This window comes from Microbacterium excoecariae (assembly GCF_011326725.1).
In the GTDB taxonomy this organism is placed as follows: Bacteria; Actinomycetota; Actinomycetes; order Actinomycetales; family Microbacteriaceae; genus Microbacterium; species Microbacterium excoecariae.
Genome location: NZ_JAANCO010000001.1, coordinates 57,672 through 286,370, shown reverse-complemented (window position 1 = coordinate 286,370; position 228,699 = coordinate 57,672). Strand labels below are relative to the sequence as shown.

The 228,699-nt window shown below is 72.5% G+C and carries 192 protein-coding genes, 1 tRNA gene and 2 riboswitches (2 of these 195 running past the window's edge); of the genes, 103 read left to right on the top strand and 90 right to left on the bottom strand.

Annotation, left to right across the window (positions count from 1 at the left end; translation table 11 throughout):
* Positions 1-270: the final stretch of a glutamate-1-semialdehyde 2,1-aminomutase gene (hemL, locus tag G8E01_RS01185; RefSeq protein ID WP_166314730.1), read on the top strand. 1,047 nt of this gene lie to the left of the window's left edge; 270 of the gene's 1,317 nt are visible here — the last part of the coding sequence; its start codon lies beyond the left edge, outside the window; the stop codon is at positions 268-270.
* A 4-nt stretch (positions 271-274) separates the two neighbouring features.
* On the opposite strand, the gene G8E01_RS13010 is transcribed toward hemL, so the two are convergent.
* The 6 genes from G8E01_RS13010 to G8E01_RS01155 form a co-directional block, all read right to left on the bottom strand.
* A complete protein-coding gene (locus tag G8E01_RS13010; RefSeq protein WP_166314727.1) occupies positions 275-781 on the bottom strand; it encodes a methylated-DNA--[protein]-cysteine S-methyltransferase in 507 nt (168 codons plus the stop codon).
* Positions 778-1,392: a 2-phospho-L-lactate guanylyltransferase gene (cofC, locus tag G8E01_RS01175; RefSeq protein ID WP_166314724.1), complete on the bottom strand. Its 615-nt coding sequence runs from the start codon at positions 1,390-1,392 to the stop codon at positions 778-780. Before cofC ends, G8E01_RS13010 begins: the two co-directional genes overlap by 4 nt.
* Complete coding sequence (gene fgd / locus G8E01_RS01170) at positions 1,392-2,402, bottom strand: glucose-6-phosphate dehydrogenase (coenzyme-F420) (RefSeq protein ID WP_166314721.1); 1,011 nt, start codon at positions 2,400-2,402, stop codon at positions 1,392-1,394. The genes cofC and fgd overlap by 1 nt, the downstream gene beginning before the upstream one ends.
* Positions 2,399-3,907 (bottom strand): FAD-dependent oxidoreductase, encoded by a 1,509-nt coding sequence (locus G8E01_RS01165; RefSeq protein ID WP_166314718.1) that lies wholly within the window; start codon positions 3,905-3,907, stop codon positions 2,399-2,401. The genes fgd and G8E01_RS01165 overlap by 4 nt, the downstream gene beginning before the upstream one ends.
* Entirely contained in the window at positions 3,904-6,258 is a 2,355-nt protein-coding gene (cofG, locus tag G8E01_RS01160) for a 7,8-didemethyl-8-hydroxy-5-deazariboflavin synthase CofG (protein WP_166314715.1), read from the bottom strand. The genes G8E01_RS01165 and cofG overlap by 4 nt, the downstream gene beginning before the upstream one ends.
* Positions 6,259-6,322: 64 nt before the next feature.
* Entirely contained in the window at positions 6,323-8,713 is a 2,391-nt protein-coding gene (locus G8E01_RS01155) for a glycoside hydrolase family 2 TIM barrel-domain containing protein (RefSeq protein ID WP_166314712.1), read from the bottom strand.
* 75 nt (positions 8,714-8,788) lie between these two features.
* Between G8E01_RS01155 and G8E01_RS01150 the strand changes: the two genes are divergently transcribed.
* A complete protein-coding gene (locus tag G8E01_RS01150) occupies positions 8,789-9,175 on the top strand; it encodes a hypothetical protein (protein ID WP_166314709.1) in 387 nt (128 codons plus the stop codon).
* On the opposite strand, the gene G8E01_RS01145 is transcribed toward G8E01_RS01150, so the two are convergent.
* Together G8E01_RS01145 and G8E01_RS01140 are read right to left on the bottom strand one after the other, a co-directional pair.
* Positions 9,159-10,451, bottom strand: coding sequence for an MFS transporter (locus G8E01_RS01145; RefSeq protein ID WP_166314706.1), 1,293 nt, complete (start codon positions 10,449-10,451; stop codon positions 9,159-9,161). The two genes, G8E01_RS01150 and G8E01_RS01145, sit on opposite strands and share 17 nt — an antisense overlap.
* Before the next feature lie 13 nt (positions 10,452-10,464).
* On the bottom strand, positions 10,465-12,018 hold the full coding sequence (locus G8E01_RS01140; protein ID WP_166314703.1) for a glycoside hydrolase family 43 protein: 1,554 nt from the start codon (positions 12,016-12,018) through the stop codon (positions 10,465-10,467).
* Between the two features lie 152 nt (positions 12,019-12,170).
* Between G8E01_RS01140 and G8E01_RS01135 the strand changes: the two genes are divergently transcribed.
* Positions 12,171-13,196 (top strand): LacI family DNA-binding transcriptional regulator, encoded by a 1,026-nt coding sequence (locus G8E01_RS01135; protein ID WP_166314700.1) that lies wholly within the window; start codon positions 12,171-12,173, stop codon positions 13,194-13,196.
* Between the two features lie 18 nt (positions 13,197-13,214).
* Here G8E01_RS01135 and G8E01_RS01130 read toward each other — a convergent pair whose 3' ends face one another.
* Positions 13,215-15,077: an ATP-binding cassette domain-containing protein gene (locus G8E01_RS01130; protein WP_166314697.1), complete on the bottom strand. Its 1,863-nt coding sequence runs from the start codon at positions 15,075-15,077 to the stop codon at positions 13,215-13,217.
* Between the two features lie 90 nt (positions 15,078-15,167).
* On the opposite strand from G8E01_RS01130, the gene G8E01_RS01125 reads away from it, so the two are divergent.
* Together G8E01_RS01125 and G8E01_RS01120 are read left to right on the top strand one after the other, a co-directional pair.
* Complete coding sequence (locus tag G8E01_RS01125) at positions 15,168-16,253, top strand: 3-hydroxyisobutyryl-CoA hydrolase (RefSeq protein ID WP_166314694.1); 1,086 nt, start codon at positions 15,168-15,170, stop codon at positions 16,251-16,253.
* A 97-nt stretch (positions 16,254-16,350) separates the two neighbouring features.
* Positions 16,351-17,208 carry a TIGR03620 family F420-dependent LLM class oxidoreductase gene (locus tag G8E01_RS01120; RefSeq protein WP_166314691.1) on the top strand — a complete coding sequence of 286 codons (858 nt, stop codon included), beginning with the start codon at positions 16,351-16,353 and terminating at the stop codon, positions 17,206-17,208.
* Between the two features lie 147 nt (positions 17,209-17,355).
* Here G8E01_RS01120 and G8E01_RS01115 read toward each other — a convergent pair whose 3' ends face one another.
* The 4 genes from G8E01_RS01115 to G8E01_RS01100 form a co-directional block, all read right to left on the bottom strand.
* The gene (locus G8E01_RS01115; protein ID WP_166314688.1) at positions 17,356-17,700 is read right to left on the bottom strand and encodes an SMR family transporter; all 345 of its coding nucleotides are present in this window, start codon (positions 17,698-17,700) and stop codon (positions 17,356-17,358) included.
* 1 nt (position 17,701) lies between these two features.
* Complete coding sequence (locus tag G8E01_RS01110; protein WP_166314685.1) at positions 17,702-18,016, bottom strand: DMT family transporter; 315 nt, start codon at positions 18,014-18,016, stop codon at positions 17,702-17,704.
* 15 nt (positions 18,017-18,031) lie between these two features.
* Positions 18,032-18,099: riboswitch (guanidine-III (ykkC-III) riboswitch) on the bottom strand.
* 22 nt (positions 18,100-18,121) lie between these two features.
* Positions 18,122-20,188, bottom strand: coding sequence for an ABC transporter ATP-binding protein (locus G8E01_RS01105; RefSeq protein ID WP_166314682.1), 2,067 nt, complete (start codon positions 20,186-20,188; stop codon positions 18,122-18,124).
* Positions 20,185-21,927, bottom strand: a complete 1,743-nt coding sequence (locus G8E01_RS01100; RefSeq protein WP_166314679.1) for an ABC transporter transmembrane domain-containing protein — start codon at positions 21,925-21,927, stop codon at positions 20,185-20,187. Before G8E01_RS01100 ends, G8E01_RS01105 begins: the two co-directional genes overlap by 4 nt.
* An 87-nt stretch (positions 21,928-22,014) precedes the next feature.
* Here G8E01_RS01100 and G8E01_RS01095 point away from each other — a divergent pair, with 87 nt between their 5' ends.
* Positions 22,015-23,124 (top strand): aminotransferase class I/II-fold pyridoxal phosphate-dependent enzyme, encoded by a 1,110-nt coding sequence (locus G8E01_RS01095; protein WP_166314676.1) that lies wholly within the window; start codon positions 22,015-22,017, stop codon positions 23,122-23,124.
* Positions 23,125-23,139: 15 nt separating this feature from the next.
* Here the strand turns inward: G8E01_RS01095 and G8E01_RS12900 are convergent, their stop codons facing one another.
* On the bottom strand, positions 23,140-25,167 hold the full coding sequence (locus G8E01_RS12900; protein ID WP_166314673.1) for a D-alanyl-D-alanine carboxypeptidase family protein: 2,028 nt from the start codon (positions 25,165-25,167) through the stop codon (positions 23,140-23,142).
* Positions 25,168-25,325: 158 nt separating this feature from the next.
* A riboswitch (TPP riboswitch) is annotated at positions 25,326-25,435 on the top strand.
* On the opposite strand from G8E01_RS12900, the gene G8E01_RS01085 reads away from it, so the two are divergent.
* The 3 genes from G8E01_RS01085 (at position 25,428) to G8E01_RS01075 (ending at position 28,194) form a co-directional block, all read left to right on the top strand.
* Entirely contained in the window at positions 25,428-26,054 is a 627-nt protein-coding gene (locus tag G8E01_RS01085) for an ECF transporter S component (RefSeq protein WP_166314670.1), read from the top strand. It overlaps the preceding riboswitch by 8 nt.
* Positions 26,051-27,415, top strand: coding sequence for an ATP-binding cassette domain-containing protein (locus tag G8E01_RS01080; protein ID WP_166314667.1), 1,365 nt, complete (start codon positions 26,051-26,053; stop codon positions 27,413-27,415). Before G8E01_RS01085 ends, G8E01_RS01080 begins: the two co-directional genes overlap by 4 nt.
* Positions 27,412-28,194 carry a CbiQ family ECF transporter T component gene (locus G8E01_RS01075; RefSeq protein WP_166314664.1) on the top strand — a complete coding sequence of 261 codons (783 nt, stop codon included), beginning with the start codon at positions 27,412-27,414 and terminating at the stop codon, positions 28,192-28,194. Before G8E01_RS01080 ends, G8E01_RS01075 begins: the two co-directional genes overlap by 4 nt.
* A 6-nt stretch (positions 28,195-28,200) precedes the next feature.
* Here the strand turns inward: G8E01_RS01075 and G8E01_RS01070 are convergent, their stop codons facing one another.
* Together G8E01_RS01070 and G8E01_RS01065 are read right to left on the bottom strand one after the other, a co-directional pair.
* Positions 28,201-29,154, bottom strand: a complete 954-nt coding sequence (locus G8E01_RS01070) for a TIGR03617 family F420-dependent LLM class oxidoreductase (RefSeq protein ID WP_166314661.1) — start codon at positions 29,152-29,154, stop codon at positions 28,201-28,203.
* 97 nt (positions 29,155-29,251) lie between these two features.
* Complete coding sequence (locus G8E01_RS01065; protein WP_166314658.1) at positions 29,252-29,722, bottom strand: hypothetical protein; 471 nt, start codon at positions 29,720-29,722, stop codon at positions 29,252-29,254.
* Positions 29,723-30,013: 291 nt separating this feature from the next.
* On the opposite strand from G8E01_RS01065, the gene rlmN reads away from it, so the two are divergent.
* The 4 genes from rlmN (at position 30,014) to G8E01_RS01045 (ending at position 35,400) form a co-directional block, all read left to right on the top strand.
* Positions 30,014-31,264 carry a dual-specificity RNA methyltransferase RlmN gene (gene rlmN, locus G8E01_RS01060; RefSeq protein WP_166314655.1) on the top strand — a complete coding sequence of 417 codons (1,251 nt, stop codon included), beginning with the start codon at positions 30,014-30,016 and terminating at the stop codon, positions 31,262-31,264.
* A gap of 139 nt (positions 31,265-31,403) precedes the next feature.
* Positions 31,404-32,828 carry a glycoside-pentoside-hexuronide (GPH):cation symporter gene (locus G8E01_RS01055; RefSeq protein ID WP_166314652.1) on the top strand — a complete coding sequence of 475 codons (1,425 nt, stop codon included), beginning with the start codon at positions 31,404-31,406 and terminating at the stop codon, positions 32,826-32,828.
* A gap of 4 nt (positions 32,829-32,832) precedes the next feature.
* On the top strand, positions 32,833-33,864 hold the full coding sequence (locus G8E01_RS01050) for a LacI family DNA-binding transcriptional regulator (protein ID WP_166314649.1): 1,032 nt from the start codon (positions 32,833-32,835) through the stop codon (positions 33,862-33,864).
* Between the two features lie 30 nt (positions 33,865-33,894).
* A complete protein-coding gene (locus G8E01_RS01045) occupies positions 33,895-35,400 on the top strand; it encodes a sulfatase family protein (RefSeq protein WP_166314646.1) in 1,506 nt (501 codons plus the stop codon).
* 56 nt (positions 35,401-35,456) lie between these two features.
* Here the strand turns inward: G8E01_RS01045 and G8E01_RS01040 are convergent, their stop codons facing one another.
* The 5 genes from G8E01_RS01040 to G8E01_RS01020 form a co-directional block, all read right to left on the bottom strand.
* Complete coding sequence (locus G8E01_RS01040) at positions 35,457-36,368, bottom strand: DUF4405 domain-containing protein (protein WP_166314643.1); 912 nt, start codon at positions 36,366-36,368, stop codon at positions 35,457-35,459.
* A gap of 114 nt (positions 36,369-36,482) precedes the next feature.
* On the bottom strand, positions 36,483-38,777 hold the full coding sequence (locus tag G8E01_RS01035) for a choice-of-anchor I family protein (RefSeq protein ID WP_166314640.1): 2,295 nt from the start codon (positions 38,775-38,777) through the stop codon (positions 36,483-36,485).
* A 113-nt stretch (positions 38,778-38,890) separates the two neighbouring features.
* A complete protein-coding gene (locus G8E01_RS01030) occupies positions 38,891-41,194 on the bottom strand; it encodes a bifunctional metallophosphatase/5'-nucleotidase (protein ID WP_166314638.1) in 2,304 nt (767 codons plus the stop codon).
* Positions 41,195-41,373: 179 nt separating this feature from the next.
* Positions 41,374-42,135 (bottom strand): coenzyme F420-0:L-glutamate ligase, encoded by a 762-nt coding sequence (cofE, locus tag G8E01_RS01025; protein ID WP_166314636.1) that lies wholly within the window; start codon positions 42,133-42,135, stop codon positions 41,374-41,376.
* A complete protein-coding gene (locus G8E01_RS01020) occupies positions 42,135-42,641 on the bottom strand; it encodes a GNAT family N-acetyltransferase (RefSeq protein WP_166314634.1) in 507 nt (168 codons plus the stop codon). The genes cofE and G8E01_RS01020 overlap by 1 nt, the downstream gene beginning before the upstream one ends.
* Before the next feature lie 202 nt (positions 42,642-42,843).
* On the opposite strand from G8E01_RS01020, the gene ddaH reads away from it, so the two are divergent.
* Together ddaH and rocD are read left to right on the top strand one after the other, a co-directional pair.
* Entirely contained in the window at positions 42,844-43,713 is an 870-nt protein-coding gene (gene ddaH, locus G8E01_RS01015; protein WP_166314632.1) for a dimethylargininase, read from the top strand.
* Positions 43,710-44,891, top strand: coding sequence for an ornithine--oxo-acid transaminase (gene rocD, locus G8E01_RS01010; protein ID WP_338100711.1), 1,182 nt, complete (start codon positions 43,710-43,712; stop codon positions 44,889-44,891). The genes ddaH and rocD overlap by 4 nt, the downstream gene beginning before the upstream one ends.
* 3 nt (positions 44,892-44,894) lie before the next feature.
* Here the strand turns inward: rocD and G8E01_RS01005 are convergent, their stop codons facing one another.
* The gene (locus G8E01_RS01005) at positions 44,895-45,917 is read right to left on the bottom strand and encodes a LacI family DNA-binding transcriptional regulator (RefSeq protein WP_166314630.1); all 1,023 of its coding nucleotides are present in this window, start codon (positions 45,915-45,917) and stop codon (positions 44,895-44,897) included.
* Between the two features lie 116 nt (positions 45,918-46,033).
* Between G8E01_RS01005 and G8E01_RS01000 the strand changes: the two genes are divergently transcribed.
* From G8E01_RS01000 to G8E01_RS00985, 4 genes are read left to right on the top strand one after another with little or no spacing between them, the layout of a single operon-like run.
* A complete protein-coding gene (locus G8E01_RS01000; protein ID WP_166314628.1) occupies positions 46,034-47,323 on the top strand; it encodes an ABC transporter substrate-binding protein in 1,290 nt (429 codons plus the stop codon).
* Positions 47,324-47,382: 59 nt separating this feature from the next.
* Positions 47,383-48,276, top strand: a complete 894-nt coding sequence (locus G8E01_RS00995; RefSeq protein ID WP_166314626.1) for a carbohydrate ABC transporter permease — start codon at positions 47,383-47,385, stop codon at positions 48,274-48,276.
* Positions 48,273-49,184 carry a carbohydrate ABC transporter permease gene (locus tag G8E01_RS00990; RefSeq protein WP_166314622.1) on the top strand — a complete coding sequence of 304 codons (912 nt, stop codon included), beginning with the start codon at positions 48,273-48,275 and terminating at the stop codon, positions 49,182-49,184. The genes G8E01_RS00995 and G8E01_RS00990 overlap by 4 nt, the downstream gene beginning before the upstream one ends.
* Positions 49,181-51,766 (top strand): alpha-L-rhamnosidase, encoded by a 2,586-nt coding sequence (locus G8E01_RS00985; RefSeq protein WP_166314618.1) that lies wholly within the window; start codon positions 49,181-49,183, stop codon positions 51,764-51,766. Before G8E01_RS00990 ends, G8E01_RS00985 begins: the two co-directional genes overlap by 4 nt.
* A gap of 61 nt (positions 51,767-51,827) precedes the next feature.
* Here G8E01_RS00985 and G8E01_RS00980 read toward each other — a convergent pair whose 3' ends face one another.
* From G8E01_RS00980 to G8E01_RS00965, 4 genes are all read right to left on the bottom strand, one after another.
* Entirely contained in the window at positions 51,828-52,703 is an 876-nt protein-coding gene (locus tag G8E01_RS00980; RefSeq protein WP_166314615.1) for a carbohydrate ABC transporter permease, read from the bottom strand.
* Positions 52,703-53,632, bottom strand: a complete 930-nt coding sequence (locus tag G8E01_RS00975; RefSeq protein WP_166314612.1) for a carbohydrate ABC transporter permease — start codon at positions 53,630-53,632, stop codon at positions 52,703-52,705. Before G8E01_RS00975 ends, G8E01_RS00980 begins: the two co-directional genes overlap by 1 nt.
* Positions 53,633-53,700: 68 nt before the next feature.
* The gene (locus tag G8E01_RS00970; RefSeq protein ID WP_166314609.1) at positions 53,701-54,954 is read right to left on the bottom strand and encodes an ABC transporter substrate-binding protein; all 1,254 of its coding nucleotides are present in this window, start codon (positions 54,952-54,954) and stop codon (positions 53,701-53,703) included.
* 33 nt (positions 54,955-54,987) lie between these two features.
* Positions 54,988-56,037: a nucleoside hydrolase gene (locus G8E01_RS00965; RefSeq protein ID WP_166314606.1), complete on the bottom strand. Its 1,050-nt coding sequence runs from the start codon at positions 56,035-56,037 to the stop codon at positions 54,988-54,990.
* Positions 56,038-56,183: 146 nt separating this feature from the next.
* Here G8E01_RS00965 and G8E01_RS00960 point away from each other — a divergent pair, with 146 nt between their 5' ends.
* The gene (locus G8E01_RS00960) at positions 56,184-57,215 is read left to right on the top strand and encodes a LacI family DNA-binding transcriptional regulator (RefSeq protein ID WP_166314603.1); all 1,032 of its coding nucleotides are present in this window, start codon (positions 56,184-56,186) and stop codon (positions 57,213-57,215) included.
* Between the two features lie 4 nt (positions 57,216-57,219).
* Here the strand turns inward: G8E01_RS00960 and G8E01_RS00955 are convergent, their stop codons facing one another.
* Positions 57,220-60,012, bottom strand: coding sequence for an FAD-binding and (Fe-S)-binding domain-containing protein (locus G8E01_RS00955; protein WP_166319668.1), 2,793 nt, complete (start codon positions 60,010-60,012; stop codon positions 57,220-57,222).
* A gap of 71 nt (positions 60,013-60,083) precedes the next feature.
* On the opposite strand from G8E01_RS00955, the gene G8E01_RS00950 reads away from it, so the two are divergent.
* A complete protein-coding gene (locus G8E01_RS00950) occupies positions 60,084-61,034 on the top strand; it encodes an aldo/keto reductase (RefSeq protein ID WP_166314600.1) in 951 nt (316 codons plus the stop codon).
* Complete coding sequence (locus G8E01_RS00945; RefSeq protein ID WP_166314598.1) at positions 61,031-63,952, top strand: glycoside hydrolase family 2 TIM barrel-domain containing protein; 2,922 nt, start codon at positions 61,031-61,033, stop codon at positions 63,950-63,952. The genes G8E01_RS00950 and G8E01_RS00945 overlap by 4 nt, the downstream gene beginning before the upstream one ends.
* On the opposite strand, the gene G8E01_RS00940 is transcribed toward G8E01_RS00945, so the two are convergent.
* Positions 63,941-64,609, bottom strand: a complete 669-nt coding sequence (locus G8E01_RS00940) for an FCD domain-containing protein (RefSeq protein ID WP_166314595.1) — start codon at positions 64,607-64,609, stop codon at positions 63,941-63,943. The two genes, G8E01_RS00945 and G8E01_RS00940, sit on opposite strands and share 12 nt — an antisense overlap.
* A complete protein-coding gene (locus G8E01_RS00935) occupies positions 64,606-65,343 on the bottom strand; it encodes an SDR family oxidoreductase (RefSeq protein WP_166314592.1) in 738 nt (245 codons plus the stop codon). Before G8E01_RS00935 ends, G8E01_RS00940 begins: the two co-directional genes overlap by 4 nt.
* A gap of 80 nt (positions 65,344-65,423) precedes the next feature.
* Between G8E01_RS00935 and G8E01_RS00930 the strand changes: the two genes are divergently transcribed.
* Positions 65,424-66,203, top strand: a complete 780-nt coding sequence (locus tag G8E01_RS00930; RefSeq protein WP_166314589.1) for an SDR family oxidoreductase — start codon at positions 65,424-65,426, stop codon at positions 66,201-66,203.
* Here G8E01_RS00930 and G8E01_RS00925 read toward each other — a convergent pair.
* From G8E01_RS00925 to G8E01_RS00915, 3 genes are read right to left on the bottom strand one after another with little or no spacing between them, the layout of a single operon-like run.
* On the bottom strand, positions 66,196-67,473 hold the full coding sequence (locus G8E01_RS00925; RefSeq protein WP_166314586.1) for a four-carbon acid sugar kinase family protein: 1,278 nt from the start codon (positions 67,471-67,473) through the stop codon (positions 66,196-66,198). The genes G8E01_RS00930 and G8E01_RS00925 overlap by 8 nt on opposite strands.
* Entirely contained in the window at positions 67,457-68,722 is a 1,266-nt protein-coding gene (locus tag G8E01_RS00920; RefSeq protein WP_166314583.1) for a RuBisCO large subunit C-terminal-like domain-containing protein, read from the bottom strand. The genes G8E01_RS00925 and G8E01_RS00920 overlap by 17 nt, the downstream gene beginning before the upstream one ends.
* Positions 68,723-68,730: 8 nt before the next feature.
* Positions 68,731-70,713: a glycoside hydrolase family 127 protein gene (locus G8E01_RS00915; protein WP_166314580.1), complete on the bottom strand. Its 1,983-nt coding sequence runs from the start codon at positions 70,711-70,713 to the stop codon at positions 68,731-68,733.
* Between the two features lie 134 nt (positions 70,714-70,847).
* Between G8E01_RS00915 and G8E01_RS00910 the strand changes: the two genes are divergently transcribed.
* The 4 genes from G8E01_RS00910 to G8E01_RS00895 all read left to right on the top strand — a co-directional run bounded on the left by G8E01_RS00910 (position 70,848) and on the right by G8E01_RS00895 (position 74,677).
* Complete coding sequence (locus tag G8E01_RS00910; RefSeq protein ID WP_166314577.1) at positions 70,848-72,173, top strand: ABC transporter substrate-binding protein; 1,326 nt, start codon at positions 70,848-70,850, stop codon at positions 72,171-72,173.
* Between the two features lie 63 nt (positions 72,174-72,236).
* On the top strand, positions 72,237-73,118 hold the full coding sequence (locus tag G8E01_RS00905; RefSeq protein WP_166314574.1) for a carbohydrate ABC transporter permease: 882 nt from the start codon (positions 72,237-72,239) through the stop codon (positions 73,116-73,118).
* Position 73,119: 1 nt separating this feature from the next.
* Complete coding sequence (locus G8E01_RS00900) at positions 73,120-74,025, top strand: carbohydrate ABC transporter permease (RefSeq protein WP_166314571.1); 906 nt, start codon at positions 73,120-73,122, stop codon at positions 74,023-74,025.
* A gap of 4 nt (positions 74,026-74,029) precedes the next feature.
* Positions 74,030-74,677 (top strand): aspartate/glutamate racemase family protein, encoded by a 648-nt coding sequence (locus tag G8E01_RS00895; protein WP_166314568.1) that lies wholly within the window; start codon positions 74,030-74,032, stop codon positions 74,675-74,677.
* 49 nt (positions 74,678-74,726) lie between these two features.
* Here G8E01_RS00895 and G8E01_RS00890 read toward each other — a convergent pair whose 3' ends face one another.
* Positions 74,727-75,692, bottom strand: a complete 966-nt coding sequence (locus tag G8E01_RS00890; protein WP_166314565.1) for a sugar-binding transcriptional regulator — start codon at positions 75,690-75,692, stop codon at positions 74,727-74,729.
* A gap of 118 nt (positions 75,693-75,810) precedes the next feature.
* Here G8E01_RS00890 and G8E01_RS00885 point away from each other — a divergent pair, with 118 nt between their 5' ends.
* Positions 75,811-76,638, top strand: coding sequence for an NAD-dependent epimerase/dehydratase family protein (locus G8E01_RS00885; RefSeq protein ID WP_166314562.1), 828 nt, complete (start codon positions 75,811-75,813; stop codon positions 76,636-76,638).
* A gap of 18 nt (positions 76,639-76,656) precedes the next feature.
* Positions 76,657-78,162 carry an apiosidase-like domain-containing protein gene (locus tag G8E01_RS00880; RefSeq protein WP_166314559.1) on the top strand — a complete coding sequence of 502 codons (1,506 nt, stop codon included), beginning with the start codon at positions 76,657-76,659 and terminating at the stop codon, positions 78,160-78,162.
* Positions 78,163-78,212: 50 nt separating this feature from the next.
* On the opposite strand, the gene G8E01_RS00875 is transcribed toward G8E01_RS00880, so the two are convergent.
* The 4 genes from G8E01_RS00875 to G8E01_RS00860 all read right to left on the bottom strand — a co-directional run bounded on the left by G8E01_RS00875 (position 78,213) and on the right by G8E01_RS00860 (position 84,073).
* Positions 78,213-80,801, bottom strand: coding sequence for a glycoside hydrolase family 78 protein (locus tag G8E01_RS00875; protein WP_166314555.1), 2,589 nt, complete (start codon positions 80,799-80,801; stop codon positions 78,213-78,215).
* Between the two features lie 20 nt (positions 80,802-80,821).
* Positions 80,822-81,661, bottom strand: coding sequence for a carbohydrate ABC transporter permease (locus tag G8E01_RS00870; RefSeq protein ID WP_240921263.1), 840 nt, complete (start codon positions 81,659-81,661; stop codon positions 80,822-80,824).
* Positions 81,662-81,720: 59 nt separating this feature from the next.
* On the bottom strand, positions 81,721-82,620 hold the full coding sequence (locus G8E01_RS00865) for a carbohydrate ABC transporter permease (protein ID WP_166314549.1): 900 nt from the start codon (positions 82,618-82,620) through the stop codon (positions 81,721-81,723).
* A gap of 139 nt (positions 82,621-82,759) precedes the next feature.
* A complete protein-coding gene (locus G8E01_RS00860) occupies positions 82,760-84,073 on the bottom strand; it encodes an ABC transporter substrate-binding protein (RefSeq protein ID WP_166314546.1) in 1,314 nt (437 codons plus the stop codon).
* Between the two features lie 184 nt (positions 84,074-84,257).
* Here G8E01_RS00860 and G8E01_RS00855 point away from each other — a divergent pair, with 184 nt between their 5' ends.
* Positions 84,258-86,891, top strand: a complete 2,634-nt coding sequence (locus G8E01_RS00855) for an alpha-L-rhamnosidase (protein ID WP_166314543.1) — start codon at positions 84,258-84,260, stop codon at positions 86,889-86,891.
* On the opposite strand, the gene G8E01_RS00850 is transcribed toward G8E01_RS00855, so the two are convergent.
* The 9 genes from G8E01_RS00850 to G8E01_RS00810 all read right to left on the bottom strand — a co-directional run bounded on the left by G8E01_RS00850 (position 86,888) and on the right by G8E01_RS00810 (position 96,064).
* Complete coding sequence (locus G8E01_RS00850) at positions 86,888-87,973, bottom strand: substrate-binding domain-containing protein (protein ID WP_166314540.1); 1,086 nt, start codon at positions 87,971-87,973, stop codon at positions 86,888-86,890. The genes G8E01_RS00855 and G8E01_RS00850 overlap by 4 nt on opposite strands.
* Positions 87,974-88,036: 63 nt before the next feature.
* Positions 88,037-88,921 carry a nucleoside hydrolase gene (locus tag G8E01_RS00845; RefSeq protein ID WP_166314537.1) on the bottom strand — a complete coding sequence of 295 codons (885 nt, stop codon included), beginning with the start codon at positions 88,919-88,921 and terminating at the stop codon, positions 88,037-88,039.
* A gap of 18 nt (positions 88,922-88,939) precedes the next feature.
* Entirely contained in the window at positions 88,940-90,628 is a 1,689-nt protein-coding gene (locus tag G8E01_RS00840; protein ID WP_166314534.1) for a D-apionate lactonase family protein, read from the bottom strand.
* A gap of 73 nt (positions 90,629-90,701) precedes the next feature.
* Positions 90,702-91,457 carry an SDR family NAD(P)-dependent oxidoreductase gene (locus G8E01_RS00835; RefSeq protein ID WP_166314531.1) on the bottom strand — a complete coding sequence of 252 codons (756 nt, stop codon included), beginning with the start codon at positions 91,455-91,457 and terminating at the stop codon, positions 90,702-90,704.
* Between the two features lie 7 nt (positions 91,458-91,464).
* Positions 91,465-92,319, bottom strand: coding sequence for a phosphogluconate dehydrogenase C-terminal domain-containing protein (locus tag G8E01_RS00830; RefSeq protein ID WP_166314528.1), 855 nt, complete (start codon positions 92,317-92,319; stop codon positions 91,465-91,467).
* On the bottom strand, positions 92,316-93,113 hold the full coding sequence (locus G8E01_RS00825; RefSeq protein ID WP_338100710.1) for a sugar phosphate isomerase/epimerase family protein: 798 nt from the start codon (positions 93,111-93,113) through the stop codon (positions 92,316-92,318). The genes G8E01_RS00830 and G8E01_RS00825 overlap by 4 nt, the downstream gene beginning before the upstream one ends.
* Entirely contained in the window at positions 93,110-93,862 is a 753-nt protein-coding gene (locus G8E01_RS00820) for a triose-phosphate isomerase family protein (RefSeq protein ID WP_166314525.1), read from the bottom strand. Before G8E01_RS00820 ends, G8E01_RS00825 begins: the two co-directional genes overlap by 4 nt.
* Positions 93,862-94,332 carry a ribose-5-phosphate isomerase gene (locus G8E01_RS00815; RefSeq protein WP_166314522.1) on the bottom strand — a complete coding sequence of 157 codons (471 nt, stop codon included), beginning with the start codon at positions 94,330-94,332 and terminating at the stop codon, positions 93,862-93,864. Before G8E01_RS00815 ends, G8E01_RS00820 begins: the two co-directional genes overlap by 1 nt.
* Position 94,333: 1 nt before the next feature.
* Positions 94,334-96,064: a dihydroxyacetone kinase family protein gene (locus G8E01_RS00810; protein ID WP_166314519.1), complete on the bottom strand. Its 1,731-nt coding sequence runs from the start codon at positions 96,062-96,064 to the stop codon at positions 94,334-94,336.
* Between the two features lie 71 nt (positions 96,065-96,135).
* Here G8E01_RS00810 and G8E01_RS00805 point away from each other — a divergent pair, with 71 nt between their 5' ends.
* Positions 96,136-96,873, top strand: coding sequence for a FadR/GntR family transcriptional regulator (locus G8E01_RS00805; RefSeq protein ID WP_166314516.1), 738 nt, complete (start codon positions 96,136-96,138; stop codon positions 96,871-96,873).
* Positions 96,874-96,907: 34 nt separating this feature from the next.
* Here G8E01_RS00805 and G8E01_RS00800 read toward each other — a convergent pair whose 3' ends face one another.
* Positions 96,908-98,329: a GntT/GntP/DsdX family permease gene (locus G8E01_RS00800; RefSeq protein ID WP_166314513.1), complete on the bottom strand. Its 1,422-nt coding sequence runs from the start codon at positions 98,327-98,329 to the stop codon at positions 96,908-96,910.
* 221 nt (positions 98,330-98,550) lie between these two features.
* Here G8E01_RS00800 and G8E01_RS00795 point away from each other — a divergent pair, with 221 nt between their 5' ends.
* The gene (locus G8E01_RS00795; RefSeq protein ID WP_166314510.1) at positions 98,551-99,852 is read left to right on the top strand and encodes an MFS transporter; all 1,302 of its coding nucleotides are present in this window, start codon (positions 98,551-98,553) and stop codon (positions 99,850-99,852) included.
* Positions 99,853-99,918: 66 nt separating this feature from the next.
* Here G8E01_RS00795 and G8E01_RS00790 read toward each other — a convergent pair whose 3' ends face one another.
* Positions 99,919-100,806 (bottom strand): VOC family protein, encoded by an 888-nt coding sequence (locus G8E01_RS00790; RefSeq protein ID WP_166314507.1) that lies wholly within the window; start codon positions 100,804-100,806, stop codon positions 99,919-99,921.
* On the bottom strand, positions 100,781-101,353 hold the full coding sequence (locus tag G8E01_RS00785) for an NADPH-dependent F420 reductase (protein ID WP_240921216.1): 573 nt from the start codon (positions 101,351-101,353) through the stop codon (positions 100,781-100,783). Before G8E01_RS00785 ends, G8E01_RS00790 begins: the two co-directional genes overlap by 26 nt.
* Positions 101,354-101,435: 82 nt before the next feature.
* Here G8E01_RS00785 and G8E01_RS00780 point away from each other — a divergent pair, with 82 nt between their 5' ends.
* The gene (locus G8E01_RS00780; protein ID WP_155048962.1) at positions 101,436-101,936 is read left to right on the top strand and encodes a MarR family winged helix-turn-helix transcriptional regulator; all 501 of its coding nucleotides are present in this window, start codon (positions 101,436-101,438) and stop codon (positions 101,934-101,936) included.
* A gap of 36 nt (positions 101,937-101,972) precedes the next feature.
* Here the strand turns inward: G8E01_RS00780 and G8E01_RS00775 are convergent, their stop codons facing one another.
* Positions 101,973-102,998 (bottom strand): LacI family DNA-binding transcriptional regulator, encoded by a 1,026-nt coding sequence (locus tag G8E01_RS00775; RefSeq protein WP_166314504.1) that lies wholly within the window; start codon positions 102,996-102,998, stop codon positions 101,973-101,975.
* 270 nt (positions 102,999-103,268) lie between these two features.
* Between G8E01_RS00775 and G8E01_RS00770 the strand changes: the two genes are divergently transcribed.
* From G8E01_RS00770 to G8E01_RS00745, 6 genes are all read left to right on the top strand, one after another.
* Complete coding sequence (locus tag G8E01_RS00770) at positions 103,269-103,640, top strand: L-rhamnose mutarotase (RefSeq protein ID WP_166314501.1); 372 nt, start codon at positions 103,269-103,271, stop codon at positions 103,638-103,640.
* A 73-nt stretch (positions 103,641-103,713) separates the two neighbouring features.
* Positions 103,714-104,877 carry an L-rhamnose isomerase gene (gene rhaI / locus G8E01_RS00765; protein WP_166314498.1) on the top strand — a complete coding sequence of 388 codons (1,164 nt, stop codon included), beginning with the start codon at positions 103,714-103,716 and terminating at the stop codon, positions 104,875-104,877.
* Positions 104,877-105,713, top strand: coding sequence for an alpha/beta hydrolase fold domain-containing protein (locus tag G8E01_RS00760; protein WP_166314495.1), 837 nt, complete (start codon positions 104,877-104,879; stop codon positions 105,711-105,713). Before rhaI ends, G8E01_RS00760 begins: the two co-directional genes overlap by 1 nt.
* A 41-nt stretch (positions 105,714-105,754) precedes the next feature.
* Positions 105,755-107,791 carry a bifunctional aldolase/short-chain dehydrogenase gene (locus G8E01_RS00755; RefSeq protein ID WP_166314492.1) on the top strand — a complete coding sequence of 679 codons (2,037 nt, stop codon included), beginning with the start codon at positions 105,755-105,757 and terminating at the stop codon, positions 107,789-107,791.
* Positions 107,792-108,054: 263 nt separating this feature from the next.
* Positions 108,055-109,470, top strand: coding sequence for a rhamnulokinase (locus tag G8E01_RS00750; RefSeq protein WP_166314489.1), 1,416 nt, complete (start codon positions 108,055-108,057; stop codon positions 109,468-109,470).
* 213 nt (positions 109,471-109,683) lie between these two features.
* Positions 109,684-110,982, top strand: coding sequence for a multidrug effflux MFS transporter (locus tag G8E01_RS00745; RefSeq protein WP_205827297.1), 1,299 nt, complete (start codon positions 109,684-109,686; stop codon positions 110,980-110,982).
* A gap of 13 nt (positions 110,983-110,995) precedes the next feature.
* Here the strand turns inward: G8E01_RS00745 and G8E01_RS00740 are convergent, their stop codons facing one another.
* On the bottom strand, positions 110,996-112,303 hold the full coding sequence (locus tag G8E01_RS00740; protein WP_205827298.1) for an MFS transporter: 1,308 nt from the start codon (positions 112,301-112,303) through the stop codon (positions 110,996-110,998).
* A gap of 5 nt (positions 112,304-112,308) precedes the next feature.
* Positions 112,309-112,740 carry a MarR family winged helix-turn-helix transcriptional regulator gene (locus G8E01_RS00735; RefSeq protein ID WP_166314480.1) on the bottom strand — a complete coding sequence of 144 codons (432 nt, stop codon included), beginning with the start codon at positions 112,738-112,740 and terminating at the stop codon, positions 112,309-112,311.
* Between the two features lie 97 nt (positions 112,741-112,837).
* Here G8E01_RS00735 and G8E01_RS00730 point away from each other — a divergent pair, with 97 nt between their 5' ends.
* The 4 genes from G8E01_RS00730 to G8E01_RS00715 all read left to right on the top strand — a co-directional run bounded on the left by G8E01_RS00730 (position 112,838) and on the right by G8E01_RS00715 (position 117,049).
* Positions 112,838-113,677, top strand: coding sequence for an alpha/beta fold hydrolase (locus tag G8E01_RS00730; protein ID WP_166314477.1), 840 nt, complete (start codon positions 112,838-112,840; stop codon positions 113,675-113,677).
* Positions 113,678-113,703: 26 nt separating this feature from the next.
* Positions 113,704-114,753 carry a lipoate-protein ligase LplAB gene (locus G8E01_RS00725; RefSeq protein ID WP_166314474.1) on the top strand — a complete coding sequence of 350 codons (1,050 nt, stop codon included), beginning with the start codon at positions 113,704-113,706 and terminating at the stop codon, positions 114,751-114,753.
* Complete coding sequence (locus tag G8E01_RS00720; protein ID WP_420826016.1) at positions 114,750-115,697, top strand: DNA-methyltransferase; 948 nt, start codon at positions 114,750-114,752, stop codon at positions 115,695-115,697. Before G8E01_RS00725 ends, G8E01_RS00720 begins: the two co-directional genes overlap by 4 nt.
* Positions 115,698-116,059: 362 nt before the next feature.
* The gene (locus tag G8E01_RS00715; RefSeq protein ID WP_166314472.1) at positions 116,060-117,049 is read left to right on the top strand and encodes an LLM class F420-dependent oxidoreductase; all 990 of its coding nucleotides are present in this window, start codon (positions 116,060-116,062) and stop codon (positions 117,047-117,049) included.
* 9 nt (positions 117,050-117,058) lie between these two features.
* Here G8E01_RS00715 and G8E01_RS00710 read toward each other — a convergent pair whose 3' ends face one another.
* Positions 117,059-118,564, bottom strand: a complete 1,506-nt coding sequence (locus tag G8E01_RS00710) for a carboxylesterase/lipase family protein (protein WP_166314470.1) — start codon at positions 118,562-118,564, stop codon at positions 117,059-117,061.
* Between the two features lie 85 nt (positions 118,565-118,649).
* Between G8E01_RS00710 and G8E01_RS00705 the strand changes: the two genes are divergently transcribed.
* The gene (locus G8E01_RS00705) at positions 118,650-119,360 is read left to right on the top strand and encodes a GTP pyrophosphokinase (RefSeq protein WP_166314468.1); all 711 of its coding nucleotides are present in this window, start codon (positions 118,650-118,652) and stop codon (positions 119,358-119,360) included.
* A 64-nt stretch (positions 119,361-119,424) separates the two neighbouring features.
* On the opposite strand, the gene G8E01_RS00700 is transcribed toward G8E01_RS00705, so the two are convergent.
* The 4 genes from G8E01_RS00700 to G8E01_RS00685 are packed head-to-tail and all read right to left on the bottom strand — an operon-like array spanning position 119,425 to position 123,693.
* The gene (locus G8E01_RS00700; RefSeq protein ID WP_166314466.1) at positions 119,425-120,471 is read right to left on the bottom strand and encodes a LacI family DNA-binding transcriptional regulator; all 1,047 of its coding nucleotides are present in this window, start codon (positions 120,469-120,471) and stop codon (positions 119,425-119,427) included.
* On the bottom strand, positions 120,468-121,358 hold the full coding sequence (locus tag G8E01_RS00695) for a sugar phosphate isomerase/epimerase family protein (RefSeq protein WP_166314464.1): 891 nt from the start codon (positions 121,356-121,358) through the stop codon (positions 120,468-120,470). The genes G8E01_RS00700 and G8E01_RS00695 overlap by 4 nt, the downstream gene beginning before the upstream one ends.
* Positions 121,355-122,560 carry a DUF993 family protein gene (locus G8E01_RS00690; RefSeq protein ID WP_166314462.1) on the bottom strand — a complete coding sequence of 402 codons (1,206 nt, stop codon included), beginning with the start codon at positions 122,558-122,560 and terminating at the stop codon, positions 121,355-121,357. The genes G8E01_RS00695 and G8E01_RS00690 overlap by 4 nt, the downstream gene beginning before the upstream one ends.
* A gap of 5 nt (positions 122,561-122,565) precedes the next feature.
* Positions 122,566-123,693: a Gfo/Idh/MocA family protein gene (locus G8E01_RS00685; RefSeq protein ID WP_240921259.1), complete on the bottom strand. Its 1,128-nt coding sequence runs from the start codon at positions 123,691-123,693 to the stop codon at positions 122,566-122,568.
* 307 nt (positions 123,694-124,000) lie between these two features.
* Here G8E01_RS00685 and G8E01_RS00680 point away from each other — a divergent pair, with 307 nt between their 5' ends.
* Genes G8E01_RS00680 through G8E01_RS00650 form a run of 7 tightly spaced genes read left to right on the top strand, consistent with a single transcriptional unit; the run spans position 124,001 to position 131,379 of the window.
* On the top strand, positions 124,001-125,650 hold the full coding sequence (locus G8E01_RS00680; protein WP_166314458.1) for a TIGR04028 family ABC transporter substrate-binding protein: 1,650 nt from the start codon (positions 124,001-124,003) through the stop codon (positions 125,648-125,650).
* Positions 125,651-125,654: 4 nt separating this feature from the next.
* Positions 125,655-126,620 (top strand): ABC transporter permease, encoded by a 966-nt coding sequence (locus G8E01_RS00675; protein WP_166314456.1) that lies wholly within the window; start codon positions 125,655-125,657, stop codon positions 126,618-126,620.
* Positions 126,617-127,456: an ABC transporter permease gene (locus tag G8E01_RS00670; protein ID WP_166314454.1), complete on the top strand. Its 840-nt coding sequence runs from the start codon at positions 126,617-126,619 to the stop codon at positions 127,454-127,456. Before G8E01_RS00675 ends, G8E01_RS00670 begins: the two co-directional genes overlap by 4 nt.
* Positions 127,453-129,102, top strand: a complete 1,650-nt coding sequence (locus G8E01_RS00665) for a dipeptide ABC transporter ATP-binding protein (protein ID WP_166314452.1) — start codon at positions 127,453-127,455, stop codon at positions 129,100-129,102. The genes G8E01_RS00670 and G8E01_RS00665 overlap by 4 nt, the downstream gene beginning before the upstream one ends.
* The gene (locus tag G8E01_RS00660; RefSeq protein WP_166314450.1) at positions 129,099-130,166 is read left to right on the top strand and encodes a putative FMN-dependent luciferase-like monooxygenase; all 1,068 of its coding nucleotides are present in this window, start codon (positions 129,099-129,101) and stop codon (positions 130,164-130,166) included. The genes G8E01_RS00665 and G8E01_RS00660 overlap by 4 nt, the downstream gene beginning before the upstream one ends.
* Positions 130,163-130,765 (top strand): CMD domain protein, encoded by a 603-nt coding sequence (locus tag G8E01_RS00655; RefSeq protein ID WP_166314448.1) that lies wholly within the window; start codon positions 130,163-130,165, stop codon positions 130,763-130,765. The genes G8E01_RS00660 and G8E01_RS00655 overlap by 4 nt, the downstream gene beginning before the upstream one ends.
* Positions 130,762-131,379 carry an alkylhydroperoxidase domain protein gene (locus G8E01_RS00650; protein WP_166314446.1) on the top strand — a complete coding sequence of 206 codons (618 nt, stop codon included), beginning with the start codon at positions 130,762-130,764 and terminating at the stop codon, positions 131,377-131,379. The genes G8E01_RS00655 and G8E01_RS00650 overlap by 4 nt, the downstream gene beginning before the upstream one ends.
* A 55-nt stretch (positions 131,380-131,434) precedes the next feature.
* On the opposite strand, the gene G8E01_RS00645 is transcribed toward G8E01_RS00650, so the two are convergent.
* The 11 genes from G8E01_RS00645 to G8E01_RS00595 form a co-directional block, all read right to left on the bottom strand.
* On the bottom strand, positions 131,435-134,308 hold the full coding sequence (locus G8E01_RS00645) for a glycoside hydrolase family 2 TIM barrel-domain containing protein (protein WP_166314444.1): 2,874 nt from the start codon (positions 134,306-134,308) through the stop codon (positions 131,435-131,437).
* Between the two features lie 79 nt (positions 134,309-134,387).
* Positions 134,388-135,356, bottom strand: coding sequence for a serine hydrolase (locus G8E01_RS00640; protein WP_166314441.1), 969 nt, complete (start codon positions 135,354-135,356; stop codon positions 134,388-134,390).
* The gene (locus G8E01_RS00635) at positions 135,353-137,380 is read right to left on the bottom strand and encodes a beta-galactosidase (RefSeq protein ID WP_166314438.1); all 2,028 of its coding nucleotides are present in this window, start codon (positions 137,378-137,380) and stop codon (positions 135,353-135,355) included. The genes G8E01_RS00640 and G8E01_RS00635 overlap by 4 nt, the downstream gene beginning before the upstream one ends.
* Positions 137,381-137,474: 94 nt before the next feature.
* On the bottom strand, positions 137,475-138,125 hold the full coding sequence (locus G8E01_RS00630) for a hypothetical protein (RefSeq protein WP_166314435.1): 651 nt from the start codon (positions 138,123-138,125) through the stop codon (positions 137,475-137,477).
* On the bottom strand, positions 138,125-138,964 hold the full coding sequence (locus G8E01_RS00625; protein WP_420826118.1) for a carbohydrate ABC transporter permease: 840 nt from the start codon (positions 138,962-138,964) through the stop codon (positions 138,125-138,127). The genes G8E01_RS00630 and G8E01_RS00625 overlap by 1 nt, the downstream gene beginning before the upstream one ends.
* A 47-nt stretch (positions 138,965-139,011) precedes the next feature.
* Positions 139,012-139,995 carry a carbohydrate ABC transporter permease gene (locus G8E01_RS00620; RefSeq protein ID WP_166314429.1) on the bottom strand — a complete coding sequence of 328 codons (984 nt, stop codon included), beginning with the start codon at positions 139,993-139,995 and terminating at the stop codon, positions 139,012-139,014.
* Positions 139,996-140,053: 58 nt separating this feature from the next.
* Positions 140,054-141,349, bottom strand: a complete 1,296-nt coding sequence (locus tag G8E01_RS00615; RefSeq protein WP_166314426.1) for an ABC transporter substrate-binding protein — start codon at positions 141,347-141,349, stop codon at positions 140,054-140,056.
* A gap of 166 nt (positions 141,350-141,515) precedes the next feature.
* Positions 141,516-142,784 (bottom strand): ABC transporter substrate-binding protein, encoded by a 1,269-nt coding sequence (locus tag G8E01_RS00610; protein WP_166314423.1) that lies wholly within the window; start codon positions 142,782-142,784, stop codon positions 141,516-141,518.
* A gap of 330 nt (positions 142,785-143,114) precedes the next feature.
* Entirely contained in the window at positions 143,115-144,029 is a 915-nt protein-coding gene (locus G8E01_RS00605) for a DUF6807 family protein (protein WP_166314420.1), read from the bottom strand.
* A complete protein-coding gene (locus G8E01_RS00600) occupies positions 144,022-145,161 on the bottom strand; it encodes a Gfo/Idh/MocA family protein (protein ID WP_166314417.1) in 1,140 nt (379 codons plus the stop codon). Before G8E01_RS00600 ends, G8E01_RS00605 begins: the two co-directional genes overlap by 8 nt.
* 485 nt (positions 145,162-145,646) lie before the next feature.
* Positions 145,647-147,416, bottom strand: a complete 1,770-nt coding sequence (locus tag G8E01_RS00595) for an ABC transporter ATP-binding protein (protein ID WP_166314414.1) — start codon at positions 147,414-147,416, stop codon at positions 145,647-145,649.
* Positions 147,417-147,570: 154 nt separating this feature from the next.
* On the opposite strand from G8E01_RS00595, the gene G8E01_RS00590 reads away from it, so the two are divergent.
* The 3 genes from G8E01_RS00590 (at position 147,571) to G8E01_RS00580 (ending at position 150,474) form a co-directional block, all read left to right on the top strand.
* Positions 147,571-148,239, top strand: a complete 669-nt coding sequence (locus G8E01_RS00590; RefSeq protein WP_166314411.1) for a rhamnogalacturonan acetylesterase — start codon at positions 147,571-147,573, stop codon at positions 148,237-148,239.
* 14 nt (positions 148,240-148,253) lie between these two features.
* Positions 148,254-149,261 carry a LacI family DNA-binding transcriptional regulator gene (locus tag G8E01_RS00585; RefSeq protein ID WP_166314408.1) on the top strand — a complete coding sequence of 336 codons (1,008 nt, stop codon included), beginning with the start codon at positions 148,254-148,256 and terminating at the stop codon, positions 149,259-149,261.
* A gap of 64 nt (positions 149,262-149,325) precedes the next feature.
* On the top strand, positions 149,326-150,474 hold the full coding sequence (locus G8E01_RS00580) for an AI-2E family transporter (protein WP_166314405.1): 1,149 nt from the start codon (positions 149,326-149,328) through the stop codon (positions 150,472-150,474).
* 100 nt (positions 150,475-150,574) lie between these two features.
* On the opposite strand, the gene G8E01_RS00575 is transcribed toward G8E01_RS00580, so the two are convergent.
* Both G8E01_RS00575 and pgm read right to left on the bottom strand, forming a co-directional pair.
* The gene (locus G8E01_RS00575; protein WP_166314402.1) at positions 150,575-152,674 is read right to left on the bottom strand and encodes a PhoX family protein; all 2,100 of its coding nucleotides are present in this window, start codon (positions 152,672-152,674) and stop codon (positions 150,575-150,577) included.
* Between the two features lie 138 nt (positions 152,675-152,812).
* Complete coding sequence (gene pgm, locus G8E01_RS00570) at positions 152,813-154,456, bottom strand: phosphoglucomutase (alpha-D-glucose-1,6-bisphosphate-dependent) (RefSeq protein ID WP_166314399.1); 1,644 nt, start codon at positions 154,454-154,456, stop codon at positions 152,813-152,815.
* A gap of 79 nt (positions 154,457-154,535) precedes the next feature.
* Here pgm and pheA point away from each other — a divergent pair, with 79 nt between their 5' ends.
* Positions 154,536-155,489 (top strand): prephenate dehydratase, encoded by a 954-nt coding sequence (pheA, locus tag G8E01_RS00565; RefSeq protein WP_166314396.1) that lies wholly within the window; start codon positions 154,536-154,538, stop codon positions 155,487-155,489.
* A gap of 213 nt (positions 155,490-155,702) precedes the next feature.
* Here pheA and G8E01_RS00560 read toward each other — a convergent pair whose 3' ends face one another.
* Positions 155,703-156,746 carry an LLM class flavin-dependent oxidoreductase gene (locus G8E01_RS00560; RefSeq protein ID WP_166314393.1) on the bottom strand — a complete coding sequence of 348 codons (1,044 nt, stop codon included), beginning with the start codon at positions 156,744-156,746 and terminating at the stop codon, positions 155,703-155,705.
* Between the two features lie 40 nt (positions 156,747-156,786).
* On the bottom strand, positions 156,787-158,871 hold the full coding sequence (locus G8E01_RS00555) for an acyltransferase family protein (RefSeq protein WP_166314390.1): 2,085 nt from the start codon (positions 158,869-158,871) through the stop codon (positions 156,787-156,789).
* A gap of 82 nt (positions 158,872-158,953) precedes the next feature.
* Here G8E01_RS00555 and G8E01_RS00550 point away from each other — a divergent pair, with 82 nt between their 5' ends.
* Positions 158,954-160,738 carry a cation:proton antiporter gene (locus G8E01_RS00550; RefSeq protein ID WP_166314387.1) on the top strand — a complete coding sequence of 595 codons (1,785 nt, stop codon included), beginning with the start codon at positions 158,954-158,956 and terminating at the stop codon, positions 160,736-160,738.
* A 796-nt stretch (positions 160,739-161,534) separates the two neighbouring features.
* Here the strand turns inward: G8E01_RS00550 and G8E01_RS00545 are convergent.
* Positions 161,535-162,311, bottom strand: coding sequence for an SDR family NAD(P)-dependent oxidoreductase (locus G8E01_RS00545; protein ID WP_166314384.1), 777 nt, complete (start codon positions 162,309-162,311; stop codon positions 161,535-161,537).
* A 412-nt stretch (positions 162,312-162,723) separates the two neighbouring features.
* On the opposite strand from G8E01_RS00545, the gene G8E01_RS00540 reads away from it, so the two are divergent.
* The 17 genes from G8E01_RS00540 (at position 162,724) to G8E01_RS00460 (ending at position 182,646) form a co-directional block, all read left to right on the top strand.
* Positions 162,724-164,418 carry an ABC transporter substrate-binding protein gene (locus G8E01_RS00540; protein WP_166314381.1) on the top strand — a complete coding sequence of 565 codons (1,695 nt, stop codon included), beginning with the start codon at positions 162,724-162,726 and terminating at the stop codon, positions 164,416-164,418.
* Between the two features lies 1 nt (position 164,419).
* Positions 164,420-165,388 (top strand): ABC transporter permease, encoded by a 969-nt coding sequence (locus G8E01_RS00535; protein ID WP_166314378.1) that lies wholly within the window; start codon positions 164,420-164,422, stop codon positions 165,386-165,388.
* Positions 165,385-166,383 carry an ABC transporter permease gene (locus tag G8E01_RS00530; protein WP_166314375.1) on the top strand — a complete coding sequence of 333 codons (999 nt, stop codon included), beginning with the start codon at positions 165,385-165,387 and terminating at the stop codon, positions 166,381-166,383. The genes G8E01_RS00535 and G8E01_RS00530 overlap by 4 nt, the downstream gene beginning before the upstream one ends.
* Positions 166,380-167,252 (top strand): ABC transporter ATP-binding protein, encoded by an 873-nt coding sequence (locus G8E01_RS00525; protein ID WP_166314372.1) that lies wholly within the window; start codon positions 166,380-166,382, stop codon positions 167,250-167,252. Before G8E01_RS00530 ends, G8E01_RS00525 begins: the two co-directional genes overlap by 4 nt.
* Complete coding sequence (locus G8E01_RS00520) at positions 167,249-168,118, top strand: ATP-binding cassette domain-containing protein (protein ID WP_166314369.1); 870 nt, start codon at positions 167,249-167,251, stop codon at positions 168,116-168,118. Before G8E01_RS00525 ends, G8E01_RS00520 begins: the two co-directional genes overlap by 4 nt.
* A complete protein-coding gene (locus G8E01_RS00515) occupies positions 168,115-169,407 on the top strand; it encodes an alpha/beta fold hydrolase (RefSeq protein ID WP_166314366.1) in 1,293 nt (430 codons plus the stop codon). Before G8E01_RS00520 ends, G8E01_RS00515 begins: the two co-directional genes overlap by 4 nt.
* Entirely contained in the window at positions 169,404-170,822 is a 1,419-nt protein-coding gene (locus G8E01_RS00510; RefSeq protein WP_166314363.1) for an aminopeptidase P family protein, read from the top strand. The genes G8E01_RS00515 and G8E01_RS00510 overlap by 4 nt, the downstream gene beginning before the upstream one ends.
* On the top strand, positions 170,819-173,530 hold the full coding sequence (locus G8E01_RS00505) for a beta-L-arabinofuranosidase domain-containing protein (RefSeq protein ID WP_166314360.1): 2,712 nt from the start codon (positions 170,819-170,821) through the stop codon (positions 173,528-173,530). The genes G8E01_RS00510 and G8E01_RS00505 overlap by 4 nt, the downstream gene beginning before the upstream one ends.
* Before the next feature lie 67 nt (positions 173,531-173,597).
* Positions 173,598-174,506 carry a dihydrodipicolinate synthase family protein gene (locus G8E01_RS00500; protein WP_166314357.1) on the top strand — a complete coding sequence of 303 codons (909 nt, stop codon included), beginning with the start codon at positions 173,598-173,600 and terminating at the stop codon, positions 174,504-174,506.
* 21 nt (positions 174,507-174,527) lie between these two features.
* Positions 174,528-175,529 (top strand): proline racemase family protein, encoded by a 1,002-nt coding sequence (locus tag G8E01_RS00495; protein ID WP_166314354.1) that lies wholly within the window; start codon positions 174,528-174,530, stop codon positions 175,527-175,529.
* Positions 175,526-176,515, top strand: coding sequence for an ornithine cyclodeaminase family protein (locus G8E01_RS00490; protein WP_205827188.1), 990 nt, complete (start codon positions 175,526-175,528; stop codon positions 176,513-176,515). The genes G8E01_RS00495 and G8E01_RS00490 overlap by 4 nt, the downstream gene beginning before the upstream one ends.
* Positions 176,512-177,198: a GntR family transcriptional regulator gene (locus G8E01_RS00485; RefSeq protein WP_166314351.1), complete on the top strand. Its 687-nt coding sequence runs from the start codon at positions 176,512-176,514 to the stop codon at positions 177,196-177,198. The genes G8E01_RS00490 and G8E01_RS00485 overlap by 4 nt, the downstream gene beginning before the upstream one ends.
* Positions 177,195-178,355 carry an NAD(P)/FAD-dependent oxidoreductase gene (locus tag G8E01_RS00480; protein ID WP_338100709.1) on the top strand — a complete coding sequence of 387 codons (1,161 nt, stop codon included), beginning with the start codon at positions 177,195-177,197 and terminating at the stop codon, positions 178,353-178,355. Before G8E01_RS00485 ends, G8E01_RS00480 begins: the two co-directional genes overlap by 4 nt.
* Positions 178,352-178,651 (top strand): (2Fe-2S)-binding protein, encoded by a 300-nt coding sequence (locus G8E01_RS00475; RefSeq protein WP_166314348.1) that lies wholly within the window; start codon positions 178,352-178,354, stop codon positions 178,649-178,651. The genes G8E01_RS00480 and G8E01_RS00475 overlap by 4 nt, the downstream gene beginning before the upstream one ends.
* On the top strand, positions 178,641-180,122 hold the full coding sequence (locus tag G8E01_RS00470) for an FAD-dependent oxidoreductase (RefSeq protein WP_338100708.1): 1,482 nt from the start codon (positions 178,641-178,643) through the stop codon (positions 180,120-180,122). Before G8E01_RS00475 ends, G8E01_RS00470 begins: the two co-directional genes overlap by 11 nt.
* On the top strand, positions 180,119-181,591 hold the full coding sequence (locus G8E01_RS00465) for an aldehyde dehydrogenase family protein (RefSeq protein ID WP_166314345.1): 1,473 nt from the start codon (positions 180,119-180,121) through the stop codon (positions 181,589-181,591). The genes G8E01_RS00470 and G8E01_RS00465 overlap by 4 nt, the downstream gene beginning before the upstream one ends.
* The gene (locus G8E01_RS00460; RefSeq protein ID WP_166314342.1) at positions 181,588-182,646 is read left to right on the top strand and encodes an aminotransferase class V-fold PLP-dependent enzyme; all 1,059 of its coding nucleotides are present in this window, start codon (positions 181,588-181,590) and stop codon (positions 182,644-182,646) included. Before G8E01_RS00465 ends, G8E01_RS00460 begins: the two co-directional genes overlap by 4 nt.
* Positions 182,647-182,702: 56 nt before the next feature.
* Here G8E01_RS00460 and G8E01_RS00455 read toward each other — a convergent pair whose 3' ends face one another.
* The gene (locus G8E01_RS00455) at positions 182,703-184,094 is read right to left on the bottom strand and encodes a dicarboxylate/amino acid:cation symporter (RefSeq protein ID WP_166314340.1); all 1,392 of its coding nucleotides are present in this window, start codon (positions 184,092-184,094) and stop codon (positions 182,703-182,705) included.
* Between the two features lie 183 nt (positions 184,095-184,277).
* Between G8E01_RS00455 and G8E01_RS00450 the strand changes: the two genes are divergently transcribed.
* From G8E01_RS00450 to G8E01_RS00405, 10 genes are all read left to right on the top strand, one after another.
* Entirely contained in the window at positions 184,278-184,598 is a 321-nt protein-coding gene (locus G8E01_RS00450) for a nucleotide pyrophosphohydrolase (protein ID WP_155048918.1), read from the top strand.
* Positions 184,585-186,315, top strand: coding sequence for a DUF2075 domain-containing protein (locus G8E01_RS00445; RefSeq protein WP_166314337.1), 1,731 nt, complete (start codon positions 184,585-184,587; stop codon positions 186,313-186,315). Before G8E01_RS00450 ends, G8E01_RS00445 begins: the two co-directional genes overlap by 14 nt.
* A 122-nt stretch (positions 186,316-186,437) precedes the next feature.
* The gene (locus G8E01_RS00440; protein ID WP_166314334.1) at positions 186,438-187,637 is read left to right on the top strand and encodes an exonuclease domain-containing protein; all 1,200 of its coding nucleotides are present in this window, start codon (positions 186,438-186,440) and stop codon (positions 187,635-187,637) included.
* Between the two features lie 168 nt (positions 187,638-187,805).
* Entirely contained in the window at positions 187,806-190,334 is a 2,529-nt protein-coding gene (locus tag G8E01_RS00435) for an ATP-dependent Clp protease ATP-binding subunit (protein ID WP_166314330.1), read from the top strand.
* A gap of 165 nt (positions 190,335-190,499) precedes the next feature.
* Positions 190,500-191,051 (top strand): RNA polymerase sigma factor, encoded by a 552-nt coding sequence (locus G8E01_RS00430; RefSeq protein ID WP_166314326.1) that lies wholly within the window; start codon positions 190,500-190,502, stop codon positions 191,049-191,051.
* Positions 191,051-192,088, top strand: coding sequence for a DUF4349 domain-containing protein (locus G8E01_RS00425; protein WP_166314323.1), 1,038 nt, complete (start codon positions 191,051-191,053; stop codon positions 192,086-192,088). The genes G8E01_RS00430 and G8E01_RS00425 overlap by 1 nt, the downstream gene beginning before the upstream one ends.
* A 55-nt stretch (positions 192,089-192,143) precedes the next feature.
* Complete coding sequence (locus tag G8E01_RS00420; RefSeq protein ID WP_166314320.1) at positions 192,144-192,650, top strand: amino-acid N-acetyltransferase; 507 nt, start codon at positions 192,144-192,146, stop codon at positions 192,648-192,650.
* 23 nt (positions 192,651-192,673) lie between these two features.
* Positions 192,674-193,351 carry a hypothetical protein gene (locus G8E01_RS00415; protein ID WP_166314317.1) on the top strand — a complete coding sequence of 226 codons (678 nt, stop codon included), beginning with the start codon at positions 192,674-192,676 and terminating at the stop codon, positions 193,349-193,351.
* A gap of 36 nt (positions 193,352-193,387) precedes the next feature.
* Positions 193,388-193,798 carry a dehydrogenase gene (locus tag G8E01_RS00410; RefSeq protein WP_166314314.1) on the top strand — a complete coding sequence of 137 codons (411 nt, stop codon included), beginning with the start codon at positions 193,388-193,390 and terminating at the stop codon, positions 193,796-193,798.
* Positions 193,798-194,166, top strand: a complete 369-nt coding sequence (locus tag G8E01_RS00405) for a YchJ family protein (RefSeq protein ID WP_166314311.1) — start codon at positions 193,798-193,800, stop codon at positions 194,164-194,166. The genes G8E01_RS00410 and G8E01_RS00405 overlap by 1 nt, the downstream gene beginning before the upstream one ends.
* 12 nt (positions 194,167-194,178) lie before the next feature.
* On the opposite strand, the gene G8E01_RS00400 is transcribed toward G8E01_RS00405, so the two are convergent.
* Complete coding sequence (locus G8E01_RS00400; RefSeq protein ID WP_166314309.1) at positions 194,179-195,564, bottom strand: MFS transporter; 1,386 nt, start codon at positions 195,562-195,564, stop codon at positions 194,179-194,181.
* 50 nt (positions 195,565-195,614) lie between these two features.
* Here G8E01_RS00400 and radA point away from each other — a divergent pair, with 50 nt between their 5' ends.
* Positions 195,615-196,973 (top strand): DNA repair protein RadA, encoded by a 1,359-nt coding sequence (gene radA, locus G8E01_RS00395; RefSeq protein WP_166314306.1) that lies wholly within the window; start codon positions 195,615-195,617, stop codon positions 196,971-196,973.
* A 25-nt stretch (positions 196,974-196,998) separates the two neighbouring features.
* Here radA and G8E01_RS00390 read toward each other — a convergent pair whose 3' ends face one another.
* The 3 genes from G8E01_RS00390 to G8E01_RS00380 all read right to left on the bottom strand — a co-directional run bounded on the left by G8E01_RS00390 (position 196,999) and on the right by G8E01_RS00380 (position 201,252).
* Positions 196,999-197,952, bottom strand: a complete 954-nt coding sequence (locus G8E01_RS00390; protein ID WP_166314303.1) for an L-lactate dehydrogenase — start codon at positions 197,950-197,952, stop codon at positions 196,999-197,001.
* Positions 197,953-197,998: 46 nt separating this feature from the next.
* Positions 197,999-200,308: a beta-galactosidase gene (locus tag G8E01_RS00385; protein ID WP_166314300.1), complete on the bottom strand. Its 2,310-nt coding sequence runs from the start codon at positions 200,306-200,308 to the stop codon at positions 197,999-198,001.
* Positions 200,309-200,388: 80 nt separating this feature from the next.
* Positions 200,389-201,252 (bottom strand): AraC family transcriptional regulator, encoded by an 864-nt coding sequence (locus G8E01_RS00380; protein WP_166314297.1) that lies wholly within the window; start codon positions 201,250-201,252, stop codon positions 200,389-200,391.
* 94 nt (positions 201,253-201,346) lie between these two features.
* Here G8E01_RS00380 and G8E01_RS00375 point away from each other — a divergent pair, with 94 nt between their 5' ends.
* Together G8E01_RS00375 and G8E01_RS00370 are read left to right on the top strand one after the other, a co-directional pair.
* A complete protein-coding gene (locus G8E01_RS00375) occupies positions 201,347-204,541 on the top strand; it encodes a DUF5107 domain-containing protein (protein WP_166314294.1) in 3,195 nt (1,064 codons plus the stop codon).
* Positions 204,542-204,618: 77 nt separating this feature from the next.
* Positions 204,619-205,419, top strand: coding sequence for a TspO/MBR family protein (locus G8E01_RS00370; RefSeq protein WP_166314291.1), 801 nt, complete (start codon positions 204,619-204,621; stop codon positions 205,417-205,419).
* Here the strand turns inward: G8E01_RS00370 and G8E01_RS00365 are convergent.
* Positions 205,416-206,270 carry a helix-turn-helix transcriptional regulator gene (locus tag G8E01_RS00365; RefSeq protein ID WP_166314288.1) on the bottom strand — a complete coding sequence of 285 codons (855 nt, stop codon included), beginning with the start codon at positions 206,268-206,270 and terminating at the stop codon, positions 205,416-205,418. The two genes, G8E01_RS00370 and G8E01_RS00365, sit on opposite strands and share 4 nt — an antisense overlap.
* A gap of 101 nt (positions 206,271-206,371) precedes the next feature.
* On the opposite strand from G8E01_RS00365, the gene G8E01_RS00360 reads away from it, so the two are divergent.
* Positions 206,372-207,121, top strand: a complete 750-nt coding sequence (locus G8E01_RS00360) for an SDR family oxidoreductase (protein WP_166314285.1) — start codon at positions 206,372-206,374, stop codon at positions 207,119-207,121.
* A 65-nt stretch (positions 207,122-207,186) separates the two neighbouring features.
* Positions 207,187-208,215 carry a LacI family DNA-binding transcriptional regulator gene (locus G8E01_RS00355; protein ID WP_166314282.1) on the top strand — a complete coding sequence of 343 codons (1,029 nt, stop codon included), beginning with the start codon at positions 207,187-207,189 and terminating at the stop codon, positions 208,213-208,215.
* Here the strand turns inward: G8E01_RS00355 and G8E01_RS00350 are convergent.
* Positions 208,208-209,470, bottom strand: coding sequence for an MFS transporter (locus G8E01_RS00350; RefSeq protein WP_166314279.1), 1,263 nt, complete (start codon positions 209,468-209,470; stop codon positions 208,208-208,210). The two genes, G8E01_RS00355 and G8E01_RS00350, sit on opposite strands and share 8 nt — an antisense overlap.
* A gap of 128 nt (positions 209,471-209,598) precedes the next feature.
* Between G8E01_RS00350 and G8E01_RS00345 the strand changes: the two genes are divergently transcribed.
* The 6 genes from G8E01_RS00345 (at position 209,599) to G8E01_RS00320 (ending at position 213,546) form a co-directional block, all read left to right on the top strand.
* A complete protein-coding gene (locus G8E01_RS00345) occupies positions 209,599-210,639 on the top strand; it encodes a Gfo/Idh/MocA family protein (RefSeq protein ID WP_166314276.1) in 1,041 nt (346 codons plus the stop codon).
* Positions 210,636-211,106 carry a heme-binding protein gene (locus tag G8E01_RS00340; protein WP_166314273.1) on the top strand — a complete coding sequence of 157 codons (471 nt, stop codon included), beginning with the start codon at positions 210,636-210,638 and terminating at the stop codon, positions 211,104-211,106. The genes G8E01_RS00345 and G8E01_RS00340 overlap by 4 nt, the downstream gene beginning before the upstream one ends.
* Positions 211,103-211,993: a TolB-like translocation protein gene (locus G8E01_RS00335; RefSeq protein WP_166314270.1), complete on the top strand. Its 891-nt coding sequence runs from the start codon at positions 211,103-211,105 to the stop codon at positions 211,991-211,993. Before G8E01_RS00340 ends, G8E01_RS00335 begins: the two co-directional genes overlap by 4 nt.
* 146 nt (positions 211,994-212,139) lie before the next feature.
* A complete protein-coding gene (locus G8E01_RS00330) occupies positions 212,140-212,325 on the top strand; it encodes a hypothetical protein (protein ID WP_166314265.1) in 186 nt (61 codons plus the stop codon).
* 20 nt (positions 212,326-212,345) lie between these two features.
* A complete protein-coding gene (trxA, locus tag G8E01_RS00325; protein ID WP_166314261.1) occupies positions 212,346-212,717 on the top strand; it encodes a thioredoxin in 372 nt (123 codons plus the stop codon).
* Positions 212,718-212,970: 253 nt separating this feature from the next.
* Positions 212,971-213,546 (top strand): hypothetical protein, encoded by a 576-nt coding sequence (locus G8E01_RS00320; RefSeq protein ID WP_166314258.1) that lies wholly within the window; start codon positions 212,971-212,973, stop codon positions 213,544-213,546.
* Positions 213,547-213,557: 11 nt separating this feature from the next.
* Here the strand turns inward: G8E01_RS00320 and G8E01_RS00315 are convergent, their stop codons facing one another.
* Positions 213,558-214,454: a PfkB family carbohydrate kinase gene (locus G8E01_RS00315; RefSeq protein WP_166314255.1), complete on the bottom strand. Its 897-nt coding sequence runs from the start codon at positions 214,452-214,454 to the stop codon at positions 213,558-213,560.
* Positions 214,455-214,570: 116 nt separating this feature from the next.
* On the opposite strand from G8E01_RS00315, the gene cmtR reads away from it, so the two are divergent.
* The gene (gene cmtR / locus G8E01_RS00310; RefSeq protein ID WP_338100707.1) at positions 214,571-214,930 is read left to right on the top strand and encodes a Cd(II)/Pb(II)-sensing metalloregulatory transcriptional regulator CmtR; all 360 of its coding nucleotides are present in this window, start codon (positions 214,571-214,573) and stop codon (positions 214,928-214,930) included.
* Positions 214,927-215,616 (top strand): cation efflux transmembrane domain-containing protein, encoded by a 690-nt coding sequence (locus G8E01_RS00305; RefSeq protein WP_166314252.1) that lies wholly within the window; start codon positions 214,927-214,929, stop codon positions 215,614-215,616. Before cmtR ends, G8E01_RS00305 begins: the two co-directional genes overlap by 4 nt.
* Before the next feature lie 84 nt (positions 215,617-215,700).
* Here the strand turns inward: G8E01_RS00305 and G8E01_RS00300 are convergent.
* The 3 genes from G8E01_RS00300 to G8E01_RS00290 form a co-directional block, all read right to left on the bottom strand.
* Positions 215,701-215,791: transfer RNA gene (locus G8E01_RS00300), tRNA-Ser, on the bottom strand.
* 65 nt (positions 215,792-215,856) lie between these two features.
* On the bottom strand, positions 215,857-216,723 hold the full coding sequence (locus G8E01_RS00295; protein ID WP_166314249.1) for an aminotransferase class IV: 867 nt from the start codon (positions 216,721-216,723) through the stop codon (positions 215,857-215,859).
* A gap of 421 nt (positions 216,724-217,144) precedes the next feature.
* Positions 217,145-217,558, bottom strand: coding sequence for an arsenate reductase ArsC (locus G8E01_RS00290; protein ID WP_166314246.1), 414 nt, complete (start codon positions 217,556-217,558; stop codon positions 217,145-217,147).
* A 36-nt stretch (positions 217,559-217,594) separates the two neighbouring features.
* Between G8E01_RS00290 and G8E01_RS00285 the strand changes: the two genes are divergently transcribed.
* On the top strand, positions 217,595-217,942 hold the full coding sequence (locus tag G8E01_RS00285) for an ArsR/SmtB family transcription factor (protein WP_166314243.1): 348 nt from the start codon (positions 217,595-217,597) through the stop codon (positions 217,940-217,942).
* The gene (locus G8E01_RS00280) at positions 217,939-218,643 is read left to right on the top strand and encodes an aquaporin (protein WP_338100706.1); all 705 of its coding nucleotides are present in this window, start codon (positions 217,939-217,941) and stop codon (positions 218,641-218,643) included. The genes G8E01_RS00285 and G8E01_RS00280 overlap by 4 nt, the downstream gene beginning before the upstream one ends.
* A 60-nt stretch (positions 218,644-218,703) precedes the next feature.
* On the opposite strand, the gene katG is transcribed toward G8E01_RS00280, so the two are convergent.
* On the bottom strand, positions 218,704-220,923 hold the full coding sequence (katG, locus tag G8E01_RS00275; protein WP_166314240.1) for a catalase/peroxidase HPI: 2,220 nt from the start codon (positions 220,921-220,923) through the stop codon (positions 218,704-218,706).
* 155 nt (positions 220,924-221,078) lie between these two features.
* Between katG and G8E01_RS00270 the strand changes: the two genes are divergently transcribed.
* From G8E01_RS00270 to G8E01_RS00260, 3 genes are all read left to right on the top strand, one after another.
* Positions 221,079-221,558, top strand: coding sequence for a glutaminase (locus G8E01_RS00270; protein WP_166314237.1), 480 nt, complete (start codon positions 221,079-221,081; stop codon positions 221,556-221,558).
* Positions 221,559-221,687: 129 nt separating this feature from the next.
* Complete coding sequence (locus G8E01_RS00265) at positions 221,688-223,244, top strand: sodium-dependent transporter (RefSeq protein ID WP_166314234.1); 1,557 nt, start codon at positions 221,688-221,690, stop codon at positions 223,242-223,244.
* Positions 223,241-223,387, top strand: a complete 147-nt coding sequence (locus G8E01_RS00260; protein ID WP_166314231.1) for a methionine/alanine import family NSS transporter small subunit — start codon at positions 223,241-223,243, stop codon at positions 223,385-223,387. The genes G8E01_RS00265 and G8E01_RS00260 overlap by 4 nt, the downstream gene beginning before the upstream one ends.
* Here G8E01_RS00260 and G8E01_RS00255 read toward each other — a convergent pair.
* Entirely contained in the window at positions 223,384-224,055 is a 672-nt protein-coding gene (locus G8E01_RS00255) for a LysR family substrate-binding domain-containing protein (protein WP_166314228.1), read from the bottom strand. The two genes, G8E01_RS00260 and G8E01_RS00255, sit on opposite strands and share 4 nt — an antisense overlap.
* 84 nt (positions 224,056-224,139) lie before the next feature.
* Here G8E01_RS00255 and G8E01_RS00250 point away from each other — a divergent pair, with 84 nt between their 5' ends.
* A complete protein-coding gene (locus G8E01_RS00250; RefSeq protein WP_166314225.1) occupies positions 224,140-225,105 on the top strand; it encodes an acetylxylan esterase in 966 nt (321 codons plus the stop codon).
* Positions 225,106-225,150: 45 nt separating this feature from the next.
* On the opposite strand, the gene G8E01_RS00245 is transcribed toward G8E01_RS00250, so the two are convergent.
* Positions 225,151-225,558 (bottom strand): DapH/DapD/GlmU-related protein, encoded by a 408-nt coding sequence (locus G8E01_RS00245; RefSeq protein WP_166314222.1) that lies wholly within the window; start codon positions 225,556-225,558, stop codon positions 225,151-225,153.
* Positions 225,559-225,766: 208 nt separating this feature from the next.
* On the opposite strand from G8E01_RS00245, the gene G8E01_RS00240 reads away from it, so the two are divergent.
* Entirely contained in the window at positions 225,767-227,041 is a 1,275-nt protein-coding gene (locus G8E01_RS00240) for a DNA glycosylase AlkZ-like family protein (protein ID WP_166314219.1), read from the top strand.
* A 7-nt stretch (positions 227,042-227,048) separates the two neighbouring features.
* Here the strand turns inward: G8E01_RS00240 and G8E01_RS00235 are convergent, their stop codons facing one another.
* The 3 genes in view from G8E01_RS00235 to G8E01_RS00225 are tightly spaced (at most 41 nt apart) and all read right to left on the bottom strand, a layout consistent with a single transcriptional unit that may run on beyond the window.
* Positions 227,049-227,453, bottom strand: coding sequence for a rhodanese-like domain-containing protein (locus G8E01_RS00235; RefSeq protein ID WP_166314216.1), 405 nt, complete (start codon positions 227,451-227,453; stop codon positions 227,049-227,051).
* A gap of 41 nt (positions 227,454-227,494) precedes the next feature.
* Positions 227,495-228,274, bottom strand: coding sequence for an Fpg/Nei family DNA glycosylase (locus tag G8E01_RS00230; RefSeq protein WP_166314213.1), 780 nt, complete (start codon positions 228,272-228,274; stop codon positions 227,495-227,497).
* Between the two features lie 2 nt (positions 228,275-228,276).
* Positions 228,277-228,699: the end of an Lhr family ATP-dependent helicase gene (locus tag G8E01_RS00225; RefSeq protein WP_166314210.1), read on the bottom strand. 4,371 nt of this gene lie beyond the right edge of the window; the window shows 423 of its 4,794 coding nt (coding positions 4,372-4,794); its start codon lies off the right edge, out of view; it ends in the stop codon at positions 228,277-228,279.

The window sequence follows — 228,699 nt, the reverse complement described above, 5'->3', positions numbered from 1 at the left end:
GCGGCCGAGGGGCTCGCCCACGCGATCCCGCGCGTCGGCACGCTGTTCGGCCTCGCGTTCCGCGACGCGGCGCCGCGCGACTACGACGAGGCCAAGGCGCAGGACCAGGCGCGGTTCACGCCGTTCTTCCACGCGATGCTCGACGCGGGCGTCCACCTGCCCCCGAGCATCTTCGAGGCGTGGTTCGTCACGGCCGCGCACGATGACGCCGCGCTCGCGCGGATCGAGGAGGCGCTCCCGGGCGCCGCGCGGGCGGCCGCGCGCGGCTGAGCCGTCAGCGGGCCGTCGCGCCCTCGAGGTCCAGGAGGAAGCGCTTGACGTCCTCGCGCCCCGCGTACTCGCCGACGGATCCGTCGGAGCGGATCACGCGGTGCGCGGGGACGACGAGCGTGATGGGGGTGAAGCGGCAGGCCGTGCCGACGGCGCGCGCGGCGCGCGGCCGGCCCGCGCGCGCGGCGATCTCCCCGTAGCTGGCGGTCTCGCCGTAGGGGATCTCCGCCACGAGGCGCAGCGCCTCGGCCGCGAACCCGGTCGACAGCGACCAGTCGATCTCGACGTCGAACGTTGTCCGCTCGCCCGCGAAGTACTGCTCGAGCTGCTCGGAGAGCCCCGCGACGTCCGCGTCCGCGGGCGCGAGGGATCCGCGCACCTCGCGGGCGACGGCGTCGACGACCCAGCCCGGATCCTCCGCCGTGCCGAGCGCGACGAGGCGGTCGCCGGCCGAGAAGACCGCGACGGCGGCGCCGATGGGCGTGGGCGTCGCGGTGTAGCGGTAGGTCACGCCGCGCGGGACGCCGCCAGGAGCGCGCGCGTGCGCGGCCCGAGTCCGAGCTCCTCCGCCTGGACGAGCTGGTCGTAGGTGTCGACGTCGTGCCGGAGCGTCGAGGACGCGGGCACGTCGAGGAGCGCGTGGCCCGCCTCGGCGTGCTTCTCGGCGGATCCGGCCCCGAAGCGCGGCTCGAACGTCGCGGGCGTGCGCCAGGTGACGAGGGTCGTGCCGAGCGCCGCCTCGTCCGCGACGAAGCCGCGCTCCACGTCGCCCGCGAGCTCCAGCGCGCGGTCGAGGTCCTCGGGCGTGAGCGCGGGGAGGTCCCCGAGGAGGGCGGCGCGGGAGGCGTTCTCGGCCCGCTCGAGCCCCAGGCGCACGGCGCCGTTGAGATTCATCCCGGGATCCTCGAGCCACCGGGCGCCCGGGAACTGGGCGACGCCCGCCTGCACGTCGTCGTCGCTCGTGACGACGACGACCTCGTCCACCCGCGTCGCGGCCGCGGCCGCGGCGATCGTGTCGAGCGCGATCGCGAGCGCGATGCGCGGCCGGTCCGCCCCCGGGAGCTCGAGGCGCGACTTGCCGGACGCCGTCGTCTTCACGGGGACGACGATCGACCACCCCATCACGCCACCCGCCCGCGCAGCTTCGGCAGCACCTCGCGCCCGTAGAGCTCCAGGAAGTCGGCCTGGTCGTGCCCCGGGTCGTGGAAGACGAGGTGGGTGAAGCCGAGGTCGAGGTACGACTGGATCCGCGCGACGTGCTCGTCGGGGTCGTCCGAGACGATGAACCGGCTCGCGGCGCGCTCGATGGGCAGCTCCTCCGCGAGGCGCTGCATCTCCATGGGGTCGTCGACGCCCATCTTCTCCTCCGGCGTCAGCGCGAGCGGCGCCCAGAAGCGCGTGTTCTCCAGCGCGCGGTCGCGGTCGGGGCGGAAGGAGACCTTCACCTCGAGCATCCGGTCGACGTCGCCGCGGTCGCGCCCCGCCTTCTCGATGCCCTCGTCGAACGCGGGCAGGAGCTTGTCGGCGTAGAGCTCGGGGGCCTTGCCGCTCGTCGTGATCCAGCCGTCCGCGATCCGGCCCGCGAGGCGCGTCGCCGCCGGACCCGACGCGCCGATGTAGATCGGCACCTCCTGGTCGGGCCGGTCGTAGATCGTCGCGTTCGAGGTGCGGTAGTAGGTGCCCTCGTAGCTCACGCGCTCCTCGCGCCACAGCTCGCGGATGAGGAGGATGGCCTCCTTCATCCGCTGAAAGCGCTCCGGCGGATCCGGCCAGGCCTGCCCCAGCGTCACCTCGTTGAGCGCCTCGCCCGTCCCCACGCCAAGGATCATGCGGCCCGGGTACATCGCGCCCAGCGTGCCGAACGCCTGCGCGATGACGCCGGGGTGGTACCGGAATGTCGGCGTCAGCACGGACGTGCCGAGGAGGACGCGCGAGGTCGCCTCTCCGACGGATCCGAGCCACGGCAGGGCGGCGGGAGCGTGCCCGCCCTCGTGCATCCACGGCTGCATGTGGTCGCTCAAGAAGACCGAGTCGAAGCCGTTCTCCTCGGCCCCGACGGCGAAGTCGAGGAGCTCTCGCGGGGCGAACTGTTCGGCGGAGGCCTTGTAGCCGAATCGGAAGGGCACGGTCATGAGGAGGTTCCTTCGTTCTGCAGGGCGGGCGACGCCTCGCGGCGGGCGCGGGTGAGTCGCGCGCGGAAATCTGAGACGGAGCCGGGCCACAGAAGGGTCAGCCTCCCGCTCCGGTCGTCAACGTACCAGTTCGCGCACCCGCCGGTGAGCCACGGGGTGAGGGCGGCGCGACGCGCGATATCCGCGGTCGCGGCGCGCTCCGCGTCGGCCGTCACCCGCACGGGGCCGGGGAACGCGAACGGCGCCGTGACGCGTTCGGCGATGAGCGCGGCGGCCGTCTCGGCCTGCGCCTCCGACAGGAGCACGGACGAATTGTGCCCGAGCGAGGCGTTGGGGCCGTTGAGCACGTAGAGGTTCGGGAAGCCCGGCACGAGGGTGGACGCCACCGCGGTCATCCCCTCGGACCAGTGCGCGGCGAGGGTCTTGTCGCCCTCGCCCGTGACGAGGCCAGCGTAGGGCTGGCGCGTGGTCTCGAACCCCGTCGCGAGCACGATCATGTCGGCCTCGTAGCGCGCGCCCGAGGCGGCGACGAGCTCGCCCCCGCGCACCTCGGCGAGCGCGGACGGCTCGAGGGTCACCGCGCCCGACGCGAGCGCGGGGTAGAAGTCGTCGCTGAGGAGGACCCGCTTGCAGCCGAAAGCGTAGTCGGGCGTGAGCGCGGCACGGAGCGCGGGATCCGCGACCTGCCGGGCGAGGTGGGCGAGCGCGACGCCCCGCATGCGCGCCGATTCGACCGGATCCCCGGAGCGCGAGGCGAGCCGGGCCTCGCCCTCGGCGAGGAGCTCCGCGCGGTGCGCGGCAAGGGCGGCCGGATCCGCGGCGAATCGGGCGCGGTCGGCGGCGTCGATCGGGTGGTCGCCGCGGGGCACGATCCAGGCGGGGCTGCGTTGGAAGAGCGTCACGCGAGCGCCGAGGCGCGCCAGCTCCGGCACGAGCTGGATCGCGGACGCGCCGGTCCCGACGACCGCGACGCGGCGGCCCGCGAGCCCGGCAGGCCCGGCGGCCTCGTGATCCCAGCGCGCCGAGTGGAACAGCGCGCCGCCGAAGGTCGCGAGGCCCGGGATCGCGGGGATCCGCGGCTCGGTGAGGCGCCCGGCGGCGAGCACGAGGTGGTCGGACACGATGCGCCCCGGGCCGCGCCCCGTCGTCTCGACGGCCCAGTCGGATCCGCTCCACCTGGCCGCGGAGAGCGCGGTGTCGAAGAGGATGTGGGAGCCGAGGCCCTCGTCGGCGACGATCTTCTCGAGGTAGGCCTGGATCTCGTGGCCCGGGGCGAAGACGCGCGACCACGCGGGCGATGGGTGCGACGCGAGGCTGTAGAGGTGCGAGGGCACGTCGCACGCGATCCCGGGATAGGTGTTGTCGCGCCACGTCCCGCCCACGCGCCCCGCGCGCTCGACGATGACGAACGACTCGACGCCGGCCTCCCGGAGCGCGAGCGCCTGCGCGATGCCCGCGAACCCCGCGCCGACGATGACCGCGTCGACCCGCAGCGCGCCCGTCACGCGGGCACCTCGACGCAGCGCGCGTCCCCGTAGGTCGTCGTGCGCACCCGCAGCGGGCGGAAGAGCGGCTTCACGAGGGCGCGCGCGGCCTCGACCGGCAGCTCCGCGCCCGCCTCGACCCCGCTCGCGGCGCCGACCCGGCCGTCGCGCAGCGTGCCGCCGAGGTCGTCGCCGCCCGCGCGCAGGAGCGCGGCCGATGCGGCCCGCCCGTGGCGCGGCCAGGGGATCTGGACGTGCGGGATCTTGCCCGTGAGCATCAGGCGCGCGACGGCGACCATGGCGCGGTGCTCGTCGGCGGCCGCGCGGCCGGGGACGAGCGGCGTGCCGCCGCCCGGGAGGGGGATCGGCACGAATTCGCGGAAGCCGCCGGCCTCCGCCTGGATGGCGAGGAGCTCGCGGAGGTGGGCGACGCGCTCCGCCGCGGTCTCGACGTGGCCGTAGAAGAGGACGGAGGTGGAGGAGAACCCGGCCGCGTGCGCGGCGCGGACGATCTCGCGCCAGCGGTCGATGCCCAGGTCCTCCGGCGCGACGAGCTGCCGCACCCGCTCGTTGAGGATCTTCACCCCCGTGCCCGGCACCGTGTCGACGCCGGCCTGGCGCATCGCCTCGAGCGCGCCCGCGACGCCGAGGCCCGTCCGGTCCGCGAGGTCGGCGATATCGCGCGGGCGGAACGCGTGGAGGTGTATCCCGGGGGCCGCCTCGCGGATCGTGCGGGCGATGTCGAGGTACGCGTGCGGATCCTCGCCCGGGGCCAGGGTCCCCTGCACGCAGATCTCGCTGAGCCCGAGGCTCCAGGCGTCGCGCGCCATGTCGGCGAGGCCTTCGAGGTCGTAGGCGCCGGGCTCGGCGCCGCCCCGCGCACGAAAGAGCGACGACGAGATGTTTCGGTTGTCGACGATGCTGACGGCCTCGCCCACCGTGTACCGGCGCACGTCGTCCGCCGTGTCGACAAGGGCGTCGAGCTCGTCGCCCGTCGCGGTGAGGAGCCTTTCCCACTCGTCGTCGCCGAGGGATCCCGGATCCTGCGCGGCGCGCTCGATGACCGCGGCGATGAGGCCGCCGGGCGCGCTGAGCGTGGGGGACGCGGGCGCGCCGGCGTGCCGAATCGGATCGCCGGGCGCCGCCCCGACCGGCACGGCGCCCTCGCGCGCCAGGCCCGTGTCCGGGTCGCGGAGCGCGTCGACGGGGCCGCGGAGTGCGGGCGAGATCCACTCGGGCCCGAGGAACTCGGGGTGCGCCGTCAGGCGCTCGCGCAGCGTGAAGCCGAGCTCGGCCGTGCGCGCCGCGAGGTCGTCGAGGTGCGGCCACGGCCGCTCGGGGTTGACGTGGTCGGCCGTCAGCGGAGAGACCCCGCCGAAGTCGTCCGCGCCCGCCCGCGCGAGCAGCTCGAGCTCGACGGCGTCCTGCAGGTTCGGCGGGACCTGCACGCGCATGCCCGGGCCGAACACGAGGCGCGTGACCGCGACCGCGGCGGCGTACTCGATCAGCTGCGCGTCCGGCGCGTGCTGCATCGCCGTGCGCGGCTTCGCGCGGAAGTTCTGCACGATGATCTCCTGCAGGTGCCCGTGGCGCTCGTGCGCGTCGCGCAGCGCGATCATCGACTCCGCCCGATCCGCGATCGTCTCGCCGATGCCCACGAGGATCCCGGTCGTGAACGGGATCCTCGCCCGTCCCGCGTCCTCCAGGAGCTGCAGGCGCACCGCGGGATCCTTGTCCGGGGATCCGTAGTGCACCTCGCCGCGGTTCTCGAACAGCGCGCGCGAGGTGGTCTCGAGCATGACGCCCATGGACGGCGCGACGTCGCGCAGGCGAGCGAGCTCCTCCGGGCGCATGACGCCGGGGTTGAGGTGGGGCAACAGGCCCGTCTCGTCGAGGATGAGCCGGGTCATGGCGCCGACGTAGTCGAGCGTCGAGGCGTACCCGTGGTCGTCGAGCCAGGCGCGCGCCTCGTCCCAGCGCGCCTCGGGCCGGTCGCCGAGGGTGAGCAGCGCCTCCTTGCAGCCGAGCGCCTGGCCCTGGCGCGCGACCGAGAGGACCTGCGCGGCGCTCATGTACGGCGGCTTGTGGGCGGCGAGGAGCTGGCCCGGGGTGTCGACGAAGACGCAGTAGTGGCAGCGGTCGCGGCACAGCGTCGTCAGCGGAATGAACACCTTGCGGGAGTACGTGATGATCCCTGCGCGCCCCGCGCGCCGGAGGCCCGCGTCGCGGGCGCGGGACGCGAGGCCCAGGACCCGCTCGAACGCGGGGCCGGTCGCGCCGAGGAGCGCCTCGGCGTCTGCCGCGTCCAGGCGCCCGCCGCGCTCCGCGCGCGCCAGGGCCCGGTCGAGGGGGGAGGGGGAGGTCACGCTCATCACCGCCCAGTCTCCCACCGCCCGGGGGCGCCGGGCGCGCGAAGGGGGGTCCGCGCGGGGCCCGTCAGCCGACCTCGACGCGCGCGATCGCCTCGCCGCGCGGGGAGACCGCCCGGATCCGCACCGTGCCGGGGCCCGTCGGGCGCAGGACCGCGAGCGCTCGGCCGTCGAAGGTGCGCCAGGCGCTCGCGTCGAATCGCTCCGCTGTCTTGGGGTTCGCGCTCGCCATGCCGCTGAGCTCGGCGGGGCCCTGCACCTCGACGCGGACCTCGACGTCGTCGTCGGCGACGAGGCGGCCCTGGGCGTCGCGCAGCTCGAGCGCGACGAACGCGAGATCCTCCGCGTCATCCCGGATCCGCTCGCGATCGGGGAGGGCGACGAGGCGCGCGTCGCCGGCGGTCTCGAGCACCTCGCGGCCGACCTCGACGCCGCCTTCGAGCGCGATGGCCTCGAGCCTCCCCGGGCGGTACGTCGTCTCGAACGTCGCGACGAGCGGGCGGTCTTCCCCCACCGCGGCCTCCCCGATCTCGCGGCCGTCGAGGAGGAGGCGCACGCGCTCGGCGCGCGCGTAGACCTCGACGGTCACGGGCCGCTCCTCGAACCCGCGCCACGTCCAGGACGACACCGCGTCGCTCCACGCCCACGGGGACGGCTGGGCGATGGCGGATCCGTGGTGCGCGGGGCGGCGTACCGCGATGTACGGCTCGGCGCGCAGGCCGAAGGCGATCTCGCGGTAGTAGGAGACGGGGCGCCGGTGCCCGGTGATATCGATGTCGCCGGTCCACGCGGTCAGGAACGGGAACTCCCGCTCCAGCCCGGGCGCGGCGGTCGGGTCGTCCGCGTACGCGGTGGATCCGATCCCGACCTCGCCGAGGTAGTCCCAGCCCGTCCACGTGAAGTCGCCGATCACGTGGGGGTGCGCCTCGACGAGCGGCCACAGCCGCCCGATCTGCCCCGCGAAGGTCTCGGATCCGACGATGACGCGGTGCGGGTACCGCTCGCCATCGGCCGCGTACCGGGCGTCCGCGTAGTTCAGCCCGACGACGTCGAGGACGGAGCTCGACTCCTCGATGCGCCGGGTCGCGGTGTCGCTTGACCCGATCTCGTTGAACGGGTCGCCCTCGCTCGCGGCCTGGTTGAGGCCGCCCTTCTCCTCCACGATCTGCGGCACCTCGTCGATGACGGCCAACAGCGCGTTGACGCCGTTCGTGATGAGGCGCGTGGGGTCGAGCGCGCGGACGTGTTCGGCGAGGCGGCGCGCCCAGCGCGCGCCGTGGGGGGTGCCGACCTCGGCGATCTCGTTGCCGAGGGAGTACAGGATGACGCTCGGGTGGTTGCGGTCCTTCGCCACGAGCGCGCGGAGGTCCTCCTCCCACCACTGCGGGAAGTCGGCGGCGTAGTCGAAGGGCGTCTTGAACCGGGTCCACATGTCGAATGCCTCGTCCATGACGAGCATGCCGAGGCGGTCGCACGCGTCGAGCATCGCGACCGACAGCGGGTTGTGCGAGGCCCGGATCGCGTTGAACCCCGCGGCCTTGAGCAGCTCGACGCGGCGCTCCTCCGCACGCCCGACCGCCGCGGCCCCGAGCGGCCCGTTGTCGTGGTGGACGCACGCCCCCCGCAGCAGGACGGGCTCGCCGTTGATCCGCAGGCCGCGGCGCGCGTCCGCGGTCACGGTGCGGATCCCGAAGGTGACGGTCACGGGATCCGCGTCGTCCAGCGCGACGGTCGCCTCGTAGAGCGCGGGGTCGTCGGGCGACCACAGCCGCGGCGCGGGGACGGCGAGGCGGTGGCGCACGAGCGCCGTCTCGCCGGACGCGAGCGTCACCGGCGCGGCGTCGCGGTCGACCTCGCCGCCGCGGGCGATCGACGAGGCGACGCGCACGGTCCGCGTCGTGCGCTCGGTGTTGCGGACCGCGGTGCGCACCTCGACGATAGCCTCCTCGTCCTCGACGCGCAGGGTCGCGACCGTCACGCCGTCTGGCGCGATGTGCACGGCGTCGAGGACGTGCAGGTGGGCCGGTCGGTGCAGGCCCGCGCCCGAGTACCAGCGCGAGTCCTGGCCCGCGCGCGCCTCGATGCGGATCCGGCTCGTCCCGCCGAAGCGGAGGTAGGGGGTGAGATCGACGAAGAACCGGGCGTAGCCGTCCGCGCGGTTGCCGGCGAGCTCGTCGTCGACGAACACCTGCGCCCGGCGGTACACGCCCTCGAGCTCGAGCAGGATCGTCTTCTCGCGCCAGGACGCCGGGACCTCGAGGTCGCGGAGGTACGCGAAGGCGCCGCCGGGGTAGTACGCGCCGGCGCCGCGGCCGGGGGCGTCGGGGGTGCGTTCCGCGTCGCGCAGCGCGTCGTGCGGCAGGCGCACGGGGCGGGCGGGCTCCTCGCCCGCGACGGCCGCGAACGGGCCGCTCGCGGCGCGCACGCGCCAACCGTCGGTGAGGGGGGTGCGGGTCATGGGGTCTCCTCCGGGTGCGGGGCGGTCTGCGCCGGCGTCCGCGCCGGGCGTGGGGTGGGGTGCAATGATGGGGGCATGGTCAGCTTGCTCGTCGATTCCGAGCTCCTCGAGGTGCAGCTCGCCCCGCTGGAGCGCCGTCTCGCGCTCCGCAAGGATCCGCTCCGGATCCCGCGGGCCGCGATTGCCCGCGTGCAGCTGACGGACGACCCGTTCACGTGGATCCGCGGGGTGCGCGCCCCGGGCACGCACGTTCCGAACCGGCTGGCGTACGGGACGTGGAAGTCGGTGTTCGGCGACGACTTTCTCGCCGTGCGGCCCGGCCGACCGGGCGTCGTGATCGACCTCGCCGACGGCGAGGAGTTCCAGCGCGTGGTCCTGTCGACGAAGCACGGCCTCGCGCTCGCCCGCGCGTTGCAGCGCGACGAGGAGCGCGAGGCCGGCGAGGTCACCGAACTGACTTAATCCCGATCACCGACACGGCCCCGAGGATCGCCATGACGATCGCGACGGGGAAGACGAGCTGGTACCCGCCCGTGACGACGACGAGCGTCGAGGTGATGATGGGGCCGAGCGTCTGGCCGAGCGTGGTCGCCAGGTTGAGGATCCCGAGGTCCTTCCCGGCCTTCTCCTGGTCCGGCAGCACGTCGACGTTGAGCGCCTGGTCCACCGAGCTGTAGATGCCGTAGCCGAGGCCCGCGATGCCCGCGTAGAGGAACATGCCCATGGCGGTGGGGAAGATCCACGGCATCGCGATGCCGACGGCGAACAGCAGGCTCGCGATCATGACGGGGAGCTTCCGGCGCCCGATCCAGTCCGAAATCGGACCCGCGCTGAGCGAGGCGACGAGGCCCACGACGAGCGTGATGACCGACATCGTCGACACGGTCGCGGCCGACTCGACGACCGTCTGCCCGACGTAGTTCTGCACGATGTAGAGCTGGTACGCCGTGATCATCTGGTAGCCCACGAGCATGAACAGGCGGCACGCGAACGCGCGGTAGAAGTCGGGCGCCGCGGAGGGGCGCGGCGGGCGGAAGGACTTCACGAGGTCGAGGAAGCCGCCGCCCTGCGCCGCGGTGCCGCGGGCGTCGCGCTCGCGGGGCCACACGATGACCGCGACGATACCCGCGGCGAACATGAGCGCGCCCGCGAGGACGTATCCGGGCAGGACGACCGTGATGAAGGCCGCGCCGACGATGGCGCCGAGCGGGTATCCCACCGTGACGCCCGCGCCGAAGAACGCGGACATCGTGCCGCGCACCTCCTGAGGCACGCGGTCGGAGATGACGGCGATCGCGGGCGCGAGCATCATGTTGAGGCCGACCATCGTCACGCAGTACAGGACGAGGATCGCGGCGGGGGAGGCCACGAGCCCGACGCCCACGAGGGAGGCGCCGCCCAGGACGGCGCCGCCGACGATCCACGGCGTGCGCCGGCCGAAGCGGGTCCGGACGCGATCGGACAGGTTGCCGAAGACGAGGTTCGCGACGAGCGACACGACCGCGGTGACGGAGTTGATCGTGCCGAACCAGGCGTCGGGCGAGGCGACGCCGATGTCGGTGAGGCGCTGGGGCAGGAGGACGTTGCCGACCATCGCGAGGCCGACGGCCCAGAGGACGCCGAACAGGAGGAAGCCGGCGCCGAAGCGGGTCGCGCGGGGACGGGTCGCGACGGTTGTCGTCGCGGTGGGCGCGTCGAACCGCGGCTGCGGATCGGGAACGGAGGGGGTGGTGGTCATGGGGGGCTTTCTTCTAGGCGGCGGTGCCGAAGGTGGCGGGGGAGGGGGCTTCCGTCCCGAGGGACGAGAACGCGCGGAACGTGACGTCGCCGGAGGTGGCGTAGAGGCCGATCACGCGGCCCGTGAAGGAGGCGGCGGTCTCGGCGGAGAGCGACCGGCCGTCGACGGCGGCGAGCTCGACGCGCTCGCCGCCGGACTCGGCCCACAGCGTGATGACGTCGCTCGTCATCGCGAGCGTGCCGAAGGAATCCGTGTCGGGGAACGCCGAGTCGAGGTGGAGGCGCACGGGGCCGGCGGGGAGCCGCGCCGACCACTCCTGGCGCAGGCTCGGCACGACGGCGCGCGCGGTCACGATGACGCCGTCGCCGTCGACCCGGGCCTCGATGTCGACGTGCGTGTCCTCGTCGTACCGGACGGCGAGCCCGCCGATCCCGCGGGAGACGTCGGCCGTGACGGCCGCGCGCGTCGCGATCGCGAGCTGGCGCCGCCCGACGAACGCGGGCCGCAGCCCGTCGAGGGTCGTGCCGGCGCCGCGGATCGTGAGGGTCTCGGCGGCCGGATCCACGGACGCGAGCTCGGCGGGCAGCCGGCGCGGCGCGATCCAGCGGTTGTCGAGCGGGCCGTCGAACGCGACGTCGTCCCGCAATTCCGGGCGCGGGGCGTGCGCCACGGGATCCGCGATGGGCCAGCCGTCTACCCACCGCACGGGCGTGACGAAGGTCTCGCGGCCGAGGGGGGAGAACGCGCGGGTTCCGCCGCGCGGGCGTACCCCGAGCATGACGAGGAGCGTCTCGCCGCTCGGCCCCGTGACGAAGTCGCCGTGTCCCGTGTTCTGCACGGGGCGGATCGTGCTGCGCGCCGTGAGGAACGGGTTGCCGTCGAAGGCCGTGAAGGGCCCCTCCGGCGACGGGCCGCGGGCGATCGAGCAGCCGTGTCCGCGCTCCGTGCCGCCCTCGGCGATGAGCAGGTACCAGAACCCGTCGCGGCGGTAGAGGTGCGGCGCCTCGGGGAACATGGATCCGGATCCCGACCAGATGTCGCGGACCGGGGTGAGGATCTCCCCCGTGTCGAGGTCCGCGCGCACCTGCTGGATCCCCAGGTGGGTGCCCGTCTCCGGGCCGCTGAGGATGAGGCCGGAAAAGGTGATGATCGCCGTGCCGTCCTCGTCCCACGCCAGGTCGGGGTCGATGCCGTTCAGGCCCTCGATGACGACGCCGTCGCTCCAGGGGCCCGCGGGGTCCGTTGCCGTGAAGACGATGCAGCCGCGGCCGCCGGGGACGCCCACAATGACGAAGAAGCGGCCGTCGTGGAACCGGAGCGTGGGTGCCCACACGCCGAGGTTCGTGGGCACCTCCGCGATCTCGAGCTGCTCGGGCCGCGTCGCGACGTTGCCGATCTGCTCCCACTCGACGAAGTCGGTGCTGCGGTAGACCGGCAGGCCGGGCAGGTACTCGAACGTCGAGGTCACGATGTAGTACGCGCCGTCGACCGCGACGACGCTCGGGTCGGGGTTGAAGCCCGGAAGGAGGGGGTTTGGGTAGCCCGAGGGCGTTTCAGGCGCTGCCATGGATGCTCCTCTGCATCGAAACTGTTTCGCTCTGTTACGGAAACGCGGATACGGTACACACGCAATTTCTGGCCGTCAAGCGAGAATCTTGTGGATTTCACGAGTGACAACGCGAAACTGTTTCGCTAACCTGGTGTGCGGAAGGGAGCCGCATGGGACGAGGCCGCGGAACGCGCCCCACGCTCGAGCAGGTGGGCGCGCAGCTCGGGGTGTCCAAGGGCACCGTGTCGAAGGTGCTGAACGACCGCCCGGGGGTCTCCGACGCGGTGCGCGCGCGGGTGCGCGAGGCGCTGGGCGCCGTCGGTTACGAGGCGCCCGCCCGCCCGGGCTCGGGGCACCCGTCCGCCGTGATCATGTTCGACACGCTCGCGAACCTCTACGCGCTCACGCTGCTCGACGGCATCGTCGCGGAGGGGCAGGCGCGGGGCGTGGCGATCGAGGTCGACGTGCTCGCGCCGCTATCGCCGGGTCCCGGCGGCGCCCCGACGGAGGAGCGGATCCGCGCCCTCCACGCGCGCGGGCACGCGGGCCTCATGGTGGCCATCACGCGGGTCTCGCGGGCCGTCGTCGAGCTCTGCCACGAGCTCGACTTTCCGCTCGTGGCCGTCGATTCGCCGAACGAGCTCGACCCGCAGGTCGCGACGGTCGGCTCGGACGGCATGATGGGCGGCTACCAGGGCACGGCCCACCTCGCCGAGCTCGGCCACCGCCGCATCGCCTTCGTCGGCGGCTCGCCGACGCACGCCGGCCTGCGTTCGCGCCTCGCGGGCTATCGGTCCGTGCTTGAGGAGGCCGGCATTCCCTTTGATCCCGAGCTCGTGTCGGAGCGGGGCATGATGAGCGCGGGCGTCGCGGCCGAGGCGATGCGCGCGCTCCCGGATCCGCCGACGGCCTTCTTCGCGGGGAGTGATCCCTCGGGCCTCGACCTCGTGCGGACCCTCACGCGCGCGGGGCTGAGCGTTCCGGGCGACGTGAGCGTCGTGAGCTTCGACGACACCTACGCGACGCTGCCCGCCCCGGCGCTCCTCACGACCGTGCACACGCCGGTCGCCGAAATCGGGAGGGTGGCTCTCGGGACCCTCATGGGGATCCGGGACGGGAGGCCGCCCGTGTCGCACCACGTGTCGCTCGCAACGCACCTCGTCGTGCGCGAGACGACGGCGCCGCCGCGGGGCTGACCCGGGCGGCGCGCGTCGTCAGGAGGCCTCGGGGTCGCGCGTCGCGGCGGACCCGAACGCGGCCCCGGGGAAGCCCCGCGGCGCCGGGGACTCGGCGCCGCGGCCGTCATCCTCCGCGTCGTCGGCGTCCTCGGCGAACATCGCTCGCAGCTGTGACGACCACTCGTCGGCGTCGGCGTCGGCGTCGGCCGCGCCTGCGTCCGCCGCCGTCCCGAAGGGGACGCCCGTGATGAGCGCGCCGGCCTCGTCCGCGGCGCGCGGATCCGTCGCCTCGCGGTCCGCGGCCCCGTCGGCGTCTTCTGCGGTGCCCGCCACCTCGTCCTCGCTCGGCGCGTCGTCCCACGGGGCGTCGTCGCCGGATTCGGCGGCGGCGGCCTCGTCGGCGTCGGCGTCGATCGGGCCGTCCTCCGCGTCGTCCGCCGGCTCCGCGTCGTCCGCCGGCTCCGCGTCGTCGGACCCCGCGTCGTCGTCGGGCTCCGCGTCGTCCGCCTCGGCCGCGGTCTCGGCGCCCGCGTCGTCGGCCTCGGCATCGTCCTCGTCCGCGTCCGCTGTCGCATCCGCGTCGGCACCCTCGGACCCCGCGTGCTCCGCAGCGTCGTCCGCGGCTTCCTCCGCGGGGGCGGGGGCCTCGTCGGCGCCCGCGTCGCCCGCGGTTTCGTCCGCGGCGGCAGCGACGCTTTCGTCGTCCCCGTCCTCGTCCTCGTCGTCGGCCGCGTGCAGCGCGCTCGCGAGGCCCGCGAGCGCGGCGGACCCGGGTAGAGCGCGGTCGTGCGCCTCGATGTCGGCCTGCGACGGGTCGCCGCTGAGGAGCTCGTCGAAGCTGAGGGGTGCATCGGTCTCGGCAGGCTCGTTGTCGCCGGCGGCCCCCTCGGCGGGCTCGTCGTCGCCGGCGGCGGGCTCCTCGGCGGGATTCTCATCACCGGCGGGCGCGTCGTCCGCGAGCGGGGCGGGCTCGAGCGCCGCGGTGCGCGCCGGGGCCTGCCACGTGCCCTCGATGATCTGCAGGTAAATGTCCTCGAGCGTCGGCCCGCGATGAGTGAGCGTCGTCAGGGCGATGCCCTCGCGCGCCGCGAGCGCCCCGATCTGCGACGCGGTCGCGCCGTCGACGGCGATGCCCGACCGGAGCACCCGATAGCCCAGCCCGGCCGATGCGAGCAGCGCGCCCAGCGCGTCGCGATCCGACGCGTCGACCGTCACGGTGCCGCCCTCGGCCTCGCTGAGCAGCTCGATGGGGCCCTCGAACAGGAGCTGGCCCTCGTTGAGCACGAGCAGCGCGTCGGCCACCTGCTCGACCTCGCTGAGCAGGTGCGAGGACATGAGGACGGTGCGCCCCTCGTCGGCGAAGCGGCGCATGAGGAGGCGAATCCACCGGATCCCCTCGGGGTCGAGACCGTTGGCCGGCTCGTCGAACACGAGGACGCCGGGGTCGCCGAGGAGCGCCTCGGCCACGACCAGGCGGTGCTTCATGCCCAGGGAGAGCGAGTCGATGCGCACGTCGCCCATGTCGGCGAGCCCCACGATCGTGAGGACCTCGGAGACGCGGCCCGCGCTCACGCCGACCTGCTTGGCCGCGCGCGCGAGGTACTTCGCCGCGGTCTTACGGCGGAAGCGGTCGAGGGAGCGCGTCGACAGCACGGATCCGATCGCGGCGGCGGGCCGCACGATCTGCGTGTAGGGGCGCCCGCCGATCGTCGCGGACCCGCGGGTCGGGCGCAGCTGCCCCAGGAGGATGCGGAGCGTCGTCGTCTTGCCCGCCCCGTTCGGGCCGAGGAAAGCCGTCACGAGGCCCGGCTCGACGCGCGCCGTGAGGCTCGCCACCGCCGGGACATCCCCGAACACCATCGACACATCGGAGAATTCCAGCACCTTGCCGTCGCTCACGCGCACCTCCCTCACTCGTTGTGCGTTTCCCCCATCTTTGCCGATAACCCCTGGGAGGTGTGGGATCTGACCGCCGGTAACGTGTCCGGGGTGAGTGCACCCGAGGCCGACCCCCGCATCAGAGTTCGCGTTCGCGACGGCGTGGGGCGCATCACCCTGGATCGCCCCGAGGCGATCAACGCCGTCGATCTGTCGATGCTCACGACCGTGATGGCCGCGCTCGACACCTGGCGCGAGGATCCGGAGGTCGATCTCATCGTCTTCGACGGGGTGGGCGATCGGGGGTTCTCGGCCGGCGGCGACGTGCGCGCGCTGTACGCGGGGATCGGCGCGGGCGAGGTCCGCGACGCGGAGGAGTTCTTCCGCACGGAGTACCGCATGAACGCGGCGATCGCCGAGTACCCGAAGCCCGTGATCGCCTTCGCCGACGGGATCACGATGGGCGGTGGGATCGGCATGGCCGGGCACGCGCACGTCCGCATCGTCACGGAGACCTCGCGCCTCGCGATGCCCGAGACGCGGATCGGCTTCACGCCCGACGCCGGCGGATCCTGGCTCCTCGCCCGCGCTCCCGGGCGCATCGGCGAGTATCTCGCCCTCACGAGCGACGCGATGGACGCCGCCGACGCGATCTACGCCGGGTTCGCCGACCACCTCGTGCCGCGGGCCGACCTCCCGGCCGTTCTGCACGCGCTCGAGACGCGGGCGGATCCCGCCACCCCCACGGAGCTCGTCCTGCTCTTCGACGAGACCCCCGAGGAGAGCGGCCTCACCGCTGCCCGCGCGTGGATCGACGACGCGTTCTCGCGCGACACCCTGCCGGGGATCCTCGACCGGCTGCGCGAGCTCGCGGCCGACGCGCGCTGGGCGGCCGACGTGCGCTCGCCCGCCACCGCGCTCGCCGCTCTCGAGGAGCGCCCGCCGACCGCGCTCGCCGTCACGCTCGCCGCGATCCGGTCCGCGCGCGCCCTCCCCGGGCTGCGGGCCGCGCTCGAGCAGGAGTTCCGCCTCATCGGCTGGTTCGCGACGACGCAGCCCGACATGCTCGAGGGGATCCGCGCGCAGATGGTCGACAAGGACCGCCGCCCGCGGTGGCACCCCGCGACGCTCGCCGAGCTTCCCGCCGACATCGTGGGCCAGGCCTTCTCCCACGAGAACCCCCGGCCCCTGTTCTAACGCCCGCGCCCGGCGCGCCAAATGCGTCGCGAGATGACACACGCCCGCTACCGGGCGATCACATGCCGTGCCTAGGGTGGGCACGGGAGGCGATCGGATGGCGCGGGTAGAGGACTTCGGCACGTACGGCGTGTGGCTGTGGGAGAGCGCGTGGACGCCGGGCGTCGCGGCCGTGGCCGAGCGCCTCGGCTACACGACGCTGTGGATCGGCGGATCCCCCGACGCGGAGCTCACGAGCGTCGAGGCGGTGCTCAACGAGACGGAGCGCGTCGTCGTCGCCACGGGCATCGTCAACATCTGGCAGGCGGATCCCGTCGAGGTCGCGGCGTCCTACCTGCGCATCACCGACCAGCACCCGGGCCGGTTCGTGGTCGGCATCGGCTCGGGGCACCGCGAGGCCACCCCCGAGCGCGTCCGTCCGCTCGCGGCGCTCGGGCGGTACCTCGACGTGTTCGACGCGGAGGGCGTGCCGCCCGAGCAGCGCCTGCTCGCGGCGCTCGGCGACAAGACGCTCGCGCTCGCCGCGGAGCGCACGCTCGGGGCCCACCCGTACCTCACGACGCCCGCGCACACGGCGCACGCGAAAGAGATCGTGGGCGAGCGGCTGCTCGCGCCCGAGCTGAAGGTGTCGCTCGCGGCCACGCCGGACGAGGCCCGCGCCACGGCTCGCGCCTTCCTCGACCGATACCTGCGGCTCGAGAACTACGTCGGCGCGCTGAAGCGGTTCGGCGCGAGCGAGGCGGACGTCTCGGACGGCGGATCCGACGCCCTCATCGATCTCGTGGCGGCGAACCCGACGGCCGCGGCCGCGGCGGCGGGCATCGGTCGCCATCTCGCGGCGGGCGCCACCCACGTCGGCGTGCAGCCGCTCGGCGCCGACATCCTCGGCTCGCTCGAGCGCGTCGCCGACGCCGTCGGGCTGACCGACGGCGCGTTGGGCGTGTCTTCCTCTTGATCGCCTCCTGCGCAGGGCCCGAGCATGCGCCTCGCGGCGCCTCCTCGGTCGACGATGCTGACGCATCGCCTCCCTCGTCCGCCTTGCGATCCACGTACTCGGGCCCTTGCTCGGTGCGGCTCCAAGAGGGAGACACGCCCTAGCCCGTCAGTCGTCGCGACTCGCGGCGGGGGCGTCGTCGGGGAGGAGCTTCAGCCCGACGACCGCGCCCACGATCCCGGCGATGAAGAGGAGCTTCGGCGCGGACACCTCCTCGGCGCCGGTCGCCATGGCATAGAGGACGGTAAGTGTCGCACCGACGCCCACCCAGACCGGGTAGGCCGTAGCGATCGGGATGCGCTTCGCCGCGACGCCGAGCCCGACCATGCTCGCCGTGAGTGCGACGAGGAAGACGGCGGTCGGGATCGGCTGCGTCAGCCCGCCCGACAGGCCGAGCGCGGTCGCCCACACCGCCTCGAAGACGGCGCTAACGAGGAGAACGACCCACGCCACCTCAGCTCACCGCCTTCAGGCCGACGATCGAGCACACGAGCAGCGCGAGCAGCAGGATCCGCGCGGCCGTCGCGCGCTCCTGGCGCGTGACGAGCGCCCACACCACCGTGAGCGTCGCGCCGACCCCGACCCACACCGCGTAGGCCGTCCCGGTGTCGAGACCCGTCATCGCCCAGGCGAGGCCGGCCATGCTTGCGGCCAGGGACACCACGAACAGCACGGTCGGCTTCCACCGGCGAAATCCGCGCGACGCGGCCAGCGCCGAGGCCCAGACGGCCTCCAGCATGCCCGAAGCGATCAGTACGACCCATTCCATGGCGAGGGTCACCCCTTCGTGGCCGTCTTGTCGCGGTGCGGGTACGGCTCCCTCGTCCGCGAGCGCCCTGGGGGGTGCTCACGCATCCCAGGATACCCAGAGGACCTATGCATCCCCTGGTCGCTCTCCGCCCGCCACGGGCACCTCGGCGGTGCCGAGGGATTCCTCGATCGCGGCGACCTCGTCGACGTCGACCGCCGCGTGCTCGAACTGGCTCTGGTAGAGCCGCCAGTACGCGCCGCGGCCCTGGATGAGCGCGTCGTGCGTGCCCTGCTCGACGATGCGGCCCTTCTCCATCACGAGGATGAGGTCGGCGTCGCGGATGGTCGAGAGGCGGTGCGCGATGACGAACGAGGTGCGGCCCTCGCGCAGCGCGGCCATCGCCTTCTGCAGCAGGAGCTCCGTGCGCGTGTCGACGGAGCTGGTCGCCTCGTCGAGGATGAGGACCTGCGGGCGGCGCACGAAGGCGCGCGCGATCGTCACGAGCTGCCGCTCGCCGGCCGAGAGGTTCGCGGCCTCCTCCTCCAGCACCGTGTCGTAGCCGTCCGGCAGCGAGTGCACGAATCGGTCGACGTAGGTGGCCTCGGCCGCGCGGCGCACCTCCTCGTCGGTCGCGTCCGCATTGCCGTACCGGATGTTCTCGCGGATGGATCCCGAAAACAGCCACGGATCCTGCAGGACCATGCCGGTGCGCCCGCGCAGGTCGCCGCGGGTCATCTCGGCGACGTCCTGGCCGTCGAGGCGGATGGCCCCGCCGCGGGCCTCGTAGAAGCGCATGAGGAGGTTCACGAGCGTGGTCTTGCCGGCGCCCGTGGGCCCGACGATCGCGACGGTGTGGCCCGGCTCGACGCGGAAGGAGAGGTCCTCGATGAGCGGCTGGTCGTCGGAGTACGAGAACGTGACGCCGTCGAAGGAGATCACGCCCGCGCCGTCCTCCGGCGCCGTCGGGGCGTCGTCGCGGTCCGGCTCCTCCTCGTCCTCGTCCAGCAGCTCGAAGACGCGTTCGGCCGACGCGGTGCCCGACTGCACGACGGGCAGCATGCCGCCGAGCTCGGTGAGCGGCTGCGTGAACTGCTGCGAGTACTGCACGAAGGCCTGGACGTCGCCGATGCGGATCTGCCCGTTCGCGACCATGATCCCGCCGAGCACCGCGATGCCCGCGTAGGTGAGGTAGCCGACGAACTGCATCGACGGCATCATGACCCCGGAGAGGAACTGCGCCTGGAAGGAGGCGCGGAACAGCTCCTCGTTCTCCTCGTCGAACGCCTCGGCGACGGCCTTCTCGCGGCCGTAGACCTTCACGAGCGCGTGGCCGGAGAAGGACTCCTCGACCCGCGAGTTCAGCCGCCCGACCTTGCGCCACTGCGCCTGGAACGCCTTCTGCGACTTCGGACCGATGACGCCCATGATGATCGCGATGAGCGGCAGGGACACGAGCGCGACGAGCGCGAGCTGCCACGAGATCGAGAACATCATCCCGATGACGCCGACGACCATGAGCAGCGACGTGATCGCGCCCGACAGCGACTGTTGCAGCGTCTGGGTCATGTTGTCGACGTCGTTCGTGACGCGGCTGATCAGCTCACCGCGCTGCACGCGGTCGAAGTAGCTCAGCGGCAGGCGGTGGATCTTCGCCTCGATGTCTTCGCGGACGCGCCACATCGTGCGCACCATGACGACGTTGATGATGTAGCCCTGGAGCCACTGCAGCAGCGCGGAGACGACGTAGATCGACAGCGCCCACACGACGACCGTGCGCAGCTGCGCGAAGTCCACCCCGTCGCCCGGGGAGAAGTTCTGCATCGCGGCGACCATGTTCGCGAAGTCGCCCTGCCCCGATGCCTCCAGCGCGTCGACGACCTCGGCCTGGCTCATGCCCTCGAACCCGGACCCCAGCACCTGCGACATCACGCCCTCGAAGACGATGTTGGTCGCCTCGCCGAGCACGCGCGGGCCCGCCACGGACAGCACCACGCCGAGCGCGCCGAGGAGGGTCGCGAACCCGAACACCCAGGCGTACGGGCGCAGGAGGCCGATGAAGCGCCGGAAGCTCGGCCAGAAGTTCTGGGGCTTGCCGCCCATCGCGCCCGGCTCGTTCGCGCCGGCGGCGGCGATCGCCTCGTGCGTCTGGCGCTCCTCCTCGCGGTCCGGGGTCTGGACGTCGCCGCTCATGCGCGCACCTCGCTCTCGTCCGCGCCGCGCTGGGAGGCGACGATCTCGCGGTAGGTCTCGCTCGTCTCGAGGAGCTCCTCATGCGACCCGACCCCGGCCATGCGGCCGTCGTCGAGGACGACGATGCGGTCGGCGTCGGTGATCGTTGAGACGCGCTGCGCGACGACGATCTTCGTCACCTCCGGCAGCTCTCGCCAGAGCGCCTGGCGCAGCCGCGCGTCGGTCGTGAGGTCGAGCGCGGAGAACGAGTCGTCGAAGACGAGGATGTCGGGCTGGTGCACGATGGCGCGGGCGATCGCGAGCCGCTGGCGCTGGCCGCCCGAGACGTTCGTGCCGCCCTGGGCGATCGCCGTGTCGAGGCCGTCGGGCTTGTCGCGCACGAAGTCGGCCGCCTGCGCGATCTCGAGGGCGCGCCACAGCTCCTCGTCCGTGGCGTCCTCGCGGCCGAAGCGGAGGTTCGTCGCGATCGTGCCGCTGAAGAGGAACGGCCGCTGCGGCACGAGACCGATGCCCCGCCAGAGCGTGTCGAGGTCGGCCTTGGCCACGTCGACGCCCTGCGCGCGGACCGTGCCCGCCGTCGCGTCGAACAGGCGGGGGATGAGGGAGATGAGCGTCGACTTGCCCGCGCCCGTCGAGCCGATGATCGCGACCGTCTCGCCCGGATCCGCGCGGAAGGTGATGCCCGAGAGCACGGGCGCCTCGGCGCCCGGATAGGTGAATCCCACGTCACGGAACTCGACCGCGCCGCGCCGCGGCATCTCGGCCACGGGGTGGGCCGGGGGCACGAGTGTCGTCTCGCTCGCGAGCACCTCGCCGATGCGCTCGGCCGAGACCGAGGCGCGCGGGATCATGATCGCCATGAAGCTCGCCATCATGACGCCGCCGAGGATCTGGCCGACGTACTGCATGAAGGCGAACAGGGTGCCGATCTGCGTGTTTCCGGCGTCGACCTCGATGCCGCCGAACCACACCACCGCGACGATCGTGACGTTCAGCACGAGCATGACGAGCGGGAACATCAGGACGAAGAGGGAGCCGACCTTGCGGCCGACGACCATGATGTCAGTGTTCGCGAGGCGGAAGCGATCCTCCTCGATCCGCTCGCGGACGAACGCGCGCACGACGCGCACGCCCGTGAGCTGCTCGCGCATGATGCGGTTCACGGCGTCGAGCCGGGTCTGGTAGCTCCGGAACAGCGGCACCATGCGGCTGATGATGAGCCCCGCGAGCGCCAGGAGGACGGGGATGGACACCGCGAGGATCCAGCTGAGGCCCACGTCCTGCCGGACGGCCATGATGATGCCGCCGATCGCCATCATGGGCGCCATGACGAGCATCGTCGCGCTCATCATGGCGAGCATCTGCACCTGCTGGACATCGTTCGTGTTGCGCGTGATGAGCGACCCCGCGCCGAACGACGAGACCTCGCGCTCGCTGAAGCCCGAGACCTTGCGGAAGACGTCGCGCCGGATGTCGCGGCCGAGGCCCATGGCCGCGCGCGCGGCGCAGAGCGTCGCGATGATCGCGGCGACGATCTGCCCGAGCGCGACGAGGAGCATCCACAGGCCCGTGCGGACGATATAGCCCACGTCGCCGCTCGCGACGCCGTTGTCGATGATGTCGGCGTTGAGGGTCGGGAGGAAGAGCGCCGCAAGCGCGGAGCACAGCTGGAAGACGAGCACGCCCACCAGGAGGAGGCGATACCGCGCGAGGTATCGCGTGAGGATTTTCCGGAGCACGGATAGAGCACACCACACCCCACCGACATCGGGAAGCCCGCGCGCGGCTGCGCCGCCCGGTCCCGCGCGAGTGGGGAGAATGGATCCATGCCCATCCGCTTCCGCGCCGCCCACGATCAGATCCCGACGTTCGCGCGCGCGGACCTGCCGGAGGACCTCGTGCGCGCGTGCTTCAACGAGCCGCACGTCCCGCCGCTTCCGGGCCTGGAGGAGGCGATCCGCGCCGAGATCCCGCGCCTGAACGAGTACGGATCCGCCCTCGACGCCGCGCGCGCCGCGGTCGGCCGCGCGCACGGCCGCGCCCCCGAGGAGGTGCTGTTCGGCTCGGGCAGCATGGACCTCATCCGCGCGCTCGTGGGCGCCGTGTGTGAGCCGGGCGACGAGGTGCTCTTCAGCTGGCCCACCTTCGAGGGGTACGTCTCCGCGTGCCACACCCACGGGGCGACGCCGGTGACGGTGCCGGCGACGCCGGACGGCGCGCCCGACGTGGCGGCGCTCGCCGCGGCCCTCACCCCGCGCACCCGCGTCGTCATCGTGGCGACCCCGGAGAACCCCTCGGGGCGCGCGCTGACGGGGCAGGAGCTGGAGCGGCTCGTCGCGGCGATCCCCGGCGACGTCGTGCTCGCCCTTGACGAGGCCTACAGCGACTTCGCGACGAGCCCGCGCGCCCGCTTCGGCGCCCCGGTGTTCGGCGACGCGATCGCCCTGCCGGACGGTGCGGTCGTCCTGCGCACCCTCTCGAAGGCTGCGGGGCTCGCAAGCCTCCGCGTCGGGTACGCGCTCGCCCGCCCGGAGATCATCGCGGGGCTCGCGAAGATGCGCACGGAGAACGGGGTCGACCGCCTCGCGATCGCCGCGACCGCGTTCTGCTTTTCCAACGCGGGGCTCGACGCGATCGACGAGCGGGTCGCCTGGATCGTCGCCGAGCGTCAGCGCATCGAGCGCACGCTGCGCGACCGGATGGAGCGCGCGGAGGCCGAGGGCGAGCCGTCGATCCCCGTCCCGCACTCGGATGGCAACTTCGTCTGGCTCCCGGTGGGCGAGCGCGCCGAGGAGCTCGCGGCCGAGCTGCGCTCGACCGCGCGGATCCTCGCCCGGGCGTTCCCGGGGCTCGGCGTGCGGTACACGGTCGTCGAGGCGGAGCACAACGACCGCTTCATCGACGCCGTCAGTGCGTGGGCGACGACGACCCGATAGGCGCGCGGGAGGGCGTCAGTCGCCGATGCCCAGGAGCTCGAGCGGGTGCGTCAGCCGCCACTCGAGGCTGGGGCGCGGCAGGTCGCCCGTCGTGACGAGGATCACCTCGTCGCTGTCGAGCGTGCCCGATACCGTGGCCGTGCCGACCTCGTCGCCGGCGCTGTCGCCGATCTCGATCGCGTAGTCGCTCGAGACCTCGCCGAGCTCGGAGTTCCAGAGCGTGAGCTGGGCCGCCCCGTCCGTGGCGATGTCGGTCGATCCGCCCCAGGGCGTGGTCGCGGTGGCGACGACCGTGCCCGCCGGCAGCGCCTCCGCGGGCTGCAGGGCCGCCGTCGCCGCCGCGAGCACGTCGCGGCTCACCTGCGCCTGCGCGTCCGAGTCGAGCTGACCCATGACCGCGGCATACACGCGGATCGGCTCCTCGCCGCCCGTGTCCACGTCCTTCGCGGTCGTGAGGTTGTAGGTGACGACGTTCCACTCGTCGAGGTGGCCCGTCTTGATCCCCACGATCCCGTCCTCCGAGATCAGCGGGTTGGAGTTCTCGACGATGCCGGCCCCCGGCAGCTCCACGATCTCCTGCGAGACGATCTGCGCCACGACGGGGTTCGCGAGCGCCAGCTCGGACACGCGCACCATCGAGGTCGGCGTCGAGCGGTTGTCGGCGCTGATGCCCGTCGCGTCGACGACGACCGTGTCCGTGATCCCGTTGTCCTGCAGCCACGCGATCGCGTCGGTCGTGTAGGCGAGGCGGTCGCCCTCCCACAGCGCGTCGACGAGCTTGTTGGCGTAGTTCCCGGCGGATCCCATGAGGATCCCCTCGAGCATCTGGCGGTAGGTCAGCGTCCCGCCGATGGGCACGTCGAGCGCCGACTCGTTCTGCCAGCGCAGCGCGTCGGCCTCGATCTGGTCGAGGTACCCGAAGTCGTAGGAGGGGCCGTCCTCGCCCGCCTCGAGCGGCTGCCGGTCGAGGAGGACCATGACCGTGATGACCTTCGTCAGGCTCGCCATGGGCGCGGGGGTCTCGGCCACGCCCGTCTCGGAGGAGCTGAGGATCTCGCCCGTGCCCGCGACCGAGACGGCCGCCTGGCCGTTGGTGGGCCACGGGATGTTCGCGCTGGCGCCGACGGAGGTGTCGACCTCGACGGCCGAGACGGCGGGCGAGACGTTGTCGAGCGGCCACACGGCGAACGCGACGACGTACGCGACCGCGAGGACGATCGCCGTCACGATGGGGGCGAGGATCGCGCCGGCCCAGCGGCGCCGCCGCTTCTCGGGCACGAGGTCGGCCTGCAGCCCGACGAGCGGGGACTGCCCCGTCGCGACGCTCTCCGCGGTGAGCCAGGCGAGCGCCTGCTCGGCCTGGTTGTCGGCGTCGTGGGGAACATACGCCGTGCGCACGCGCGGATCGGGTGCGTTAGGTGCGGCCACGACGGTCTCCTCGGGAGTCGGTTCGGCGGGCGGGCGCACGATCTCGCCCGGGGTGTCGGCGTGGGCGGCCGCGGCGGCGAGGGCGGGTGCGGCCGCGGCGGCGAGAGGAGCGGCGGCCGGGGCCTCGGCCGCCGCGTCGTCCCACTCGTCCGAGGCCGGGTCCGTCACGATCTCGGCGTCGACCTCGTCCGATTCGTCGGCCGGGGTCTCCTCGAGCGACGGCGGCGCGGGCAGCGAGATCGGCCCCGACATCGGGGCGGGCTCGGCGGGCACGACCTGGCCGTCCGAGATGACGGGCAGTGACTGCGTGGCGGTGCCGAGCAGTTGCTGGAGGTCTTCCTCGGGCGTCTCGCTCCCGGGCCGGAATCCGCGGAACATCTCCGCGATGATGCGCACCGAGTCGGTCTGCGGCTGGGGCTCATCGACGAACGCGACGCCGGTGCTCGGATCCGCCGCGTCCGGGGCGTCGGCGGGCGGATCCGCGGGAGCCTCGGGCATCGCGAACAGCCCGGTGATCGTGGGGACGGGCTCTGTGGCGGGCGCGTGGCCCTCCTGCGGCGCGGCGCCCGAGGGGGTGCCCTCGTCGCCGCGGGGGCGCCCATCGTCAGTGCTCACGTAGGTCAACTTACGTGATCGCCCTCGCGGATCCCCGCAGATCGGCCCGGCGAAACCTCACGATCGCATTTCGGAACGCAGGTGGCGTGGCCTGGGCGTGCGTGCCTATACTCCCAGGCGCCGAGGAAATCACCTCGATCGTTCCCGCCGCGTCGCGGGGCGACAACCACGGGAGTCCGAGAAGCCGGGCTGAGAGGGCGCGAGCCGCGCGCCGACCGTCGAACCTGATCCGGATCATGCCGGCGCAGGAAGGGAGAAACATGAGCGCTTCCGCGCGCACTCATTCCGCTCAGATCACCGGGGGAGCCCGGCTCCGCTGGCGGGTCGTCGACATCGTCGTGGCCAGCGTCATTGCCGTGGCGTGCTCCGTCGTGTTCCTCGTGTGGAACGTCGGATACGAGCTGCCGGGGAGCCTGCTCGGGGCCGTGGCGCCGGGCCTCGGCGGTCTCATGGCGGGCCCGTGGCTGATCGCCGGCGTGATCGGCGGCCTCGTCGTGCGCCGCCCCGGCGCCGCGGTCTACACCGAGGTCGTGGCCGCCGTCATCTCGGCGCTCGTCGGCAACCAGTGGGCCGCCCTGACGATCGTGTCCGGCGTCGTGCAGGGGCTGGGCGCCGAGATCGTCCTCGCCCTGTTCCTGTACCGCCGGTTCGGGCCCGTCGTCGCCGTCCTCGCGGGCGCGCTCGCGGGCCTCGCGTGCGGCATCAACGACCGCGTGCTCTGGTACGCGGGGGCCGACGCGGCCTTCACCACGATCTACATCGCGTCGACGACGCTCTCGGGCGCGGTCATCGCCGGCCTCGGCGGCTGGCTCGTCGTCCGGGGGCTCGCCGCGACGGGCGCCCTCGGGCGGTTCGCCGCGGGCCGCACGTCCGCGTCGCGCGTGTGACCGGCGCGCGGGTCGACGCCCGGGCGTGGGGCTGGCGGTACGCCTCGCGCCTCGCCTGGGCGGCGCGCGGCCTCGACCTCGCGGTCGCGCCGGGCGAGCGGATCCTCCTGTCCGGGCTCTCCGGATCCGGCAAGTCCACCCTCCTGCACGCCCTCGCCGGCGTGCTGGGCGGGGCCGACGAGGGCGAGGAGGAGGGCGCTCTCGAGGTCGACGGCGCGGACCCGCGCGCGATCCGGGGGCGCGCCGGGCTCGTGCTGCAGGATCCGGACACGCAGGCCGTCATGCACCGCGTCGGCGACGATGTCGCCTTCGGGTGCGAGAACCTCGGCGTGCCGCGCGCGGAGACCTGGCGCCGCGTGCGCGAGGCGCTGACGCTCGTCGGCCTCGACGTCGGCCTCGACCACTCCACCTCCGCGCTCTCGGGCGGCCAGAAGCAGCGCCTCGCGCTCGCCGGGGCGCTGGCGATGCGGCCGGGCCTGCTGCTCCTCGACGAGCCGACCGCGAACCTCGACCCGGACGGCGTCGTCGAGGTGCGCGACGCCGTCCGACGGGTCGCGGACGAGACGGGGGCCACCCTCGTGATCGTCGAGCACCGCGCCGACGTGTGGCGCGGCGTCATCGACCGCGAGGTCCGGCTCGGTGACGCCGCCCCGGATGCCGCCGGGTTCGACGCGGGGGCGCCGCTCGCGCGCCCCGGCGAGACGCTGCTGGCGGCGGAGGGCCTCGTCGTCGGCCGCACCCGCGGCGTCGCCGTCGCGGGTCCCGTCGATCTCGAGATCCGCGCGGGCGAGGTCACGGGCATCACGGGGCCGAACGGCGCGGGAAAATCGACGCTCGGGCGCACGCTCGCCGGCCTGCTGCCCGCGGTGGGCGGATCCGTCGTGGCGTCCGAGGCGCTGCGGGAGGGCGCCGGAGTGGATCCGTCCCGCTGGTCCTCCCGCCAGCTCCTTACCCGCATCGGCACGGTGCTGCAGTCGCCCGACCACCAGCTGCTCGCGCGGACGGTCCGCGGCGAGCTCGAGGTCGGGCCCCGGGCGCTGAAGCTGCCCGCCGACGAGGTCGCGGCGCGCTCGGACGACCTGCTCGCCCGAATGCGGCTCGACCGGCTGTCCCGGGCCCACCCGCACACGCTGTCGGGCGGCGAGAAGCGCCGGCTCACGGTCGCCGCGATGCTCGCGACCCGCCCGCGCGTGTGCGTGCTCGACGAGCCGACCTTCGGGCAGGATCCGCGCACGTGGCGCGAGATGGTGGACGTCATCGGCGCCCTCGCCCGGGCCGGATCCGCCGTCGTCGCGATCACGCACGACCGCGACCTGCTCCGCGCGACCGGCGCCCGCGAGATCGCGCTGGAGGCCGCGTGATCCCCGACCTCGGCGCCGCCACCGGGCCGCTGTCCCGCATCAACCCCGTCGCGAAGCTCGCCGCCGCGCTCCTCATCGCCCTCCCGCTCGTCGTCACGATCGACGTCGTATCGGGCCTCACGGCGCTCGTCCTCGAGCTGCCCCTCCTGCTCGCGAGCGGGCTGTCGGCGCGGTCCTTCTGGGTCCGCACGCTCCCGGTCTGGATCGCGGCCCCGCTCGCGGCGCTGACGATCGCGCTCTACGGCGCGCCGGCGGGCGAGACGCATGCGCGGTGGCTCCTCGTCCACGTCACGGACGGATCCCTCGAGCTGGCCGCCGCGACGCTGTTCCGCGTGCTCGCGATCGCGCTGCCCGGCATCGTGCTGTTCGCCGGCGTCGACCCGACGGACCTCGCCGACGGGCTCGCGCAGCGCGCGCGCCTGCCCGCCCGGTTCGTGCTGGGGGCCCTCGGGGGCATGCGCCTCGTCGGGCTGCTCGTCAGCGACTGGCGCGAGCTCGAGACCGCGCGCCGGGCCCGCGGCGTCGCCGACACCGGGCGGATCCGCCGACTCGTGGGGATGGCGTTCTCGCTCGTCGTGCTGGCCATCCGGCGCGGCACGCACCTGGCCACCGCGATGGAGGCGCGGGCGTTCGGGGCCGACACCCCGCGCACCTGGGCGCGCGACAGCCCGTGGGGCTGGCGCGAATGGGCGCTCGTCGCGGCCGGTCTCGCGATCAGCGGCATCGCCCTCGCCGTGACGACCGCGACGGGGCACCTCAACGTCGTCCTGGGCGGCTGAGGGGGCTCAGGCGAGCGCGACGGACGCGCGGTCGGCGAGGGATCCGAACCGGGCCTCGACGGATCCGCGCACCTCGCTCGGGGCGCACGCGATGGCGAACTCCGCCATCATGTCGTCGGTGACGAGGGCGCCCATGCGCTCCCACTCGCCCCGGCGGCTCGCGGCGTGGAGAGCGTCGGCGGCGTCCTCCCAGCCGTGGAGCTCCATGACGGGGCGATAGGACGGCGTCGACGCGTAGAACGCGATCTGCGAGCGCACCGCCCGCTCGGCGGCCGCGCGCTCGGCGTCGCCTTGCCCCGTCACGACGAAGGGGGACACGACGACGTCGGTCCGGGCGCGCCCGGAGCGCTCGCGCCCCTGCGCCAGCGCGGGGAGGCTGACCTGCGCGAGGTAGGCGGGCGTCGTGAACGCGTGCGCGATGAACCCGTCGGCGGCCTCGCCCGCGAGCGCCGTCATCGCGGGACCCACCGCGGCGAGCCAGATGTCCGGAGGGCCGAAGGGGTTCGGGCCCGGGCTGAACATCGGCGTCATGAGCGTGTGCCGGTAGTGCTCGCCCCGCACGTCGAGCGCGCCGCCCGTCTCCCACGCCGCCCAGATCGCGCGCACGGCGGCGATGAACTCGCGCATCCGCGGCGCGGGCGCCGACCACGGCATCGAGAAGCGCTTCTCGATGTGCGGGCGCACCTGGGATCCGAGCCCCAGGGCGAAGCGCCCCTCGGCCGCGAGCTGCACGTCGTTCGCCGCCTGCGCGATCGTCATAGGGTTGCGCGCGAAGGCGACGGCGATCGAGGTGGCGACGTGGATCCGACGGGTCGCGGCCGCCGCGAGCGCGCACGCCACGAGGGGGTCGTGCGCGAGCTCGGGAACCTGGATCCCGTCGTAGCCGTCGGCCTCGGCCAGGCGGGCGGAGTCGGTCACCACGCGGGGCGAGGCGTCGCGGACGGCGATGTCGATGCGCATGGGCCCCAGTCTGGCCGAGCACCTCACGCACGACGCGCGCGTTGTCCGGCCCGCACAAGGCGGATCGCACAACGCGCGCGTCGGGATGTGGCGGGGCTCAGCCCGAGCAGACCTCGGCGAACTCCGTCGCCGCGTCCTGCAGCGCGGTCTGCGCCTCGGTCATGTCGGTGATGGCCGCCTGGGCGTCCTCGCTCGTCGGGTCCTCCGCGACGGTCTCGATGCTCGTCGCGACGATGTCGAACTGCGTGCCGAACTCGTCGAAGGCGGCCTTGACGTCGGCGTTGCCGAGCTCGGCGCTCGTGTCGGAGATCGCGGTGTTGATGTCAGAGATGATCGCGGTGATCCCCTCGACGTCCTGCTCCTGCATGAGGGTGGACATGTCGCCAATGCCCGAGGTGGCCTCGGTCATGGCATCGTTCGCCATCGTGCAGGCCTCCTCGACGGACTGCCCCGAGGGTGCGGCGTCGCCGGATCCGCCCGCGTCGCCCGAGCAGGCGGTCAGGGCGGCGGGAACGAGCGCGAGCGCGCCGAGGGCGGCGAGCAGGCGACCGCGTCGAGTGATGGTCATGACGACTCCGTCTCTGAGGAAGCAGGGTCCCCGGGACTGGGGGTGAAGAGTCCGGCCGGGCTCCCCCACGGGCCGGCCGGACACTCTCACGCTAGGGCCCCGAGCCCTGCCGTGCCATGGGGAGATCTCCCCTCGTCCCCCGTTTGGGGGACAGCGGAGGGCCGCGGGCCGGATCCGCCGACTAGTGCCCGGCTCCGCCGAGGGACCCCGGGCACGCCGCCTCCATCGGAGCGGGGCGGAATCGCGCGCGCGACCAGCGGATTCGCACCTGGGCGCCCTACCCTGGGGAGTATGACCGAGACCCCCGAGCGCCCGGACGCCCCCTCCGTCGCGTCCACCGTTCGCCAGGTGAAGCCGCGCGCCGAGGGCTGGGAGCAGCGCAAGGACGCCGCGGGGCGGCCGCTTTTGCAGTTCGCGAGCCCCAAGCGAGGCAAGCCGCCCGTGCACCTCGCCGACCTCACGCCCGATGAGCGCGTGGCGAAGGCGAAGGAGCTGGGCCTGCCGGGCTTCCGCGCGAAGCAGCTGGCGAAGCACTACTTCGAGCACTACACGCGGGATCCGGAGCGCATGACGGACCTGCCGAAGGAGGGCCGCGCCGAGCTCGTGGCCGGCATGCTCCCGACGCTCCTGACCGAGGTGCGCCGCCTGCAGACCGACGGCGGCGACACGATCAAGTTCCTCTGGAAGCTGCACGACGGCGCGCTCGTCGAGTCGGTGCTCATGCGCTACCCGGGCCGGATCACGCTCTGCGTGAGCTCGCAGGCCGGCTGCGGCATGAACTGCCCGTTCTGCGCGACGGGCCAGAACGGCCTGACGCGCAACATGTCGGCCGCCGAGATCGTCGACCAGGTCGTGCGGGCCAACGAGGTGATCGCGAACGGCGAGCTGGGCGGTAAGCGCGCCGACGACAACAGCGCCGAGCGCGTGAGCAACATCGTGTTCATGGGCATGGGCGAGCCGCTCGCGAACTACAACCGCGTCATGCAGGCCGTGCGCACGATGGTCGACAAGAAGCAGGGCCTCGGCATGAGCGCCCGCGGCATCACGATCTCGACCGTGGGCCTCGCCCCCGCGATCCGCAAGCTGACGGACGAGGACCTGCCCGTCACGTTCGCGCTCTCGCTCCACGCCCCCGACGACGAGCTCCGCGACGAGATGATCCCGGTGAACTCGCGCTGGAAGGTCGAGGAGGTGCTCGACGCCGCCCGCGGCTACTTCGATCGCACGGGCCGGCGCGTCTCGATCGAGTACGCGCTCATCCGCGACATGAACGACCACCCGTGGCGCGCGCAGCTGCTCGCGGACAAGCTCAACGCGCGCGGCCGCGGCTGGGTGCACGTCAACCCGATCCCGCTGAACCCGACGCCCGGATCCGTCTGGGACGCCTCGACGCGCGCCGCGCAGAACGAGTTCGTGCGGATCCTCAACGACGCTGGCGTGCCGACGACGATCCGCGACACCCGCGGCAAGGAGATCGACGGCGCCTGCGGCCAGCTCGTCGTGACGGAAGAGGACGAGCGGGTGGCGGCGACGCCGGCGTAGAACGCGCCCCCGTGTGGCCCCGTCGCGACGTTGCGCGACGGGGCCACACGTATTCAAACATGTGAAATCTCGCTTCAAACGATTGAACTCCGTAGCGTTGCCTGGACGTCGATGTCGACGCTCTCAACGAGGAGGAATCGTGGCAAGAACACTGGATCGAACGCTGACCGAGGCGCTCGGGACCGCGCGGCCGTTCGGCTGGCGCGACCGCGTCGGCTATCTCTTCGGCGATCTGGGGAACGACTTCCTGTTCCTCCTCGCGTCGTCGTACCTCATGATCTACTTCACCGACGTCGCCGGCCTGCAGGCCGCGCACGTCGGGATCCTGTTCCTCGTCACGCGCCTCGTCGACGCGTTCACCGACGTCGGGTGGGGGCGATTCCTCGACTCCCATCGGCCGTCCCCGAAGGGCCGCTTCCGCCCCTGGATTATCCGCGCCGCGATCCCGCTCGCCGTCATGAGCGCGCTCATGTACGCGCCCTTCGTCGCGGACTGGGCGTACGGCGCGAAGCTCACGTACGCCGTCGTGACGTACGTGCTGTGGGGATCCGTGTTCTACACGATGGTCAACATCTCCTACGGATCGCTGGCGTCGGTCATCACGCCGGAACCGGGTCAGCGCTCCTCGCTGTCGGTGTTCCGCGGCGTCGGCGCGAACGTCGCCGGCATCTTCGTCGCCCTCGTGCCGCCGCTCGTCATCTACTCGACGGTCGACGGCGTCTCGACGGTCGACCCGACCGGGTTCATCACCATCGGCATCGCGTTCTCGGTCGGCGCCGTCCTCTTCTACTCGCTCTGCTACGGCCTCACGAGCGAGCGCGTGAAGGCGCCCGCGCGCGAGCGCCAGAGCTTCGTCAGGCTCCTCCGCTCGCTCGTGACGAACCGCGCGCTCATCGCGCTCATGGGATCCAACCTGATCCTCATGCTCGCCGGCCTGCTCGTGAACACGATGGCCGCGTACCTGTGGGTGACGTACTTCAACAACGGCGCGCTCTCGGGGCCGGCGCAGCTCGCGAGTTACCTTCCGGGGCTCATCCTCGCGCCGTTCGCCGCCTCGATCGCCCGCCGCCTCGGCAAGCGCGAGTTCATCGCGGGGATGATGCTCCTGAGCGCCGCGGTCTTTTTCCTGCTCTGGATCCTGCACGTCGAGTCGCCGTGGGTCTTCATCGTCCTGATGAACGTCGCGGGCTTCGGCGTGGGCACGTACAACCTGCTCGTGTGGGCCGTTATCGCCGACGTGGCGGACTTCGAGGAGGTCCGCACGGGCGAGCGCGACGACGGCACGATCTACGCGATCAACACGTGGGCCCGCAAGCTGGGCTTCGCGCTCGCCGGCGGAGCGGGCGGCATCGCCCTCGGCATCGTCGGCTACCAGGAGGGCGGCGTGCAGCAGACGCCCGAGACGATCGACGGGATCTACACGATCGCGACGCTCGTGCCCGCCGTGCTCTACGCGGTCGCCGCGGTGCTGCTGCTCACCTGGTATCCCCTCAGCCGCCGCCGCGTCGAGGCGAACGTCGAGGCGCTGCGCGCGCGCCACGCGGGGGCGACCGCCGAGGATTGATGTCATGAACAGGCCCACCCTCCGCGACGTCGCCGAGCGCGCCGGCGTCTCCGTCTCCGCCGTCTCCTACGCCCTCAACGAGAACAGCACGTTCCCGCTGGCGGAGAAGACGCGGGCGCGGATCCGCCGGATCGCGCGGGAGATCGGGTATGTGCCGAACTCCCTCGCCCGGTCGCTGAAGAACCGCACGGCGCGGCTCGTCGGGGTCATCCTCGACAAGCCGCTCGCGAACCCGCGGTACGCGGCGATCGTCGAGGGGCTGTCGCGCGGCGCCGCGGAGGAGGGCTTCCAGGTCGTGCTGCTGACGTCCCGGGACCACGGATCCGGCGTCGACGCCGTGCGGGGAGGGCAGCTCGACGGACTCGTGTTCATCGGTCACGACGACCACGTCGTTCCCGCTGCGCTCGCCGCGGCCGTGGCCGAGCACGCGATCCCCTTCGGCGCGATCGACTGTGGACGCGCCGACGCGGTCCCGCCGTACACGACGGTCGACCTCGATTACGCGGCGGGCGTCGACCTCGTCGTCGAGAGGCTCGCCGCCGACGGGGTGCGCGCCGTGACCTACGTGCGGCCCGACCTGCTCTCGCACGCCGAGCGCGTGCGCGAGCAGGCCATGCTCGACGCGCTCACCGCCCGCCCCGAGATGTCTCTCAGCGTGCTGCAGACGGGCGTCACCGCGGAGCGGCTCGGCAGTTTCGAGCGCACGGGCGACTACGCCGCCTACCGCGCCGAGCTCGGCGCGCGCCTGGCCGCCGCGCTCGAGCGCGGGAGCACCCCGCCCGCCCAGACGGCGTTCGTGTGCTCGTGGGGATCCGACGTCGAGACCGTGCTCGCCACGGTGCGTCGCCGGGACCCGGGCTACCGCGTCGCCGGGCTCAACCGCGGGGCGCTCGAGCCCGCGCAGTGGCCCGGACTCATCCACGCCGAGATGCCGCTCGGCGAGGCCGGGCGCGTGTGCGCCGCCGCCGTCGTGCGCACCGCCCGCGATAACACCCCTGCCGTCCACCAGATGCTTCCGCCCGCCCTCGTGGGCTGACGGATCCGTTTCCCCCGCAAAGGAGCCCCGATGCCTCGACCGAACATCATCTTCATCATGTCCGACGACCACGCCGCCCACGCCATCTCGGCGTACGGCAGCCGCGTGAACCGGACGCCGCACCTCGACCGGATCGCGGAGGAGGGCGTGCGCATGGACGCCGTCTTCTGCACGAACTCGATCTGCAGCCCGTCGCGCGCGTCGATCCTCACGGGCACCTACAGCCACGTCAACGGCGTCTCGTCGATCTGGACCGAGATGGACTACCGCGTCCCGACCTTCATCGACGTGCTGCACGAGCGCGGCTACCGCACGGGCATGTTCGGCAAGTGGCACCTCGGCGAGCACGGCCAGTCCCTGCCGCGCGGCTTCGACGCGTGGAAGATCTTCCCCGGGCAGGGCGACTACGTCGACCCCGAGATGATCGACGCGGACGGCGCGCACGTCGTGCCGGGCTACGCGACCGACATCGTCACCGACCTCGCGCTCGACTGGATCGACGACGTCGCCGACGAGCCCTTCGTCGCGATGGTCCACCACAAGGCCCCGCACCGCCCGTGGGTCCCAGACGAGAAGCACAAGCACCTCTACGCCGACGGCACGATTCCCGAGCCCGAGACGTTCTTCGACGACTACGAGACCCGCAGCCGCGCCGTCCGGAGCGTGCACATGACGATCGCGGACGACATGGGCGCGGACGACCTCAAGCAGGAGGTCCCCGAGCACCTGCGGGGCGAGGAGAACCGCCACGCGCGCATGAGCTGGAAGTACCAGATCTACATGCGCGACTACCTGCAGACCGTGCAGTCCATCGACGACAACGTCGGCCGCCTCCTCGACCACCTCGAGGAGAAGGGGCTGGCGGAGAACACGCTCGTCGTCTACACCTCCGACCAGGGCTTCTTCCTCGGGGACCACGGCTGGTTCGACAAGCGCCTGATGTTCGACCAGTCGCTGCAGATGCCGATGCTCATCCGCTGGCCCGCCGAGATCGCGGCCGGATCCCGGTGCGAGGGCATCATTACGAACGTCGACTTCGCGGCGACGTTCCTCGACATCGCCGGCGTCGACGCCGGCGAGGCGATGCCGACGTCGCAGGGCCGCAGCTTCCGCGCGCTCCTGCGCGGCGAGGAGGTCGAGGACTGGCCCGATGCCGCCTACTACCGGTACTGGGAGCACGACGACCCGATCCACGCGGCTCCCGCGCACTACGGGATCCGCACCGCCCGCCACAAGCTCATCTACTACTACGGCGCGGGACTGGGCGTGCCGGGGGCGTCGGACGCCGAGTTTGAGCCCGAGTGGGAGCTGTACGACCTCGCGGCCGACCCGACGGAGGTGCGCAACGTCGCGGACGACCCCGCGTACGCCGAGATCCGTGCGGACCTCGAGGACAAGCTCGCCGCGTACCAGGCGCGCTACGACGACGAGCCCTACCGCGGCCCGGGCACCCCGGCGCCCGAGTGGGGCCCGTACGACGCCGAGCTGTTCGAGCGCGTCAAGGAGTACGTGACGAACATCCGCGCCACGAGCTGATCGGGGCGAACGTAAGGGGGCGGGCGGCGCGGGAGCGCCGCCCGCCCCCTTATCGTTCAGCGCTTCATGAGGCGCACGTCGCCGAACCAGGCCGCGGGCTTCGCGATCCAGTCGTCGCGGCGCGCGGCCCGCCAGCCGAAGACCATGAGGACGACGGTGGCGGCGAAGATCCCGAAGCCGAGGACACTCACCTCGTCCGTGCCGGCGTACATGTGGCTGAGGTTCCGGAGCGCGCCGGTCGCGAACACGAGCCCCACGTGCACGATCACGAACGCGACGAAGAACAGCATCGTCGGGTAGTGCAGCGCCTTCGCGGTGCGCTCGGGGAGGATCCGCTGCCACGCCTCGCCCTTCGGGAAGAAGGCGCTCAGGCGATAGCCCGTCACGGCCGCGACGGGCGCCGCGAGGAACGTGATCGCGAAGTAGCTCAGCTGCTGGAGGGCGTTGTAGTTCGCCCAGCTGTCCTCGACCGGCCAGTCGAGCGAGACGTACTGCACGAGCGCCGAGAGCGCGTTCGGGAACACGTCGAGGCTCGTCGGGACGATGCGCACCCAGTGGCCGCTCGCGAAGAGGAGGACCACGAAGACGACGCCGTTCAGGAGCCAGAGGGCGTCGACGGCGACGTGGCCCCACAGGGCGAGCGACATGCGGCGCTTCTTCACGCGCCGGGAGGACCACAGCCCCCCCGCGCGCTTCTCGGTGCGCACCCGGATCCCCGTGCGCACGATGAGCACGAGGAAGAACCCGTTCAGGAAGTGCGTCCAGGAGACGAACGCGGGGATCCCCTCCGCCGTGTCCGCGGGGAGCGGCGCGGCGCCGGGGTACGCGGCGAGGAATTCCTGGAGCGGATCCGTCGCGAGAACGGCGCGGACGGCGAATACGAGGCACCAGGCGGCGAGGACGAGCGCGGCCGCGCCGAACGCGCCGGCGGCGACCTGGATCCATGTCGGGCGAGGGCGTGGGCTCACCCGATCATTCTCGCCGATGCGACCCCGCCGCGCCGATTCCGTGTGACCGGGTGTGACGGGACGGCACCGGCCCCCGTCGCCCGGGTGGGCGGCGGGGGCCGGTGGGTGTGGGTGTTATGCGCGGCGGGTGCGGGCGGTGAGGAGGATGCCCGCGGCGATGAGGGCGGCCGCGGCGAGGCCGAGGCCCCAGCCGAGGGTGCCGGTCATCTCGCCGCCGGTGGCGAGGAGGTCGCCTCCGGTGATCTCGATGGTGGTCCAGCCGACGAGGGTGCCGTCGGCGTCGTAGACGGCGAGGCGGTGGGTGCCGGCGGGGGCGTCAGCGGGGATCGTGACCGAGATGGTGCTGTCGGCCGAGACCTGCTGGGATCCGAGGCTCACGGGCGTGGAGAACATGAAGGTCTCGACGGTGCCGGTGACCTGCTCGGGCAGGACGATCGTGATCTCGTCGCCGGGGGTGGCGCTGCCGGGGGCGGCGATGAGGTTCTCGGTGTCGTCCGTGAGGTCGGCCTCGTCCGGGGTCACGGTCGCGTCGCCCGAGCCGCTGCCCGCGTCGTCCGAACCGGCGTCGGCGGATCCGTTGGAGCCGTCGGCCGCGCCGTCGGAGGCGTCCGACCCGTCGGAGCCGGCGTCGGCGGATCCGTCCGAGCCCGCGTCCGAGCCGTCGCCCGGCTCGGTCGGGTCGACGATCGTGGCGCCGTCGAGCGCGTAGAGCGTCGTCGTGCCCGAGACCTCGTTGCCGACGGCGACCATGGGGATGCCCGTGGGGGAGTCGGCGGCCGCGATGAAGTCGAGGCCCTCCGGCCCGAGGTCGCCGACGCTGTTCACGAGCGCCGCGAGCTCCTCGGATCCCGCGCCCGCGTCCTCGAGGTCCTCGTACGCGTCGCCGAGGCTGGTCTCGAACTCGCGGTTGTTGATGTAGGAGGAGTAGGTCGGCGCGGCCGGGTCGGTGATGTCGTAGACCACGACGCCCGAGAGGCGCTCGAAGCCGATGAAGGCGTAGGTGCGGCCGTCGACCTCGCCGATGGTGAGGTTCTCCGGCTCGACGCCCTTGGCGTCGCTGCGGCTCTCGGCCTCGTTGTCGTCGTGGCCGGAGTTGAAGACCAGGTCGGTGGTCTCGCTCAGGCGGGCCGTGAGCTCCTCGAACTGCGCGCCGGAGTCGAACACGAGCTCGCCCGAGGTCGTGTAGATCGAGAAGGAGCGCGCGCCGTACGCGTAGAGCTCGCTGTAGCAGCCGCGCTCCGCGTCGAAGCCCATCGCCGTCGAGACCTCGAGGCGCCCGAGCTGGGCGTCGTCGTCGTACGCGGCGAGCTCCTCGCACAGCGGGCCCTGGCTGTCGGGGGCGTCCTCGGGCTTGTCGAGGTCCTTGATCCGCGCGGGCTCGACGTAGTCGCCCCACTCGCGCGCGTCGCCCTCGTTGGCGGTGACGAGGTAGGTCTCGCCGCCGGCGGTGTAGGAGGAGATGCCGTCGGGCATGGGGACGCCATACAGGCCCGGGTAGGTCGCGATGTTGATCTCGGGGGCGTCCTCCGGATCGCGGTCGGAGGCATCGAGGGGCACCGTGCCGCGATCGATGAAGCCGAGGCCCCACACGTCGGTGACCGTGGCCGTGGCGAGGTCGACGACCGCGATCGCGTTCGCCTCCTGGAGCGCGGCGTATGCGGTGTCGCCGACGACCGTGATGTACTCGGGCTCCCAGTTCGTCGAACGCGGCAGCTCGGGGTTCAGGATCGGGCCGAACGCGTCGCGGACGCTGTCGTCGAGCACGGCGTCCTCGAACGCGTGGAAGTCGGCCGTCTCCACGTCCTCCTGGGCGGGCGCCGCGACCGTGTCGGGAAGCGCGACGACGCCGACGGATCCCTCGGGGTCCACCGTGAAGTCATCGCTCGGCTCGCCCTCGTTCGCGACGACCGCGTAGTCGCCCTCGGGCGAGATGGTCACCATGTCGGGAAGCGAACCGACCTGGACGGATCCGAGCACGATGGGCGCGTCGGCGTTCGCGTCGAAGAAGAGGAGGGATCCGGGAGCCGTCTTGTCCGAGGCGTCCTCCATGGCGACGACCCCGAGGCCGTCCGCGCGAATCGCGACCGAGTTCGCCACGGCGTTCGTCGACTCGACCTGGAACAGCTCGGTCATGTGCGCGGGGTCGGACATGTCGATGACCGACACGGATCCGGCGGCCGCGTTGATCGAGAACAGCCGGTCGCCGTGGGCCTGCACGATCTCGCTCGCGCCCTCGTCGAAGAGCCCGGTCTCGAAGGTGCCGGCGACGGAGAGCGAGAAGGGGGCGTCGTCGGCGACGTCGACGATGGGGTCGATGTCGCCCGGCTGCGCGGCCAGCGCCGCGACGGGGGACAGGGCGAGGGCGCACGCGGCGCCCGAGGCCAAGAGAATGCGGGGGAGTCGGGACATGACTCCTGGTCTATGGGGCGCCGGTGTGCGGGTGGTGAACCCCGGGTGAACGCCCGGGGACGGCACCGGCCCCCGTCGCCCGGGTGGGCGGCGGGGGCCGGTGGGTGTGGGTGTTATGCGCGGCGGGTGCGGGCGGTGAGGAGGATGCCCGCGGCGATGAGGGCGGCCGCGGCGAGGCCGAGGCCCCAGCCGAGGGTGCCGGTCATCTCGCCGCCGGTGGCGAGGAGGTCGCCTCCGGTGATCTCGATGGTGGTCCAGCCGACGAGGGTGCCGTCGGCGTCGTAGACGGCGAGGCGGTGGGTGCCGGCGGGGGCGTCAGCGGGGATCGTGACCGAGATGGTGCTGTCGGCCGAGACCTGCTGGGATCCGAGGCTCACGGGCGTGGAGAACATGAAGGTCTCGACGGTGCCGGTGACCTGCTCGGGCAGGACGATCGTGATCTCGGCGCCGGGGGTGGCGCTGCCGGGGGCGGCGATGAGGTTCTCGGTGTCGTCGGTGAGGTCGGCCTCGTCCGGGGTCACGGTCGCGTCGTCCGAGCCGGTGCCCGCGTCGTCCGAACCGGCGTCGGCGGAGCCGTTGGAGCCGTCGGCCGCGCCGTCGGAGGCGTCCGACCCGTCGGAGCCCGCGCCGGCGGAGCCGTCCGAGCCACCCTCAGCGGATCCGTCCGAGCCGCTGCCGGCGGATCCGTCCGAGCCCGCGCCCGAACCGTTGCCCGGCTCGGTCGGGTCCTCGACCGCGATCGCGCGGCCGAGCGGGGCCGGGTCGACGGCGCCGGAGGTGGCGAAGAAGTCGACCGTCGCGGAGAGGTCGATGAGGCCCGTGTCGCGGTAGGGCGCGTTGGTGAAGGCCGTGAAGCCGTCGCCGCCCGCCGCGATGAACGAGTTCGTCGTGACCGTGTACGTCTCGTCCGCGAGGACCGGCTCGCCGTTCAGCGTCATCGACACGACGTGCTCGCCCGCGTCGGCGCTGTCGATGTACTCGTAGGAGAAGCCCTCCGAGATGCCGAGGTGCAGCTTCGGGCGGTCGTTGCCGGGCTGCCACTGCTCCTCGAGCATCTGCTCGATGTCGGCGCCCGTCAGCTCGCTCGTCGTGAGCGTGTTCGCGAACGGCTGCACGGCGGCGGCCTCGGCGTAGGTTACGACGCCGTCGCCCTCGCCGACCTCGCTCGAGGCGAAGAGGAGGTCGTCGCGCAGCCCGCCGGGGTTCATGACCGCGATGTCGGCGGGCTCGCCGCCGTAGTTCGCGTACTCGGTCGTCGACCACAGGTAGACGTCGGCGACGAGGTTGCCCATCGTCGACTCGACGCCGCGGTCGGCGCCCGCGGGCTCGCCGCCGCGGAGGATGTCGGCCGTGATCTCGCCGACGGGCTCGTTGCCCTGCACCGCGGCGAACTCGACGGCCGCGTTCACGATCTCGAGGATGTCCTCGGCCTCGCCGTTGATGGGCGCGCCGGCCTCGTCCGTGAGCGACACGAGCGAGCCGCCGATGGAGACGAGCTCCTTCGTCGCGGAGTCGACCGAGAGGTCGAGCTGCGCGAGCGTCGAGCCGTAGTCGTTCGCCTGGAGCACGGGGCGGCCACCGATCGTGCAGGGGTAGCCCTGGTGGGTGTGGCCCGAGAGGATCGCGTCGATCTCGGGCGACGCGTCGCGCACGAGGTCGCCGAACTCGGTCTCCTCGGCGGCGATCTCCTCGCACGTGGAGGAGTCGGATCCGCTGACCTCGGCGCCCGAGTGCGTCAGGAGGATCGTGACGTCGACCTGGTCGTCGATCTCGGCGGCGACGCGGTTGGCCGCCTCCACCTGGTCGCCGAAGTCGATCTGGCTGATGCCCGCCGGCGAGACGAGGGTCTCGGTCGTGGAGGTGATCGTGCCGATGAAGCCGATCTTGACGCCGTCGACGTCCTTGATCGTGTACTCCTGCAGCGCCGGGTCGGTCGTGCCCGCGTCGTAGACGTTGGCGCCGAGCGTCAGGTCGGCGCCGAGGCCCTCGATGCCGCTGGCGGCGTCGTAGTAGGGCTGGACGCGGTCCGTGAGGTCGGCGAAGCCCTGGTCGAACTCGTGGTTGCCGACGACGCCGACGTCGAGGCCGCCCTTGGCGAGCGCCTCCATCGTCGGCTCGTCCTGCTGGATGAACGACGTGAAGGTCGATGCGCCGATGTTGTCGCCCGCCGAGACGAACAGCGTGTTCGGGTTGGCGGCCTCGTAGGCCCGGACCGTGGCGACGAGGCCCGCGGCGCCCGCGAGACCGTTGTAGTCGTCGGCCTCAATGCGGCCGTGGAAGTCGTTGATCCCGAGGATCTGAATGTCGGTCGTCTCGGGCTCCTCGGCCGCGACGGCGACCTGGGGCATGAGCAACAGCGAACCGGCGGTCGCGAGAGCCGCGCCGGCGCCGATGCCGCGTGTCAGGGGTGAACGCATGGTCATCCTTTGCTGTGGGCAGGGGACACCCCACGCGGGCGGCGGGGCACGGTGTCCGTTCTAACGGGCGCAGGTTTCGCCACGCCCGCCCAGCACGTGAACGGCTCGTGAACGCTTCGTCCGCGGAGCCACCGTATCCGGGTCCGCGTGCCCGGGGGAAGAGGGGGAAATCTCGCCGGTCAGCCGGCCACCGAGGCGACGCCGTCGGCGAAGGCCTCGTCGTAGCCCTTGCGGAACATGTCGGAGGGGCCCGTGCGGGGAATCGTGCGCGCCCCGGGCAGCTCGAGCCCGCCCACGAGGTCGGCGCGCCCGCGCACGACCGCGACGGGACGGCCGGTCGCCTTGCCCTTGACGAGTTCGGCGGCCGAGCAGATTTCGTCGGCGACGCACGGCAGCGTGACCGACAGCGAGCGGCCCTGGGCGTCGACGGATCCGCGCAGGTCCTCGAAGACGTGGACGCCGCCGGCGCCGATCGCCTGGTCGACCTGGCCGTCGCGCCACGCGCGGCCGAGCGTGTCGCTGACGAGCACCCCGACGGCGACGCCGAAGCGCGCGCGGAGGGCGGCCGCCAGGTCGCGGGCGGACCGGTCGGGATCCTCGGGGAGCAGCAGCACCGTCCCCTCGGGGGTGTTCGAGGCGTCGACCCCGGCGGCCGCGGACACGATGCCGAGTCGGTTCTCGACGATGCGCGTCGTGTGCCCCGTGGCGGGGTTCGTGCGGCTCGCGACGACGCGGACGGTCTCCGCGGTGATGGCCTCCTCGCGGTCGTCGGCGACGACGAAGCGTCCCTCGGCCTTGGAGACGATCTTGCTCGTGACGACGACGATGTCGCCCGCGGAAAGGCCCGCAGGATCCGCCGCGAGCGCGTCGCCGATGACGAGGGCGAGGTCGGTCCCGGCCGCGATCTCGCCGATCCCCGCCGGCGCCCACGCCGACAGCATCAGCGGCGGAAGCGCGTCTCGGTGAGCGTCTCGCCGAGGAAGGGCTCGGTGCGCGTCTCGCCATCGAAGACGAACCCGCGCTTGGTGTAGAACTGCTCGCCGCCGGGGTAGTTCTCGGCGATCCAGCCGTAGAGCGGCTCGCCCTCGTCGACGACCGCGTCGAAGAGCTGGCGGCCGATGCCCTTGCGGTGCCACGTGTCGAGCAGGAAGACGAAGTAGAGCTCGCGCGCGGCGGGGGCGTCGTCGTCGCGCGCGGGGCCGGAGGCCGCGAACCCGACGATCTCGCCGTCGACGAGGGCGGCGGCGTGCTTGTGCTCGGGCCCGCGGGAGGCGTAGTTGCTCCAGAGATCCGCCAGCCGCTTGGGCGAGACGGCCTTGAGCGCGGCCTCCGAGATCATGCCGTCGTAGGTCTCGTGCCACACCCGGGCGTGCACGCGCCCCATGGCCTCCGCGTCGGCGTCGCGGATGGGGCGGATCAGAACGTCGAGATGCGTCTCGGTGGTCATGGCTGGAGCATATGTCCCGGGCCCCGCCCGCGCGAATCCGCGTGCGCGCGGATGGGGTTGCGAGGGGAGGGGCGTTTCCGGGCGCGGATCGCGGGGCGGGCGTGCGATGATGCTGTCGGCGTGCTCGTGCGTAGGTGTTGAGTTGCTCCGCCGGGCCACATAGGACAGCGTCCGCCGCTTGTTTCACGACGAGGAGCGTCAAATGTCCCAGACCGTTTCTGCACCCGCCGAGGCCCCGGACCGCACGCAGCGGATCCGCCGGTACCTCATGTGCCGCCCCGAGTTCTTCACGGTGTCGTACTCGATCAACCCGTGGATGGAGCCCGCCCACCCGACGGACACGGCGCGCGCCGTGGCCCAGTGGCAGACCCTCTACGACACGTACGTCGCGCTCGGCCACGAGGTCGAGCTCATCGACCCGCAGCCGGGGCTCCCCGACATGGTCTACACGGCCAACGGCGGCTTCATCGTGGACGGGGTCGCGTACCCGCCGAAGTTCCGCCACGCCGAGCGACAGGGCGAGGAGCCGTGGTTCACCGAGTGGTTCCGCGCGAACGGCTTCGAGGTCGCCGGGCCGGAGTTCACCAACGAGGGCGAGGGCGACTTCCTTCTCGCGGGCGACGTGATCCTCGCCGGCCGCGGCTTCCGCTCCACCGACGACAGCCACGGCGAGCTCGCCCGCATCTTCGGGCGCGAGGTCGTCTCGCTGACGCTCGTGGATCCGCGGTTCTATCACCTCGACACGGCGCTCAGCGTGCTGGATCCGGAGGTCGCGCCGGGTACGACGCCCACGATCGCGTATCTCCCCGGCGCGTTCGACGACGCCAGTCGGCGGATCCTCGAGGAGCGCTTCCCCGACGCGATCCGCGTCTCAGACGACGACGGCGCGGTCTTCGGGCTGAACTCGGCGAGCGACGGCAAGAACGTCTTCATCTCGCCGCGCGCGACGGGGTTCGAGACGCAGCTGCGCGAGCGCGGCTACACGCCCGTGCTGATCGACCTGTCGGAGCTGCTCCTCGGCGGCGGCGGGATCAAGTGCTGCACCCTCGAGCTGCGCGGGGGCGCGAAGTGACCGCCGCCGAGCCGCACGTCGCGCGCAACTACGCGCCGCTCGCCGTCACGATCGCCTCCGGCGAGGGCGCGTGGGTGACGGATCCCGACGGCCGCCGCTACCTGGACATGCTCGCGGGGTACTCGGCGCTGAACTTCGGCCACCGCAACCCGACGCTCGTGCGGGCGGCGACCGAGCAGCTCGGCCGCGCGACCCTCACGAGCCGCGCCTTCCGCAGCGATCAGCTCGAGCCGTTCGCGGCCGCGCTCGCCGCGCTGTGCGACAAGGACCTCGTCCTGCCGATGAACACGGGCGCGGAGGCGGTCGAGACGGGCATCAAGGTGGCCCGCGCGTGGGGCTACCGAGTGAAGGGGATCCCCGCGGACCGCGCGAAGATCGTCGTCGCGGCCGGCAACTTTCACGGCCGGACGACGACGATCGTGAGCTTCAGCGACGACCCCGACGCGCGCGACGGTTTCGGCCCGTTCACCCCCGGCTTCGTCACGGTGCCGTTCGGCGACGCCGACGCGCTCGCCGCGGCGATCGACGACGACACGGCCGCGGTCCTGATCGAGCCGATCCAGGGTGAGGCGGGCGTCGTGATCCCGCCGGAGGGATACCTCGCGCGCGTGCGGGAGATTACCGCCGAGCGCCGCGTGCTGTTCATCGCGGACGAGATCCAGTCCGGCCTCGGCCGCGTGGGCGAGACGTTCGCGTGCGCGCGGGAGCGCGTCGTGCCCGACGTGTACCTCCTCGGCAAGGCGCTCGGCGGCGGCATCGTGCCGGTGTCCGCGGTGGTCGGGGACGAGGACGTGCTCGGCGTCATCGGCCCGGGGCAGCACGGATCCACCTTCGGCGGCAACCCGCTCGCCGCCGCCGTGGGGCACGCCGTGGTGAACATGCTCGCCACGGGCGAGTGGCAGGAGCGCGCTCGCCTGCTCGGCGCGCACCTCGAGAAGTTGCTCGAGCCGCTCGTCGGCCACGGCATCACGGGCGTCCGGATCGCCGGCCTCTGGGCGGGCATCGACGTGGATCCGTCCGTCGGCACGGGGCGCGAGGTGTGCGAGCGGCTGCTCGCCCGCGGCGTGCTCGTCAAGGACACCCACGGCCAGACCATCCGCCTTGCGCCGCCGCTGACGATCCGCGCCACCGAGCTCGACTGGGCGGTCGAGCAGCTGTCGGTGGTGCTGCGGGGGTAGGGGCTACGCCCCCGAGCTCGCGCGCACCACGAGCGTGGGCTGCATCGTGACGGTGCGGTGCTCGTGTTCCTCGGGGGCGAGGATCTCCTCGATGAGGAGCGCCGCGGCGGACAGGCCCATGTCGAGACCCGGCTGGGCGACCGACGTGATCGGCACGGCGGTGTCGTGCGCGAAGTGGTTGTTGTCGTGCCCGATCACCGCGATGTCCTCGGGCACGCGGATCCCCGCGACGAGGAGCGAGTGGATGGCGCCCGCCGCGAGGGCGTCAGACGCCGCGACGAGCCCGTCGGGGCGGCGTCGAGGGGGTCGCGCCGCGATCTCGTCGCCGAGCGCGGTCCCGCCGCGCACCGTGATGCGCTCGGTCTCGACGACCTCGAGTTCGAGTCCGGCTTCGTCCGCGGCGCGGCGTGCGCCCCGCAGGCGATCCGCGATCGCGCGAAGGGAGAACGGCCCGCCCGAAAACATCAGCCGGGTTCGGCCGCGCTCGATGAGGTGGCGCGCGGCGATGTAGCCGCCGTGCTCGTCGTCGCTCACGACGCCGCACGAGCTGTCGTCCCCCGGCCAGTTGACGAGGACGAGGGGCGTGCCGCGCTCGCGCACCGCGGATGCGTCGTCGAGCGGGCCGTCGAGGGGGGCGAGGATCATCCCGGCGAGCTGCGCCTCCTCGAACAGCGCCAGATGCGCGCTCTGCTTGGCGTGATCGACGTCGCTGTTGGCGAGGATGAGCCGCTTACCGTGCTCGTCGAGGCCCGACTCGATGCCGCGCGTGATGTCGAGGAAGAACGAGTTGCCGAGGTCGACGACGACGAAACCCACGGTGTCGGAGCGCCCGGCCGCGAGGCGACGCGCCGCGTCGTTGCGCACGAATCCGAGTGACGCGATGGCCCGCTCGACGCGCTCGCGCGTGCCGGCCGCGACGACTTCGGGGTTGTTCAGGACGTTCGACACGGTGCCGAGCGAGACGCCCGCGGAGGACGCGACGTCCTTCATGGACGGGCGGGTGCGGGTGCCGGGAATGCGCTTCATGATCCTCACATTCTGCGCCGCATCGTCGCGGCCTTGCGCTTGAAGCGTTTCAAGCCTACTCTTTGAAGCGCTTCAAACCCACGCGGACGTGGATTGCCGCGAATCGAGGAGGATTCATGAAGGTCACCCGAAAGACGCTCACCCGGGGCGCAATGATCACGGTCGCGGGCGCCTCGGCGCTCGCGCTCACGGCATGCGGCGGGGGCGGCGGGCAGTCGAGCGCTGACGCGCTCTCCGTGCTCGTCAACGTCGAGAACACCGAGGTCCCCGCGGTTCTCGACACGCTGGCGGCGGGCGCGTGCTCGGCCGAGGCCGAGGCCATGCCCGTCGAGGTCGACACGACCCCGCAGACGAACCTCGACCAGCAGCTCCAGCTGCTTGCGGGCCAGGGTGCGCTGCCCGTGCTCTTCTCCGCCGGAAACGCGCCGTCGCTGACGGCCGAGCTCGCAGACGCGGGCAACGTCGCCGACTTCGAGGAGGTCCTCGGCGACCTCGGCATCGCGGACCAGATCGAGCCCGCGGCCGTCTCGACGATCGAGAACCTCTACGGCGGCTTCCGCGCGCTGCCCTTCGAGTACAACGTCGAGGGCATCTGGTACAACACGGCGATCTTCGCCGAGAACGGTATCGACGAGCCGCAGACGTTCGATGACCTCGTCGCCGCGGCCGAGACGCTGTCGGCCGCGGGCGTGCAGCCCTTCTCCGCGAGCGGCGAGCAGGGCTGGCCCATCACGCGCCTCATCTCGAGCTACCTCTTCCGCGACCTCGGACCCGACGCGCTGCAGAAGGTCGCCGACGGCGAGGCAGCGCTGACGGACCCGGAGTACGTCGCGGCCGCGCAGGCGATCGCCGACCTGGGCGCCGAGGGCTGGTTCGGCCAGGGCGTCGGATCCATCGACATGGCCACGAGCGAGAACCAGTTCCTCAATGGATCCGCGGCCATGTTCTACATGGGCAGCTGGTTCCTCTCCGGTCTCAACGACCCCGAGATGAACCAGATCGGCGTGGAGAACGTCGGCTTCATGCCGTTCCCCGGCGTGGAGGGCGGCGCGGGCGACCGCTCGCAGCTCGCCGCCAACGTCGGCCTGCCGCTGACGATGAACGCGAACCTCGTGAACGACGACACGACGCCGTGGCTCGAGTGCATCGTCGAGAACTACGGCGCCACGGCGCTCGAGCAGGAGAACCGCGTGTCGGGCTTCGCGCTCAACGAGGAGGTCGCCGACGTTCCCGAGCTGACCGCCATGGTGCAGGAGCAGGTCGCGAACACGGAGACGACCGTGCTGTGGTTCGAGGCGCTCTTCTCGGCCGAGGCGACCACCACGAGCCAGCGCAACGCGGCCCCGCTCCTGACGGGCAGCATCACGCCCGAGGAGTTTATGGAGATGGTCCAGGCCGACCTCTGATTCGCCGCGGGCGGCGGCGCGGATCCGCGCGCCGCCGCCCACCTTCAGGAGACACCCCTATGAAGAACGTTCTCGGAGACAAGCGCGCCGCGTTCACGCTGCTCGCGCCCGCGCTCATCATCTACTCCGTCGTCATGCTGCTCCCGGTCGTGTGGTCGCTCGGGTACACGCTGTTCGAGGGCAACGCGATCAGCGGCTTCTCGTTCGTCGGGCTGGACAACTTCGTCCGCCTGTTCGGCGACGCGGAGGCGCACCAGGCGCTGTGGTTCACGCTGAAGTACGCCGTCGTCGTCACGGTCGGCCAGGTCGTCGTCGGCTACCTGCTCTCGCTGCTCTACGTGTTCGGCCTCAAGCGCGCCTCCGGGCTCGTGCGCACGCTCGTGTTCTTCCCGATCGTCATGCCGACGGTCGCGGTCGCGCTGCTGTTCCAGCAGCTGTTCTCGATCGCGCCGACGGAGGGCGTCGTGAACTCGCTGCTCTCGGGCTTCGGCGGCGTCCCCGTCGACTGGTTCGGCGACGGCGGGAGCGCGTTCGTCGTGATCGCCATCATGGACATCTGGCGCTCGATGGGCTTCTACGGCGTGCTCCTGTACGCGGGCCTCGTCGACATCCCCGAGGACGTGCTCGAGTCGGCCCGCATCGACGGGGCGAGCGGCTGGAAGCTCGTGCGGCACATCGTGCTGCCGCTGTCGCTCCCGGTGCTGGTCTCCTCCATCATCTTCTCCATCAACGGCACGCTGAAGGTGTTCGACAGCATCATGGCGCTGACCTCGGGCGGGCCCGGCACCTCCACGAGCCCTCTCACGATCTCCGTCTTCGACCACGCGTTCACCTACGGCGAGTACGGCTACGGATCCACGCTCGCGATGCTGCTGACGATCATCAGCCTCATCGTGACCGTGTTCATCTTCCGCAGCTCCCGCCGCGATCTGACGAAGGACAGCGCACGATGAGTACGACCGATTCCACCCGCGTGGTCTCCACGCGCGGACCGCGAGCCGATCGGATCCGCATGCCCCGCCGGCGGCGCGCGCGCGTGCAGCTGCGCCGGCTTCCGCTGTGGATCGCGATCGCCGCGCTTCTCGTCATCGTCGGGTACCCGCTCGTGTGGCTGTTCCTCGGGTCGTTCAAGACGCAGCGCGAGTTCCTGGAGGAGCCGACGTGGGCGCTGCCGCAGCAGTGGAGCTTCGAGAACTACACGACGGCGTGGCAGACGGCCGACCTCGGCACGGCCCTCTTCAACAGCGCGATCACGGTGCTGCCCGCCCTGTTCTGCATGCTGTTGTTCGGCACGGCGGCGGCGTTCGCCCTCGAGGTGCTCGTGTGGAAGGGCCGCGGCACGGTCCTCATGATCTTCCTCGCGGGGATCATGGTGCCCGCCCAGATGATCCTCCTGCCCCTGTTCAGCGCGTACTTCCAGATCGGCATCACGGGCTCGCTGTGGCCGCTGTTCCTGACGTATACCGCGACGGGAATGCCCCTCACCGTCTTCCTCATGGCGACCTACTTCCGCGCGATCCCGCGCGAGGTCTTCGAGGCGGCGACGCTCGACGGCGCGACGATCTATCGGCAGTTCTTCTCCATCGCGCTGCCGATGATGAAGAACGGCCTGTTCACCGTCGGCCTGGTGCAGTTCTTCTTCTTCTGGAACGACCTGCTCATCGCGCTGACCTTCGCGAACTCGGGCAACCTGCGCACGCTGCAGGTCGCGCTGCTGAACTTCAACGGCAACTTCGGAACGACGCAGTACGGCCCGCTCTTCGCCGCCGTCAGCATCAACGTGTTCGCGCTCCTCATCATCTACCTCGTGCTCAACCAGAGCATCCAGAAGGGCCTCACGGCCGGGGCGGTCAAGGGATGAGCGCGCGCGAGGATCGCGAACCCGTCGGAGTCTCCGCCCCGCGGTTCGAACAGGTGGATCACGCGCTGGGCATCGGCGCCGCGGCGCCGCGCCTCAGCTGGCGCACTCACGCGCCCGCGGGCTGGCGCCAGGCCGCGTGGCAGGCCGAGGCGCGCCGGGCGTCCGGGATCGAGGAGGCTCAGGGATCCGGCGCCGAACAGGTGCTCGTGTCCTGGCCGTTCGCCCCGCTGGCCTCGCGCGAGCGCGCCGAGGTGCGCCTGCGCGTGCGCGCCGACGACGGCGACTGGTCGCCGTGGGGAGCGTGGGCGCCGGTCGAGGCCGGCCTGCTGTCCGAGCGCGACTGGGCGGCGCGCCCCGTGGGCGCCGGATGGGACGAGGCCCCGGACACCGAGCGCCGCCCGGCCCTCGTCCGGCGCGCGTTCGCGCTGACCTCCGCGCCCGTCTCCGCGCGCCTCTACGTCACGGCGCACGGGCTTGCGGAGGTCGAGATCAACGGGTGCCGCGTGGGCGATCACGAGCTCATGCCGGGGTGGACGTCGTACGGCGACCGCCTCGTGTACTGGACCTTCGACGTCACGGAGCATCTGCGCGCGGGCGAGAACCGCATCGGCGCGTGGCTCGGCGACGGCTGGTACCGCGGGCGCCTCGGCTTCAACGGCGGCTACCGCGACCTGTACGGCACCGACCAGTCGCTCATCGCACAGCTCGAGGTGACCCTCGCCGACGGATCCGTCGTGACGGTCGCGACCGACGAGGACTGGGAGGCGGCGCCGAGCCCCGTCATGGTGTCCGGGCTCTACGACGGCGAGGTCTACGACGCCCGCGCCGAGCGCGCGGGCTGGTCGTCGCCGGGCGATTCCGCGGACGGGTGGTCCCCCGTCGCGGTGCATCGCCGCGACCCGGCAACGCTCGTCGCGCCGACGCTGCCGCCCGTGCGCGCGACCGAGGAGCTCGAGCCGGTGGCCGTCGAGGCGATGGGCGACGGCGGCTTCCTGCTCGATTTCGGGCAGAACCTCGTGGGCCGGCTGCGCGTGCGCGTGGACGGCGCCGCGGGGCACGAGGTCGTGCTGCGGCACGCGGAGGTCCTCGAGCAGGGCGCCCTCGGGATCCGCCCTTTGCGTCTCGCCGACGCACGCGACGTGCTGACGCTCGACGGCCGCGGTCCGCGGTCCTGGGAGCCGCGCTTTACCTTCCACGGGTTCCGCTACGCGACGATCCACGGGGTCGATGAGATCCGCCCCGGTGACGTGGTCGCGCGCGTGCTGCACTCCGACATGCGCCGGACCGGAACCTTCCGCTCCTCGAACGAGGAGCTGAACCGGCTCCACGAGAACGTCGTGTGGGGCATGCGCGGGAACTTCGTGAGCATCCCGACCGACTGCCCGCAGCGCGACGAGCGTCTGGGATGGACGGGGGACATCCAGGTCTTCGCCCCCACCGCCTCCTTCCTGTACGACTGCGCCGGGTTCCTCGAGAGCTGGCTGCAGGACGTCGCGCTCGAGCAGCTCGACGACGGCACGGTGCCGTGGTTCGTGCCGTCTATCCCGGGCGGTCCGACGTGGAACCCGATCCGGACGGGCGCGGTCTGGGGTGACGTCGCCGTGCTGACGCCGCTTGCGCTGCACGAGCGCTTCGGTGACGAGGGCGTGGTCGAAGCGCAGCACGACAGCGGCCGCGCCTGGGTCGAGCGCATGATCCGCGAGGCCGGCGAGGAGCGTCTGTGGCGCTCGGGGCAGCAGCTGGGCGACTGGCTGGATCCGGCCGCGCCGCCGGAGGATCCCGCCGACGCGCGCACCGACCGCTATCTCGTCGCGCAGGCGTACTTCGCCTTCACGACGCGGAGGATGGCGGACATGGCCCGCCTCGTCGGGCGCACGGCGGACGCCGAGCGGTACGCGCGCATCGCGGGTGAGGCGCGCGACGCATTCCGCGCCGCATATGTCACCCCGGTGGGGCTCCTCACGAGCGACGCCCAGACGGCCTACGCCCTCGCGATCCGCTTCGACCTGCTGTCGGCGGCGGAGCGCGTGAGCGCGGGAGACCGCCTCGCGGCGCTTGTGCGCGAGGCCGGGGGCCGCATCGCCTCGGGCTTCGCGGGCACGCCGGTCATCACGGACGCCCTGACGGACACGGGGCACCTGGACGAGGCGTACCTGCTTCTTCTGGCGACCGAGTGCCCGTCGTGGCTCTATACCGTCCGCCAGGGCGGGACGACGATCTGGGAGCGCTGGGACTCCATGCTCGCGGACGGCACGATCAACCCCGGCGAGATGACGAGCTTCAACCACTACGCGCTCGGCTCCGTCGCGGACTGGATGCATCGCGCTATCGGCGGGCTCGCGCCGGCGGCGCCCGGGTACCGCCGCGTGGTGTGGCGGCCGCGGCCCGGCGGCGGCCTCGACAGCGCGGAGGTCGGATTCGATTCGCCGTACGGCGAGATCCGCGGTTCCTGGGCCCGCGAGGGCGAGCGGATCCGGTACCGCCTCGCGGTGCCGACGGGCGTCGACGCGGAGATCCACCTCCCGGGCGCGGACGCCCCGATCGCGCTCGAGCCCGGGGCGACATTCGAGGTCGTGGCGTAGCACCCACAGCGCGGCGCCCCTCCTCCCGACCGGGAGGAGGGGCGCCGCGCTGCCGACGAAGCTACCCCTTCACGGCGCCCGCGAGCGCCCCCTGAACGAAGTAGCGCTGGAAGAGGAGATACACCAGCAGGACCGGGATCGCGGACATGAAGATGAAGGCGTTCATCGGGCCGTAGTCCGTGCCGTGCTGAGTGGAGAAGCTCTGCACGGCCAACGGGATGGTCCAGTTGTCCTGCGACCGCAGCAGGGTCGTGGCCATCGCGTACTCGTTCCACGTTGCGACGAAGTCGAGTACGAACAGAGCGGCGAGGGCCGGCTTGGCCAGCGGCAGGATGATCTGCCAGAAGATGCGGAACGTCGAGGCTCCGTCGATCCGCGCGGACTCCTCCAACTCGTCCGGGACGCCCCGGAAGAAGCCGTAGAGGACGAAGATCTGGTACGGGATGCCGAACGCCAGGTATGGCAGCACGAGACCGAGGCGCGAGTCGAGCAGGTCGAGCTCCAGCATCGTGCTGAACAACGGGCCGAGACCGATCTGAATCGGCACCATGGATCCCACGGCGATGACCATCATTGTGATGCGCGATCCGCGGAACCGAATCCGCGCGAGGGCGAACGCCGCCGCCGCCGCGAGACCCAGCCCGAGCGGAACCTTGATCGCGGCGATCAAGAGGCTGTTCCCGGCGGTCACCCAGAGGTCGCCCGTGTCGATTGCGTCGGCGTAATTGCCCCACTCCCACGAGGACGGTAGCGCCCACATGGGCGAGGAGTTGATGTCCGGGAGCCCCTTCACCGAGGTCATGAACATGAGGTAGAGCGGCAGGAACCAGAGGAGGGCGGTCACCGCGAGCGCGATCCACAGCCCGATTCCCACGTAGTCGCGCCCGCCGCGTGCGGGGGCGGGGCGGACCGCGCCGATGTTCGTGAGCGTCGTCATCAGTCTTCCTCCCTCATCGACCACGCCATGTACGGGATGACCAGGGCGAGCGTGACGATGAGCAGCACGGTGGCGACGGCGCCACCCATGCCGAAGTCGTGGTTGGTGAAGGATTGCGTGTAGGACCACAGGGCGAGCATCTGCGTCGACTGCGCCGGGCCGCCGCCCGTCATACCGACGACGAGGTCGAAGACCTTGAGCGAGTTGATGATCGTCAGGATCACAACCACGACCGTCGTCGGCCGAAGCGCCGGCACTGTCACGGCCCAGAAGCGCTGCCACGCGTTCGCGCCGTCGAGCTTCGCGGCCTCAACAAGCTCGGTAGGCACGGTCTGGAGCCCGGCGAGGAACAGCACCATGCTGAAGCCGACGCCCTGCCAGATGCTGGCGACGAACACGGATCCGAGAGCGAAGGCGGGATCCCCGAGCCAGGATTGCGTCCACTCACCCAGCCCGATGGCGGTCAGCGTCTGGTTGACGAAGCCGAGGGTGGGATTGTAAATCCAGCGCCACATCGCGGCCACCGTGATGAGCGCGAACACGGCCGGAATGTAGAAGACCGCGCGCATAAGGTTGCGCCCGACCATCTTGCGGTTCAGCCCGAGCGCGAGAAGAAGCGCGATCACGGTCGGCACGATGAGCGAGAGCACGACCCAGATGACGGAGTTGCGCAGTGCGGTCCAGAAGACCGGATCCGCCGTGAAAAGGCGGATGTAGTTGTCCCAGCCCACCCACTCGGCCTCCTCGGTCCGGAACCCGGACCAGCGGAAGAACGACAGCCGGACGGCGTCGAGCATGGGGTAGACGAGGAACCAGCCGTACAGGACGACGGCGGGGATCAGGTACGGCAGCGCGCGCGAGAAGCGCCGATGGGGCGGCGTCGGGCGCTTTTTCTGGCGCCCCTGCGTGACGATGGAGACAGTCGACATCGAGAAGGCCTCTCTGGTGGGAGCGGACGGCGGACGGGGGCCCCGCGGGAGGGCGGGGCCCCGCGCGATCAGCTGTTCGCCTCGCGGAACGCCTGGAACTCGGCGCCCGCATCCGCCGGATCGAGGTCGCCCGTGAGGACGGAGTTCTGGATCCGCCAGTACTCGGTGGTCTCGGCGGTGGTCAGGTTCTGGTCGTTGTTCGCGTACATGCCCGCGTCGGCCGTGGCGAAGATGTCGGCCCAGACGACATTCAGCGGGTTGCTCTCGTCGACGGGAGCCTCGGCGTTGACGGGGATCGCGCCCCACGCTGAGCCGGCGATCTCCTGGCCCTCGAGCGAGGTCATGTAGTCGAGGAGCTCGGCCGCCAGGTCCGGGTTCTCGGTCGCGGCGTTGATGAAGTAGCCCTCGCCGAAGCCGTAGAGGCGATCCGTGCCGGTCGGGAAGGGGATGATCCCGATGTTCTCCGGATCCATGCCGTTGTCGACCGCGTTCGCGTTGAACCACGTGCCCTCGAACGCCATCGCGGCGTCGCCCGAGTAGAACAGCTGGCTCGAGTCGTCGTTGCTGATGCCCATGAAGCCCTCATTGAGGTACGTGTCGCCCCAGGTCTTCAGCTCCGTGAACGCAGCGGTCACGCACGACTCCGCGGCCCAGTCGCCGTCGCCCGTGTTGAGCGCGTCGGCCGTGTCCGCGCCGCACTCCGTCTCGACGAGTGCGTCGAGCAGGCGCATGACGTGCCAGTTCACGGTGCCGCCGAACTCGATCGGCGTGATGCCCGCGCCCACGAGCGCGTCCGCGGCCGAGACGAGCTCGTCGTACGTGGTGGGCGCCTCGTCGATGCCGGCCTCGGCGAACAGCGCCTTGTTGTAGTAGATGCCCTCGCCCTGGAGGGTCCACGGCACGCCGTGGAACCCGCCGTACTGCGTGATTCCGGCGAGAGAGGCCGGCGTGAAGCGGTCCTCCCAGCCGTACTCCGCGTAGTAGTCGGTGAGGTCGAGGCTGACGCCGACGTCGACGAGCTCGCCGCCGAGGCCCGCACCCTCCCAGTACCAGTAGACGTCGGGGCCGGAGTTCGTGCCCGCGGTCTGCCGCATGGCCTCCTTGTGCTGGTCGATCGAGCGCTCCTCGAACTCCACGTCGACGCCCTCGTGCGCCGCCTCGAAGCCCTCCTCGAGCGAGGCGATCGCGTCGCTCTGGCTGCCCTCCTGGGTCGGGATCCACACGGTCAGCGCGTCGGCGTCATCGCCGGATCCGCTGCACCCCGTGAGGATGAGTGCGGTTGCTCCGAGGGCGCCAATGCCCAGGGAAAGGTTCTTCTTCATCGGTGTGTCCAATCTCTTTCGGGTGGTGAGGGCTCAGTGGCCGTCGTGGCGACGCTCGCTCCAGGCGACGAACTCGGCGAGCTTGAGGAACATGTCTTCGAACATGAGGCGCGTGTCGAGCCACGTGAACACGCGCAGCGGGCGGGCATCCGGGCGGGGCGCGTAGCTCCCGTCCTCGCGCAGCTCGGGGGTGGGCATCGTGACGTGGAGGCTCGAGGACGAGTCGGCCTCGAACAGGGACTGGAGCGCCGACACGAGCACGAGGGGAGAATCCCCAAGCGCGTAGGTCTCGCCCGGGCCGCGCCCCTGGCCGGCGGCCCGGCGCTGCACCTCGGCGAGCTCGTCGTAGAGGTATCGGCCGAGCGCGCCCTGGTTCGCGACGCGCAGGCGCAACTCGGCCTCGGAGACGAGGCACTGGCGGTACATGTTGCGCGGTACCTGCCAGATGGGGAGCGTCGAGTCGTTGAACACCACCTGCGCCGCGGTCACGTCGATGAGGAGGTTGTACTCGATCGGCATCGCCTCGGGGGGCGGGCTCGCGAGGTCATCGTGCTCGTTGCCGCCGATCCAGACGAGGGTCATGCGGTCCGCGATCCGGGGCTCGATGAGCAGCGCGGACGCGAGGTCGGTCAGGCCGCCGCCCGCGAGGTAGAGGAGCGGGGTGTCCGCGTCGCGCATCGCCTCCGCAACGATGGCGGCGGCGGCGGCGGACGCCTGGGGGGTCTGCCGGTCGACGAGCCGATCGTTGGCGCCGCGGGCGATCACCTCGTGGGAGGCGAGGCCCATGCGGGCGAAGACATCCCGCGCGACCGCGTCGGCGTTCTGGGCGCTCGCGGGGCTCGGGTCGAACGGATCCCCGGGGGACAGGTGGCTCGCGACCACAGCACGGATGTCGACGTTCGGCGACAGGAGGTGGTGGACGAGCTGGAAGAGGTCGTCCGGGTCGCCCGAGAAGTCGTTGTCGATGATCACGCGATAGCGCGCGCCGGAGACGGGCGGGATGGCCTGCCAGGGGTAGTCCCCGAGCGTCCAGGAACGAAGCCCGGGCCGCGGGGGCGTGTCAGGGGAGGGGATGCGCGTCATTGTCGGTGGACTCTCCTAGGGACTCGTCATTGAGAACCGGTTGACCAATTAGGTGATCGATAACTTATGTCGTCGGTGATCGATAACCTATAGTGGATGACGGAGTGTTACATCTTCGTTATGTGTGACCCCGCGAAAGGATGGGCATGAGCGCCGCGGCTCCCCTCGACCGCCCCACAATGGGCGACGTCGCCGAGCGGGCCGGCGTCTCGAAGCAGACCGTCTCGCGGTTCTTCACGGGGCGCGGATACGTAGGCGACGACACGCGCGCGCGCATCGCGGAAGCGATCGATGACCTGGGGTACCGCCGGAATCAGACGGCGAGCAACCTGCGGCTCAGCCGCACCGACACGATCGGCGTCCTCGCGCTCGGCGGGCTCGTGTACGGAAGCGCGGAGCTCCTGACCGGCCTCAGCCGGGCCGCCCGTGACGTCGAGTTCACTCTCGTCATTACACAGCTCGACCTCGATCTCGAGGCCGTGGGGTGGGAGCCCGAGGCGCTTCGTGCGATCGACCGCATGCTCTCGAGCCAGGTGGACGGCATCGTGCTGTCGACGCCGGTGCAGGGGGAGGAGCGCCTTCTCGAGGTCATCTCGCCGCTCCCGACGATCACGGTGTCCGAGCGGCCCCACGTGTTCGCCACATCGGTCGGCACGGACTCGCGCGCGGCGGGGTACCTCGCCACGCGACACCTGCTCGACCTCGGCCACGAGCGCGTCGTGCACGTCGCGGGCCCGCGCACGCGCAACGAGGCGCGCGGGCGCGCGCAGGGATATCGAGACGCCATGGCGGAGCGGGGGCTGCCCGCCCGCGTCGTCGAGGGGGCGCGGGACTGGGGGGCCGGATCCGGCCAGTGGGCCGCCGTGCAGCTGCGGGCGTCGGACTTTACCGCGGTCGTGACGGCCAACGACGAGATCGCCCTCGGATTCCTCAGCGAGATGCGCGCTCGTGGACTCGTCGCGCCGAGGGATTTCTCGATCGTCGGCGTGGACGACATGCCGATCGCGGCGCACTTCTCTCCGGCGCTCACGACGATGCGCATGGATTTTCGGAGCATGGGCGAGGAGATCTTCCGGATGCTGCACGCGCAGATCACGCGCGGCGAGCAGCCGTCGCACCGGACCTTCCCGCCCACGCTGATCGAGCGCGCGTCGACGGCGCCGCCCGGCGCCGCCTGACCGGCTACCGCGTGGCGCGCTCGAGGAGCTCGAGGACGTGGGCGTAGGTCTCGCCCGTGGCCCGCGTCATGCCGAGCTCGCACGTGCGGTTGCACGACGCGTGCGCGTCGCCGGCCAGTGCCGCGACCTCGGCCGCCTCGGCGGCCGTCGCGGCGGCGGTGAGTTCGGGGTGCAGCATGCCGCGGTCGCCGGCGAAGCCGCAGCAGCCCCACGCGTCGGGAACGACGGCCTCACGCGCGACGGCCTCGCCGAGCGCGCGGAGGGCGCCGTCGATCCCCATCTGGTACGACGAACAGGTCGGGTGGAGCACGAGCCTGTCCGCGACGCGCGTGGGCGCCAGGCGCGGCAGGAGCACCCGATGGGCGAACGAGACCGCGTCCTCGACGTGCGCCGTGACCCCCTCGTCCGCGAGGGCGTGGGCGAAGCCCTCCGAGCAACTCGAGGCGTCCGAGATGATCGTCACGTCGGTGGCACCCGCCGCGGCGCGGACGACGCGCGCCAGGCGCGCCGACATCGTCGACCGCCCCCGCGTCATGCCCTTGGAGGTCCACGGCGTGCTGCAACAGACGGCGTCGATGCCCTCGGGCACCGCGAGGCTCACCCCGGCGCGTTCGGCCAGCCGCACGAGCGCCTCCCCGACCCCGATGCCGGATCCGGCGGCGCCGAACATCGTGTTGACGCACGCGGGCAGGTACACGGCGGCGGGCGCATCCGGGGCGGATCCGCGCGCCAGCCGCGAACGCGCCCGCCCGCCCGGCGGCAGGTCGCGCGTGTACCGCGGTACGGCATCGTCGCCGGCCGCGCGCCGCGCGAGGTCTGTGGCCGCGGTCGCGACCCTCGGCGCCGCGCGCGCCGCCGTGAGCGCGGCCGACGCGACGCGCGTGCCCGGCCCCCACGCGCGCGCCGCCGCGTTCCAGGCGGCGTTCGCGACGGGCCCCTGCGCCTCGCGGCGGAGCCGCTTCACGAGCGCCCCGGTGTCGATGAGGACGGGGCACGCCGTCTGGCACATACCGTCCACGGCGCACGTGGCGACGCCCTCGTAGTCGTAGTCGCGGCGGAGCTCGGCGGCGAGCGCCGCGTCGCCCCTCGCGTCCGCGGCCGCGATCGCGCGTCGCGCCACGATGCGCTGCCGCGGGGTCAGCGTGAGGTCGCGGCTGGGGCACACCGGCTCGCAGTATCCGCACTCGACGCACCGATCCGCCTCCTGCTCGATCGGCTCCGTCACCTTGATGTGCCGCAGGTGGGCGGACGGGTCGTCCTCGATGATGACTCCGGGGTTGAGGATCGCCGCGGGATCCACCAGCCTCTTGAGCGCGACCATGACGTCGTAGAGCTCGTCGCCGTACTGGCGCCGCACGAATGGCGCCATCGCGCGACCCGTGCCGTGCTCGGCCTTGAGGTTTCCGCCCGCGCCGAGGATCAGGTCGGCCATGTCCTCCGTGAACGCGGCGAGCCGGGCCGTCTGCTCCGGCGTCTCGAAGCGGTCGGTGAGCATGAAGTGGATGTTGCCGTCCTTCGCGTGCCCGAAGATGACGCTGTCGGCGTATGCGTGGCGCGCGAAGAGATCCTGGAGCCCCGCGCAGGTGTCGGCGAGCTTGTCGACCGGCACGACGACGTCCTCCAGGAGTGCCGTCGTGCCGGCGGGACGGGCGCCGGCGATCGACGCGTAGAGCCCCTTCCGAAAGCGCCACGCGGCCTGGCGGGCGACGGGATCCGTCGACGGGGAGACGGGCGAGAGCGTGCCCGCCTCCGCGAGCGCACGCGTCCCGCGCGCCGTGGCCTCCGCAAGCGCCGTGCCGTCCGCGGCCTGGTACTCGACGAGAAGGGCCGCCTCGGTCGTTGCGGTGAACCCCATGATGGCCTCGGGCGCGCCCGGGAGCGCCTGGCCGACGCGGATGCTCGTCGCGTCCATCAGTTCGAGGGCGGCCGCCCCCGATTCGACGAGCGCCGGCAGGGCGCGGGTGGCCGCGTCGAGGTCGGCGAACAGCGCGAGCGCGGTCGCCGCGTGCGGCCGGACGGGAACGGTCCGGAAGGTCGCCTCTCCCACGAACGCGAGCGTGCCCTCGCTCCCCACGATGAGGTGCGCGAGCAGCTGGGTCGGCGATGCGTGGTCCAGGAATGCGTTCAGCCCGTATCCCATCGTGTTCTTCATGGCGAAGGCCTGCCGAATCCGGCGCACCGACTCCGGGTTGTCCATGACACGGCGGCGGAGCCGCTCAAGGCCCGCGACGAGCGCGGGCTCGCGCGCGGCCAGGTCCCGATCGGCGTCGGGCGCGGCCGTGTCCACGATGGTGCCCGAGGGAAGCGCGAAGACGAGGGCGTCGAGCGTCTCGTAGGCGTTCTCGGTCGTCCCGCACGCCATCCCGCTGGAGTTGTTGCTCACGACGCCGCCGATGGTGCAGGCCGCCTCGCTCGCGGGGTCGGGCCCCAGGCGAAAGCCGTGCCGCGCGAGGGCCGTATTCACCTGCCGCACCGTGGCGCCCGGCTCCGTGCGCACGCGCGCGCCACCGCCCTGCACCGTCACGCGCCGGAACGCGCGCCGGACGTCGACGAGCACGCCCGCGCCTGAGGCCTGGCCCGACAGGCTCGTGCCCCCCGAGCGAAATGTCAGCGGGGTGCCCGACCGCGTCGCGAGGCGCATAAGGTTCGCGACGTCGGCGATGTCCGAGGCGGTCGCGACGCCCTGGGGCGTCAGCAGGTAGTGCGACGCGTCGTTGGCGCGCGCCGCGACGTCGATGGCGCGCGTGGATACCCGCGGGTCGTCGAGCAGGCGGGTGATCGTCGTTGGTCTGGCCATCTTCTCCCTCACGTGGCTAGGATGGTATCCCATTCGATAGTGAATGTATATTCAACACGAGGGAGCGACGCATGCGCAACGACGTGCACGCCGCGAGGCCGGTCGATGTCGAGGCGGTGACCTTCGGGACCTCCGGGCTCGGACGGGGCACACGCCCCGGATCCGTCGAGGAGGAGGCGGCGGTCGAGACCGCGGTCGCCCTGCTCCGATCCGGCGCGCTCGTCGACACGGCGCACATCTACGCCGAGGGGCGGTCGGAGGAGGTGCTCGGGCTCGGGCTGGCCGAGCTCGCGCCCGGGGAGCGAGCGGCGGCGGCCGGCCGGATCGTCACCAAGGTCGACCGGGATCCGGCCACGGGCATCTTCGACGCCGATCAGGTGCGGCGCTCGCACGAGGAGAGTCTCGCCCGCCTGGGCCTGGACCGCGTGCGCCGGCTGCACGTGCACGACCCGTACGTCGTCGCGTTCGCCGCGGCGTCGGCGCCCGGGGGCATCATCGACGCGATGGTGGGGCTACGGGAGGAAGGATCCGTGGACGCCATCGGCATCGCCGCGGGCCGAAACCCGGTGGTCGCCGCCTACGTCGCGACTGGGGTGTTCGACATGGTCCTGTCTCATAACCGCTTCACCCTTGTCGATCAAAGCGCCGCGCCCGTGTTCGCGGCGGCGCGAGAGAAGGGAATGAGGACGTTCAACGCGGCGCCCTTCGGGGGCGACCTGCTCGCGAAGGGCAGCAGGGCGGGGGCGACCTACGGTTACCGGCCCGCGTCCGACGCGCTGAGGGTGTGGACGGAGGGGGCCGAGGGCGTGTGCGCACGCTGGGGGGTGCCGCTGGCGGCCGCGGCCCTGCAATTCTCCACGCGCTCGCCCCTCGTGGACTCCACGGTCGTCTCCGCGACCCGCGCGGCCCGCGTGCGGGAGATCCGCGATCTTGCGAGCCACCCCGTGCCCGATGGCCTGTGGCAGGACCTGGCGGCCCTGAGCCCGGCGCCCTCGCCCATCGACGACGGGGAGGCCGCGTGACCCGCCGCTACTGGGAGTCCTACGCGCCCGGGGAGGGGCGGCGTGCTCCCCGCGCGGACGCCCGCTCGGATGCGGCGGTCCTGCCGCTGAACGGCACGTGGCGCTTCCGCCTGTCGCCAACCGCGGAGGGGACGGGCGACGCGTTCGTGGCGCGCGACTTCGACGACACGGGGTGGGACGAGATGCGCGTGCCCAGCCACTGGGTGCTCGAGGATTTCACACCGCTGGCGGGCGGGCCGGCCCGCTCGATGCGCGGGACGAGCGAAGGGCCGCTGTATACGAACACGGCCTACCCGCTCCCCATCGATCCGCCCCGCGTCCCGCACGAGAACCCGACCGGCGATTACCGCGTGGAGTTCGACGTGCCGGAGGGGTTCGGCCCGGCCGTCCTCCGGTTCCAGGGGGCCGACTCGTGCGCGAAGGTCTGGGTGAACGGCGTCGAGCTCGGATGGTCGACGGGGTCCCGCCTGCCGTTCGAGTTCGACGCCCCCGTGCGCGCCGGGCGCAACGTGCTCGCGGTGCGCGTGCACCGCTTCTCGGCGGGCACCTACCTCGAGGACCAGGACATGTGGTGGCTGCCCGGCATCTTCCGCGACGTGGACCTGATCGCCCGTCCCGACGGCGCGATCGACGACCACACCGTGCGCGCCGATTTCGACGCGAGCGCCGGCGCGGGCGCTCTGTGCGTCGAGGCCACGTGTGAGGCGATGGTCGAGATCCCCGAGCTGGGGATCCGCATGCGCGCCGGCGAGGCGTGGACCGGGCCCGTGGATCCGTGGAGCGCCGAGGAGCCGCGCCTGTACCGGGGCACCCTCACCAGCTCGGGCGAGGTGGTTGAGCTCGCGATCGGCTTCCGCCGCGTCGCGATCGTGGACGGCGTGCTGGAGATCAACGGGCGGCCCGTCACGTTCCGCGGGGTGAACCGCCACGAGCATGACGCCGACCGCGGCCGCGCCCTCGACGTGCCCACGATGCGGCGCGACATCGAGATGATGAAGCGCGCGAACATCGACGCCGTGCGCACGAGTCACTATCCGCCCCACCCCGAGTTCCTGCGGCTGTGCGACGAGCTGGGGCTGTGGGTCGTGCTCGAGAACGACCTCGAGACCCACGGCTTCATCTACGAGGGGTGGGAGGCGAATCCGCCCGCACTCCCGGAATGGCGCGACGCCCTGATGGACCGCATGCGCCGCACGCTCGAGCGCGACAAAAACCACCCGAGCGTCGTGATCTGGTCCATGGCGAACGAATCGATGACGGGCGACACCTTCGCCGAGATGCGCGCGTGGATCGACGAGCGCGACGGCACGCGGCCCGTGATCTACGAGCGGGACCCCACCTATCGCGACAGCGATTTCTACTCCGTGATGTATCCCTCGCTCGAGATGCTCGAGCGCATTGGGCGACGCGACGAGCCGTCGTCGCAATCGGTCGGCATGCACGGCATGGAGTTCGGCGAAGGCGAGGAGGAGGCGCCGGATCCCGTCGACGAGCGCCGCCGCGGCCTGCCGTTCCTTCTCATCGAGTACGCGCACGCGATGGGCAACGGGCCCGGTTCGCTCGAAGACTACTGGCGCATCATGGAGCGTCACCCCCGCATCTGCGGGGGATTCATCTGGGAGTGGATCGACCACGGCATTCGCCAGGGCGATCGCTACCTCGTGGGATCCGATGTGGACTACGAACCGAACGGGGGCCGGTTCAACCTCGACGGCCTCGTGTTCTCCGATCGCACCCCCTCGCCCGCGCTCGCGCAGGTGGCCCGGGCATACGCGCCGCTGCGGATCGACGTGGCGCCGGGGAGCGTGCGGATCCGCAACGCCCGGCACACGCGCGCCACCGACGATGTGCGCTTTCTCGTGACGGTCGGGGACGGGCGCTCCGCGCCGCTCGAGGTGCCCGAGATCGCCGCGGGTGAGGAGGTCACGGTGGCGCTGTCGCAGGCGGGCCGCGCGTCAGAGTCGTGCGTGGTGGAGGCGGTCCTCGCCGCGGACGCGGCGTGGGCGCCCGCGGGCCACGTTCTGGCGTGGGGCCAGCACGTGCCCCCGTCGGCCGGAGCGCGCTCGCGGTCAGCGGGTACGGCGCGCCCTCCCGTCGTCGAGGGCTCGCGGATCCGCCTCGGGGACGCCCTCCTCGAGGGCGGCCGCCTCGTGCGCCTGGGCGGTGTGCCCGTCGCGGGCCCCGCGCTCGACCTGCACCGGGCGCCCACCGAGAACGATCGCGGCCAGGGCGGGAACAACGACCTCGCGCGCGTGTGGCACCAGACGGGAATGAACCGCATGCTCGACCGCGTCGACGCGGTCCGCATCGACGGGCACGACGTCGTCGTCTCCGGCCGCCTGGCCGCCGCGACCCGCTCGCACGCGGCGGCGTGGCGCATGCGCTGGCGCGCGGAGGGGAGCGAGATCGTGCTCACCACGACGGTCGATTTCGTCGGCCCGTGGGGGGATACGCCGTACCAGCACCACGACGTGTGGATCCCGCGGATCGGGCTGCGATTCGCGCTCCCTGGCGACGCCCGCGAAGCGACGTGGTTCGGGCGCGGGCCGGAGGAGACCTATATCGATTCCGTCGCGGGTGCGCGCGTCGCCCGCTGGACGCGCACGATCGACGCGATGCAGACCCCGTACGAGGTGCCGCAGGAGAACGGGAACCACGTGGAGACGCGGTGGCTAGAGATCGGCGGGATCCGCGTCGTCGGCGACCCCGAGTTCGATTTCACTGCGCGCAGGTGGACGTCGCAGGACCTCGAGCGCGCGGCGCACCGCGGCGAGCTGCGCGACACGGGACGCGTGTGGCTGAACGTCGATCGCGGCCAGATGGGAATCGGATCCGCGTCGGTCGGTCCGGCGCTCCCCGAGCGCTTCCGTCTGCCGCGCGAGCGCACCTCGTGGACGGTGCGCCTGTCAGCGCTCTGAGTCGTCGGCGGTGCGCGTGACGATCTCGCGCGCGGCGGACCAGGCCGCGTCGGCCTCGCCGCGCTGAATGTGCGCCGCGAGGTCGAGGTGGAGCTGGGCATCGGCGTGGTCGACGGCGCGGTCCGCCATGTCCACGTGCCAGCGGTCGCGCAGCGCCTCGTCAATGACGTCGGCGAGGCGCACGAACAGGGCGTTGCCGGAGGCCTCGAGCACGAGCCGGTGAAACGCGGCGTCGCGCTCGCCGAAGTCGTCGCCGTCGCGCGCCGCCCAGAGCTCGCCCGCCGCCGCCACGATCGCCCCCGCGTGCGCGGGCGTGGCGCCCGCGGCGAGCCGCGCCGCCTCGGGCTCGATCGCGATCCGCATCTCCCGCAGCTGCCGTACCTGCTCCGCGCGCGCGGGGGAGGCGAGCGTCCAGCGGATCACGCGCGCGTCGAGCGTGTTCCACGCCGCCCGCGGCGCGACGACAAGGCCGACGCGGCGCACGGGGCGGACGAGGCCCAGGGTCTCGAGCACGCGCATCGCCTCGCGCACGACGCTGCGCGAGGCGCCCGAGGATCGCTCGATCTCCTGTGCCGTGACGGCATCGCCCGGCGCCAGCGCGCCCGCGCAGATCGCCGCGCCGACCTCGTCGAGCACGCCGACGAATCGTGCCGTCACGGCCTCGCCCGACCCTTTTTGACGGGGGTGACGACGAGCTCGTTCACACAGACGCGGCCGGGCGCGGTGAGCACGAACTCCACGGAGTCGGCGATGTCCTCGGCCGTGAGCATGTCCGCACGGGCCGCGGCGTCGGGCACGGAAGGCCGGAGGTCGAGGAAGTCACTGTCGACGTCGCCCGGGCACAGATGGCACGCGCGGATGCCGTGGACGTTCTCCTCGTCGTTGAGGGACTCGACGAGGGAGCCAACCGCCGTCTTGCTGGCGCTATACGCGACGCCAGCGAGCGACGCGAACCGCCACCCGGCACGCGAGGAGACGAAGACGATGGTGCCCTCGCCCCGCCGTCGCATCGTCGGGAGAATCTCGTGCGCGACAGTGAGGGAACCGGTGAGGTTCGTGGCCACGATGCGCGCGGACTCGTCGGGCGTCAGGTCCGCCCAGGCGCGATGCGGCGCGTTCAGACCCGCGGCGAGGACCGCGTCGGTCACGTCGCCGAGGTCGCCCTCGATCCGCTCTCGGGCCGCGCGCACCGCCGCGGCGTCGGCCACGTCGAGGGGGACGTCGAGGGCGGATCCGCCCGCCGCCCGAATCTCGTCCCGCACGGCGACGAGCGCCTCCGGCCGCCTCCCCGACAGGGCCACGGCGAAGCCGCGCGCGGCAAGCCGGCGCGCGCTCGCGCGCCCCATCCCGCTCCCGGCCCCGGTGACCCACACCACGCGTTGTGCACCCATCGTCGCGCTCCTTTACGCATTGTTATTCGACCACTCCCGTGCATAAAGTATGCATTAATTGCGATCAAGGGAGAACGCGCATGGACATCGATCTCACCGGCCGCGTCGTCGTCGTGACGGGGGCCGCGCGCGGGATCGGCCGCGAACTGGCCGAAACCTTCGTCCGCGAGGGCGCGATCACGGTGGGGCTCGACCTCCGCGTCCCGGAGGCGGACGAGTCCGCCATCGACTGGCGCGCGTGCGACGTCACGGACCTCGCCGAGACCACGCGGGTGATCGACGACGTCGTGGCCCGCTACGGCGCGCTCGACGTCGTCGTGAACAACGCGGGCGTGAACGCGGTCGGGGCGGTCGACGAGATCGATCCGGGGCTCTGGGACCTGGCGTTCGACGTCAACGTGCGCGGGACGTTCCACGTGTGTCGCGCAGCGCTCCCGCACATGAAGCGCCAGCGGTCGGGCCGGATCATCAACGCCGCGTCCTTCGCCGCCATCGTGCCGAGCGTGGGCGCCGCCGCCTACGCCGCCTCGAAAGCCGCCGTCGTGCAGTTCACGCGGACGCTGGCGGGGGAGGTGGGGCCGTGGGGCATCACCGCGAACGCGTACGCGCCGGGGATGATTCCGACGGCGATGAACGGCTTCGCAGAGATGGATCCCGACGCGCAGGCCGAGCGGCTCGGCACGCTCACGCTGCGGCGCTGGGGCGAGGCGTCGGACGTGGCGCAGCTCGTGTGCTTCCTCGCGAGCGACCTCGCGGGCTACATCACGGGCGCGCTCCACGACGTCAGCGGCGGCAAGCTCGCCACCCAGGCGCCGTCGCAGGCGTACGACCTACCCGGCGCGCCCCGCGGCGTCACCTGAGCGCCCGCACGTCCTCGAACAGGTCGTCCGACCCCACTTGGCCGCCCTTCAGGAGGAGCTGGGCGCCGTCGACCGCCTCCTCGTCCGCGTGCGCCGTGAGAAGGACGACGTTCGCCCACGGATTGGCGGCGAGCGACAGCGAACGCACCCCGAGCAGCGTGGCGACGCGGCTCGAGGTGTCGCCGCCGCAGACGACGAGGCGACGCGTCGACCCGTCCGCGAGCGCGGCGCGCGCCGCCCGCGCGCAGGCCGCGCCGACCGCCCTGAGCAGATCCGGCTCAGGCACCGAGGAGATGTCGGCGTCGTCGGAGGTCAGGACGACGCTCCGACCGGCCCGGAGCGCCTCGGCCACGAAGCCCAGGTCCGCGCCGGGGTCGAGCGGGAGGGGCTGCACGAGCCAACCGCGCGCGGCGGCGGCGTTCGCTTGTCGCCGGGTCTGGGCCGACCGGCTACCGGAGACGACGAGCACGGGACCGCCCCCGCTCGCGCGGTCGGGAACGGTCGAGGTGCCGCGCGGATCCGCGCTCGTCACGGCGTGCGTGAGGCCACCGGATCCGATCGCGAATACCGGAAGCGGGGCGCGGTCGGTGCCGATCCCGGCGAGGTCGGCGACCGCGGCGCCGACCGCGCGCAGGTGCGTTTCGTCGAGCGCGTCGAGGAGGACGCCGGACGGCCCAGAGGCGCGGATCCGCTCCGCGAGCCCTCCCGACGCGTATGCCGTGAACGGGATGCTCGTGAGGGGCAGGTCGGTCTGGGCACCGAGGTGGCGGACCAGGTCCGATTCGCGCATGGGGGTCGACGGGTGGTGGGCCATCGTCGGCTGCCGATCGAGCCGGTACACGGTGCCGCGCTCGTCGGCGAAGTGATGCGCGAAAGCCGTATACCTGCCGAAGTCGGGCTGCGCGAACAGGAGGGGCCAGGGCCCGGGGAAGCGCGCGGCCGCGATCTCGAGCACCCGGCCCAGGCTGCCCGTCTCGGGGGAGGAGTCCGCCGTCGAGCACGCCTTGTACTGCACGATCCGCGCCCCCGCCCCGCGCAGGAGGTCGAGCGCCGGACCGACCTCGTCTTCGAGGTCGGCCGTGGGCAACGAGCGCGCGATGCCCGCGATGCCGACGGCATCGTGGCGCGCCGCGGCCGCCGCGAGCGCCTCGGGCGTCGGGCGGCCGACGAACAGCCGCGCGCTCCACCCGCGGCGAGCGCACTGGAGAAGCACGTCGACGCTGCCGGTGAAGTCGTCGCCGTAAAAGGCGAGGTCAGCGGTTCGCGACACGCATTCCTCCGAACTTCTCCGCCGCGTGACGGACGGCCTCCGAGGAAGCGTACGCCTGGTCGGCGTCCTCGCCGCGGACCGCAGACGCCCACGCATCGCGCATGCTGTGCACGCCCCCGGCCACCCCGTCCGGGTGTCCGTGGATCCCGCCGCCCGCGAGCACGAGGAGGTCCGTCGTGGACGTTCGCGCGTAGGTCTCGTGGGCCAGGCCCGCCCACTGCCCCGAGCTCAGCACGGGCAGGATCGGGGTGGTGTCGGCGAGCGGCGCCCGCACATCCTCGATGGATCCCAGCACCTCGGCATCCGACTCGTAGAACTTGTTACTGATGCCGTTCGTGTGGAGGTGATCCGCGCCGGACAACCGGGCGAGCTTCTGCCACGCGCGGAACGCGATGCCGACCTGCTCGCTCCGCGCAAAGGATCCGAGCATCGCCCGGTGGCCGTGGATGGGCACCTGGGCGCGCTCGCGCAGGTACGCCAGGCCGGCGAGCCCGATCATGTTCACGCACGCCATCACGGCCGTGCCGCCATGGGCGACGACGAGGTCGTGGTTGCGCTGGAGCCGGTCGATGTCGTCCGTGATGTTGAACGCGTACATCGGCTTGCGGCCCGTGCGGTCGGCGTGCCGCTCGAGCACCGGCATGATCGCCTTCACGCGCGCCTCCAGCGGGGCGTGCGGGCCGTTGCCCTGGAGCTCATCGTCCTTGATGAAGTCGATCCCGGCCGCGGCGAGCTCGTCCACGACCTCCGCCGTCTCCTCGGGCGACATGCCGATGCTGGGCTTGATGATGGTGCCGAGCAGCACCCCCTCCGGCCGCCCCATGAGGCGCCGGGTTCCGTCGACGCCGAACGCGGGGCCGCGGTAGCGCTCGGTGAACTCCCCGGGAAGGTCGAGGTCGACGAGCCGGATCGCCGAGAGCTCCCTGATCTCGAACAGGTTGCCGGCGACGGCAGCGAGCAGGTTCGGGATCGAGGGGCCGAAGTTGTCGAGCGGGAAACTCACGCGGATCCGCGCGCGGCGGCGATCGGAGGGGTCGCCGGCGAATCCGGGGAGCGGCGACGCGCCGGCGAGGGGCAGCTCCGCGACGTCGAGGACCTGCGCCGCGAACCGGGCGCGGAGGTCGTCGGACTCCCGAGCCACGCGCACGAAGGTTCCCGTCGACTGTTCGCCTGCGAGGATCTCCGCCGCGCGGCCCAGCGGCATCGACGTTTCGATGATGTAGGTCGCGACGACCTGGCTGGAAGACATCGGAATCCTCACCACACCACGGGAAGCCACACGGACATCTCGCCGGGTCCGCGATTGCCCCAGGCGAAGTAGGGGACGAGGCGCGCGGGCGCGCGGGTCACGGGCGCGTCCTCCAGGTCGGCGTATAGGGCATCGGATCCCTGCGGCGGGAGCGCGAGGAGATCGCCCTCCAGAACCGTGACGGGGAAGCCGGCGATCTCGGCGCGCGCGGGGGCGAAGGCCGTCCCGCGGGCGATGGCCGCCTGCTCGAGGCGGACGCCGTCGGGCAGATCCGCGGACTCGACGCAGTACACGACGGGTCCTCGCTGCACGGTGACCTGGCTTGTGAGCTCCTCCGCGAGCCGGTGGCCGCGGAGCACGCGAACGGGGAGCGGGAGCTCGAGCGCGATCACGTCGCCGGGCTGCCACGCGCGCTCGATGCGTGCGTAGGAGCCGGGCCCGGAGGCGTTCACGGGGATCCCGTTGACCGCGAGCCGCGCGTCGCGTGCCCATCCGGGGATCCGCAGGTGGAGCGGGAGGGATCCCGCTGCCGCCGTGACCGTGAACGCGATCTGGCCGCTCCAGGGATAGTCGCTCTCCTCCCGGAGCGCGAGGCGGTGCTCGCCCCGCGTCACGTCGATCTCGCTCCCGCCGTACTGGTGCACGAACAGGCCGTCGTCCGAGACGCCCGCGGCCCGCGTGTGGAAGCTCGCGAGGGCGCGCGCGATGTTGGGCGGGCAGCAGAAGCACGACAGGTAGTGCTCGCGCAGGCGCTCGTCCGACGGCGGCGGCGAGGGGACGACCGGCTGGCCCGTGTCGCCGGGGCGCCGGAGGTCGAACGGCAGCCCGCGCACCTGGCGCAGCGCGTTCGTGTAGAAGTACGCGTCGCCCGCGAGGCTGATGCTCCCGAGCAGCACGTTGTACGCGATCTGCTCGATGACGTCGGCATACTTCGCCTCGCCCGTGAGGGCCAGCATCCGCTCGCTCCAGAAGATCATCCCGATGTTCGCGCACGACTCCGCGTGCGCGGTCGTGTGCGGGAGCTGGTAGGCGCGCCCGTACGCCTGGTGCACGCGGCTGATCTCCCCCTGCCACGGATGGCCGTCGGGCGAGGCGCCGTCGTACAGCGCACCGCATCCGCCCGTGACGTACAGCTTCGTGTCGACGACGTCCGTCCACAGCCGCTCCAGGACCGCGCGGAGCTCCTCGTCGCCGGTCTCGGCCGCGAGGTCGGCCAGCCCGGCGTAGAGGTAGTTGGCCCGCACCGCGTGGCCGGCCACGACCACCTGGTCGCGCACGGGGATCCGATCCTGGTTGTCGTCGCCGCCCTCCGTGAACTCGTCGCGGACGCGCAGGAACGCCTGAGCGAGCTCGAGGTACCGGCGCTCGCCCGTGAGGCGGAACAGGTCCATGACGGCCATGTAGTGCGACGGGCAGATCGCGCTGCGCGCAAGCTCCAGCGGCTTGTTGGTCGCGAGGTGTTCGAGGAAGGTCGCCGCCTTCTTGGCGGGCCCGAGCAGCGACTCGCTCCCCGTGACCTCGTAGTGCCGCACGCCCGTGGTGATCAGGTGGCCGAGGTTGTACGTCTCAAAGTTGAAGCGGTCGGCGAGCTCCGACACCTCCGCACCCGAGCGCTCGGCGATGGCCGTGGGGGTGTGCACGTACCCGTCCTCGCGCTGCACCGCGGCGATGCGGGCGGCCATGCCCTCGACGATGTTGGCGAGCTCGTCGTTCGGGTCGGTCTCGAGGCTGTCGATCGCCGCCTCCATCCACTTGTACATGTCGCCGTCCATGTAGGGCGGGCCGATGTGGATGCCGTCGCGCTCCCCGAGGGCGATCTCGAAGTTGCGCAGGCCGGGGCTGAGGTCCGTATCGCTGAGGCTCTGCCAGATCTGGGGAATCGTCACGTCGCGCGTGCGGGTGTGAACGCGATTCCAGAAGCCGCTCGTCCAGCGCGCCTCGGCCGCACCGAGCTTCGTCAGCGAAGTCTTCTGGCGGGTTTCCGTTGCCATGGGGGTCCTTCCGGAGGTCGTGGTGTCTCGATTCAGTCACAGGTTGGATAAAAATTCAACCCCGACTGTTGACACGGGACCCGGTTCTTCCTACTGTCATGTCCATACCCGCACCATCGTCGAGGAGGACGATCATGACCATCCGCAGCTCGCGACGCCGTGTGGCCCTCACGGGGCTCTCGGTCGTTGCCATCGCCGCTCTCGCCGGTTGCTCCGGCTCCGATTCCGCCGGCTCGGGAGGCGGTGGCGGTGGCTCGGATGCCGAGCCCGACACGTTCACCGTGCTGACGGCGAACGAGAACCAGGCGCTCGAGGACCAGCTGCAGGCGCTGGCCGACAACCAGTGCGCGGCCGAGAACGAGGCCATGCCGATCGAGCACCAGAAGACCGCACAGGCCGACACGGTGCAGAAGGTGACGCAGCTCGCCAGCCAGGGCGCGCTGCCGCAGCACTTCATCGCGGGCACCGACATGGTCCGCCCGGATGGCGACCTCGGCGCCGGGGGGCTCGTCGCCGACTACGAGGACGTCCTCGGCGACGCGTGGGACAACATCCTTCCCGCCGCCGCGTCCACCGTGAACAGCGTGTACGGCCAGATGGTCTCGCTGCCGTACCAATACAACATCGAGGGCATCTGGTACAACGCCCAGATCTTCGACGAGGTCGGCATCTCGGAGCCCCAGACCTTCGAGGAGCTCCTGGACGCCGCCGCCGAGCTCGAGGCGGCGGGCTACCAGCCCATGACCACCGCCGGGGCGGACGCCTGGCCGATGACGCGCCTCATGGGCATGTACATCTTCCGCAACGTCGGCCCGGATGCGATGCAGCGGATCCAGGACGGCGACGCGAAGCTGACGGATCCGGAATACGTGGCGGGCGCCGAGGCGCTGAAGACGCTGGCGGACGAGGGGTACTTCGGCGAGGGATTCGCGACGATGGACGGCGGCGCCTCCACGGCGCAGTTCCTCTCGGGCGGCGCCGCGATGAAGTACGACGGATCGTGGGCGCTCAGCGCCATCAACGACCCCGAGCAGAACCAGGTCGGGGCCGAGAACATTGGCTTCATGCCCTTCCCCGCCGTCGAGGGCGGCGCGGGCGACATCAACCAGTGGGCGGCGAACGCCGGCGCGGCGATGGCCGCGAACGCCGAGTCGATGGGCCCGAAGACTGAGGCCTGGTTCCAGTGCATCGCGGAGAACTACGGCCAGCAGGCGCTGCAGTCGGCGGGCATCGTCTCCGGCTTCGCGGTCAACGGCGAGGTCACGGACATCCCGGACACCACCCGCAACGTGCAGGAGACCGTCGAGTCGATCGACGAGACCGTGCTGTGGTTCGAGGCGCTGTTCGACTCGAAGTCGAACTCCCTCGCCTCCACGAACGTGAGTCTGCTCGTGACCGATCAGATGAGCGCCGAGGACTACATGGCCGAGCTGCAGGCCAGCATCGACGCCGCGCTCTGAGTCTGATCTAGGCCCGGCCCTTCGCGCGCGGAGGGCCGGGCCGCTATCCGGAAGGTGCCGCACATGTCGCGAGTCTTCCAGGACCGCAAGACGGTCCTGATCCTCCTTGTTCCCGTGCTGGCGGTGTACGTCCTGCTCAAGGTCGTGCCCGTCGCCTGGTCCTTGGGGCTGTCCCTGTTCCGCGGAAATACCTTGCGCGGATTCGAGTTCGTCGGCATCGAGAACTTCACCACGTTCTTCACGGACGGACCCGCGCTCCACGCGCTGTGGGTGACGGTCTACTTCGCCGTGATCATGACCGCGGCGCAGGTCATCATGGGCTACCTGCTCGCGCTGATGTACGTCTTCGTGCTCCGGAAGGGATCCGCCTTCCTCCGCACGGCGGTGTTCTTCCCGATGGTCCTGCCCACGGTCGCCGTCGCGATGCTGTTCAAGAGCTTCGTCGCCGTCGGCGAGAACCAGGGGCCGGTCAACGAGATCATCAACTTCTTCGGCGGCGAGAGCATCGAGTTTCTCGCGACGACGTCCGGGACGATGACGGTCGCGATCCTCATGACGCTGTGGACGTCGATGGGCTTCTACGCCGTCCTCCTCTACACGGGGCTCCTCGACATCCCGGACGAGGTGATCGAGTCGGCACGGATCGACGGCGCGAGCGGCCTCCGGCTCGTGCGCCACATCGTCCTGCCGCTGTCGGCGCCGATCCTGCTCTCGTCGATCATCTTCAGCTTCAATTCGACCCTGAAGGTGTTCGACAGCCTGCTGGCGCTGAATGGCGGCGGGCCCGGGACGTCGACGTCGCCGCTGACGCTCTACATGTACCGCACCGCATTCGAGTACGCGGAGTACGGCTACGGTTCGACGATCGCCGTCGTGCTGACCCTGCTCTGCCTCATCTTCACGCTCGCCGTCTTCCGGACGTCGGCGAAGCGGACGGAGGACTGACATGACCCTCACGCAGACGATCGTGCAGGCCAAGCCGCAGTCGCGAAAGCTGCCGCGGCAGCGGGCCTCGCGCCGGATCAAGCGGATCGTGCGCCGGATCCCGGTGTGGGTGTCGGTGGCCGTGCTCCTCATCGTGGTGCTGTACCCGATGCTCTGGATGATCCTCGGATCCTTCAAGACCCAGACGGAATTCTTCGCGAACCCGACGTGGGCGCTCCCCGAGACCCTCAACTTCGCGAACTACGTCGAGGCGTTCACGCGCGGGAACATCGCGCTGAACTATCGCAACAGCCTCCTCGTCACCATCCCCTCCGTCCTCCTCATCATCTTCCTGGGCGTCGCCGCCGGCTACGCGCTCGAGGTCATGGTGTGGAAGGGGCGGCGCCCGACGCTGCTGCTCATCATGGCGGGCATCATGGTGCCGGGCCAGATGATCCTCGTGCCCCTGTTTACGGCGTACTTCAAGCTCGGCATCACGGACAGCCTGCTGCCGATGATCCTGACGTACACGGCCATGGGGATCCCCCTGACGACGTTCCTCATGGCGGCGTACTTCCGGTCGATCCCGCGAGAGATGTTCGAGGCCGCGACGATGGACGGCTCGAGCCCGCTGCGCTCGTTCTTCGTCATCGGGCTGCCGATGATGAAGAACGCGATGCTCACGATCGGGCTCGTGCAGTTCTTCAGCGTCTTCAACGACCTGCTCATCGCCCTGACGTTCACGACGCGGCCGGAGCTCGCGACGATCCAGGTCGGGCTCCTCAGCCTGTCCGATCAGTACGGTGGGACGAACTACGGCGCGCTGTTCGCGGCCGTCAGCATCAACATCGTGGCGCTGATGATCGTCTTCATCTTCCTCAACAAGAAGATCATGGCGGGTATGGCCGCCGGATCCGTGAAGGGATAGCCGCATGCCGAAGATCGCCTTTCTGCACACGGGCGCGGTCGTCATCCCGCCCGTCATGGAGCTCGCCCGCGAGCTCCTGCCCGGGGTGACGGCACTCAACCTGCTCGACGACCGGATCGTCGCCGATCTCCGGGATCCGTCTCTGGCCGATTCCGTCCCCGACCGCGTGCGGAACCTCGTCGCGAGCGCCCAGGCGGCCGGCGCGGACGCGGTCATGCTCACGTGCTCGTCCATCTCCGGGCTCGCCGGCCCGACGGCCGCGAGCGTGGGGATTCCCGTCCTGCGCGTCGACGAGGCGATGGCGGACGCGGCCGTCGCGGCGGGCGCGCGGATCGCCGTGGTCGCCACGCTACCGACGACCTGCGGCCCGACCGCGGCCCTCATCGAAGAGCGCGCCGCGCTCGCGGGGGAGCGGCCCGAGATCTCGAGCGTCGTCGTGGAGGGGGCGTTCGAGGCCGTCGCGGGCGGCGATCGCGAGACGCACGACGCGCTCGTCGTCGCCGAGATCGAGCGCATCGCCGCCGAGGCGGACGTCGTCGTGCTGGCCCAGGCCTCGATGGCTTCAGCGGCGGAGCGTGCCCGCGTCGACGTGCCCGTTCTCACGAGCCTGCGCCTCGGCGTGCGGCGCCTGCGCGATCACCTCGCCGCGTAGGAGCGGCCGGGCGGCGAGCGTCCCGGGCGTCGGCCCGGGACCCGCGCCGTTACAGCGCCTCGGCGGTGCGGACGTCGGTGATGAGGGTCGTGATCCAGTCGCCCTGCAGGGCGCCGCGGATCGCGTCAACCTTCCGCGGTCCGCCCGCCAGGCCCACGCGCCGCGGGATGCGCAGGAGGTCGTCGGTCGGGATCGCGATGATGCGGTCGTCCAGGTCGCCCTCCACGAGCGACCCATCCGCGCGGAAGATGCGGTGGCAGATGTCGCCCACGGCGCCCGCCTCGATGAGGTGGGTGCGCTCGTCGGCCGAGAAGGCGTTCCCGCTGGTCTCGAGCACGTCGGAGGGCTCGATGCTGCCGATGCCCATGATCGCGACCGTGAGCTCGCGCCAGTGCCGGGTGACCTCCTGCATCGACCCGTCGCGCAGGAGGCTGTCGCGCGTGTGCGCGTCGGCCACGACCCCCGGAACCGACACGTAGACGGGATCCGCCCCGATCATGCGCGCGAGCTCGCCGAGGATCCGGTTCGAGTGGCTCTGCGCGTCGGGCGTGCCCAGCCCGCCCAGGAGCTGCACGACCTCGGTGGCGCCCCGCGGGTTGAGGGGCCGCATGCGCTCGACCATCGCGAGCACGGTCTGGCTCCACGAGGAGACGCCGATCCGGTCGTTTCCCGAGAACGACGCCTCGAGGTAGCCGGCCGCGCCCGCGCCGATCGAGGCGAGGACCTCGGCCTCGTCGGCGTCGGGGTCCACGTCGACGATGACCGCCTCCTTGAGGCCGAACCGGGTCTCGAGCTCGTCCTCGAGTTCGCCATAGACGTCCGGGGCGGCGGTGACGATTGTGCGCACGATACCCACCTGCTCGGCCCGCTTGAGGAGGCGCGACACCTTGGCCTGGGAAATGCTCAGCGTGGCGGCGATGGTCGCCTGTCGGATGCCGCGCTCGTGGTACATCCGCGCGATCTTCGTCATGAGGCGGGTCTGCCCGTCGGCGTGCCGAATCGACGTCGGGGACATCGGTGCCTCCGTTCCTCTCCGCCCGCCCTCGCGAACGAAGGTGTACGGAATATCGGGGTAGAATTGTTATTCACATCGTACCGCGCGCAGGACGCGCACGATACCGCAAGGAGGCGGAATGATCATCGGTGTCACCGGGAGCAACGGCAAGCTCGGCCGCGCGGTCGTCGAGCGGTTGGGCGGCGAGAGACACGACGTCGTCGGCTTCGACCTCGCCGGCCCCACGGGTCCGGGCTTCACCCACGTCGAGCTGGGCGACTACGGCCAGACGCTCGATGCGTTCCTCGGCGTGACCGCGCGCCACGACGGCCTGGACGCGCTCGTGCATCTCGCCGCGATCCCCGTCAATGGTCTGGTGCCGGACGCCGCGACCTTCCACGCGAACGTCGCGGCCTCCTTCAACGTGTTGCACGCCGCGTATCGCGCGCGGATCCCCCGAGTGGTCTTCGCCTCCAGCATTACCGCGATGGGGTTTCCCTTTGACGTGGCGCCGCCGCGGCTGCCGGTCGACGAGGAGTACACGAGCGCGCACAACACTTACGGGCTGGGCAAGGTCGTCGAGGAGGCGCTCGTGGGACAGCTCGCGGGCTGGAGCGACACGTCCTACACCGGCCTGCGCTTCACGAACGTGGTCGGGCCCGACGAGTACGCGACGTTCGCGCGGGCGGCGGACCCGGAGTATCGCCGCGATCTGCTCGGATCCTGGGTCGACGCCCGAGACGGCGCGCTCGCAGTCTCGCTCGCGCTGGCCACCCAGGAGCCGGGCCTGCGGATCTACAACGTCGCCGCCCCGACCTCCGGCAACACGGCGCCGTCGCCGGAGCTCGCGCGGCGCTGGTTTCCCGGCATCGAGGTCGACCCGGGGCTCGGCGATCGGGATTCCCTCGTGTCGACGCGACGGATCCGCGACGAGCTCGGCTTCCGCGCCGAGCACGATTGGCGGTGACCGCGCATGGACACGGCGGTGACCGCGCATCAGCACGAGACCGTCGAGCTTGCCTTCCGCGGGCGTGAGCGCGTGCCGGTGGGTGGGGCGGCCCCCGTGACGGTGCGATTCCGGCACGCGGACGGCGAGGAGGTGGTGGTCCCGGGCTTCTGGGACGAGGACGCCACCTACCTGGTCCGGTTCCTCCCGGGGCGCTCCGGGGCCTGGACCTGGTGGATCGACGAGGAGCTGACGCCCATGGAGCCCCGGCGCGGCGACGTCGCGGTCGGACCCGCGCGGACGGCGGGCGCCGTGCGGGTCGCGCACCGCCACCACTTCGCGCACGCGGACGGCACGCCGTTCCGCCCCGTCGGGGGCACCGCCTACAACGTCCTCCACCAGCGGCACGAGCTTCGGGCGGACACCGTCGCGTCGGCCGCCGCTGCCGGGTTCAACAAGCTGCGCTTCATGGTCTTCCCGCAGGCCGGCGACAGCGTCGAGGTCTTCCCCGATCTCATGCCGTTCGAGAAGACCGACGGGGCCTGGGACGTCTCGCGGCCCGTTCCGGCGTTCTTCCGACGCCTCGACGCGTTCGTGCGCGACCTGGACGAAGCGGGCATCCAGGCCGACGTGCTCCTCCTCAACGCCTACGACCGCGGGGTGTTCGGTCTCGACGGGCTCTCGGAGGCCGAGGACGCGGTGTACCTCCGGTACGTGATCGCGCGCCTCGCGGCCTCGCCCAACGTGTGGTGGTCGCTGTGTAACGAGTACGACCAGCTCGAGCGGCCGGAGGAGCGCTGGGACCGCGCGGGCCTGCTCGTCATGGCGGCGGATCCGTTCGATCACCCCCGCTCGATCCACAACTGGGTGCACCTGTTCGATCACCACCGCCCCTGGGTCACGCACGCGTCGATCCAGAACGGATCCGCCGTGGAGGAGCCCGGCCGCGCGCGGCTCTACCGCGACGCGTACGACAAGCCGATCGTGCTCGACGAGATCAAGTACGAGGGCGACGCCCCCGCGCGCTGGGGCCGGCTCTCCGCGCGCGAGCTCGTGCACCGCTTCTGGATCGCGACGCTCGAGGGGTGCTACGCGTCCCACGGCGAGAGCTTCGTCCTGCCGGGCGGCAGCCTGCACATCGTCGAGGGCGGCGCACTGCGGGGCGAATCGCCCGCGCGCCTGGGGTTCCTCCGCCGGATCCTCGACGCTCTCGTCGTGCCAGGGCTCGACCCCGTCGACAAGTGGGACGACCCTGAGCACGTCGCGGGCGGGGCGCCGGATCAGTACGTGCGGTACTTCGGTCGCTCCGCGCCGGCCAACTGGCGGGTCCGGCTCCCGATCGACCACGCGGGCGCAAGCGTCCGGATGGGCGAGCGCTACGTCGTGGACATCATCGACACGTGGAACATGACCGTCACGCGCCACGGCACGGTCACGATCGACGAGGTCCTGCGCGACGAGGCCTTCGCGGGCGAGGCGCTCCTTCCGCTCCCCGCGGGGGAGGCGATCGCGGTGCGCATCACCCGCGAGGCGCTCGCCGGGTAGATCGCCGACGCGCACGTGCCCGGGCCGGCTTCGGCCCGGGCACGTGCGCGTTAGACGTCCTCGGAGAAGGAGTGTGTTCCCGAGGCGACCTCGTGACGCGCGCCCGACGGGAGGACCACGTCCGCCGTCGTTCCGCTGGGGATCTCGGCGGTGAGGGAGAACCGCCCGTCGGCGATGCGCCAGTCGACGCGTGCCGGGCCATACGGCGTCTCGTGCCGCGCGCTCGCGGAGGCAAGCGGGCCCGGGGCCGGCGCGATGCGGATCCGCCGATACCCGGGTTCGGCCGGCGCCAGGCCCGCGATGACGCGATGCATCCAGTCGGCGATCGAGCCGAGCGCGTAGTGGTTGAAGCTCGTCATCCGCCCGGGGTTCACGGTGCCGTCGGGGAGGAGGCTGTCCCACCGCTCCCAGACCGTCGTCGCGCCCTGGTCGACCATGTAGAGCCAGGAGGGGCAGGAGCGCTCGAGGAGGAGCGCGAAGGCGGCGTCGTCGTGCCCCGTCGCGCTGAGCGCGTCGGCGACGACGTTCACCCCGGCGAACCCCACGGCGATCCTGTTGCCTCCCTCGGCGACGAGCTCGGCGAGGCGGGCGCCGGCGGCCTCGCGGTCGTCCCCGCCCAGGAGCTCGAAGTGGATCGCGAGCGCGTACGCGGTCTGCGCGTCGCTCGTCAGGCGCCGCGCGGCGGGGTCCCAGTACGCCTCCACGAACGCCGCGCGCACCTCGCGGGCGAGGTCGCGGTAGTGTGCCGCGTCGTCTCCGCGCCCCAGGGCTTCCGCGGCGTCCGCGAGCCGTCGCGTCGACCACGCGAGGTACGCGCTGGCCACGAGGTAGCGATCGGTGCGAGCGTCGGCGGGGTCGTCCGGCGGCGCGGCCGGGTCTAGCCAGTCCCCGAGCTGGAACCCCGTGTCCCACAGGCGGTTCTCGCCCGCGAGCTCCAGGATCTGGTCGACCCAGGTGCGCGCGCTGTCGTACTGCGCGGCGAGGACGCCGGTGTCGGAGAAGCGCTCGAAGAGGGTCCACGGCGTCAGCACGGCGGCGTCGCCCCAGACCGCGCCGGGGCGCGTGGGCGTCCACATCGGGCCGCCCGGAATGACCGGGACGAACCACGGGACGGTGCCCTCGCGTCGCTGCTCGACGGCGAGGTCTTTCAGCCAGCTGGTGAGGAACCCGGACACGTCGAACAGGAAGGACGCGGTGGGCGCGAAGACCTGGATGTCGCCCGTCCAGCCGAGCCGTTCGTCGCGTTGCGGGCAGTCCGTGGGGATGTCCACGAAGTTGCTCCGCGTGCCCCAGACGACGTTCTCGTGCAGCCGCTCGAGGTCCGGATCCGAGCACGCGAACCATCCGGTGCGGCGCATGTCGGAGTGATAGACACGGCCGACGATCTCGCCGCGGGCGACGGCGTCGTCCAGGGATCCGGGCCAGCCGTCGACCTCGACGTACCGGAAGCCGTGGATGGTGAACCGGGGTTCCCACGTCTCGGATGCGTCGCCGCGGAGCGTGTATCGGTCGGTCGACTTCGCCGCGCGCAGCGGGCGCGTGTAGATCTCGCCGTCCTGGAGCACCTCTGCCGTGCGCAGGGTGACGGTCGATCCCGCCGCCCCCGAGACGGTGATCCGCACGCGCCCGGCAAAGTTCTGGCCGAAGTCGAGGATCCGGCGCCCGGACGGAGAAGTCAGCACCGCGGTCGGCGCGATCTCCTCGGTGCACCGCACGGGTGGACCGTCGGGGGCGACGAAGCGCTCGGGGCGCGCCGGCCGGACCGCCACGGGCTCCCACCCGGCCTCGTCGAACCCGGCCGTCGACCACCCGGCGCGCTCCGCTCGCGCGTCGTAGTCCTCGCCGTCGTACAGCCCGCTCGCGAGGATCGGGGCGGGAGCGGCTCGCCAGGCCGCGTCCGTCGCCACGGTGATCACCGACGCGTCCTCCCGCGTGATCTCCAGCTGCGCGATGAGCGACAGATCCTCGCCGTACAGGTCGAACGTGTGGCCGTGATGGGAGAATCCGAGGCGACCGCGATACCACCCGTCTCCCAGCCAGGCGCCGATCACGTTGTCGCCCTCGACCAGCAGATTCGTGACGTCGTAGGTGTGGTATTGCAGCCGCTCGGAGTACACCGTCCACCCGGGGTTCAGCGCGTCCGATCCCACGCGGGTGCCGTTGATCTCGACCTCGTAGAGTCCGTGCGCCGTGACGTAAAGGCGCGCGCGGGACACGTCCCCGGGCGCGACGAACGCGCGGCGCAGGAGCGGGGGGCGCCGGAGGTCCTTGTCGGACGCCTCCGGCCACGCGGCGCCGATCGCCGCGGCCGACCAGTCGCCGGCCTCGAGGAGGCCGGCCTCGACGGAGGCCCACGGCCCCCACGCGCTCGTCGCGCCGCCGTGGCCGGTGACACGCACGCGCACGTCCGCGCGTTCGCGGGAGCCGAGCGGATCCGCGGGCCAGGGGACGAGGACCTGATCGGCCGACGCGACCGCGTGCACCGTCGATGTAGCGCCGCGGCGGACCTCGATGTCGTACCCGGCCTGGCGCCAGCCCGGGGGTGCGGTTGTCTGCCAGCTGAGCCGCGGGGTGGATTCGCCGATGCCGAGCGCCTCGTCGTGGTGCGCGAACCGTGGCGCGGAGGGAAGCAATGTCATGAGGGGGGTGCCTTTCGCAGTCAGCCCTTGACGGCGCCGCTGGTCATACCGGCGACGATCTGACGGTTGAAGAAGATGTACATGATGAGCGGCGGGATCGTGATGAGCAGGATGTTCATGAACAGGAGGTTCCACTGGCTCAGCATCTGGTCCTGGAAGTTGTACAGCGTGAGCTGCACCGTGACGTTCTCGTCGCCGGGGAAGAAGTACAGCGGGCCCGTGAAGTCGTTGAAGACCGTCACGGACTGGACGACGATCACGGTCACGGCGACCGGCTTGAGAAGCGGCATGACGACGGTGAAGAAGAGCCGCAGGGGCCCCGCCCCGTCGATCACGGCCGCCTCGTCGAGCTCGCGCGGGATCGTCGAGACGAAGGCGCGGAACAACAGCACGCAGAAGGACAGCCCGAAGGTCGCCTCGATGAGGATCATGCCGGGCATGGTCTTGAACAGCCCCAGGCCCTGCAGCACCCAGATCGTCGGGACGACGGCGGGGGGAACGATGAGGCCCGCGAGGACGAACACGTTGATAATGCCATTCCAGCGCGACTTGCGCCGCTGCATGATGTAGCCGACCATCGCCGCGAAGATCACCATGATCGTGACCGCGCCGACCGTCAGGATCGTCGAGTTCGCGAAGGCCCGCAGCACCATCCAATTGCGCACCTCGAGCACCTCGACCATGTTCTGCCAGAGGTACCAGCCCTGCTGCGGCAGGGAGAACTCGAACAGCGACGCCTCCTGCGGGTTCTTCGCCGCCATGAGGAAGATGAACAGGAAGGGCACGATGAACAGCACGATCGAGACGGCGATCGCGAAGAGGCCCATGACGTAGCGCGTGGCGAAGCGCCGGGTCGTCATCGGGCGGCGGGTACGGCGGAACCGCGAGGCCCCGGCCGTCGTGATCGTCTGCGTGGCGGTCATGACTCCACCTGCCTCTTGTTCAGGATGTACTGCACGGGGATGATGATCGCGGTCACGACGAGGAAGAGCACGACGTTGCCCGCGGTCGACAGGCCGAAGAACCCGGCCTGGTACTGCTTGTAAATGACCGAGGCGATCACGTCGCTCGTGAAGCCGGGGCCACCCTTGGTCATCGCCCAGATGAGCTCGAACGATCGCAGTCCGCCGATGAGGCTCAGCAGGACGACCGTCGCGGTCGCGGGCTGCACGAGCGGCAGCGTGATGTTGCGGAAGCGTTGCCAGGCGCTCGCGCCGTCGACGCGCGCGGCCTCGTAGTACTCGGTCGGGATCGCGACGAGGCCGGCGATGTAGATCAGCGTCGCGATGCCAACGCCGCGCCAGACCTCCACGAGCGCGACGGACATGAGCGCCCAGGCGGGGTCGGTCAGCCACGCGGGTCCGTCGATCCCCAGCAGTGCGAGCGACTGGTTGATCAGGCCATCGAACGGATCCATGAGGACCTTGAACGTGATCCCGATGCCGATGGTGGACACGAGAACGGGGAAGAAGATCGTGGAGCGCAGGTATCCGCGTCCGAGGATCGTGCTCGTCAGCAGCAGCCCGAGCGCCAGCCCAAACACGACCTTCAGGCCCGACGTCACGAAGCCGAAGATGAAGGTGTTGACGAAGCCCTGGATGAGCATCGGCTCGACGAAGAACTGCTCGTAGTTCGCGAACCCGATGAACTCGGCCTCGCGCAGGTCCCAGCGGGTCAGGCTGTAGTAGAACGACGCCAGCGTGGGGACGCCGAACAGGATGATGTACAGAACGGCCGACGGGATGTAGAACCAGGTCGGGTAGGAGCGCGCCATCCCTTTGAGGACGCGGCGTCGCGGCGGTGCGGTGGTTGTGGTCATGGGTGCCTCCCTCGAGTGGGGTCGTCGGGGCGGGGGGGGCCGGGGGGGGGGGGGGGGGGGGGTGGGGGGGGGCCCCGGGGGGGGGGGGGGGGGGGGGGGGGCCCGGGGGGGGCCCCCCCGCGCCGGAGCGGAGCGGGAGTTACCAGCCTTCGATGCCGAGCTGCTGCGCCTGCTTGACGACGTCGTCGTCGTACAGCGCCGCGGCGTCCTCGGCCGAACGGATCCCGGATCCGACCTCGACCGTGAGCTGCTCGAGCTTCGGGCCCTTGATGGGGGAGAGGAACTCGAGCGCCGGGGCCGTCATCCCCTCGTCGAAGTACGCCTGCATGTCGCCGATCATGGGCGGCACGTCGCTGGGCAGCGTGCACGCGCTCGTCGCGTACGGCCCACCCGGCGTGAGGTACTCGTTCTGGATCTCGCAGCCCGCGTCGGAGTTCATGAACGCGAGGAACTCCTTCGCGAGGTCGAGCTCCTCGCCCTCCGTGGTGTCGGGGATGTAGAGCGCGTTCGGCAGCCACACGGACAGGCGCGTGTCGGCCGCGTCCTGGGCGGGCAGCGCGAAGACGCCGATGTCGTCGACAGCGTCGGGCGAGTTCTGCTCGATGGCCGAGATCGCGTTCGTGAGGATCGGGTAGTGCGCGCCCTCGCCGTTCGCCAGCTTCGCGAGCGCCTCGTCGTACAGCGTGGACGCGAAGTCCTCGTTGAACCACCCGGCCTCGCCCGCCTCCTGCTGGTTGAGGAGGCCCTGGAGCGCGGGCTGGTCCGCGTAGCGCCGGTTGTTCGCCGTGTACTCGTCGGCCCAGTCCGGATCCTGCGCGAGCACGTTGGCGAAGTCGCCGAGCACCCACAGCTGGCTCGTCCACGGGTCGCCGTACGACTGGATGACGGCGTCGTAGCCGGCCTCCGAGATCGCGTCGTTGTTGGCGACGAACGTGTCCCAGTCCTCCGGGACCTCGAGACCGAGCTCGGCGTAGATCGCCTTGTTGTACATCACCGCGCCGCCGAACGAGGCGCCGAGCGGAGTGCCGTAGAGGCCGTCGTCGCCCGAGACGACGGTCTTCATGTCGTCCTCGAGGTCGGCGACCCAGGCCTCGTCACTGAGGTCGACCAGGAAGTTATCGGGCTTGAGGCCCTGCAGCTGGGAACCGGAGTTGTAGCCGAAGATGCTCTCCATTTCGCCGGTGTTGAGCTTCGTCTTGATGATGTTGTCGCCCTCGCCGCCGCCCGGTCGACTCGTGACCGTGACGGTGACGTCCGGGTGTTCCTCCGTGAACGCCGCCCCGGCGGCCTCCATGGCCTCGATGCCCTCGCCTGACGACGCCATGAGTATCGTCAGTTCGCTCGCGGATCCGCCGCCGGATCCGCCACCGACGCTGCAGGCGGCGAGGGGGAGAGCGAGTGCCGTGATGCCGGAGACGGCGAGGATGCCGCGCCGAAGGGGTGTGCTGTGCATCTCTTACCTCCATGTAAAAGGTGACTTCGTGGTGACGCCTCGACCTTGAGGCGGCCATCGTGTTGAATGTCATCGTTGAAACCATTCAACGGTGTCGAACATACGGCGGGCGAGCGACGGAGTCAACGCTCGATCCGGTCACATTTCCCGCGCAACGAGGCGCGAGAGCGAAAGGCATATTGTTATGACGACCATTCCTGATTTCGCGACGATCGACGGCGACACCCGTGTCGTGGCGGTGCGCGGCTCACACGGTGAGGGGCTGATCGGCGTTCCCGCGGGAGAGGTCTGTCTGACCTGGCGGGTGGTCTCCGGTCGGGCTGAGGCCGCACAGATCGCCTGGCAGGTCGCGTCCGGGCCCGCCCTCGGCGATCTGGTGGAGGGCGAGCCCCAGTCGACGAGCGAGCAGGTCGGGGTGCCGGTCGCGGACCTCGCCCCGCGCGAGCGCCGGGTCTTCCGCGTGCGGATCGCGACCGCCGCCGGCTGGACCTCCTGGAGCGACCCGCTCGTTCTCGAGGCGGGCATCGACGGGGCCGACCTGGCGGCGGACGTGATCGGGATCCCGAGCGAGGTCGAGGGGCCCGTCGCGCTCCTGCGGCGCGTGTTCACGGTTCCCGACACGCCGGCGCGCGCCCGCCTGCGGCTGAGCGCGCTGGGGCTCGTGGACGCGTGGATCAACGGGCGTAAGGCGGGCGACGCGCACCTCACGCCGGGGTGGACCTCCTATGGATCCCGCTTGCTGGTCGACACGATTGACGTCACCGACATGCTGCGACCCGGGGACAACGTCATCGTCCTCGCCGTCGGGGACGGGTGGTACCGCGGGCGTATGGGCTTCGCGAACCGCACCGAGATCTACGGCGACCGGTCGGGCGCCCTCGCGCAGATCGATACGGACGACGGGGTTCTCGTCGCCACCGACGGAGCGTGGCGCGGGGGTTTCGGCGCGGTGCGCGGTGCCAGCATCTACGACGGCACGGTGACCGACCTCCGGCACACGCCGCGAGGGATCCACTCGCCGCACTTCGACGACAGCGCCTGGCGCGAGGTCGACGTCGTCGCGAAGGACACGGGCCGGTTCGTCCCGCGCTCGGCCCCTCCCGTGCGCACGGTCGCGGAGCTCGAGATGGTCGCCACGGCCCGCGGCGCGGCAGTACAGCTCGACGCCGCCCAGAACGTGTCCGGATGGGTGCGCCTCACGGTGCGCGGGCACGCGGGCGATCGGGTCGAGGTCCGGCACGCCGAGGTGCTCGAGCCGGACGGATCGCTCCACACGGCGGCGCTCCGCACGGCCAAGGCGACCGACACCTACATCCTCGACCGCGACGGCGAGCACACGCTCGAACCGCAGTTCACGTTCCACGGCTTCCGGTACGCCGAGGTGACCGGCGCGGAGGTCGTGTCCGCGGTCGCCGTGGCCATCTCCAGCGACCTGCCGGCGCGCTCGAGGTTCTCCTCGGCCTCCGCCGCCCTCGATCGCTTCCATTCCAACGTCGTGTGGTCGCAGCGCGACAACTTCGTCTCGGTGCCGACCGACTGCCCGCAGCGCGACGAGCGGCTCGGGTGGACGGGTGACGCGCAGGCGTTCGCCGCGACCGCGTCGACGCTCATGGACGCGGACGCGTTCTGGCGCAGTTGGCTGATCGACCTCGAGGCCGACCAGACCGACGAGGGCGGGGTCGCGTCCGTTGTCCCGGACATCATCCGCCCGGAGGACATGTTCATGGGTGGGCAGCCCGCGGACGCCATGGGGCGGGCCGGATGGGCGGACGCCGCCACGATCGTGCCGTGGGCCGTGTACGTCGCGGGCGGGAGTGACGAGGTGCTGCGCCAGCAGCTCCGCAGCATGCGGCGCTGGGTCGAGCACCTGCGCCGGCGCGCGGGCGAGAGCGTCGTCCTCCCGACGGAGCCGTTCCAATACGGCGACTGGCTCGACCCGGACGCGCCCGGCGAGCGTCCGTGGGAGGCCAAGGTCTCGAGCGACTTCGTCGCCAACGCGTTCTACGTCCACTCCGCCCGGCTGCTCGCCCGCGCGGAGGGCGTCGTCTCGCCCGGGACGTCGGCCGAGTCTGAGTACCACGCGCTCGCCGACCGCGTGGCCGCGGCGACATGGCAGCGCTGGGGATCCGAGGCGGTCGAGACGCAGACGGGGGCCGCGCTCGCGCTCGAGTTCGATATCGCGCCCGCGGCCGAGCGGGAGCGCGTGGCGGACCTCCTCGCCGCGAACGTCCGCGCGGAGGCCGGGCGCATCGCGACGGGATTCCTGGGCACGCCGCTCGTGTTGTTCGCGCTGTCGCACACGGGGCACCTCGCGGAGGCGTACCTGATGCTCCTGCGCCGGGAGGCGCCCAGCTGGCTCTATCAGGTGGACCGCGGGGCGACCACGGTGTGGGAGCGGTGGGACGCGATCCTCCCCGATGGGCGGATCCACTCGGGCGCGATGGACGCGGGGAGCGCGGCAGACGGCGAGGGCAGCATGCTGTCCTTCAACCACTACGCGTACGGTGCGGTGATCGACTGGGTGTACCGCACGGTCGCCGGGCTCGCGCCCGACGCCCCCGGGTATCGCGTTGCCCGCGTCGCCCCGCGACCCGCCGCGGGAATGGACCGCGCGTCCGCCGCGATCGACACGGCCTACGGGACGCTCGCGATCGACTGGCACCTCGAGGACGGCGATTTCGTCGCCGATCTCGACGTGCCCTTCGGCGTCACCGCCGCGCTCGACCTGCCGCTGTCTGCGGGATCCGTGGCGTCGCACGCAGGGCCGCTCACGCACGGCCGCCACAGCCTGCGGGTGACGCACCCCGCGGTCGCCTAGCCCACGGTGCTCTGACCGGGGCGGATCCGGACCGGGAGCACGACGCGCTCGTGCACGTGGCCCGGTTCCGCCTCGGCGGCGAGGAGGCGGATCCCCTCCGCGCCCATCTCGTAGCCCGGGAGCAGGATCGAGGTCATCGACACCCAGTCGATCCCGCCGGGGCGGTGGTCGCCGTCCATCCCCACGACCGCGACGTCCTGCGGGACCCGGAGGTCGTCGCGCTCCCGCAGTACCTGCAGGGCCCCGATTCCCGTGCGGTCCGTGAGCCCGAGGATCGCCACGCGCTCGCCGCGCCGCACGAGCTCCTCGACTCGCGGCAGGAGGGCGCGCATGGCCTCGCGCCCCGTCCCCGCGGTGAGGCCCTCCGACTCGACGTCGTGGACGAGCACGCCCCGCGCGGCCGCGGCCGCGTGCACGCCGCGGCGCCGTTCGACGACCGGCTGCACGAGGTCGGGGATCGACACGAAGAACGCGTGGCGGATCCCGAGGTCGGCGATGTGGTCGACGCTGGCGCGGCCCACCTGCTCGTTGTCCATGAGCACGGTGCACCAGTCCGCGCCGGGCGCGTCATAGTTCACGACGACGATGGGCCCGACGTGGTTCCGGATCCGCTCGATCCCCGCGCCCGGCGCGCGCATCGAGCAGACCATGATCCCACCCACGCGGGCCTCGGCGAAGTGCTCGAGGAACTCGTCCTGGCCGTCGTGCTGGGCGATGCCGGACGCGAGGGCGTGCGCGTTGAACCCGCTGTTGGCGAGGACGAGCCGCTTGCCCGTGTCCGCCGCGGTCAGCTGCGCTCCGCGGGAGATGTCGACGAAGAGCTCGTTGACGAGGTCGGGGACGATCAGCCCCAGGGTGTCGGACGTGTTGCGGATCAGCGTGCGCCCGGCCGAGCTGCGGATGTACCCCAGCCGGGCGATCGCGTCGCGCACGCGGCCCAGAGTCTCCGGCGCGAGGCGCTCGGGGTTGTTGAGCGCGTTCGACACGGTGCCGACAGAGACCCCGGCGTCGCGAGCGACGGCGGCGATGTTGGGGGTTGTGCGGCGGGCCGACGGCAGCATCGCGTCCTCTCTGACACTCACGTCGACTCATCGTAGAGCGCGGCCGTGGCCCGCGCCCGCGCACGACCCTGCCCGGCGAGCCGCTCAGGCGGCGGAGGAGAAGGCGCGCAGCTTCGCGAACATATCCTCCAGCAGCCACCTGACGTCCATAGACTCGCACACGGGAATCTCGCGGCGGCCCGGGAGCGGGTCGCTCATGCTCCCGTCCGCCGCAAAGCGGGGAGCCGGGCACCGCCGCCACGTCCCGCCGCGCGGGTTCATGATCGCGCCGATGGCGGGGCTGTCGCCGAGCGATCGGTAATCCATCATGAGGTCATGCGCGGAGGCGTTGAACTCGATGACCTGCTCCGTGAGGTACGCCCCCAGCTCGCCCAGCGGAGCGACCTTCTGGCGGAGTTCCTCGTGACCGACCGACACCATCGTGTAGACCGACATGGGGATCTGCCAGACGGGCACGCGCGAGTCCATGACGACGTTGGCGGCGGCGATGTCGTTCGAGAGATTGAACTCGGGTGCATAAGCGGGGATAACGTCGCCGTGCGGCGGCCCGCCGATCCACACCACGACGACGTCGCGGTCCTGCAGATCGGGATCCTCGAGGAGCGCCGAGGCCATGTCGGTGAGCGGGCCGAGGAAGGGGATGAAGAGGGTACCCTCGTCCTTCCGCGACTCCTCGATGATGAGGGCGGATCCCTCTGACGGCACGGGGGTGCGCTCGTCGGGGAGCGCGCGGGGCGCGCCGTCCGCGACGACGTAGCCGCCCTCTCGCCCCATCAGCCTCAGGAGCAGGTCGACCTCCGCGCGCGACTCGGCGAGGCTCTCGGTCGTGCGGCGCGTGCCGAAGTGCGCGGGCACGATGCCGCGGATGTCGAGCGTGGGAGAAAGCAGGGCGTGCACGATCGCGAACTGGTCGTCCGCTTCGTTCTTGGCGTCCGTGTTGATGATGACGCGGCGGGGCGTGGCGGCCATGGGGGTCCTTTCAGTCGGTCAGCGCGAGAGCGCCCGCCAGGAGCGGGCGGGGACGCGGACGGGGCCGTTCCCGGCGTCGATCTTGCGGTCCTGGTCGGTGAGGTTGGCAATGAGCGTGTGGCCGGCGGCGCGGATCGCCCAGGCGCGGCCGTCCGGCGTGGCCCCCGTGCGGATCCGGCCCGGGGCGAGATCGGCGAGCGCGCGAACGGCGGCGGTGACCGGCAGGTCCTCGCCCGCGGACGTGCGGATCCCGCGCGGGCCCCACTCCTCGAAGAAGGACAGCGACCGGACACCGGGAACGGCGAGCGCCGCCGCGCTCGCGACGGTCCACGCGGCCAGCTCGGGCGCGGCCTGGCGGGGATCGTCGGCGTCGATCAGCTCCGGCCCGTACCCGGCGGCGAGGTCCGCCGTGGGCGGCCGCGGCGGGGCCGTGGTGGCGACGTTGTTCAGGTGCGCGCGCAGCGTCACGGGGCCCACGTGGACGGGGGCGCCGCGCGCGATCTCGACGGCCTGGAGCGCGACGAGGCGCTGCATCGATACCGCCTCCTCGAGCTGGCGCGTCTCGCGCGTGTGGAAGAGCGGCGTCGAGCTGAACGCGACGCCGTCGGGGGCAGGCGGCAGGCGGTCCTGTTCGCGGTTGAGCTCCGTGAAGTGCGCGCGGGTGCCGCACACGACGGGGATCTCCCTGCCGGTCTCCGCCATCGCGTCGCGCACGAGCGCGGCGGCGCGGGCGTCCGCGATGTGCTCCGCGGCGTGGCCGGCGGGCCAGAAGGCCGCGATGCGCGCGACCGGGGTGCCCGCGAGCGCCCGGGCCGCGCGGCCGAGCGCCGCCTCGATGTTGTCGCCCGGCAGCACGAGGCGCACGTCGAGCGGGAGCCCCACCCTGGCCGCGCGCGCGAGCGCCGCCGGCCAGCCCGCCCACGCGAGGTCGAGCTCGACGAGGAGGTCCGCGCCGACCGGCGCGGAAGCGGGGGCGGGATCCGGCGCCGTCGCGGCGCCGACCGAGACCGTGGGCGCGGGAAACTCCGGGCCGTACGCGATTCGCGCCGGGTCATCGCCCGCGCCGGCGGGAGCGTCCGCGTCGGCCGTGACGCGGATCCGCTGCGCGACGACCTCGGGGAACGGGTACGGGAACGGCAACGACAGCGGGCGGCTGTAGGTCTTGAAGGACGCGTCGGTCCAGTTGCGCTGGTCCTCCATCTCGAACGTGTCGCCCGAGCACTCCATGCGCGCGCCGTCCCACGACAGGGCGGCGATGTCGACGGCGGGCTGGTGCGGCGAGATGGCGTCGGGGAAGCGGATCCGCTCGGCCGCCCCGTCCGAATGGGTCACGATGAGCGGGGAGCCCGCGAGCGCCGGGGGGTGCAGCGCCACGAGCCCGGTGCGGTTGGTGAGGAAACCCTGCCGGGCATGGGCCTCGAGCGAGACCGTGAGCTCCGGCCCGTCGGCCTCGACGGTCATGAGGGCGCGGAGTGCGGCGTCGAACGATCCCGAGGCGAGCGCGATGCGCGCGCTCCGGCCGTCGGCCGAGAGCTCGACGCGGGGGGCGTCCCAGACGGCGGTCGCCCAGTCGCGATCGCGCACGACGGCGCGGACGGAGCGCAGCACGTCGCGCCCGCGATACGCGATGCCGGCGAGGTCGTCGTCGTGCAGGGCGAACGTCCACTCTCCGAGGCGAACGGGGCGCACCTCTTCACGGATCCACATCGAACGGCCTCCTTGCGATTCGGCGGGTGGGGCGGGTGGCGGCGCGGCCAGGGGCCAGGCCGCCACCCGGCGATCAGAGCGTCGTCATGCCGCCATCGACGGCGAACAGGGCGCCGGTCGCGAACGCCGCGTCGTCGCTCGCGAGGAACACCATGATGCCCTCGACGTCGGCCGGCGTGCCGGCGCGACCCATGGGGATCCGCGACACGATCGCCGCGCGGGAGGCCGGGTCGTCGCTGATCGTCGAGACCAGCGACGTCTCCGTGTAGGCGGGCACCACGGTGTTGACGCGGATGCCGTCGGTCGCGTACGCGGCGGCGGCCGTGCGCGCGAGGCCGTGGATGCCGGCCTTCGACGCGCTGTACGCCGTGAAGTCCTGCCCCTCGCCGTTCACGCCGGTCGGGCTGCCCGTCAGGATGACGGATCCGCCCCCGCGCGGGAGCATCGTGCGGATCGCGTGCTTGACCGTGAGGAAGGTGCCCGTCAGGTTGATGTCGATCGTGCGGCGCCACACAGCGAGGTCGAGGTCCGCGATCTTCGCGTCCTGCCCGAACAGCTGCACGCCGGCGTTCGCCACGACGACGTCGGGGGCCCACCCCTCGGCCGCCACGGCGTCGAAGGCCGCGGCCACCTGGTCCTCGGCCGAGATGTCGACCGTGACGGCGCGGGCTGCCTCGCCGATCGCGGCCACCGCCGCGCTCGCCGCGGCCGGATCCCGGTCGGCGATCACCACACGGGCCCCCTCCGCCGCGAAGCGCGTCGCGACGGAGAGCCCGATGCCCGTTCCGGAGCCGGTGACGAGGGCCGTCTTGCCGGTGAGCCGTGCCATGGCGTTCCTACCGCTCGATCGTGTCCAGGTGGAGCATGCGCGCGAGGTTCTTGTCGAGCTCGTCGTCGCGGAAGACCTTCTTCCAGTCCTCCTTGATGATGCTCTCGCGACCGTAGTCCATGGCGATGAGGCACGCGTCGCTGAACGGGTTGTCGCCGTTGAGGCTGTTCGCGAGCGCGACCTGCGTGTGGCCGAGCAGAATCGCGCGCGCGGCGGGCTCGGGGACGCCCATTGTGTCGACGGCCTCCTGCAGCGACTCCTTCAGCAGCGCGCCGATCATGCACGCGATCGTCTCGACGAGCGTCGGCTCGAGCTGCGCGAGCTGCTTCACGGTCACCCAGTGCACGTCGATCACGGGGGCGTAGATGTCCCGCACGACGCGCTCGACGAGCGCCTGGGTGGCCGCGTCATCCGACTCGACGGCGGCGATGACGTCCTGCGGCGCGGCGATCCCGCCGAAGGTGTCGGCCCACTGCTCGGGGGTCTCGCGCTGCAGGAAGACCGACGGGTGGCAGGGGTGCGCGACCGCCTGGACGACGTCCTCGCGCGTGGTGAGGAGGCCGGCGTAGGCGGCGGCGGGGTCGAGCGTCAGCACGACCGTCCCCGGCGCGAGCTGCGGCACGATCTCGGCCGTGACGGATCCGAGGGCCAGGTCGGGCACGGCGAGGATGACGATCTGTGCACCGTCGATCGCGGCTTCCGCCGCGACGGGCTCGTGGCCCGCGGCGCGCAGGCGCTCCTGGCCCGCGGGGGCGCCCTCGACGTGGCGGACGTCGTGGTCCGTCTTCGCGAGGTTGTTCGTGATCCGGGTGCCCATCTTGCCGCCGGCTCCGAACAGGGCGATGCGGTAGGTGTCGGTCATTTGGGGGTCCTCCTCAGGTGTTCGAGTGTGCGGCGGGTCCATTCCCGCTCCGTACGGACCGTGTCGGGCGCGGTGCCCTGCCACGGAAGCCAGTGTTCGACGATCTCGTTGATGCCGCGCTCGCGCGGCCGGACGATGCGCGTCAGGTGGTCGTAGTCGTGCAGACCAGACCCCATCGGCGCGCCGGAGTAGGTGAATCCGACCCACCCGTCCTGGCGGTCGAAGGCGAAGTCCTTGACATGGACGTTCGCCACGAGGTCCGCCGTCTGCTCCACGCAGTCCCGCGGGTTCTCGAGGCGTGCGACGACGTTGGCGGGGTCGAGGCAGATCCCGAGCGCGGGGCTGTCGATCTCGCCGACGAGCGCGACGAGGTCGCGCGTCGCGACCTGCTCGTATGTCTCCAGCGCGATCGTCACCCCGGCGTCGGCGTACGCGCCCACGACGGATCCGAGCTGCTCGCGCGCCTCGTCGGGCGCGGGGGAGCCCTCGGGCCCGCGCAGCATGCTCCGCACGAGACGGGCGTCGAAGATGTCGGCGATCTCGAGGAAGCGCCGCAGGCGGTCGGGGTGGATTCCCTTCGTGCCGAGCTCGATCGCGACGCCCATCTCGCGGGCGGCGCGCGCGGCATCGCGCAGCTCCGCGTCGCTCATGCCCTCGAGTGGCGCGTAGTCGCAGATCTGGAAGAGCGCCTCGCCGAGCTCCCGCGTGCGCTCGAAGGCGCCGGCGAGCGTCAGTGGATCCGGCACCCGGTCCGACATCTCCCAGAACAGGGCGTATGTGCCGAGCCCGATCACGCGCGCGCCTCCGCGAGCGTGGCGGCCTCGTCCAGCACCGCGACGAGGCGGTCGGGGTCGTGCGCGAACCGGCCGAGGAACAGCCCGTCGGCGTCGCCGCCGAGCGTCTCGAGCAGGCCGGGGCCCGCGGATCCGCCATAGATGACGGCGTCCCCGGAGCCGCGGGCGGAAACCTCCTCGCGCAGCGCGCGGCAGACGGCGCGAATGTGCGCGGCGGGCGCGGGCTCGGGGGCGCCGATCGCCCAGACCGGCTCGTACGCGACGATGACGCGGCCCGAGAGGCCGCCGAGGGCGTCGCGCAGCTGCGCGATCGTGGCTGCCGCCGCCTCGGCCGGGTCCATGTGCTCGGTCTCGCCGACGCAGAGCACCGGGGTGAGCCCGGCGCCGAGCGCCGCGGCGGTCTTCGCGGCCACGACCTCGTCGGTGTCGCCGAACTGCGCCCGGCGCTCGGCGTGGCCGATCTCGGCGAGGGACGCGCCGACCTCGGCGATCTCGCCCGCACTCACCTCGCCGGTGTACGCGCCCGAGGCCGCCGCGGCCACGTCCTGCGCGCCGACCCGCACGGGCGTGCCCGCGAACGCGTCGGTGGCCGCGCCGATCTGGAGGTACGTCGGGACGACGAAGAACTCGACGGATCCGCTCGCCACGGCGGCGTGCTCGCGCACCCGCTCCGCGACGTCCGCGAACCAGGCGGTCGCCTGCGCGTGGCTGAAGTACATCTTCAGGCTCACGCCCACCACGACGGACATCAGCAGGAGCCCGTGGCCTCGTATTCGCCGATGACGGCGACCTTCTCGGCCGAGGCCGAGGAGGGGTCGAAGCGGTAGGTCAGCCACTCGCGCACAAGCCGGCGGGCGAGCTCGATGCCCACGACGCGCTGCCCCATCGTGAGGATCTGGGCGTCGTTCGAGAGCACGCCGCGCTCGACGGAGAAGCTGTCGTGTGCCGTGACGGCGCGGATCCCCGGCACCTTGTTGGCCGAGATGGCGACGCCGAGGCCGGTGCCGCAGATGAGGAGGGCGCGGTCGGCCTCGCCGCGCGCGACGCGCTCGGCGGCCTCGATCGCGACCCGCGGGTACGGCGTGTGGCCGTCGGAACCGACGCCGACGTCGACGACGCTCGCGACGGAGTCGTTCGCCTCGAGATCGCGCTTGAGGATCTCCTTGTAGTCGAATCCGGCGTCGTCGCTTCCGACGATGATGCGCAGCGCATCGGTCATGTCAGGCCTCCTGAGGGGTGAGCTGGTCTGCGAGGGTGAGGGCGAGGAGCGCGAGCGAGTGCGCCCCGGGGTCGGGGGTGCCGAGCGCCTTCTCGTGGTGGGTGCGGGCGCGGCCCATGCGCGGCATGAGGTCGGCCGTGGCCGCGGCGGCCGTCTCGGCTGTGCGCGCCGCGTCGGCCCAGGCCGGGCCGATGGCGGATCCGTCCGCGATGCCGCGCTCGAAGGCCTCCGCGAGCGGAACGAGCGCGTCCACGAGGGTCTTGTCGCCCGGGCGCGCCTTGCCGTACGCCATGACGGCCTCGGCGGCGCGCGTCAGCCCGGCCGCCGCGGCGGCGGGGTCGGGGGATCCGTCGTCGCCGAGATCGGCCGCGAGCGTGCGGAGGATCATGCCCCAGAGGGCACCCGAGGTGCCGCCGGCGCGATCCGCCCACGCGTCGCCCGCGAGGGCGACCGTCGTCCCCAGGCCGGCGCCCCGCTCGGCGGCGTCGCGCGCCGCCCCGAGGGCGGCGTGCACGCCGCGCTGCATCCCGATGCCGTGGTCGCCGTCGCCCGCGATCGCGTCGATGCGGCCGAGCTCGTCGACGTGCTCGTCGATCGTCGCGGCCGCCCGGGTGAACGCCGTGACGGCGCCCGCCGCGAGGCGCCGCGACGCGTCGTCGGACGGTCCGATCTCGGCGGCGTCCGCCTCCTCGTCGACTTCCGCAAGCGGCTCGCCGGGCGCGACGGCGCCGCCGCGGCGGTAGGCCGGCGTGTCGACGGGCGTGTCCCAGAGCGCCTCGAGCTCGGGGTCGAGCCAGAACAGCGTGAGGGAGGTGCCGGCCATGTCGAAGCTGGTGCAGTACTCGCCGACGTGCGGATCCACCGCCACGAGGCCCGCGTCGTCGAGGAGCTGGGCGATGCGCCGGTAGACGACGAACATCTCCTCGTACTTCAGCGAGCCCAGGCCGTTGAGGATCGGGACGACGCGCGCGCCGCGGGCCGACGAGACGCCGTCCGGCAGCTCGTCCAGCAGGCGCGCGACGAGCATCTCCGCGAGCTCGTCGGCGGTGGGGATGTCCGTAATCGACAGCCCCGGCTCGCCGTGGATGCCCAGCCCGACGGCCATGCGGCCCTCAGGGACCTCGAAGAGCGGCGCGTCGGCGCCCGGGAGGGAGCACCCCGTGAACGCGACGCCGAACGAGCGCGTGCGCTCGTTCGCGCGGCGGGCGAGGTCCGCGACCTCGGCGAGGGGGCGCTTCTCGGCCGCGGCGGCCGCGGCGATCCGGAAGACGGTGAGGTCGCCCGCGATGCCGCGGCGGCGCGCGCGATCGTCGATCGGCGCGCTCGAGACGTCGTCCGTGACCGCGATCGACTCGCACGGGATCCCGGCGGCGCGCAGCTGGTCCTGGGCGGCATTGAAGTTCAACACGTCGCCGGCGTAGTTGCCGTACCCGAGGAGCACGCCGCCGCCCTGCTCGGCCGCGCGGGCCACGGAGAGGACCTGCGGCGTGGAGGGCGAGGCGAAGAGGTTCCCCATGGCGGCGCCGTGTGCCAGCCCGGGGCCGACGAGGCCGGCGAAGGCGGGGTAGTGGCCGGATCCGCCGCCGATGACGACGGCGACCTCGCCGTCGGGGGTGCGGGTGCTGCGCGCGACGCCGCCGGTGACGCGGCGCACGAGGCGTCCGTGGGCGGCGACGAAGCCGTCGACCATTTCGTCGGCGAAATCGCCCGGTTCATTCCAGAGGCGGGTCATGCCGTCCATTCTGACAAACCGGTTGACCAATTGCAATCGTCATTTCGCGCCCGTGCGGATAAATTGGGGGGATGCCAGTCGACGCATCGGGGACCTCGGACGCCATCGCGGGTGCTCTGGGCGCCCTCCCCGGCGGTTCGCCCGTCAGCGAGGTCGCCCGCCGCCTGCTCGACCTGTTCACGGGCGGCTCGATCGCCCCCGGCACGCGCCTGCCCGCCGAGCGTCACCTCGCGGCCTCGCTGGGCGTCGGACGCTCGGCCGTGCGCGAGGCGCTGGCGGCGCTGGAGCTTCTCGGGATCGTCGACGTGCGGCCCGGATCCGGGACCTATCTGCGCGGTGCGGCGAGCGAGCTCCTGCCGCAGACGCTCCGGTGGGGGCTCCTCATCGGCGAGCGGAACACGGCGGAGTTGCTCGAGCTGCGCTCGGGGCTGGAGATCTACGTCGCTCGCCTGGCCGCGACCCGGGCGTCGGACGAGGCGCGCGCCGTGCTCGGCGCCCACCTTGCGGGCATGCGCGACGCCGACGGCGACCTCGCGGCGTTCGCCCGCGCAGACTTCGACTTCCACCTCGCGCTCGCCGATGCCGCTGGCAACGCGACGCTCCGCGACCTCCTGCACGTCGTGCGCTCGCTCCTGCAGGTATACGCCGACCGCGCCGTGCACACGGCGGAGGACGCGGCGCTCGCGCTCGCGGAGCACGAGGCGATCGCCCGCGCGCTCGACGCGCGCGACGCCGACGGCGCGGCATCGGCGATGGCGGTCCACATGATCACGGCCGCCGAACGCCTGCGGGGGCTGCTCGCGGAGTGATCCGCGCGCAGCCCCCGCAGGGTGGCGTCGCCGCTCAGGCCAGGGCGCCGTAGACGAACCAGGTCACGAGGATGGCGGCCATGCCGAGGAATCCGGCGACGGTGCACATGACGGTCCACGTGCGCAAACCGCCGCCGACGGAGAGTCCGAGGAACTTCGTCGCGATCCAGAATCCCGAGTCGTTGATGTGGGAGAGGGCGACGGACCCCATGGCGATCGCCAGCACGATAAGGGCCACCTGGAAGTCGGAGTATCCGCCCGAGACGACGGCCGACTGGACGACGCCCGCGGCGGTGAGCGTCGCGACCGTGCCGGATCCCTGCGCCACCTTGAACACGAGGGCGACGAGGAAGGCGAGCAGGACGATGGGCACGCCCCAGGACGTGAGCAGGCCCGACACGGCGTCGCCGATCCCGGATTCCGTGAGGACGCGGGCGAAGACGCCGCCCGCCCCCGTGACGAAGACCACGATGGCCGCGGGTGCGAGCGCGGCGTCCATGAGGTCGCTGATGTCGTGGCGGCCCCAGCCGTGCCGGATCCCGAGCACGTACATGGCGAGGATCGCGGCGACGAGCAGGGCGAAGCCGGGGGCCCCGACGAAGGCGAGGACGTTCGCGACCGTCGATCCTTCCGGGGCGAACAGGCCGCCGACGGTGCCGGCCGCGATCATGAGGATGGGGAGGAGGATCAGCGTGATCACGGTGCCGGCGCCGGGGTGCGTGATGGTGCGCGTCGTGGTCGTGCGATCGCTCGCGTTGCGCGAGGACTCGACGGCTGTCAGGTCGACGGCGCCCGCGTCGGCGTACTTCTCGGCGACCTCCGGCGTCATGCGGAACGTGCTCGTCGCCATGATCCGCTTGTTGACGAACCAGAGGACGAAGCCCATCGGCACGATGAGCACGAGCCCGAGCAGCGTGACGAGCCCCAGCACGTCGGGGTTCAGCAGGGTCGTGGATCCGACGATCCCGGGGTGCGGCGGAATCGAGTTGTGGATGAAAACCATGAACACGGCCACCGGCGCGCCGAGCGCGATCGGGCTCTTATGGCCAGCCGCCTTCGCGAAGCTGAAGATGATCGGCACGAGGATGATGAACGCGACGTCGAAGAAGATCGGGATCGCGACGAGGCCCGAGGCGACGAGGAGGGCGGGCCCGAGGCGCTTCTCGCCGAGCCGACGGGCGGCCATGCTGGCGACGATCTCCGCGCCGCCGGTCTTCTCGATGATCCCGCCGAGCATGGCGCCGAGTCCGACGAGGAGCGCGACGTTGCCGAGCGTGCTGCCCATGCCCTCGATCACCGTCGGGATGATCTCCTCGATCGGGATCCGCGCCGCCAACGCCGTGAGGACCGCGACCGTGAGAAGGGCCAGGTAGGCGGGCCATTTCAGGCGCATCACAAGGAAGAGCAAGATCGCGATGGACGCGACGGCGATGATCATGAGGATGGCGGGGCTCATTGCGGCGGATGCTCCTTTGCACGGGGTGACGCAGGCGGTGATATCTATCAACCGGTTGACCAAAACTAACACGCGCGCCCCCGGCCCGCATTCGTTTGGCGAATCTCAGGAATCTGTCGTACAGTCGTCCGCTGGCGCCTGAATCGTTTCACGCTCGGTGAGACGACGACGGAGGCAAAGCCGCCGGCGCCGCACGAAGTTTTCAAGGAAGAGACGTACGCATGGCACGCATCGGTGCGAAGAACACGACGGGATGGAAGGCGACCATCGCCGTCGCGATGTCGAACTACATCGAGGCCGGGTCGATCATCGCGATCGCCACGAGCCTCGGATTCTGGCAGGCCGAATTCGGGTTCTCCGACGGGTTCGCCGGCCTCCTCGCCGCGCTCAGCGCCAACGCCTTCGGCGCCGCGATCGGCGCCATCATCGGCGGCCCGCTGTGCGACCGCCTCGGGCGCAAGTTCATCTACACCTACGACCTCATGGTCTACATGGTGGGTGTCTTGATCGCCGCGTTCGCCGTGAACAGCGGCATGCTCATGGCGGCCTTCGTCATCACGGGTATCGCGGTGGGCGCGGGCGTTCCGGCCTCGTGGACGTACATCGCCGAGGAGGCGCCGAGCGAGAAGCGCGCCGCCCATGTCGGCACGGCGCAGCTGGCCTGGTCGGTGGGCCCGGCGATCGGCTTCTTCCTCGCCGCGCTCCTCGAGCCGCTCGGCCTGTTCGGCTCGCGCATCATCTTCGTGCACCTCTTCGTCGTCGCGTTCATCACGTGGTGGGTCCGCCAGGGGCTCTCGGAGTCCAAGCGCTGGACCGAGACGAACAACGTGCGCACGCAGAACCCGAGCGCGAAGGTGCTCGGCGGATCCGGCTTCCGCGGTCTGTTCAGCCGCAAGAAGAACATCACGGCGCTGATCTTCCTCGTCGGCGTGTACGGGTTCTGGAACACCGTGGCCGGCCAGGCGGGCATCTTCATGCCGCGCGTGTACGACGCCGCCGGGTTCACGAACTCGCAGCAGCAGTTCTTCCTGCAGTCCTTCCTCTGGCTGTGCACGGTTATCGGCACGTACTTCGGGTTCATGGCGCTCGCCGACCGGATGTCGCGCCGCCTGCTGTACTTCATCGGCGCCGTCATGGGCATCGCCGGCTGGGTCGTGCTCGTGTACGTGCCCGCTTCCACCGGGACGATGTTCGCGTTCGCGATCCTCTGGGGCCTCGCCTCGGGCATCGGCGCGCAGGCGTTCTACGGCCTCTGGACCGCGGAGCTGTTCTCGACCGGATACCGCGCGTCCGCGCAGGGCTTCCTCTTCTTCACGGCCCGCATCATGGTCGGCATCCTCAGCTACGGCTTCCCCGTGTGGCTGACGACGATGGGCCTGCACGGCCTCGGCGCGATCCTCATCGCGATCCTCTCGGTGTCGCTCCTCGTCGGCACGATCTGGGCGCCGAAGACCCAGGGCAAGACCCTCGAGGAGATCGAGGAAGAGCGCTACGGCTCCGAGAAGGAGGCCGCGCGCGTCTGAGCGCGGCGCCCGCACGCGACGGAGCCCGCCACCCCTTTCGGGGCGGCGGGCTCCGTCGCGTGCGGGTCAGGCGACCGCGAGGCGCACGTCGTTGCCCCATGGATCCGAGAACGTCACGGTCCGGCCGTCGTCGCGCGGGTCGACGCCCGCGTGCCGCATGCGCTCGACGGCCGCGCCCAGGTCGTCCGGGGTCGGCAGCGCGATGTCGACGGATCCGAGCCCCAGCGCCTGCTGGCGCCGGCCCGCGCCGCGGCTCGACCAGACGTTCATCGCCATGTGGTGGTGGTAGCCGCCGGCGCTAACGAAGAGCGCGCCGGGAACCTCGGCCGTCGTGGCGAAGCCGAGCCGCCGCACGTAAAACTCGCGCGCCTCGTCCACGCTGCCGACGCTGAGGTGCACGTGCCCGACGCGGGCGTCCCCGACCCGCGGATCCGCGAGCGTCTCGGGCGTGAGGTGGTCGCGCAGGAAGGCGTTCGGGTCGAGGCCCTCCGTGCCCATGACGACGCGCCCGTGCGCCCAGCTCCACGCCGTGCGCGCGCGGTCCCGGTAGAGCTCGACACCGTTGCCCTCGGGGTCCGTGAAGTAAAACGCCTTGCTCACGAGGTGGTCGGCGCTGCCCGTGAAGGTCCCCGGCGCCGCGCGCGCCACCGAGGCCACCGCGGCGGCCAGGGCGGCGTCCGAGTCGAACAGGATCGCGGTGTGGAACAGGCCGGCATCGCGCGGGGACGCGTGCCGCAGCTCGGGCGCGTGCTCGAGGATCACGGTCGGCACGGATCCGCGCCCCAGCACCGCGGCGGCGCCCTCGTGCCGCAACAGCTCGAGGGGCACGGCCCGCGTGTAGTAGCCGATCATGGCGTCGAGGTCGGCCACGCGCAGCGTGACCGGGCCCATGGTTGTATCCGCGGCGAGAAGGTCGGCCGCGGCCGGCTCAGCCGACGAGCGCGAATCCGCCATCCCAGCCCACCTTCTCCCCGGCCGCGAGGGTGAGCTGCAGGAAGCCGAGCGCCTCGAGCTCCCGCGCCCGCGACAGTGCGCCGGCGTCGACCGCCCGCACGCCGCCCGCCGTGATCGCCGCGGCGAGTGTCTCCTTGGCGGCCGCGTCATCCCCGGCGATGAGCACCGTGGTCGGCTCGCCGCCGACGGTCCCGGACGCGAGCGTCGCGGCGAACGTGGTGTTGAACGCCTTGAGAACGCGGGAATCGGGCAGGAGCGCCTGGAGCTCTGCCGCCGCCGAGGCGTCGGCGGGGACGACGAGCGCGTCGAACGTCGCGAAGTCGAGCGGGTTGGTGATGTCGACGACGGTCTTGCCGGCCAGCTCGGCGCGGTACTCCGCGGCGATGGTCGCGAGCGCCGGGTAGGGGACGGCGAGCACCACGATGTCGCCGGCGACGTCCTGTCGCGGGTCGTCGTGGGCGATCGTCTGGATCGCCGCGCCGCCGCGCGAGAGCACGCTCGCGATCGCCTGGGACATGGATCCGGTTCCGAAGATGGTGACGGTCATGAGGGGTCCTTTCGAGAGGTTGTGGGAACAACTATCTACGGGAACACGGTTGATGCGACAACTATTCCCGTAGGGTGAGGGCATGTCGAGGTCGAGGTCGTTCACGGACGAGGAGCAGGCGACCTGGGCGCCGCTCGCGGCGGTCATGGAGCTGCTGCCGGCCCGGATCGACCAGCAGCTCGCCCGGGATGACGCGCTCACCCACTTTGACTACCTCGTCATGGCGGTCCTCACGCGGGCGCCCGGTCATACCGTGCGCATGAGCGAGCTCGCTTCGGCGACGAACGCCACGCTGCCCCGGCTCTCGCACGTCGTCACGCGCCTCGAGAAGCGCGGCTATGCCCGGCGCGAGCGCGCCGCGGACGACGCCAGGGCGATCGACGTCGTGCTCACACCCGACGGGCGGCGCAAGGCGATCTCCGCGACGCCCGCGCACGTCGAGAACGTGCGGGACGCGGTGCTCGACGCGCTGGACGCCGACCAACGCGCGCAGCTGCGCGAGATCGCCTACGCGATCCTCGACCGCCTGGACCCCGAGGGCCGCTTCGCCGTCACGCGGACGGATCCGTTCGGCCGGGGCTGAGCCGCGCGCGCCGCGTCGGCGCCCCGCGCGGGGGGACTACGACGGGTCAGTGCCCGATTCGCGTCGCGCCCCCGTCGACGCGCGCACGACGAGCTCGGGGTCGAACTCGATCGTCTCGGGCGCGCGGGTCGGATCCGCCGCGAGGGCGTCGAGCAGCGCGAGGGCGGTGGACCCGATGAGATGCGCGGGCTGCCGGATCGAGGTCAGCGGCACGACGGCGGACTGCGCGAAGGCGATGTCGTCGTATCCGATGAGGGCGACGTCCTCGGGGATCCGGACGGATCCGAGCATCACGAGCGCCTGCATGACGCCGAGGGCGACGAGGTCGTTCACGGCGAAGACTGCGTCGGGGCGGGGCGCGCGAGCCCCCAGCGCCGCGCCGGCCTCGCGCCCCGCGAGCACCGTGAGCTGCTCGGTCGGCACGTGCTCGACCCGGGCGCCGGGGGTCTCCGCCGCGGCGCGCTCGGCGCCCGCGAGGCGGTCGGCGACCTGCCGGAGCGAGCGCTGGCCGCCGACGAACGCGATGCGGCGGCGGCCCTGATCGAGAAGGTGCCGGGCGGCGATGTAGCCGCCGTGCTCGTCGTCGACGGCGACGGAGGAGAAGGGGGATCCGGGGGCGGAACGGTCGACGAGCACGACGGGGATCCCGTGCGCGCGCAGGCGCTCCGCCGTCTCGAGCCGCTCCGAGCTGGGGGAGAGGAGGACGCCCCGGACGCGCTGCTCCTCGAACAGGCCGAGGTACGCGTCCTCGCGGTCGGGCCGCTCGTCGCTATTGCCGAGGAGGACCGAGAGTCCGCGCTCCGCGGCGGCGTCTTCCGCGCCGCGCGCGAGGTCGCTGAAGAACGGGTTGCCGGCGTCGAGCACGACGAGGCCGACGGTGTCGGAGCGGCCGGCGCGCAGCTGCCGCGCCGCGTCGTTGCGCACATAGCCGAGCGCGTCGATCGCCGCGCGCACACGGTCGACCGTGTGGGCCGCCACCGACTCGGGGCGGTTGAGCACGTTCGACACGGTGCCCACCGAGACGCCCGCCTGGTTCGCGACGTCGCGAATGCTGACCGCCATCCGACCTCCTGGACTATCTCCAGGATCCTAGCCGTCCGCGGCCGTGCCGCCCCGCGCGGCCACAGTCCGCCCGCCCCGTCTCCCCAACACAATGCAGTCAATTTTCGGCGCCGCGCCCCCGGATCCGCATGTTCGTCGCGCCGATCCCGCGAATTGACTGCGTTGTGTTGGTCGGGTCGGTCGGGGCGACGGCGAGTGCCGCGGCCCGGGCTTGCGGCCACCGCGAATCCGGGCCATAATGAAACGATTCATAAACCCGGAGGTGCCTCGATGGCGAGCGAACCCGATGCCGCGCCCGTGCGCGTGGCGTTCCGACTGCGCGTGAAGCCCGACATGCTCGACGAGTACATGCGCCGGCACGACCCCGTCTGGCCCGAGATGCTCGAAGAGATCGCCGCGTCGGGGCGCCGCAACTACTCGATCTTCCACGTCGGCGGCGGCGAGCTCGTCGGCTTCTACGAGACGGACGACGACGCCGCATCCCAGGCCTATCTCGCCGCGAGCGAGGTCGCCGCGCGCTGGGAGGCAGAGATGGCCCCCTTCTTCGTCGCGCAGGAGGGCCGCGCCGACCAGAACGCCCAGACCTTCCCCGAGGTGTTCCACCTCGAATCCCAGCTGCGCGCCGCACGCGCCCGCGACTAACGACCCACGCGGGGCGTCCGACGATGGCCGCCCCCGCATCCGACACACGCATACAGAGAAAGGCGGGGCCGACATGACGACCCTCTCCCAGGACATCCTCAACCAGCTCGAGAAGCAGGCCATCGAGCTCCCCTCGTGGGCGTTCGGCAACTCCGGCACGCGCTTCAAGGTGTTCCAGACCGCCGGCACCCCGCGGGATCCGTTCGAGAAGATCTCCGACGCCGCGCAGGTCCACAAGCTCACGGGCCTCGCCCCGACCGTCGCGCTCCACATTCCGTGGGACATGAGCGACTTCGACGACCTCCGCAAGCACGCGGAGGACGAGGGCGTCGCGCTCGGCACGATCAACTCGAACACGTTCCAGGACGACGACTACAAGTTCGGCGCCCTCACGCACGAGGACGCGCGGATCCGCACCAAGGCGATCGACCACCACCTCGCGTGCATCGACGTGATGGACAAGACCGGCTCGCGCGACCTGAAGATCTGGCTCGCCGAGGGGTCGAACTACCCGGGCCAGGCCGACATGCGCGGCCGCCAGGACCGCCTGCACGACTCGCTCGAGAAGATCTACGCGCGCCTCGGCGACGACCAGCGCCTCGTGCTCGAGTACAAGTTCTTCGAGCCGGCGTTCTACCACACCGATGTTCCGGACTGGGGCACCTCCTACGCCCAGGTCTCGGCCCTCGGTGACAAGGCGCTCGTGTGCCTCGACACGGGCCACCACGCGCCCGGCACGAACATCGAGTTCATCGTCATGCAGCTGCTGCGCCTCGGCAAGCTCGGCTCCTTCGACTTCAACAGCCGCTTCTACGCGGACGACGATCTCATCGTCGGATCCGCGGATCCGTTCCAGCTGTTCCGCATCGTCTTCGAGGTCGTGCGCGGCGGGGGCCTGAACAACCCCGACGTGCAGTTCATGCTCGACCAGTGCCACAACGTCGAGAACAAGATCCTCGGCCAGACCCGCTCCGTCCTGAACGTGCAGGAGATGACGGCCCGCGCGCTCCTCGTCGACACCGACGCGCTGCGCCAGGCCCAGATCGCCGGCGACCCCCTCGCCGCGCACCAGGTCTTCATGGACGCGTTCTACACCGACGTGCGCCCCGCGCTCGCGGAGTGGCGTGCCGGCCGCGGCCTCCCCGAGGACCCGATGGCGGCCTACCTCGCCTCCGGCTACCAGGAGAAGATCGAGGCCGAGCGCGTCGGCGGCACCCAGGCCGGCTGGGGCGCGTGATGGATCCCCGGGACACGACGATCGAGGGGCCGCACGGCCCGCTCGGTGTGCGCGTGTACCCGGCGGATCGCCCGAGCGGATCCGCGCTCGTCTGGGCGCACGGCGGCGGGTTCGCCGCCGGATCCGTGGACATGCCCGAGGGGGACGCCGTCGCGCGCGCGTTCGCGGCGCGCGGCGTCCCCACCGTCTCGGTCGACTACCGGCTCGCCCCCGTCGTGGCCGGTTCCCGGTGGGGCGACGAGGACCGGGCGGGGGTGCACTACCCCGTCGCGAGCGAGGAGGTCGGCGCGGCCTTCGCGTGGGCGCGCGCGCACGCGGCCGAGTGGGGAGCGGATCCCGGATCCGTCGCCCTCGGCGGGGCGAGCGCGGGCGCGAACCTCGCGGCCGGCGCGGCGCTCCGCCTCGTGCGCGCCGGCGCGGCGCTCCCCGCCCACCTCGTCCTCGCCTACCCCACGCTGCACGCGATCCAGCCGGCCGTGCCGGCGGACCTCACCGACGCGCTCGCCGCCGCGGGGCTAACCGAGCAGTTCTCGCCCGCCGTCGTGCGGGCGATGTACGAGAACTACCTCGGCGGATCCGCGGAGTCGGCGGACGAGATCGCCGCCCCCGGCACGGCCGGCGGTCTCGCGGGCTTCCCCGCCACGACGATCGTCGCGAGCGACGTCGATGAGCTGCGTGTGTCGGCCGCGGCGTTCGCCGCCGCGCTCGAGGCGGCCGGCGCCGACGTGGCGTATTGCGTCGAGCCCGGCACCCGCCACGGCCACCTCAACCGCCCCGACGAGCCCGGCTTCACGCCGACGATCGACACGTTCGTCCGGCGCCTGACCACCTCCTGACCCCCCTGTTCTTCGCCCGCGAAGCTACGAGAGAGACACCCATGACGAACCCCACCGTCGAAGACCTGATCACCCGGTCGAACCGCCTCGGTTCCGACCCCCAGAACACGAACTACGCCGGCGGCAACACGTCGGCGAAGGGCACCGAGATCGACCCCGTGACGGGCGAGCCCGTCGAGCTGCTGTGGGTCAAGGGATCCGGCGGCGACCTCGGCACGCTCACGGAGAAGGGCCTCGCCGCCCTCCGCCTCGACCGCATGCGCGCGCTCGTGAACGTCTACCCCGGCATCGACCGCGAGGACGAGATGGTCGCCGCCTTCGACTACTGCCTGCACGGCAAGGGCGGCGCGGCGCCGTCCATCGACACGGCCATGCACGGCCTCGTCGACGCGGCGCACGTCGACCACCTCCACCCCGACAGCGGCATCGCGATCGCGACCGCCGTCGACGGCGAGGAGCTGACGCGGAAGATCTTCGGCGACAAGGTCGTGTGGGTGCCGTGGCGCCGCCCCGGCTTCCAGCTGGGCCTCGACATCGCCGAGATCAAGAAGGCCAACCCGCAGGCGATCGGTACGATCCTCGGCGGCCACGGCATCACGGCCTGGGGCGACACGAGCGAGGAGAGCGAGCAGAACTCGCTCTGGATCATCTCCACCGCCGCGGCGTACATCGCCGAGCACGGCACGGCGGAGCCGTTCGGATCCGTTCGCGCCGGCTACGAGGCCCTCCCCGAGGCCGAGCGCCGCGCGAAGGCGGCCGCGCTCGCCGCGACGATCCGCGGCCTCGCCTCGACCGACGCGCCCATGGTCGGCCACTTCACCGACGCCGAGGTCGTCACGGACTTCCTCGCCTCCGAGAAGGCCCCCGCGCTCGCCGAGCTCGGCACGAGCTGCCCGGACCACTTCCTCCGCACCAAGGTCAAGCCGCTCATCCTCGACCTGCCGGCCGACGCGTCCGTCGAGGACTCGATCGCCCGCCTGAAGGAGCTGCACGAGGCGTACCGCGCCGACTATGCGGCGTACTACGACCGCCACGCGGACGAGGACAGCCCCGCGATGCGCGGAGCGGATCCGCTCATCGTCCTGGTGCCGGGCGTCGGCATGTTCAGCTACGGCAAGAACAAGCAGACCGCCCGCGTCGCCGGCGAGTTCTACGTCAACGCGATCAACGTCATGCGCGGCGCCGAGGCGCTGTCGACGTACGCGCCCATCGCCGAGTCGGAGAAGTTCCGCATCGAGTACTGGGCCCTCGAGGAGGCCAAGCTCCAGCGGACGCCCGCGCCGAAGACGCACCAGGGGCGCATCGCGTTCGTCACGGGTGCCGCCAGCGGCATCGGCAAGGCCATCGCCAAGCGCCTCGCCTCCGAGGGCGCGTGCGTCGTGATCGCCGACCTCGACCTCGCCAAGGCCCAGGCGGCCGCGGCCGAGATCGGCGGCCCCGACGTCGCCGTGGGCGTCGCCGCGAACGTCGCCGACGAGCAGGCCGTGAAGGCCTCGATCGACGCCGCGCTCCTCGCGTTCGGCGGCATCGACCTCGTCGTCAACAACGCGGGCCTGTCGCTGTCCAAGCCGCTGCTCGAGACGACCGAGAAGGACTGGGACCTGCAGCACGACGTGATGGCGAAGGGATCCTTCCTCGTCTCGAAGGCGGCCGCGACGCCGCTCATCGAGCAGGGCATGGGCGGCGACATCATCTACATCTCGTCCAAGAACTCGGTGTTCGCGGGCCCCAACAACATCGCGTACTCCGCGACGAAGGCCGACCAGGCGCACCAGGTGCGCCTGCTGGCGGTCGAGCTCGGCGAGCACGGCGTGCGCGTCAACGGCATCAACCCCGACGGCGTGGTGCGCGGATCCGGGATCTTTGCGGGCGGCTGGGGCGCGCAGCGCGCGGCGACCTACGGCGTCAACGAGGAGGACCTCGGCCAGTTCTACGCGAACCGCACGATCCTCAAGCGCGAGGTCGTGCCGGAGAACGTCGCCGACGCCGTGTACGTGCTGACGGGCCCCGAGCTCACGCGCACGACCGGGCTCCACATCCCCGTCGACTCGGGCGTCGCGCAGGCCTTCGTCCGCTGACCTCGCCCGACATAACGCAGTCAATTTTTCGCCCGGTGAGCCGCGTTCCCTGCAACGCCGGCGCCCGGGTGGGAAATTGACTGCATTGTGTTCGAAGACAACACCATGAGTGACGTAACCCGGATCCGCCTCGCGGAGCCCGGCGCCGGCGCAGGAGGCGGCAACACCATGCAGTCAGTTTTTTCCGGATCCGCGCGACACGCCGCGTATCGAGCCGACCGCCCGAATATTGACGGCGTTGTGGTGGAGCCGGGGGTCGCGCGATGAACGCCGTCGCCGCCGTTGACCTCGGCGCCACGAGCGGGCGCGTGATCGTCGGGCGCTTCGCCGACGGCTCGCTCGACATGACCACGGTCGGGCGCTTCCCGAACGCGCCCGTCACGACGCCGAGCGGCCTGCACTGGGACCTCGTCGCCCTGTACCGCGGGGCCCTCGACGGGCTGGCCGCGGCCTTCCGCGACGAGCCCGGCATCGCCTCGATCGGCGTCGACTCGTGGGCCGTGGACTACGCGCTCATGCGCGGCGACCGCATGCTCGGCACGCCCTTCCACTACCGCGACGAGCGCACGGCGCGCGGCGTCGAGGCCGTGCACGCCGACGTGCCCTTCGCCGAGCTCTACCGCCGCAACGGCCTCCAGTTCCTCCCGTTCAACACGCTGTACCAGCTCGCGTGTGAGCGCGAGGAGGGCATGCTGGGCCTCGCCGACGCGATGCTCCTCGTTCCCGACCTGTTCGGCTGGATGCTCACGGGCGAGCGCGTCGCCGAGCGCACCAACGCGTCAACGACCGGCCTGCTCGACGTCCGGACGAAGAACTGGGACACCGACCTCGCGACCCGCCTCGGGGTCCCGGCACGGATCCTCCCTCGCCTCGTGGACCCGGGCGAGCGCGTCGGTGACCTCCTGCCGCACGTCGCGCGGGAGCTCGGCGGATCCGCTCCGGTCGTCGCGGTCGGATCCCACGACACCGCCTCCGCGGTGCTCGCGGTGCCCATGCGGGCGGATCGCGCGGCGTACATCTCGTGCGGCACGTGGGGCCTCGTGGGCGTCGAGACCGAGACGCCCGTCCTCACCGACGCGGCGCGGGAGGCGAACTTCACGAACGAGGGCGGCGTCGACGGCCGCACGCGCTTCCTTCACAACGTGATGGGCCTGTGGCTGCTGAGCGAGACGATTCGCGAGTGGGAGCGCGAGCCGGGCGCCGAGAAGGTCGATCTGCCCGCCCTCCTCGCCCAGGCCGCCGAGGTGCGCACCCCCGTCGGAATCTTCGACGCCAACGACCCGGTCTTCATGCCCCCGGGCGACATGCCGGGCCGCATCGCCACCTGGCTGCGCGAGCACGACCAGCCGGTGCCGGCCACGCGCGCCGAGTTCGCCCGGTCGATCGTGGAGAGCCTCGCGGAGGCCTTCGCGGGCGCCGTGCGCACCGCCTCGGAGCTGTCGGGGATCCCCGTCGAGACGATCCACATCGTCGGGGGCGGATCCCTCAACACCCTCCTCTGCCAGCTCACGGCGGATCGCGCCGGCGTCTCGGTCGAGGCGGGACCCGTGGAGGCCACGGCGATCGGCAACCTGCTCATCCAGGGCCGCACGGCCGGGTTCGTCTCGGGTGACCTCGAGGCCCTGCGGGCCGTCGTGGCCGAGGCGTTCCCCCCGACGCGATACGCCCCGCGGGTCTGAGGACATGCAGGACGAACCGCCGGACGGGGAATGCCCGCCGGCGGTTCGTCGTTTCCCCACCCCGCGCGGGTCGCTGGCGGGCCGCGCGCGCGATGCTCTAACGTCGCGAGAAATCCCCCGCACACCCCCGAGCGAAAGCGATTCCGCGTGACGAACGACGCCCGCGACTCCAGCGCGCACCCGCCGACCGGCATCATCCCGACCGCGACGGGCATGATCCCGATCCCGACGGGGTCGATGCTCGTGCCGGACGCGGTCCGCTCGGCGGGCGGCGAGACGGCGCACGTCCACAAGGGCGATCAGCTCTCGAGCGCGCGGCGCTTCGCGTACGTCCTGCTCCTCGGCGCGCTCACGGCGCTCGGGCCCTTCACGGTCGACCTCTACCTGCCGGCGTTTCCGCTCCTGGAAGACGACTTCCAGACGACGAGCGCCGCGGTGCAGCTCACCCTCACGGGCACGATGGTGGGCTTCGCGCTCGGTCAGCTCATCGTCGGCCCCCTAAGCGACAAGGTGGGCCGGCGCACGCCGCTCCTCATCGCCACGAGCCTGCACCTCGTCGCGAGCCTCGGCGCCGCGCTCGCGCCCTCGCTCGAGCTGCTCGGCGCCGCGCGCGTCCTCATGGGCATCGGCGCGGCCGGCGGCGGCGTCGTCGCGATGGCGATGGTGCGCGACCTGTTCGGCGGGCGCCGGCTCGTCATCATGCTCTCCCGGCTCGCGCTCGTGACGGGCGTGGCGCCGGTGATCGCGCCGCTGATCGGATCCGCCCTGCTCGAGGTCATGCCGTGGCGCGGCATCTTCGTCGTCCTGTTCGGCTACGGGCTCGCGATCCTCCTGTGCGCCCTGTTTGCTCTCCCCGAGACGCGGCCCGCGAGCGACCGGGCGACGGCCGACACCGTCTCGATCCGCCACCGCTACCGCGTCGTGTTCTCCGACCGCGTCTACGTGGGCGTGCTCATCATCGGCGCCATGACCTTCTCGGGCCTGTTCTCCTACCTGTCGTCCTCGTCGTTCCTGTTCCAGGAGACGTTCGGGCTGACGACCATGCAGTACGGGCTCGTGTTCGCGGCGAACTCGGCGGGGCTCATCCTCGGCAACCAGATCGCGGCGCGGCTGGCGGCCCGGTTCGGCCCGCAGTGGGTGCTCGCCTTCTCGACGGGGGCCCTCGTGGTCACGTCGGCCGCGATCCCGATCACCTCGGCGCTCGTGCCGGGCCCCTGGGGTGTGATCGTGCCGCTGTTCCTGTTCATGACCTCGTGCGGGTTCACGTTCCCCTGCGCGCAGGTGCTCGCACTCGACCGGCACCCCGACGCGGCCGGCACGGCCGCGTCGGTCCTCGGCGCGGCGAACAACGGCGTCGCGGGGATCATCTCGCCGCTCGTCGGCCTCGTCTCGGCGGCCAGCGGCATCACCCCCGCCTCCATGGCGTCGATCATGATCGCCTGCGCGCTCCTCGGCGCCGCGGCGCTGTGGTTCATCGTGCGCCCGCGGACGCTCGGCGGCCTCTCGGCCTGAGCGGATCCGCCCGTCAGGCGCGCGCGCCGGGGGCCGGATCCGCGGGGCCCGGATCGACCGTCGGCGTCGCGACGGTGATGGGGCGCGTCTCATCGATCGTCAGGCGGAAGCGGGCCCGCTCGGCCCGGTGCAGGCGCCCCGACCAGATCAGCCAGACCGCGCCGATCGCGGCGGCGAGAAGCCCCGCGGCCCCGCCCACGACGATCGCCGAGCGCGGCCCCCAGGCGTCGGCGATCGCCCCGACGAGCGGCGCGCCGATCGGGGTGGAGCCCATGATGACGGCGAGGTACAGGGCGAGCACGCGGCCGCGCAGGGCCGGATCCGTCGTGGTCTGGACGAACCCGTTCGCGGTCGTGAGCATCGTCACGGTGCAGAAGCCGATCGCCACGCACACGAGGGCGTAGCCGAGGTAGGCGGGCATCGCGGCCGAGACGATCGAGAACACGCCGAAGCCGCCCGAGGCGAGCATCACGACCCGCAGGCGCGCGCGGTCCCGCCGTGCCGCGAGCAGGGCGCCCGCGAGGGATCCGATCGCCAGCGCCGAGCTGAGGAGCCCGTAGCCGTCCGCGTCGCGGCCGAACTCGACCGCCATTGTGGAGGCGAAGATGGGAAAGTTCATCCCGAACGCGCCCATGAGGAACGCCATCGTGAACGTGACGACGAGGTCGGGCCGCCCCCACACGTAGCGCGCGCCGTCGGCGAGGCGCCCGGATCCGCGCCGCTGCCGCACGCGCGGCTCGAGCTCGCCCGCCCGCATGGCGGCGAGGGCCGCGAGCATCGCCGCGAAGGTCGCCGCGTTGACGATGAACACCCAGCCGCTGCCGACGACGATGAGCAGCACGCTCCCGACCGCCGGCCCGATGAGGCGGGCCATGTTGAACGAGGCCGAGTTCAGCGCCACGGCGTTCGAGGTGTGCGCGCGGCCGACGATGTCGCTGACGAACGCCTGCCGGGCGGGGGCGTCGAACGCGTTCGCGACGCCGAACAGGGTCGCGAGCACGAGCATGAGCGGCAGCGTAAGGACGTCCGTGAGGAGCAGGACGCCGATCGCGACCGACAGGAGCCCCAGGGATCCCTGCGTGAGGACCAGGAGCGTGCGGCGGTCGAACCGGTCGGCCACCCAGCCGGTGACGCCGACGAGCACGAGCGGCGGGCCGAACTGGCAGGCCATCGTGATGCCGACGGCCGTCGCGTCGTGGTCGGTGAGCTCGGTGAGGACGACCCAGTCCTGCGCCGTGGACTGCATCCACGCGCCGACGTTCGAGATGAGGGCGCCGAGGAACCACACGCGGTAGTTGAACACCCCGAGGGAGCGGAACATCGTCGTCATCGGTGCACCTCGCGCAGGATGATCTCGGCCGCCCGGTGCAGGGTGTCGCGCTCGTCCTGTGGGAGGTCGACGAGGATCCGCGCGAGCCACGTGTCGCGGCGGCGCACGGTGTCCTCGACCACGCCGGTCCCGGCCTCCGTGATCGCGATCTGCACCTTGCGGCGGTCGCCCGCGTCGGCGGAGCGGGCGACGTAGCCGAGCTCCTCGAGGCCGTTGACCGTGCGGGTCATGGAGGGCGCCGTGATGCCGTCGCGCTCGGCGAGCGCCGTGAGGGTGTGCGGGCCGTGCAGGTGTAGCGCGACGAGCACGGCGAACTGCCCGTCGCTCATGGTGGACACGGAGCGCTGCTGGCGGATCCGCCGCGCCAGCCGCAGCGTCGCGGCGCGCAGGTCGGAGGCCTCGCGGGAGAGGGGATCGTCGGTCGTCATACGAATCGTTAGTTTAGGCCATTAGTTCTGCTAAGGATATGGACGGCCGCGCCGCGGGGCGGATCCCGCGCGTCCCGGCGGGTGGGATGATCGGCGCATGGCCTCCTTCGTCGACCGACTCGGCACCCGGATCCACTACGACGTGCGGCGCCCGGACGGCCCGCCCCGCGGCGTGGTGCACGTGCTGCACGGTGTCGGCGAGCACGCGGGGCGCTACGGCGCGCTCCTCGACGCGCTCGCCGCGGCGGGGTGGGCGGCGTACGCGGACGATCACCGCGGGCACGGCCGCACGGGCATGGAGCAGCACGGCCGGGCCGAGCGCCTCGCGCGCCTCGGCGCCGGCGGACACCGCGCCGCCGAGGACGCCGCCTGGCGCATGTCGCAGATCGCGCGCGACGAGAACCCCGGCGTCCCGCTCGTCGTCCTCGGGCACTCGTGGGGATCTTTCCTCGCGCAGATCCTCGTGAACGACCACCCGGGCGCCTACGACGGGATCGTGCTCGTCGGATCCGCCCTCCGCTGGCCCGGATCCCTCAACGCCGCGCCGCTCAACGCGCGCTGGGCCGCGCCCGGCGCGAAGGGGAACGAGTGGATCTCAGAGGATCCCGCGGTGCAGGACGCGGCGCTCGCGGATCCGCTCACCACCCAGACGCCGCTCGCGAAGGCGTTCGGGCCGTGGAACACCCTGCGCCTCGTGGGGCGTCCCCGGCGCGGCCTCCCCGACACCCCGACGTTGCTGCTCGTCGGCCGCGACGACGCCGTGGGCGGGCCGCGGTCGGTGCACCGGCTCGCCGAGGCGTATCGCCGCCGCTCGGGGTTCACCGACGTGACGACCCACGTCTACGAGGGGCGGCACGAGATCCTCAACGGGTTCGTCCAGGAGCGCGTGCGCGCCGACATCCTCGGGTGGCTCGACGCCCGCTTCCCCCGTTCCTGAGAGCGTCCGCCGCGTAGGCTGAAGGCATGCACGGCGAATATAAGGTCCCCGGCGGCAAGCTCGTCGTCGTCGACCTCGAGGTGACGGACGGACGGATCAGCGAGTTCGCTCTCGCGGGGGACTTCTTCCTCGAGCCGGACGACGCGCTCGGCGACATCAACGCCGCCGTCGTCGGCATGCCCGACACGGCCGAGGTGCCGGCGATCGCCTCGGCGATCCGGCGCGCGCTTCCGGAGGGGGCGCAGCTCATCGGCTTCACGCCCGAGGCGGTCGGCACGGCCACCCGCCGCGCGCTCGTGACCGCGTCGACGTGGTCCGACTTCGCGTGGGAGATCGTCGACGACCCGGCCGTCTCGCCGCTCATGAACCTCGCCCTCGACGAGGTGCTCACCTCCCGCGTCGGCGCGGGGCGCCGCACCCCGACGCTGCGCATCTGGGAGTGGGACCGCTCGGCGGTCGTCATCGGATCCTTCCAGTCGTACCGCAACGAGGTGGATCCGGACGGCGCCGCCCAGCACGGCTTCGAGGTCGTGCGACGCATCTCGGGCGGCGGCGCCATGCTCATGGGCGCCGAGCAGATCATCACGTACTCGCTCTACGTGCCCGCGTCGCTCGTCGCGGGCCTCACCTTCGCCGACTCGTACGCGTACCTCGACGACTGGGTGCTGCAGGCGCTCGAGTCGGTGGGGATCCGCGCGACGTACCAGGGCCTCAACGACATCGCGAGCCCCGAGGGCAAGATCGGCGGCGCCGCGCAGAAGCGCCTCGCCAACGGCGGGATCCTGCACCACGCGACCCTCAGCTACGACATCGACGGCCAGGTCATGACCGAGGTGCTCCGCATCGGCCGCGAGAAGCTCAGCGACAAGGGCACGACCTCGGCCGCCAAGCGCGTGGACCCCCTGCGTTCCCAGACCGGCATGGAGCGTCGGGCGATCATCGACGCCTTCATGGACGTGTTCGCGCGGCTGACGGGCGCGACGCGCGGATCCATTACCCCCGAGGAATACGCCGAGGCCGAGGAGCTCGTGCGGACGAAGTTCGCCACCGACGCCTGGCTGCACCGGGTCCCGTGACCGCCGTCGACCCCGCCCCGCAACGGGGCCTGTCCCTCGGCGCGCCCGTCGCGATCCACCACGGCGACAACCTCGAGGTCATCCAGAAGCTTCCGGACGCCGCCTTCACGATGATCTACCTGGATCCGCCCTTCAACACCGGCCGCAAGCGGCAGCACACCACGCAGCGCGTCACGCACGCGCCCGATGCCGTCCACATCGGCAACGTCGCCGACGACCCGGACGGCGCGCTGTTCGGCGAGGACTTCCTGCACGCGACCGAGAACCCGGTCTGGAACGGGTTCCACGGCCGCAAGTACGAGCGGATCCGCCAGACCCTGACGACCTTCGACGACCGCTTCGACGACTACTGGGCGTTCCTCGAGCCGCGCCTGAGCGAGGCGTGGCGCCTCCTGGCGGACGACGGCACGCTCTACCTGCACCTCGACTACCGTGAGGCGCACTACGCGAAGGTCATGCTCGACGCGGTGTTCGGGCGCGACCACTTCCTCAACGAGATCATCTGGGCCTACGACTACGGCGCGAAGAGCAAGTCGCGCTGGCCCACGAAGCACGACACGATCCTCGTGTACGTCAAGGATCCGGACCGGTACCACTTCGACTCCGACGCGATCGATCGCGAGCCGTACATGGCGCCGGGCCTCGTCGACGCCGACAAGGCGGCGCGCGGCAAGCTCCCGACGGACGTCTGGTGGCACACGATCGTGCCGACGAGCGGACCCGAGCGCACCGGCTACCCGACGCAGAAGCCCGAGGGGATTCTCGCGCGCATGATCAAGGCGTCCACCCGCCCCGGCGACCGTGTGCTCGACTTCTTTGCCGGATCCGGCACCACGGGTGCGGTGGCCTCGCGCCTCGGCCGCCAGGCGGTCCTCGTCGACGGCAGCCCCCGCGCCATCGAGGTGATGCAGGCGCGCATGCCGCACGCCGTCGTCATCCGGTAGGCCGCCGTGCGGAACGACTCGTCCCGTCCCCCTCAACGCGATCCGGCCGGTCGGCGTTCGAGGGGACGCTCGGAGCGCAGCGATCGGTGCTCGCCGGCGCTGGCTCGGGTCTGGCGGGCGCGCGAGGAACGAGCGCGCGGGATGCAGCAGGCCTCAACGCGATCCGGCCGGTCGCCGTTCTAGCGGACGCTCGGAGCGCAGCGATCGGTTCTCGCCGGCGCTGGCTCGGGTCTGGCGGGCGCGCGAGGAACGAGCGCGCGGGATGCGCCGGCGGGAACCGATCGCGGAGCGGCGCCAAGCCCCGCACAGACGTCCGGCACCGACCCTCCCGCACGACCCCGCCACCCACTACTCTGACGCTCATGCGCTTCGGAACATTCATCCCGCAAGGCTGGCGATTCGATCTCGTCGGCATTGATCCGTCCGACCAGTGGGAGACGATGCGCTCCCTCGCTCAGCGGGCCGACGAGGGCCCGTGGGAGTCGATCTGGGTGTACGACCACTTTCACACGACGCCGGTGGCGAGCGACGAGGCGACGCACGAGGCGTGGAGCCTGATGTCGGCGTTCGCGGCGTCGACCTCCCGGGTCCGGCTGGGGCAGATGTGCACGTGCATGGGCTACCGCAACCCGGCCTACCTCGCGAAGGTGGCGGCGACGGTGGATCACGTGTCGGCGGGCCGGGTCGAGATGGGCATCGGCGGCGGCTGGTACGAGCACGAGTGGCGCGCGTACGGGTACGGCTTCCCCGCGATCGGCGACCGGCTGCGGGCGCTCAGGGAGGGCGTCGACATCATGCGCCAGGCGTGGACGACGGGATCCGCGAGCCTCGACGGCCGGTACTACCAGGTCGACGGCGCGATCGTGCGGCCGATGCCCGTGCAGGAGGGCGGGATCCCGCTGTGGATCTCGGGCGGGGGTGAGAAGGTGACGCTGAAGATCGCGGCGCAGTACGCGCAGTACACGAACTTCGGATCCGGCGAGCTCGAGACGTTCCGGCACAAGGACGAGGTGCTCCGCGGCCACTGCGAGGCGATCGGGCGCGACCACGCGGAGATCACCCGCTCGACGAACCTCAACGTCGTGATCGGGGAGACGGAGCGGGAGGTCGCCGATCGCGTGGCGGCGGTGGCGGATCGCCTGGCGCCGCACCTCGGCGAGGAGCACGCCGGCTACGTGCAGAACTTCGCGCAGGGCGCGCCCGGCGTCGGAACGGTCGAGCAGGTCACGGAGCGCCTCGCTGCGCTGCGGGACGCGGGCGTGGACTACGCGATCGGGTACTTCCCGGAGCTGGCATACGACACCTCGGGCGTCGAGCTCTTCGAGCGCCAGGTCATCCCGGCGCTGTCGTAGGCGCGCGGGTCAGGCCGGCGAGGCGAGCGGCGTGACGGACGCGTAGCCGTCCGTCACGTCGCGCGTCTCGACGTCGAACACCCGCGTGAGCGCGGCGTCCCACCCCGGCGCGCCGGTCCGTGCGAAGCGGGTGGCGGACCCGTGCACGGCGTCGACGAGCGCGGCCGGCGGGTTGTCTCCCGCGATGCGCGCGACGCCGTGGGCGTGGGGCACGTCGAAGAAGAACGGCACGTCGAGGCAGTGCATGGCCCAGCCTGTGGCCGGCGAGGGCCAGGAAAATCGGTAGGTCCACGTGCGCTCGGGCCCGCGGGCGGCCGTGACGGCGGCGACGTGGCGCCGGAACAGCGCGTCGGTGGCGTAGCGCCCGAGGACGTTCGCGGTCCCGCGCACGTCGCCGTTCGCGCGCCGATACGCGCGGCGCCGGGCGCCGTGGAGCCCGACGAGCGCGAGGAGCGGGGCGGCGGGGAGGAAGCGGAGCGCGCGCCGGTGCCGGTCGAGGACCATCGAGAACTCGTCGTCGGTCGAGCCGATCACCAGCGGCACCGACGCGCCTTCGCCGCCGGCGAGCGCCTCGAGCGTGGGGTGGGGGATCAGGTCGCCGTCGACGACGGGCCCGACGTGGAGGCCTCGGGAGAGCGTGCGGCGGAGCGCGGAGGGCCCGGACCCGCCGCGGATGTGGGGTTTCTGCGCCTCGGAGAGGACGCCGCGGGGGAGCGCCGCGAGCGCCGCGGGGGTGTTCGCGCACCCCGCCTCGGCGGCGATTCGGTCGCCGAGGCGCAGCGCGTCCTCCGCGGTCAGGTGGGCGAGCGTCGGCGACATGCTCCACGCGGAATGGAAGAGTCCGCGGGCGGCGGGGATGCCGAGGAGGGTGAGGACGGCGCCGCCGCCGGCCGACTGCCCCGCGAGGGTGACGCGATCCGGGTCGCCGCCAAACGCGCGGGCGTTCTCCCGGACCCAGGCGAGCGCGAGCAGCCAGTCGCGCACGCCTCGGTTGTGCGGGGCGCCGCGCACGCCCGCGAACCCGGCGTGCGCGATCCGGTACGAAAGGGTGACTGTCACGACCCCGTCGCGGGCGAAGGAGGCGCCGTCGTACCAGGGGCTCGCGATGGAGCCGGACGAATACGCCCCGCCGTGAATGTAGACGACGACGGGCAGCCCGGCCCGGCGCGACGGATCCGGCGTGAAGACGTTGACGTTGAGCGTCTCCCGTCCCGGCACGCTCGGCTCGGGGATCAGCGTGACGCCGTTGTCGCCCCGCTGGGGCGTCGCGCCCTGCCGTGTGGCGTCGCGGATCCCGTCCCACCCCGCGTGCGGGACGGGCGCCTCGTACGCCGCCTGGCCCACCGGCGCCGCCGCGTACGGGATGCCGAGGAAGGTCGCGCAGTCGCCGCGCCAGAACCCGCGCACGCGCCCGGCCGAGGTCGCGACGAGCGGATCCGAGCGGCCCGCGCGCGGCGACGTGCGCCCATCGATGAGGGGGACCCCGCGGATCTCGGTCGGGACGTCACGCGTCATGGGCCGAGCGTAGCGAACCGGCGGGCCACGGCGGATCCATAGCCGGCGCATACGCGGTGTCAGCCGCAGCCCGTAGCCTGCGGTCATGGCCCAGGTTCAGGTGGACGAGAGCGTCCTCGCCCGCGCGCGCGAGCTGCGCGATGACATGCAGCGCTTCCTCAACGAGTACCGGTTCGGGATGCGGGAGATCGAGACGAAGCTCGAGATCTTGCGCGACGACTTCGAGCACCAGCACTCCCACAACCCCATCGAGCACCTGTCCAGCCGGGTCAAGAGCGTCGACTCGATGATCGAGAAGGTCCAGCGCAAGGGCGTCGAGCCCACTCTGGACGCGATTCGCGCCGAGATCCTCGACGTCGCGGGCGTGCGCGTCACCTGCAGCTTCGTGAGCGACGCGTACCGGCTGTTCGAGCTGCTGTGCGGCCAGGACGACGTGCGGGTCATGACCGTGAAGGACTACATCGCCCACCCCAAGGCCAACGGCTACAAGAGCCTGCACGCGGTCGTGGAGGTGCCGGTGTTCCTGCCGCGCGGCACGGTGCACGTGCCGGTCGAGGTGCAGTTCCGCACGATCGCGATGGACTTCTGGGCGAGCCTCGAGCACAAGATCTACTACAAGTACGACAAGCAGGTGCCCGCCGGCCTCCTCGACGATCTCCGCGAGGCGGCGCTCACCGCGAGCGAGCTGGACGCGAAGATGGAGCGCCTGCACCGCGAGGTCCACGGATCCGAGGAGCCCGCGGCGCCCGCCCCCGCCCCGCGCGAGCTCCCGGGCCGCGGCGCCCACGCGGCGTAGGCCGCCCGCCCGCGCCGAGCGGGGCGTCAGGCGACGCGCGGGGCGTCAGGCGACGCGCGGCGCGTCAGGCGGCGCGCGGGGGCGTGCTGTCGCGGACGAGCACCTCGACGGGCAGCGGATCCGGGTTCACCCAGGTCTCCGCGGTCGCGGCCTCCACGGCGAGGCGCCCGAGCTCCTCGAGCGGGGCGTGCGCGGTCGTCAGCGACGGGACGATGTCGCGGCCCGTGTCGATGTCGCCGAAGCCCGCGATCGCGATGTCGGAGCCGACGGCGCGGCCCGCGTCGCGCACGGCCGACATGGCGCCGAAGGCCACGACATCGGAGACGCCGAACACGACGGTCCCCTCCGGCACGCCGCGCTCGAGGGCGGCCGCCATGATCGCGTACCCGGCGTCGCGGGTGAGGGATCCGCGGAGCACCTCGGGGGCGGATCCGCCGCCCGCCGTGAAGCCCTCGATGAAGCCCCCGACGCGGTCGTCGCTCGTGACGAGCCCGTCCATGGCGGCGATGACGAGGGCGGAACGGTAGCCGAGGGCGGCGAGAGTGGAGCCGAGCTCGCGCGTCCCGCCGCGGTTGTCGATCCCGACCACGCGGCTCGTGACGCCCTCGGCGGCGGATCCGAGGGTCACGATCGTGCCGCCCGACTCCTCGAGCGCCTGGAGCGCCTGCGTGAGCTGCGGGTTCTGCGCCTGGTGCGCGCGGGAGGCGGCGAGCACGATGCCGCGGGGCCGCTGGCCGCGCAGCGAGCGCACGAGCTGCGCCTCGCGCTCGGGGGAGCGGTCGGTGATCCCGATCGTCACGACGAGGTTCTCGCCGTCGGCGGCCTCGGCGACGCCGGCCGCGATCTGGGAGAAGTACGAGTCGGCGATGTTCGCGACGAGGAGCGCGAGCGTCGCCGAGGTGCCGCGGGCCGTGGCCTGGGCGGAGAGGTTCGCGGAGTATCCGAGGGCGGCGGCCGCCGCCTCGACCTTCTCGCGGTACGAGTCCGCGACGCGGCGGGTGGATCCGTTGAGCACGCGCGACGCGGTGGCCAGGGAAACGCCCGCCTCCCGGGCGACGTCGTGGAGCGTCGCCGCGCGCTGCGGCGCGCGGGAGGCGGGCGGTGAGGTCATGCCCTGGAGGATACCGGGGCGCCCGCGAGGAAGGGCGCAACGGCCCGCTCGAAGCCCGCGATCGTGCGGGCGACGGCCGTGGCCGGATCCGTGTCCCAGATCGCCTGGTTCAGCAGCTCCACCTCGATGTCGCCCGTGTAGCCGGTCGCCTCCACGGCCCGAGTCATGGGCCCGAAGTCGATCACGCCGTCGCCGGGGTAGTGGCGCGAGAGGAGGTTGTCGGCCTCGAGCGGCGTCTTCCAGTCGCACACCTGGTACGACGCGATGCGCCCCTCACGGCCGGCGCGCGCGATCTTGTCGAGGACTTGCGGATCCCACCAGAGATGGAACGTGTCGACCGTGACGCCGACGACCTCGGGGGCGAAGTCGCCCGCGATATCGAGGGCCTGATCGAGCGTGGAGAGCACGGACCGATCCGAGGCGTACATGGGGTGCAGGGGTTCGAGCGCGAGCTGCACGCCCGTCGCCTCGGCGTGCGGCGCGAGCCGGGCGACCGCGTCGCGCACGCGCTCGCGCGCGCCGACGAGATCGCGGGATCCCTCCGGCAGCCCGCCCACGACGATGACGAGCGCCGCCTTCGAGCCGGGCGCTCCCGCAGCGGCCAGGGCCGCGGTCTCGTCGATCGCTCGGCGGTTGTCGTCGAGGGCGGCCACGCGCGCGGGCCCCTCCTCGGCCGTGAACCAGCCGCCGCGGCAGTGCGTCGAATAGCGCAGGCCCGAGTCGGCGATCATGCGCACCGACTCGTCGAGGCCCGCCTCCTGCACCTGCTCGCGCCAGAGCCCGATCGCCTCGATGCCCGCCTCGCGCGTGACGGCGATGGCCTCGGCGACCGTCGTCTTCTTAATCGTCGCCTGATTGATCGACAGGCGGGGGTGCGGGGCGGTCATCGCGTGACTCCGTTCAGGGCGAGCATTCCGTGCCAGCGCTCTGCCGCGAGGTGCGGATCCTCCAGCGCGTGCGCCGCGTTGGCGAGCCGCACGATCTCGCTGAGGTGGGGCAGGCTCCGCGCGGAGTGCAGGCCGCCGACCATCTGGAACGCCGCCTGGTGGCCGTTCAGCCAGGCGAGGAAGGCCACGCCCGTCTTGTAGTAGAACGTCGGCGCCGCGAAGACCTGGCGGCTGAGCGCTTCGGTGGGCGCGAGGAGCGCGTAGTACCGATCGGCGTCGCCCGCGTCGAGCGCCTGGATGGCCGCCGACGCGACCGGCGTGATCGCCGCGAACGCGCCGAGGAGTGCGTCCGAGTGGGTGCGGTCGGTGCCGGCGGAGCGCTCGGGCTGCGTCGCCTGCGGCACGTCGGCGCCGCCGATGAGGCCGACGTAGTTGAAGTCGTCGCCCGTGTACATCCGCACGCCCTCGGGGAGGCGCTCGCGCACGGCCACCTCGGCGTCGGCGTCCAGCAGGCTCATCTTCACGCCGGAGATCTTGGCGGGATCCGCCGCGATGATGTCGACGAGGACGTCGGCGGCGGCGGTCCAGGCCGCGGATCCGAAGTAGCCCGCGAGCAGCGGATCGAACGCGGTCCCGAGCCAGTGCAGGACCACGGGGGTGGTCGCCGCGTCCAGGACGGCGCGGTAGACCCGCCGGTAGTCGTCGGCGGATCCGGCGGCGCGCGCGAGGTGGCGGCTCGCCATGAGCACGGGGATCGCGCCGTGCTCCTCCGCGTGGTGCAGCTGGGCCTTGTAGGCGTCGACGATCTCCGCCAGCGAGGCGGTCTCGCTCTCGAGGTGGTCGGTGTTGACGCCGACGGCGACCTGGCCGCCCTCCTCGCGGGCGACCTCGGCGCTTCGCGCAATGAGCTCGCGCACGGCGGCGGGGTCGAGGCCCATGTTGCGCTGCGCCGTGTCCATGGCGTCGGCCACGCCGAGGCCCCACGAGTAGACCGCCCGGCGGAATCCGAGCGTCGCGTCCCAGTCGATCTCGGCCGGCTGTCCCGGCGTGTTGTCGGCCCACGTGAGCGGGGTGACGTGCGCGGCGGCGAAGGCCACGCGCGAGCGCAGCCCGGCCGCCGGCTTGTCGAAGCCCGGCGCGTCGTTCAGGGGCGTGGAGGTGACGGATCCGTCCGCCGCCAGCAGGGTGAGGGTGTCGCTCATGGTCGTCAGTCCAGCGAGAGCGCGGGGAGCGCGACCTTGGCGCCGGTGCGGCTCGACTCCAGGCCGGCCTCGGCTAGCTGCACGCCGCGCGCGCCGGCGAGAAGGTCGAAGGGGTAGTCGGTGCCCAGGACGTAGCTCGTGAGGAACTCCTGCCACTGCTGGCGGAAGCCGTTGAGGAACACGTCGTTGGTCGGGAGCTTCTGCCAGGTCGCGTCGTAGTCGATCTGGTCCTCGAGGTCCGGGTTCCACACGGGCTTCGGCGTCGCGTTGCGCTCCTGGATCTTGGCGCCGAACAGGCCCACGACGGCGGATCCGTGCGTGCCGTCGACGTGGAACTGGACGAGCTCGTCGCGGTCGACGCGCGTGGTCCAGCTCGAGTTGATCTGCGCGATCGCGCCGCCCGGGAGCTCGAAGATGCCGTACGCCGCGTCCTCCGCGGTCGCCGTGTACTTCTCGCCGGCCTCGTCCCAGCGCTCGGGGATGTGCGTCGAGGCGTGCGCGTAGACGCTCTCGACCTCGCCGAAGAGGTTCTCGAGAACGTAGTTCCAGTGGGGGAACATGTCGACGATGATGCCGCCACCGTCCTCCGTGCGGTAGTTCCAGCTGGGGCGCTGCGCGTCCTGCCAGTCGCCCTCGAAGACCCAGTACCCGAACTCGCCGCGCACAGAGAGGATCCGCCCGAAGAAGCCCGAGTCGATGAGGCGCTTGAGCTTCTGCAGGCCCGGCAGGTAGAGCTTGTCGTGCACGACGCCCGCCTTCACGCCCGCGTCCTTCGCGAGCTGCGCGATCTCGAGGGACTCCTCGAGCGACTCGGCCGTCGGCTTCTCGGTGTAGATGGTCTTGCCGGCCGCGATCGCCTTGCGGAGCGCGGCGCTCCGCGCCTTCGTGACGAGGAAGTCGCCGTAGATCTCCCACTTCGGGTCGGCGAGCGCCGCGTCGAGGTCGGTCGTGTAGTCCTCGATGCCGTGCTCGGCGGCGATCTCGGCGAGCTTGGCCTCGCTGCGGCCGACGAGCAGCGGGCGCACCGTGACCTTGGTGCCGTCGGTGAGCTCGAAGCCGCCCGCGTCGCGGATCGCGAGGATCGAGCGCACGAGGTGCTGGCGGTAGCCCATGCGCCCGGAGACGCCGTTCATGATGATGCCGATCTCGCGAACGGCGGGTGCCTTGTCGGTCACGATGGTGCTTCCTTGCTGTCGTGGGTGAAGTCGTTCGGTAAACGCTTTCCGAATGCATCGAGTGTGACACATCCCGCGGATCCGGGCAACCGTTCTCCCGCGGAATCTCGCGCGTGGGCGCGGGGCGGTGCGTGACCGCGTGTGACGGCGTGTGAAGCCCGCTTACCTCGCGTGAACCGCGAGCGTGCGCGTGGGGCGCCGGAGTGCTGAGCTTCCGGTGTCGGCCCGCCGGGTCGGCCACCCCTGTGACAGGTAGGAGAAGCACATGTCCCGATTCCCGCGCATCGCCCTCGCCGCCGTATCCATGGCCGCGGCCGTCGGTGTCCTGGCCGGCTGCTCGGGAGGCGCCGCGCCCGCGGGATCCGCCGGGAACGGCGAGCCGCAGCAGGGCGGCACGCTGACCTACCTGGAGCCGCAGACGTGGCTCACCCTCTACTCGCCGGCCGGCGGCTTCTACCCGAACGGCGGCGTGATCAACAACATCACCGACCGCCTGCTGTACCAGGACCCCGACACGCTCGAGCTCGAGCCGTGGATCGCCGAGGACTGGTCGGTGAACGAGGACGCGACGGAGTACACCTTCACCCTGCGCGAGGGGGTCACGTACTCGGACGGTTCCCCGCTCGACGCGGAGAACGTCGTGCGCAACATCGACCTGTTCGGCCTGGGCGACGCGGATCGCGCGCTCACCGTGTCGGAGGCGATCAACAACTACGAGCGCGGCGAGGTCGTCGACGACCGCACCGTCCGGTTCTTCTTCTCGGCGCCCGCGCCCGGCTTCGCCCAGGCGGTCTCGACGATCAACTCGGGCCTGCTCTCGAGCGCGACGCTCGAGCGCACGAGCGAGGAGTTCGGGCCCGGAAACGCGACGGAGATCATCGGCAGCGGCCCGTTCGTGATCGCGGACGAGGAGATCGGCACCGCGCTGTCGCTCGAGGCGCGCGAGGACTACGACTGGGCGCCGCCGTCGTTCGCGCACCAGGGGCGCGCGTACCTCGACGCCATCGAGATTCTCGTCGTCCCCGAGGACAGCGTGCGGGTCGGCACCGTCGCGACGCAGCAGGCGCACATCGCGCGGCAGGTCGAGGCGCCGGACGAGGCCCAGTTCGACGCCGAGGGGCTCTCGCTCCTCGCCGCGTCCACGAACGGCGTGAACAACGGTCTCAGCTTCCGGTTCCGGGATCCGCTTCTCGAGGACGTGCGCGTGCGCCAGGCGCTCATCGCGGCGATCGACCGCGAGGAGATCGTCGAGACGCTGTTCACGGACAGCTACCCCTTGGCGACCGGCGCGCTCGCCGAGAGCGCCCTCGGCTACGTCGACACGTCGGAGTATTACGTGCACGACGTCGAGGAGGCTACGCGCCTGCTCGACGAGGCCGGGTGGGAGATCGGATCCGACGGGATCCGCGAGAAGGACGGGGAGAAGCTCGCGCTCACGTTCAACGAGGCGCTCCCGCAGCCGCGCTCGCGCGAGGTCATCACGCTCGTGCGGGAGCAGCTCCGCGAGGTCGGGGTCGAGGTCTCGCTCCTGCCCGGAGACCAGGCCGCGCAGGACGCCGCGCGCGCCGAGGTCGGGGCGCTGCAGGTGTACCACTCGATGGTCGGCCGCGCCGACTACGACGTGCTCAAGTCGCAGTACTCCTCGGCCAACCGCGACGCGCTCCTGAACGGCTACCCGGACGGATCCGTCGGGGACGAGGAGCTCGACGCCCTGCTCGACGAGATCGCCTCGGCGAGCACCGAGGAGGGGCGGATCGAGGCGTCGGCCGCCGCGCAGCAGCGGCTCGCGGACCAGGCCTACATCCTGCCGTTCTTCGAGGAGCCGCAGGTGTTCGGCTACATCGACACCGTCGGCGGATTCCGCACGGAGTCGGTGGGGCGCCCGGCGTTCTACGACACCTGGCTGGCGGGCTGATCGCGTGCTGATTCCCGCGCTGCGGCGCGTCGGGCAGTCGCTCGTGGTGCTGGTGGCCGCCTTCACGGTGGCGTACCTGCTCCTCGCGGCGCTGCCCGGCGACGCCGTCCTCGCCCGCTACGGAAACCCCGACCTCGGCCTCACGCCGGAGCAGATCGAGGAGATCCGCGCCGCGTACGGCGTCGACCGGCCACTCGTGCTGCGCTATCTTGACGCCGCCGCCGGGTTCCTCCACGGCGACCTCGGGTATTCGGTGCAGAGCGGAGCCGCCGTCTCCGACCTCCTCGCCGCGAACCTTCCGGCGACGCTGACCCTCGCGAGCCTCGGGCTCGTCCTCGCCGTGTTCCTCGCGGTCACGATCGCGTTCACGGCGACGTACGGCGGGTGGGAGTGGATCCGCCGCGGCTTTCGGGCCCTGCCGCCGCTGTTCGTCTCGCTGCCGGTGTTCTGGGTGGGCATCGTCCTGATCCAGATCTTCTCCTTCGAGCTGCGTTGGATCCCCGCGATCGGCGCGGGCCCCGCCGCCTCGCTCGTCCTCCCGGTCCTGACCCTCGCGATCCCCATCGCCGCGCCGCTCGCGCAGGTGCTGATGCGCAGCATCGACGACGTGCGCGCGCGCCCGTTCGTTCAGGTCGTGCGCGCGCGCGGCGCCAGCGCCTCCTGGGTGCTGTGGCGCAACGTCGTGCGGAACGCGCTCCTGCCGACCCTGACGATGGCCGGCCTGCTGTTCGGCGAGCTCGTCGGCGGTGCCGTCGTCACGGAGACCGTCTTCGGCCGCAATGGCATCGGGCAGATCACGGCGCAGGCCGTGGCCAACCGCGACACCCCCGTCCTCCTCGCCGTCGTAGTGATCTCGACCGTGACGTTCGTCGCGATCAACCTCGTGGTCGACCTGCTCTACCCCGTGCTGGATCCGCGCCTTCGGACGCGCGGATCCGCGCCCGCTCGCCGAAAGGAGCTCGCGCGATGACCGCCCTCGCCCTCGGACGCCCCCGCGTCGCGGCCCGCCGCGCCCGCCTCGCGCCCGGTCTCATCGTCTCCGTCGTCGTGCTCGCGATCGCCGTGGCCTGGGCGTTCGCGCCCGGCCTGTTTACGGCGACGAGCCCGACCGACACGGTCGCGCCGTCTCTGCAGGCGCCGTCCGGGGCGCACTGGTTCGGCACGGACGCCACGGGGCGCGACGTCTTCGCGCGCGTCATCTACGGCGCCTCGCAGTCCCTCACCGGCGCGCTCGTCGCGGTGCTCGTGGGCCTCGTCGTCGGCACCGCGCTCGGCGTCACGGCCGGCGCAACGGGCGGGGCGGTCGAGGAGGTCCTCATGCGCCTCGTCGACGTGCTCCTCGCGATCCCCGGCCTGCTGCTGTCACTGTCGGTCGTCATCCTCCTCGGATTCGGTACGACCAACGCCGCGATCGCCGTCGGCGCCACGTCGATCGCCGTGTTCGCGCGCCTGTCGCGCGCCGAGGTCGTGGGCGTGCGGGTGAGCGAATACCTCGAGGCCGCGTACGGGTCGGGCGGGACGCGCCTCGGCGTGCTCCTGCGCCACGTCCTGCCGAACTCCCTGACGCCCGTGATCGCGCTCGCCGCGCTCCAGCTCGGATCCGCCATTCTGCAGATTTCGACGCTCGGATTCCTCGGGTACGGCGCCCCGCCGCCTACGGCCGAGTGGGGGCTGTTGATCGCCGAGGGGCGCGACTACGTCGCGACCGCGTGGTGGCTCACGGTTCTCCCCGGGCTCGTGGTCGTCGCCGTCGTGCTCTCGACCAACCGGCTGAGCCAGGCCATCCGAGGGGGTGCGTCCGCGTGAGCGCTGCGCTGCTCAGGATCCGCGACCTCGCGGTCGCGTACGACACCCGTCATGGCGTGGTCGAGGCCGTGCGCGGCGTCTCGCTCGACGTGCACCCCGGGCGCGTCACCGCGCTCGTCGGCGAGTCGGGCTCGGGCAAGACGTCCGTGGCGCAGTCCGTGATCGGCCTGCTCGCGGACAACGGCCGGGTGACCGGCGGAAGCATCCGCCTCGCCGCGGGCGGGGCCGAATCCATCGAGCTCGTCGGTCTGAGCGAGCGGCGCTGGCGCGGGGTGCGGGGCCGCTCGATCGGCCTCGTCCCGCAGGATCCGGGCAGCTCGCTGAACCCGGTGGCGACGATCGGCTCGAGCGTCGGCGAGACGCTCCGGATCCACGGCTGGCGCGACGCGCGCGCGATCCGCTCACGCGTGCTCGATCTGCTCGAGCGCGTCGGCATCGACGACCCGGAGGTGCGGGCGCGCCAGTTCCCGCACCAGCTGTCGGGCGGGATGCGCCAGCGCGTCCTCATCGCGGCCGCGCTCGCCGCGTCGCCCGCGCTCATCATCGCCGATGAGCCGACGAGCGCCCTCGACGTGACCGTGCAGCGCACCGTCCTCGACCTCCTCGACAACCTGCGCCGGGACACGGGCGCGGGGATCCTGTTCATCACGCACGACCTCGCCGTCGCGGCGGATCGGTCGGACGAGATCGTCGTCATGCAGGGCGGTGCGGTGCAGGAGAGCGGGCCGTCGGCGGAGGTGCTCGCCGCCCCGCGCGCGGAGTACACCCGCGCGCTGATCGCGGACGCGCCGGCGCTGGGCCGCACCGCCCCGCGCACCCCGCCGCGGGAGCCGCGGGGCGCGCGCCCGATCATCGAGGTCGCCGGCCTCGTGCAGGAGTTCTCCCGCGGCGCGGGGCGCGCTCCCCTGCGCGCGGTGGACGACGTCAGCTTCACCGTGGCCCGCGGCACGACGCACGCGATCGTCGGAGAGTCGGGATCCGGCAAGACGACGACGGGGCGCAGCATCGTGGGCCTGTCGTCGCCGACGGCGGGAACGATCCGCGTCGCCGACACGACCGTCACGGACGGCCCCGTGGCGCGCGCGTTCCGGCGCACCGCGCAGCTCGTGTACCAGAACCCGTTCGGATCCCTGGATCCGCGCCAGAGCATCGAGCGGATCCTGGAGGAGCCGCTCAAGAACTTCCGGATCGGGGACCGCGCGGATCGCGCGGACCGCGTCGCGCACGCTCTCGAGCAGGTCGCGCTGCGGCCCGAGATCGCGCGCCGCCGACCGCGGGAGCTGTCGGGCGGCCAACGCCAGCGCGTCGCCATCGCGCGCGCCCTGATCCTCGAGCCCGAGGTCGTCGTTCTCGACGAGGCCGTCTCGGCGCTCGACGTGACGGTGCAGGCGCAGATCCTCCGGCTGCTCGCGCGCCTCCAGGGCGAGCTCGGGCTGACGTATGTGTTCATCTCGCACGACCTCGGGGTCGTGCGCCAGATCGCCGACACCGTGTCGGTGCTGCGGCGCGGCCGCCAGGTCGAGGCGGGCGAGGCGCGCCAGGTGCTGGAGGATCCGCGCGACGATTACACACAGCAGCTTCTCGCCGCGATCCCCGGAACCCTGTTCCGCGGGGGCGGCGCACACTCGAAGGAGGACGCACGATGACGGGACCGCGACTGGGATTCTTCTCGCGATTGCTCGAGGACGCGCCGGCGGCCGACCGGTACCGGTTCGCGATCGAGCAGATCGTCCAGGCCGAGCGGGTGGGATTCGCCTCGGCGTGGGTCGCCCAACACCACTTCGGCGAGGACGAGGGCGGGCTGCCGTCGCCCTTCGTGCTGCTGGCGGCCGCGGCCGCGCAGACCTCGCGCATTGCGCTCGGCACGGCGGTCCTCACGCTCCCCATCGACGACCCCGTCCGGGCGGCCGAGGACGCCGCCGTGCTCGACCACATGAGCGGCGGCCGGGTGCAGCTCGGCGTCGCGGCGGGCGGCACGCCGAGCTCGTTCGCGGCGTTCGGGCGGGATCCGGCCGCGCGTCGGGCGATCTTCGCCGACCACCTCGCGGTCTTCGCCGACGCGCTCGCGGGCCGGTCCCTGCGCGGCACCGACTCGCGCATGTACCCTGCGGGCGGCTCGCTCGGCGAGCGGATCTGGCAGGCGACGTTCTCCGCCGACGGCGGCGCGCGCGCCGGCGCCCGTGGGGACGGGCTCATGCTGTCGCGCACGCAGCCCCGGCCCGGCCTCCCGATCGACGCGCCGCTGTCCGCGGTGCAGCTGCCGATCATCGAGGCGTACCGTGCGGCCCTTCCCGACGCGGCCGTGCCGCGGATTCTTGCCTCGCGCACCGCGGTGGTCGTGGATCCGGAGGACCGCACGCGGGTCCTCGAGAGCGCGCGCGAGCCCCTGCGCCGGCTCGTCGAGACGACCTTCGGCGTCGACGCGTCGGGCGTGGGCCTCGACGACCTCGTGCGCCTGACCGACACGCACATCGGCACGGCGGACGAGGTCGTCGCCTCGCTCGCGGCCGACGGCGCGATCGCCGCGGCGACCGACGTCACCTTCCAGGTGCACTCCGTGCCCGCGACGCACGAGACCACCCTGCGGTCGATCGAGCTGCTCGCGACCGAGGTCGCGCCGCAGCTCGGCTACGCGGTGGGGGCCGAGGCCGCCTCCGCGCTCGCGGCAGCCCACCACTCCCTCACCACGACAAGCGAGGCCACGTCATGACCACGAACGCGGACATCATCGACCTGCTCGCGGGGATCGCCCCCGGGAGCCCGCTCTCGGACGTCCGAGACCTGCGCCCCGAGGCGCGACGGAACGCGCAGCGCAGCTTCGAGGCGCTCCTCGAGCCGGCGGATCCGGGCGCGTTCGCGCTCTCCGAGCGCTACGCCGTCGCCACCTTCGTGGCGCGCCTGCACGGCTTCGCGGAGGCGGCGGAGTTCTACGCCGACCTCCTCGGCGACGAGGCGCCCGAGCTCCTGGATCCGGTGGAGCGCGCCGCCGAGTCGGGCCGCGCCTCGGGCCCGTACGGCGCGTACCGCGAGCCCGGGCTCGCCGCCGAGGGGAGCGAGGGGCTGCGGTGGGTCGCGAGCGACGACGCCCTCGGCGGGCGTCTCGGCGCCGCCCTCACGCACGCGCACCTGCTCGTCTTCCGGCCGCGCGAGGCGCGGCCGGATGCGCTTCGCGCGCTCGTCTCGGCGGGGTGGGGCGCCGACGACATCGTCTCGCTCTCCCAGCTCGTCGCCTTCCTGTCCTTCCAGCTGCGCGTCGCCTGGGGCTTGCGCGCGCTGTCCGCCCACCACTCGGCAAGGAGCGCCGCATGAGTGACCTCGTGATCGACTACCCGGACCTCGACCGCCCGGACGCCTTCACCCAGCGCGGACTCGGGTGGGTCCCGTGGCTGCTTCCCGTCGCGGAGGCCGAGCTGACGCCCGCGCAGCGCGACGCGCTGATCGAGCCCGCGCGCGCGAAGATGCCGTACTTCCGGCTGCTCGCGCGCGACCCGGACGCGCTGCGGGCGCGCACGCTCACCGACCTCGACATCTTCTTCAATGTCGAGGGCGGCATCGGCCGGGCCGAGCGCGAACTGGCGGCGGCGGCGACCTCGCGGCACAACGGCTGCGTGTTCTGCGCGCACGTGCACGCCGCGGCCGCCACCCGCGAGTCGGACCGGGAGGCGGACGTGCAGCGCCTCCTCGACGAGGGCACCGGCGCCGACTTCGGCGACGCGACCTGGAACGCCGTCGTGCGCGCCTCGGTCGCCCTCGCCGACACCCCGCTGGCGTTCGGGGAGGCCGATATCGCGGCGCTCGCGGAGGCCGGCCTCGACGATGCGGAGATCGTGGACGTCATCGGCGGCGCGGCCTTCTTCAACTGGGCCAATCGCCTGATGCTCTCGCTCGGCGAGCCTGAGGTGCCCGCCCGCCGCGGGGCCTGATCGGCGCGAAAAAAGCGCCCCCTCCCCGAGGCCGGGGAGGGGGCGCCTCGTCGCGTCAGGCCGACGCCTCGAGCAGGAACGAGGCGCGGAACGCGCCCGGCGCCAGGCGGTGCCGCGGCAGCGCGCCCGGGCCACAACTCGCCGTGCCCGCGCCGTACTGTGCGAGGTCGATCGACACGTGCGTCTTACCGTCGGCCGTGAGGTCCCAGTTATGCTCGGCGCGCGCGATCTCGGCGCGCGAGGCGCGGGACACCGTGAGGGCGAACGGATCCCCGAGCGCGCGGATCCGGAGCTGACCCGCGGCCGTCTCGACGGTCGCGTCGACGACGCCCTGCCGGGCGCCGCTCTCCTGCGGGCGAATGTGGTCGACCGTCAGGTCGTCCGGGGCGATCTGCCACCACCCGAAGGCGGCGCCGTCGACCATGTCCGGCGCGGCCGAGACGGGGCCGAGGCCCGCGTAGGCGAGGCCCGTCGGCGCCGCGTCGATCGTGAGGTCGAGCCCGAGCCGGGCCCAGTCGACGGGCCACGAGCCCGTGGGGTCGATCTCGACGTCGAGCCGCACGGCCGCGGGGCCGACCGCCGTGTAGGTCAAGCGCGCGTCGATCCCGCAGTCGAGGATCGGCGGGGCCGTGCGGGTGCGGATCCGGGCGGATCCGCCGTCGGCCTCGAACGCGACGAGCCGCGAGACGGTGCGGTCGTAGCCGGCCTGCTCCCAGCGCTCGGCGACGCGGCGCGGATCCGCCTCGCCGTGGAGGCGGCCGTTGTCGTTGTCCGTCGGCGCGCGCCAGATGCCGATCGCGGGGCCGGCGACCTCGAGGGAGCCGAGGCCGCGGAGCGCGCCCGTGGTCTCGTCGAACAGGGCGGCGGGATCCGCGGTGGTGGCGGGGGCCGCGGCGCGCGGGGTGCGCGCGTCCTGCCCTGCGCCGATCGCGTGGCCCGCGGGCGCCCACGGCGCGTCGGCGAGAATGACCGCCTCCACCGTGAGGACGTCGGCCGTCGCGGCGTCGCGGGGCGCGCGGGCCTCGTCCGGGAGCGCGACCTGCGCGGCCGATCGCGCGGGGCACGCCGGCGCGGGGATCCGCCCGTCGGCGACCGTCTCGCCGTCAACCACGCGCCGCCACACGAGCTCCACGCCCGAGAGGTCGGCGTGGTCGAAGCGGTTCGCGACCTCGACCGAGGCGCGCGCGGCGTCGACCGCGAGGCGCACGGGCGCGATGACGGCCGCGTAGTGCGTCAGGCCGGGGCGCGGCTCGCGGTCGGGGGAGACGAGGCCGTCGATGACGAAGTTGCCGTCGTGCACGTCCTCGCCGAAGTCGCCGCCGTAGAGGATCCGCCGCTCACCGTCCTCGCCGCGCACGGCGAGGCCCTGCTCGACCCACTCCCAGACGAACCCGCCCACGAGGCGCGGGTAGGCCTCGAACAGGTCCCAGTACTCGCGGATCCCGCCGGGGCCGGTGCCCATCGCGTGCACGAACTCGCACTGCAGGAACGGCAGGCTCGCGCGCCGGGCCTCGGCCGCGGGCGCGTCGGTCGCGGGGCCCACGAGGCCCTCCTCGCCGATCTGGCGCACCTCCTCGTGGCTCGCGTACATCCGCGAGTACACGTCGGTGTAGCGGCAGGACCAGTCGCCCTCGTAGTGCACGAGGCGCGTGGGGTCGAACTGCTTCGTCCACAGCGCCATCTGGTCGAGGTTCGTGCCCGTGTGCGACTCGTTGCCGAGCGACCACATGATGACCGAGGCGTGGTTCTTGTCGCGGTGGACGGTGCGCGCCATGCGGTCGAGGTAGGCGTCGCGCCAGGCCGGATCCGCGCTGGGGTTGCCGCGCCAGCCCACGTACTCGAACGCGTGGGTCTCGAGGTCGCACTCGTCGATGACCCAGAAGCCGAGCTCGTCGAACAGGTCGAGCGTGTCGGGGTGGGGCGGGTAGTGCGAGGTGCGGATCGCGTTGATGTGGTGCCGCTTCATGAGGAGCAGCTCGTCGCGGACGAAGTCGGCGTCGTAGACGCGGCCGCGCTCGGGGTGGTGCTCGTGGCGGTTGACGCCGCGCAGCATGATGGGGGCGCCGTTGACGAGAAGCTCCGTGTCGCGCACCTCCACGTGCCGGAAGCCGACGCGGATCCGCACCGTCTCCCCGGCGGTCGACACCTCGGCGTCGTAGAGCCGCGGCGACTCCGCCGACCACGGCGCGACCGCGCCCGCGGCGACCGTACCGCGCGCGGGGGCGTCCACGCCGAGCTCGGGGATCCGGATCCGCGCCTCCGCGTCCGCGTCGACGTCGATCTCGAGGGACCCGGCGCCCGTGGCGGCGTCGAAGTCGGCGCGCACGAAGACGTCGCGGATCCCGGACGCGGGGCGCGCGAGGAGGGTGACGCTGCGGAAGATTCCCGGCAGCCACCACATGTCCTGGTCCTCGAGGTAGCTCGCGTCGCTGAACTGCGCCACCCGCACGGCGAGGCGGTTCGTGCCCGGGCGCAGCGCGGACGTCGCGTCGAACTCGTGGGTGAGGCGGCTGCCGCGCGTCGTGCCGAGGACGGCGCCGTTCAGCCGCACCTCGGCGGCGGACTCGATCCCGTCGAAGCGCAGCGTCTGCGCGGCGTGGCCAGCGACGTCGGGGTCGACCTCGAACTCGACGACATAGTCGCCGATCGGGTTCGCGTCCGGCGGGAAGGGCGGATCCAGCGGGAACGGCATCTGCACGTTCGAGTACGCGGGCGACCCGTGGCCCTGCAGGTTCCAGTGGCCGGGGACCTCGATCGTCGACCAGGCGCTCACGTCCGCGCGGTCCCACTCTCCGCCCGGCGCCGCGCGCAGGCTGGGGGACACGCGGAAGCGCCAGGATCCGTCGAGGAGCTGCTGCGGCGCGTCCGAGCGCATCCGCGCGCGGGGCGGCAACGACCCGGTTCCGGGCGAGGTCTGGGCGATCTGCATACGGGGTGCTCCATTGCGTGGGGTCAGCAGGGTCACCTCAGATCATGGCACTGATTCGGTGCCCCTCCGGCCCCGGGGCCTACACGCCCGACACCACCGCGTTGTCGATCGCGTCCAGGTCGACGCCCGGGCGGACGGCGCGGTTCGTGAGGAGGACCCACGCGAGGCCCGCCGAGGGATGGATCCAGAACTCCGTGCCCGACCAGCCGCCGTGCCCGTACACGTCGCGGTCGATGAGGCCCGGCGCGCGCGTGCGCAGGTTCCAGGAGAAGCCCCAGTCCTGCCCGCGCTCGGCGGGGTAGGGCTCGAGCCGCGGGATGTCGCCGGTCAGCGGCCGGCGCATCATGGCGAGGGTCGCCGGCCGCACGATGTCGCCGCCCCCGGCGAGGAGCGCGGATCCGATGCGGAGCAGGTCCTCCGCGCGCCCGATGAGGCCGGCGCCGGGGTGGCGGAGCGCGGCCATCCGGGCCACGTCGAGACCCTGCTCGGCGGCGTCCACGACGGGGTGCGGATCCGCGGACTCCTCGAGCGTGAGGCCCGTCGCCCCGGCCGCGCCCGCGAAATCGGCCACCTCCGCGTCCCACGCGCGACCCGTGGCGTGGCGGATCAGCTCCGCGACCCCCTCGAACGCGATCGACGAGTAGCGCGATGCGGCGCCCGCGGCGAAGTCGCGCCCGGGGCGGAGCAGCGCGGCCGTGAGCCCCTCCGGCGCGTCGAGGGCCGGCTCGATCAGGCCCGACGTGTGGCTGACGAGATGCCGCAGCTGCACGACGTCCTCGCGGCCGGCGCCGACCTCGGGCACGGCGTCGGCCAGGGGAGTGAGCGGCGTCAGGAGCCCGCGCTCGACCGCCCGCGCCGCCGCGAGGCCGACGAGCGGCTTCGTGATCGAGAACAGGCGGAAGTGGTCGCCCGTCCGCGCGGGCCGCCCGGCCGTCCCGCCGAACGCCTCGAGGGTCGTCGTGCCGCGGGCGGTCGCGACGCCAAAGACGGCGGCGGGCAGCCGGCCCGCCTCCACGTGCGCGCGGACGAGGCCCGCCGCGGCGCTCACGCGCGCTCCCGCGGGGCGACGACGAATGCGTACTCTTGCGGCGCCAGGGTGCGCGTGCCGAACGGATCCGCGGATCCGAGGAGCGTGCCCGGCGCCGTCACGGTCGCGGGGGCGGATCCGTGGTTGATGAGCGTGAGGAGCTCGCCGCGGCGGGCGACCTCGACGCCGTCCGGCACGTCGGCGATCTCGCCCTGGACGCCCGCGTCCTCCAGCAGCGCGCCCACGACGTCCCCCAGCGCATCCGGCGCGGGCATCGTCGCGAGGTACCACGCGGATCCGTCGCCGTACGCGCGGCGCGTGAGCGCGGGGCGCCCCGCCGACGGCCCGTCCGTGAACGCCGCGACGACGTCGGCGTCGTCGGCCCACACGGCCTCGGCGATGATCGTGCCGGATCCGGACACCCGGCCCGCGAACGCCGCGTACGCGCGCGGGTCGGGGGCGGTCCCGGCGGATCCCTCCTCGCCCGCGCGCTCGGCGACCGTCGCGCGGGCCGGGGGAACAAGCGCCCGGAAGTCCTCGAAGGCGACGCCGAGGACGGGGCCGAGCTGGGTGAGGAAGCCGCCGGCGCGGAAGCGGTCGTTCGCGTCGACGACGTCGGTGAACGGTCCGGCGGCGAGGACGCCGCCGTCCGCGACGAAGCGCGATAGGGCCGCGGCGCCCGCGTCGCGCAGCAGGTAGAGGAACGGCGCGATCGCGAGCTTGTACCGGGCGTCGACCTTCTCGGGCGGCACGATGTCGACCATCACGCCGCGGCGCACGAGCGCCGCGTGCCAGTCGCGCACGAGCTGGAGGTAGTCGAGGCGGGTCGGGTGGCCCTCGCCCTCCACGGCCCACCAGTTCTCCCAGTCGAACACGAGCGCGACGGCGGCGTCGTTGCCCGGATCCGGCAGGTCGCCGAGGTGCCCGAGCGCCTCGCCGAGCGCGACGGATTCGCGCCACGTGCGCGTGCGGGTGCCGGCCTGCGGCAGCATCGCCGAGTGGAACTTCTCGGCGCCCGCGCGGGACTGCCGCCACTGGAAGAACAGGATCCCGTTCGCGCCGCGGCCGATCGACTGCGCGGTCTCTGCGGCGAGCTGCCCGTCGACCTTCGAGGGGTTCGCCGGGCGCCAGTTCACGGCGTCTGTCGCCTGCTCCATCAGGATCCACGGCGTGCCGCGCTTGAGGGAGCGCACGAGGTCGCGCTGGAAGGCCGTCGTGAGCGGGCGCGCCGGATCCAGCGGATCCGGGTAGCAGTCGTCCGTGATGACGTCGATGTCGTCGGCCCAGGACGCGTAGTCGGCGGGCGGGAAGGCGCCCATCATGTTCGTCGAGATGGGCTGGCTCGCGCCCGCGGCGCGGATGATGTCGCGCTGCTCGCGGTAGACGGCGAGCCACGTGTCGGACATGAAGCGCTTGTAGTCCAGCACCTGCGAGGGGTTGCGGATGAAGGGCGCCTTGCGCGGCGGGAAGACCTCGTCGATCGAGGAGTAGCGCTGCGACCAGAACGCGGTGCCCCATGCCTCGTTGACGCCCTCGACGGATCCGTACCGCTCGAGGAGCCAGGCGCGGAAAGCGTCGCGCGCGGAGTCGGAGAACTCCTCGTTGAGGTGGCAGCCGAGCTCGTTGTCGACGTGCCACATGACGATGGCCGGGTGATCCGCGTAGCGCTCGGCGAGGCGCCGGACGAGCTCGCCCGCGAGGCGCCGCCACGTGGGGGAGGAGGGGGAGTGGTGCTGACGGGATCCGTGCCAGTACGGCGCGCCGTTCTCGTCCGACGCGAGCGTGTCGGGGTGCTCGGTCGTCACCCACGGCGGCGCAGAGGCGGTGGCCGTGGCGAGGTTGACGCCGATTCCGCCGGCGTGGAGGAGGTCGATCACCCGGTCCAGCCACGCGAAGTCCCACGTGTCGGGGGTGGGCTGGATCCGCGACCAGGAGAAGATGCCGAGGCTCACGGTGGTGACGCCGGCCTCGCGCATGAGCGCGACGTCCTCGGGCCAGATCTCCTCCGGCCACTGGTCGGGGTTGTAGTCGGCGCCGTACAGCACGTGTGTCTCCTGAGAGGTTCAGTAAGTCCACATTTCTCCGACATTTCTACGCGTCTCACGCATAGAAATGTCGGAGAAATGTGGACTTAGGGGGTTAGGGGGTGCGGCGGCGGGGGCGCTGGGGGACGGCCGCGGCCGCAAGGGTCGCGCACCCGATGGCGGGCACGACGAGGGGCACGAGCATCCAGCCGGCGAGGGCGACGAAGGCCGCCGCGATCGCGTGATACGCGGCACCGGCCGGATCCGCGCCGACGGCGGTCGGGAGCGCGCGCAGCGCGCCCGCCCACCCCAGATCGGGCGACCACAGCCCGGCGGCGAGGACGAGCGCCCCGCCCGCGAGGGCGGCGACGACCCAGCCGGCCGTCGCGATCAACCCGCCGCCCGGGAGCGCCCCGGATCCGGCGAGCACGATGTCGAGCGCGAGCACGCCGGCCAGCACGACGGCGCCCGCGCCGACCGCGAGGCCCGCGGGGAGCGCGCGAAGAAAGTCGCGCCAGAGCGCCCGGTAGGGGGATCCGTCGGCCCGCGCGAAGCGGCGGAGGTGCCGGATCCCCGCGGCCAGCGCGGCGGGGAGGGTGACGAGGGGGAGGCCGAGGAACGTGACGATGATGCCGACGAGCAGCACCTCGCCGAGCAGCGCGAACGCCCCCGAGGCGCCGGGGTTCGCCCCGGGCTCGGCGTTGGTCGGGCCGCTGCCCGACCGGGCGATGCGGCGCGCCTCGCGCTCGGCCTTCCCCATCGCCATCAGCCCTTCAGGCCCTGGGTCGCGACGCCGTTGACGAGGAACCGCTGGAACACGATGAAGAACAGCAGCACGGGGATCAGGGCCACGAACGAGGCCGTCACGGTCGCGCCGTAGTCGCTCGTCGAGGTCTGGTCGTTGTACAGCCGCAGCGCGATCGGGAGCGGGTAGTTCTCCGGGCTGTTGAGGTACAGCAGCGGCGCGAGGAAGTCGTTCCAGGTCCAGATGAACGTGAAGATCGCGCTCGTGATGAGGGCGGGCTTGATGAGCGGCAGCGTGATCGACCAGAAGATCCGCAGGTGGCCGGCGCCGTCGATGCGCGCGGCCTCGTCCATGTCGCGCGGCAGGTTGCGGATGAACTGCACCATGAGGAACACGAAGAATGCCTCGGTCGCGAGGAACTTCGGGAGGATCAGCGGCACGAACGTGTCGACGAAGCCGAGCTTGTTGAACCAGATGTACTGGGGGATGATCACGACGTGCACGGGCAGCAGCAGCGTGCCGATCATGGCGGCGAAGAAGATGCCGAGGCCCTTGAACTTCACGCGGGCGAACGCGTACGCCGCGAGCGAGCTCGACAGCAGCGTGCCGACCACCGCCGACACGGCGAGGATCGTCGAGTTCATGAAGAACCGCCACATGGGGACGCCGCCGATGCCCTCCGACACGGTCGCGTAGTTCGAGAGGGTCGGCTCCCAGGGAATGAGCCCCTGGTTCTGGCCGAACTCGGCGTTGGGCTTGAACGTGGAGGCGAACAGCCAGATCAGCGGGTAGATCACCACCGCGGTGATCGCGAGGAGAACGACGAACCAGACCACCGTCTGCCAGGCGCGACGGGTCATGCGGCGTCGCGGGGCGGGCTTGCCGGTCGTGACGAGGGCAGTGGCGGTCATCGGTCGTCTCCCGAGTAGTGGACCCAGTTCTTCTGGGTGCGGAACAGGATCACGGCGATGATGGCGACGGCAATCATCACGACCCAGGCGATGGCGCTCGCGTAGCCCATCTGGGTGTCCGTGAATCCGCGCTTGTAGAGGTACAGGGTGATGAAGTTCGTCATGCCGGCGGGGCCGCCGGTGCCGTTCGAGATGATGTAGGCCGAGGCGAACACCTGGAATGCGCCGATGAGCTCGATGAGCAGGTTGAAGAAGATCACCGGCGAGAGCATCGGCAGCGTGACGGCCTTGAAGCGGCGCACGGGGCCCGCGCCGTCGACCTCGGCTGCCTCGTAGAGCTCCTTCGGGACCTGCTTGAGGCCCGCGAGGAAGATGACCATCGTGGCGCCGAACTGCCACACGGCGAGGAGGATCATCATCGGCACGACGAGGTTGACGTTGCCGATCCACCCGCCGAGGTTGATGCCGATCGCCGACAGGGCCGTGTCGACGGGGCCGTCCGTGTTGAACATCGCGCGCCACACGATCGCCACCGAGACCGAGGCGCCGATGAGCGAGGGGGCGTAGAACGCGGACCGGAAGAACGCGGCGCCGCGGTCGCGGTAGTTCAGCAGCAGCGCGATCGCGAGCGCCGCGGCGAGCTTGATCGGGGTGCCCACGAGGACGTAGACGAGCGTGATCTGCGCCGACTGGATGAACTGCGGATCGTCCGTGAACAGGCGGATGTAGTTCTCGAACCCGACCCATTCGGGCGCGGTGAAGAGGTTGTACGACGTGAACGAGAGGTACAGCGAGTACGCCATCGGGCCGACCGTGAGGCCGAGGAACCCGATCATCCACGGGGTGAGGAACGCGTATCCGGCGAGGGTCTCGCGGAGATTCCGGCGGCGCTGCGCGGGCGTCGCGGTGCGCCGCTGTCGCGGTGGCTTCAGCCCCGCCCTGTTCGCCGTGACGACGGCTCTCGTTGTTGTCGTTGACATGATCTCCCGATCGGTGGGTGGTGGGCGGGGCGGCGTCGCCCCGCCCACCGGGGTGTACTCAGTTGAGGATGACGTCCATCTCGGAGAAGAACTGGTCGACGGCCTCGTCGACCGTGACGGTGCCGTAGCCGAGCTCCTGGCCCAGCTGGCGGAACTTCTCCTCGAGGGTGCCGTAGCCGACGATCGGCACGGGCGGGGCGTCGCCGAGGCGATCCGCGATCGAGGCCTCGTAGTCGCGCACCTGCTGGCTGAGCTCGTCGAGCTCGGCGGCCTCGAGGGCCGTGTCCGAGGCCGGCAGGCCGCGGTTCGTGCCGAAGATCTCGCCCGACTCGGGCGAGTTCACGAGGAAGTCGACGAGGAGCGCGGACGCCTCGGGGTGGTCGGTCGTCGCGGCGACCGAGTGGAGCATGGAGGGCTTCAGGTAGAGGTCCTGCGCGCCCTCCTCGACGATCGGCGGCGCCTGGAGCGTGAGCTCCGTGTAGTCCCCGCCGAGGTTGCCGAGGTAGCCGGCGCCGAAGTTGTCCCAGGTGCCCTCGCTGAGCACCTGCGCCGTGTCGAATCCGCCGAGGGGGTACACCTCCTCCGCCTTGGCCGCCGGGAAGGCACCCTCCTCGCGGATCGCGGATCCCTGCTCCCAGAACGCCCGCAGGTCGTCCTCGGTGAAGTTCGGCTCGCCGTCCTCCGTGAACAGGTCCTCGCCCATCGCGCGCTGCTGGAGCTCGAAGAGCTGGATCCGGCCCGTCCAGTCGCTCGCGCCCCAGACCTCGTGGCCGTTCTCGTGCGCCGTGGCGGTCGCGTCGGCGATCCACTGCGTGTATTCGTCGTAGGTGCCGCCGGCGAAGTCCTCCACACCGACCGTGTCGAGGAGCTTCGGGTTGCTGAACAGGCCCCACGCGTTGGTCGATGTCGTGATGCCGTAGTTGCCGCCCGCGACCTCGCCGATCGCGAGGATCTCTTCGGAGAGGGCGGAATCGTCGATCTCCTCGCCGACGTAGGGGGCGAGGTCGAGCAGGAGGCCGTTCTCGGCGTACTGGCGCAGGTAGGAGTAGTCGAACTGCATCACGTCGGGCAGCCCGCCGCCCGCGGCCTCGGTCTGGCGCTTCTCCCAGTAGGCGGGGAAGTCCAGGAACGAGCTGTTGATCGTGATGTTCGGGTATTCCTCGGTGAAGGCGTCGAACGCCTGGTCGTACAGGTCGGCGCGCACGTCGTTGCCCCAGAAGGTAAAGGTCAAGGTGATCTCCTCCTCGGGGTCGAAGCCGTCGCCCCCGCCCGACCCGCTGGAGCAGCTGGTGAGCACGAGGCCGCCCGCGACCGTGACGGCCGCGGCGGCGAACAGAGTGGTTGTGCGGAACATCGGTGTCCTCTCAGAACGTCATCGTTCAGGCCCGGTCTACGGTGACTCGGGCGGCGCAAGGGAAAGCGCTTGCCGGTGATCTTAGGGCGAACGCGAAACGATTCACAAGAGGGTGACGGATCCGGCCCCGCGCCGTTGCCTGATCGTGACGCGGGGCCGGATGACGTCAGCCGAGGAGAACGTCGGCCTCGCTGAAGAACTGCTCGACGGCCTCGTCGACGCTCAGCGTGCCGAGCCCGAGCTCCTTGCCCAGGTCCCAGAACTTCTGCTCCAGCGAGCCGTAGCCGACCACCGGGGCGGGCGGGGCGTCGCCGATGCGGTCCTCGACCGAGGTGAGGAAGTCCGCGACCTGCTGGTCGGGGCCCTCGAGCGTTGCGCCGTCGAGCTTCGTCTGCGACGCGGGGAAGCCGAGCGACGTTCCGAAGACGGCGCCTGCCTCGGGGCTGTTCACGACGTAGTCGAGGAAGATCGCGGCGGCCTCGGGGTGCTCGCTCGACGAGGAAACGGCCATCTGCAGGCCGGCCTGGCGGTACAGGTCCTGCGAACCGACCTCGGCCGTCGGCGGAGCGATGATCGAGATGCTCTCGGCGCCGGAGTCGCCGAGGTAGCTCGCGATGAAGTTGCTCCAGCTGGCCTCGCTCGCCGTGAGGTTGGCGCCGAAGCCCGAGACCGGGTTGATCTCCTCGAGGCTCTGCTGCGGGACGACGACGCCGTCGCGATCCGCGGATCCGCCCTCCCAGAATGCGCGGAGGTCGTCCTCCGTGAAGCCGAGCTCGCCCTCCTCCGTGAAGAGGTTGCCGTCCGCGGCGCGCAGGACCATCTCGAAGTTCTGGATCCGCTGCGTGTAGTCAGTGCCGCCGTAGACCTCGCCGTCGGTGGCCTCCGTCACGGACGCCATCCACTCCGAGTACTCCTCGTAGGTGGTGCCGCCCGCGTAGGGCTCGATGTCGTACTCGGCGAGGATGTCGTCGTTCAGGAAGACCGACCAGGTGCTGTAGCCGAGGGGCAGCGAGTACTGCGCGCCCTCGAGCTGGCCGGTGCCGAGCAGGCCCTCGTCGATGGCGTCGGTCGCCACGTAGTCGCCGTACTCGCCGAGGTCGGCGAGCAGGCCGTTCTCGGCGTACTGGCGCAGGTAGGTGTCGGAGAACTGCCACACGTCGGGCAGGCCGCCGCCGGCCGCCTCGGTCTGGCGCTTCTCCCAGTAGGCGGGGAAGTCGCTGAACGAGCCGTTGATGGTGATGTTCGGGTACTCCTCGTTGAAGGAGTCGATGAGGTCCTGGTACCGCTGCGCGCGGTCGTCGTTACCCCACCACGTGAAGGTGAGTTCGACCTCGGCCTCGGGGTCGTACTCGCCGCCGCCCGCGTCGCCGGAGCAGCCGGCGAGGGCGAGGGAGCCGATGCCGATGCCGGCGGTGATGGTGAGGATGCGCCTCATGCGTCGCGTCATTGCTTGGTGCTCCTTAGTGCTTCGTTGCGAAGGAATGCCGCGCCTCCCGGGACGTTGGAAAGCGCTTCCCGAGGCACAATATTGCATCCCTAAACGTTTCACAAGTGCGCGGGGGAGATCCACTCGGGGCGCGGCCGCGCGCGGCGTGTCGGTCGCGGGCGGCCAACACAACGCCGTCAATTTTTCGGGTCGGTGTCCCCGGATCCGCGTGGTTGCATCGGCGGGGTCGAAATTGACTGCGTTGTGTTGCGAGAAGGGCCTGTGGTCGCACGAGGCAGGCGGCGCGCCGCGGACCCACCCACGCGCGCGCCGCCCGGATCAGGGGGCGGTCTCGGCCGCGAGGGCCGCGATCTCGCCGGGGGAGAGGGCTCCGTCGGCGACGACGAAGCGGTGCGCGAGGTCGAGCCGTTCGCCCGGCGCCAGGGTGACGGCCTCGTCGAACGTCGGCGACGGCGCGAGCACGGGGAACGGCTCCGAGCGCACGAACCAGCGCACGGGCGGCTCGGCCGAGCTGGCGCCCGCAAACGCCAGGATCGTCGCCCCGCCGTCGACCTCGTCCAGCTGCCCCGACAGCGCGAGCCACGGCTCGGCGGATCCCATCACCACGTCGGCGGCGGATCCCACGAGCCCCTCGTGCGCGGGCGTCGTCACGGCGCCCGAGGTGAACGAGCGCGCGAGCCGCAGGAACAGCCCGGAGTACCCCGCGTTCTCGCGACCGAGCGTCGTGGGGCTGCCGAGCACGAGGTCGTGACCCGCGATCGAGGTGAGGCTCGAGGTGATGTCGAGGGCCCAGATCCCGCGGTCGGTATCGACGCCGTGGAACCGGTGCGTCCGGTGCTCGGCCAGCCACGGCTCGCCCGCCTGCGTGATCCAGGTGAGCTCCTCGGCGACGGTGGCCTCGGATCCGCCCTGCACGCTCGTGAACTGGTCGTGACGGATCCGCCCGACGTTGTCGAGCGGCACGTATCCCTCGCCGTGCACGTACGTATTGCCGCCCCAGAAGTTCTGCCCCGACACGTCGGTCAGCGTCATCTGCAGGCCCTTGTGCCAGCGGTGATCCCACGGGCGGTAACCGGTCACGGTCGCGCCCGACAGGGTGCGCAGTGGGTGGAGGAACGGCTTGGGGCCCTCGAAGACCGGCGCGTCGTCGGAGAAGACGTAGCGCGCGATCTCCACCCCCGCGGCGTTGACGGCGAGGTCGCGGTCCTCCTGGGCGACGCGAACCTCAGACACGCGCGGCCTCGGGGCGTGCGGAGCGGATCGTGCCAGCGTGGATCCGTGCGGTCGCGTCGGCGGGATCGGATCCGGCCATGGATCCGTAGAACGGGTCGCCGGGCACGAGCTCCTCGCGACCCACCGAGCGGCCCTCGAGCGCCGACTTGTACATGCCGGCGGCGAGCTCCATGATCCGGCGGCCGTCGTCGCCGCTCGCGACGGGGCGCTCGCCGCGCTCCATCGCCGCGATCACCTGCGCGAACTGCGGGGCGTGCGAGTCGCTCGCGACGTTCTCGCGCGGCGCCCACGACGCGGCCTCCTCCGCCGGGACGCCGGGGGCCGGGGTCCACCGCCAGTGCGCGTTGTCGTAGCCGTAGAGGTGCTCGACCTCGACCGTCGCGCGCTCGAAGTCGATGCGGACGGCGCTCGTCTCGCGGGGCGACAGCAGGCTGTTGGTGATCGAGCACATCGCGCCCGAGGCGAAGCGCACGCTCGCCATCGACACGTCCTCCGTGTCGGTCTCGCGGGCGAGCGTCGACATCACGGCCGAGACGTCGGTCCACTCGCCGAGGAGCGAGAGGAGCATGTCGACCTGGTGGATCCCGTGCCCCATCGTCGGGCCGCCGCCCTCGGTCGCCCACTTCCCGCGCCACGGCACCGCGAAGTAGGCCGGATCCCGGTACCAGAGCGTGTCGCAGCGGGCCACGAGGGGGCGCCCCAGGGATCCGTCGGCGATGAGTTCGCGCAGGCGCACGGCGGCGGATCCGAAGCGGTGCTGAAAGACGTAGGAGGCGAACGGGCCGTCTTCGCCCTCGTGCTCGGCGATCGCGTCGTAGTCGGCGAGCGAGAGCGTCGGCGGCTTCTCGGACAGCACCCACGCGCCCGCGCGCAGGGCGGCGATCGCGGCGTCGCGGTGCGCGACGGGCGGGGTGGCGAGCGTCACGAACTGCGGGGACTCGGCGGCGAGCAGCGCGTCGAGGTCGGAGTACCACGCGGGGATGCCGAACTCGGCGGCGGCGGCGCGGGCCGCGTCGGCGTTGACGTCGCAGACGGCGACGACCTCGACGCGGTCGCCGAGGGCCGCGAGGCTCGGCAGGTGCTGGCCGCGGGAGATGGCTCCGGTGCCGACGACGGCAACGCGAATGGGCATGGGGCTCCTTTGCTCGAGCGCGTGGGAAAGCGCTTGCCGACACCCTACGCGGTCCGGCGCGACCAGGCTAGCCCCGGGCGGCGACATCGTTCAGCGGATCCTGGGCCCGCGCTGGGGCCTGGACAGGAGATCCCCCGGCGGATCCGAGGATCCGCAGGCCGCCGTCATCACCGCGGCGGGTGACATGGGAGGCACATCAGGCGCGAGAGGAGGTGAGGACGATGGACGGAATCCTGCAGGCGGTGGCGGCGCTCCCGCTCATCGCGGTGGTGCTGGCGATCGCGCTCGAGCCGCTCGTCGGCGACCCCGCGTGAGGACGGGGCACGTTGCCCCAACACAACGCAGTCAATTCTGGGCCCCGGCGACGAGGTCATGCCGATCGCGGGGTGGGCGGCCGAACATTGACTGCGTTGTGTTGGTGGGTCGCCCCCGCCCGCCCCCGCGGCCGCCCCCGGAGCAGGCCGCCCCCGGAGCCCCGCCCCCGCCTACCCCGCCTGCGTGCGGTGGAGGTCGGCGTAGCGCCCGTCGCGGGCGACGAGGTCCGCGTGGGATCCCACCTCCACGACGCGGCCGCGCTCGAGCACGACGATCCGATCGGCGCGGCGGATCGTCGAGAGGCGGTGCGCGACCACGAGCGTCGTCCGCCCGCGCATCAGCCGCTCCAGCGCCTCCTTCACGAGGGTCTCCGACGACGGATCCAGGGCGCTCGTGGCCTCGTCGAGGAGCAGGATCCGCGGATCCCTGACGAGGGCCCGCGCGATCGCGATCCGCTGTCTCTGCCCGCCCGACAGGCGCGCCCCGCGCTCGCCGACGACGGTGTCCCAGCCGTGGGGCTGCTGCGCGACGAACTCCCACGCGTTCGCGTCCTCGAGCGCCCGGCGGACGCGCTCGTCGGAGATGCCCTCGAGCCCGTAGGTGACGTTGTCGCGGACGGAGCCCTCGAACAGCACCGACTCCTGCGGCACGACCGAGACGAACCGGCGCACCGTGCGCATGTCGAGGCCGTGCGCGTCGACGCCGTCGATCAGGAGGCGCCCCGAGGTGGGGCGGACGAAGCCGAGCACGAGGTTCAGGAGGGTTGACTTGCCGGATCCGCTGGACCCGACGAACGCGACCGTCTCGCCCGCGCGGATGTCGAGGCTGACGTCGTCGAGCGCGGGGGTCTCGGCGTCGGGGTACGTGTGGCTCACGCGGTCGAGCGCGACGTCGCCCGCGACGGCGGCGACCTCGGCCCGGCCGTCGTTCTCCTCGAGGTCGGGCTCCTCGAGTACCTCCGCGATCGAGCGGACCGACTCGACGCCGCGCGTGGCGACGGGGATGAGCATGAGGATCTGCGTCAGGCCCTGCGTGAGGAGCGTGAAGTACGCCGAAAGCATGACGACCTCGCCCGGGGTGATGGGGAGGATCCCCGTGAGCGAGAACGTGGCGGCGAGCACGAGGCAGAACGCGCCGAGCATCTGCATCGCGACCCACGACATCGAGGCGATCCGCCCGTTGAGCATGTCGAGCACCATGCCCGCGCGGCGGACCTCGTCGGCGCTCGTCGCGACGCGCGAGACGGCCGTGCGCTCGAGTCCGTGCGCGCGCGTGATGGGGATGAGCGACGCCATCTCGCCGACGCGGGCGGCGAAGCCCTCCATCTCCCGGCGGAACGCCTCGTTGTGCACGCGGGAGCGGCGGGCAGAGAACCAGCGGATCCCGATCGCGAGCGGGACGGCGAGGAGGTAGACGGGGAGGAACTCGGGAACCTTGATCGCCGTCATCGCGAGCGCGCCGACGAGCACCATCGTGGCCGAGAGCAGCGGGTGCGTGACCTGCTGCAGCATGAGCTCGATGTTCTCGACGTCGCGAACGACCTTCGTCTGCAGGATCGAGGCGCTCATGCGCGAGTGATAGCCGATCGAGAGGCTCTGGAGGCGGTCGGCGAGCGCGTTGCGGAGGTCGGCGCCGGTGTCGCGGACGACGGTCATGAACATCCGCGTGTACACGAGGTGGTTGGGGTAGTTCTGCAGGAGCAGGGCGGCGGCGAGCGCGAACCACCACCACACGGCCGAGAGTTGCCCGCCCGCGGCGACGATGTCGACGATCGCCGCCGTGATCACGGGCATCGCCCAGAGGGGGATCTCCTTGAGCGTGAACGCGAGGATCGCGAGCGTCATGCGGCCGGGCCGGCGCGCGAGGAGGCGGAGGATCGTGCGGGTGGGTCTTCGGCCATCCACGCGCGTCGAGGTGTGGGAAAGCGCTTGCTGAGGCATGATGTCCATCATGCCGTTCCCTCACCGTCGAGGGAACGGCCCCTATGTCCACATTTCTCCGGTAAGTCTCACCGGAATCCGGTGAGACTTACCGGAGAAATGTGGACATGCGGGGCGCACCTCAACGACGAGACCACCCACAACGAGGCCCACCATGACCTATCAGCTGGCCGGCGACTCCACGGTCGCGGCCTGCCCGCCCGAGGAGCAGCCCATGTCCGGATGGGGCGCGCACCTCGCGCCCCACGTGCCGGATCCCGTCCGGAACCTCGCCTTCGGCGGCGCCACGACGGCGACGTTTTCTGAGGACGCCTGGCCGCGCCTGATCGACGAGGTGCGCGCGGGTGACACGGTCGTGATCCAGTTCGGCCACAACGACCAGAAGGATCCCGCGCTCGCGTCCCGCGGCGGGTACCGCGAGCGCCTGGCCGGCATGGTGCGCGAGGCGCGGGAGCGCGGCGCGACCGCCGTGCTGTGCACCTCGTGCGAGCGCCGCTGGTTCGACGGCGACCGCGTCACGCCCACGCACGGCGACTACCCCAACGCCGTCCGCGACCTCGCGGCCGAGCTCGACGCGCCCCTCATCGACCTCACCGCGTTCACGACCTGGCTGTACGAGGACGCCGGGCCCGACGGATCCGTGGGCCTGTTCAGCCACTTCTCGCCCGGCGAGCACCCGCACTGGCCCGACGGCCTCGCCGACGACACCCACTTCCACGAGCGCGGCGCTCGCCGCATCGCGGCCTACGTCGGGCGGCAGCTGCGCGCGATCCGCCGCCTCGACGGGGACGCCCCCGCGCGCGGAAGCTCGCTGGTGAGCTGAGTATGCAGGGGGGAATGACCAAGCGGGTCGGGATCCGCGACGTCGCCGAGCACGCGGGCGTCTCGATCGCGTCGGTCTCGAACGCGCTCAACCGCCCGGAGCAGGTCAGCGACGCGCTCCGGCAGCGCGTGACCGCGTCGGTCGCGACGCTCGGGTACGCGCCGATGCCCGCCGCCCGCCAGCTCCGCGCGGGGCGGAGCGGCCTCATCGGGATGACCGTGATCAACATCTCGAACCCGTTCTTCGGATCCCTCATCGCGGGCGCGGAGGATGCCGCGTCCCGCGCGGGGATGCGAGTGCTCGCGGGCAACAGCGACGACGACGCCGCGCAGGAGCGGGACCACCTGGGGCTGTTCGAGAGCGTGCAGGTCGAGGGCGCGCTCGTCGCCCCGTTCAGCGACCCGCACGCCGCCGCCGCGCGCCTGCGGGGGCGGGGGATCCCCGTCGTGCTCGTTGACGGCATCGACGCGGGCGGGCAGCTCGCCTCCGCGTCCTTCGACAACGTTGCCGGGGGCACCCTCGTCGCCGAGCACCTCCTCGCGCTCGGGCGCCGGCGCCTCCTGTTCCTGGGCTCGCGCGACGAGCTTCCGCAGGTCCGGGATCGCGCGGAGGGCGCGCGCCGGGTCGTGCGCTCGGCGGGGCTCGATCTCGCGGCCACCCGCCTCCCGCGCACGGATCCGCTCTCCGGCGCGGAGTTCGGCGCCCAGGTCGCGGGGTGGGATCCGCGCGACCGCCCCGACGCGATCTTCTGTTCGAACGACCACCTCGCGATGGGCGTCGTGCGCGCGCTCCTCGACGGCGGCGTGCGCGTCCCCGAAGACGTCGCGGTCGTGGGCTACGACGACACGCCGCTCGCGACCGTCGCGGCGGTGCCGCTGACGTCGGTGCGGCAGCCCGCGGTCGAGATGGGGCGCCGGGCGGGCGAGCTGCTCCTGGAGCGGATCCGCGACCCCCGCGTTGCGCCCGAGGCGATTGTCTTTCCCCCCGCGCTCGAGGTGCGGGCCTCCACCGTCGGCGCGTGACGCGCGCCGCGCGACATTCCGGGGTTCCTGCGGCAGGATGGGCGCAACGACAAGGGGGAGATCCATGTTCTTTGGACGCCGCACGCCCGCACGACACGCACCCGACCCCGTTCCCGCGCCCACCGCGCCCGCGCGCGGGGCCTGGCGCGACGGCATGGGGATCCTCGCGACGCGCGCGATCCAGATCATCGCGGTCGTCGTGCTCGCCGTCGGCGTCATCTGGGGCATGCGCCAGATCACGGTCGTCGTCATCCCGGTGCTCCTCGCGCTGATCCTCGCGTCGGCGTTCGAGCCGGTGATGAAGTGGCTGCGCGCGCGCATGCCGTCGGTGCTCGCGACCGTGATCCTCCTCCTCGCGATCATCGGGGTCATCGGCGGCATCGGGTGGGCGATGGTCCGCGCCGTCGCCGCGCAGTGGGACGACCTCTATCAGAGCGCCGTGAGCGGCATCGATCAGGTCATCGAGTGGGTCAATACGCTGCCGTACGCGCCGGATCAGGCGCAGCTGAACGAGTGGTGGGCCACGCTCCAGGACTTCGCGACGAGTGCGCAGTTCGGCTCGAGCGTCGGCAGCGGCGCGGTCGCCGGCGTGAGCGCCGTGGCCACCTTCATCACGGGCCTCGTGCTCATGGCCGTCGTGCTGTTCTTCTTCCTCAAGGACGGGCCGCTGCTGTGGGGATTCGTCCTGCGCCCCTTTGAGGGCGAGTGGGAGGCCCGCATGCAGCGGGTCGGATCCAAGACGGTCGACACCCTCGGCGCCTACGTCCGCGGGACGGCGGCGGTCGCGGCGGTCGACGCGATCGGCATCGGCGTGGGGCTCGCCATCCTGCAGATCCCCCTCGCGCTCCCGCTGACGCTCCTCGTGTTCCTGCTCGCGTTCATCCCGATCGTGGGCGCGACGCTCGCCGGGATCCTCGGGGCGCTCGTCGCGCTTGTGGACGGCGGGTTCATGAACAACGGCCTGCTCGCCGCCATCATCGTCGTCGCGATCGTCGTCGGCGTGAACCAGCTCGAGGGCAACTTCCTCCAGCCCGTCCTCATGGGCCGGGCGCTGAAGCTCCACAGCCTCGTCGTCCTGATCGCGCTGACGATCGGCACGCTGCTGGCGGGTGTTCTGGGCGCCGTCCTCGCGGTTCCGCTGACCGCCGTGCTGTGGGGCATCATCCAGGTCTGGGACGGCGAGGGCCGCCCCGCCCGCTGGGCCCGCCCGTAGCGCGCGGCGCCCCCGTTCGCCCCTAAGTCCACAATTCTCCGGTAAGTCTCACCCGGATCCGGGTGAGACTTACCGGAGAATTGTGGACTCGCGCCGGGGCCTACGCCCGCGTGACCTGAATCACGCTGGGGCGCGGGCCGCCCCACGCGCCGCCCGCGAGGGATCCGGGAGCGGCGTAGTCGGGGAAGTAGGAGTTCTGGGATCCCCAGGATCCGTCCTCGCCCGGGTGCTGCACCGCGACGAACACGCTGCCGTCGGCGTCGTGGATGACGGGGCCGCAGGTCTCGGCGTCGCGCGGGACGGCGAGGAACTGCTGCACGTGGCCCCGCTCGGCCCCCTCGAGCGGCACGAGGAAGAGCCCGTCGTTGTAGCCGATGCTCGAGGGCTGACCGTCGGTCGAGATCCACAGGTTGCCCGCGGAGTCGAACGCGAGGTTGTCGGGGCACGAGATCGGCGAGACCTTCTCGGCGGGGAAGCCCGCGAAGTAGGTGTTCGGGTTCGTCGCGGGGTCGCCGGCGAGGATGACGATGCTCCACCCGAACGTCGTCGAGGTGAGGTCGCCGCCCGCCTCCGTGATCTCGATCACGTGGCCGTCACGGTTCGTGTTGCGCGGGTTGGGCTCGGTCGCGCCCTCGTTCGACCCGACGCCGCGGTTCGAGTTGTTCGTGCACGCGACGTACACGCGGCCCGTGCGCGGGTTGGGCTCGACGTCCTCGCAGCGGTCCATCTTCGTGGCGCCCACGGCGTCGGCCGCGAGGCGGGTGTAGACGAGCGCCTCCTCGGTCGTGAAGCCCGCGACCACGCTCTCGCCGTCGACGACGATCGGCAGCCACTCGCCCGTGCCGTCGAACGCGCCGTCGCTCGGCAGGGCGCCGGATCCCGTGATCTCGCTGACGGGCGAGTCGCCCGTGAACTTCGCGACGTAGAGGGATCCGTGGCTCAGCAGCTGCTTGTTCGCCGCGCGCGCCTTCTTGCCGTTCCCGGGCCGGAAGGTGCCCGACGAGACGAACTTGTAGAGGTAGTCGAAGCGCTCGTCGTCGCCCATGTACGCGCCGACGAGGCCCGTCGTGCCGATGACGACGTTCGCGCCCTCGTGCTTCATGCGCCCGAGCGCCGTGTGCTTAACGGGCGCCTCGTCGGGGTTGTCGGGGTCGATCTCGACGATCCACCCGAACCGGTTCGGCTCGTTCTCGTACCCGCTCTGGCGGGCGTCGAAACGCGGATCCACCGCCTCCCAGCCGTACGAGGACGCGCCCTCGGTGATCCCGTAGCGGGCGTTGCCGGGGGTCGTGCCGTCGGCGCGGAAGTACCCGTTGAAGTTCTCCTCGCCCGAGACGATCGTGCCCCAGGGGGTCGTGCCGCCGGCGCAGTTGCCGAACGTGCCGTTCACGGTCCGGCCGTCGGGGTGGTCGGCGGTCTTCAGAAGGTCGGATCCGGCGGCCGGCCCGTCGAACACCATGGGCGTGTCCGCCGTGATGCGGCGGTTCTTGGGCGCGCCGACGATGTAGCTCCAGGGCTGGCCGCGGTGCGCGCGCTCGAGCTCGACGACCGAGAAGCCGTGCGCGGCCTTCGTCACGCGCACCTGCTCGAGCCGCTCCTCCTCCGAGGCGGCCGGCGGGAACATGATGCCCGCGTTCGTGTACTCGTTGTTCGCGGCGAGGACGGCGCGCTTGCCGTTCGGCTCCGCGATGATGTCGAGGTAGTCGTTGTTGTAGCCGAACTGCCGGGCCTGCTTCGCGGCCGTCTGGTGCGCGGGGTCGAACGCGTCGGCGGCGTCGAACAGCGGGTCGCCCCAGCGGATCACCGGCGTCCAGGTGAACCCGTCCGGGATCGTCACGGCATCGACCGTGTTCGGCACCGGCGCGATCGGCGTGAAGCCGAACGCGGCGCCCTTGCCGCGCCCGAGGACCTGCGCCGTCGTGGCCTGCGCGGGGGATCCGCCCGTGAGCGAGGACCCGTTGACGACCGCCGCGGCCGCCGCGGCGCCGCCCGCGAGCACGGCGCGTCGGCTGAGCGCGGCGCCCGCGATGTCGCGGAAGTAGCCGTTGTCCGACGTGTTGGGCGCGGGGTGGAAGCACGCGTTATCGCACTTGTAGAGGCACGTGACGGCGCTGCGCTTGCCGTGCGTGCGGCCCGTCATGAGCAGGTTCAGCAGCGGGCGCCGGCGGCCGTCGGTGGGCGAGGGGATCGTGTCGGTCATGCGTCCACGCTCGCCCCCGAAGGTGGCCTCCGCCCCGGCCGCGCGTGAACGGACGGTGAACGCCGCGGGGGCACCTCGTGACGTAGGTCTGCCTAAATGGTGACTTCTGCCCGGGGTGCCCGGGGAGACGGATCCGCGTTACGCGCCGAGGACCGCGGCGACGATCTCGCGCGCCTCCGCCTGCACCTCGGCGAGGTGCTGCGGGCCCTTGAGGCTCTCGGCGTAGAGCTTGTAGACGGCCTCCGTGCCCGAGGGGCGCGCGGCGAACCACGCGAACTCGGTCTGGACCTTCAGCCCGCCGATCGCGGCCCCGTTCCCGGGCGCCTCCGACAGCTTCGCGGTGATCGGATCCCCCGCCAGCGTCTCGGCCGCCACGTCCTCCGGCGAGAGCGCCTTCAGCGCTGCCTTCTCGGCGTCCGACGCGGGGGCGTCCACGCGCTCGTAGGACGAGGCGCCGTACTCGGCCTCGAGCTCGGCGTAGCGCGCCGACGGCGTCTTGCCCGTGGCCGCGATGATCTCGGCGGCCAGGAGGCAGAGGATGATGCCGTCCTTATCGGTCGTCCAGACCCCGCCGTCGTGGCGGAGGAACGAGGCGCCCGCGGATTCCTCGCCGCCGAAGGCAACGGATCCGTCGATCAGCCCCGGCACGAACCACTTGAAGCCGACGGGCACCTCGAGAAGCGTCCGGCCGAGCTCGGCGGTCACGCGATCGATGATCATCGACGACACGAGGGTCTTGCCGACCGCGGCCGACGCGGGCCAGCCCGGCCGGTGCGCGAACAGGTAGTCGATCGCGACGGCGAGGAAGTGGTTGGGGTTCATGAGCCCCGCGTCGGGCGTGACGATGCCGTGGCGGTCGGCGTCGGCGTCGTTGCCCGTGAGGACGTCGAACTCGGCGCGGCGCGCGACGAGGGAGGCCATGGCGGAGGGGGAGGACGGATCCATGCGGATCTTCTCGTCCCAGTCGAGCGTCATGAACTTCCACGTCGGGTCGACGTCGGGGTTGACGACCGTGAGCTCCAGCCCGTAGACCTCGGCGATCAGCTGCCAGTACTCGACGGAGGCGCCGCCGAGCGGATCCGCCCCGATCCGCACCCCGGCGCGGGCGATCGCGTCCATGTCGATGACGTCCCCGAGGTCGCGGACGTAGACGTCGCGGAAGTCGTACGACCCGACCGCCCCGTCGACGATGTCGCCGTAGCGCACGCGCGAGACGCCCTCGAGGCCGGCGGCGATGAGCTCGTTCGCCCGGTCGGCGATCCAGCCCGTCGCATCGGTGTCGGCCGGGCCGCCGTGGGGCGGGTTGTACTTGAAGCCGCCGTCGGCGGGCGGGTTGTGGCTCGGGGTGACGATGATGCCGTCGGCGCGGGCCGGGTCATCGGCCGCCAGGTCGCGGTTGTGGCGCAGGATCGCGTGGCTGAGCGCGGGCGTCGGCACCCACGCGTCGCGGGCGTCGGCGCGCACGTCGATCTCGTTCGCGACGAGGACCTCGAGCGCGGTGCGCTCGGCGGGCAGCGAGAGCGCGTGCGTGTCGCGGCCGAGGTAGACGGGGCCGGCGATGCCCTGCGCCCGGCGGTAGTCGACGATCGCCTGCGTTGTGGCGAGGATGTGGTCCTCGTTGAAGGTCGTGGCGAGGCTGGATCCGCGGTGCCCGCTCGTGCCGAACGCGACGCGCTGAGCGGGGACGTCCGGGTCCGGCTTCCGGTCGTAGTACGCGGCGATCAGGGCGTCGATGTCGACGAGGTCCTGGGGCTCTGCGGGCTGTCCGGCGCGAGTGCTCATGGACCCAGTGTGCCAGGTGGGCGTTACCGAACGGTGACGTGGGCGGATCCGCTCCCCACGCTCCGCGTACGCTGTGACCATGACCGAGACCCCCGCCTCCCCGCGCACCTACAGCTATCTCGGGCCGGCGGGGACGTTTACGGAGGCCGCGCTCGCGCAGGTCGAGGAGGCGCGGGGGCAGGCGTGGCGGCCCGTCGCGAACGTGGGGGCGGCGCTCGCCGACGTCGCGAGCGGCCGGTCGCACGGCGCGATGATCGCGATCGAGAACACGGTCGAGGGCGGCGTCTCGAGCGCCCAGGACGCGCTCGCGAACACCCCGGGTCTGCGGATCATCGGCGAGTACCTGGTGCCCGTGTCGTTCGTGCTCGTCGCGCCGCGCGGGACGCGACTGGAGGACGTCACCGACGTCGCGGCCCACCCCGTCGCGTACGCGCAGTGCCTCGAGTGGCTCGGGCGGAACGTGCCCGGCCACACGCAGGTCATCGCGGCGAGCAACGTCGCCAGCGCGATCGGCGTGCTCGACGGATCCCTCCCCGCGCACGCGGCGATCGCGGCGCCGGGCGTCGTGAATCACTACGACGTGGACGTGCTGGCCGAGGGTATCGGGGACAACCCGGACGCCGTGACCCGCTTCGTGCTCGTCACGCGCACCGTCGTGCCGCCGGAGAAGACCGGGGCCGACAAGACCTCGCTGATCGTCGAGCTGCCGAAGGAGGTGCCCGGCGCGCTCGTCGAGATGCTCGAACAGTTCGCGACGCGCGGCATCAACCTCAGCCTCATCCAGTCGCGCCCCATCGGCGACCGCCTCGGGCGGTACCGCTTCGTCATCGACGCCGACGGGCACGTCTCGGACGAGCGGATGGCCGATGCGCTCATGGGCCTCAAGCGCTTCAGCCCGCACGTGATGTTCCTCGGGTCCTACCCCCGCGCGGACCGCGAGCGCGTGCACGCCGAGGCCCGCTACGCGGACGAGTCCTTCGCCGACGCGCGCGACTGGCTCCGCGGCATCCTCGCGGGCGCCGACGAGGGGTAGGTCGCGGGCGGCTGGGCCGCCGGGGCCTACGGCGCCGACCGGTGAGCCGGCGCGCGTTGGCGCTCGCTCAAGTCCACATTTCTCCGGCAAGTCTCACCGGAATCCGGTGAGACTTGCCGGAGAAATGTGGACTTAGGCGCCGCGCACGCACGACGCCGAACGTCCCGGCGGGCACCGGCCCCGGCGGGCACCGGCCCCGGCGGGCGCCGACCCCTACAGCTTCGCCGCGAGGAGCTCCAGCGTCGCGAGGCGGCCCGGGGTCTCGTCCAGCGGATCCGTCCGGTACGCGCCCGCCGACGGCGAGATCATGATCTCGTCGACGCCGTGCGTCTCGGCGAACGCGCGCAGCTCGTCCGTCACGCGCGGCGCCTCGCCGACAAACCAGCGCCGGCGGTTCTGCTGGATGAGCGAGTCCTCGAGCGCGTCCGACGGGTTCTCGCGCACCTCGTCGATCGTCTCGATCTTGCGCATGGGCTTGTTCGAGCGCAGGCGCGCGAACTGGCGCAGCTGGGGCAGCGCGCGCTCCTCCGCGAGGGCCTGCGTCTCGGCGACCACGACGTTCGCGGTGACGAAGGACCGCGGATCCGGGTGCCGCTCGCTCGGCTGGAAGCCCTGGCGGTACAGCGCCATCGCGCGCTCGAGGCCGTCGCCCGCGAAGTGGTTCGCGAACACGTACGGCAGGCCGAGCTGCGCGGCGAGCTGGGCGGAGAAGTCGCTGGATCCGAGCAGCCACACCTCGGGCGCGCTCGACGCGTCCGGCGTCGCGGCCACCTCGTATGTGCCGCCGGAGGTGAAGCGCACGGTCGCCCCGTCGCGCTCCATGAGTTGGATGATGTTCTGCACGTGCTCCGGGAACTGCTGCGCCTCGCTCGTCGTGCCCGAGCGCCGCAGGAGCTGGGTGATCACGGGGTCGCTACCGGGCGCGCGCCCGAGCCCGAGGTCGATGCGTCCCGGCGCGATCGCCTCGAGCGCTGCGAACTGCTCCGCCACGATGAGCGGCGCGTGGTTCGGCAGCATGACGCCGCCGGATCCGACACGGATCCGCTCGGTGCGCGCCGCCGCGGCCGCGATGAGCACGGGCGGCGACGTCGAGGCCACGGCCGGCATGTTGTGGTGCTCGGCGAACCAGTAGCGCCGGTAGCCCAGTCGGTCGGCCGCCTGCGCCAGCGCGAGCGACGACGCGATCGCCTGCTGCGTGGTCTGGCCCGTGCGCACGGGGACGAGGTCGAGGACAGACAGTGCGGGAGTGGTGCTCATCGCTTCTTCCGAACCGCGGATCCGCCCCGGCTATTCCCCGCTACGGCAGCGCGTCCTCGAGCTCGCGGCCGAGCGCGGGGGCGATGTGCTCGACCCAGAGGCGGTTCAGGTGCGAGTTGTCCTCGTAGATCGGCACGTCGCCCGCGAACAGCGGGCAGCCCGCCTCGCTGCACACGAGCGGCTCGGTGTCGACGTAGATTGCGTTCGCGGCCGTCGCGCGCTCCTCGGTGATGGCGTTGCTGTGCGCCTCCTGGCTCTGGCCCGAGACGACGCAGGTCTCCTGGTCGGCGCCGGGCGCGTCGACGCAGTCCTTCGGCTCCGACTCGTCGCGCGCGGGCACGTCGCCCAGCACGATGACGCGGCCGGCCGACTCCTGGTAGCCCGTGACGGCCTCCGTGACGGCCGTCGCCCACTGCTCGTCGATCGACGCGTCCGGCTGGTCGGTCATGTTGAGCTGCCCGCGGGCGCTGAGGATCGCCGCGTCGGGCGCGAGGTCGGCCACCTCGTCGCGCGTGAAGTCGCGGAAAGCGTCGCAGTCGGGCTGGACGTGCCCGTCGGCGTCCTGCACCACGGGGTATGCCCCGCACGCCATCTTCGCGAAAAGCATGACGCGGAAGTCGTGGTCCTTGCCGATCATGTCGAGCGCGGGGATCCACATCGCCGCGTGCGAGTCGCCGATGACGGCGATCGTCGTGTCGGACTGCGTATTCCCGTACGCGCATACGTCCGCATCGCGCTCGCCCTCGCTCGCGTAGCAGTCGCCGTCGACGAGGTCCGTCCACTTGGCGTCCTGCAGGGCGTCGGCGTCGATGTCGGGCGGGATGGGCGCCCCCGACTCGGCCACCTCGACGGCCTCGTCGAGCGAGTCCTGCACCTCGTCGACGTCCTCGCCCTGGATCTCCTGATACCCGTGCTCGTCGAAGTACGCCTCGGCGTCCGCCTGCTGGGCGGCCTGGCGGGCGGATCCGTACGCGGCGGATCCCGCGACGCACGCGAGCACGACGACGACGCTGATCGGCCAGAGCCATAGCGTGCGGCGGTCGCGGGAGAACACGGGGACGCGCTTTTTCTGGAACGGCGTCTCGACGAGGTGGTAGCTCGCCGAGGCGAGGCCGAACGAGACGGCGATCGTGAGGGCCGCGCTGACGAGGAGCGGCGCGTCGTGGGGGAGCGCGGCGGCGAACGCCAGCGCGACGGGCCAATGCCAGAGGTAGAGCGAGAAGGAGATGTCGCCGACGTAGCGGACGGGCCGGGCCGAGAGGACGCGCCCGGGCCACGTGTCGGGGCCGGCGGCGAGCAGCAGCGCCGTGCCGGCGACGGGCACGGCGGCGTGCCAGCCCGGGAAGGGCGTCTGCTCGGAGAAGGTGGCCGTGGCCACCGCGAGGAGGAGCACGCCCGCCCAGGCCGCGCCGTGGCGCCAGCGGGAGCGCAGGGGCGCGGATCCGAGGCACGCGAGCAGCGCGCCCGCCGCGAGCTCGTAGGCGCGGGCGGCGGTGTTGAAGTAGGCGGGCTCGGGGGAAGTGGCCGTGACCCACAGGGCGTAGGCGAACGAGGCGGCGAGCACGAACGTCGCGATCCCCGTGAAGGCGCGGGCGCCGAGGCGCGGTACGAACAGCAGCACGAGCACGGGCCACACGAGGTAGAACTGCTCCTCGACCGCGAGCGACCAGTAGTGCTGGAACAGGCTCGGATCCGTCACCGAGAAGTAGTCGGCGCCCGACGCCGCGAAGTGCCAGTTGGCGAGGAACACGCTCGTCCACGCCGCGTCGACGGCCGTGTCGTCGACGCGGGCGACGGGGAGCGCGATCGCCGCGTAGACGAGCACGACGACCGTGACCACGGTGGCGGCGGGGAGGATCCGGCGCGCGCGGCGCACGTAGAATTCGGCGATGCTCACGGTGCCCGTGCGCTCGACCTCGCGCAGGAGGAGCTGGGTGATGAGGAAGCCCGAGATGACGAAGAAGACGTCGACGCCCACGAACCCGCCCTCGAGGCCGGGGAGGTGCACGTGCGAGAGCACGACGAGGACGACCGCGAGCGCGCGCAGGCCCTGGATGTCGGGGCGCCACGACGCGTGCGAGGCGCGCGGATCCGCGGACGGGCGAGCGGCGGTGGTCTGGCTCATCGTCTCCACCATAGTTATCGTTTTGTGATGTAGCTGGGAGCGCCTGCGCCGGGGCGCGGCGGGCGCGGCCTAGCCTTTTCCCATGATGGCTGAGCTCTTCGTCGTCCTCGTGTGCGCGAGCGCGGTCGCGTCGTTCGCGAAGTGGCGAGGCTGGCCCGCGCCGCTGCTCGTCACGGCCGTCGCGCTCGCCGCGTCGCTGGTGCCGATCGTGCCCGACCTCACGCTCGACGGCGACCTCCTGCTCGCCCTTGTCCTGCCGCCCCTGTTGTACTCGGCGTCGCTCGACGCGTCGTTCCTCAGCTTCCGGCAGGCGGCGCCCCATGTTCGGCGGCTCGGGGTGGGGCTCGTCGCCGTCACCGCGGCGGCGGTCGGCCTCGTCGCGTGGCTCATGATGCCCGAGCTCGGCATCGCGGGCGCGCTCCTCCTCGGCGCGATCGTCGGCCCGCCCGACGCCGTCTCCGCCGCCGCGATCGGGCGCAAGCTCGGCCTGCCCCGCCGGGTCATGACGGTCATCAGCGGCGAGAGCCTCATCAACGACGCCACCTCCCTGACGCTCGTGCGCGTGTTCGCGGCGATCGTGGCGGGGGCGACGGTCACGCTGTGGGACGGGCTCGGCGGCTTCGCCCTCGCGGTCGTCGTCGGCGTCGCGGTGGGCCTCGTCGCGGGCGCGGGGCTGCACGCCCTGCGCATGCACGTGGACGACCCGGTCGTCACCGGCAGCGTCGGCCTGCTGCTCCCGTTCGGCGTCTACGCGATCGCCGAGCATCTCGGCGGATCCGGCGTCCTCGCGGTCGTCGCGATGGGCCTGTTCGTCGGATACCAGGCGCCGCGTGCCCCCTACGCGACGCGCATGCAGGACGGTCCCGTCTGGGCCTCGATGGACTTCCTGCTCGAGGCCTTCGTCTTCGCCTACATCGGCCTCCAGCTGCCCGCCGTCATCGCGGAGGTGGGATCCTCACACGGATCCACCACCGTGCTCCTCGCGCTCGCCGTGCTGGGGACCGTGCTCGTCGTGCGGCCCCTCTTCGTGTTCGGCGCGTACGCGTGGGGACAGTGGCTGCAGGGCGCGCGCCTCGTGCGCTGGAAGCACGCCGTCGAGGCGTTCCAGAGGGATCCGCGCAGCCACGGGGCGAAGCCCGTGCGCGCCGCGCGGGCGAAGGCCCAGCGCCGCGGCGGCACGAGCGCGTCGGCGCTCGTGCAGGACCGGATCCTCGAACCCCGCCTCAGCTGGCAGGACCGGGCGGTCATCTCGTGGGCCGGCATGCGCGGCGTGGTGACGCTCGCGATGGCGATCGCGCTCCCCGAGCTCACCGACGGCGGCATGCCGTCCGGCCAGGTCGAGGTGCTCGTGACGGTCGCCTTCGCCGTCACCGTCGGGACCCTGCTCCTCCAGGGGCTCACGCTGCCCGCGCTGATCCGCGGTCTCGGCGTCTCGAGCGCGGACGAGCGCGCGTCCGACGAGCGCGCCATCACGCGCGTGCGCCGCCGCAGCAACGCGGCCGGCATCGAGTACCTCCGCCGCCGTCAGCAGTCCTGGCTCGAGACGCACGGATCCGACGGCGACGCCATCTTCAAGAAGTACTCCCGCATGCTGCTGCGGCTGGAGAAGGAGAGCGAGCGCGCAGAGCGCCAGCGCGATCTCGTGGAGGACGAGGCCGCCCTCGCCCGCCGCGGCGCGATCGGCCGCGAGCTCACGGCGCTATCGAAGGGGTGGCTGGAGGTGCGCCGCCGCGTGCTCCTGGAGGAGTGCCGCGCGGGCCGCCTCAGCGAGGAGGTCATGCGCGAACTGCTGCGCGCCGTCGACGCCGAGGAACTCGCCCTCGACGCCCGCGGATCCGCCCGAGGTGACGACGCCCGCGCGGGGTAGGGGCGGCGCGGAGGGGGCGCGGTGGCCTCGCCGCTTTCGGGTCGCGCATATGCACCTCCCCGGCGCGGATCCGGGTGCGTTTGCGCGATTTGGCCGCGCGCTTTCGCGTTCGGATCGCGCATATGCACCTAACTCGGCCGGATCCTGGTGCATGGGCGCGACGTGGCCGCGCGCTGGCGCGTTCGGATCGCCCGTATGCACCTTCCCTGCGCGGATCCGGTGCGTTTGCGCGACTTGGCCGCGCGCCACCGCGTTCGGGTCGCGCGTATGCACCTATTTCGGCCGAAATCGGGTGCATTTGCGCGACCTGGCCGCGCGCCGCCGCATTCGGATCGCGCGTATGCATGTTCGCGGCGCGGATCCGGGTGCGTTTGTGCGACCTGGCCTAGCGCTCGGTTCGCGCGTATGCACCGTCCCGTTGCGGATCGGGGTGCGTTTGAGCGACCTGGCCGCGCGCGTCCGCGTCGGATCGCGCATATGCACGTTCGCGGTGAGGGTTCGGGTGCATTTGCGCGACCCGGCCGCGCGCCGCCACGCTCGGGTCGCCCGAATGCACCTTCCCCGCGGGCATCAGCGTGCGTTTGAGCGATCTGGCCTCGCGCACCCGCGCCACAGCGTTCGGATCGCGCGTATGCACCTTCCCGGTGCGGGTCCTCGTGCGTTTGAGCGACTTGGCCGCGCGCCGCCGCGCTCGGATCGCGCGAATGCACCTTCCCGGCGCGGATTCGCGTGCATCTGCGCGACCCGAACCGCTCGCCCCCGGCTCGCGCCCCGAGCACCTCCCCCGCGGCGCGCCTCAGCGCAGCGCGCGGCCGCTCGCTGCGAGGGCGAGGCGGCGGGGGACGCGCTGGGCGATCGCGGCGGTGAGTGCGTTCAGGCGGCCGGAGACGACGCTCGTGGGGCGCGAGCGCGCGTCGAGGGCGCGGAGGGTGCGCGCGACGACCTGGCGGGACGACTGGAAGCGGCCGAACGCCATAGCCTCCGTGCCCACCTCGTCGAAGAACTCGGTGCGGGTGGCGCCGGGGCTGATGGCGAGGATCCGCGCCCCGGATCCTCGGGCCTCGTGCGCGATCGCCTCCGTGAAACTCAGCACGTACGCCTTCGTCGCGCCGTAGGCGGCCATGCTCGGGCAGGGCTGGTAGGCCGCGGTGCTCGCGACGTTCACGAGGATCCCGCCCGCGGCGAGGATGTCCGGCAGGTAGGCGCGGGTCAGCGCGGTGAGGGTGGCGACATTGAGGTGGATCATGGCGTCGAGGCGGGCCGGATCCTCGTCGGCGAGGGCGCCCTTCAGGCCGAACCCGGCGTTGTTCACGAGACCCGTGACGTGGATCCCGCGGGATGCCGTCTCGGCGTGGAGGCGCCGTGCGGCCCCGTCTGAGGCGAGATCGGCGGCGATCGTCTCCACGAGCACGCCGTGGTCGGCGGCGAGGCGATCGGCGAGCTCCCGCAGGCGTTCCTCGCGCCGGGCGACGAGCACGAGGTCGTGCCCGCGCGCGGCGAGCTGCGCGGCGAACTCCGCGCCGAGGCCCGCGCTGGCGCCGGTGATGAGGGTGGTCGGCGAGGAAGAAGGCATGCGGCCAGGGTAAGCGGGGAGGGGCCGGCCCGCAGGCGGATTAGATGCCGCACGCACGCGAGCACCCCGGCCGACGCGCGCGCAGGGCCCGTGGCATCGCCTTTGCAGAGCCCGCCAGCACCCCACGTGGTCTGCGCCCTACGGAACCACCCCACGCCCCGCTCCACCGGGTCGCACGCTCTGCCCCCCCCCACGCGCAGCCCCCACCGGGTCGCGCGTGGCACCCCGCGCCCGCGCATGTTTCGCGCATGTTAAATGCGCCTCGGCCGCTGTGACGATCTCGTTTCTCCCCCTAATCGAGACGGCGTCACCGACTAGAACGGACAGTGCAGTTGCACATTGCACTGTCATATAGCCCGATGCTAATGTCCCTCCCAATGCAACGGGGCAGAGAAAGGTAAGGACTACCGCTGTGACGAAGAAGCTCAAGACGGGCGCGATTGCGCTCACGCTCGCGGGTGTCATGCTCGCGACCGCGTGCTCAGGGGACGCAACAGAGGCATCGGGCGGGGGATCGGCGGCGGGCGAGCCGCAGTCCGGCGGCACGGTGCACATGCTGCAGACCGCCGATTTCTCGTATCTCGACCCGGCGCGCGGCTGGGACGGCGGCGTGAACGCGTTCTACCGCCTCATGTACCGCGGCCTCACGATGCAGGCGGCCGGCGACGCCGAGGACCCGAACGCGATCGTTCCGGACCTCGCCGAGTCGCTCGGTGAGGTGTCCGACGACGGCCTGACGTGGACGTACACGCTGAAGGACGACCTCTTCTTCGACAACGGCGACCCCATCACGTCGGCCGAGATGAAGTACGGCATCTCGCGCGCGTGGGACCCGGACATCGGGATCGGATCCCCGTACCTCAAGTCGGTCATCGACGCGCCCGAGGACTACGAGGGTCCCTACGTCTCGGGAGACCTCCCGACGATCGAAACCCCCGACGACAAGACGATCGTGTTCCACCTGAAGGAGCCGTTCCCCGAGTTCGACAACGTCCTGGCGCAGCCGAACGCCGCCCCCTTCCCCGAGGGCACGGGCGGCGGCGACGAGTTCATCAACGACGTGATCGCCTCGGGCCCCTACACGCTCGAGAGCTACACGCCCGGCAGCTCCATCGAACTCGTGCGCAACGAGTACTGGGACGCCGACACGGACGACGTGCGCCTGGCCTACCCGGACGCGTGGGAGTTCGAGATCGGCATCGACTCGGCCACGATCGACGAGCGCATGATCGCCGGGCAGGGCACGGACGCGAACGCGATCGCGAGCAAGATCGGCAGCGCCACGCTTCCGCGGATCCAGACGCCGGAGCTCCAGGAGCGCGCGATCACGGCGCCCGCGTACTGCACGACCTACATGTCGATGAACACCACGAAGGAACCGTTCGACGACGTCCGCGTGCGCCAGGCGATCAACTGGGCGATCGACCGGTCGGCCGTGCAGAACGCGTCGGGCGGCACGCAGCTCGCCGAGATCGCGACGACGATCATCCCGGACGCCGTCTCGGGCCACAAGGACTTCGACTTGTACCCGAGCGAGGGCAATACGGGCGACGCCGAGGAGGCCACGGCGCTTCTCGCGGAGGCGGGCCTCGAGGACGGGTTCGAGTTCACCCTCGACATCCGCAACCTCCCCGTCGCGCAGGCGCAGGCCGAGGCGATCCAGCAGTCGCTCGAGCAGATCGGCGTGACGGTGAACCTCAACGTCATCGACGCGTCGATCTACTACGAGACGATCGCGACGCCCTCGAAGCAGAACGACGCGGCGATCACCGGATGGTGCCCGGACTGGGCCTCGAGCGCGTCGACGTTCATCCCGCCGCTGTTCGACGGCGCCGTCATCACGGATCGAGGAAACCAGAACCTCGCTCAGCTGGACGACGAGGCCATCAACGAGCGCATCGCGGAGATCCAGACGATGGACGACCGCGACGCCGCCATCGCCGCGTGGGGCGACCTCGACGAGCAGATCATGGAGCTCGCGCCGATCGCGCCGCTCGTGCTCGAGAACGGGATCTTCCTGCCGGGCGAGAACATCGCCGGGTACGTGCCGAACACGAGCATGACCGACCTCACGATCGTGGGCCTCGAGGACCCCTCGAAGGGCTGACATGACCGTTCCCGCGACTCGAATCGAGGCCGCGCCCGCCGCCGGCGACTCCGCGCAGACCAGCGCGGAGCCGCCGGCGGCTCCCGGCCGTCGCCTCCTGAAGGCGTTCGTCACCGACATCCCGTCGATGCTGTCGACCGGATACATCGTGCTGATGGTGCTCATGGCGATCTTCGCGCCGCTGATCGTGAAGATCAGCGGCTGGGGTCCGTATGAGTTCGACCAGAGCGCTGTCGACCCCAACATGGGGGCGCTGCCCTACGGCGCATTCGGCGGCATCAGCGGCGAACACTGGTTCGGTGTCGAGCCGGGGAGCGGGCGCGACATCTTCGCGCGCATCGTCTACGGCGCGCGCGTCTCGCTCACCGTGGCGCTCAGCGCGACGGTGCTCACCACGGTCCTTGGCGTCGTGTTCGGGCTGCTCGCGGGGTACTTCGGCGGCTGGATCGACGCCGTGATCTCGCGCGTCATGGAGTTCCTCATGGCGTTCCCCGCCCTGATCTTCATGATCGCGATCCTCTCGGCGCTTCCCGCCGACAACCGCGTCGTGCTTCTGATCCTCGTCATCTCGCTGTTCGGGTGGCCCTACCTCGCCCGCATCGTGCGCTCGCAGACGCTCTCCCTCACGCAGCGCGAGTTCGTCGAGTCCGCCCGCGCCTCCGGCGCGAGCCACGGGCAGATCATCTTCCGCGAGATCCTGCCGAACCTGCAGTCCACCATCATCGTGATGTCGACCCTCGCCGTGCCGGGGTACGTCGGCACGGAGGCGGGACTGTCGTTCCTGGGCGTCGGCGTCGTTCCGCCCACGCCCAGCTGGGGTCAGATGATCGCGTCCGCCGCCCCGTGGTACGCCGTGGACCCCATGTACTTCATCATACCGGGAGCGTTCCTGTTCCTCCTGGTCATCTCGTTCACGACGCTGGGCGATCGCGTCCGCGTGATCGTGGGCAGCGGGGAGGTCCGCGCATGATCCGCATGCTCGCATCGCGCCTGGCGGGGATGGTGCTCGTCCTCTTCCTCGTCACGCTCTTCACGTACGTCATCTTCTTCGTGCTGTCGCCGGATCCGGCCGTCCAGATCTGCGGGAAGAACTGTACGCCGGAGCGCATCGACCAGATCCGCGCGAGCCTCGGGCTCGACCTGCCGTTCTGGACGCAGTTCTTCACGTACGTCGGCGGCCTGTTCGCGGGGCGCACCTTCGAGGTCGCGGGGGCGGAGATCGTCTGCCAGGCGCCGTGCCTCGGGTACTCCTTCCAGACCAGCCAGCTCGTCGGCGACATGATCGTGCAGCGCCTGCCGATCTCGGCGACCATCGCGGCGGGCGCGGGGATCCTGTGGCTCCTCGGCGGCGTCGCGGCGGGCGTGCTGAGCGCGGTCAACGAGGGGCGCTTCCTCGACCGCTTCCTCGCGGGGCTCACGCTCGGCTCGATGTCGATCCCGAACTACGTGCTGGCGCTCGCGCTGCAGTTCGTGCTCGTCGTCGCGCTGGGCTGGCTCCCGTTCCCCCAGGCCGTTCCCTTCGCCGACGATCCGGCGCAGTGGTTCCTGAACTTCCTCATGCCGTGGATCGTCCTGGCCGCCACCTACGCCGCCGTGTACACGCGGCTGACGCGCGCGAACGTCATCGACACGCTCCAGGAGAACTTCGTGCGGACCGCGCGGGCGAAGGGCCTGCGCCCGAGCCTCGTCTGGCGGCGGCACGCTCTGCGGCCCGCGCTTACGCCGATCGTGACGCTGTTCGGCATGGACATCGCGGCGCTGCTCGGCGGCGCCGTCATCACGGAGACCGTCTTCGGGATGAACGGGGTCGGAAAGCTCACGGCCGACTCCATCACGAGTAACGATCAGCCGGTCATCATGGCCGTCACGCTGCTGTCGGCGTTCTTCGTCATCGTCGGCAACCTCGTCGTCGACATGCTGTACACGGCGATCGATCCGCGCGTTCGGACGGGGGCACGAGTATGAGCGAGCACACCACCGCGGCGGCGGATCCGCTCCTCGCGGTCGAGGGGCTGACCGTTTCCTTCCCGACGGCGGCCGGCCCGGCTGACGTCGTCGACAACCTCTCCTTCTCCGTGCCCCGCGGCGGGGCGCTCGGGATCGTGGGCGAATCCGGATCCGGGAAGTCGATGACGAGCCTGGCGGTGATGGGGCTTTTGCCGAAGGGCGGCGCCGCGACCGGGTCGATTCGCTTCGACGGGACCGAGCTCACGGCGCTTCCGGAGAAGCGCCTGCGGGAGGTCCGCGGCGACCGGATCGCGATGATCTTCCAGGACCCGCTGTCCTCGCTGAACCCGTACTACCGGGTGGGGACGCAGATCATGGAGGCGTATCGCTCGCACCGCCGGGGCGTGACCCGCTCCGAGGCCCGCCGCGTCGCCATCGAGGCGCTCGACCGCGTGCACATCCGCGACGCGGCCACGCGCGTCGATCACTACCCGCACCAGTTCTCCGGCGGCATGCGCCAGCGCATCATGATCGCGATGGCGCTGACGATGGAGCCGGATCTCATCATCGCGGACGAGCCGACCACGGCCCTCGACGTCACGGTGCAGGCGCAGATCCTCGACCTGCTCGCCGAGATCCGGCGGGACACGGGCGCGAGCCTTATCCTCATCACCCACGACCTCGCCGTCGTCAGCGAGGTGACGGACGACATCGTCGTCATGCGCAACGGCGTGTGCGTCGAGAGCGGCACGACCGAGGGCGTCTTTAGCGACCCGGCCGCCGACTACACGCGCCGGCTGCTCGACGCCGTGCCCCGCATCGACGACGAGATCGGCGTCCTGCGCACGACGAGCGCGATGCCCACCATCCCGGGAGGAACGCGATGACCGACGCACCCCTGTGCCGCGCCACCGGACTCGTGAAGGAGTTCCCGACGGGCCGCCGCGGGCTGCTGGGCAAGGCCCAGACGTTCCGCGCCGTCGACGACGTCTCGCTCGAGGTGCACCGCGGCGAGACGCTCGCGCTTGTGGGCGAGTCCGGATCCGGCAAGTCCACGACCGCGCGCCTCGTCGCGCGCCTGATGGACGCCGACGCCGGCCGCGTCGAGATCGAGGGGCAGGACGTCTCGGCGCTGTCGGGGCGCGCGCTCCACGGGTTCCGCGGATCCGTGCAGGTGATCTTCCAGGATCCGTTCTCGTCCCTGAACCCGCGCCACACCGTCGAGCGCATCGTGACCGCGCCGCTGGCGTACCAGGGCAAGCGGATCCCCGGGGGTGCCCGGGCGTTCACGCGGAACCTCATGGAACGCGTCGGGCTCAACCCCGACTTCTCGAACCGCCTCCCGTCCCAGTTCTCGGGCGGGCAGGCGCAGCGCATCGGCATCGCCCGCGCGCTCGCGGTGAGCCCGAAGCTCGTGATCTGCGACGAGGCGGTCTCCGCGCTCGACGTCTCCGTGCAGGCCCAGGTCATCAACCTGCTGCGCGAGCTGCAGGCCGAGGAGGGCTTCGGCTACCTTTTCATCGCCCACGACCTCGCGGTCGTGCGCCAGATCGCGACCCGCGTCGCGGTGATGAGCCGGGGCAAGGTCGTCGAGACGGGCGCGCGCGACCAGGTGTTCGAGGATCCCCAGCACGAGTACACCCGCGCGCTCCTCGCCGCCGTGCCTCGGATCGAGCCGGAGTGGGACGCGCGCAGGCGCGCGGCCGAGGAGCGGCGCCGAACGGCGACCGCGCAGACGGAGGCGACGCGATGACCCTGACGACGACGTACATGCTCCGCGGGATGCGGGTGCGCGAGGGGCGCGTGGAGGTGCCGCTCGACTGGGGCCGACCGGACGGCGAGCGGATCGAGCTCTTCATCCGGGAGCTCGTGGATCCGGAACGGGACGTCCCCGAGACCCCGCTGCTCACCTACCTGCAGGGCGGGCCGGGCGGCGCGAACCCGCGGCCCCTCGCGCGCGACGGCTGGATCGACGAGGCGCTGCGCGAATACCGGCTCGTCCTCGTCGACCAGCGCGGCACGGGCGGATCCACCCCCGTCGACGCGCGCGTCGTCGCGGACCGCGGGGACGGCGCGGCGGGCGCGGACTACCTCGCCCTGTTCCGCGCGGACTCGATCGTCCGCGACCTCGAGTACGTGCGCGGCGAGGTGTACGGCGGGCGCCGCTGGGCGACTCTCGCGCAGAGCTTCGGCGGCTGGATCACCCTCACCTACCTGTCGTTCGCACCGGACGCGCTCCGCGCGAGCTACATCTGCGGCGGCGTCCCCGGCACCCCGCCCCGGGCCGCGGAGGTCTATCGCCGCACGTTCGACCGGGTGGCCGCGAAGACGGCCGAGCTGTACCGGCGGTACCCCGGCGATGTGGAGGCGGTCGCGCGCATCGCGGACGTGCTGCAGGCGGAGGACGTCCGGCTGCCGGACGGCGACCGCCTGACGGTGCGGCGCTTCCAGTCGCTCGGGATCGACTTCGGGATGAAGCCCGGGCACGAGCGGATCCACTGGCTCGTCGAGAAGGCCTTCGTGCGGCCGGGCCGGTTCTCCGAGGCGTTCCTGCAGGACGTGCAGGCGCTGTCGTCCACGGCGGGCAACCCGCTGTTCTGGACGCTGCAGGAGGCGATCTACGGCGACCCGGACAGCGGCGCGACGGCCTGGGCCGCGCAGGCCGAGCGGGACCGGAGGCCGGAATTCGGGGAGGACCGGCGCCCCCTGCTCTTCACGGGGGAGATGGCGTTCCCCTGGATGTTCGACGAGACGCGGGTGTTGCGCGGGTTCGCGCCGGCCGTGAACGAGCTCGCGCGCCGCACCGAGTGGAGCGCGCTGTACGACCTCGAGGCGCTCGCCGCCAACGAGGTGCCCGTGGCCGCCGCCGTCTACTTCGACGACATGTACGTCGACGCGGGGCTGCAGCTCGACACGCTCTCGCGGATCCGCGGGGCCGACCGGTGGGTCACCAACGAGTTTGAACACGACGGCATCGGCTCGGGGCGCACGTTCACGCGCCTGCGCGAGCTGGTCCGCGACCGGGGAGGAGAACGAGCATGACGAACCTGCCGCGCCCGCCGTACGCGGGCACGCGCTACCCGCGCCTCGCGGAGGTCGACGCCTTCCGCGACTGGATCGCCGGGGGATGGGCCGACGAGCCCGTGGCGCCGGACCTCGCGGCCGGCGCCGCCGCGGCCGCCGCCGAGCACCGCGCCCGCCTCGGCGAGCGCCTCCCGGACGCGACCATCGTGGCGGCCGCGGGGGTCGCGCCCGTCCGGAACGACGACGCGTCGTACGGCTTTCGCGCGGACAGCGCCTTCGTCTGGCTGACGAACTGCCAGGCGGAGGACGCGGTTCTCGTCATGACCCCGCGCGCGGGCGGCCACGACGCCGTCCTGTTCCTGCCGGCGCCCTTCCGCCCCGGCGAGACGGGGTTCTTCGCCAACGCGCTGCACGGCGAGCTGTGGGTCGGGCCCACGGCGGGCCTCGGCGCGTGGGCCGAGGCGCTCGGCATCGAGGTGCGCCCGCTCGCCGAGTTCGACGCGGATCGCCTCGGCGGCGCGCACTTCTCCGCGGCCGCCGCGCGGCGCTTCGGGGTGCCCGCCTCCGCCGAGCTCGAGCGCGCCGTGTCGGTGCTGCGCATGGTGAAGGATCCGTGGGAGATCGCCCAGCTTCGCCAGGCCGTGGACGCGTCCGTCGCCGGGTTCGCGGCGACCGTGGCCGAGGTCCCCCGCGCGATCGAGGAGGGCCTCGGCGAGCGGTGGCTGCAGGGCACGTTCGACCGCCACGCGCGCACCCTCGGCAACGGCCCCGGGTACTCCACCATCGTCGGGTCCGGTCCGCACGCCCCCACCCTCCACTGGGTGCGGTGCGACGGCCCGGTCCTGCCCGACGCGCTCCTGCTGCTCGACATGGGCGTCGAGGCGCGCACCCTGTACACGGCGGACGTGACGCGCACGTTCCCCGCGAGCGGATCCTTCTCGCCCGTCCAGCGGGACGTGCACGACCTCGTGGAGAAGGCCCACCGCGCCGGCCTCGCCCAGATCCGACCGGGAACCGCGTATCTCGACTTCCACTTCGCGGCGATGGAGGTCATCGCGACGGGCCTGCACGACTGGGGCCTGCTGCCCGTCTCGGTGGACGAGGCGCTGTCGCCCCAGGGCCAGCACCACCGCCGTTACCTCGCCTGCGGCATCGGCCACCACCTCGGTCTCGACGTGCACGACTGCAGCCAGGCCCACTACGAGGACTACATGGGCGCCGACCTCGAGCCGGGGGTCGTCATGACCGTCGAGCCGGGGCTGTACTTCCACGCCCACGACCTCACCCTGCCGCCGGAGCTGCGGGGGATCGGGGTGCGGCTCGAGGACGACGTGCTCGTGACGGAGACGGGATCCGAGGTGCTCTCGGACGCGCTCCCGATCGACGCCGCGGGCGTCGAGGAGTTCGCGCGGCGTCAGATGGGCGCGCGGTGACCGCCGCGCCCCCCGCGCTCGAGCCGTTCCCGCACGGCACCGTGCGCCACGGCGCGGGCAGCGTCTTCCTGCGGTCGCGCGAGGCGATGCTCGAGCTCGCCCGCGCGTACCCGGTCGACCGTATGCTCGCCGTGTTCCGGGCGAACGCGGGCCTCGACACCCGCGGCGCGGAGCCGCCGGGAGCGTGGGAGGGCTTCGGGCACCCGCAGGAGGAGGCGTGGGGCGAGGGTGACTACCCCGGCGCCGAGGCCGCGCAGACGGCGAACCTCCTGCGCGGGCACTACGCCGGGCACTTCCTGTCGATGCTCTCGTTCGCGGCGGCGTCGGAGGGCGACGCGGCGCTGCGCGCGAAGGCGCACGAGATGGTCGAGGGCCTCGGCGAGGTGCAGCGCGCGCTCGCCGCGACGGGACGGTTCTCCCATCCCGGGTTCCTCGCCGCCTACGGCGAGTGGCAGTTCGCGCGGCTCGAGGACTTCGCGCCCTATGGCGAGATCTGGGCGCCCTACTACACGTGCCACAAGATCATGGCGGGCCTGCTCGACGCGCACGAACAGGTGGGGAGCGCGCGTGCGCTCGAGATCGTCGCGGCGATGGGTGAGTGGGTCGGGCATCGGCTGGCCCGGCTCGACGCCGAGCGCATCCAGCGCATGTGGGGGCTCTACATCGCCGGCGAGTACGGCGGCATGAACGAGACGCTCGCGCGGCTGAGCGCCGCGACCGGGGATCCGCGCCACCTCGAGACGGCCCGGCTGTTTGAGATGGATGCCCTGATCGACGCGGGCGTGCGCGGCGAGGACATCCTCACGGACATGCACGCCAACCAGCACCTGCCCCAGCTGGTCGGCTACGTGCGCCAGTTCGAGCTCACCGGCGAGCGCCGGTACCTCGACGCGGTGCGCGGAATCTGGGACATGGTCGTCCCGGGCCGCACCTACGCGCACGGCGGCACGGGCGAGAGCGAGCTCTGGGGCCCGCCCGGCGCCGTGGCGGGCGATATCGGGCGCCGCAACGCGGAGACGTGCGCGACGTACAACCTGCAGAAGATCGCGCGGCGCCTCTTCCTGCACACCCGGGATCCGCGGTTCCTCGCCTACGCCGAGAACGCCGCCCTGAACCACATCCTCGCCTCGCGCCGGGACGCCCGGTCGGAGGTGAGCCCCGAGGTCACCTACATGTTCCCGGTCGACCCGGGGGCGCTGCCCGAGTACGACAACACGGGGACCTGCTGCGGCGGGACGGGGCTCGAGAACCACGTCACGAACCACGACGGGATCTTCTTCCGCGACGCCTCGGGCGCGCCCGAGCTCTGGATCGGGATGCTGACCCCCGCCCACCTGTTGTGGGACGCGCAGGGCGTCGACGTGCGCGTGGATGGCGGCCTGCCGTGGGGCGGCGCCGCACGGGTGGTCGTCGAGCCGCGCGGGGCGGATCCGGTGGAGCTCGCCCTGCACGTGCGGATCCCCGAGTGGGTCGCGGGGCCCGCGCGCGTCCGGGTCGCGGGCGAGGAGATCGCGGCCGCGCCGGGAGAGGTCGTCGCGCTGCGGCGCCGCTGGTCCGCCGGCGACGCCGTCGAGATCGACCTGCCCGCCGTGCTGACGGCGGAGGCCACGCCGGACGACCCGACGCTCTGCGCCGTGCGGACCGGGCCGACCCTGCTCGTCGCCCGCAGCGACGCGACCACCCCCCTCGATGTCGGGCTGGCGGGGCGCCGCGCGCTCGGCGGGCGCCTGGTCGCGGATCCGCCCCAGGGCGCGCCGGGCGAGGCGCCCCGGATCGACGGGATCGCGTTCGAGCCGATCTGGACCGGGAGCGACCGGAGGTACCACATGTACGTCCGCGACCGCGCGCGGATGGTCGCGCTGGCGGGGGTCGACGCGGGGGTACCCCTGCGCGAGCGTGCGGACGGATCCTCGGTGCTCACCGACATCTGGCGCGCGCCCGAGCCCCGCACCGCGGCGGAGTTCCGCGACCGCGCGGTGGCCGCCGTCGTCGCCGCGCGCCGCGACGGGCTCCTCGCCCCCGACGAGGTCGACGCCGTGCTCGGCGCGGCCGCGCGCGCGGACGTGGATGGCGCAGGCTCGGCGGCGTCGTCCCGCGTCGCCGTCGGGGGGTCGCCGGGGTGGCGCCCGGCGGGGGACGCGGTGGAATGGATCGTCCCCGCGGGGCTGGCGGACCTCCCCGTCCCGCCGTCGGTCGTCGTCGCCGCCGAGGAGCCGCCCGCGGCGTCCGGGTGGTACACGGCGCGGCCGCGCGTGCGCGTGACGGCCGTCGACCTGGGCTCCGCCGACTCCCGCCCCCCGTCGGTCGAGGTGCGCCTCGTGCGGGGCGGCGACGCCGGCCCGTGGCGTCCGTACGCGGGGCCGTTCGCCGTCGACGGCGAGGGCGCCGTGCGCGTCGAGGCGCGCGCCACGACGGCCGCCGGCCGGTCGGGGGCGGCGGCGCTGGAGCTCTCCATCGACACGGCTCCGCCCGTGCCCGAGGCGCGCGTGCGCCGGCTCGGCGCGAGCGTCGAGATCGACCTGCGCGCGGCCGACGCGGTGTCCGGGCTGGAGCGGATCCAGTGGGGCGGTGCCGACACGTTCTGGGCCACGTACCAGGAGGCGTTCGTGCGCAGCCTCGGCGAGGAGGAGCAGGTGCTCGAGTTCTCGGCGACCGATCGCGCGGGAAACGAGTCCCCCCGGCAGCGCCTCGTGCTGCCGCCCCGCTGAGGGCAGTGGACACGAGGGAGCGATCCCTATTAACATTGCAATTGTACTTACGGCAGAAAGGCCACCCATGACAGAGCGCAAGCCGTGGCACGGCGTTAATCTCGCGACCACGCTCCCCTTCCACGAGGACCTCTCGGTCGCATACGACGCGTATGCCGAGCACGTCCGCTTCACGACGAGCAACGGCGTGACGGGCATCATCCCCAACGGCTCGCTCGGCGAGTACCAGACGCTGACCGAGGAGGAGCGCAAGCGCGTGTTCCTGACGGCCGTGGAGGCCGCCCCCGCGAGCGCCGCGGTCATCCCGGGCGTCGGCGCGTACGGCGCGCTCGAGAGCGTGCGCCTCACCGAGCACGCCGCGGAGAACGGTGCCCCGGCCGTCATGCTCCTGCCGCCGAACGCGTACCGCGCGAGCGACGACGAGGTCGTCGACCACTTCCGCCGCGTGGCCGCGGTCGGCCTCCCCGTGCTCGCGTACAACAACCCCATCGACACCAAGGTGGATCTGCGCCCCGACCTGCTCGCGCGGATGTTCGACGAGGGCCTGATCGTCTCCGTGAAGGAGTTTTCGGGCGACGTGCGCCACGCGTACGAGATCCGCGAGCAGGCGCCCGGCCTCGACATCTCGATCGGATCCGACGACGTCGTCCTCGAGCTCGGGATCAACGGCGCCGTCGGCTGGGTCGCGGGCTACCCGAACGCGATCCCGGCCGCGACCGTCGAGCTCTACACCCTCTCGACCTCCGGCGACCCGGCGAAGTGGGCGCGCGCGCACGAGATCTACCGCGACCTGCACCCCCTGTTGCGCTGGGACTCGAAGACGTGGTTCGTTCAGGCCATCAAGCTGTCGCAGGAGGTCGCCGGGGTCGCCCCCGTCGGCATCACCACGCGGCCGCCGCGGATGCCGCTGCCGGAGGAGATCCGCACGCGCATCATCGCCGACACGGAGTCCGTGCTGGCCAAGGGCTACCGCTAATCGCCTGACGAGGAGAAGACCGTGCGGACGAAGCACATCTATCACGCCGTCGATTCCCACACCGAGGGGATGCCGACGCGGGTCATCACGGGCGGCGTCGGCACGCTGCCCGGGGCCACGATGGAGGAGCGGCGGCAGTGGTTCATGGCCCATCGCGACGACCTGCGTCGCCTGCTCATGAACGAGCCGCGCGGTCACAGCGCCATGAGCGGCGCGATCCTTCAGCCGCCGACGCGGCCCGATGCCGACTACGGCGTGCTCTACATCGAGGTCTCCGGGTGCCTGCCGATGTGCGGCCACGGCACGATCGGGGTCGCGACCGTGCTCGTCGAGACGGGCATGGTCCCGGTCGTCGAGCCGGTCACGACGATCCGCCTCGACACGCCCGCCGGCCTCGTCACCGCCGAGGTCGCCGTCCGCGACGGGCACGCGGAGTCCGTCACGATCCGCAACGTCGCCTCCTTCGCCGTGGGCCTCGATCGCACGGTCGCGGTGCCCGGGTACGGAAAGGTGCGCTACGACCTGGCCTTCGGCGGCAACTTCTACGCGATCGTGAAGCTCGACGAGCTCGGGCTGCCGTTCGACAGGGCGCGCAAGGAGGACCTGCTGGCGGCCGGGCTGGCCATCATGGCGGCGATCGACGAGGCGGACGAGCCCGTCCACCCGCTCGACCCGGGGATCCGCGGGTGCCATCACGTGTACCTCGAGGCGCCCGGCTCGACCGCCACGCACTCGCGCCACGCGATGGCGATCTTCCCCGGGTGGTTCGACCGGTCCCCGTGCGGGACCGGCACGAGCGCGCGGATGGCGCAGCTGCACGCGCGCGGCGAGCTCGCGCTCGGGCGGGACTTCCTCAACGAGTCCTTCATCGGCACGCGCTTTACGGGCCGGCTCGTCGAGGAGACCGAGGTCGCCGGCATCCCCGCGGTCATCCCCACCATCACGGGGCGCGCCTGGGTGACGGGGACCGCGCAGTACATGCTGGATCCGTCGGATCCGTTCCCGGAGGGGTTCCAGCTGTGAGCGCGGGGATCCCGGTCGTCGGCGCGGGGGAGATCCGGGGCGCGCTCACGCGCGCCGAGGCGGTGGCGGCGATCGAGCGCGCGCTCGCCGCGGGGCAGGACGTCGAGGCGGACACGCCGCGGCTGTTCCGCCCCCTCCGCGCGGGGGAGTTCCTCCTCATGCCCGCCGAGTCGCCCGCGCACGCGGGGGTCAAGGTCGCGACCGTCGCACCCGGAAACCCCGCCCGCGGGATCCCCAAGATCCACGCCTGGTACCTCCTCTTCGACGCGGGCACCCTGCGGCCCGTCGCCCTCCTCGACGGCACGGAGCTCACGACGCTGCGCACCCCGGCCGTCACGGCGGCGGCGATCCGCGGGTTGCTGCGCGCCGCGCCGGGCGGGCCGCGCGAGCGGATCGATCGCCTTGCGGTGTTCGGATCCGGCCCGCAGGCCGAGGCGCACGTGCGCACGCTCCACGAGATCTTCCCCGTCGAGCGGGTCTCCATCCTCGGCCGTACCCCCGAGCGCGTCGAGGCCCTGCTCGGGCGCCTCCGCGCCGACGGCATCGCCGCGGAGGCGGGAGACGCCGCGGCGGTGGCCGCCGCCGACGTCGTCGTGACCGCGACCTCCTCGTCCGCACCCGTGCTCGCGCTCGGCGACGTGCGCTCGGACGCCGTCGTCGCGGCGATTGGCGCCCACGGCCCCGCGCACCGCGAGCTTGCCGCGGACCTCGTGCGCGGATCCGATCTCGTGGTGGAGGCGCGCGCGTCGGCCTTCCGCGAGAGCGGCAACCTCCTCCAGGCGCGCGCCGAGGCGGACTGGACCGGCGGCGCGCAGGCCGTCGCCAACGTGCGCGAACTCGTCGCGGGCGCCGTCCGGCGCACCCCGGGTCGCCCGGCCGTATTCGCGGGCGTCGGCATGTCCTGGGAAGATCTGGCTATCGCCGAGCACCTTCTGGACGTGCTCGGGCTATCGGGAGCCCCGGGCCCCGAGGAGGAGACGCCATGAGCACGCCCGCAGCACGCAACGTCGTCCGGCTGAAGAAGCAGCCGAGCATCCGCGAGACGGTCAAGAGCGCCCTGCGCTCGGCCATCATCAGCGGCGAGATGCAGCCCGGTGCGGTGTATTCCGGGCCGAGCCTGGCCGAGCAGTTCGGCGTCTCGGCCACGCCGATCCGCGAGGCGATGCTCGACCTCGTGCGCGAGGGCCTCGTCGTCGCGATGCCCAACCGCGGCTTCCAGGTCACGGACGTCGCGGAGCAGGACCTCGTCGAGGTGACCCAGCTCCGCCTCCTCCTCGAGCCCCCGGCCGTCGAGATCGCGACGCCGCTGATCCCGGCCGAGGCGCTGCCCGCGCTGCGCGCGCAGTGCGACCGCATCGTGCGGTTCGCCGAGGAGGGCGACCTCGTGAGCTACCTCACCGAGGACGGCGAGTTCCACCTCGCGCTGCTCCAGTACGCCGGGAACCGGCGGCTGTCGGACCTCGTCGCGTCGCTGCGCTCGCAGACGCGGCTGTTCGGCCTGTCGAGCCTCCACCAGCAGGGGCGCCTGGCGGCGTCGGCCCAGGAGCATCACGCGATGCTCGACGCGATCGAGGAGGGCGACGCGGCGCGCGCCCGCGCGCTCGTCACGGCGCACATTGAGCACGTGCTGACCGACTGGTCGGCCGCGGACGCTCCCGAGGCCACGTGAGCGCCCGGTCGGCAGACGTCGTCGTCATCGGCGCGGGCGTCATGGGCGCCGCCACGGCCTACTTCGCGGCGGCCGCGGGGCTGAGCGTTGTCGTCGTGGAGCGCGGCGGCATCGCGTCGGGCACGAGCAGCCGCTGCGAGGGCAACCTCCTCGTCTCGGACAAGGAGCTCGGCCCCGAGCTCGAGCTGACGCTGTACTCCCAGCGCGTGTGGCGCGAGGACCTCGCGGAGCACGGCGACGCGTGGGAGTTCGAGACCAAGGGCGGCATCATCGTGGCGGAGGACGCCGCGACGACCGCCTCGCTCGAGAAGCTCGCGGCGCACCAGCGCTCCCTCGGGATCGAGGTGGAGCTCCTCGACGATATGGACGCGGTGCGCGAGCTCGAGCCGTACGCGAACCCCGCGCTGTCCAGCGGCGCCTTCTACCCGGGCGACGCGCAGGTGCAGCCCATCCTCGCCACGCACCACCTCCTGCGGCTCGCGCGCGAGCGCGGCGCCGAGGTCCTCCTCCGCACGCCCGTGGAGGCGATCGTCACGCGCGGCGGCCGCGCCGTCGGTGTGCAAACGCCCCAGGGCGTCATCTCGGGCGGCGCCGTCGTCAACTGCGCCGGGCCGTGGGCCGGCGACGTCGCCGAGCTCGCGGGCCTCGAGCTGCCCGTGCTCCCGCGCCGCGGGTTCGTGCTGGTGACCGAGCCGGTTCCCGTCACGATCCACCACAAGGTGTACTCGGCCGGCTACGTCGGGGACGTCGCCAGCTCGGACGCCGGGCTGCAGGTCTCGCCCGTGGTCGAGGGCACCCCGAGCGGAACGGTGCTCCTCGGATCCAGCCGCGAGCGGGTCGGGTTCGACGCGTCGTTCTCGCGCGAGGCGGTCGCGCGGATCGCCCAGGCCGCCGTGCGGCTCTTCCCGGCGCTCGCGGACCTGTCGCTCCTGCGCACCTACTCGGGCTTTCGCCCCTACTGCCCGGACCACCTCCCCGTCATCGGCGAGGACGCGCGCCTGCCGGGCCTGTGGCACGCCGCGGGGCAGGAGGGCGCCGGGATCGGGCTGTCCGTCGGCATCGCGAAGCTCCTCGCGCAGGCCCTCACGGGCGGCGAGCCCGACATGAGCCTCGCGCCGTTCCGCCCCCATCGCTTCGAAAGGATGTCTGCCGCATGACCGACAGCTCGACGCGGCCCGCGCTGACCTTCGACGGGTCGCCGGTGCCCTTCCGGGACGGGCAGACCGTCGGCGGCGCGCTCATGGCGGCGGGGATCTCCTCCTGGCGCACGACGCGCCGTGGCGGCGCCCCGCGCGGCCTGTTCTGCGGCATCGGCGTCTGCTACGACTGCCTCGTGACGGTCGACGGCGATCACGCGCAGCGCGCGTGCGTCACGCCGGCGCGCGCCGGGCAGGTCGTGGAGAGCGCGGATCCGCACACCCCGGTCTCGGAGCGGGTGCGTCGTGACGGCTGAGCGCATGGTCGATCTCGCGGTGGTGGGCGCGGGACCGGCCGGGTTGACCGCCGCCGTCACCGCCGCCGACCTCGGCCTGAGCGTCGCGCTCATCGACGCGGCGGAGCAGACGGGCGGCCAGTACTGGCGGCATCCGGACGAGCGGCACCGCGCCGCGTTCGCGCGGCCGGAGTCGACGGGGCACCACCACTGGCATCGCTACACGGACCTGCGCGACCGGCTGCAGCGCGCGGTGCGCGCGGGCAGCGTGCGCCACGTCGCGGGCCGGCAGGTGTGGCGGGCGGCGGCCGAGGGCGCGGGGTTCGCGCTCCACACCACGCCCTCCGTCGGGCGCGACGCGGTCCCGGTCGCGGAGCGCACGGTGCGCGCGCGGCGCGTCGTGCTCGCGACGGGGGCGTACGACCGCCAGCTTCCCGTTCCCGGCTGGACGCTCCCGGGCGTCATGGCGGCGGGCGGCGTCCAGGCGCTGCTGAAGGCCAACCAGGTCGCCGCGGGGCGCCGCGCGGTCGTCGCCGGGACCGGCCCGTTCCTCCTCTCCGTGGCGGCGGGCCTCGCCGAGGCGGGCGTCGACGTCGTCGCCGTGTGCGACGCGAACGCGCTCTCGCGCTGGGCGCGCACGCCGCTGCGCGCCCTGCAGGAGCCTGGCAAGCTCCTCGAGGGCGTCGGCTACGCGGCCCAGTTCGTGCGCTCGCGGGTCCCGCTGTACACGCGGACCGTCGTGACGGAGGTGCGCGGCGAGGGCCGCGCCTCCGCCGTGACGCTCCAGAAGGTCGACGGGCGCGGAAACCCGCGGCCCGGCACGGCGCGGGAGGTCGAGGCCGATCTCGTGGCCTTCGGCTGGGGCTTCACGCCCCAGCTGGAGCTCGCGGTCGGGCTCGGGCTCGGAACGCGCGTCGACGTCGACGCCTCCCTCGTCGTCGAGGTCGATCAGGCGCAGCGCACGACGCTCGACGGCGTGTATGCCGCGGGCGAGGCCACGGGCATCGGCGGCGCCGTGCAGTCGTGCGCCGAGGGGGCGCTCGCCGCGCGCGCGGCGGCCGCCGACGCGGGCCGTGACGCGCTCGGCCGCGACGCGCGGCGCCTGCGCCGCCGCATCGCGCGCGGACGCCGCTTCGCGGTCGGGATGCACCGCGCCAGCCCCGTGCCCGAGGCCTGGTCGCGCTGGCTGACGCCGGATACGCTCGTGTGCCGGTGCGAGGAGGTCACGGCGGCGGAGGCGACCGACACGGTCGGCTGCCTCGGCGCGGACGACGCGCGCGACGTGCGCGTGACCGCCCGCCCCGGCATGGGCTGGTGCCAGGGGCGCGTGTGCGGCTTTGCGCTCGCCGGCCTCGTGGCCGCGGAGACCGGCCAGGCGCCGACCGCCGCTGACCTGGACACCCTCGCGAAGCGCCCGCTCGGCGTACCCGTGCGGCTCGGCGACATTGCGGCGCTCGCGGAAGACGAATCGACACGGACGGAACACGCATGACGCACACCGACATCACGACCCCGCGCGACACCACGGCAGCCGAGGTGGACGCGATCGTTCGAGGCGCGGCCCGCGCCGCCTCCGCCTGGAAGGCGGCCCCGCTCGCGCACCGCGCGGAGGCGCTGGAGGCCGTCGCCGACGCGCTCGACGCGGCGGCCGACCGCCTCGTGCCCGTCGCGCAGCGCGAGACGCACCTGGCCGAGGCGCGCCTGCGCGGTGAGCTGCGCCGCACGACGTTCCAGCTGCGCCTGTTCGCCGACGTCGTGCGGGACGGATCCTGGCTCGACGTGCGCATCGACCACGCGGATCCGGATTGGCCCATGGGCGCGCCCCGGCCGGACCTGCGCCGCCAGCTCGAGCCGCTCGGCGCCGTGCTCGTGTTCGCCGCGAGCAACTTCCCGTTCGCGTTCTCGGTGGCCGGCGGGGACTCGGCGAGCGCGCTCGCCGCGGGATCCGCCGTCGTCGTCAAGGCGCACGGCGCGCACCCCGAGCTGTCGGCCGCTACGACGGAGGTCGTCGCGGCCGCTCTCGCAGAGGCGGGCGCCCCGGCGGACCTCTTCCAGACGGTCTATGGGACCGAGGCGGGCGTGCGCGCGCTGCGCGCCGACGAGATCCGCGCGGCCGCCTTCACGGGGTCGATCGCGGGCGGGCGGGCGCTGTTCGATATCGCGAACGCCCGCGAGGTGCCGATCCCGTTCTTCGGGGAGCTCGGCAGCGTCAACCCCGCGTTCGTGACGCGGTCGGCGGCGAATCGTGACGTGGACGGCATCGTGTCCGGCTTCGTCGCCTCGGTGACGGGGAGCGCCGGCCAGCTGTGCACGAAGCCGGGGCTCCTGTTCGTTCCCGAGGGGTCCGCGGTGCTCGACGCGCTCGCGGCGGCGGGCCTGCCGGAGGGCGGCCCGCTTCTGAACGAGGGCATCGCGGCGGGCTTCGCCGCCTCCTTCGACCGCGTCCGCGGCCACGGCGGGGTGTCGGCGCTGGCGGAGGGATCCGCGGGGGCCGGCCCCGCGCCCGCGCTCCTGCGCACGTCGATCGACGCGGTCCTGGCCGACGTGCACGCGCTGACGGCCGAGATGTTCGGCCCCGCCGCGCTCGTCGTGACCTACGCGGACGAGGCCCAGCTGCTCGAGGTCGCCGCGCGCCTCGAGGGGCAGCTGACGGCCACGATCGTGGGGAACGACGACGACGAGATCGCGCCGGCGCTTCTCGCCGCCCTCGCGGATCGGGCGGGGCGGGTGCTCTGGAACCAGTGGCCGACGGGCGTGTCCGTCACGCACGCGCAGCAGCATGGCGGTCCCTACCCGGCGACGACCGCGTCGGCGACGACGTCGGTCGGGACGGCGGCCATCGAGCGCTTTGCGCGCCCCGTGGCGTACCAGAACGTCCCGGACGCGCTGCTGCCGGCAACCCTGCAGGAGGCGAATCCGCTGGGCATCCCGCGCCGGGTGAACGGCGAGCGCCCGGCGTGAGCCTCGCGCGCTACCTGAACTACGCGAGCTTCGGCCCGCCGACGGCGCGCGTCCTCGCCGCCGCGCACGACATCGATCGGCGCGCGGCGGCGGGGGAGCCCGCGGCGGGCTTACACGCGGCGGACGACGACGCGATCGCGGCCGCCGCGGGCCTCGTGGGGTTTCCCGCCCGCGGCGTCGTCGTCTCGCCGAACACGTCGACGGGGCTCATGCAGGCGGCCTTCGCCGTGCCCGCGGGGCGCGTGCTCGTCCCGCGCGCGGAGTTTCCCGCCAACCTCTACCCGTGGCGGCGCGCGGCGGAGGCGGGCCGCATCTCGCTGGGTCTCGTCGAGGCGGCGGATCCGCGCCGGCCCGGCGCTACGGAGGACATCGCCGCCGCGCTCACGCCGGACACGGTCGCCGTGGCGGTCAGCGCCGTGAGCTTCCGCACCGGCTTCCGCGCGGACCTCGCCGCGCTGCGGGAGGCGATCGGCGATCGCCTCCTCGTCGTCGACGCGATCCAGGCGATGGGGGTCGTCGACCAGGACTGGACGGCGGCGGACGTCGTCGTCTCCGGCGGGCAGAAGTGGCTGCGCGCGGGGTGGGGGACGGGCTTCGCCGCGTTCTCCGACCGCGCGCTCGACCGGCTCGTGCCCGCGCTCTCGGGCTGGACGGGGGTGACCGACAGCGGGGTCTACTCGGGCGAGGAGCACCCGCGCCGGGCCGACGCCCGCCGCTTCACGATGACCAACGGCTCGCCCGCGGCCTCGGCGGCGCTGGCAGCCGGGATCCGCGACGTCGTCGAGGCGGGTGTGGGTCGCGTCGCCGCGTCCGTCGCCGGCAAGGCCGCGATGCTGCGCCGGGCGCTCGCCGATCGCGGCGCCGAGGTCGTGACCCCCGAAGAGCACGCGGGGATCGTCGTCGCGCGCTTCGCCGGCGCCGCCGCCGTGCACGCCCGCCTCGCCGCGGCGGGGTTTTCGACCACCCTGATCGACGACGACCGGGTCCGGTTCTCCCCGCACGGGAACACCCCGGCCGACACGCTCGCGGAGGCCGTCGCCGTCGCCTGCGCGTAGCCCGCCGCACGCGAAGGGGGCCGGACCCCACGGATCCGGCCCCCAAGGCGAAACCCCTACCGGGTCGCGCCGGCGGTCTCCACGGACTCCTCGGCGTCGTCGTCCTCCTCCGAGAACGGCAGGCCGTTCCGGGGCGCGTTGTAGAGGTCCATGTCGAGGATCCCCTCGCGCTTGGCGACGATCGCCGGGATGAGGGCCTGGCCGCTGACGTTGACGGCGGTGCGGCCCATGTCGAGGATCGGGTCGATCGCGAGCAGCAGGCCGACGCCCTCGAGCGGCAGGCCGACGGTCGACAGCGTCAGCGTGAGCATGACGGTCGCGCCGGTCGTGCCGGCGGTGGCGGCGGATCCGACGACCGAGACGAGCACGATGAGCGCGTACTGGATGAACGTCAGCTCGATGCCGAAGAACTGCGCGACGAAGATCGCGGCGATCGCCGGGTAAATGGCGGCGCAGCCGTCCATCTTGGTGGTGGATCCGAACGGCACGGCGAACGAGGCGTACTCGCGCGGGACGCCGAAGCTGCGCTCCGCGACGCGCTGCGTCAGGGGCAGCGTGCCGAGCGAGGAGCGGCTGACGAATCCGAACTGCGTCACGGGCCACACGCCCGTGAAGAACTGCTTGATGGAGAGCCCGTTGGCCTTCGCGAGCAGCGGGTAGACGACGAAGAGGACGAGCGCGAGGCCGACGTAGATCGCGATCGTGAACCACACGAGCGATGTGAGGCGCTCCCAGCCGTACTGCACGACCGCGTTGCCGATGAGGCCGAGCGTGCCGATCGGGGCGACGCGGATGATCCACCACACGACGCGCTGGATGACCTTCAGCAGCGACTCGGTGAACGCGAGGAACGGCTCGGCCTTGCGGCCCGCGCGCAGCGCCGCGAGGCCCACGACGACCGAGACGACGATGATCTGCAGGATGTTGAAGGTGACGGATCCGCTGAAAGCGCCCGTCTCGTCGACGGATCCGCTCACGCCGAGGCCGAGGAAGTTCTGCGGCACGAGGCCGAGGAGGAAGTTCCACCAGGAGCCGACGGAGGAGGGCTCGCCCTCCTCGAGGCCCGTGCCCGCGCGGTCGCCCGGGCGGATGATGAGGCCGAGTGCGATGCCGATCATGACGGCGATGAACGCGGAGATCGCGAACCACAGCAGCGTCTGGCCGGCCAGGCGCGCGGCGTTCTGCACGCGGCGCAGGTTCGAGATGCTCGCGACGATCGCCGTGAACACGAGCGGCACGACGGCCGCGCGCAGGATCGTGACGTACGAGGATCCGATCGTGCCGAGGGTGTCGGACAGCGGCGTCGGGTTCTCCGCGCTCGCGCCGGTCTGGCGCGCGACGAGGCCGAGGGCAATGCCGAGGACGAGCGCGGCGATGATCTGGAAGCCGAACGAGGCGTAGAAGGGTCGCTTCTTCGTCGCCGTCGCCCGCGGGGTGGTGGTGCTCATGGTTCTCCCGGTCGGTGATGGTGCGTGCGCCGGCGCGGCCTGCGCGCGGGCACGACGGGGCCCAACGGGCGGATCCCCGGGGCTATTCCGGCGCGTTACGGGATGTTGCGAGCGGGCGGATCCTGAGGGTCGGGCGGAGAAGCCGTGGAGGCCGCTTGTCGGCCCCGCGCTAGGCTGGCGCGCATGTCGGTCGAGGAAGTGCAGAGCGAGCTCCGCGCGTTCGTCGCCGAGCGGGACTGGGCGCAGTTTCATGCCCCCGAGAACCTCGCGAAGTCCGTCGCGATCGAAGCGGGCGAGCTTCTTGAAGAGTTCCAGTGGGGCGAGCCAGCCGACCTCGATGGCGTGCGCAGTGAGCTCGCGGACGTCCTGACATACTGCCTGCTCCTCGCGGACCGGATCGGTGCGGATCCGCTAGAACTGATCCGCGCGAAGCTCGCGACAACGCGCGCCAAGTACCCCGTCGACAAGGCCCGCGGCCGGAGCGCGAAGTATGACGAGCTTTAGTCTCGAACGGCGCCCGTTCACGGATCAGGATGTTCGGGCGCTTGCCACCGCTGGGGAGCAGTTCACGAACTGGCCGGTCGTCTACGTCCTGAACGACACCTCATCCGTCTACGTCGGGGAGACGATCAACGCCGCCAAGCGACTGCGGCAGCACCGCGATCCTGCCTCGCGCAACCGCACCATGACGCAGGCGCGGATCGTGCTCGGCGACGAGTTCAACAAGTCGGCCTGCCTCGACCTCGAGTCGCACCTCATCCGCTATCTCGGCGGCGACGGATCCCGTCAGGTGCGCAACCGCAACGACGGCGTCACCGACGCCGACTACTTCGACCGCGCCCGATACCGCGAGACGTTCGACGAGATCTTCGAGGCGCTGCGTGCCGAGGGCATCTTCACGCGGTCGCGGGGCGACATCGAGAACAGCGACCTGTTCAAGCTCTCGCCCTTCAAGGCGCTGGGCCCGGATCAGCTCGCGGCGGTCGACGGCATCCTCGAGGCGCTCTTCACCGACCTCGCGGCTGCGGCACCGAGCATGTCGGTCGTTCAGGGCGGGCCGGGCACCGGCAAGACCGTGGTCGCGATCTACCTTCTCAAGCTCCTCCGCGACATCGGAACGGCCGACGACGCGGACGCGTTCGAGGTCGACTCTGTGTTCGCCGACTACTTCCTGCGCGGGTATCCGGAGCTCGCCCGCGGACTGCGGATCGGGTTCGTCGTCCCGCAGCAGTCGCTGCGGAAATCGGTGCGCCGGGTCTTCGCGCGGACGCCGGGGCTCAGCGCCGACATGGTGCTGACGCCGTTCGACGTCGGCGAAAGCGACGAGGCGTACGACCTCCTCGTGGTCGACGAGACGCACCGCCTCACGCGCCGGTCGAATCAGTCCTCGGGCGTGCGCAACCGGGACTACCGGCTCATCAACGAGCGCCTGTTCGGCGCCGACGACTATGCGTATACGCAGGTCGACTGGATCCGCGCGCAGAGCACGCACCAGATCTTCCTCATGGACAGCGCGCAGAGCGTTCGGCCGGCGGATATCGACCAGGACACGCAGCGCGACCTGCGCGATGAGGCGCGCGGATCCGGCCACTGGCACCACCTCATGACGCAGATGCGCGTGAAGGCGGGCGTGGACTACGTCGGGTGGGTGCGCGACGCGCTCGGCGGATCCGCCCGGCCCATCGACCTCGGCGACTACGACTTCCGTTTCTTCGACTCTCCCGTCGCGATGCGAGAGGAGATCGCCCGGCGCGACGCCGAGTCGGGCCTCGCGCGCATGCTCGGCGGGTACGGGTATCCGTGGCGGTCGAAGGGCGACAAGGCGGCGTTCGACATCGAGGTCGACGGGCTCGCGATGCGCTGGAACTCGCGGGTCGTCGACTGGATCAACTCGCCCGGATCCGTCGACGAGGTCGGCTCGATCCACACCGTCCAGGGCTACGACCTCAACTACGCGGGCGTCATCATCGGCCCCGAGCTCACCTGGGATCCGGTCACGGAGACGGCGCGTGCCGACCGTTCGCGCTACTTCGACGCGAAGGGCAAGGAAGCGAACCGGATGCTCGGCGTCGCCCCCAGCGACGACGACCTGCGAGAGTTCATCGTCAACATCTACGTCGTGCTGATGACGCGCGGGATGCGGGGCACGTACGTCTACGTACACGACACCGCGCTGCGGGAGCGCCTGCGCGCCGCGTTCGCGGGCGCCGTCCGTTCCTGACGGACACCCCGCGGTCCGCGCCCCCAACCGTGCTGCTGACCCGCTTTTCCGTTGACGCGCGCCGTGTCGGACCCCTCCGGCATACTGGTCTCGCCCGCACCCGACGCCCCGGAAGGCTCGCCATGCCCTACGCCGTTCTCGACCTCGAGACCACCGGATTCTCGCCGAAGCGCGGCGATCGCATCGTCGAGATCGGCGTCGTCCTCGTCGACGACGCGGGCGAGATCGAGCACGAGTGGGGCACCCTCGTGAACCCGCAGCGCGACGTGGGCGCGACGCACGTGCACGGGATCCGCGCGAGCGACGTCGCCGACGCGCCGCTGTTCGGCGACGTCGCGGCCGGCGTGACCGAGCTGCTCGACGGGCGCACCCTCGTCGCGCACAACCAGGCGTTCGACGTGCGGTTCCTGCGCGCCGAGCTCGCCGGGCAGGGCCACACGATCGACGACGAGTTCAAGGCGCTGTGCACGATGCTGTGGTCGCGGCGCGCGTTCGGGGCCGCCAAGCTCGCCGACGTGTGCAGCCTGCTCGAGATCGAGATCGGATCCGCGCACGCCGCCCTCGACGATGCCCGCGCCACGAGCCGGGTGCTCGCCGCGCTTGACCGCCGCGTCGGCCACGAGGCCGAGTGGCGCTCGCACGTCGCCGCCGGCCGCCTGGGCGCCGGCGCGGCCGCCCGCCCGCGGCAGCAGCGGACGCCCGGGAAAGCGCGCGGCGGCCAGCGCGCCGCGGCCGCGGATCCCGAGCCTCCCGTCTGGAAGCGCGTCTCGGTCCCCGCGCCGCTCGCCGACGAGGGCGGCGCGGTCTACCTCGACCTCGTCGAGCGCGTGCTCGACGACGGCGTCATCTCCGTTGACGAGCACTGGCGCCTCGACGCGATCGCCGAGGCGGCGCGCATCGACCCCGCGGATCGGCGCCGCCTCCACGCCGACTACCTCGCCGCCGCCGTGGCGGAGGCCGGCGCGGACGGCGTCGTCACGGGCGCGGAGCGCGCCGAGCTCGCGCAGATCGCCGCCGTTCTCGACCTGCCGGTGCCCGCGGATCCGCCCGCCGCGCCCGCGGCCCGGGCCGCCCGGATCCGCCTCGAGCCGGGCAGTCGCGTCGTCTTCACGGGCGCGCTCGACCGCGACCGCGACGAGTGGGCGTACCTCGTCGCGGCCGCCGGCCTGGAGACGGGCGGCGTCACGAAGCGCACCGCGGTCGTCGTCGCGGCCGACCCCGCGACCCAGTCGACAAAGGCGAAGAAGGCCGCCGCCTACGGCGTCCCCGTCGTCGACGAGCAGACGTTCCTCGCCGCGTTCGAGGAGTTCTGCGCGCGTTAGGTGACGCGCCCCGCGGGTCCGCCTGTACCACGGCGCCCGGCTCGCGCCCGGGAACGGCCGGATATGCCCACGGCGAACACGGCTCCCGGTGTCGGTGGCGGTGACTACCGTGGAACCACGACGCGAGTCATCGTGTCGCCGAATGGCCCCAGCGCCCGGAGGAGTGTCATGTTCGAGAGGTTCACCGACCGTGCCCGTCGTGTGGTTGTGCTCGCCCAAGAAGAGGCGAAGATGCTCAACCACAACTACATCGGCACCGAGCACATCCTGCTCGGGCTGATCCACGAGGGCGAGGGCGTTGCCGCCAAGGCGCTCGAGTCGCTCGACATCTCGCTCGACGCCGTGCGCGAGCAGGTGCAGGACATCATCGGCCAGGGCCAGCAGCAGCCCACCGGCCACATCCCCTTCACGCCGCGCGCGAAGAAGGTGCTCGAGCTGTCCCTGCGCGAGGCGCTGCAGCTCGGCCACAACTACATCGGCACCGAGCACATCCTCCTCGGCCTCATCCGCGAGGGCGAGGGCGTCGCCGCGCAGGTGCTCGTCAAGCTCGGCGCCGACCTCAACAAGGTGCGCCAGCAGGTCATCCAGCTCCTCAGTGGCTACCAGGGCAAGGAGCCCGTCGGCGTCGCGCCCACGGGGCAGGAGCAGAGCGAGGGATCCGCGAAGGGCGGCTCGCAGGTCCTCGACCAGTTCGGCCGCAACCTCACGCAGGCCGCGCGCGACGCCAAGCTCGACCCTGTGATCGGGCGCGAGAAGGAGATCGAGCGGGTCATGCAGATCCTCTCCCGCCGCTCCAAGAACAACCCCGTCCTCATCGGCGAGCCCGGCGTCGGCAAGACCGCCGTCGTCGAGGGCCTCGCGCAGGCGATCGTCAAGGGCGACGTGCCCGAGACGCTCAAGGACAAGCAGGTCTACTCGCTCGACCTCGGCTCGCTCATCGCCGGATCCCGCTACCGCGGCGACTTCGAGGAGCGCCTCAAGAAGGTCACCAAGGAGATCCGCACGCGCGGCGACATCATCGTCTTCATCGACGAGATCCACACCCTCGTCGGCGCGGGCGCCGCCGAGGGCGCGATCGACGCCGCCAGCATCCTCAAGCCGCTCCTCGCGCGCGGCGAGCTGCAGACGATCGGCGCGACGACGCTCGACGAGTACCGCAAGCACTTCGAGAAGGACGCGGCCCTCGAGCGCCGCTTCCAGCCGATCCAGGTCAACGAGCCCTCGCTGCCGCACGCGATCAACATCCTCAAGGGCCTCCGCGACCACTACGAGGCGTTCCACAAGGTGCAGATCACGGACGGCGCGATCGTGTCGGCCGCGAACCTCGCCGACCGCTACATCCAGGATCGCTTCCTGCCCGACAAGGCCATCGACCTGATCGACGAGGCCGGCGCCCGCCTGCGCCTGTCGATCCTCTCGAGCCCGCCCGAGCTGCGCGAGTTCGACGAGAAGATCGCCAAGGTCCGCGAGCAGAAGGAGATCGCCTCCGAGGAGCAGGACTTCGAGAAGGCCGCCGCGCTCCGCGACGAGGAGAAGGCGCTCCTGGGCGAGCGCCTCCGCCTCGAGAAGCAGTGGCGCTCGGGCGAGGTCGAGACGAAGGCCGTCGTCGACGAGGGCCTGATCGCCGAGGTCCTCGCGCAGGCCACCGGCATCCCCGTGTTCAAGCTCACGGAGGAGGAGACGAGCCGCCTCGTCTTCATGGAGAAGGCGCTGCACGAGCGCGTCATCGGTCAGGAGGAGGCCATCGCGGCCCTCTCCAAGACGATCCGTCGCCAGCGCGCCGGCCTGAAGGATCCGAAGCGCCCCTCGGGCTCGTTCATCTTCGCCGGCCCCACCGGCGTCGGAAAGACCGAGCTCGCCAAGGCCCTCGCCGAGTTCCTCTTCGACGACGAGGACGCCCTGATCTCCCTCGACATGTCGGAGTTCGGCGAGAAGCACACCGTCTCGCGCCTATTCGGAGCCCCTCCCGGGTTCGTCGGGTTCGAGGAGGGCGGCCAGCTCACCGAGAAGGTGCGCCGCAAGCCGTTCTCCGTCGTCCTCTTCGACGAAATCGAGAAGGCCCACCCCGACATCTTCAACTCGCTGCTGCAGATCCTCGAGGAGGGTCGCCTGACCGACGGTCAGGGCCGCATCGTCGACTTCAAGAACACGGTCATCATCATGACGACCAACCTCGGATCCTCCGCGATCGCGGGCGGCCCCGTCGGGTTCCAGGTCGAGGGCAACCAGCAGACGACCTACGAGCGCATGAAGGGCAAGGTCGACGAAGAGCTCAAGCGGCACTTCAAGCCCGAGTTCCTCAACCGCGTGGACGACATCATCGTCTTCCCGCAGCTGACCAAGCCCGAGCTGCTGCAGATCGTCGACCTGTTCACGAAGCGCCTCGGCGAGCGCCTGCTCGACCGCGACATGTCGATCGAGCTCACGCAGGCCGCCAAGGAGCGCCTCATCGACATCGGGTTCGACCCGTCGCTCGGTGCCCGCCCGCTCCGCCGCGCCATGCAGCGCGAGATCGAGGATCGCCTCAGCGAGTCGATGCTCTCGGGCCAGCTCGAGTCGGGCCACCACATCAAGGTCGACGTCGAGGACAAGAAGTTCACCTTCCACAACGAGCCCCGCGGCGAGAAGCTCTCCGTCGGCGTGAACACCGGCGGCGACATCCCCGCCACCCCGGAGATCACCGCCTTCGGCGAGTAATCCCCGACCGAAATGCCCCACCGTGCGCGGTGGGGCATTTCGCGTGCCCGGGGCGGGCGCGGAGGTCACGGATTGGTCACGGATCCGCGCCGGGGTGAGACGATCGCCGCTGTCGCGACACTCTCAGGGTGAGACACGAATGCTCACCCGACGACGGGCGGACCCATGACCCACGACACCGGCGACCAGGCGCTCCTCACGCGCGCCGCGCGCGGCGACGATGCGGCCTTCCGCGACCTGTTCCGCGCCTACGCCCGCCCCGTGTACTGGGTGGCGCACGGCCTCCTCGGCGACGCTGCCGACGCCGAGGACGTCGTCCAGGAGACCTTCGTCGTCGCGTGGCGGCGCCTGCGCGAGATCGAGCTGCAGGGCCCGTCGGCCCTGCCGTGGCTCGCGACGATCTGCCGCAAGACGGCCGCGAACCGGATCCGCTCCCGCCGCACCGAGCGCGCCCACCTCGCCGGCGCCGCGGACGACCGCGAGCCTGACACCGTCGACGTCGCCGACCAGGTCATCGCGGCCGACCTCGCCGAGCGGATCGCCCGCGAGGTCGACGGGCTCGGTGAGACCGACCGGCGCATCTTCGCGCTGTGCGTCACGGCGGGCTACGCGTACGCCGCGGCGGCCGCAGAACTGGGGATCACGCAGGGGGCCGTGCGCAACCGGCTCTCGCGGATCCGCACGCGGCTGCGCGCCGCGACGAGAGAGGAATCGTGATGGACGACGTGACCCTGCCGCCGGTATCCGACGAGCGGGTGCGGGCGATGGAGACGGCGACGTTCGACCGGATCCGCACCGCCCGCTCCGCGCGCACGCGCCGGAGGCGATGGGCCGGCGCGGGCATTGCGGCCGCAGCCGTCGTCGTCGCGGCCGTCGCGATCGTGCCGCTCGTGTCCCCGCCTGCGGGCCAGAGCACCGCCGACGAGGCGATCGCGCCCGGGGGAGGGTACGTGGGCGAGGCGGAGATGCTCGGCGACGCGGAGGCCCTCCCGGGCGACGCGGTCACGACGGAGGTCGCCCCCGACGGCGCGGCCGCGGATGCGGCGTCGGAGGAGAGCGCCGCGGCGGCCGAGCGCGAGATCATCCGCACCGCCTCGGCCACCGTCGTCGTGCCGGACGTCGCGCGCTCGGCCGATGACCTCGTCGACCTCGCCGCCGAGTACGACGGGTACGTCGAGTCGCTCGGGGTCTCGAGCGCGGATCCGACCCTGTCGAGCGCGCAGGAGGACGCGCGGACCGGGTGGGCGTCCCTCCGGATCCCCGCGGCCTCGCTCGACGCCGCGCGTGCCGACCTCGCGGAGCTCGGCGAGGTGACGGCGACCTCCGTCTCGCAGGACGACGTCACGGACCAGGCGATTGACCTCGCGGCGCGGATCGAGGCGTCCGAGGCGTCCGTCGGCCGGCTGACTGAGCTGATGGCGCAGGCCGAGAGCGTGTCCGACCTGCTCGACGCCGAGCGCGCGCTGGCGGAGCGGCAGGCCGAGCTCGAGGCCTACCGCGGGCAGCTCGAGCAGCTCGAGGGCCAGGTCGACATGGCGACCCTCTACGTCGACCTCGTGCGGGAGCAGCCGGCGGGATCCGCGGATCCGGGCGGCTTCTCCGACGGCCTCCTCGCGGGCTGGAACGGCTTCGTCGGGTTCCTCAACGGGCTCGTGATCGCCGTCGGATTCCTCGTCCCGTGGCTCGCCGCGGCCGCCGTCGTGGCCGCGGTCGTGTGGGCCGTGGTGCGGATCCGCCGCCGCGCGCGCGGCTGACCGGCCGCGCGTCGCTCCGAGGCGGCGGCCAGGCGGGGGGAATACCCTGACGTCGATGACGAACTTCAGCGTGCGCCCCGCGCGAGCCGCCGACATGGAGGCCGTGCACGGCATGCTGCAGCCGTACGTGATGCGGCGGATCCTCCTCGGCAAGGACCTCGTCGTCCTCTACGAGGCGACGCAGGAGTTCCTCGTCGCCGTCGACGAGCGCGACGAGGTCATCGGCTGCGGCGCGCTGCACGTGATGTGGGAGGACCTCGGCGAGGTGCGCACCCTCCTCGTCGCCGATGACTGGCTGCACCGCGGCGTCGGTCGCGCCATCGTCGAGGCGCTCGAGGCCAACGCGCGCGAGCTCGGGCTGACCCGCCTGTTCTGCCTCACCTTCGAGACGGCATTCTTCGAACGCCGCGGCTTCGCCGAGATCGGCGAGCAGGTCGTCTCGCCCGACGTGTACTCGCAGCTCGTGCGCAGCCCCGACGAGGGCATCGCCGAGTTCCTCGACCTCGCGCACGTCAAGCCCAACACATTGGGCAACACCCGCATGCTCAAGCGCCTCGCGTGACGATCGCGGCTTAGTCTTTCGACGTGAGCGAGAACCCGCGGCCGCGCAGGCCCTCGAGAGCCGTGTACCGGCGCCGACGCCTCGTCGTCGGGGTGCTCGCGCTCGCCCTCCTCGCGGGCATCGTCGTGGGGCTCGTGTTCGGGATCCGCTGGCTCGTCGCCGCGCAGCCGTGGCAGAACCTCCCGTTCCTCTCGTCCGACACGTCCGCCGTCGAGGAGGTGCCGGATCCGGTCCCGACGCTCCTGCCCACGGAGGAAGCCGAGCCGGCCGCGACCCCGTCTGCCGAAAACCAGCCCGAGGCGTGCGCGAACGGCGCGCTGCAGGTGTCCGCGGTCACGGACCAGGACTCCTACGCCGCGGGCGAGAACCCGCAGATCTCCCTCGAGCTGACGAACGTCGGATCCCTCGACTGCGTCCTCAACGTCGGCACGAGCCAGCAGCGCTTCGAGATCGTCAGCGGGTCCGACACCTGGTGGCGCTCGACCGACTGCCAGAGCGGATCCGCGGACCAGTGGGTCACGCTCGCCGCCGGGCAGACCGTCTCGTCCACGTCGCCGATCACGTGGGACCGGACCCGCTCAGCGACCGACACGTGCGACGCGGAGGACCGGCCGGCGGCCGTCGGCGGCGGCGCGACCTACGCGCTGACCGTGCGCCTCGGCGAGGTTATGTCGCAGTCGACGAGCTTCCTCCTGTACTGACCGCGCCCGGCGCCCGGCACCGCGTACCCTGGAGGCATGGCCTCCCCGCGCAAGAAGTCCGTGGCCGCCGACCCGAAGCAGTTCCGCTCCGAGGCGCTCGCGCAGGCGCTCGAGAAGCAGGACATGGCGGCCGTCGCCCTCGCCCTCCGCAACGGCAACACGGTCGTGCCGCTCATCAAGCCCGGCCCCCGCGACAACCCGCTCGACGGCGGCGAGGTCTGGACGTACCGCGACCAGGCCTCGGGCGACGTCGCGCTGCTGCTGTTCAGCGACGCCCGCAACAAGCCAAAGAACCTGCCGCCCGGCGTCGGCGTGTACTCGCCCGCCTGGCTGCGCGCGTTCCTCACCGAGTACCGCGACACGATCACGACCGTCTTCCTCGACATCGCGGGCCCGCACGCCATGCAGGCCTCGCCCGCCGACCTCCTGGCCGCCCTCGAGGCGTGATGGCGGATCCCTGCCCCTGCGGATCCGCGAGCTACGCCGCGTGCTGCGGCCCGCTGCACGCCGGGAAGCGACAGGCGGAGACGCCCGAGGAGCTCATGCGCGCGCGGTACTCCGCCTTCGCCACGGGCGACGTGTTCTTCCTCGCCCGCTCGTGGCACCCGCGCACGCGCCCCGCGGACCTGTCCGCGGATCCGGGCCTGTCGTGGACGGGCCTGACCGTGCACGGATCCGCCGTCGACGGCGAGGCGGGAACGGTCGACTTCACGGCGCGCTACGTCGACGCGGGCGGGCCCGGCGAGCTCCGCGAGCACTCGCGCTTCGCCCGCCGCGGCGGTCGCTGGGTCTACGTCGACGGCGACGTCGGATAACCTCGCGCGGCCTCAGGCCGGCTTGGGCGCCGGGCGCGGCGTGCGGATCCCCGCCCACGACACGAGGCCGCCGGCGGCGAGCAGCGCCGCGACGACGACGGCGGAGCGGTGGAAGCCGTCGAGGTCGAGCGAGCCGCCCACGATCGAGCCGATCGCCGCGACCGCGATGAGCCCGGCGACGCGGGAGATCGCGTTGTTGACGGCGCTCGCGATGCCGCTGCGCTCGGGCGCGATCGCGCCGAGCACGGTCGAGGTCAGCGGGGCGACCGTGAGCGACAGGCCGAGGCCGAACACGAGCATCGACGGCAGGACCTGCCAGGCGTAGTGGAAGTCGGGGGCGACGGTGAGCAGCAGGAGGGATCCGGCCGCCATGAGGAGCGGGCCCGCCGTCATGAACACGCGCGCGCCCCACTTCCCCGCGAGCGCGCCGGCGCGGGAGCTGAGGAGGATCATGAGGATCGTGATGGGCAGGCTCGCGAGTCCCGCCGCGGTCGCCGTGAGCCCCGCGCCCTGCTGCAGGTAGATCGCGACGACGAAGCCGTTCAGCGCGAGGGCGGCGTAGACGAAGACCGTCGCGAGGTTGCCGGCCCAGAAGTTACGGGCGCGGAAGAGGTCGAGCGGCAGGATCGGGTGCCGCGCGGAGCGCTGCCGCAGAAGGAACAGCGCGAACAGCGCCGCCCCGCCCGCGAGCGGCGCGATCGTCGCGGGGCTCGCCCAGCCGAGCCGGGGCTGCTCGATGAGCGCGAAGACGACGCCGCCGAGGCCCGCGACGCACAGGGCCGCGGCGAGGAGGTCGACCCGGGCGCCGGGCGCGCGTTCCGGATCGCGCAGCCCGCGGCACAGCCAGAGGGTCACGGCGACCGGGACGACGTTGAGGAGGAACGCCCACCGCCAGCTGGCGAGGTCGACGAGGGCGCCGCCGATGACGGGCCCCGCCACCATCGCGCCGGTGGTCATCGACGTCCACGTGCCGATCGCGCGCGCCTGCGCGGCGCCGGAGAAGGTCGAGGTGATCAGCGCGAGCGAGCTCGGCACGAGGAAGGCGCCCGCGGCGCCCTGCAGGAGGCGGGCGGCGACGAGGAACGCCGGATCCGGCGCCGCCGCGATCGCGACCGACGCGACGCCGAAGCCCACGAGCCCGACCCGCAGCACGAGGGCGCGCCCGAACGCGTCGCTCACGGACCCGGCGACGAGCATGAGCGCGCCGAGGGTGATGAGGTAGCCGTCGACGACCCACTGCTGCGTCGACAGGCCGCCGCCGAGCTCGCGGTCGATCGCGGGGAGCGCGACGTTGACGATCGTGCCGTCGAGGAACGACACGAACGAGGCGAGGATCGCGATCCAGAGGACGCGGGTCGGGTGGGTCACGACACCCACGCTACGCCGGGGGTCCGACATCGGCGGGCCCGGCGAGCGCGGATGTCGGTGGTCCGATCTAGCCTGGGATCATGGCCACCAAGCGACCCCCGGCACCCGCGTTCGTCTGCTCCGAATGCGGGTGGACGACGCCTAAGTGGGTGGGCCGCTGCGGCGAGTGCCAGCAGTGGGGCACGGTCGTCGAGCAGGGACAGCGCCAGGGCGTGGCCGCGCGCGGGGTGCAGTCGCTCGCGCCGACTGCCGCGGCCCGCCCCATCACGCAGGTCGAGACCAGCGAGGCGCCGCGGCGGCCGAGCGGCGTGGGCGAGTTCGACCGCGTGCTCGGCGGCGGCATCGTGCCGGGCGCCGCCGTGCTCCTGTCGGGCGAGCCCGGCGTGGGCAAGTCGACCCTCCTGCTCGAGGTCGCCGCGCGCTCGGCGCGCGAGGGGCGGCGCGTCCTCTACGTCAGCGCGGAGGAGTCGGTCGCGCAGGTGCGGCTACGCGCCGAGCGCACGGGTGCCCTGCATGACGAGCTGTTCCTCGCGAGCGAGGTCGACCTCGCGACCGTGCTCGGCCACATCGATGCGGTCCAGCCCGAGCTCGTCATCGTCGACTCCGTCCAGACCGTCGCCTCGAGCATGCAGGACGGCGCGGCGGGCATGCCCGGCCAGGTGCGCGAGGTCGCCTCCACGCTCATCCGCGTCGCGAAGGACCGGGGGCTGCCGATCATCCTCGTCGGCCACGTCACGAAGGACGGGCAGGTCGCGGGCCCGCGCGTGCTCGAGCACCTCGTCGACGTCGTGTGCCACTTCGAGGGCGACCGGCAGACGGCGCTGCGGTTCGTGCGGGCGTTAAAGAACCGCTTTGGCCCGACCGACGAGGTCGGCTGCTTCGAGATGGCGGGAGACGGGATCCAGGAGGTGCCGGATCCGTCGGGCCTGTTCCTCTCGCAGGGCGACCCCGAGCCCGGCACCTGCGTCGGCATCGCGCTCGAGGGCAAGCGCGCGCTGCCCGTGGAGGTGCAGGCGCTGACGATCCCGACGGGGGCGCCGAACCCGCGGCGGATCGTGCACGGCGTCGACTCCAGCCGCGTCGCGATGGTGCTCGCGGTGCTCGAGCGGCGCGCGGGCATCAAGACGAGCGACATGGACGTGTACGTCTCGACCGTCGGCGGGGTCACCTTCACCGAGCCGGCCGCCGACCTGGCGATCGCGATCGCCGTCGCGGGGTCGCTGCGCCAGTGGGCCGTCCCGCGCGACATCGCGGCCGCGGGCGAGCTGTCGCTCGCGGGCGAGGTGCGGCCCGTCACGCAGGCGAGCCAGCGCCGCGCCGAGGCCACCCGCCTCGGCTACGCGCGGGTGATCGACGACCGCTCGGGCAAGCTGCGCGCGGCGCTGGAAGACGTGCGTGCCCACCGCGCGCCGGCGCTGGAGGACGTGCCGGCGTTCTGAGCGGGCCGCGGCGCCGGGCCGGGCGCTACCCGCGGATCCGGTCCGCCGTGCTGCGGAGCGTCTCGGCCGAGGCGCGGAAGAGGTCGAGCTCGCCCTGCGACATCTCGGTCTCGGCGATCGGCGTTGCCCCGCCGCGGCCCACGACGCACGGCACGGACATCGCCACACCGTCGATGCCCTGCACGGATCCGAGCACGGTCGACACGGGCAGGATCGCGTTCTCGTCGCGGAGGACCGCCTCGGCGATCCGCGTCGCCGAGAGCCCGATCGCGTAGTTCGTGGCGCCCTTGCCCTCGATGATCCGGTAGGCCGCCGTGCGCACCTCGTGCGCGAGGCCGTCGAGCTCCTCGGCGGAGAACACGCGCCTGCCGTCGCGGGTCCACTCCAACAGCGGAACGGGCCCGATGCGGGCGGTGGACCAGAGCGGGAACTCCGTGTCGCCGTGCTCGCCCGCGATGTAGGCGTGCACGGAGGTCGTCGCGACCCCCGCGCGCTCCGCGAGCAGCCACCGCAGGCGGGACGTGTCGAGCACGCACCCGGACGCGAACATGCGGGCCGGGTCCGCCCCGGTTTGCTCGACCGCGAGCATGGTCAGCACGTCGCACGGGTTCGTCACGATGATGACGATCGCCTCGGGGGAGGCCTCGACGAGCTCGGGGATCATCGTCTGGAAGATCCGCGCGTTCGTCTCGATGAGCTCGAGGCGCGTCTGGCCGGGCTTCTGCGCGGCGCCGGCGGTGACGATGATGACGTGCGAGCCGGCCGTGTCGGCGATGTCGCTCGTGCCGATCACCGCGCTCGACCCCGTGAACATCGCGCCGTGCGCGAGGTCGAGGGCCTCCGCGGTCACGCGCGCCGCGTTGATGTCGTACAGCACGACGTTGCGCGCGGCGCCGCGGATGAGGGTGGCGTACGCGGTCGCGGACCCCACCGCCCCCGCGCCGACGATAGTCACTTTCGCGTTCGCGATGGCGGTCATGCGCTCATCCTGACAGCGCCCGGCGCCCCGCGAAAGGCGGCGCGCGTCAGCGGAGCACGCGGATCCGCTCGCTGCGCACCTCGGCCCGGGTCACCTCGAGCACGGGCGCGTCCGCGCGCGGGCGGACCCGCGGATCCACGTGCACGCGGGTCGAGGGATCCCACGCGAACGCGCGCGCCTCGAGGCCGTGCCGCGCGATCGCCGCGCGGTGCGGGGCGAGGTCGACCTCGAGCGGCCGGCCCGACCAGAACTGGTCGGCGAGGAGGGCGCCGCCGGCCGTCAGGCGGATCGCATCGCCCGTCCACTCGAGCCGGAGGATCGCGCGGTCCGCGCCGTCGAACACGTCGTCGGGGATCTCCAGGCGCGCGGGGGCGAGCGCCGCAAAGTCGTCGTCGGTCGGCGCGGACAGCCGCCCGGCGCTGCCGCCCGCGCGCACCGGCGCGGTGACGGGGGAGAGGCGCGGTGCCGCGATCGGCGTCACCGCGCGCGGATCCGCCGCGATGGCGTGCCGGGCGAGGACGGAAGAGCCGCCCGGCTCCGCGGGCAGGTCGCCGAGCGGCGGCCACGCGAGGAGGGTCGCGTCGGCCGCGGGGGCGACGACGTGCAGCCCGCCGTCGAACCACGCGGATCCCTCCCACACGATCGCGGTGTCGCGGCCGGCGACCTCGCCGCGCCAGAGCGCGGCGGCGCTCGCCGGGTCGAGCACGACGAACGTCGTCTCGCCGATCCTCACCTCGCACCCCGGGCCGGGTTCCGCGTCCGGCGAGAGCGCGACCGCGCCGTCCGCGCCCCGGTCGCGGACGGCCGCGCCGAGGACGCGCCGGGCGTCGGCCGCGTCGACGTGGAGCTCGACGGGCACGCCTGCCGTGGCGCCGAGGAAGACGACGGGGCCGTCCGGCCCCGCCACCTCCGTGAGCGCCTGCGCCGTTGCCGACAGGCGGATCCCGCCGACGACGCGCCGCACGGGCCACCACGCCGTCGCGCCCGCGGGCAGGTCGACGGGCCGGGAGGGGAGTGTCACGGCGCCGGCGGCGAGCTCGACGCGCACCTGCGCGCCCGGCACCCCCGGGAGCGGCTCGGCGGCCGGCTGGTGGTTCCCGAGGAACAGCCAGCCGCCGCGGTCGTCGCCGCGGAGCGAGGCGCGGAGGCGCGGGTCCGCGGGGATCACCGCCGGCAGCGGCGCGAGGTCGGCGCCATACTGCGCGAGGGCGAGGTGCTGCGCGCGCAGGGCATGGAAGTGCGGCCGGAGCTGGCCCTCGGACCCGATGGGCGCGAAGAAGTCGTAGTCGGTCACGGGCACGTCGTTGGGGTAGCCGGTCGCCTGCGACTCCTGCGTCGTGGTGCGCCCGATCGGGTGCCGGCCGCCGTGGAACATGTAGAAGCCCTGCCAGGCGGATCCGCTCCCCAGCTTCGCGACCGCGAGCGCCGCGACGTCCTCCGGATCCACGAGGGGGCGCCGGTGGTAGGCGACGGTCATGCCGCCGCCCAGCTCGCACGTCGCGAAGGGCCAGGGATCCGGCTCGGGCCCGGCGGCGGAATCCCGCGCCGTCGCGGCGCCGAGCCCCGCGCGCACGTCGGCGCCGACCGTGAGGTCGTCGCGCATCGCGCTGAAGGCGAAGTGCGTGCGGCCGAAGGCGGGCCAGCCCGTCTCCGCCTCCTCCCAGAACCCGTCGGAGTAGCCGGCGTACACCGGCAGCACGGCGCGCGCCGGCAGCTGCGCCCCGCCCCACCCGGTCGCCGTCCAGAGCGGGGCGCCGATGCCCGCCTCCTCCGCCATCCGGCGGAGCGTCGCGAGGTGGCCCGGCTGGTCGTAGAGCTCGTTGTCGACCTGCACGCCGACGATCGGGTCGCCCCACGCCAGGCCCCGGAGCTCGCCCGCGAGCGCCGCGAACCAGCCGCGCACGAGCTCGAGGTAGGCGGGGTCGTCCGTGCGGTGGGCGATCGGTAGCGCCTGCACCCAGTCCGGGAAGCCGCCGTTGCGCGTCTCGCCGTGCGCCCACGGGCCGACGCGGAGGACGACGTCGAGGCCCACCTCGCGGGCCGTGTCGACGAAGCGCCGGAGGTCCCGCGGCCCGTCGAAGCGCACCTCGCCGCGCACCTCCTCGTGGAGGATCCACAGCGCGTAGGTCGCGACGACGCTCACGCCGCCCGCGCGCATCTTCGCGAGCTCCGCGCGCCAATTCTCGGGCCGGTCGCGGCTGAAGTGGTACTCGCCCATGACGGGGAACCACGGCCGCCCGTCGCGCTCGAGGTGCGTCTGCCGGACGGCGATCCCGCCCCCGCCCATGTCGAGCGGGGCGGGCGCGGCGTCGGCGGCGCGGGGCGGGCGAATGCACAGGGGAGCGGATCCACTCATCCCGCCGACGCTACGGGGCGCAGGGCGCGTCTGCGCGAGAGATCCGCGGATCGTCCAGGCCGCGCGGCGTTCCGGCCAGGTCACCCCTTGCGCTCGGCGCGGTACGCGCTCGGGCTTACCCCGTGCACGCGCGCGAACTGCCGCGAGAAGTAGAACGGGTCGTCGCGGCCCACCCGCCGCGCGACCTCGGCCACGGGCAGGTCGGTCGTGTCGAGCAGGGTCCGCGCGTGCGCCATCTTGAGTGCGTTGTGGTGGGCGGTGATGCCGCCGCCCGTCGCCTCCCGGAACTGGGCGGACAGGTGCGAGGGTGAGACGCCGACGAGGCTCGCGAGCTCGGCGACGCGCACGGATCCGTCCACCCGCTCCTCGAGGTAGCGCAGCGCCCGCTCCACGGGCGTCCCCTCGCGGGGGAGGGCGCCGTCGGCCGCGAGGAGCGCGAACAGGTGCCAGGCGGCGCCGGCGGCGGCCGCGAGGTGCGGCGCCGTCACGCCGGCCTGCAGGGCGCCAACGGCCTCGTCGATGAGCGCGGTGGCGCGCTCGGCCCGGGAGAGCGGGAGCACCCGGCGGCCGGGCCGCGTGCCCGTCGCCTCGGTGAGCTCCGCGAGGTCCGACCCGCGCGCGTGGCACCACCAGATCGTCCAGGGGTCGGTCTCGTCCGCCCCGTAGGCGTGCGGCACGCCGCCCGGCAGGACGACGGCGGATCCGCGCCCCACCCGCGTGCGTAGGCCCGCGTCCTCGACCCACCCCGAGCCCGCGGCGCACACGATGACGATGGCCTCGTCCGCCCCGCGCGGCCGCCGCCTGACGTGGCCCGCGGCCCGCGGGAACACCCCGGCGTCGGTCACGACGAGGCGCCGCGTGACGGGGCGCTCCAGCGCCGCCGCCACGAGCGGCCGGGGCAGCACGCAGAGCCTCTGCCGGTGGAACCCCTCGACGCGTGTCATGCGCTCATCGTCGCATACGGATCCGTCGAATCGTCCAGGCGCCCGCACGCTTCGCCCATGGATCCGCCTCGCGCCGGCCCGTAGCGTCACCCCCGTGAGCACGACGACACCGCCCCCGAGCGCCATCCACCTCCCCGCGGCACCCGCCGACCAGGCCGCGATCCTGTCCGCCGGCGGCGTCGCCTGCTGGTCCGAGCCGGTCGAGATCGACACGTACGAGCCGGGGGAGCCGGATCCGTACCCGCTGTTCCTGGACCGCCGCGTGTATCAGGGCTCGAGCGGCCGCGTATACCCGCTCCCGATGATCGACTCCGTGGCGCACGAGAAGCGCCCGCGCGCGTGGGAGGCGATCCACCTCGAGAACGCCTACGTGCGCCTCATGCTCCTGCCCGAGATCGGCGGGCGTATCCACATCGGCTACGACAAGGTCGCCGGCTACGACTTCCTGTATCGCAACAACGTCATCAAGCCGGCCCTCGTCGGCCTCGCGGGCCCGTGGATCTCGGGCGGCATCGAGTTCAACTGGCCGCAGCACCACCGGCCCGGCACCTTCCTCCCCGTCCAGACGCGCATCGAGCGCGAGCCCGGCGGTTCCGTCGTTGTGTGGCACAGCGACCTGGATCCGCTCCAGCGCCTGCACGGGACGCACGGGGTGCGGCTTGAGCCCGGGTCGTCCGCCGTCGAGGTCGAGGCGATCCTGCACAACCGCACCTCCCAGCCGCAGACCTTCCTGTGGTGGGCGAACGTCGCGGCCCGTTCGCACGAGAACTACCAGTCGTTCTTCCCCGACGACGTCGCCTTCGTCGCGGACCACGCGCGCCGGGCGATCACGGCCTTCCCCCGCGCCGACCGCCCGTACTACGGCGTCGACTATCCAGCCCTCGCCGCCGAGCGCCCGGGCGCCGACCGCATCGACATCTACCGCAACATCCCGGTGCCCACGTCGTACATGATCACGGACACCGACGGCGGCTTCTTCGGCGGCTACGACCACGACCGCGACGCCGGATTCGTGCACGTCGCCGACCCCGCCATCTCGCCGGGCAAGAAGCAGTGGACGTGGGGCGACGGCGAGATCGGGCGGGCGTGGGACGCGCAGCTGACCGACACCGACGGCCCGTACGTCGAGCTCATGGCGGGCGTGTACACGGACAACCAGCCGGACTTCGCCTGGCTGCTGCCGGGCGAGACGAAGCGGTTCACGCAGGCCTGGATGCCGCTGCACGGCACCGGGCCCGCGCGCGAGGCGACGCGCGACCTCGCGATCGCCGTCGCGGCCGAGGGAGGCGGCACGGGGATCCGGATCCTCGCCGCGCGCCGGTTCGAGGGCGCCGCGATCGAGGCGCTCCGGGCGGGTGAGGTCATCGCCTCGTGGCGCGCGGACCTCTCGCCCGAGCGGGCGTTCGCGGGGGCCGTCGACGGCGGCGAGGAGGCGCTCGAGGTGCGGGTGTCCCACGGCGGGCGGGTGCTCGCGCGCTGGGCCGAGCGGCGCGCGGAGCCGGCCGAGCCCTGGGTCGCGACGGCGCCGCCGGATCCGGGCGAGATCGCCGGGGGCGACGAGCTCGTCGTTACGGCGACGCACCTCGAGCAGTACCGGCACCCGAGCCGCTCGCCCGAGCGGTACCTCGAGGAGGCGCTCGCGCGGGATCCGGGGGACCAGCGCGCGGCCACGGCGCTCGCGTGGCGGCGGCTCGCCCGGGGCGAGGACGACGCGGCCCGGGCGCTCGTCGACGCGGCGCTCGCGCGGCAGACGCGTCGCAACCTGAACCCACGCGACGGGGAGGCGTCCTACCTCTCGGGCGTGATCGCCGAGCGCCAGGGCGACGCCCTACGCGCCGACCGCGCGTACGCGAAGGCCGCCTGGAACGCGGCGTGGGCGGGCCCGGCCTCGCTCGCGCGCGCCCGCATCGCGCTGCGGGGCGGCCGGGCCGACGACGCATCTCGCCTCGCCGAGGCCGCGGGCGCGATCCCCGAGGCGGCGCGGATCCTGTTGCTCGCCCGCGGCGCGGGGCCGGAAGAGGTCGCGGAGGCGCACCGCGCGGATCCGCTCGATCCCGCGCTCGCCGCGTGGGCGGGGGCGCCGTGGCCCGACGCCCGCACGCCGCTCGACGTGGGCGCCGACTTCGCCCGCGCCGGCGCCGTGAGCGTCGCCCTCGCCGTGACGGACGAGGCGGCCGCGGCCGTGCCGTCGGCGGGCCAGGCCGGCCCGATCCGCCTCTACCTGCGCGCGCTCTGGCGCGAGCGGGCGGGCGACGCCGCGGGCGCGGCCGCGGAGCGCCGGGCCGCCCGGGCGGCCGACGGCGCGCTGGCGTTCCCGGCCGGGCTCGACCAGCACGACGCGCTCGTCGCCGCCCTCGCCGCGGACCCCGACGACGCCGTCGCCGGGGCGCTCTACGGCATGTGGCTGCTGGACGCCGGGCGGATCCGCGACGCGGCCCGGGCGCTCGAGCGCGCGTGCGCGCGCGCGGCGGATCCGATCGCCTGGCGCAATCTCGCCGTGGCGCGGGGGCTGTCGGGGGAGTCGGCGTCCGCCGACGCCGCGTTCGCGCGGGCGCTCGCGGCCCGGCCCGACGCGCGCCTCGTGTTCGAGCGTGACGTGCTCGCCGCGGCCGAGGGGGCGGACCCCGCCCTCCGCCTCGCGCGGCTGGAGGAGTTCTCCGCCGCTCTCGGCGCACGGGACGACCTCGCGCTGCGCCACGTCGAGCTCCTCCTCGCGGCCGGCCGCCTCGACGAGGCGGAGGAGATCCTCGCCTCCCGCCGGTTCCGCCCCTTCGAGGGCGGCGAGGGGCGCGCGATCGCGGCCTTCGACCGGGCCCAGTGCGACCGGGCGGCGATAACGGCGGATCCGTCCGCGGCCGCGCGACTCCTCGCGGGCGGGCTCGTCCCGCCGGCCTCGCTCGGCGAGGGCCGGCACCCGGCGGCGCGCCCCGTCGAGCGCCTCGTGCGGCTGGGCGACGCGCTCGCCGCGGCGGGAGACCCGGGCGCGGCGGACGCCTGGCGGCGCGCCGTGGGGCCGGATCCGCTCGCCGTCTTCGAGCGCACCGCGGGCGAGCACACGTTCTGGGAGGGGATCGCGCACCTCCGCCTCGGCGACCCCGACGCCGCGGCCGCCGCCTGGGGGCGCCTCACCCAGCGCGCCGAGGACCTGCGGCGCGCGGGCGACGAGGTCTCCTACTTCGAGACCTCGCACCCCGAGCTCGCGCCGTTCCCCTCCGACACGGCGCCCGCCCGGGCCCGGGAGGCGGACGCCCTCGACGCGCTCGCCGCGCGCGGCCGGGCGGCGCGCTGAGGACCCGGGCGCGTCCGGTTGACGCGGGCCGCGCGGGCGGTCAGGCTGGCGCCACGCAACGATCGGGGAGGCGCACGATGACATCGACCAGAGCAGGAGACGCGTGGCGGCCGTGGGTCGTCCTCGTCAGCTCGATCCTCGCGATCGCCGCGGCGTTCGTCGGATCCGGCGTGACCGTCGGCACGCCGATCCAGGACGCGGCGGGCGGGTTCCTCGACTCGGACTCGACGCTGCTCGCCCCCGGCACGGGCGCGTTCCGGATCTGGAGCGTGATCTACACCGGCATGCTCGCGTACGCGGTCTGGCAGGCGCTCCCCGCGCAGCGGACGGATCCGCGCCACCGCGCCCTCGGCTGGTGGGTCACCGCCTCCCTCGTCCTGAACGCCGTGTGGATCCTCGTCGTCCAGGCCGGCCTGCTCGCCCTCAGCCTCGTCGTCATCGCGGCGCTCGTCGCCGTGCTCGGCCGCTCGTTCCAGATCCTCCGCCGGTCCGCCCCGCGCGGTCTCGTCGACACGATCGTCACCGACGGCGCGATCGGGCTCTACCTCGGCTGGGTCATGATCGCGACGGTCGCGAACGCCACCGCCGTCCTCGTCGCGGCGGGCTTTGCGGGCTTCGGCCTCGCCCCGGAGGTGTGGGCCGTCGCGGTCCTCGCGGTGGCCGCGGCGCTCGGCGTACTGTTGGCGGTCCGCGGCCAGGGCCGGCTCGCCCCGGCGATCTCGCTCAGCTGGGGAATCGTGTGGATCGCCGTCGCGCGCCTCACGGACGAGCCGGCCTCGGACGTGACGGGCGTCGCGGCGATTGTGGCGTCCGCCGTGGTGGTGGGGATGACGCTCGCGGCGCGCGGCGTCGCGGTGGCGCGGGCCGCGCGGGCCTAGGAGCCGGACGCCCCCGCGGCGAAGGCCTGCGTGCCGAGCACGCCGACGAGGCGCAGGCGCTCGGCGGCCTCCGTGCCCGAGGGCGTGAGGATGAGGAGCGCCTGCGCGCGGTCCTCGGTCGCGAGCACCTGGCAGTCGACCTCGATCGCTCCCGCCTCGGGGTGCAGGAGCACCTTGTGTTCGGCGAAGCGGCGCCCCACCTCCTGGCGCGCCCACAGGGCGCGGAACTCCGCGGACGTCTTCTCGAGCTCCGCGACGAGCTCCGCGGCCCGCCCCCGCGCGCCGAGCATGCCGAGGGCCTGGCGCAGCGCCGCGACCTGCGCGCGGCTCTGGCGCGCGTGGTCGCTCTCGGGGTAGTGCGCGCGGGCGGATCCGGGGTGCGCGAACCACCGGTACGGCTCGTAGCGATCCCACCCCGCGTCCGCCGACCGGTCCCCGAGGAGCGCGGCGGCGAGCCGGTTCTGCGCGAGCGTCTCGCCGAGCGCCGAGATCACGAGCGCGGGGGTGTCGTCGAGTCGGTCGAGAACCCTGAGGAGCGCGGGGGAGACGTGCCCGGGGCCGGAGATTCGGTCGGGCGCCGCCTGCCCCGCCGTGCGGAAGAGGTAGTCGCGCGCGTCGTCGTCGAGGCGTAGGGCCCGCGCCAGCGCCGCGAGCATCTGCGGGCTCGGCTGCGGCCCGCGCTGCTGCTCGAGCCGCGTGTAGTAATCGGTCGACATCGCCGCGAGCTGCGCAACCTCCTCGCGCCGCAGGCCCGCCGTGCGGCGCCGGGCGCCGGCGGGCAGCCCGACGTCCGCGGGCGTCAGCGCGCCGCGACGGGCGCGGAGGAATTCGGCGAGGGCGGGGCGGTCCATGCCGTCGATTCTCCCGCGAACGCGGCGCGCGAGCCAGGGATCGCGGATCCCCCGATCACCCGGTCCTGGTGCCGGGTCCGCGGCCGCCGCACGCTGGATCCATGCGAATCTCCGACAACACCATTTTCATCCCCGGCGCGACGAGCGGAATCGGCCTGGCGCTCGCGCTTCGGTTCCAAGCGGCCGGGAACACCGTCATCGTGGGCGGGCGCCGCACCGAACTCCTCGAGCGGATCCGCGCCGAGCACCCCGGCATCGACGCGGTCGCGATCGACACGGCGGATCCCGCGAGCATCCGCGCCGCGGCCGACGAGGTGCTCCGGCGCCACCCGGACCTCGGCGTGATCGTGACGATGGCGGGCATCATGCGCCCCGAGGCGTGGGCCGATCCCGAAGGCTTTCTCGAGACCGCCGAGCGCACCGTCGAGACGAACCTGCTCGGCACGATCCGCCTCATCGCGGCGTTCCTTCCGCACCTGCGCGCCCGCGGCGAGGGCACGATCATGACCGTCTCTTCGGGCCTCGCGTTCGCGCCGCTGGCGGCGACGCCGACGTACAACGCGACGAAGGCGGCGGTCCACATGCTGAGCGAGTCGATCCGCCTGCAGCTCGCGGGCACGGGCGTCGAGGTCGTCGAGCTCGCGCCGCCGGCCGTGCAGACCGACCTCATGCCGGGGCACGCCGAGAACCCCACGGCGATGCCGCTCGAGGCGTTCTGCGACGAGGTCATGGCGCTCATCGCGGCGGATCCGCACGCCACCGAGATCCTCGTGGAGCGCGTGAAGTTCCTGCGCTACGGCGAGGCACGCGGCGACTATGCGGACGTGGTCCGGGCCCTGAACGGGGCGTAACGCGCCGCGGGGCGAGAGCGGCCCGCCGCGCGATCCGCCTCCTCCGGTCGTGACAGACTTCTGACATGGACACGGAGCGCGACGCCGAGCGCCTCCCCACGATGAAGGACGTCGCCGAGCGCGCGGGGGTCTCGCGGCAGCTCGTGTCCCTCGTCATGCGGGACGCGGCCGGGCCGAGCGACGAGTCGCGCGAGCGGATCCTCGCCGCCGCGCGCGAGCTCGGGTACCGCCCGCACCAGGCGGCGCGGCTCCTGCGCCAGAGCCGCACGCGGACCATCGGCATTCTGTTCCTCCTGCGCCACCCGTTCCAGACCCGCGTCGTCGAGCGGCTCGTCGCGCGCGCGGCCGAGCGGGGGTACGCGGTCGCGCTCGCGCCGCTGGCCGAGGACGGCGCGACCGACGCGGGTATCGAGCAGCTCATGCGCGAGCGCGTCGAGGCGATCGTCGCGTTCAACCCGGCCCCCTCCTCCGCGGGCCTCGCCGAGGCGATCGCGCAGCTGCCCGTGGCCTGGCTCGGCGAGTGGGCGCCGGGCCGCGGGGTCGACAATGTCCACGTCGACGAGGAGGCGGGGCTCGCCGAGGTCGTGGCGCATCTCGCGGCCCTCGGGCATACGCGGATCGCCTACGCCGGCGGCCGCGGCGGCGTCGTGGCCGCGGACCGCGCCGACGCGTATCGCCGCGCGATGGCGGGCGCCGGGCTCGCCGATCACGCCGAGGTCATCGCGGCGGACTTCGGCGAGGAGGGCGGCGCCGCCGCCGCCCGGACGATCCTCGCGCGCGCCGATCGCCCGACGGCGCTCGTGTGCGCGGGCGACCTCGTCGCCGCCGGCGCGCTCGCCGTGTTCGCGCGCGCGGGCCTTCAGGTGCCGAGGGACATCTCCGTCGTGGGGTTCGACGACAGCGACGTCGCGGCGCTGTCGTATCACCGGCTGACCTCGGTGCACCAGGACGTGGACGCGACGGTCGAGGCGGCCCTCGACTGCGTCGTGGACCGCCTCGCGGATCCGGGCCGGCCGCCGCTTACGATCGCGACGCCGGCCCGGCTCGTGGTGCGCGAGACGACGGGCGCGCCTCGCGGATCCCGCGCTACTTGACGCCGCGGATCGGAATGATCACGAGCGCCCCGACGAGGGCGATCGCCCCCGCGCCCCACAGGAGCGCCGGATAGTTGTCGCCGCCGCCGAGGCCGAGGAGGAAGAGCCCGAGCGCGGGCGCGAGCGACTGCGGCAGCGAGTTGGCGATGTTGATGACGCCGAGATCCTTGCCGGGCTTGTCCGGGTCGGGCAGCACATCGACCACGAGCGCCGTGTCGACGGCGGTGTAGACGCCGTACGCGAAGCCGAGGATCACCTCGGCGATGTAGAACTCGCCGACGGATCCGGCGACCGCCAGTATCGCGAGACCCACGCCGAACAGGAGCGTGGATCCGCCGACGAAGAGCTTGCGGCGACGCAGGCGGTCGGACAGCCAGCCAGAAACGGCTGTCGCGACGAACAGCGCGATCGTGTAGAACAGCACGCCGTTGGCGACGGCCGGGACGGCGTCGGCGGCGCTGAGGCCGAGGTGGTCCTGCATGTAGAGCAGGCGGTAGGTGGTGAACAGGAACGACGCGAGGATGATGAGGAACCGCGACCACCAGGCGAGCCCGAAGTCGCGGTGGCGGACCGGGTTCGTCCAGAAGGTCTGGAGGATCCGCGCGAGGGAGAACGGCCGCGGCGGGGTGTCCGGGAGGCGGTCGGGCGTGACGAACACGTAGATCGACACGAGGATCACGCCGAGGACGCCGGGGGCGAGGAACAGCACGGGCAAGTTGTCGACGAGCAGGACGGCGCCGTAGGTGCCGGCGAGGATCGAGACGTTCTGCGCGAGCGCGAAGATGCTCGACGCGCGGCCGCGCTGCGCCTCGGGGATGTTGTCGGCAAAGCTCGCGATGAGCGCCGCGGACGCCGCGTTGGACGCCAGCTGACACACCAGCCAGGCGAGCGTGAGGGACACCATGTCCGTGCTCATCGCGACGCCCGCGAGACCGGCGAGGAGCGCGAGGATCCCGCCGAGCAGCCAGGGCTTGCGGCGCCCCCATCGCGTGCGGGTCGCGTCGCTGAGGGCCCCGAAGACGGGGTTGCCGATGAGCGCGCCGAGCGCGCCGATCGGGAGGACGGTGCCGATCACCGAGGCGGGATCGTCAGGGCGCAGCTCCTGCGCCTTGAGCTGCATGCTCACGATCACGGGCGAGAGCACGGCGACGAAGATGCCGAACTGGGCCAGACCCAGCGCGGCGAGGTAGCCGTTGCCCACACGGTGGGTGGGGGTGAGCGCGGTGTACGGGTGTGCGGGTAGTTCAGTCGCCATTGACTTTCTTCCTGGGTTGGGCCGCCCGGGGTCCCCCGGAGCCGATTTGGCTCGTGCTAAACTGGCGGTACGCACACATTAGCTCGTGCCAATGCAGTTCACAACGACGTCGACCCACGGGAGAGCACATGTTGCCCCACCACCTGCCCGAGCCCGAGTTGTTCCGCCCCGAAACAGGCGAGCCGGCCCTGCGCTGGGGCGTCGTCGGCCCCGGGGGGATCGCCGGCGCGTTCGTGTCGGCCCTGCACGCGCACACGGCGCAGCGCGCCGTGGCCGTGTCCTCGCGCTCCGCCGAGCGGGCTGGCTCCTTCGCCGACCAACACGGCATCGCCCACCGTCTCACCTCGCTCGACGAGCTCGTCGCGCACCCCGAGGTCGACGTCGTCTACGTCGCGACCCCGCAGAGCGAGCACCTCGCGGTCGGCCTCGCGGCCATCGCCGCCGGCAAGCACGTCCTCATCGAGAAGCCGCTCGCGATGAACGCCGCCGAGGCGCGCCAGCTGCAGGCCGCCGCCGCCTCCGCGGGCGTGCTCCTCATGGAGGCCATGTGGACCCGTTACCTGCCGCAGACCTCGATCATTCGGCAGCTCCTCGCCGACGGTGCCCTCGGCGAGATCCGCACCGTCCTCGCGGACCACGGGCAGGCGATCCCCGCGGATCCGTCTCACCGCCTGTACCGCCCCGAACTCGGCGGTGGCGCGCTCCTCGACCTCGGGATCTACCCCGTCCAGTTCGCCTCCATGGTCCTCGGCGCCCCGCGCTCCGTGACGGCCGTGGGCGGCATGACCGACACGGGCGTCGACGCCTACGCCTCGATGGTCCTCGCGGGCGAGGGCGTCGCGCAGGCCACGCTGACGACGAGCATGCTCGCGCGCACCCCGAACACCGCGACGATCTCCGGATCCGAGGCCGTCCTCACGCTGGGGCAGTTCTTCTACACGCCCACGACGCTCCGCCTCGAGGAGCCGAAGCCGTTCGGCGACGCGCTCGAGTGGACGGACCCGACGGGCCTGGCGCTCTTCGACGGCCTGTCGTGGGAGGCGACGGCGCTCGCGCGGTTCGTCGGCGAGGGGCGCACCGAGTCGCCGCTGCACACGCTCGACGAGACCGTCTCGATCCTCGAGGCGATCGACGCCGTGCGCGCGCAGATCTCCGGCGGCGCCGCGTGAGCGCGCTGATCGAGCGGCTCGAGGCCGAGGAGCGCGAGCTCGTGCTCCCCGCCTTCACGCACGCCGACGCGTGGGCCCTCGGGTCGCGGATCGCCGAGACGGCGCTCGCCGCGGGCCACCGGGTCGTGATCGACATCCGCCGGCCGGGCCTCGTGCTCTTCCGGGCCGCCTTCGAGGGCGTGACGCCCGACCAGGAGGTGTGGATCGAGCGCAAAGCGGCGGTCGCGCGCCGCATGGAGTCTTCGAGCGCGCTCGTGGCCGCGCGCTTCGCCGAGTGGGGCGTGGACGCGCGGGCGATCGGATGGCTGGGCGACGACTACGCGGTCACGGGCGGGTCCGTCCCCGTGCGCGTCCGCGGCGTGGGCGTCGTCGCGGTCGCCACAGCGTCGGGCCTGAGCTCGGAGGAGGACCACGACCTCGTCGTCGCGGGCCTGCGCGCCCACCTCGCGGACGGACATCTCGCGTGAGCGTCGACGCGCCCCCGGCCCGGACGCTGCGGGAGGGGCAGACCGCCCGGATCCGGATCTGGGACCGCGAGACCGAGGCGGTGCGCACCGTCCACGCGTCCGCCGAGACCCTCTTCGAGGCGCCGAACTGGGCGCCGGACGGCCGCCTCGTCGTCAACGGCGAGGGCGCGCTGTGGACGCTCCCGTCCGACGGATCCGCGGCCCCCGAGCGCGTTGGGGCCGTCGGGCTCCCGGACGTCAACAACGACCACGTGCTGTCGCCCGACGGGCTGACGGTCTACGCCTCCGCGAACGACTGGCACATCTGGGCCGTGCCGCTCGCGGGCGGCGAGGCCCGGCGCGTCACGCGCGACGACGGCGGCCTGCACTTCCTCCACGGCGTGAGCCCCGACGGGTCCCTCCTCGCGTACGTGCGCCTCGACCCGGTCGGCGAGAACTGGTGGGCCTCGGCCACAATCCACACGATCGCGACCGACGGATCCGGCGACGTCGCCCTCACAACCCACCCGGGCCCCGCGGACGGCTGCGAATGGACCCCCGACGGCGAGTGGATCCTGTTCAACACCGAGCAGTTCTCGCCCGGGACGGCGCAGCTGGCGCGCGTGCGCCCCGACGGATCCGACCTGGAGCGCCTCGCCGCCGACGAGCGCGTGAACTGGTTCCCGCACGTCGCGCCCACGGGCGACACGGCCGTGTACCTCAGCTACCCGCCGGGCACGCAGGGTCACCCCGGCGACCTGCCCGTCGAGCTGCGGCTGGTCTCGACGGCCGCCTGGGGCGAGCCGCGCACGATCGTGGAGCTGTTCGGCGGCCAGGGCACGATCAACGTGCCGAGCTGGGCGCCGGACGGATCCGCCTTCGCGTTCGTCGACTACCCCCTGCGGTAGCGCGCTGGGCCACACGCCCCCTCCGTCCCGCGGCGGAGGGGGCGTTCGGCGTGCGCCCGACTTGACGCGCGGGATACCCCTGGGGGTATAGTGGGCGCACGCTTCAAATACCCCTAGGGGTATTACCTCGACGAAAGAGGATCCCCATGTGCCGACCGGCGACCTGCCGTACCTGCGGAAAGACGACCTGGGCGGGCTGCGGCCAGCACGTCGCGCAGGTCAAGCGCACCGTCCCCTCCCGCGAGTGGTGCGGCGGCTCCCACACGCAGGCCGAGATTGACGCCGCCCGGGCGGAGCGGGGAGGCTTCTTCTCGCGCCTGTTCGGGCGCTAACCACGAAAGGACGACGGATCATGGCCACCACGAACCTGACGACCGCGGACTTCTCCGAGACGGTCGGCGAGGGCACGGTCTTCGTCGACTTCTGGGCCGAATGGTGCGGTCCGTGCCGCTCGTTCGCGCCCGTGTACGAGCAGGCGTCCGAGAAAAACCCCGACATCGTCTTCGGCAAGGTCGACACCGAGGCCGAGCAGCAGCTGGCGGGCCAGTTCGGGATCACGTCGATCCCGACCCTCATGGTCTTCCGCGACGGCATTCTCGTCTACGCCCAGCCGGGGGCCCTCCCCGCGCCGCAGCTGGACCAGCTGATCCAGGGCGCGCGCGACCTCGACATGGACGACGTGCGCCGGCAGATCGCCGAGCGCGACGCCGCGCAGACCTCCTGAAACCTTCGAAAGGACCCTCTATGTGCGCACGAATTTCCTGCTCCTCCTGCGGTAAGGCCACCTGGACCGGCTGCGGCCAGCACGTCGAGGAGGCCCTCGCGGGCGTCCCCGCCGCCGAGCGCTGCACCTGCGCCTGACGCACCCCACGAAGCGCCCTCGACCCCGTCGGGTCGGGGGTGCTCGCCTGTGCCCGCCGGGCCCGTGGCGCGGCGAGGTCGCGGTGCCGCGCGCCGCCGTCTGCCAGGATGGCGCCATGCGATGGATCCTCGCGGCGCTGGCGCTCGGCGCGGCGGCGACCCTCAGTGGCTGCCAGGGTGCGAACGCGGGATCCGCCGCGGAAGACGCGTTTGCCGCGCACATGGCGGGCACGCCCGGCGTCACCGCCGCGGGCGGCTTCCTCAGCAACGACCTGCCGTTTCGCGGATCGGGCGACCTCGAGATCACGCTCGATGGTGCCGCGGATCCCGCGGTCCTCGAGGACGCGGTGGCGCACACGCTTGCGTTCGACGTGCCCTCGGGCGTGACGATCCGGCGGCTCGAGGTGCAGCTCGCGGATCCCGGATCCGCCGAGGTCCTCATCGATCACGCCTGGGGCGCGCCCGCCGGCGACCTCGTCTCGCGGGCGATCGCGCTCGCGGGCGTTGCGGGCCTCGACGGCTACGCGGAGACGATCGACAGCCCGACGGCGAGCGACCCGGAGGAGCGCACGATCCGCGTGTGGCTGGGGCGCGACGACGCGTGCGCGGCGCTAGCCGGCGCGGCCGTGGCGGCGGGCGTCGCGCCCGCCGCCATCGAGGTCGCCTCGCCCGCGGGCCTTGCCTGCGGGTAGCGGCGCGCGCCCTATGCGCCGGCGATCTCGGCGCGGCGCGGCGGGTTCGCGCCGGCGCGCGACACGGTGATCGCGGCGCACGAGAGCGCGAGGCCGAGGGCCACCTCGAGCGCCGGATCGTCCACCCGCGCGGACGATCCCGTCACCCCCGCCTCGACGAGGCCGGCGATCAGCCCGGACATGAACGCGTCGCCCGCGCCGATTGTGTCGGCGACCGCGGCGGGGAGCGCGGGGAGGTCCACGAGGTCCGTCGTGTCCCGCCGCGCCGCGACCACCCCGTCGGCGCCGCGCGTGACGACGGCGAGGGCGGCGCCCCCGTCCGCGATGCGGCGGGCGACGTCCGCCGGATCCTCGCCCGGCCAGAGCCAGGCCGCGTCCTCGTCGCTGAGCTTCACGACGTGGGCCGCGGTCAGGAAGGCCTGCACCTGCCGCAGCGTGCGCCGGGTGTGCGGCACGAGCGTCGGGCGGATGTTCGGGTCGAAGGTGCGCAGGGTCGCGGGCGGCGCCTCCGTAAACAGCGCGCGCACCGCCTCGGCGCCGGGGGAAAGGACGGCCGCGAGGGATCCGGTGTGCAGGGCTCCCGCCGCGGCTGCGGGAAGCGTGCCGACGCGGCCGTCGATGTCGAAGGCGTAGGTGGCGGATCCGTCCTCGGCGAGCGTCGCCTCGGCCGTCGAGGTGCGCGCGCCCGGATCCACGCTGCCCTCGGCGAGCGCGACGCCGCTGTCGTCGAGGTGTGCGCGCACGAGCGCGCCCCGCGGATCCGTCCCGAGGTGCGTCGCAAGCGTCGTCGAGAGACCCAGGCGGGCGAGGCCCACGGCGACGTTGAGGGGCGATCCGCCCGGCGTCTCGCGCCCGTCGGCGATGTCGACCAGCGCCTCCCCGACCACGAGGCAGTGCGTGTCGGCCACGATGAGCTCCGTCCTGCGCGCCCTCGCCGTCGAGGCCCCGCGGTACGAGCGTAGTGCGGGCGGCGGCGTGGCGCGACGGATCGACATTGGTCAGCGCTCACTGTACAGTTCATCGGGTGCTGACCATTGCTTCCCGCCTCGACGCGATGAACCGCCTCGGCCGCGCGATGGCCGACCCGACGCGCTCGCGGATCCTCCTGACACTCATCGACGGGCCGGGGTACCCCGCGGAGCTGTCACGCGAGCTGGGCCTGACGCGCCCGAACGTGTCCAACCACCTGGCGTGTCTGCGCGCGTGCGGCATCGTCGTCGCCGAGCCCGAGGGGCGGCAGACCCGCTACGAGATCGCGGATCCGCACCTCACCGCGGCGCTCGGCGCACTCGTCGACGTGACGCTGGCGGTGGACGAGAGCGCCCCGTGCATCGATCCGCGCTGCGCGGTGCCCGGCTGCTGCGACGCGGGGGAGACCGCGTGACCGCGCCGGCGCTCGCCGTCGCGCGGCGCGATGTGCTGCGCCGGCGGATCCGGATTGTCGTGGCGATCACGATCGCCTGGAACGTGATCGAGGCGATCGTCGCGCTGGCCGCTGGTGCCGCCGCCTCGTCGGCCGCGCTCGTGGGGTTCGGCCTGGACTCCGTCGTCGAGGTGCTCTCCGCCGCCGCGGTCGCGTGGCAGTTCGCCGCGCCCGACCCCGAGAGGCGCGAGAAGGTCGCGCTCCGGGTCATCGCAGTGTCGTTCTTCGGCCTCGCGGCCTACGTGACCGTGGACGCGGTGGCGTCGTTGGCGGGGCTGCGCGCGGCCGAGCACTCCCCGGTCGGCATTGCGATCGCCGCCGCGAGCCTTGTGGTCATGCCGTTCCTCAGCTGGTTCGAGCGCCGGACCGGCCGGGAGCTGGGGTCGGCCTCCGCGGTCGCGGACTCGAAGCAGACGCTGATCTGCACCTACCTTTCGGCGGCGCTCCTCGTGGGTCTGCTGCTGAACGCGCTGCTCGGCTGGGCGTGGGCCGACGCGGTGGCGGCGCTCGTGATCGCGGTGTTCGCTGTGCGCGAGGGCGTCGAGGCGTGGCGGGGCGATGCGTGCTGCGCCACCCCGGTCGGCGCGCTGACGGGGGAGGCGGAGCCGTCCGCGTGCGAGGACGGCTGCTGCGCGGGCGGGCGCTGACCGCTTCTTCGGCATGCGGGGCGGGCGGCAGCGACGAACCCCCCGCGATTCCTGTACTTTCCAGGAATATGCGGGGGGTTCGAATGGCGGTGACGGTGGGATTTGAACCCACGGTAGGGGGTTACCCTACACAACATTTCGAGTGTTGCACCTTCGGCCGCTCGGACACGTCACCGAGATCAAGCTTACGGATAGGTGACGCGGCCGGCAAATCCGACGGCTGGGGATCCGCTGGCAGCCTCAGTCGCGCCGGGCGCGGAGGAACGCCGCGATCTCGTCGGTGCGCGCGCGGTCGATCGGGAGCGCGGATCCGTCGACGCGCGAGATCGGAACCGCGCCGCGCACGCTCGACGCGAGCCAGCCTGCGTCCGCCGACGCCAGGTCCGCGCGGGTGAGCCGGGCGTAGGCGGTCTCGAGCCCCGCACCCTCCGCCCACCGGAACATCGCCCGCTGCGTCGTGCCGTGCAGGGTGCCGACGCGCGGATCCGGGGTGACGAGGGCGGATCCGCGCCGCACGACGAGCGAGGAGGTGGGCGCCTCGAGGAGGACGCCGTCGCTCGTCGCCCACAGCATGTCGCCCGCGCCGCGGCGGTGCGCCTCGCGGATCGCCGCCATGTTCTGCGCGTAGGACAGGGTCTTCGCGCCGATGAGCGCCCACGGCTCGCGCGCCGCGTAGTCGCTCGCGAACCCCCGGTCGGCCGTGACGACAGCGATCCCGTCGGTGCGGAGCGGCGCGGTGTCGGCCGCGTCGGCGAGCACCGCCCACGCGGACGGCGCCGCGCGATCCATCCCGCCTCGCGTCACCACGAGCTTCAGCCACGCATCGCCCGTGGCGCGGGCCGCGATCCTGCGGCAGGTCTCGGCGAGGGCGGGGAGATCCGGATCCGGCAGCTCCAGCATGGCGAGGCTCTCGCGCAGGCGCTCGAGGTGATCCCGGACGGCCTGGGGCGCGCCGCCCACGATGCCGAAGGTCTCAAAGGCGCCGTCCCCGCGTTCGGCCGCCGCATCCATGACGGAGATCGTCGGCGCGTCGACCGGCTGCGCGACGAGGTCCGGGGCGGCGGACCCGGCGGCGGGATACGGGAAGCGGAACGTGACGGCGGCCATGGGGCTCCTTCGTGAGGGGTGACGCCATCTTGGCTTACGCGCCTGAGGCCCCCGCCGAAGCGGGGGCCTCAGGCGCGTCGCGGTGGGCTCAGATGTCCTCGCCCTCGGCCGGCGCGCCGTTGCGCTCGAACCAGACGGGGCGGCCGTCGAACAGGTCGGCGTCGGTGTCGTAGATGGTCTCGTTCACAATCTCTCCTTCGTTGGATGAGTGCGGATCCGTGCGGCTCGGCGGACCCGGGCCTCGGCGGTGGCCGGGGCGGGGTCCTCCGTGACCCGCACGACGATCATGTCGCGGCGCGGGGGAGCGGCGGGAGGCGGATCCGCGAGAAAGATTCGCCGAACTTACGAAAAAACGGGCCTTCGGACGCCGATGGGCTCGACACCCGGAGGCCCGGCGAAGAGGATTTGCGATTCGGCGGCGTCAGCGCCCCTCGCGCGGGGCGATCTCGTCGACGAGGGCCTCGACGCGCGCGCGGATCTCGTCCCTGATGGGGCGCACGGCGTCGATGCCCTGGCCGGCGGGGTCGTCGAGCTCCCAGTCCTCGTAGCGCTTGCCCGGGAAGATCGGGCAGGCGTCGCCGCAGCCCATCGTGATCACGACGTCCGACTCGCGCACCGCGTCGGTTGTGAGCACCTTCGGCGTGCGGCCCGCGATGTCGATCCCGACCTCGGCCATCGCCTCGACCGCGACGGGGTTGATCGCGTCCTTGGGCGCGCTGCCGGCGGAGAGGACCTCGACGCGATCGCCCGCGAGGTGCTGGAGCCATCCGGCCGCCATCTGCGATCGGCCCGCGTTGTGGACGCAGACGAAGAGGACGGTGGGGGTGTCGGTCATGTATTGAAGAGTATCAATATCGACTACCGTCAATGTATGGTGTCACCGCTTCCCCTGATCACGCCCGCCGGCGCGGCCTGCTGCTCCTCGCTCGTGCGGGATCCGCTCTCCGCCGAGGATGCCGCGCACCTGGCCCGGCGGCTCAAGGCGCTCGCCGACCCGACGCGCCTGCGGCTGATCTCGATCGTCGCGGCGTCGGCGGGGCAGGAGGCGTGCGTGTGCGACCTGACGGATCCCGTCGGCCTGAGCCAGCCCACCGTGTCCCATCACCTCAAGGTCCTTGCGGAGGCCGGGTTCCTCGCCCGCTCGCAGCGCGGGACCTGGGCGTATTACGCGCTCGTGCCGGGCGCGCTCGAGAGCGTCCGCGAGGTGCTGGCGCCGTGACGGTCGCGACGCCGGACACGCCCGCGGTGCAGCCGGACGCGCTCTCGCTGCCGCGCGAGGCGACGGCCGAGTTCGTCGGATCCGCCCTGCTGGCGGCGATCGTGATCGGATCCGGGATCATGGCGTCGCGCCTGTCGTCCGATCCCGGGCTGCAGCTGCTCGAGAACGCCCTCGCCACGGCGCTCGGCCTCGGCGTGCTCATCGCGATGTTCGCGCCGGCCTCGGGCGCGCACTTCAACCCGGTCGTCACGCTCGCCGACGCGGCGCTCGGCTCGCGGAGCTGGCGGCAGGTGGCGGCCTACGTGCCCGCCCAGATCGCGGGATGCGTCGTCGGTGCCGTGCTGGCGAACGCGATGTTCGGGCTGCCCGCCGTGTCGTGGGCGTCGACGGATCGCGTGTCGCCCGGGAACCTCCTCAGCGAGGGCGTCGCGACGGCGGGGCTCGTCGCGGTGATCTTCCTGCTCGTGCGCACGGGCCGCGGCGCGCTCGCGGCGCCCGCCGTCGGGGCCTACATCGGCGCGGCGTACTGGTTCACGGCGTCGACGAGCTTCGCGAACCCCGCGATCACGATCGGCCGCATGTTCAGCGACACCTTCGCGGGGATCGCGCCCGGATCCGTGCTGCCCTTCCTCGCGGCGCAGGTGAACGGCGCAGCCCTGGGCCTCGGCCTGGCCGTGTGGCTCGCGCCGCGCCGCCCCTGACCGCGCTCCCGTGACACGACGAAGGGCCGCCCCGGCGGGACGGCCCTTCTCCTCGCGCGGTCAGTACCGCAGGTCGAACCGGTCGTTCTCCATGACCTTGACCCACGCGGCGACGAAGTCGCGCACGAACTTCTCGCCCGCGTCGTCCGAGGCGTACACCTCGGCCAGCGCGCGCAGCTCGCTGTTCGAGCCGAACACGAGGTCCGCGCGGCTCGCCGTGCGGCCTGTGTTGCTCGTGAACGTCTGCTCGTCGGCCGCGGGCGTCCAGCTCACGCCGAGCTCGAGCAGGTTGACGAAGAAGTCGTTCGTGAGGGCGCCCGGGCGGTCGGTGAGGACGCCGAGGTCGGATCCGTCCCAGTTGTTGCCGAGGACGCGGAGGCCGCCGACGAGCGCCGTCATCTGCGGCGCGCTGACGCCCAGGTGGTTCGCGCGGTCGATGAGCAGATACTCGCTCGGGAGCTTCACGAAGCCGCTGTCGTAGTTGCGGAACCCGTCCGCGACCGGCTCCAGCCAGGCGAACTGCGTCAGGTCGGTCTGCTCCTGCGTCGCGTCGACGCGGCCCGGGGTGAAGGACACCTCGACCTCGACGCCGGCGGCCTGGGCCGCCTGCTCGACGCCCACGCCGCCTGCGAGCACCACGACGTCGGCGAAGCTCAGGCCCGACGCGTCGGCGATCTCCTCGAGCTTCGCGAGCACGGGGCGCAGCTCGTCGGGGCGATTGACCTTCCAGCTCACCTGCGGCTCGAGGCGGATACGCCCGCCGTTCGCGCCGCCGCGCTTGTCGGAGCTGCGGAACGTCGCGGCGGCCTTCCACGCCGTCGAGACGAGCTGCGAGACCGAGAGCCCGGAGCTCGCGATGAGCTCCTTCGCCGTGGCGATGGCCGCGGCGTCGGTCGCCGCGGTCGCCGCGGGCAGCGGATCCTGCCAGGCGAAGTCCTCGGCCGGGACCTCGGGTCCGAGATAGCGCACCTTCGGTCCCATGTCGCGGTGGGTCAGCTTGAACCAGGCGCGCGCGAAGGCGTCGGTGAACGCCTTCTGGTCGTCGCGGAAGCGGCGCGAGATCGCGTCGAACTCCGGGTCCATGCGCAGCGCGAGGTCGGTCGTGAACATGCGCGGCTCGCGCTTGTCGTCCGAGTGGGCCATCGGCACCATGTCCGCCCCGCCGCCGTCCTTCGGACGCCACTGCTGCGCGCCGGCGGGGGAGGAGAACAGCTCCCACTCGTAGGCGTAGAGGATGTGGAAGAACTCGTTGTCCCAGCGGGTGGGGTGGTACGTCCAGGTGACCTCGAGGCCCGAGGTCACGGCGTCGGCGCCCACGCCGGTGCCGTAGCCGTTCTTCCAGCCGAAGCCCTGCGCCTCGAGCGGCGCGGCCTCCGGGTCCGGTCCCAGCTTGTCGTCGGGGTGCGCGCCGTGCGCCTTGCCGAAGGTGTGGCCGCCCGCGATCAGCGCGACGGTCTCCTCGCTGTCCATGCCCATGCGGCGGAAGGTCTCGCGGATGTCGACGGCGGCCTTCAGCGGATCCGGCTCGCCGTTCGGGCCCTCCGGGTTGACGTAGATGAGGCCCATCTGGACGGCGGCGAGCGGCGCCTCGAGGTCGCGCTGACCCGTGTAGCGCTCGTCGTCGAGCCAGACCTTCTCGGGGCCCCAGTAGATGTCGTCGTCGGCCTCCCACACGTCGGCGCGTCCGCCGCCGAAGCCGAGCGTCGGGAAGCCCATCGTCTCGAGCGCGACGTTGCCGGCGAGGATCATGAGGTCGGCCCACGAGATCTTCTGGCCGTACTTCTTCTTCACGGGCCACAGCAGGCGGCGCGCCTTGTCGAGGCTGACGTTGTCGGGCCACGAGTTCAGCGGCGCGAACCGCTGCTGGCCGGCGCCCGCGCCACCGCGGCCGTCGTGCGAGCGGTACGTGCCCGCGGAGTGCCACGCCATGCGGATCATGAACGGGCCGTAGTGACCGAAGTCGGCCGGCCAGAAGGCGTGCGAGGTCGTCATGACCTCGGCGAGGTCGGCCTTCACGGCGGCGAGGTCGACGCTCTGGAACGCCGCGGTGTAGTCGAACTCCTCGCCCAGCGGATTCGCGACGGCGGGGTTCTTCGCGAGGATCTTGAGGTTGAGCTTGTTCGGCCACCACTCGCTGTTGGCGCTACCCATCGTGGGGTGGATCCGGGGGCTCTCCTGCGGCTCGTCCTCGCTGAAGTGTCCCGCGACGGTCGTCGGCTCGTGGGCCTCGGGGTCGCCGGATCCGTATCCGAAGGGACAGGTGCCGTTGCTGTCGGTCATGCTCGCCTTTCGACGCAAAAATCGGGGCGGGGTTCACCCAAAGAATTGAATGACTCAAATGTAGCGCACGTGGCGGGCGAGCGCGAAGCCGCGGATGCGGCGTGTGTCGCACCCTGCCACCGACCCCCGACATCGCGCTTTCGTAGGGTGGGGGCATGGACGATCTGGCCGCGCTGCTTGACGACGCGCGCGCCCGGCTCGACGGGGTCCCGCGCGTGCGCCTGGGGCGGGGCCGCGAGGCGCGGCGGCTGGCGCGGGTCTTCGGCGGGCGCCCCGTCGTCGAGCCCGTCGCGTCCGCCTGGCATCTCGGGGTCCTGCTCGTCGGCGACGAGAAGCTCTGGGCCACGGGCGACATCGTGCGGGCGGCGGAGGAGGTGCGCCGCGGCTACACGGCCGAATCGCAGCGCGTGCGGGCGTCGATCCGGGCGATGGCGTTTCGGGGCGGGTTCGCCGAGGGCGAGGTGTGCCACATCGACTGGCGCGAGCTCGATGTCGCCGCCATCGCGCGGGGCGGATCCGCGGATCCGCTGTCCTGGGACGCGGGCCGGCTCCTCGTCGCCTGGTCGCCCGCGGGGTTCCGCACCCCGCTCGCGGCGTACCTGGACGAGCGGATCCGCCTCGCCGCCGGCTCCTGAGCACATTGCCTCGCCGCGCCCGGGAGGGCGCGCCCGCGCGGGGCATTTCTGACATGTCGGCGGTTCATGCGTACCCTTTTGGCACGGTCCGCGTTCGCGGCGCCGGCGAACGCACCACCCGGGGGAGAGATGACGACAGCGCCCGCAATTCCCGAACGCGAGCAGTGGACGGGGCAGGTGGGGTTCATCCTGTCTGCCATCGGGTCCGCCGTCGGCCTCGGCAACATCTGGCGCTTCCCCGGCGTCGCGTACGAGTCGGGTGGGGGCGCGTTCCTCATTCCGTATCTCGTCGCCCTCGTCACCGCGGGGATCCCGATCCTCTTCCTCGACTACGCGATCGGCCACCGGTTCCGCGGATCCGCTCCTCTCGCCCTCCGGCGCCTCGCGGGCAAGCTCGGCGAGGGGCTCGGGTGGTTCCAGGTCGCGATCACCGCCGTGATCGGCCTGTATTACACGGCCGTGCTCGCCTGGGCGGCGAGCTACTTCGTGTTCTCGTGGGACCTCAGGTGGGGCGAGGACCCGACGGCGTTCTTCGTGGGCGACTACCTGGGCGTCGCCGCCGAGCCGTTCACGCTCGACGTCGTGCCGAGCGTCATGATCCCGCTCGTCGTGATGTGGATCGTGACGCTGTGGATCCTCGGCGCGGGCGTCGTGCGCGGCATCCAGCGCGCGAACGTCGTCATCATTCCGCTCCTCGTGGTGGCCTTCCTCGTCCTCGTGATCCGCGCGCTGTTCCTCCCGGGCGCGATCGACGGGCTGAATGAGTTCTTCACGCCGGACTTCGCGGCGCTCGCGGATCCGAGCGTGTGGATCGCGGCGTACAGCCAGATCTTCTTCTCGCTGTCGGTGGCTTTCGGCATCATGATCACCTACGCGTCGTACCGCAAGCGGCGCTCGAACCTCACCGGCGCGGGGCTCGTGGTCGCCTTCGGCAACTCCTCGTTCGAGCTGCTCGCGGGCATCGCCGTGTTCTCGACGCTCGGCTTCTTCGCGTTCCAGCAGGGCGTCGAGATCGGCGACCTGGAAGGCCTGACCGGCGTGGGCCTCGCCTTCATGACCTTCCCCGCGATCGTTTCCGAGATCCCGGGCGGCGAATGGGTCGGGTCGCTCTTCTTCGGGGCGCTGACGCTCGCGGGGCTGACCTCGCTCATCTCGGTGCTCGAGGTCGTCATCGCGGCGATGCGCGACAAGTTCGACCTGACGCGCGCGCAGGCGGTCTACGGCATCGGCGGCGTCATCGCGGCGCTGTCGCTCGTGCTGTTCGGGACGACGTCGGGGCTGACCGCGCTCGACACGATCGACAACTGGGCCAACAACATCGGCATCGTCTCCTCGGCGATCGCCATGACGATCATCGTGGTGTGGGTCCGGCGCCGCGGGGGCGAGCTGGCCCGACACCTGAGCGCCGTCTCGACGTTCCGCGTCGGCCCGACCTGGCTCGCGTTCACGGGCATCCTCGCGCCCGCCGTGCTCGCCTACATGCTCGTGACGAAGATCATCGACCTCGTCCTGAACGGCTACGGGGGCTACCCGGGCTGGTATCTCGGCGTCGCCGGGTGGGGCGCCGTCGGCATCATGGTGGTCGCGGCCTTCGTGCTCCCGCAGCTGCGCTGGCGCCGGGATCCGGATCACTTCGAGGCGTGGCCGAGCGCCGCGCAGCTCGCGCGGAAGGGAGGCGCCCGATGAGCGCCATCGCGATCGTTTTCTTCGTGATCGCCGCCGTGCTCGTGTGGGGCGGGCTCGTCGCGGCCGTGCTCGCCCTCGCGGCGCGGCCGGAGGTCGCGTCGTACCCCGAGGGCGGCGAGCAGGACGGGCCGGGCGCGGCCTAGCGCGACGAGCGCGCGGTCCGTCCGCGCGTGATTGCGACGAACGCCTGCACGTCCTCGTCGTCGCGCGCGCGGAGCCACGCGAGCACCACGGCGGATCCGTCCACGCCCTCGAGCGGGCGGAACGTCGCGTCGCGGCGGTGGTGCAGGCGCGCGAGCGACATCGGCATCACGGCGATCCCGACGCCGGAGGCTGCGGTCGCGACGGCGTCCTCCGTGGTCGGCAGGGGGGCGAACGCGGCCGGGGCCGTCGGGAGCCCCGCGGGCTCGAACGCCTCGTCGAGCGAGCGAATAAGCACCTCGCCGGCGAGGTCGGACGCGACGAGCGTGTCGGCCGCGGCGAGGGACGAGTCGGCGGACATCACGACGACCGGCACCTCGTCGTAGAGCCGCACGACGTGCAGGTCGTCCGCCGCGAGGGCGCCCCGGCAGATGCACGCGTCGACGCGCCGGTCGCGGAGTGCCGCCTCCTGATCGGCGAGCGCCACGGGCTCCAGCACGAGGCGCTGCTGCGGGCGCTGCTCGCGCCACCGCTCGATCCATTTGCCCGGGGTCGCGCCCGGAATCGCCCCGAGGCGGAAGGGCGCGGGCGCGGGCGCGGGGCGCGGCGCCGTATCGCGGGCGGGCGCCACGCGCTGCTGCCGCCTGCCGGGGGGATTCCTGCGCGCCATGCCCCCAGCCTACGGTCGTGACGAGGCGTCGCGTGCGCGCGGCGTCGGGGGTCCCCGTTACGCTCGCGGGAGGAGAGGAATTCGATGCCGCACTTCGATCTGCCGCTCGCCGCTCTGCGCGAGCACCGTTCCACCGTTCAGGCCCCCGACGACTTCGAGGAATTCTGGGCGAGCACCCTCGAGGGCGCCCGCGCCGCCGGGGGCGAGACCTACGCGCGGCCGGTGGACAACGGACTCGCGCTCGTCGAGACGCGCGACGTCACGTTCGCGGGGTTCGCGGGCGACCCGATCTCCGCCTGGCTCCACGTCCCGGCCGGGCGCGAGCCGTCGGCCGTCGTCGTGGAGTTCCTCGGATACTCGGGCGGGCGCGGGTACGCGCACCAGCAGTCGGAGTGGGTGCTCGCCGGGTACGCGCACCTGCTGGTCGACACGCGCGGTCAGGGATCCTCGCACGGCAAGCCGGGCGCGACCGCGGATCCGCACGGATCCGATCCCGCCGCCCCCGGGCACCTCACCCGTGGCATCTCCTCGCCGGAGACGCACTATTACCGCCGCGTGTTTACCGACGCGGCGCGCGCGGTCGACGTCGCGCACGAGCTCCTGCCCGGCCGCCCGGTCGTCGTCGCGGGCATCAGCCAGGGCGGCGGGATCGCGATCGCCGCGGCCGCGCTGGGGGAGGGCGTCGCGGCGGCGCTCGTGGACGTGCCGTTCCTGTGCGACTTCCCGCGGGCCACGTCGATCACCGACCGCGCGCCCTACGCCGAAATCGTCTCCTATCTCGCCGCGCATCGCGACCGCGTCGACGACGCCTTCCGCACGCTGAGCTACATCGACGGGGTGAATCTGGCGCGCCGGGCCGACGTGCCCGCGCTGTTCTCGGTGGGCCTCATGGACGCGACCTGCCCGCCCTCGACGGTGTTCGGCGCGTACGCGGCGTGGGCCGGCTCCGACAAGGACATCGCGGTGTACCCCTACAACGATCATGAGGGCGGCGGCCCCCTCCACCGCCGGGTGCAGCTCGACTGGCTGCGCGATCGCCTGTCCGCATGACGACGCCGCCCGCCCCGTGTGGGGCGGGCGGCGAGAAAAAGCCGGTCAGGCGGCCAATCGGAAGCCGCGCAGGTCGGTGGCGACGCGTTCGCCATCGCGAATGCTTTCGTCGTCCCCGATAAGGGATCCGCCCGCGATCTGTGCGCCGGACCCGACGTGCACCCGCACCCCGATCTTGGCCTTCGCCCCGATGGCCGCATCGGGGCCGATGTGCGCGTTCGCGTCGATGACGGCGCCCTGGCCGATCACGGCGCCCGGTTCGATCCAGGCCCCGGCGCCGATGCGCGCGCCGTCAAGCACCCGTGCGCGGGGCTCGATGTACGCCCCCGCCTCCACGCGCGCCGTCGCGGCGACCTTCGCGCCGTGGGCGACGAGCCCGCGGCCGTTCGCGTGCTTGCGGTAACGCAGCACGTCTCCGTCATCGCTTTCAATGTCGACGTAGTTCTTACCCACAGTGCCCTTCCGCGTTGTTCGGTTTCTGGTCGGACATCGGGGACAACCGCGATGTTCCTGCAGTTATTCCCGCGAATGGAATACGGCCATCGTGCGCGCGCCGATGAGGCGCCGGCTGGAGGGAACCTATGCCCCACCTGTGAGCGCGCGCCGCGGGAGGAGCGCAGGGGCGGCGGCGAATGTCGGAGCCCCGCGCTACCGTCGATGTGTGCCGAGGACATCGCTCTCCGCCCCCGAGGCCCGCCGGATCGCGCTCGCCGCGCATGGGCTGGCGTCCGCGCGCCCCGCGGATCCGGGGTCCCGATCGATTGTCGCGACCATCCGTCGCATGGGCGTGCTCCAGATCGACTCGGTCAACGTCTTTGCCCGCTCGCATTACCTGCCGCTCTTCTCGCGCCTCGGCGCGTACGATCCGGCCACGCTGGACCGGCTCGTGATGCGGCGCGCGACGCCCGCGCGGCCGGCGCGCTTCGTGGAATACCTCGCGCACGAGGCCGCATTCATGCCGGTGGAGGACTGGCCGCTCTGGGGGTTCCGGCGGCGCGAGGTGCGCGATCGCGCGGGGCGTTGGGGCGGCTGGGCGGCGGATCCGGACAACGCGAGCGTCGTCGACCGCGTGCGGGCCGAGCTCGCCGCCCGCGGCCCGCTGCGGCCCGCGGAGATCGAGTCCGTCGGTCGCGCGGCACGCGGCGGTCCGTGGTGGGACTGGGATCACGTCAAGCGCGCGTTGGAGTTCCTCTGGGCGTCGGGCGAGGTCGCGATCGCGGGAAGGCAGGGCTTCGAGCGGGTGTACGCGCTCGCCGAGCAGGTGCTGCCGGGCGAGGTCATCGGGCGTGACGCGCCGTACGACGTGTCGGTGCGCGAGCTGGTGCTCCGCGCGGCCCGGGCCTCGGGCGTCGCGACGATCGCCGACCTGAACGACTACTTCCGCCTCCGCGACCAGCGCGCCGTGAAGGTCGCGGTCGCCGAGCTCGTCGACGCCGGTGAGCTGTCGCCCGTGACGGTCGAGGGGTGGGCCGATCAGGCGGGGCGGCCTCTTCCGGCATGGATCCACCGCTCGGCGCGCCTGCCCCGGGCGATCGACCGCGCGGCACTCCTCACTCCCTTCGACCCCGTCGTGTGGTTCCGCGACCGGGCGGAGCGCCTCTTCGACTTCCACTATCGGATCGAGATCTACGTGCCGCAGGCGCAGCGGCGCTTTGGGTATTACTCGCTTCCCGTGCTCGTCGACGACCGTGTGGTGGGGCGCGTCGACCTCAAGGCCGACCGCGCGGCGTCGGCCCTCCGCGTCCAGTCCGCGTGGTGGGAGCCGCACGCGGCGGGCGGCCGCGCCGCCGAGCGGATCGCCGCCGAGCTCCGCCGCGCGGCCGACTGGCAGGGCCTCGAGCGGGTCACCGTCTCGCGGTGGGGCGACGCGACCGACCACCTCGCGGCCGCGCTCGCCGCCGAGCGCCACGCCCACCCCCGGGAGCGCGGGCGGTGACGCGGGGTCAGCCCGCGACGCCCGTGAGCGGATCTACGGGCCCGGCGCTCACGCCGTGGGCTGTGGCGACCGGGTAGCCCTCGCGCTTCCAGTACTCGAAGCCCCCGATCATGAGCTTGACGGGGTAGCCGAGCTCCGCGAACGCGAGCGCGGCCTTGTCGCCGCCGTTGCACCCCGGGCTCCAGCAGTAGACGACGACCGCCGTCCCCGCAGGAATCTCGCTCACGGCGCGCTCCGCGATCTCGCGCGTCGGAAGGTGGACGGCGCCCTCGGCGTGGCCCTGATCCCAGGCGGCGCGAGAGCGCGTATCGACGAGGACGAACGCCTCGCCCGCGCGCTGCGCCGCGTAGGTGTCGGCGGGGTCGGTCTCGACCGCGAGCTTGGCGCGGAAGTGGGCGGCGGCATCGATCATGGCGCGAGCCTATCGAGACCGTGCCCGTCTGGACGACGGGTTCAGGGGACGGGCTGGCACACGGGGCACCAGAACGCGCGGCGCTCCTCGCCGGGCCGTGCGCCGAGATCCGTGCGTCGGACGAGGGTGCCGCAGCGCCGGCACGGCCGCCCATCGCGCCCGTACACCCAGTGCCGTTCGCCCTGCCGATTCGCTCCCGTGAACGTGCGACGCGTGCGGCCGACGTTCGCGCGGAGCGCCCGCGCGCCGAGGTCGACGAGGGCCGCGGCGTCGACGTCGGCCATCGGCGTGGTCGGCGAGACCCCGCGGAGGAAGAGCAGTTCGCTCGCGTACACGTTGCCGAGACCCGCGACGTTGCGCTGGTCGAGGAGGGCGACGTGCGCGGCCCGCTCGTCGCGCTCGAGCCGGCGGACGGCCTCCCCGGGATCCCAGGCGGGGCCGAGCGGATCCGGCCCGAGGTGGCCGATCGCGTCGTCCTCGCGCGCGGTCTCGAGGAGCTCGACGATGCCGAGCTCGAAGCCGACGGCCTCCTGAGACGCGGTCGAAAGGATCGCCCGCGCCTGGAACGCGGGACGGCGCCACCGGGACCCTGCGGGGTGCACGTGCCACTCGCCCTCCATCTTCAGGTGCGTGTGCAGGGTGACGTCGCCGAGCGTGTGGAGGAGGTGCTTGCCGACCGCGCGCACGCGCTCGACCGTGCGGCCGGAGAGGTCGGCCGTCGCGGCGCGGGGGACGCGCAGCTCGCCGCGCACGAGCACGTCGCCCGCGAGCGCGTCGTGCAGGCGCCGCGCGGCGCGGTGGGCGGTGTCTCCCTCGGGCACGCCTACCTCCGCGTCTCGCGTCGGAGGGACAGCCCCTTGGTCGCCTCCACGAATCCCGCGGCGCGCAGGTGGCGCGCGAGGGGGGAGCCGTAGACGAACTCGCCGTTGACCTTTTCGACGGTCAGGGTCTCGAACGCGTGCCGGCGCGCGGCTTCCGCGAGGCCGGCGGTCGCCGCCTGGCGGGCGTCCTCGTCCGCAGTGAACGCCAGGACGGTGCGCCCGCCGCGCTCGAGGTAGAGCGTGAGAGCGCCGTCGACGAGAACCACGAGGCCGCCGGGCTTGCGCCCGGGCCGGTGGGTGACCTCGTCGAGCGCGGGCCACGGCAGCGCGGCGCCGTAGGGATTGGCGGGGTCGGTCGCGGCGAGCACGCGCGCCGCCCGCGGCGCAGGATCGGGCAGCGCGCCGAAGGTGCGCAGCCGGTCGAT

Bases quoted from the DNA above. Each gene is read 5' to 3' on its own strand.
- cofC (WP_166314724.1), bottom strand. From the start codon at position 1,392: ATGGGGTGGTCGATCGTCGTCCCCGTGAAGACGACGGCGTCCGGCAAG.
- fgd (WP_166314721.1), bottom strand. From the start codon at position 2,402: ATGACCGTGCCCTTCCGATTCGGCTACAAGGCCTCCGCCGAACAGTTC.
- cofG (WP_166314715.1), bottom strand. From the start codon at position 6,258: ATGAGCGTGACCTCCCCCTCCCCCCTCGACCGGGCCCTGGCGCGCGCG.
- G8E01_RS01155 (WP_166314712.1), bottom strand. From the start codon at position 8,713: ATGACCCGCACCCCCCTCACCGACGGTTGGCGCGTGCGCGCCGCGAGC.
- G8E01_RS01150 (WP_166314709.1), top strand. From the start codon at position 8,789: ATGGTCAGCTTGCTCGTCGATTCCGAGCTCCTCGAGGTGCAGCTCGCC.
- G8E01_RS01145 (WP_166314706.1), bottom strand. From the start codon at position 10,451: ATGACCACCACCCCCTCCGTTCCCGATCCGCAGCCGCGGTTCGACGCG.
- G8E01_RS01140 (WP_166314703.1), bottom strand. From the start codon at position 12,018: ATGGCAGCGCCTGAAACGCCCTCGGGCTACCCAAACCCCCTCCTTCCG.
- G8E01_RS01135 (WP_166314700.1), top strand. From the start codon at position 12,171: ATGGGACGAGGCCGCGGAACGCGCCCCACGCTCGAGCAGGTGGGCGCG.
- G8E01_RS01120 (WP_166314691.1), top strand. From the start codon at position 16,351: ATGGCGCGGGTAGAGGACTTCGGCACGTACGGCGTGTGGCTGTGGGAG.
- G8E01_RS01110 (WP_166314685.1), bottom strand. From the start codon at position 18,016: ATGGAATGGGTCGTACTGATCGCTTCGGGCATGCTGGAGGCCGTCTGG.
- G8E01_RS01105 (WP_166314682.1), bottom strand. From the start codon at position 20,188: ATGAGCGGCGACGTCCAGACCCCGGACCGCGAGGAGGAGCGCCAGACG.
- G8E01_RS01095 (WP_166314676.1), top strand. From the start codon at position 22,015: ATGCCCATCCGCTTCCGCGCCGCCCACGATCAGATCCCGACGTTCGCG.
- G8E01_RS01085 (WP_166314670.1), top strand. From the start codon at position 25,428: ATGAGCGCTTCCGCGCGCACTCATTCCGCTCAGATCACCGGGGGAGCC.
- G8E01_RS01070 (WP_166314661.1), bottom strand. From the start codon at position 29,154: ATGCGCATCGACATCGCCGTCCGCGACGCCTCGCCCCGCGTGGTGACC.
- G8E01_RS01065 (WP_166314658.1), bottom strand. From the start codon at position 29,722: ATGACCATCACTCGACGCGGTCGCCTGCTCGCCGCCCTCGGCGCGCTC.
- rlmN (WP_166314655.1), top strand. From the start codon at position 30,014: ATGACCGAGACCCCCGAGCGCCCGGACGCCCCCTCCGTCGCGTCCACC.
- G8E01_RS01050 (WP_166314649.1), top strand. From the start codon at position 32,833: ATGAACAGGCCCACCCTCCGCGACGTCGCCGAGCGCGCCGGCGTCTCC.
- G8E01_RS01045 (WP_166314646.1), top strand. From the start codon at position 33,895: ATGCCTCGACCGAACATCATCTTCATCATGTCCGACGACCACGCCGCC.
- G8E01_RS01035 (WP_166314640.1), bottom strand. From the start codon at position 38,777: ATGTCCCGACTCCCCCGCATTCTCTTGGCCTCGGGCGCCGCGTGCGCC.
- G8E01_RS01030 (WP_166314638.1), bottom strand. From the start codon at position 41,194: ATGCGTTCACCCCTGACACGCGGCATCGGCGCCGGCGCGGCTCTCGCG.
- cofE (WP_166314636.1), bottom strand. From the start codon at position 42,135: ATGCTGTCGGCGTGGGCGCCGGCGGGGATCGGCGAGATCGCGGCCGGG.
- G8E01_RS01020 (WP_166314634.1), bottom strand. From the start codon at position 42,641: ATGACCACCGAGACGCATCTCGACGTTCTGATCCGCCCCATCCGCGAC.
- ddaH (WP_166314632.1), top strand. From the start codon at position 42,844: ATGTCCCAGACCGTTTCTGCACCCGCCGAGGCCCCGGACCGCACGCAG.
- G8E01_RS01005 (WP_166314630.1), bottom strand. From the start codon at position 45,917: ATGAAGCGCATTCCCGGCACCCGCACCCGCCCGTCCATGAAGGACGTC.
- G8E01_RS01000 (WP_166314628.1), top strand. From the start codon at position 46,034: ATGAAGGTCACCCGAAAGACGCTCACCCGGGGCGCAATGATCACGGTC.
- G8E01_RS00995 (WP_166314626.1), top strand. From the start codon at position 47,383: ATGAAGAACGTTCTCGGAGACAAGCGCGCCGCGTTCACGCTGCTCGCG.
- G8E01_RS00990 (WP_166314622.1), top strand. From the start codon at position 48,273: ATGAGTACGACCGATTCCACCCGCGTGGTCTCCACGCGCGGACCGCGA.
- G8E01_RS00985 (WP_166314618.1), top strand. From the start codon at position 49,181: ATGAGCGCGCGCGAGGATCGCGAACCCGTCGGAGTCTCCGCCCCGCGG.
- G8E01_RS00980 (WP_166314615.1), bottom strand. From the start codon at position 52,703: ATGACGACGCTCACGAACATCGGCGCGGTCCGCCCCGCCCCCGCACGC.
- G8E01_RS00975 (WP_166314612.1), bottom strand. From the start codon at position 53,632: ATGTCGACTGTCTCCATCGTCACGCAGGGGCGCCAGAAAAAGCGCCCG.
- G8E01_RS00970 (WP_166314609.1), bottom strand. From the start codon at position 54,954: ATGAAGAAGAACCTTTCCCTGGGCATTGGCGCCCTCGGAGCAACCGCA.
- G8E01_RS00965 (WP_166314606.1), bottom strand. From the start codon at position 56,037: ATGACGCGCATCCCCTCCCCTGACACGCCCCCGCGGCCCGGGCTTCGT.
- G8E01_RS00960 (WP_166314603.1), top strand. From the start codon at position 56,184: ATGAGCGCCGCGGCTCCCCTCGACCGCCCCACAATGGGCGACGTCGCC.
- G8E01_RS00955 (WP_166319668.1), bottom strand. From the start codon at position 60,012: ATGGCCAGACCAACGACGATCACCCGCCTGCTCGACGACCCGCGGGTA.
- G8E01_RS00950 (WP_166314600.1), top strand. From the start codon at position 60,084: ATGCGCAACGACGTGCACGCCGCGAGGCCGGTCGATGTCGAGGCGGTG.
- G8E01_RS00935 (WP_166314592.1), bottom strand. From the start codon at position 65,343: ATGGGTGCACAACGCGTGGTGTGGGTCACCGGGGCCGGGAGCGGGATG.
- G8E01_RS00930 (WP_166314589.1), top strand. From the start codon at position 65,424: ATGGACATCGATCTCACCGGCCGCGTCGTCGTCGTGACGGGGGCCGCG.
- G8E01_RS00920 (WP_166314583.1), bottom strand. From the start codon at position 68,722: ATGTCTTCCAGCCAGGTCGTCGCGACCTACATCATCGAAACGTCGATG.
- G8E01_RS00915 (WP_166314580.1), bottom strand. From the start codon at position 70,713: ATGGCAACGGAAACCCGCCAGAAGACTTCGCTGACGAAGCTCGGTGCG.
- G8E01_RS00910 (WP_166314577.1), top strand. From the start codon at position 70,848: ATGACCATCCGCAGCTCGCGACGCCGTGTGGCCCTCACGGGGCTCTCG.
- G8E01_RS00905 (WP_166314574.1), top strand. From the start codon at position 72,237: ATGTCGCGAGTCTTCCAGGACCGCAAGACGGTCCTGATCCTCCTTGTT.
- G8E01_RS00900 (WP_166314571.1), top strand. From the start codon at position 73,120: ATGACCCTCACGCAGACGATCGTGCAGGCCAAGCCGCAGTCGCGAAAG.
- G8E01_RS00895 (WP_166314568.1), top strand. From the start codon at position 74,030: ATGCCGAAGATCGCCTTTCTGCACACGGGCGCGGTCGTCATCCCGCCC.
- G8E01_RS00890 (WP_166314565.1), bottom strand. From the start codon at position 75,692: ATGTCCCCGACGTCGATTCGGCACGCCGACGGGCAGACCCGCCTCATG.
- G8E01_RS00885 (WP_166314562.1), top strand. From the start codon at position 75,811: ATGATCATCGGTGTCACCGGGAGCAACGGCAAGCTCGGCCGCGCGGTC.
- G8E01_RS00875 (WP_166314555.1), bottom strand. From the start codon at position 80,801: ATGACATTGCTTCCCTCCGCGCCACGGTTCGCGCACCACGACGAGGCG.
- G8E01_RS00870 (WP_240921263.1), bottom strand. From the start codon at position 81,661: ATGACGACCCGGCGCTTCGCCACGCGCTACGTCATGGGCCTCTTCGCG.
- G8E01_RS00865 (WP_166314549.1), bottom strand. From the start codon at position 82,620: ATGACCACAACCACCGCACCGCCGCGACGCCGCGTCCTCAAAGGGATG.
- G8E01_RS00860 (WP_166314546.1), bottom strand. From the start codon at position 84,073: ATGCACAGCACACCCCTTCGGCGCGGCATCCTCGCCGTCTCCGGCATC.
- G8E01_RS00855 (WP_166314543.1), top strand. From the start codon at position 84,258: ATGACGACCATTCCTGATTTCGCGACGATCGACGGCGACACCCGTGTC.
- G8E01_RS00845 (WP_166314537.1), bottom strand. From the start codon at position 88,921: ATGGCCGCCACGCCCCGCCGCGTCATCATCAACACGGACGCCAAGAAC.
- G8E01_RS00840 (WP_166314534.1), bottom strand. From the start codon at position 90,628: ATGTGGATCCGTGAAGAGGTGCGCCCCGTTCGCCTCGGAGAGTGGACG.
- G8E01_RS00835 (WP_166314531.1), bottom strand. From the start codon at position 91,457: ATGGCACGGCTCACCGGCAAGACGGCCCTCGTCACCGGCTCCGGAACG.
- G8E01_RS00830 (WP_166314528.1), bottom strand. From the start codon at position 92,319: ATGACCGACACCTACCGCATCGCCCTGTTCGGAGCCGGCGGCAAGATG.
- G8E01_RS00820 (WP_166314525.1), bottom strand. From the start codon at position 93,862: ATGTCCGTCGTGGTGGGCGTGAGCCTGAAGATGTACTTCAGCCACGCG.
- G8E01_RS00815 (WP_166314522.1), bottom strand. From the start codon at position 94,332: ATGACCGATGCGCTGCGCATCATCGTCGGAAGCGACGACGCCGGATTC.
- G8E01_RS00810 (WP_166314519.1), bottom strand. From the start codon at position 96,064: ATGACCCGCCTCTGGAATGAACCGGGCGATTTCGCCGACGAAATGGTC.
- G8E01_RS00805 (WP_166314516.1), top strand. From the start codon at position 96,136: ATGCCAGTCGACGCATCGGGGACCTCGGACGCCATCGCGGGTGCTCTG.
- G8E01_RS00800 (WP_166314513.1), bottom strand. From the start codon at position 98,329: ATGAGCCCCGCCATCCTCATGATCATCGCCGTCGCGTCCATCGCGATC.
- G8E01_RS00795 (WP_166314510.1), top strand. From the start codon at position 98,551: ATGGCACGCATCGGTGCGAAGAACACGACGGGATGGAAGGCGACCATC.
- G8E01_RS00790 (WP_166314507.1), bottom strand. From the start codon at position 100,806: ATGGCGGATTCGCGCTCGTCGGCTGAGCCGGCCGCGGCCGACCTTCTC.
- G8E01_RS00785 (WP_240921216.1), bottom strand. From the start codon at position 101,353: ATGACCGTCACCATCTTCGGAACCGGATCCATGTCCCAGGCGATCGCG.
- G8E01_RS00780 (WP_155048962.1), top strand. From the start codon at position 101,436: ATGTCGAGGTCGAGGTCGTTCACGGACGAGGAGCAGGCGACCTGGGCG.
- G8E01_RS00775 (WP_166314504.1), bottom strand. From the start codon at position 102,998: ATGGCGGTCAGCATTCGCGACGTCGCGAACCAGGCGGGCGTCTCGGTG.
- G8E01_RS00770 (WP_166314501.1), top strand. From the start codon at position 103,269: ATGGCGAGCGAACCCGATGCCGCGCCCGTGCGCGTGGCGTTCCGACTG.
- rhaI (WP_166314498.1), top strand. From the start codon at position 103,714: ATGACGACCCTCTCCCAGGACATCCTCAACCAGCTCGAGAAGCAGGCC.
- G8E01_RS00760 (WP_166314495.1), top strand. From the start codon at position 104,877: ATGGATCCCCGGGACACGACGATCGAGGGGCCGCACGGCCCGCTCGGT.
- G8E01_RS00755 (WP_166314492.1), top strand. From the start codon at position 105,755: ATGACGAACCCCACCGTCGAAGACCTGATCACCCGGTCGAACCGCCTC.
- G8E01_RS00750 (WP_166314489.1), top strand. From the start codon at position 108,055: ATGAACGCCGTCGCCGCCGTTGACCTCGGCGCCACGAGCGGGCGCGTG.
- G8E01_RS00745 (WP_205827297.1), top strand. From the start codon at position 109,684: ATGATCCCGATCCCGACGGGGTCGATGCTCGTGCCGGACGCGGTCCGC.
- G8E01_RS00740 (WP_205827298.1), bottom strand. From the start codon at position 112,303: ATGTTCCGCTCCCTCGGGGTGTTCAACTACCGCGTGTGGTTCCTCGGC.
- G8E01_RS00735 (WP_166314480.1), bottom strand. From the start codon at position 112,740: ATGACGACCGACGATCCCCTCTCCCGCGAGGCCTCCGACCTGCGCGCC.
- G8E01_RS00730 (WP_166314477.1), top strand. From the start codon at position 112,838: ATGGCCTCCTTCGTCGACCGACTCGGCACCCGGATCCACTACGACGTG.
- G8E01_RS00725 (WP_166314474.1), top strand. From the start codon at position 113,704: ATGCACGGCGAATATAAGGTCCCCGGCGGCAAGCTCGTCGTCGTCGAC.
- G8E01_RS00715 (WP_166314472.1), top strand. From the start codon at position 116,060: ATGCGCTTCGGAACATTCATCCCGCAAGGCTGGCGATTCGATCTCGTC.
- G8E01_RS00710 (WP_166314470.1), bottom strand. From the start codon at position 118,564: ATGACGCGTGACGTCCCGACCGAGATCCGCGGGGTCCCCCTCATCGAT.
- G8E01_RS00705 (WP_166314468.1), top strand. From the start codon at position 118,650: ATGGCCCAGGTTCAGGTGGACGAGAGCGTCCTCGCCCGCGCGCGCGAG.
- G8E01_RS00700 (WP_166314466.1), bottom strand. From the start codon at position 120,471: ATGACCTCACCGCCCGCCTCCCGCGCGCCGCAGCGCGCGGCGACGCTC.
- G8E01_RS00695 (WP_166314464.1), bottom strand. From the start codon at position 121,358: ATGACCGCCCCGCACCCCCGCCTGTCGATCAATCAGGCGACGATTAAG.
- G8E01_RS00690 (WP_166314462.1), bottom strand. From the start codon at position 122,560: ATGAGCGACACCCTCACCCTGCTGGCGGCGGACGGATCCGTCACCTCC.
- G8E01_RS00685 (WP_240921259.1), bottom strand. From the start codon at position 123,693: ATGAACGGCGTCTCCGGGCGCATGGGCTACCGCCAGCACCTCGTGCGC.
- G8E01_RS00680 (WP_166314458.1), top strand. From the start codon at position 124,001: ATGTCCCGATTCCCGCGCATCGCCCTCGCCGCCGTATCCATGGCCGCG.
- G8E01_RS00670 (WP_166314454.1), top strand. From the start codon at position 126,617: ATGACCGCCCTCGCCCTCGGACGCCCCCGCGTCGCGGCCCGCCGCGCC.
- G8E01_RS00660 (WP_166314450.1), top strand. From the start codon at position 129,099: ATGACGGGACCGCGACTGGGATTCTTCTCGCGATTGCTCGAGGACGCG.
- G8E01_RS00655 (WP_166314448.1), top strand. From the start codon at position 130,163: ATGACCACGAACGCGGACATCATCGACCTGCTCGCGGGGATCGCCCCC.
- G8E01_RS00650 (WP_166314446.1), top strand. From the start codon at position 130,762: ATGAGTGACCTCGTGATCGACTACCCGGACCTCGACCGCCCGGACGCC.
- G8E01_RS00645 (WP_166314444.1), bottom strand. From the start codon at position 134,308: ATGCAGATCGCCCAGACCTCGCCCGGAACCGGGTCGTTGCCGCCCCGC.
- G8E01_RS00630 (WP_166314435.1), bottom strand. From the start codon at position 138,125: ATGGCGATGGGGAAGGCCGAGCGCGAGGCGCGCCGCATCGCCCGGTCG.
- G8E01_RS00625 (WP_420826118.1), bottom strand. From the start codon at position 138,964: ATGACCCGTCGCGCCTGGCAGACGGTGGTCTGGTTCGTCGTTCTCCTC.
- G8E01_RS00620 (WP_166314429.1), bottom strand. From the start codon at position 139,995: ATGTCAACGACAACAACGAGAGCCGTCGTCACGGCGAACAGGGCGGGG.
- G8E01_RS00615 (WP_166314426.1), bottom strand. From the start codon at position 141,349: ATGTTCCGCACAACCACTCTGTTCGCCGCCGCGGCCGTCACGGTCGCG.
- G8E01_RS00610 (WP_166314423.1), bottom strand. From the start codon at position 142,784: ATGAGGCGCATCCTCACCATCACCGCCGGCATCGGCATCGGCTCCCTC.
- G8E01_RS00600 (WP_166314417.1), bottom strand. From the start codon at position 145,161: ATGCCCATTCGCGTTGCCGTCGTCGGCACCGGAGCCATCTCCCGCGGC.
- G8E01_RS00595 (WP_166314414.1), bottom strand. From the start codon at position 147,416: ATGCCTCAGCAAGCGCTTTCCCACACCTCGACGCGCGTGGATGGCCGA.
- G8E01_RS00590 (WP_166314411.1), top strand. From the start codon at position 147,571: ATGACCTATCAGCTGGCCGGCGACTCCACGGTCGCGGCCTGCCCGCCC.
- G8E01_RS00585 (WP_166314408.1), top strand. From the start codon at position 148,254: ATGACCAAGCGGGTCGGGATCCGCGACGTCGCCGAGCACGCGGGCGTC.
- G8E01_RS00580 (WP_166314405.1), top strand. From the start codon at position 149,326: ATGTTCTTTGGACGCCGCACGCCCGCACGACACGCACCCGACCCCGTT.
- G8E01_RS00575 (WP_166314402.1), bottom strand. From the start codon at position 152,674: ATGACCGACACGATCCCCTCGCCCACCGACGGCCGCCGGCGCCCGCTG.
- pgm (WP_166314399.1), bottom strand. From the start codon at position 154,456: ATGAGCACTCGCGCCGGACAGCCCGCAGAGCCCCAGGACCTCGTCGAC.
- pheA (WP_166314396.1), top strand. From the start codon at position 154,536: ATGACCGAGACCCCCGCCTCCCCGCGCACCTACAGCTATCTCGGGCCG.
- G8E01_RS00560 (WP_166314393.1), bottom strand. From the start codon at position 156,746: ATGAGCACCACTCCCGCACTGTCTGTCCTCGACCTCGTCCCCGTGCGC.
- G8E01_RS00555 (WP_166314390.1), bottom strand. From the start codon at position 158,871: ATGAGCCAGACCACCGCCGCTCGCCCGTCCGCGGATCCGCGCGCCTCG.
- G8E01_RS00550 (WP_166314387.1), top strand. From the start codon at position 158,954: ATGATGGCTGAGCTCTTCGTCGTCCTCGTGTGCGCGAGCGCGGTCGCG.
- G8E01_RS00545 (WP_166314384.1), bottom strand. From the start codon at position 162,311: ATGCCTTCTTCCTCGCCGACCACCCTCATCACCGGCGCCAGCGCGGGC.
- G8E01_RS00535 (WP_166314378.1), top strand. From the start codon at position 164,420: ATGACCGTTCCCGCGACTCGAATCGAGGCCGCGCCCGCCGCCGGCGAC.
- G8E01_RS00530 (WP_166314375.1), top strand. From the start codon at position 165,385: ATGATCCGCATGCTCGCATCGCGCCTGGCGGGGATGGTGCTCGTCCTC.
- G8E01_RS00525 (WP_166314372.1), top strand. From the start codon at position 166,380: ATGAGCGAGCACACCACCGCGGCGGCGGATCCGCTCCTCGCGGTCGAG.
- G8E01_RS00520 (WP_166314369.1), top strand. From the start codon at position 167,249: ATGACCGACGCACCCCTGTGCCGCGCCACCGGACTCGTGAAGGAGTTC.
- G8E01_RS00515 (WP_166314366.1), top strand. From the start codon at position 168,115: ATGACCCTGACGACGACGTACATGCTCCGCGGGATGCGGGTGCGCGAG.
- G8E01_RS00510 (WP_166314363.1), top strand. From the start codon at position 169,404: ATGACGAACCTGCCGCGCCCGCCGTACGCGGGCACGCGCTACCCGCGC.
- G8E01_RS00500 (WP_166314357.1), top strand. From the start codon at position 173,598: ATGACAGAGCGCAAGCCGTGGCACGGCGTTAATCTCGCGACCACGCTC.
- G8E01_RS00485 (WP_166314351.1), top strand. From the start codon at position 176,512: ATGAGCACGCCCGCAGCACGCAACGTCGTCCGGCTGAAGAAGCAGCCG.
- G8E01_RS00475 (WP_166314348.1), top strand. From the start codon at position 178,352: ATGACCGACAGCTCGACGCGGCCCGCGCTGACCTTCGACGGGTCGCCG.
- G8E01_RS00465 (WP_166314345.1), top strand. From the start codon at position 180,119: ATGACGCACACCGACATCACGACCCCGCGCGACACCACGGCAGCCGAG.
- G8E01_RS00455 (WP_166314340.1), bottom strand. From the start codon at position 184,094: ATGAGCACCACCACCCCGCGGGCGACGGCGACGAAGAAGCGACCCTTC.
- G8E01_RS00450 (WP_155048918.1), top strand. From the start codon at position 184,278: ATGTCGGTCGAGGAAGTGCAGAGCGAGCTCCGCGCGTTCGTCGCCGAG.
- G8E01_RS00445 (WP_166314337.1), top strand. From the start codon at position 184,585: ATGACGAGCTTTAGTCTCGAACGGCGCCCGTTCACGGATCAGGATGTT.
- G8E01_RS00440 (WP_166314334.1), top strand. From the start codon at position 186,438: ATGCCCTACGCCGTTCTCGACCTCGAGACCACCGGATTCTCGCCGAAG.
- G8E01_RS00435 (WP_166314330.1), top strand. From the start codon at position 187,806: ATGTTCGAGAGGTTCACCGACCGTGCCCGTCGTGTGGTTGTGCTCGCC.
- G8E01_RS00430 (WP_166314326.1), top strand. From the start codon at position 190,500: ATGACCCACGACACCGGCGACCAGGCGCTCCTCACGCGCGCCGCGCGC.
- G8E01_RS00425 (WP_166314323.1), top strand. From the start codon at position 191,051: ATGGACGACGTGACCCTGCCGCCGGTATCCGACGAGCGGGTGCGGGCG.
- G8E01_RS00420 (WP_166314320.1), top strand. From the start codon at position 192,144: ATGACGAACTTCAGCGTGCGCCCCGCGCGAGCCGCCGACATGGAGGCC.
- G8E01_RS00410 (WP_166314314.1), top strand. From the start codon at position 193,388: ATGGCCTCCCCGCGCAAGAAGTCCGTGGCCGCCGACCCGAAGCAGTTC.
- G8E01_RS00405 (WP_166314311.1), top strand. From the start codon at position 193,798: ATGGCGGATCCCTGCCCCTGCGGATCCGCGAGCTACGCCGCGTGCTGC.
- G8E01_RS00400 (WP_166314309.1), bottom strand. From the start codon at position 195,564: ATGTCGGACCCCCGGCGTAGCGTGGGTGTCGTGACCCACCCGACCCGC.
- radA (WP_166314306.1), top strand. From the start codon at position 195,615: ATGGCCACCAAGCGACCCCCGGCACCCGCGTTCGTCTGCTCCGAATGC.
- G8E01_RS00390 (WP_166314303.1), bottom strand. From the start codon at position 197,952: ATGACCGCCATCGCGAACGCGAAAGTGACTATCGTCGGCGCGGGGGCG.
- G8E01_RS00385 (WP_166314300.1), bottom strand. From the start codon at position 200,308: ATGAGTGGATCCGCTCCCCTGTGCATTCGCCCGCCCCGCGCCGCCGAC.
- G8E01_RS00380 (WP_166314297.1), bottom strand. From the start codon at position 201,252: ATGACACGCGTCGAGGGGTTCCACCGGCAGAGGCTCTGCGTGCTGCCC.
- G8E01_RS00370 (WP_166314291.1), top strand. From the start codon at position 204,619: ATGACATCGACCAGAGCAGGAGACGCGTGGCGGCCGTGGGTCGTCCTC.
- G8E01_RS00365 (WP_166314288.1), bottom strand. From the start codon at position 206,270: ATGGACCGCCCCGCCCTCGCCGAATTCCTCCGCGCCCGTCGCGGCGCG.
- G8E01_RS00360 (WP_166314285.1), top strand. From the start codon at position 206,372: ATGCGAATCTCCGACAACACCATTTTCATCCCCGGCGCGACGAGCGGA.
- G8E01_RS00355 (WP_166314282.1), top strand. From the start codon at position 207,187: ATGGACACGGAGCGCGACGCCGAGCGCCTCCCCACGATGAAGGACGTC.
- G8E01_RS00350 (WP_166314279.1), bottom strand. From the start codon at position 209,470: ATGGCGACTGAACTACCCGCACACCCGTACACCGCGCTCACCCCCACC.
- G8E01_RS00345 (WP_166314276.1), top strand. From the start codon at position 209,599: ATGTTGCCCCACCACCTGCCCGAGCCCGAGTTGTTCCGCCCCGAAACA.
- G8E01_RS00330 (WP_166314265.1), top strand. From the start codon at position 212,140: ATGTGCCGACCGGCGACCTGCCGTACCTGCGGAAAGACGACCTGGGCG.
- trxA (WP_166314261.1), top strand. From the start codon at position 212,346: ATGGCCACCACGAACCTGACGACCGCGGACTTCTCCGAGACGGTCGGC.
- G8E01_RS00320 (WP_166314258.1), top strand. From the start codon at position 212,971: ATGCGATGGATCCTCGCGGCGCTGGCGCTCGGCGCGGCGGCGACCCTC.
- G8E01_RS00295 (WP_166314249.1), bottom strand. From the start codon at position 216,723: ATGGCCGCCGTCACGTTCCGCTTCCCGTATCCCGCCGCCGGGTCCGCC.
- G8E01_RS00290 (WP_166314246.1), bottom strand. From the start codon at position 217,558: ATGACCGACACCCCCACCGTCCTCTTCGTCTGCGTCCACAACGCGGGC.
- G8E01_RS00285 (WP_166314243.1), top strand. From the start codon at position 217,595: ATGGTGTCACCGCTTCCCCTGATCACGCCCGCCGGCGCGGCCTGCTGC.
- katG (WP_166314240.1), bottom strand. From the start codon at position 220,923: ATGACCGACAGCAACGGCACCTGTCCCTTCGGATACGGATCCGGCGAC.
- G8E01_RS00270 (WP_166314237.1), top strand. From the start codon at position 221,079: ATGGACGATCTGGCCGCGCTGCTTGACGACGCGCGCGCCCGGCTCGAC.
- G8E01_RS00265 (WP_166314234.1), top strand. From the start codon at position 221,688: ATGACGACAGCGCCCGCAATTCCCGAACGCGAGCAGTGGACGGGGCAG.
- G8E01_RS00260 (WP_166314231.1), top strand. From the start codon at position 223,241: ATGAGCGCCATCGCGATCGTTTTCTTCGTGATCGCCGCCGTGCTCGTG.
- G8E01_RS00255 (WP_166314228.1), bottom strand. From the start codon at position 224,055: ATGGCGCGCAGGAATCCCCCCGGCAGGCGGCAGCAGCGCGTGGCGCCC.
- G8E01_RS00250 (WP_166314225.1), top strand. From the start codon at position 224,140: ATGCCGCACTTCGATCTGCCGCTCGCCGCTCTGCGCGAGCACCGTTCC.
- G8E01_RS00235 (WP_166314216.1), bottom strand. From the start codon at position 227,453: ATGATCGATGCCGCCGCCCACTTCCGCGCCAAGCTCGCGGTCGAGACC.